Source organism: Micromonospora sp. CNZ285, assembly GCF_004637285.1.
In genome coordinates, this window is record NZ_SPQD01000001.1 from 2,201,680 (window position 1) to 2,432,365 (window position 230,686).

At 73.2% G+C, this 230,686-nt stretch carries 190 protein-coding genes and 1 pseudogene (2 of these 191 running past the window's edge); 86 read left to right on the forward strand and 105 right to left on the reverse strand.

The features are described 5' to 3' along the window. The 7 genes from CLT75_RS10190 to CLT75_RS10215 all read left to right on the forward strand — a co-directional run. Nucleotides 1-192: the end of a hypothetical protein gene (locus CLT75_RS10190; RefSeq protein ID WP_135240581.1), read on the forward strand. 645 nt of this gene lie to the left of the window's left edge; the window shows 192 of its 837 coding nt (coding positions 646-837); its start codon lies off the left edge, out of view; its stop codon occupies nt 190-192. Continuing rightward, the gene (locus CLT75_RS10195) at nt 189-1,223 is read left to right on the forward strand and encodes a heme/hemin ABC transporter substrate-binding protein (RefSeq protein ID WP_486485114.1); all 1,035 of its coding nucleotides are present in this window, start codon (nt 189-191) and stop codon (nt 1,221-1,223) included. Before CLT75_RS10190 ends, CLT75_RS10195 begins: the two co-directional genes overlap by 4 nt. After that, nucleotides 1,220-2,323, forward strand: coding sequence for an iron ABC transporter permease (locus tag CLT75_RS10200; protein WP_135240582.1), 1,104 nt, complete (start codon nt 1,220-1,222; stop codon nt 2,321-2,323). The genes CLT75_RS10195 and CLT75_RS10200 overlap by 4 nt, the downstream gene beginning before the upstream one ends. Next, nucleotides 2,320-3,189 carry a heme ABC transporter ATP-binding protein gene (locus CLT75_RS33125; protein ID WP_486485115.1) on the forward strand — a complete coding sequence of 290 codons (870 nt, stop codon included), beginning with the start codon at nt 2,320-2,322 and terminating at the stop codon, nt 3,187-3,189. The genes CLT75_RS10200 and CLT75_RS33125 overlap by 4 nt, the downstream gene beginning before the upstream one ends. Before the next feature lie 3 nt (nt 3,190-3,192). After that, nucleotides 3,193-3,858, forward strand: a complete 666-nt coding sequence (locus tag CLT75_RS33130; RefSeq protein WP_486485116.1) for a biliverdin-producing heme oxygenase — start codon at nt 3,193-3,195, stop codon at nt 3,856-3,858. Beyond that, the gene (locus CLT75_RS10210) at nt 3,855-4,160 is read left to right on the forward strand and encodes a DUF2470 domain-containing protein (RefSeq protein WP_135240583.1); all 306 of its coding nucleotides are present in this window, start codon (nt 3,855-3,857) and stop codon (nt 4,158-4,160) included. Before CLT75_RS33130 ends, CLT75_RS10210 begins: the two co-directional genes overlap by 4 nt. A gap of 68 nt (nt 4,161-4,228) precedes the next feature. Next, nucleotides 4,229-5,431, forward strand: coding sequence for a sugar efflux transporter (locus tag CLT75_RS10215; RefSeq protein WP_486485117.1), 1,203 nt, complete (start codon nt 4,229-4,231; stop codon nt 5,429-5,431). Nucleotides 5,432-5,443: 12 nt separating this feature from the next. On the opposite strand, the gene CLT75_RS10220 is transcribed toward CLT75_RS10215, so the two are convergent. Beyond that, nucleotides 5,444-6,094 (reverse strand): class I SAM-dependent methyltransferase, encoded by a 651-nt coding sequence (locus tag CLT75_RS10220; protein WP_135240584.1) that lies wholly within the window; start codon nt 6,092-6,094, stop codon nt 5,444-5,446. Nucleotides 6,095-6,292: 198 nt separating this feature from the next. On the opposite strand from CLT75_RS10220, the gene CLT75_RS10225 reads away from it, so the two are divergent. From CLT75_RS10225 to CLT75_RS10250, 6 genes are all read left to right on the forward strand, one after another. Next, the gene (locus CLT75_RS10225) at nt 6,293-6,607 is read left to right on the forward strand and encodes a rhodanese-like domain-containing protein (protein ID WP_135240585.1); all 315 of its coding nucleotides are present in this window, start codon (nt 6,293-6,295) and stop codon (nt 6,605-6,607) included. Between the two features lie 50 nt (nt 6,608-6,657). Next, nucleotides 6,658-7,002, forward strand: a complete 345-nt coding sequence (locus CLT75_RS10230; protein WP_135243962.1) for a rhodanese-like domain-containing protein — start codon at nt 6,658-6,660, stop codon at nt 7,000-7,002. A 36-nt stretch (nt 7,003-7,038) separates the two neighbouring features. Next, entirely contained in the window at nt 7,039-8,418 is a 1,380-nt protein-coding gene (locus CLT75_RS10235; protein ID WP_135240586.1) for an MBL fold metallo-hydrolase, read from the forward strand. Between the two features lie 126 nt (nt 8,419-8,544). Beyond that, a complete protein-coding gene (locus tag CLT75_RS10240; RefSeq protein WP_013286814.1) occupies nt 8,545-8,775 on the forward strand; it encodes a DUF2188 domain-containing protein in 231 nt (76 codons plus the stop codon). A 235-nt stretch (nt 8,776-9,010) separates the two neighbouring features. Beyond that, complete coding sequence (locus CLT75_RS10245; RefSeq protein WP_135240587.1) at nt 9,011-14,476, forward strand: ATP-binding protein; 5,466 nt, start codon at nt 9,011-9,013, stop codon at nt 14,474-14,476. Between the two features lie 139 nt (nt 14,477-14,615). Continuing rightward, nucleotides 14,616-15,008, forward strand: coding sequence for an SCO5389 family protein (locus CLT75_RS10250; protein ID WP_135240588.1), 393 nt, complete (start codon nt 14,616-14,618; stop codon nt 15,006-15,008). 44 nt (nt 15,009-15,052) lie between these two features. Here the strand turns inward: CLT75_RS10250 and CLT75_RS10255 are convergent, their stop codons facing one another. Further along, nucleotides 15,053-15,457, reverse strand: coding sequence for a Fur family transcriptional regulator (locus tag CLT75_RS10255; RefSeq protein ID WP_013286817.1), 405 nt, complete (start codon nt 15,455-15,457; stop codon nt 15,053-15,055). A gap of 230 nt (nt 15,458-15,687) precedes the next feature. On the opposite strand from CLT75_RS10255, the gene CLT75_RS10260 reads away from it, so the two are divergent. From CLT75_RS10260 to CLT75_RS10270, 3 genes are read left to right on the forward strand one after another with little or no spacing between them, the layout of a single operon-like run. Further along, entirely contained in the window at nt 15,688-16,251 is a 564-nt protein-coding gene (locus CLT75_RS10260; protein ID WP_135240589.1) for a copper chaperone PCu(A)C, read from the forward strand. Then, a complete protein-coding gene (locus CLT75_RS10265) occupies nt 16,248-17,465 on the forward strand; it encodes a Dyp-type peroxidase (RefSeq protein ID WP_135240590.1) in 1,218 nt (405 codons plus the stop codon). Before CLT75_RS10260 ends, CLT75_RS10265 begins: the two co-directional genes overlap by 4 nt. 21 nt (nt 17,466-17,486) lie before the next feature. Then, nucleotides 17,487-18,077: a copper resistance protein CopC gene (locus CLT75_RS10270; RefSeq protein ID WP_135240591.1), complete on the forward strand. Its 591-nt coding sequence runs from the start codon at nt 17,487-17,489 to the stop codon at nt 18,075-18,077. A 138-nt stretch (nt 18,078-18,215) separates the two neighbouring features. On the opposite strand, the gene CLT75_RS10275 is transcribed toward CLT75_RS10270, so the two are convergent. The 9 genes from CLT75_RS10275 to araB all read right to left on the reverse strand — a co-directional run bounded on the left by CLT75_RS10275 (nt 18,216) and on the right by araB (nt 30,483). Then, complete coding sequence (locus CLT75_RS10275) at nt 18,216-19,205, reverse strand: LacI family DNA-binding transcriptional regulator (RefSeq protein ID WP_209310301.1); 990 nt, start codon at nt 19,203-19,205, stop codon at nt 18,216-18,218. Between the two features lie 317 nt (nt 19,206-19,522). After that, a complete protein-coding gene (locus CLT75_RS10280) occupies nt 19,523-21,592 on the reverse strand; it encodes an RICIN domain-containing protein (protein ID WP_486485118.1) in 2,070 nt (689 codons plus the stop codon). Between the two features lie 246 nt (nt 21,593-21,838). Continuing rightward, on the reverse strand, nt 21,839-23,341 hold the full coding sequence (gene araA, locus CLT75_RS10285; RefSeq protein ID WP_135240593.1) for an L-arabinose isomerase: 1,503 nt from the start codon (nt 23,339-23,341) through the stop codon (nt 21,839-21,841). A 26-nt stretch (nt 23,342-23,367) separates the two neighbouring features. Then, nucleotides 23,368-24,360, reverse strand: coding sequence for a galactofuranose ABC transporter, permease protein YjfF (gene yjfF / locus CLT75_RS10290; protein WP_013286824.1), 993 nt, complete (start codon nt 24,358-24,360; stop codon nt 23,368-23,370). Beyond that, nucleotides 24,357-25,427, reverse strand: a complete 1,071-nt coding sequence (locus CLT75_RS10295; RefSeq protein WP_135240594.1) for an ABC transporter permease — start codon at nt 25,425-25,427, stop codon at nt 24,357-24,359. Before CLT75_RS10295 ends, yjfF begins: the two co-directional genes overlap by 4 nt. Beyond that, nucleotides 25,424-26,965, reverse strand: a complete 1,542-nt coding sequence (locus tag CLT75_RS10300; protein ID WP_135240595.1) for a sugar ABC transporter ATP-binding protein — start codon at nt 26,963-26,965, stop codon at nt 25,424-25,426. Before CLT75_RS10300 ends, CLT75_RS10295 begins: the two co-directional genes overlap by 4 nt. 72 nt (nt 26,966-27,037) lie before the next feature. After that, complete coding sequence (locus CLT75_RS10305; RefSeq protein ID WP_135240596.1) at nt 27,038-28,033, reverse strand: ABC transporter substrate-binding protein; 996 nt, start codon at nt 28,031-28,033, stop codon at nt 27,038-27,040. Between the two features lie 99 nt (nt 28,034-28,132). Then, nucleotides 28,133-28,804, reverse strand: a complete 672-nt coding sequence (locus tag CLT75_RS10310) for an L-ribulose-5-phosphate 4-epimerase (RefSeq protein WP_135240597.1) — start codon at nt 28,802-28,804, stop codon at nt 28,133-28,135. After that, the gene (gene araB / locus CLT75_RS10315; protein ID WP_135240598.1) at nt 28,801-30,483 is read right to left on the reverse strand and encodes a ribulokinase; all 1,683 of its coding nucleotides are present in this window, start codon (nt 30,481-30,483) and stop codon (nt 28,801-28,803) included. Before araB ends, CLT75_RS10310 begins: the two co-directional genes overlap by 4 nt. Nucleotides 30,484-31,137: 654 nt before the next feature. Here araB and CLT75_RS10320 point away from each other — a divergent pair. Continuing rightward, entirely contained in the window at nt 31,138-32,793 is a 1,656-nt protein-coding gene (locus CLT75_RS10320; RefSeq protein WP_135240599.1) for a ricin-type beta-trefoil lectin domain protein, read from the forward strand. Between the two features lie 59 nt (nt 32,794-32,852). Here CLT75_RS10320 and mmsB read toward each other — a convergent pair whose 3' ends face one another. The 7 genes from mmsB to rph all read right to left on the reverse strand — a co-directional run bounded on the left by mmsB (nt 32,853) and on the right by rph (nt 42,800). Next, nucleotides 32,853-34,103, reverse strand: a complete 1,251-nt coding sequence (mmsB, locus tag CLT75_RS10325; protein WP_135240600.1) for a multiple monosaccharide ABC transporter permease — start codon at nt 34,101-34,103, stop codon at nt 32,853-32,855. Next, complete coding sequence (mmsA, locus tag CLT75_RS10330; protein ID WP_135240601.1) at nt 34,100-35,638, reverse strand: multiple monosaccharide ABC transporter ATP-binding protein; 1,539 nt, start codon at nt 35,636-35,638, stop codon at nt 34,100-34,102. The genes mmsB and mmsA overlap by 4 nt, the downstream gene beginning before the upstream one ends. 84 nt (nt 35,639-35,722) lie before the next feature. Beyond that, complete coding sequence (gene chvE / locus CLT75_RS10335; RefSeq protein ID WP_071094585.1) at nt 35,723-36,862, reverse strand: multiple monosaccharide ABC transporter substrate-binding protein; 1,140 nt, start codon at nt 36,860-36,862, stop codon at nt 35,723-35,725. 201 nt (nt 36,863-37,063) lie between these two features. Then, complete coding sequence (locus tag CLT75_RS10340) at nt 37,064-38,416, reverse strand: glycoside hydrolase family 10 protein (protein WP_135240602.1); 1,353 nt, start codon at nt 38,414-38,416, stop codon at nt 37,064-37,066. A gap of 172 nt (nt 38,417-38,588) precedes the next feature. Beyond that, nucleotides 38,589-39,683, reverse strand: coding sequence for an oxidoreductase (locus tag CLT75_RS10345; protein ID WP_135240603.1), 1,095 nt, complete (start codon nt 39,681-39,683; stop codon nt 38,589-38,591). A 42-nt stretch (nt 39,684-39,725) separates the two neighbouring features. Next, nucleotides 39,726-40,094 carry a MerR family transcriptional regulator gene (locus tag CLT75_RS10350; RefSeq protein ID WP_030499140.1) on the reverse strand — a complete coding sequence of 123 codons (369 nt, stop codon included), beginning with the start codon at nt 40,092-40,094 and terminating at the stop codon, nt 39,726-39,728. Nucleotides 40,095-40,121: 27 nt separating this feature from the next. Beyond that, on the reverse strand, nt 40,122-42,800 hold the full coding sequence (gene rph, locus CLT75_RS10355) for a phosphoenolpyruvate synthase (protein ID WP_486485119.1): 2,679 nt from the start codon (nt 42,798-42,800) through the stop codon (nt 40,122-40,124). 239 nt (nt 42,801-43,039) lie between these two features. On the opposite strand from rph, the gene CLT75_RS10360 reads away from it, so the two are divergent. Together CLT75_RS10360 and CLT75_RS10365 are read left to right on the forward strand one after the other, a co-directional pair. After that, the gene (locus tag CLT75_RS10360) at nt 43,040-47,185 is read left to right on the forward strand and encodes a SpoIIE family protein phosphatase (protein ID WP_135240604.1); all 4,146 of its coding nucleotides are present in this window, start codon (nt 43,040-43,042) and stop codon (nt 47,183-47,185) included. After that, nucleotides 47,182-47,481: an STAS domain-containing protein gene (locus tag CLT75_RS10365; RefSeq protein ID WP_135240605.1), complete on the forward strand. Its 300-nt coding sequence runs from the start codon at nt 47,182-47,184 to the stop codon at nt 47,479-47,481. Before CLT75_RS10360 ends, CLT75_RS10365 begins: the two co-directional genes overlap by 4 nt. Nucleotides 47,482-47,556: 75 nt before the next feature. Here CLT75_RS10365 and CLT75_RS10370 read toward each other — a convergent pair whose 3' ends face one another. After that, a complete protein-coding gene (locus CLT75_RS10370; protein WP_135240606.1) occupies nt 47,557-48,438 on the reverse strand; it encodes a universal stress protein in 882 nt (293 codons plus the stop codon). A 33-nt stretch (nt 48,439-48,471) separates the two neighbouring features. Next, the gene (locus CLT75_RS10375) at nt 48,472-51,132 is read right to left on the reverse strand and encodes a cation-translocating P-type ATPase (protein WP_135240607.1); all 2,661 of its coding nucleotides are present in this window, start codon (nt 51,130-51,132) and stop codon (nt 48,472-48,474) included. A gap of 109 nt (nt 51,133-51,241) precedes the next feature. Between CLT75_RS10375 and CLT75_RS10380 the strand changes: the two genes are divergently transcribed. The 4 genes and pseudogenes from CLT75_RS10380 to CLT75_RS10395 form a co-directional block, all read left to right on the forward strand. Next, a complete protein-coding gene (locus CLT75_RS10380) occupies nt 51,242-52,054 on the forward strand; it encodes a hypothetical protein (RefSeq protein ID WP_357209037.1) in 813 nt (270 codons plus the stop codon). 41 nt (nt 52,055-52,095) lie between these two features. Next, nucleotides 52,096-52,284: a hypothetical protein gene (locus tag CLT75_RS10385; RefSeq protein ID WP_013286843.1), complete on the forward strand. Its 189-nt coding sequence runs from the start codon at nt 52,096-52,098 to the stop codon at nt 52,282-52,284. A 34-nt stretch (nt 52,285-52,318) separates the two neighbouring features. Continuing rightward, on the forward strand, nt 52,319-52,792 hold the full coding sequence (locus CLT75_RS10390; protein ID WP_135240608.1) for a hypothetical protein: 474 nt from the start codon (nt 52,319-52,321) through the stop codon (nt 52,790-52,792). 80 nt (nt 52,793-52,872) lie between these two features. Next, nucleotides 52,873-54,078 (forward strand): annotated as a pseudogene (locus tag CLT75_RS10395) (MFS transporter); the annotation flags it as partial. Nucleotides 54,079-54,116: 38 nt separating this feature from the next. Here CLT75_RS10395 and CLT75_RS10400 read toward each other — a convergent pair. The 4 genes from CLT75_RS10400 to CLT75_RS10415 all read right to left on the reverse strand — a co-directional run bounded on the left by CLT75_RS10400 (nt 54,117) and on the right by CLT75_RS10415 (nt 60,571). Continuing rightward, a complete protein-coding gene (locus CLT75_RS10400) occupies nt 54,117-56,327 on the reverse strand; it encodes a carbohydrate-binding module family 20 domain-containing protein (protein ID WP_135240609.1) in 2,211 nt (736 codons plus the stop codon). A gap of 378 nt (nt 56,328-56,705) precedes the next feature. Further along, the gene (katG, locus tag CLT75_RS10405; protein ID WP_135240610.1) at nt 56,706-58,982 is read right to left on the reverse strand and encodes a catalase/peroxidase HPI; all 2,277 of its coding nucleotides are present in this window, start codon (nt 58,980-58,982) and stop codon (nt 56,706-56,708) included. 23 nt (nt 58,983-59,005) lie between these two features. Continuing rightward, a complete protein-coding gene (locus CLT75_RS10410; RefSeq protein ID WP_135240611.1) occupies nt 59,006-59,434 on the reverse strand; it encodes a Fur family transcriptional regulator in 429 nt (142 codons plus the stop codon). 135 nt (nt 59,435-59,569) lie between these two features. Continuing rightward, a complete protein-coding gene (locus tag CLT75_RS10415) occupies nt 59,570-60,571 on the reverse strand; it encodes a glycoside hydrolase family 11 protein (protein ID WP_135240612.1) in 1,002 nt (333 codons plus the stop codon). 524 nt (nt 60,572-61,095) lie between these two features. Here CLT75_RS10415 and CLT75_RS10420 point away from each other — a divergent pair. Beyond that, nucleotides 61,096-62,679, forward strand: a complete 1,584-nt coding sequence (locus tag CLT75_RS10420) for a ricin-type beta-trefoil lectin domain protein (RefSeq protein WP_135240613.1) — start codon at nt 61,096-61,098, stop codon at nt 62,677-62,679. Between the two features lie 31 nt (nt 62,680-62,710). On the opposite strand, the gene CLT75_RS10425 is transcribed toward CLT75_RS10420, so the two are convergent. The 5 genes from CLT75_RS10425 to CLT75_RS10445 all read right to left on the reverse strand — a co-directional run bounded on the left by CLT75_RS10425 (nt 62,711) and on the right by CLT75_RS10445 (nt 68,041). Further along, nucleotides 62,711-63,190: a hypothetical protein gene (locus tag CLT75_RS10425; RefSeq protein ID WP_135240614.1), complete on the reverse strand. Its 480-nt coding sequence runs from the start codon at nt 63,188-63,190 to the stop codon at nt 62,711-62,713. Between the two features lie 70 nt (nt 63,191-63,260). Then, the gene (locus CLT75_RS10430) at nt 63,261-64,913 is read right to left on the reverse strand and encodes a class I adenylate-forming enzyme family protein (protein ID WP_135240615.1); all 1,653 of its coding nucleotides are present in this window, start codon (nt 64,911-64,913) and stop codon (nt 63,261-63,263) included. 116 nt (nt 64,914-65,029) lie between these two features. After that, nucleotides 65,030-65,794, reverse strand: coding sequence for an ABC transporter permease (locus tag CLT75_RS10435; RefSeq protein WP_013476421.1), 765 nt, complete (start codon nt 65,792-65,794; stop codon nt 65,030-65,032). A gap of 23 nt (nt 65,795-65,817) precedes the next feature. After that, on the reverse strand, nt 65,818-66,795 hold the full coding sequence (locus tag CLT75_RS10440) for an ATP-binding cassette domain-containing protein (RefSeq protein ID WP_135240616.1): 978 nt from the start codon (nt 66,793-66,795) through the stop codon (nt 65,818-65,820). 85 nt (nt 66,796-66,880) lie between these two features. Then, nucleotides 66,881-68,041 carry a glycosyltransferase gene (locus CLT75_RS10445; protein WP_135240617.1) on the reverse strand — a complete coding sequence of 387 codons (1,161 nt, stop codon included), beginning with the start codon at nt 68,039-68,041 and terminating at the stop codon, nt 66,881-66,883. Between the two features lie 71 nt (nt 68,042-68,112). On the opposite strand from CLT75_RS10445, the gene CLT75_RS10450 reads away from it, so the two are divergent. Beyond that, complete coding sequence (locus CLT75_RS10450; RefSeq protein WP_135240618.1) at nt 68,113-69,051, forward strand: 3-oxoacyl-[acyl-carrier-protein] synthase III C-terminal domain-containing protein; 939 nt, start codon at nt 68,113-68,115, stop codon at nt 69,049-69,051. A gap of 20 nt (nt 69,052-69,071) precedes the next feature. Further along, nucleotides 69,072-70,022 carry a 2-hydroxy-acid oxidase gene (locus tag CLT75_RS10455; protein WP_135240619.1) on the forward strand — a complete coding sequence of 317 codons (951 nt, stop codon included), beginning with the start codon at nt 69,072-69,074 and terminating at the stop codon, nt 70,020-70,022. Here the strand turns inward: CLT75_RS10455 and CLT75_RS10460 are convergent. From CLT75_RS10460 to CLT75_RS10485, 6 genes are all read right to left on the reverse strand, one after another. Beyond that, nucleotides 69,927-70,952, reverse strand: coding sequence for an aminotransferase class I/II-fold pyridoxal phosphate-dependent enzyme (locus CLT75_RS10460; RefSeq protein ID WP_486485120.1), 1,026 nt, complete (start codon nt 70,950-70,952; stop codon nt 69,927-69,929). The genes CLT75_RS10455 and CLT75_RS10460 overlap by 96 nt on opposite strands. Continuing rightward, nucleotides 70,952-72,226 (reverse strand): FAD-dependent oxidoreductase, encoded by a 1,275-nt coding sequence (locus tag CLT75_RS10465; protein ID WP_135240621.1) that lies wholly within the window; start codon nt 72,224-72,226, stop codon nt 70,952-70,954. The genes CLT75_RS10460 and CLT75_RS10465 overlap by 1 nt, the downstream gene beginning before the upstream one ends. Further along, the gene (locus CLT75_RS10470; RefSeq protein ID WP_135240622.1) at nt 72,223-73,923 is read right to left on the reverse strand and encodes a prenyltransferase/squalene oxidase repeat-containing protein; all 1,701 of its coding nucleotides are present in this window, start codon (nt 73,921-73,923) and stop codon (nt 72,223-72,225) included. Before CLT75_RS10470 ends, CLT75_RS10465 begins: the two co-directional genes overlap by 4 nt. Then, nucleotides 73,920-74,957, reverse strand: a complete 1,038-nt coding sequence (locus tag CLT75_RS10475; protein WP_135240623.1) for a UbiA family prenyltransferase — start codon at nt 74,955-74,957, stop codon at nt 73,920-73,922. The genes CLT75_RS10470 and CLT75_RS10475 overlap by 4 nt, the downstream gene beginning before the upstream one ends. Further along, complete coding sequence (locus tag CLT75_RS10480; protein WP_135240624.1) at nt 74,954-75,973, reverse strand: polyprenyl synthetase family protein; 1,020 nt, start codon at nt 75,971-75,973, stop codon at nt 74,954-74,956. The genes CLT75_RS10475 and CLT75_RS10480 overlap by 4 nt, the downstream gene beginning before the upstream one ends. A gap of 247 nt (nt 75,974-76,220) precedes the next feature. Beyond that, nucleotides 76,221-77,246, reverse strand: coding sequence for a methyltransferase (locus CLT75_RS10485; protein ID WP_135240625.1), 1,026 nt, complete (start codon nt 77,244-77,246; stop codon nt 76,221-76,223). A 161-nt stretch (nt 77,247-77,407) separates the two neighbouring features. Here CLT75_RS10485 and CLT75_RS10490 point away from each other — a divergent pair, with 161 nt between their 5' ends. After that, nucleotides 77,408-78,271 carry a TauD/TfdA family dioxygenase gene (locus CLT75_RS10490; RefSeq protein ID WP_135240626.1) on the forward strand — a complete coding sequence of 288 codons (864 nt, stop codon included), beginning with the start codon at nt 77,408-77,410 and terminating at the stop codon, nt 78,269-78,271. A 7-nt stretch (nt 78,272-78,278) separates the two neighbouring features. On the opposite strand, the gene CLT75_RS10495 is transcribed toward CLT75_RS10490, so the two are convergent. Continuing rightward, a complete protein-coding gene (locus CLT75_RS10495) occupies nt 78,279-79,490 on the reverse strand; it encodes a cytochrome P450 (RefSeq protein WP_135240627.1) in 1,212 nt (403 codons plus the stop codon). 157 nt (nt 79,491-79,647) lie between these two features. Here CLT75_RS10495 and CLT75_RS10500 point away from each other — a divergent pair, with 157 nt between their 5' ends. Both CLT75_RS10500 and CLT75_RS10505 read left to right on the forward strand, forming a co-directional pair. Then, a complete protein-coding gene (locus CLT75_RS10500) occupies nt 79,648-80,811 on the forward strand; it encodes a nucleotide disphospho-sugar-binding domain-containing protein (RefSeq protein WP_135240628.1) in 1,164 nt (387 codons plus the stop codon). Between the two features lie 10 nt (nt 80,812-80,821). Then, nucleotides 80,822-82,024: a cytochrome P450 gene (locus CLT75_RS10505; protein WP_135240629.1), complete on the forward strand. Its 1,203-nt coding sequence runs from the start codon at nt 80,822-80,824 to the stop codon at nt 82,022-82,024. A 4-nt stretch (nt 82,025-82,028) separates the two neighbouring features. Here CLT75_RS10505 and CLT75_RS10510 read toward each other — a convergent pair whose 3' ends face one another. Further along, on the reverse strand, nt 82,029-83,438 hold the full coding sequence (locus CLT75_RS10510; protein WP_135240630.1) for a condensation domain-containing protein: 1,410 nt from the start codon (nt 83,436-83,438) through the stop codon (nt 82,029-82,031). 65 nt (nt 83,439-83,503) lie between these two features. On the opposite strand from CLT75_RS10510, the gene CLT75_RS10515 reads away from it, so the two are divergent. The 3 genes from CLT75_RS10515 to CLT75_RS10525 all read left to right on the forward strand — a co-directional run bounded on the left by CLT75_RS10515 (nt 83,504) and on the right by CLT75_RS10525 (nt 85,878). Then, nucleotides 83,504-84,184 carry a 4'-phosphopantetheinyl transferase superfamily protein gene (locus tag CLT75_RS10515; protein WP_135240631.1) on the forward strand — a complete coding sequence of 227 codons (681 nt, stop codon included), beginning with the start codon at nt 83,504-83,506 and terminating at the stop codon, nt 84,182-84,184. A 74-nt stretch (nt 84,185-84,258) separates the two neighbouring features. Next, nucleotides 84,259-84,552 (forward strand): phosphopantetheine-binding protein, encoded by a 294-nt coding sequence (locus CLT75_RS10520; RefSeq protein ID WP_232236583.1) that lies wholly within the window; start codon nt 84,259-84,261, stop codon nt 84,550-84,552. 12 nt (nt 84,553-84,564) lie between these two features. After that, complete coding sequence (locus tag CLT75_RS10525) at nt 84,565-85,878, forward strand: glycosyltransferase (RefSeq protein WP_135240632.1); 1,314 nt, start codon at nt 84,565-84,567, stop codon at nt 85,876-85,878. Nucleotides 85,879-85,911: 33 nt separating this feature from the next. On the opposite strand, the gene CLT75_RS10530 is transcribed toward CLT75_RS10525, so the two are convergent. The 4 genes from CLT75_RS10530 to CLT75_RS10545 all read right to left on the reverse strand — a co-directional run bounded on the left by CLT75_RS10530 (nt 85,912) and on the right by CLT75_RS10545 (nt 89,779). Further along, nucleotides 85,912-87,150, reverse strand: coding sequence for a beta-ketoacyl-[acyl-carrier-protein] synthase family protein (locus tag CLT75_RS10530; protein ID WP_135240633.1), 1,239 nt, complete (start codon nt 87,148-87,150; stop codon nt 85,912-85,914). 65 nt (nt 87,151-87,215) lie between these two features. Further along, nucleotides 87,216-87,476, reverse strand: a complete 261-nt coding sequence (locus tag CLT75_RS10535) for an acyl carrier protein (protein ID WP_013286876.1) — start codon at nt 87,474-87,476, stop codon at nt 87,216-87,218. Between the two features lie 96 nt (nt 87,477-87,572). Then, nucleotides 87,573-88,826, reverse strand: coding sequence for a cytochrome P450 (locus CLT75_RS10540; protein ID WP_135240634.1), 1,254 nt, complete (start codon nt 88,824-88,826; stop codon nt 87,573-87,575). Continuing rightward, nucleotides 88,817-89,779: a PaaX family transcriptional regulator C-terminal domain-containing protein gene (locus tag CLT75_RS10545; RefSeq protein WP_135240635.1), complete on the reverse strand. Its 963-nt coding sequence runs from the start codon at nt 89,777-89,779 to the stop codon at nt 88,817-88,819. The genes CLT75_RS10540 and CLT75_RS10545 overlap by 10 nt, the downstream gene beginning before the upstream one ends. A gap of 255 nt (nt 89,780-90,034) precedes the next feature. Here CLT75_RS10545 and CLT75_RS10550 point away from each other — a divergent pair, with 255 nt between their 5' ends. Next, nucleotides 90,035-91,447: an extracellular catalytic domain type 1 short-chain-length polyhydroxyalkanoate depolymerase gene (locus CLT75_RS10550; protein ID WP_135243966.1), complete on the forward strand. Its 1,413-nt coding sequence runs from the start codon at nt 90,035-90,037 to the stop codon at nt 91,445-91,447. 77 nt (nt 91,448-91,524) lie between these two features. On the opposite strand, the gene CLT75_RS10555 is transcribed toward CLT75_RS10550, so the two are convergent. From CLT75_RS10555 to CLT75_RS10600, 10 genes are all read right to left on the reverse strand, one after another. Beyond that, complete coding sequence (locus CLT75_RS10555) at nt 91,525-92,280, reverse strand: GntR family transcriptional regulator (RefSeq protein WP_135240636.1); 756 nt, start codon at nt 92,278-92,280, stop codon at nt 91,525-91,527. An 88-nt stretch (nt 92,281-92,368) separates the two neighbouring features. Then, the gene (locus CLT75_RS10560) at nt 92,369-93,571 is read right to left on the reverse strand and encodes a membrane dipeptidase (RefSeq protein WP_209310303.1); all 1,203 of its coding nucleotides are present in this window, start codon (nt 93,569-93,571) and stop codon (nt 92,369-92,371) included. Nucleotides 93,572-93,600: 29 nt separating this feature from the next. Then, complete coding sequence (locus CLT75_RS10565) at nt 93,601-94,590, reverse strand: dipeptide ABC transporter ATP-binding protein (RefSeq protein WP_135240637.1); 990 nt, start codon at nt 94,588-94,590, stop codon at nt 93,601-93,603. After that, nucleotides 94,574-95,557 carry an ABC transporter ATP-binding protein gene (locus CLT75_RS10570; protein WP_135240638.1) on the reverse strand — a complete coding sequence of 328 codons (984 nt, stop codon included), beginning with the start codon at nt 95,555-95,557 and terminating at the stop codon, nt 94,574-94,576. Before CLT75_RS10570 ends, CLT75_RS10565 begins: the two co-directional genes overlap by 17 nt. Next, on the reverse strand, nt 95,554-96,390 hold the full coding sequence (locus tag CLT75_RS10575) for an alpha/beta fold hydrolase (RefSeq protein WP_135240639.1): 837 nt from the start codon (nt 96,388-96,390) through the stop codon (nt 95,554-95,556). The genes CLT75_RS10570 and CLT75_RS10575 overlap by 4 nt, the downstream gene beginning before the upstream one ends. Then, nucleotides 96,387-97,568 (reverse strand): M24 family metallopeptidase, encoded by a 1,182-nt coding sequence (locus CLT75_RS10580; protein WP_135240640.1) that lies wholly within the window; start codon nt 97,566-97,568, stop codon nt 96,387-96,389. Before CLT75_RS10580 ends, CLT75_RS10575 begins: the two co-directional genes overlap by 4 nt. Before the next feature lie 2 nt (nt 97,569-97,570). Continuing rightward, nucleotides 97,571-98,452: an ABC transporter permease gene (locus CLT75_RS10585; protein WP_486485121.1), complete on the reverse strand. Its 882-nt coding sequence runs from the start codon at nt 98,450-98,452 to the stop codon at nt 97,571-97,573. A gap of 118 nt (nt 98,453-98,570) precedes the next feature. Beyond that, a complete protein-coding gene (locus CLT75_RS10590) occupies nt 98,571-99,524 on the reverse strand; it encodes an ABC transporter permease (protein ID WP_135240641.1) in 954 nt (317 codons plus the stop codon). Nucleotides 99,525-99,558: 34 nt separating this feature from the next. Beyond that, the gene (locus CLT75_RS10595) at nt 99,559-101,184 is read right to left on the reverse strand and encodes an ABC transporter substrate-binding protein (RefSeq protein ID WP_135240642.1); all 1,626 of its coding nucleotides are present in this window, start codon (nt 101,182-101,184) and stop codon (nt 99,559-99,561) included. After that, on the reverse strand, nt 101,181-102,383 hold the full coding sequence (locus CLT75_RS10600; RefSeq protein ID WP_135240643.1) for a membrane dipeptidase: 1,203 nt from the start codon (nt 102,381-102,383) through the stop codon (nt 101,181-101,183). The genes CLT75_RS10595 and CLT75_RS10600 overlap by 4 nt, the downstream gene beginning before the upstream one ends. Nucleotides 102,384-102,738: 355 nt before the next feature. Between CLT75_RS10600 and CLT75_RS10605 the strand changes: the two genes are divergently transcribed. The 24 genes from CLT75_RS10605 to CLT75_RS10720 all read left to right on the forward strand — a co-directional run bounded on the left by CLT75_RS10605 (nt 102,739) and on the right by CLT75_RS10720 (nt 125,130). Next, nucleotides 102,739-103,119 (forward strand): metalloregulator ArsR/SmtB family transcription factor, encoded by a 381-nt coding sequence (locus tag CLT75_RS10605; protein WP_135240644.1) that lies wholly within the window; start codon nt 102,739-102,741, stop codon nt 103,117-103,119. Further along, on the forward strand, nt 103,073-103,540 hold the full coding sequence (locus CLT75_RS10610; RefSeq protein ID WP_135240645.1) for an SRPBCC family protein: 468 nt from the start codon (nt 103,073-103,075) through the stop codon (nt 103,538-103,540). The genes CLT75_RS10605 and CLT75_RS10610 overlap by 47 nt, the downstream gene beginning before the upstream one ends. Beyond that, the gene (locus tag CLT75_RS10615) at nt 103,533-103,958 is read left to right on the forward strand and encodes a DUF6069 family protein (RefSeq protein WP_135240646.1); all 426 of its coding nucleotides are present in this window, start codon (nt 103,533-103,535) and stop codon (nt 103,956-103,958) included. Before CLT75_RS10610 ends, CLT75_RS10615 begins: the two co-directional genes overlap by 8 nt. Nucleotides 103,959-104,118: 160 nt before the next feature. Then, on the forward strand, nt 104,119-105,249 hold the full coding sequence (locus CLT75_RS10620; RefSeq protein WP_135240647.1) for an ABC transporter permease: 1,131 nt from the start codon (nt 104,119-104,121) through the stop codon (nt 105,247-105,249). Continuing rightward, nucleotides 105,246-105,971 (forward strand): ABC transporter ATP-binding protein, encoded by a 726-nt coding sequence (locus CLT75_RS10625; protein WP_135240648.1) that lies wholly within the window; start codon nt 105,246-105,248, stop codon nt 105,969-105,971. Before CLT75_RS10620 ends, CLT75_RS10625 begins: the two co-directional genes overlap by 4 nt. A gap of 62 nt (nt 105,972-106,033) precedes the next feature. Then, a complete protein-coding gene (locus CLT75_RS10630) occupies nt 106,034-106,618 on the forward strand; it encodes a TetR/AcrR family transcriptional regulator (protein ID WP_135240649.1) in 585 nt (194 codons plus the stop codon). A gap of 476 nt (nt 106,619-107,094) precedes the next feature. After that, entirely contained in the window at nt 107,095-109,122 is a 2,028-nt protein-coding gene (locus CLT75_RS10635; RefSeq protein ID WP_135240650.1) for an oxidoreductase, read from the forward strand. Between the two features lie 63 nt (nt 109,123-109,185). Further along, nucleotides 109,186-110,262, forward strand: a complete 1,077-nt coding sequence (locus CLT75_RS10640) for a class I SAM-dependent methyltransferase (protein WP_135240651.1) — start codon at nt 109,186-109,188, stop codon at nt 110,260-110,262. Beyond that, a complete protein-coding gene (locus CLT75_RS10645) occupies nt 110,262-110,573 on the forward strand; it encodes a hypothetical protein (protein ID WP_013286888.1) in 312 nt (103 codons plus the stop codon). The genes CLT75_RS10640 and CLT75_RS10645 overlap by 1 nt, the downstream gene beginning before the upstream one ends. Continuing rightward, on the forward strand, nt 110,573-110,959 hold the full coding sequence (locus CLT75_RS10650) for a hypothetical protein (RefSeq protein ID WP_135240652.1): 387 nt from the start codon (nt 110,573-110,575) through the stop codon (nt 110,957-110,959). The genes CLT75_RS10645 and CLT75_RS10650 overlap by 1 nt, the downstream gene beginning before the upstream one ends. 99 nt (nt 110,960-111,058) lie before the next feature. After that, a complete protein-coding gene (locus tag CLT75_RS10655; RefSeq protein ID WP_135240653.1) occupies nt 111,059-112,171 on the forward strand; it encodes an ABC transporter substrate-binding protein in 1,113 nt (370 codons plus the stop codon). 76 nt (nt 112,172-112,247) lie between these two features. Then, nucleotides 112,248-113,027, forward strand: a complete 780-nt coding sequence (locus CLT75_RS10660) for an ABC transporter ATP-binding protein (RefSeq protein ID WP_120573737.1) — start codon at nt 112,248-112,250, stop codon at nt 113,025-113,027. Nucleotides 113,028-113,039: 12 nt separating this feature from the next. Continuing rightward, nucleotides 113,040-113,900: an ABC transporter permease gene (locus tag CLT75_RS10665; protein ID WP_013286892.1), complete on the forward strand. Its 861-nt coding sequence runs from the start codon at nt 113,040-113,042 to the stop codon at nt 113,898-113,900. A 100-nt stretch (nt 113,901-114,000) separates the two neighbouring features. Further along, nucleotides 114,001-114,747, forward strand: a complete 747-nt coding sequence (locus tag CLT75_RS10670; RefSeq protein WP_135240654.1) for an SDR family oxidoreductase — start codon at nt 114,001-114,003, stop codon at nt 114,745-114,747. A gap of 35 nt (nt 114,748-114,782) precedes the next feature. Further along, nucleotides 114,783-116,147, forward strand: a complete 1,365-nt coding sequence (locus tag CLT75_RS10675) for a M20/M25/M40 family metallo-hydrolase (RefSeq protein ID WP_135240655.1) — start codon at nt 114,783-114,785, stop codon at nt 116,145-116,147. Further along, on the forward strand, nt 116,144-116,971 hold the full coding sequence (locus CLT75_RS10680) for an alpha/beta fold hydrolase (protein WP_013286895.1): 828 nt from the start codon (nt 116,144-116,146) through the stop codon (nt 116,969-116,971). Before CLT75_RS10675 ends, CLT75_RS10680 begins: the two co-directional genes overlap by 4 nt. After that, nucleotides 116,968-117,432 carry an Ohr family peroxiredoxin gene (locus tag CLT75_RS10685; RefSeq protein ID WP_135240656.1) on the forward strand — a complete coding sequence of 155 codons (465 nt, stop codon included), beginning with the start codon at nt 116,968-116,970 and terminating at the stop codon, nt 117,430-117,432. Before CLT75_RS10680 ends, CLT75_RS10685 begins: the two co-directional genes overlap by 4 nt. Beyond that, nucleotides 117,419-118,408, forward strand: a complete 990-nt coding sequence (locus CLT75_RS10690; protein WP_135240657.1) for an EamA family transporter — start codon at nt 117,419-117,421, stop codon at nt 118,406-118,408. Before CLT75_RS10685 ends, CLT75_RS10690 begins: the two co-directional genes overlap by 14 nt. Nucleotides 118,409-118,453: 45 nt before the next feature. Then, nucleotides 118,454-119,311, forward strand: coding sequence for an IclR family transcriptional regulator (locus tag CLT75_RS10695; RefSeq protein ID WP_135240658.1), 858 nt, complete (start codon nt 118,454-118,456; stop codon nt 119,309-119,311). Then, a complete protein-coding gene (locus CLT75_RS10700; RefSeq protein ID WP_135240659.1) occupies nt 119,304-120,503 on the forward strand; it encodes a CaiB/BaiF CoA transferase family protein in 1,200 nt (399 codons plus the stop codon). The genes CLT75_RS10695 and CLT75_RS10700 overlap by 8 nt, the downstream gene beginning before the upstream one ends. Before the next feature lie 31 nt (nt 120,504-120,534). Then, nucleotides 120,535-121,374: a cyclase family protein gene (locus CLT75_RS10705; protein ID WP_135240660.1), complete on the forward strand. Its 840-nt coding sequence runs from the start codon at nt 120,535-120,537 to the stop codon at nt 121,372-121,374. Then, nucleotides 121,367-122,773, forward strand: coding sequence for an MmgE/PrpD family protein (locus CLT75_RS10710; RefSeq protein ID WP_013476392.1), 1,407 nt, complete (start codon nt 121,367-121,369; stop codon nt 122,771-122,773). The genes CLT75_RS10705 and CLT75_RS10710 overlap by 8 nt, the downstream gene beginning before the upstream one ends. A gap of 22 nt (nt 122,774-122,795) precedes the next feature. Further along, entirely contained in the window at nt 122,796-124,259 is a 1,464-nt protein-coding gene (locus CLT75_RS10715; protein ID WP_135240661.1) for a dihydroorotase, read from the forward strand. A 13-nt stretch (nt 124,260-124,272) separates the two neighbouring features. Then, complete coding sequence (locus tag CLT75_RS10720) at nt 124,273-125,130, forward strand: HpcH/HpaI aldolase/citrate lyase family protein (RefSeq protein WP_486485122.1); 858 nt, start codon at nt 124,273-124,275, stop codon at nt 125,128-125,130. A 58-nt stretch (nt 125,131-125,188) separates the two neighbouring features. On the opposite strand, the gene CLT75_RS10725 is transcribed toward CLT75_RS10720, so the two are convergent. From CLT75_RS10725 to CLT75_RS10775, 11 genes are read right to left on the reverse strand one after another with little or no spacing between them, the layout of a single operon-like run. Beyond that, nucleotides 125,189-125,824 (reverse strand): GntR family transcriptional regulator, encoded by a 636-nt coding sequence (locus CLT75_RS10725; RefSeq protein WP_013286904.1) that lies wholly within the window; start codon nt 125,822-125,824, stop codon nt 125,189-125,191. A gap of 29 nt (nt 125,825-125,853) precedes the next feature. After that, nucleotides 125,854-126,603 carry an SDR family oxidoreductase gene (locus CLT75_RS10730; RefSeq protein WP_135240663.1) on the reverse strand — a complete coding sequence of 250 codons (750 nt, stop codon included), beginning with the start codon at nt 126,601-126,603 and terminating at the stop codon, nt 125,854-125,856. Then, nucleotides 126,600-127,757 carry a CoA transferase gene (locus tag CLT75_RS10735; RefSeq protein WP_135240664.1) on the reverse strand — a complete coding sequence of 386 codons (1,158 nt, stop codon included), beginning with the start codon at nt 127,755-127,757 and terminating at the stop codon, nt 126,600-126,602. Before CLT75_RS10735 ends, CLT75_RS10730 begins: the two co-directional genes overlap by 4 nt. Next, the gene (locus CLT75_RS10740) at nt 127,754-128,638 is read right to left on the reverse strand and encodes a hydroxymethylglutaryl-CoA lyase (protein WP_135240665.1); all 885 of its coding nucleotides are present in this window, start codon (nt 128,636-128,638) and stop codon (nt 127,754-127,756) included. Before CLT75_RS10740 ends, CLT75_RS10735 begins: the two co-directional genes overlap by 4 nt. Beyond that, complete coding sequence (locus tag CLT75_RS10745; protein WP_135240666.1) at nt 128,635-129,066, reverse strand: GlcG/HbpS family heme-binding protein; 432 nt, start codon at nt 129,064-129,066, stop codon at nt 128,635-128,637. Before CLT75_RS10745 ends, CLT75_RS10740 begins: the two co-directional genes overlap by 4 nt. A gap of 10 nt (nt 129,067-129,076) precedes the next feature. Continuing rightward, nucleotides 129,077-130,285 (reverse strand): CaiB/BaiF CoA transferase family protein, encoded by a 1,209-nt coding sequence (locus tag CLT75_RS10750; protein WP_135240667.1) that lies wholly within the window; start codon nt 130,283-130,285, stop codon nt 129,077-129,079. After that, nucleotides 130,282-130,581: a NifU family protein gene (locus CLT75_RS10755; RefSeq protein WP_052166116.1), complete on the reverse strand. Its 300-nt coding sequence runs from the start codon at nt 130,579-130,581 to the stop codon at nt 130,282-130,284. Before CLT75_RS10755 ends, CLT75_RS10750 begins: the two co-directional genes overlap by 4 nt. Continuing rightward, nucleotides 130,571-131,611: an amidohydrolase family protein gene (locus tag CLT75_RS10760; RefSeq protein ID WP_135240668.1), complete on the reverse strand. Its 1,041-nt coding sequence runs from the start codon at nt 131,609-131,611 to the stop codon at nt 130,571-130,573. Before CLT75_RS10760 ends, CLT75_RS10755 begins: the two co-directional genes overlap by 11 nt. Next, nucleotides 131,608-132,705, reverse strand: coding sequence for an ABC transporter permease (locus CLT75_RS10765; protein WP_135240669.1), 1,098 nt, complete (start codon nt 132,703-132,705; stop codon nt 131,608-131,610). The genes CLT75_RS10760 and CLT75_RS10765 overlap by 4 nt, the downstream gene beginning before the upstream one ends. Continuing rightward, a complete protein-coding gene (locus CLT75_RS10770; protein ID WP_135240670.1) occupies nt 132,702-133,478 on the reverse strand; it encodes an ATP-binding cassette domain-containing protein in 777 nt (258 codons plus the stop codon). Before CLT75_RS10770 ends, CLT75_RS10765 begins: the two co-directional genes overlap by 4 nt. Then, on the reverse strand, nt 133,475-134,068 hold the full coding sequence (locus tag CLT75_RS10775; RefSeq protein WP_135240671.1) for a substrate-binding domain-containing protein: 594 nt from the start codon (nt 134,066-134,068) through the stop codon (nt 133,475-133,477). The genes CLT75_RS10770 and CLT75_RS10775 overlap by 4 nt, the downstream gene beginning before the upstream one ends. Between CLT75_RS10775 and CLT75_RS10780 the strand changes: the two genes are divergently transcribed. The 8 genes from CLT75_RS10780 (at nt 134,058) to CLT75_RS10815 (ending at nt 143,221) form a co-directional block, all read left to right on the forward strand. Beyond that, nucleotides 134,058-134,828 (forward strand): thiolase family protein, encoded by a 771-nt coding sequence (locus CLT75_RS10780; RefSeq protein WP_486485123.1) that lies wholly within the window; start codon nt 134,058-134,060, stop codon nt 134,826-134,828. The genes CLT75_RS10775 and CLT75_RS10780 overlap by 11 nt on opposite strands. Then, entirely contained in the window at nt 134,825-136,228 is a 1,404-nt protein-coding gene (locus tag CLT75_RS10785; protein ID WP_135240672.1) for a 3-hydroxyacyl-CoA dehydrogenase NAD-binding domain-containing protein, read from the forward strand. Before CLT75_RS10780 ends, CLT75_RS10785 begins: the two co-directional genes overlap by 4 nt. Then, entirely contained in the window at nt 136,225-137,055 is an 831-nt protein-coding gene (locus CLT75_RS10790; protein ID WP_135240673.1) for an SDR family oxidoreductase, read from the forward strand. Before CLT75_RS10785 ends, CLT75_RS10790 begins: the two co-directional genes overlap by 4 nt. Next, nucleotides 137,052-137,846, forward strand: a complete 795-nt coding sequence (locus tag CLT75_RS10795; protein ID WP_135240674.1) for a CoA-transferase — start codon at nt 137,052-137,054, stop codon at nt 137,844-137,846. The genes CLT75_RS10790 and CLT75_RS10795 overlap by 4 nt, the downstream gene beginning before the upstream one ends. Further along, nucleotides 137,843-138,571 carry a co-chaperone HscB gene (locus CLT75_RS10800; protein WP_135240675.1) on the forward strand — a complete coding sequence of 243 codons (729 nt, stop codon included), beginning with the start codon at nt 137,843-137,845 and terminating at the stop codon, nt 138,569-138,571. The genes CLT75_RS10795 and CLT75_RS10800 overlap by 4 nt, the downstream gene beginning before the upstream one ends. Then, entirely contained in the window at nt 138,568-140,682 is a 2,115-nt protein-coding gene (locus CLT75_RS10805) for an acyl-CoA dehydrogenase family protein (protein ID WP_135240676.1), read from the forward strand. Before CLT75_RS10800 ends, CLT75_RS10805 begins: the two co-directional genes overlap by 4 nt. Continuing rightward, nucleotides 140,679-141,428, forward strand: a complete 750-nt coding sequence (locus tag CLT75_RS10810) for an enoyl-CoA hydratase (RefSeq protein ID WP_135240677.1) — start codon at nt 140,679-140,681, stop codon at nt 141,426-141,428. The genes CLT75_RS10805 and CLT75_RS10810 overlap by 4 nt, the downstream gene beginning before the upstream one ends. 227 nt (nt 141,429-141,655) lie before the next feature. Continuing rightward, nucleotides 141,656-143,221 carry an FAD-binding oxidoreductase gene (locus tag CLT75_RS10815; protein ID WP_486485124.1) on the forward strand — a complete coding sequence of 522 codons (1,566 nt, stop codon included), beginning with the start codon at nt 141,656-141,658 and terminating at the stop codon, nt 143,219-143,221. Between the two features lie 63 nt (nt 143,222-143,284). On the opposite strand, the gene CLT75_RS10820 is transcribed toward CLT75_RS10815, so the two are convergent. The 3 genes from CLT75_RS10820 to CLT75_RS10830 all read right to left on the reverse strand — a co-directional run bounded on the left by CLT75_RS10820 (nt 143,285) and on the right by CLT75_RS10830 (nt 146,252). After that, nucleotides 143,285-144,148, reverse strand: coding sequence for an ABC transporter permease (locus CLT75_RS10820; protein WP_135240678.1), 864 nt, complete (start codon nt 144,146-144,148; stop codon nt 143,285-143,287). Then, a complete protein-coding gene (locus CLT75_RS10825; RefSeq protein WP_135240679.1) occupies nt 144,145-145,143 on the reverse strand; it encodes an ATP-binding cassette domain-containing protein in 999 nt (332 codons plus the stop codon). The genes CLT75_RS10820 and CLT75_RS10825 overlap by 4 nt, the downstream gene beginning before the upstream one ends. A gap of 287 nt (nt 145,144-145,430) precedes the next feature. Continuing rightward, nucleotides 145,431-146,252: an NAD(P)H-binding protein gene (locus CLT75_RS10830; RefSeq protein WP_135240680.1), complete on the reverse strand. Its 822-nt coding sequence runs from the start codon at nt 146,250-146,252 to the stop codon at nt 145,431-145,433. A 154-nt stretch (nt 146,253-146,406) separates the two neighbouring features. Between CLT75_RS10830 and CLT75_RS10835 the strand changes: the two genes are divergently transcribed. The 4 genes from CLT75_RS10835 to rdmE are packed head-to-tail and all read left to right on the forward strand — an operon-like array spanning nt 146,407 to nt 150,705. Then, nucleotides 146,407-147,552, forward strand: a complete 1,146-nt coding sequence (locus CLT75_RS10835; RefSeq protein ID WP_135240681.1) for a class I SAM-dependent methyltransferase — start codon at nt 146,407-146,409, stop codon at nt 147,550-147,552. After that, nucleotides 147,549-148,385: an NAD(P)H-binding protein gene (locus CLT75_RS10840; RefSeq protein WP_135240682.1), complete on the forward strand. Its 837-nt coding sequence runs from the start codon at nt 147,549-147,551 to the stop codon at nt 148,383-148,385. Before CLT75_RS10835 ends, CLT75_RS10840 begins: the two co-directional genes overlap by 4 nt. A gap of 8 nt (nt 148,386-148,393) precedes the next feature. Beyond that, nucleotides 148,394-149,143 (forward strand): class I SAM-dependent methyltransferase, encoded by a 750-nt coding sequence (locus CLT75_RS10845; RefSeq protein ID WP_135240683.1) that lies wholly within the window; start codon nt 148,394-148,396, stop codon nt 149,141-149,143. After that, nucleotides 149,140-150,705, forward strand: a complete 1,566-nt coding sequence (gene rdmE, locus CLT75_RS10850; protein ID WP_135240684.1) for an aklavinone 12-hydroxylase RdmE — start codon at nt 149,140-149,142, stop codon at nt 150,703-150,705. The genes CLT75_RS10845 and rdmE overlap by 4 nt, the downstream gene beginning before the upstream one ends. 57 nt (nt 150,706-150,762) lie before the next feature. Here the strand turns inward: rdmE and CLT75_RS10855 are convergent, their stop codons facing one another. From CLT75_RS10855 to CLT75_RS10870, 4 genes are read right to left on the reverse strand one after another with little or no spacing between them, the layout of a single operon-like run. Next, a complete protein-coding gene (locus CLT75_RS10855; protein WP_135240685.1) occupies nt 150,763-152,031 on the reverse strand; it encodes an activator-dependent family glycosyltransferase in 1,269 nt (422 codons plus the stop codon). Between the two features lie 11 nt (nt 152,032-152,042). Further along, entirely contained in the window at nt 152,043-154,193 is a 2,151-nt protein-coding gene (locus CLT75_RS10860; protein WP_135240686.1) for a P450-derived glycosyltransferase activator, read from the reverse strand. Further along, nucleotides 154,193-155,269 (reverse strand): methyltransferase, encoded by a 1,077-nt coding sequence (locus tag CLT75_RS10865; protein ID WP_135240687.1) that lies wholly within the window; start codon nt 155,267-155,269, stop codon nt 154,193-154,195. Before CLT75_RS10865 ends, CLT75_RS10860 begins: the two co-directional genes overlap by 1 nt. 48 nt (nt 155,270-155,317) lie before the next feature. Further along, entirely contained in the window at nt 155,318-155,755 is a 438-nt protein-coding gene (locus CLT75_RS10870) for a SnoaL/DnrD family polyketide biosynthesis methyl ester cyclase (RefSeq protein ID WP_135240688.1), read from the reverse strand. A 194-nt stretch (nt 155,756-155,949) separates the two neighbouring features. Here CLT75_RS10870 and CLT75_RS10875 point away from each other — a divergent pair, with 194 nt between their 5' ends. Beyond that, a complete protein-coding gene (locus CLT75_RS10875; RefSeq protein WP_135240689.1) occupies nt 155,950-156,804 on the forward strand; it encodes a class I SAM-dependent methyltransferase in 855 nt (284 codons plus the stop codon). Here CLT75_RS10875 and CLT75_RS10880 read toward each other — a convergent pair. The 5 genes from CLT75_RS10880 to CLT75_RS10900 are packed head-to-tail and all read right to left on the reverse strand — an operon-like array spanning nt 156,783 to nt 160,802. Then, nucleotides 156,783-157,751, reverse strand: coding sequence for an acyltransferase domain-containing protein (locus CLT75_RS10880; protein WP_135240690.1), 969 nt, complete (start codon nt 157,749-157,751; stop codon nt 156,783-156,785). The genes CLT75_RS10875 and CLT75_RS10880 overlap by 22 nt on opposite strands. After that, the gene (locus CLT75_RS10885) at nt 157,748-158,002 is read right to left on the reverse strand and encodes an acyl carrier protein (protein WP_135240691.1); all 255 of its coding nucleotides are present in this window, start codon (nt 158,000-158,002) and stop codon (nt 157,748-157,750) included. The genes CLT75_RS10880 and CLT75_RS10885 overlap by 4 nt, the downstream gene beginning before the upstream one ends. Nucleotides 158,003-158,026: 24 nt before the next feature. Continuing rightward, nucleotides 158,027-159,235, reverse strand: a complete 1,209-nt coding sequence (locus tag CLT75_RS10890; RefSeq protein ID WP_135240692.1) for a ketosynthase chain-length factor — start codon at nt 159,233-159,235, stop codon at nt 158,027-158,029. Beyond that, nucleotides 159,232-160,500: a beta-ketoacyl-[acyl-carrier-protein] synthase family protein gene (locus CLT75_RS10895; RefSeq protein ID WP_135240693.1), complete on the reverse strand. Its 1,269-nt coding sequence runs from the start codon at nt 160,498-160,500 to the stop codon at nt 159,232-159,234. Before CLT75_RS10895 ends, CLT75_RS10890 begins: the two co-directional genes overlap by 4 nt. Beyond that, the gene (locus CLT75_RS10900; protein ID WP_135240694.1) at nt 160,497-160,802 is read right to left on the reverse strand and encodes an antibiotic biosynthesis monooxygenase family protein; all 306 of its coding nucleotides are present in this window, start codon (nt 160,800-160,802) and stop codon (nt 160,497-160,499) included. Before CLT75_RS10900 ends, CLT75_RS10895 begins: the two co-directional genes overlap by 4 nt. A 169-nt stretch (nt 160,803-160,971) precedes the next feature. Here CLT75_RS10900 and fabG point away from each other — a divergent pair, with 169 nt between their 5' ends. Both fabG and CLT75_RS10910 read left to right on the forward strand, forming a co-directional pair. Next, nucleotides 160,972-161,757, forward strand: coding sequence for a 3-oxoacyl-ACP reductase FabG (fabG, locus tag CLT75_RS10905; protein ID WP_209310305.1), 786 nt, complete (start codon nt 160,972-160,974; stop codon nt 161,755-161,757). A 10-nt stretch (nt 161,758-161,767) separates the two neighbouring features. Beyond that, nucleotides 161,768-162,706 (forward strand): aromatase/cyclase, encoded by a 939-nt coding sequence (locus tag CLT75_RS10910; protein ID WP_135240696.1) that lies wholly within the window; start codon nt 161,768-161,770, stop codon nt 162,704-162,706. A gap of 59 nt (nt 162,707-162,765) precedes the next feature. Here the strand turns inward: CLT75_RS10910 and CLT75_RS10915 are convergent, their stop codons facing one another. Together CLT75_RS10915 and CLT75_RS10920 are read right to left on the reverse strand one after the other, a co-directional pair. Continuing rightward, nucleotides 162,766-163,515, reverse strand: a complete 750-nt coding sequence (locus CLT75_RS10915) for an SDR family NAD(P)-dependent oxidoreductase (RefSeq protein ID WP_209310306.1) — start codon at nt 163,513-163,515, stop codon at nt 162,766-162,768. A gap of 35 nt (nt 163,516-163,550) precedes the next feature. Further along, nucleotides 163,551-163,982, reverse strand: a complete 432-nt coding sequence (locus CLT75_RS10920; RefSeq protein WP_318334522.1) for a nuclear transport factor 2 family protein — start codon at nt 163,980-163,982, stop codon at nt 163,551-163,553. Between the two features lie 113 nt (nt 163,983-164,095). On the opposite strand from CLT75_RS10920, the gene CLT75_RS10925 reads away from it, so the two are divergent. After that, a complete protein-coding gene (locus tag CLT75_RS10925) occupies nt 164,096-164,833 on the forward strand; it encodes a class I SAM-dependent methyltransferase (RefSeq protein WP_135240697.1) in 738 nt (245 codons plus the stop codon). Here CLT75_RS10925 and CLT75_RS10930 read toward each other — a convergent pair. The 8 genes from CLT75_RS10930 to CLT75_RS10965 all read right to left on the reverse strand — a co-directional run bounded on the left by CLT75_RS10930 (nt 164,820) and on the right by CLT75_RS10965 (nt 173,674). Next, on the reverse strand, nt 164,820-166,130 hold the full coding sequence (locus tag CLT75_RS10930) for an activator-dependent family glycosyltransferase (RefSeq protein WP_135240698.1): 1,311 nt from the start codon (nt 166,128-166,130) through the stop codon (nt 164,820-164,822). The two genes, CLT75_RS10925 and CLT75_RS10930, sit on opposite strands and share 14 nt — an antisense overlap. Continuing rightward, the gene (locus CLT75_RS10935; protein ID WP_135240699.1) at nt 166,127-167,428 is read right to left on the reverse strand and encodes an activator-dependent family glycosyltransferase; all 1,302 of its coding nucleotides are present in this window, start codon (nt 167,426-167,428) and stop codon (nt 166,127-166,129) included. The genes CLT75_RS10930 and CLT75_RS10935 overlap by 4 nt, the downstream gene beginning before the upstream one ends. Next, nucleotides 167,428-168,726 carry an activator-dependent family glycosyltransferase gene (locus tag CLT75_RS10940; RefSeq protein WP_135240700.1) on the reverse strand — a complete coding sequence of 433 codons (1,299 nt, stop codon included), beginning with the start codon at nt 168,724-168,726 and terminating at the stop codon, nt 167,428-167,430. Before CLT75_RS10940 ends, CLT75_RS10935 begins: the two co-directional genes overlap by 1 nt. Next, complete coding sequence (locus CLT75_RS10945) at nt 168,723-170,015, reverse strand: activator-dependent family glycosyltransferase (protein ID WP_135240701.1); 1,293 nt, start codon at nt 170,013-170,015, stop codon at nt 168,723-168,725. The genes CLT75_RS10940 and CLT75_RS10945 overlap by 4 nt, the downstream gene beginning before the upstream one ends. Next, nucleotides 170,012-170,929, reverse strand: coding sequence for a cytochrome P450 (locus CLT75_RS10950; RefSeq protein WP_135240702.1), 918 nt, complete (start codon nt 170,927-170,929; stop codon nt 170,012-170,014). The genes CLT75_RS10945 and CLT75_RS10950 overlap by 4 nt, the downstream gene beginning before the upstream one ends. 266 nt (nt 170,930-171,195) lie before the next feature. Continuing rightward, nucleotides 171,196-172,059 (reverse strand): AfsR/SARP family transcriptional regulator, encoded by an 864-nt coding sequence (locus CLT75_RS10955; RefSeq protein ID WP_318334529.1) that lies wholly within the window; start codon nt 172,057-172,059, stop codon nt 171,196-171,198. A gap of 191 nt (nt 172,060-172,250) precedes the next feature. Beyond that, nucleotides 172,251-172,703: an FAS1-like dehydratase domain-containing protein gene (locus CLT75_RS10960; RefSeq protein WP_135240704.1), complete on the reverse strand. Its 453-nt coding sequence runs from the start codon at nt 172,701-172,703 to the stop codon at nt 172,251-172,253. Further along, a complete protein-coding gene (locus CLT75_RS10965) occupies nt 172,700-173,674 on the reverse strand; it encodes a beta-ketoacyl-ACP synthase 3 (protein ID WP_135240705.1) in 975 nt (324 codons plus the stop codon). Before CLT75_RS10965 ends, CLT75_RS10960 begins: the two co-directional genes overlap by 4 nt. Nucleotides 173,675-173,807: 133 nt before the next feature. On the opposite strand from CLT75_RS10965, the gene CLT75_RS10970 reads away from it, so the two are divergent. After that, nucleotides 173,808-174,062, forward strand: a complete 255-nt coding sequence (locus CLT75_RS10970) for a phosphopantetheine-binding protein (RefSeq protein ID WP_135240706.1) — start codon at nt 173,808-173,810, stop codon at nt 174,060-174,062. Between the two features lie 19 nt (nt 174,063-174,081). Beyond that, a complete protein-coding gene (locus CLT75_RS10975; protein WP_135240707.1) occupies nt 174,082-175,191 on the forward strand; it encodes a DegT/DnrJ/EryC1/StrS aminotransferase family protein in 1,110 nt (369 codons plus the stop codon). Nucleotides 175,192-175,243: 52 nt separating this feature from the next. Here CLT75_RS10975 and CLT75_RS10980 read toward each other — a convergent pair whose 3' ends face one another. Genes CLT75_RS10980 through CLT75_RS10995 form a run of 4 tightly spaced genes read right to left on the reverse strand, consistent with a single transcriptional unit; the run spans nt 175,244 to nt 179,423 of the window. Next, the gene (locus CLT75_RS10980) at nt 175,244-176,683 is read right to left on the reverse strand and encodes an NDP-hexose 2,3-dehydratase family protein (protein ID WP_209310308.1); all 1,440 of its coding nucleotides are present in this window, start codon (nt 176,681-176,683) and stop codon (nt 175,244-175,246) included. Further along, complete coding sequence (locus CLT75_RS10985; protein WP_486485125.1) at nt 176,680-177,609, reverse strand: NAD-dependent epimerase/dehydratase; 930 nt, start codon at nt 177,607-177,609, stop codon at nt 176,680-176,682. The genes CLT75_RS10980 and CLT75_RS10985 overlap by 4 nt, the downstream gene beginning before the upstream one ends. Then, nucleotides 177,597-178,202 (reverse strand): dTDP-4-dehydrorhamnose 3,5-epimerase family protein, encoded by a 606-nt coding sequence (locus CLT75_RS10990; RefSeq protein WP_135240708.1) that lies wholly within the window; start codon nt 178,200-178,202, stop codon nt 177,597-177,599. The genes CLT75_RS10985 and CLT75_RS10990 overlap by 13 nt, the downstream gene beginning before the upstream one ends. 15 nt (nt 178,203-178,217) lie before the next feature. Continuing rightward, nucleotides 178,218-179,423 carry an acyl-CoA dehydrogenase family protein gene (locus CLT75_RS10995; RefSeq protein ID WP_135240709.1) on the reverse strand — a complete coding sequence of 402 codons (1,206 nt, stop codon included), beginning with the start codon at nt 179,421-179,423 and terminating at the stop codon, nt 178,218-178,220. Nucleotides 179,424-179,585: 162 nt separating this feature from the next. Between CLT75_RS10995 and CLT75_RS11000 the strand changes: the two genes are divergently transcribed. Further along, entirely contained in the window at nt 179,586-180,365 is a 780-nt protein-coding gene (locus tag CLT75_RS11000; protein ID WP_135240710.1) for a cyclase family protein, read from the forward strand. A 41-nt stretch (nt 180,366-180,406) separates the two neighbouring features. Then, entirely contained in the window at nt 180,407-181,618 is a 1,212-nt protein-coding gene (locus CLT75_RS11005) for a class I SAM-dependent methyltransferase (protein ID WP_135240711.1), read from the forward strand. Between the two features lie 7 nt (nt 181,619-181,625). Here CLT75_RS11005 and CLT75_RS11010 read toward each other — a convergent pair whose 3' ends face one another. After that, nucleotides 181,626-182,516 carry an NAD-dependent epimerase/dehydratase family protein gene (locus tag CLT75_RS11010; protein ID WP_135240712.1) on the reverse strand — a complete coding sequence of 297 codons (891 nt, stop codon included), beginning with the start codon at nt 182,514-182,516 and terminating at the stop codon, nt 181,626-181,628. A gap of 166 nt (nt 182,517-182,682) precedes the next feature. Between CLT75_RS11010 and CLT75_RS11015 the strand changes: the two genes are divergently transcribed. The 4 genes from CLT75_RS11015 (at nt 182,683) to uvrA (ending at nt 187,976) form a co-directional block, all read left to right on the forward strand. Continuing rightward, a complete protein-coding gene (locus CLT75_RS11015; protein WP_209310309.1) occupies nt 182,683-183,312 on the forward strand; it encodes a dTDP-4-dehydrorhamnose 3,5-epimerase family protein in 630 nt (209 codons plus the stop codon). Then, on the forward strand, nt 183,309-184,418 hold the full coding sequence (locus CLT75_RS11020; protein ID WP_135240713.1) for a DegT/DnrJ/EryC1/StrS aminotransferase family protein: 1,110 nt from the start codon (nt 183,309-183,311) through the stop codon (nt 184,416-184,418). Before CLT75_RS11015 ends, CLT75_RS11020 begins: the two co-directional genes overlap by 4 nt. A gap of 1 nt (nt 184,419) precedes the next feature. Then, nucleotides 184,420-185,310 (forward strand): glucose-1-phosphate thymidylyltransferase RfbA, encoded by an 891-nt coding sequence (gene rfbA, locus CLT75_RS11025; protein ID WP_135240714.1) that lies wholly within the window; start codon nt 184,420-184,422, stop codon nt 185,308-185,310. Nucleotides 185,311-185,495: 185 nt separating this feature from the next. Further along, nucleotides 185,496-187,976, forward strand: coding sequence for an excinuclease ABC subunit UvrA (uvrA, locus tag CLT75_RS11030; RefSeq protein ID WP_135243975.1), 2,481 nt, complete (start codon nt 185,496-185,498; stop codon nt 187,974-187,976). 46 nt (nt 187,977-188,022) lie between these two features. On the opposite strand, the gene CLT75_RS11035 is transcribed toward uvrA, so the two are convergent. Continuing rightward, complete coding sequence (locus tag CLT75_RS11035; RefSeq protein WP_135240715.1) at nt 188,023-188,847, reverse strand: NAD(P)H-binding protein; 825 nt, start codon at nt 188,845-188,847, stop codon at nt 188,023-188,025. 170 nt (nt 188,848-189,017) lie between these two features. On the opposite strand from CLT75_RS11035, the gene CLT75_RS11040 reads away from it, so the two are divergent. From CLT75_RS11040 to CLT75_RS11055, 4 genes are read left to right on the forward strand one after another with little or no spacing between them, the layout of a single operon-like run. After that, nucleotides 189,018-189,539, forward strand: a complete 522-nt coding sequence (locus CLT75_RS11040) for a flavin reductase family protein (RefSeq protein WP_486485126.1) — start codon at nt 189,018-189,020, stop codon at nt 189,537-189,539. Continuing rightward, complete coding sequence (rfbB, locus tag CLT75_RS11045; RefSeq protein WP_135240717.1) at nt 189,536-190,597, forward strand: dTDP-glucose 4,6-dehydratase; 1,062 nt, start codon at nt 189,536-189,538, stop codon at nt 190,595-190,597. The genes CLT75_RS11040 and rfbB overlap by 4 nt, the downstream gene beginning before the upstream one ends. Next, nucleotides 190,536-191,726, forward strand: a complete 1,191-nt coding sequence (gene metK / locus CLT75_RS11050) for a methionine adenosyltransferase (RefSeq protein WP_135240718.1) — start codon at nt 190,536-190,538, stop codon at nt 191,724-191,726. Before rfbB ends, metK begins: the two co-directional genes overlap by 62 nt. Further along, complete coding sequence (locus CLT75_RS11055) at nt 191,723-192,730, forward strand: carbohydrate kinase family protein (RefSeq protein ID WP_135240719.1); 1,008 nt, start codon at nt 191,723-191,725, stop codon at nt 192,728-192,730. The genes metK and CLT75_RS11055 overlap by 4 nt, the downstream gene beginning before the upstream one ends. 42 nt (nt 192,731-192,772) lie before the next feature. Here the strand turns inward: CLT75_RS11055 and CLT75_RS11060 are convergent, their stop codons facing one another. The 7 genes from CLT75_RS11060 to CLT75_RS11090 form a co-directional block, all read right to left on the reverse strand. Next, nucleotides 192,773-193,672: an ROK family protein gene (locus tag CLT75_RS11060; protein WP_135240720.1), complete on the reverse strand. Its 900-nt coding sequence runs from the start codon at nt 193,670-193,672 to the stop codon at nt 192,773-192,775. A gap of 95 nt (nt 193,673-193,767) precedes the next feature. Then, nucleotides 193,768-195,222 carry a lyase family protein gene (locus tag CLT75_RS11065; RefSeq protein ID WP_135240721.1) on the reverse strand — a complete coding sequence of 485 codons (1,455 nt, stop codon included), beginning with the start codon at nt 195,220-195,222 and terminating at the stop codon, nt 193,768-193,770. Nucleotides 195,223-195,263: 41 nt separating this feature from the next. After that, entirely contained in the window at nt 195,264-196,085 is an 822-nt protein-coding gene (locus CLT75_RS11070) for a creatininase family protein (RefSeq protein WP_135240722.1), read from the reverse strand. Next, the gene (locus CLT75_RS11075) at nt 196,073-197,821 is read right to left on the reverse strand and encodes an ABC transporter permease (RefSeq protein WP_135240723.1); all 1,749 of its coding nucleotides are present in this window, start codon (nt 197,819-197,821) and stop codon (nt 196,073-196,075) included. Before CLT75_RS11075 ends, CLT75_RS11070 begins: the two co-directional genes overlap by 13 nt. Beyond that, complete coding sequence (locus CLT75_RS11080; RefSeq protein ID WP_135240724.1) at nt 197,818-198,891, reverse strand: ABC transporter ATP-binding protein; 1,074 nt, start codon at nt 198,889-198,891, stop codon at nt 197,818-197,820. Before CLT75_RS11080 ends, CLT75_RS11075 begins: the two co-directional genes overlap by 4 nt. Before the next feature lie 61 nt (nt 198,892-198,952). Then, nucleotides 198,953-200,005, reverse strand: a complete 1,053-nt coding sequence (locus CLT75_RS11085) for an extracellular solute-binding protein (protein ID WP_135240725.1) — start codon at nt 200,003-200,005, stop codon at nt 198,953-198,955. A gap of 200 nt (nt 200,006-200,205) precedes the next feature. After that, nucleotides 200,206-201,354: an ROK family transcriptional regulator gene (locus CLT75_RS11090; protein WP_013286937.1), complete on the reverse strand. Its 1,149-nt coding sequence runs from the start codon at nt 201,352-201,354 to the stop codon at nt 200,206-200,208. A 525-nt stretch (nt 201,355-201,879) separates the two neighbouring features. Here CLT75_RS11090 and CLT75_RS11095 point away from each other — a divergent pair. Continuing rightward, on the forward strand, nt 201,880-204,600 hold the full coding sequence (locus CLT75_RS11095) for a sugar-binding protein (RefSeq protein WP_135240726.1): 2,721 nt from the start codon (nt 201,880-201,882) through the stop codon (nt 204,598-204,600). 94 nt (nt 204,601-204,694) lie between these two features. On the opposite strand, the gene CLT75_RS11100 is transcribed toward CLT75_RS11095, so the two are convergent. The 8 genes from CLT75_RS11100 to CLT75_RS11135 all read right to left on the reverse strand — a co-directional run. Then, on the reverse strand, nt 204,695-205,273 hold the full coding sequence (locus CLT75_RS11100; RefSeq protein WP_135240727.1) for a VanZ family protein: 579 nt from the start codon (nt 205,271-205,273) through the stop codon (nt 204,695-204,697). An 84-nt stretch (nt 205,274-205,357) separates the two neighbouring features. After that, entirely contained in the window at nt 205,358-206,659 is a 1,302-nt protein-coding gene (locus CLT75_RS11105; RefSeq protein ID WP_486485127.1) for an MFS transporter, read from the reverse strand. After that, a complete protein-coding gene (locus tag CLT75_RS11110; protein WP_486485128.1) occupies nt 206,656-207,921 on the reverse strand; it encodes a KamA family radical SAM protein in 1,266 nt (421 codons plus the stop codon). The genes CLT75_RS11105 and CLT75_RS11110 overlap by 4 nt, the downstream gene beginning before the upstream one ends. Before the next feature lie 100 nt (nt 207,922-208,021). Further along, nucleotides 208,022-208,234 (reverse strand): MbtH family protein, encoded by a 213-nt coding sequence (locus CLT75_RS11115; protein WP_135240728.1) that lies wholly within the window; start codon nt 208,232-208,234, stop codon nt 208,022-208,024. A 94-nt stretch (nt 208,235-208,328) separates the two neighbouring features. After that, entirely contained in the window at nt 208,329-209,552 is a 1,224-nt protein-coding gene (locus CLT75_RS11120) for a cytochrome P450 (RefSeq protein WP_135240729.1), read from the reverse strand. Further along, entirely contained in the window at nt 209,549-216,736 is a 7,188-nt protein-coding gene (locus CLT75_RS11125) for a non-ribosomal peptide synthetase (protein ID WP_135240730.1), read from the reverse strand. The genes CLT75_RS11120 and CLT75_RS11125 overlap by 4 nt, the downstream gene beginning before the upstream one ends. Then, nucleotides 216,733-224,619 carry a non-ribosomal peptide synthetase gene (locus CLT75_RS11130; protein ID WP_135240731.1) on the reverse strand — a complete coding sequence of 2,629 codons (7,887 nt, stop codon included), beginning with the start codon at nt 224,617-224,619 and terminating at the stop codon, nt 216,733-216,735. The genes CLT75_RS11125 and CLT75_RS11130 overlap by 4 nt, the downstream gene beginning before the upstream one ends. After that, nucleotides 224,616-230,686 carry the 3' portion of a non-ribosomal peptide synthetase gene (locus tag CLT75_RS11135; protein ID WP_486485129.1) on the reverse strand. It continues 103 nt past the right edge of the window, so only the last 6,071 of its 6,174 coding nucleotides appear in the window; its start codon lies off the right edge, out of view — the gene reads right to left on this strand; the stop codon is at nt 224,616-224,618. Before CLT75_RS11135 ends, CLT75_RS11130 begins: the two co-directional genes overlap by 4 nt.

Genomic DNA, 230,686 nt, shown 5'->3' on the forward strand with positions numbered 1-230,686 from the left:
GGAGCGGCGGGCGCCGCCCCCGGAGCCGGGGCGCCGTCGCAGGCCGCGGCCTCCGACCTCCACGTCACCCGGGTCAGCGACACCTCCGGGGCCGGACGCGGATGGACCGTCGGGGTGGTGGCCGCCGCACTGGCCCTGGTTGTTCTGGTCGGCCTCGGCCGGTGGCGGCGCCGTCGCGGTGCCGGCCGGTGAGCCGCCCGCACCGGCGACCGGGCCGGGGACCACTCGTCGCGCTGCTCGCGCTGACCATGGCGGCGACCGGCTGCGCCGCGCCGGGCCGATCGGGTACGCCGACCGCCGCCGGCTGCGGCCCGGTCACCGCTACGGTGGACGACGCCGACGTCGACCCGGTCCGCCCGGCGCCCACGCCCGCGCTGCCGGCCACCGTCCGCTCCGGCGACGGCACGACGGTGACTGTGGACGACGTCAGCCGCATCCTCCCGGTGAACCTGCACGGCTCGATCGCCGAGATCGTCTTCGGCCTCGGCCTGGGCGGCAACGTCATCGGGCGGGACACCTCGACCACGTTCCCCGCCGCCGCGCACCTGCCGGTGGTCACCCCGGGCGGGCACGACCTCTCCGCCGAGGCGGTGCTCGACCTCGACCCGAGCGTCGTGCTCGTCGACGACGGCGTCGGGCCGCCCGAGGTGCTGCGCCAGCTCCGCGCCGCCGGCATCCCGGTCGTGCGGGTACCTGCCGAGCCGACCCTCGACGGCGTACCGGCGCACATCCGCGCGATCGCGGCCGCGCTCGGCGTACCCGAGGCCGGGGAGCGGCTGGTGACCCGCGTGCGGAGCGAGATCGCCGAGGCCCGGCGTACCGCCCCGGCGGGCCGGGCGCCGAGGATCGCGTTCCTCTACCTGCGCGGCACCGCCGGGGTGTACCTGATCGGCGGCCGGGGCGCCGGGTCCGACGCGATGATCGAGGCGATCGGCGGCGTCGACGCCGGCAGCGCCGCCGGGCTGTCCGCGTTCCGTCCGCTGACCAGCGAGGGCCTCATCAACGCCGCGCCCGACGTGATCCTGGTGATGAGCGCCGGTCTCGCCTCCGTCGGCGGCGTGGACGGCCTGGTCGAGCTGCCCGGCGTGGCGCAGACGCCGGCCGGGGCGAACCGGCGCGTCGTCGACATGGCCGACGGCACGCTGCTCACCTTCGGCGTCCGATCCGGCCGGGTCGTCCAGGCCCTCGCCCGCGCCGTCTACTCGTGCGAGGACCCGTCGTGACCACGCTACGGAAGCGGCCCGCGCCCGCCGCCGCCCCGGCGACGGTCACCGGCGCGCCCCGGTCCCCCGGCCGGCGGGGCACCGTCCTGGTGGCCGGGCTCGGCGTCGCCCTGGTGCTCGTCGCCCTGCTGGCGGCCGGGCGCGGCCAGGTGGCGATCTCCCCCGCCGAGGTGCTCGGCTCCGTGCTGCACCGCCTCGGCCTGGACCTCGGTCCGCTGCCGTCGGCGGCGCAGGGCGAGAACGCGCTCTGGATCGTCCGCTTCCCCCGGGTGCTGCTGGCGGCCGTCGTCGGTGCCGCCCTCGGCTGCGCCGGCGCGGTCATGCAGGGCGTCTTCGGCAACCCGCTCGCCGAGCCCGGCGTCATCGGGGTGTCGGCCGGCGCCGCCGTCGGCGCCGCGCTGGCCATCGTCACCGGCGTCACCGTCCTGGGCGGATGGACCGTGCCGCTCGCCGCCTTCGCCGGCGGCCTCGCCACCACCTACCTGGTGTACGCGCTGGCCCGCTCCGGGGGCCGGACCGAGGTGGTGACGCTGGTCCTGACCGGCGTCGCCGTCAACGCGGTCGCCGGCTCGGTGATCGGGCTGCTCATGTTCGTCACCGACCAGTCCGGCGTGCAGGCCATCGCGTTCTGGAACCTCGGCAGCCTCGCCCAGGCCAGTTGGACGGCAGTCGGTCTCGCCGCGCCGTGCCTGCTCGCCGGGCTCGCCGTCGCCTGCGCCGACGCGCGCCGGCTCGACCTGCTCGCGCTCGGCGAACCCGCCGCCCGGCACCTGGGCGTGAACACCGAACGCCTGCGGCTGCGGCTGATCGTCGTCACCGCGCTGCTCGGCGCCGCCGCTGTCGCGTTCACCGGCATCATCAGCTTCGTCGGACTGGTCGTGCCGCACCTGATCCGGATGGTCGCCGGACCGGGCCACCGGGTGCTGCTGATCGCCAGCGCGCTCGGCGGCGCCGTCGTGGTGATCGGCGCCGACCTCGCGGCGCGTACCCTCGTCGAGCACCAGGAGCTGCCCCTCGGCGTGCTCACCGCGGTCATCGGCGGCCCGGCGTTCTTCTGGCTGCTGCGCCGCACTCGCGACCGGGCCGGAGGCTGGGGATGAGCCTTCCGCGTACGCCACGCCGGTTCGCCGCCGCCCGGCCGCCGCGCCCGGCGCCCGCCGGGCACGTCCGGATCGGGGTGGCCGGGCTGCGCGTCGAACGCGCCGGCCGGACCGTGCTCGACGGGATCGACCTTCAGGTACGCGCCGGCGAGGTGCACGCCCTGGTCGGGCCGAACGGCGCCGGGAAGTCGACGCTGCTCAGCGCGATCAGCGGTGACGTGCCGGCCGCCGCCGGCCGGATCGAGGTCGACGGGCTGCCCCGCGAGTCGTGGAGCCCGGTGGAGCTGGCCTGGCGCCGCGCCGTCCTCGCCCAGCGCAACACGCTCAGCTTCCCGTTCACCGTCGGGGAGGTGGTGCGGATGGGCCGGGCGCCGTGGGCCGGGCGACCCGAGCGGGAACAGGACGACGCCGTCGTCGCCGACGTGCTCGAACGCTGCGACGTCGCCCGCTTCGCGGCCCGGCCGTACCCCGCGCTGTCCGGCGGCGAGCAGGCCCGCGCCGCGCTGGCCCGGGTCCTGGCGCAGCGGGCCACCACGCTGCTGCTCGACGAGCCGACCGCCGCGCTCGACCTGCGGCACCAGGAACTGGTCATGCACATCGCCCGGGAGCGGGCCCGCGCCGGGGACGCCGTGGTCGTGGTGCTGCACGATCTGACGCTGACCGGGGCGTACGCGGACACCGTGACCCTGCTCGGCGACGGACGCGTCCGCGCCGCCGGGACACCGCGCGAGGTGCTCACCGCCCCGCTGCTCAGCGAGGTCTACCGGTACGACATCGACGTCGTCCCCCACCCCCGTGACGAGCTGCCGCTGATCGTGCCCCGACGCGGCCGGCCCGCAGGACCGTCAGCCGACGAGGAGAGATAGCAGATGGATACCCAGACGTTCGCGGCCCGGCTGCGCGCCGAGACACGCGACGCGCACCGGAGCGCCGAGTCCCAGCGGTACGTCTCCGCGCTCACCGCGGGTGAACTCGACGTGGCCGGCTACACCGCGCTCGTCGTCGCGCACCACGGCATCTACGCGGCGCTGGAGGGCGTCGCGGAGACGATGCGCGACGACCCGCTGGCCGGCCCGTTCGTCGACGACGCGCTGACCCGGCTGCCCGCGCTCGCCGCCGACCTGCGGTTCCTGCTCGGCCCGCGCTGGCGCGAGGTGATGGAGCCGGTCCCGGCCGCTGTCGCGTACGCCGCGCGGATCACCTCGGCCTGCGCCGGATCGCCCGAGCGGTTCATCGCGCACCACTACATCCGCTATCTCGGCGACCTGTCCGGCGGGCGGCACATCGGGCGCTGCGTGGCCCGGTACTACGGGGTGACCGGCGAGGCCGGGGCGTCGTTCTACCGCTTCCCGGGGATCAGCGACCCGAAGTCGTACAAGGACGCCTACCGGGCGAGGCTGGACGCGCTCGCGCTGGACGAGGCCGGCCGGGCCGCGCTGCGCGACGAGGTGCTGGTGGCGTACGAGCACAACATCGCGGTCTTCACCGACCTGGGTCGCCTGGTGGCGGCCAGCGGCCGGGAGGGCGCCGCGTGAGCGCCGGGTTCCCGCCGGAGGTGGTCGCCGCCGTCAGCCGGCACATGAACGACGACCACGCCGGGGACGCGCTGCTGATCTGCCGTACGCTCGGCGGCCGGCCGGACGCCACCGCGGCCCGCACCACCGGCCTGGACGCCGACGGCATCGACTTCGCCGTCACCGTCGGCGGCACGGAGGTCCCGGTGCGCGTCCCGTTCGCCCACCGGCTCACCGAGCGGGCGCAGATCCGCCGGGAGGTGGTGCGCATGTACCGGGAGGCCTGCGAGCAGGCCGGCGTACCGCCCCGACCGGCCGGCTGAGCACCGGGACTGTCCGGGCTGCGGAAACCCGGTCGGCCGCCGCGCCGCCGCGGCGTACAGTCCGCCGCATGGCTGTGGACACCAGGCCGGCGGTGCGCGCCGGCCGATTCCGGCTGCTCCCGCTGGGTGTGGTCTTCCTGACCGTCGGTCTGTCCACCGCCGTGGTGCTGCCGTTCCTGTCGCTGTTCCTCGACCGGGAGGTCCACGCCAGTCCGTTACGGGTGACCGTGTTCCTGGTCATCGCCCCGCTGTCCGGGGTGGTCGCCTCCGCGCTGATCGGCCGGCTGTCGGACCGCCTGCCGATCCGGCGCGCGCTGCTTGTCGGCGCCGCGCTGGCCGGCGTGGTGGGCGCGGGCCTGACCGCGTACGTCCGCGACTACTGGATCCTGCTGGGGCTGACCGCAACCGCCACGGCGCTGGCGAACTCGCTGTTCCCGCAGTCGTTCGCGTACACCCGGGCGCTGTTCGACAGGGACGATCCGGCGCGGGCCGCGTTCGGCGTCAGCCTCATGCGTACCGTGTTCTCGCTGGCCTGGGTGGCCGGGCCGGCGCTGGCCGCGGTGCTGCTCGACGCCGGCGGCTTCCGCCTGGTCTACGGCATGGCCGCCGTCATGTACGCGCTGGCCGCGCTGGTGGCCGCGTTCCGGCTGGAGGAGCTGCCGCTGCCGGCGCGGCCGGTCGCGGCCGATCCGGACGGCGCCGCCCCCGGCCCACCCGGCGCGTCCCGGCTGCGGCTGGCGCTGACGGCGCTCACGTTCGTCCTGCTCCAGTGCCCGCTGACGGTCGGCGTGCAGGCGATGCCGCTGTTCATCGACACCGAACTGAACGACGACCCCTCCCGCGCCGGGCTGGTGCTGGGCCTGTGCGCGGCGCTGGAGATCCCGCTGATCCTCGGGCTGGGCGCGCTGACCGCGCGGGTCCGGCTGCGGCTGCTGGTCCTGGTCGGCGGCGCCTGCGGGGTCGCCTACTACGCGACCGCTGCGCTGGCGCCGAGCGTGCCGGTCCTGCTGTTCGCGCAGCCGGTGAACGCGCTGTTCATCGCCGCGGTGTCCGGCGTCGGCATCGCCTACGTGCAGGATCTGCTGCCGGGCGAGCCGGGCCGGGCCACCACGCTGTTCACCAACACGTTCCCGATCGGCGCCATGCTCGCCGGGCCGCTGCTCGGGCTCTCCGCGCAGGTCGGCTACCGGTGGGCGTACGGCATGAGCACCGCGCTGTGCGCGGCCGGGCTGCTGGTGCTGCTGCTGACCCGGCCGCACGCGCGGGCCTGACCGGCGCGGCGGTCAGCGGCGCCGCACCAGCACCACGTGGTCGATCAGCTCGCCGGTCTGGCCGTCCGGCCCGGTGGCGGTACGGCGTGCCGCGCCCAGCCGCTCGGTGTCCCAGCCGTCCGGGTCGAGGTTCATCGCGGCCAGGATCTCCTCCGGTTCGGCGAACCGGTGGTGGCCGGTGTCGGGCCCGGCCCAGGGCGGCGGCGCGCCGTGCTCGACGACGAGCAGCCGGCCGCCGGGCGCGACCGCCTCGGCCGCCGGGGGCAGCACCGTCTCCCGGGGCAGGACCAGCGGCGACTGGAAGAACTGCGCGGACACCAGGTCGTACCGGCCGGGCGGGAAGCCCTGGGTGAGGTCGTGCCGGACGGTGGTGATCCGCTCCGCCACCCCGGCCCGCTCGGCCTCCACGGCGAGGCGGTCCAGCGCGACCGACGAGATGTCCACGGCGGTGACCCGCCAGCCGTGCGACGCCAGCCACACCGCGTCGCCGCCCTCACCGCTGCCCAGGTCGAGCACGGTGCCTGGGGGCAGCGTGCCGGCCACCTCGGCCAGGACCGGGTTGACCCGGCCGCTCCAGATCCGGTCCCGCTGGCCGTACCGCTCGTCCCAGAACCGGGCCGGGTCGGTGTCCGCCACCGGGTGCTCGTGGTGGTGCCCCGTCATGTCTGCCTCCTCGCCGCCGGGCGTCTCCCGTCCGGGCCCCGCCATCGTGCGCCGCCGCCGGCCGGACAGCAAGGAACCTTGCCGTTCCGGCAAACGAGCACACCGGACGAGCCGGGGGGTGGCGGGCGGCCGGGCGCCGCGCTACCGTCGAGAGCAGATACCCCCGGGGGTATATCCGATCCGGAAGGAGAACGGCCCATGCGCGAGGTCGACCTGACCACGTTCGCCACCGCCCACGCCGACGGGGCGACGGTCATCGACGTCCGGGAGACCGCCGAGTACCTCGGCGGACACGTCCCCGGTGCCCGTTGCGTGCCGCTGGGTCACCTGCCCGCCCAGATGACGCAGGTGCCCCGCACCGGCCCCGTCTACGTGATCTGCGAGGCCGGCGGACGCAGCCGGGTCGGTGCCGAGCTGCTCGAACGCGCCGGCATCACCGCCCTCTCGGTGTCCGGCGGCACCTCGGCCTGGGTGCGCTCGGGCCGCCCGGTCACCGCGGGCAGCCGGCCGTGACCGGCCGCCCGGAGACGGCTGCCGCCCCGCGCACCGCCTTCCTCCGCCGCCTGCTCGGCCCCCGCGTCGCCCGGGTCACCCCGGCGGAGGCGGCGGCGCTGTCCGGCGCGGGCGCGCTGCTGCTCGACGTCCGGGAACCCGCCGAGTGGCGGGCCGGACACACCCCCGGCGCCCGGCACATCCCGCTCGGCCAGCTCGCGGACCGGCTGTCCGAGGTACCGGCGGACCGGCCCGTGGTGACCGTCTGCCGGTCCGGCGCGCGGTCACGACGGGCGGCCAAGCTGCTCGCCGCGGCAGGCCACGAGGTGCACGACCTGACCGGCGGCATGCGGGCGTGGACGAACGCCGGGCTGGCGGTACGAGCCAAGGGCGGCAGGCCGGGCCACGTGGCCTGAGCAGACCCCTCATCACCAGGAGAAGGAGCACGGCCGATGTTGTTCACCCAGTACTACCTCGACTGCCTGTCCCAGGCCTCGTACCTGATCGCGGACGACCGCACCGGCCGGGCCGTGCTCGTCGACCCGCGCCGGGACATCGACGAGTACCTCACCGACGCCACGGCGCACGGCCTGACGATCGAGGGTGTCGTCAACACCCACTTCCACGCCGACTTCCTCGCCGGGCACCTCGAGATGGCCGCCGCGACCGGCGCGTGGATCGGCTACGGGAGCCGGGCCGAGACCGAGTACCCGAGCCGCAAGCTCACCGACGGCGAACGGATCAGCCTCGGCGACGTGACCCTGGAGATCATGGAGACCCCGGGCCACACGCCGGAGTCGATCAGCATCCTGGTCTACGAGCGCGCCGACGACCCGGTCCCGTACGGCGTGCTGACCGGCGACGCGCTGTTCATCGGCGACGTGGGCCGTCCCGACCTGCTCGCCTCGTTCGGCGTGACCGCCGAGGAACTCGGCCGCATGCTCTACGACAGCGTGCAGCACAAGCTGATGGGCCTGCCCGACGAGGTGCGCGTCTTCCCCGCCCACGGCGCCGGCTCCGCCTGCGGCAAGAACCTGTCCACCGAACGGCAGTCCACCATCGGCGAGCAGCGCCGCACCAACTACGCCTGCGCGCCGATGAGCGAGGAGCGCTTCCTCGCCCTGGTCACCGGCGGGCAGCCGGCCGCGCCCGGCTACTTCGCCTTCGACGCGGTGCTCAACCGCAAGGCGCGTGAGCTGTTCGACCACGCCCGGCCGGCCCGCCCGCTCACCCCGGCCGAGTTCCTGGCCGCCCGGGCCGACGGCGCCGTCGTGGTCGACGCCCGCGACCCGCAGGAGTACGCGACCGGGCACCTGCGCGGCGCGCTCAACGTCCCGGCCGACGGCCGGTTCGCCGAGACCGCCGGCAGTGTCGTCGCGCCCGACCGGCCGGTGCTGGTGGTGGCCCCGCAGGACCGGGAGGAGGAGATCGTGGTCCGCCTCGCCCGGATCGGCTTCGACCGGGTGATCGGCTACCTGCGCGAGCCCGAGGGCGCCTTCCTGGAGATGGTCGCCGAGATGACCCGGGCCAGCCGGGTCACCGCCACCGAGCTGCGCGCGGCCCTCGACGGTCCGGACGCGCCGGTGGTGCTCGACGTCCGCAACGCCGGTGAGCGGGAGCAGGGCGCGGTGGACGGTTCCCGGCACATCCCGCTGGCCGAGCTGACCCACCGCCTCGGCGAGGTGCCCGCCGACCGGCCGGTCGTCGTCCACTGCGCCGGCGGCTACCGTTCCTCGGTCGCCGCCAGCCTGCTGCGCAACGCCGGGCACGCCGACGTGTCCGACCTGCTCGGCGGCTACGGCGCCTGGCAGGGCCTGCACGCCGCCGCGTGAACCACCGGGCCGGGCGGGGGTCCCCTCCCCCCGCCCGGCCCGGGTTGTCCGGCGCCGTCAGGATTAGCACTCCCCTCGCATGGGCAGACATTTGTCATCGGACACGCGAACGAGGGAGCTGACGGCATGGCGAAGGGCGACATCGACACCTACCAGCAGGACGGGCAGTGGAAGAACCGCCCGGAGGGCAACGAGCGCGCGACCAGCCGCCACGACACCAAGGCGGAGGCGGAGGCGGCCGGCCGGGAGATGGCGGCCGAGCGCGGCGCCGAGCACGTGATCAAGAAGCAGGACGGCACGATCGGCGAGAAGAACACGTACCCCCGCAGCCGCGACCCCCGGGAGATCCCGGGCTGAGCACGCAGCGCAGGCGACATACGGCGCCGGACCCGCTCGGGTCCGGCGCCGTATCGCGTACCGGCGGGTAGTGAGTGGCTGGCTAAAAACTTTTGTTCGGTTCCTACAACGGTCCCCGCTCAGGCTTCGGCCGTTACGACATGGCGCCGCCCGCGCACAGCCGGAAAGGTGAGGCGAGCCGGGGGCATCGCCGCGCCCGGCGCGCCACAGTGGGTCAACCGAAGGGGACGGTCACGTGTTCACCCGTGTCGCCATCGTCAACCGTGGTGAGGCCGCGATGCGGCTCATCCACGCGGTCCGGGAACTGGCCGCGGAGACCGGCAGCCGGATCGAGACCGTCGCGCTGTACACCGACGTCGACCGTACCGCCACCTTCGTCCGCGAGGCGGACGTCGCCTACGACCTGGGTCCCGCGTCCGCCCGCCCGTACCTCGACCTGAAGACCCTGGAACGTGCGCTGGTCGAGACCGGCGCGGACGCCGCGTGGGTGGGCTGGGGTTTCGTGGCCGAGGACCCGGCGTTCGCCGAGCTGTGCGAGAAGATCGGCGTGACGTTCGTCGGGCCGAGCCCGGACGCCATGCGCAAGCTCGGCGACAAGATCGGCGCGAAGCTGATCGCCGAGGAGGTCGGCGTGCCGGTCGCGCCGTGGAGCCGCGGCGCGGTGGAGAGCCTGGACGACGCGCTGCGGGCGGCGGCCTCGATCGGCTACCCGCTGATGCTCAAGGCGACAGCAGGTGGCGGCGGGCGCGGCATCCGGGTGATCCGCAGCGACGCCGAGCTGGCCGACGCCTACGAGCGCACCAGCCAGGAGGCGGCGCGGGCGTTCGGCAGCGGCGTGGTGTTCCTGGAGCGCCTGGTCACCGGCGCCCGGCACGTCGAGGTCCAGGTGATCGCCGACGGTCAGGGCACCGCGTGGGCGCTCGGCGTCCGGGACTGCTCGGTGCAGCGGCGCAACCAGAAGGTGATCGAGGAGTCCGCGTCGCCGGTGCTGAGCCCGGAGCAGACCGCGGAGCTGAAGGCGTCGGCGGAGCGGCTGGCGGTCGCCGTCGGCTACCGAGGCGCGGCCACCGTCGAGTTCCTCTACCACCCGGGTGACCGGCTGTTCGCGTTCCTGGAGGTCAACACGCGCCTGCAGGTCGAGCACCCGATCACCGAGTCGACCACCGGGTTCGACCTGGTCAAGGCGCAGCTGCACGTGGCCGGCGGCGGGCGCCTGACCGGTGAGCCGCCGGTCGAGCGTGGGCACGCGATCGAGGCGCGGCTCAACGCCGAGGACCCGGACCGCGACTTCGCGCCCTCTCCCGGCCGGATCACCCGGCTGGACCTGCCCGCCGGGCCGGGCATCCGGGTCGACACCGGGGTCAGCGAGGGCGACACCATCCCGGCCGACTTCGACTCCATGATCGCGAAGATCATCGCGTACGGCCGGGACCGGGACGAGGCGCTGGGCCGCCTGCGCCGGGCGATGGCGAACACCATTGTGGTCATCGCCGGCGGCGCGACGAACAAGAGTTTCGTGCTCGACCTGCTCGACCAGCCCGAGGTGATCGACGCCAGCGCGGACACCGGCTGGATCGACCGGGTACGCGGCGAGGGCCGCCTGGTCGGGCACCGGCACTCCGCCGTGGCGCTGGCCGCAGCCGCGATCGAGGCGTACGAGGAGGACGAGACCGCCGAACGGCAGCGGCTGCTGTCCACCGCGGCCGGTGGACGCCCGCAGGTGCAGCACCGCAGCGGCCGGCCGCTGGACCTGAAGCTGCGCGGCGTGACCTACCGGATGCGGGTGGCCCGGGTCGGCGCGCACCGGTTCCGGGTCGGCGTCGAGGCCGGCGGCGACGTGCGCACCGCCGACGTCGAGCTGGACCGCTTCGACCGGCACACCGGCCAGATCGCCGTCAACGGCGCCCGGTTCCGCCTGCTCACCGACACCCACGGCCCGGTCCACCTGGTCGAGGTGGACGGTGTGACGCACCGGATCAGCCGCGACGAGGGCGGCGTGCTGCGCTCCCCCATGCCGGCGCTGGTGGTCGCCACGCCGCTTCAGGTCGGCGCGGAGGTCGAGGCCGGCGCGCCGGTGCTGGTGCTGGAGGCGATGAAGATGGAGACGGTGCTGCGGGCGCCGTTCCGGGCCCGCCTCAAGGAGTCGTCGGTGGCGGTCGGCACCCAGGTGGAGGCCGGGGCGCCGCTGCTGCGCCTGGAGCCGATCGCGGAGTCCGACGCCGAGCCGGCCGCCGGCCCGGCCGGACCGGCTGTCGAGCTGGACCTGCCCGCGGCGCCCGCCGACGTACCGGCGCGGTCCCGGGCCGAGCGCGGCCAGGAGGACCTGTGCGCGCTGCTGCTCGGCTACGACGTGGACCCGCACGACGAGCGGCGGGTGCTCGACGACTACCTGGACGCGCGGCGGGCGGCCACCGAGGCGGGACACCGGCCGCTGGCCGAGGAACTGGAACTGGTGAACGTCTTCGCCGACCTGGCGGAGCTGAGCCGTAACCGGCCCGGCGGTGACGACGGGCCGGGCGGGCACGTGCACAGCGCCCGCGAGTACTTCCACACCTACCTGCAGAGCCTCGACGTCGAGCGGGCCGGTTCCCCGGACCCGTTCCGGGCCCGCCTGGCCAAGGCGCTCGGCCACTACGGCGTCACCGAGCTGGACCGCTCCCCGGAGCTGGAGGCCGCGGTCTTCCGGATCTTCCTGGCCCAGCAGCGGGCCGCCGCCGACGCCACGGTGATCGCCGCGCTGCTGCGCTCCTGGCTGCGCGAGCCGCCGCCGGACGAGGCGCTGCGCGAGCCGGCCGGTCTCGCGCTGGAGCGGCTCGTCGCGGCCACCCAGGTCCGCTTCCCGGTGGTCGCCGACCTGGCCCGGGGCGTGGTGTTCGCCTGGTTCGCCCAGCCGCTGCTGCGCCGCAACCGGGCCCGCGTCTACGCCCAGGTCCGCACCCACCTGCGGCACCTCGACGCGCAGCCGGACGCGCCGGACCGCGCCGAGCGGATCGCCGAGATGGTCCGCAGCACCGAGCCGCTGGTCCGGCTGCTCGGCCAGCGCCTGGTCCGCAACGACGTGGACAACGCGGCAATGCTGGAGGTGCTGACCCGCCGCTACTACGGCAACAAGGCGCTCACCGAGGTCAGCACCCGCACCGCCGGTGGCTGCACGTTCGTGGTGGCCGGGCGGGACGGGTCGAGCGTGGTCTCGGCCGCCGTCCGGTTCGACGCGCTCGGCGACGCGCTGCGCGGCCTGGCCGAGGTGGCCCGGGACTGCGAGGCCGTCGACGCGGACGTCTACCTGGCCTGGGAGAACCAGCCGGAGGACCTGGACGCCACCGCCGCCGCCCTGCTGGAGGTGGTGAACGCGCACCCGCTGCCGCAGCAGGTGCGCCGCCTCACCACCACTGTCGCCGGCCGCGCCGGCGCGGTGATGCACCACCACGTCACGTTCCGCCCGGCCGAGGGCGGCGGGATGGCCGAGGAGCGCCTGATCCGGGGCCTGCACCCGTACATCGCGCAGCGGATGCAGCTGGAACGGCTGCGCGAGTTCGACCTGACCCGGCTGCCGTCGCTGGACGAGGAGGTCTACCTGTTCCAGGCGGTCGCCCGGCAGAACCCGTCCGACCAGCGGCTGGTGGCGTTCGCGCAGGTGCGTGACCTGACCGGGCTGCGGGAGCAGGACGGCCGGCTGGTGGCGCTGCCGACCACCGAGGACACGGTGGCGGCCTGCATCGACTCGATCCGCCGGGCGCAGTCGCGGCGGCCGTCGAAGTCGCGGTTCCCGACCAACCGGATCGTCGTCTACGTGTGGCCGCCCAGCGAGCTGACCCGCGAGGAGATGGAGCTGATCGCCGGCCGGGTACGCCCGACCACTGTGGGCGCCGAGCTGGAGGAGATCCTGTTCATCGCCCGGCAGCGCGACCGGCGTACCGGCGAGCTGACCAAGGTGGGCGTGCGGATCACGTTCGACGTCACCGGGCACGCGCAGCTGACGGTGGGTGAGCCGCCGGCCGAGCCGGTCGAGCCGCTCGACGACTACCGGCTGAAGGTGTTGCGCGCGGCCGGGCGCAACACGGTCTACCCGTACGAGCTGACCGGCCTGCTGGGCGACTTCGTCGAGCACGACCTGGACGCGCACCACCGGCTCGTGCCGGTGGACCGGCCGAAGGGCCGCAACACCGCGGCGATCGTGGCCGGTGTGGTCACCACGGCGACGCCGCGGCACCCGCAGGGCGTGACCCGGGTGGTGCTGCTCGGCGACCCGACCAAGTCGCTGGGGGCGCTGTCCGAGCCGGAGTGCCGGCGGGTGATCGCCGCGCTGGACCTGGCGCAGCGGATGGGCGTGCCGCTGGAGTGGTACGCGCTGTCCGCCGGCGCCCGGATCTCGATGACCTCCGGCACCGAGAACATGGACTGGGTGGCCGCGGCGCTCAAGCGCATCGTCGAGTTCACCCAGGACGGCGGTGAGATCAACATCGTGGTGGCGGGCATCAACGTCGGCGCGCAGCCGTACTGGAACGCCGAGGCGACGATGCTCATGCACACCAAGGGCGTGCTGGTCATGACGCCGGACTCGGCGATGGTGCTCACCGGCAAGCAGTCGCTCGACTTCTCCGGTGGCGTGTCCGCCGAGGACAACTTCGGCATCGGCGGCTACGACCGGGTGATGGGCCCGAACGGGCAGGCGCAGTACTGGGCGCCGGACCTGCCGGCCGCGCGGGACGTGCTGATGGCGCACTACGACCACACGTACGTCGCGCCGGGCGAGCACGCCCCGCGCCGGGCCGTCACGATGGACCCGGTGGACCGGGACATCTGCGGCTATCCGCACGCGGCGGCCGGCAGCGACTTCGCCACGGTGGGCGAGATCTTCTCCGCCACCGCGAACCCGGACCGCAAGAAGCCGTTCGACATCCGTACCGTGATGCGGGCCCTCGCGGACCAGGACCACCCGGTGCTGGAGCGGTGGGCCGGCATGGCCGACGCGGAGACCGCTGTGGTGCAGGACGTGCACCTCGGCGGCATCCCGGTGTGCCTGCTCGGCATCGAGTCCCGCTCGGTGCCCCGGCACGGCTTCCCGCCCACCGACGGCCCGGACACCTACACCGCGGGCACGCTGTTCCCGCGCTCGTCGAAGAAGGCCGCGCGGGCGATCAACGCGGCCAGCGGCAACCGGCCGCTGGTCGTGCTCGCCAACCTGTCCGGCTTCGACGGCTCACCCGAGTCGATGCGCAAGCTGCAACTGGAGTACGGCGCGGAGATCGGCCGGGCGATCGTCAACTTCCGCGGCCCGATCGTGTTCTGCGTGATCTCGCGCTACCACGGCGGCGCGTTCGTGGTCTTCTCCAAGGCGCTCAACCCGGACATGACGGTGCTGGCGATCGAGGGGTCGTTCGCCTCGGTGCTCGGTGGCGCGCCGGCCGCCGCCGTGGTGTTCGCCGGTGAGGTCGCCGCCCGCACCGCCGCCGACGCGCGGGTACGCGACCTGGAGGCGAAGGTCGCCGCCGCGGCCGGCACCGAGCGGGCGACGCTCACCGCCGAGCTGGACGAGCTGCGCTCGTCGGTGCGAGCGGAGAAGCTGGGCGAGGTGGCCGCCGAGTTCGACCGGGTGCACAGCATCCAGCGGGCGGTCGAGGTCGGTTCGGTCGACGCGGTGGTCCGCGCCGCCGAGCTGCGGCCCCGCGTCATCGAGGCGATCGAGGCGCGTCTGCGCTGACACGTCGCACCGCCGGACGGCGGGCGGGCCTTCGGGTCCGCCCGCCGTTTCGCGTGCGCCGGTGCTTGACGGGCCCTCCGTCGCATGGTCTGCTCAATCGGTAATGGAAACCGTGTTCGTTAGCGATGACGGAGGACCCATGTCGCTCACCGTTCCGCCCGCCCTGCTGCGCGCCGCCGAGACCGGTCCCGTGGACGAGGAGGCGTTCGTCGCCTGCGTCCGCGACTCCCTGCCGTACGCCTGGGAGACGGTCAGCCGGGTGGCCGCCGACCTGGCCGCGTCCGACGCCGAGTTCGCCGACAACGTGGTGCCCCCGCCGGGCGACGCCGAGCGCGGGCAACTGCTGCGCGCGCTGGCCAGCGACGCCATCCGCGCCGGTCTGGAACGGCACTTCGGGGTGACGCTGGCGTTCCAGAACTGCCACCGGGTGGCAGCCTTCCGCCCCGGCGCGGCCGGCTCCGAGGCGTACCGCCGGTTCACCTCCAGCCGGGGTCAGCTGCTCAACCAGTCCCCCACGCTGCGCAACTGCTGACCGGACGCACGGGCGGGCGGGCCACCGCCCGCCCGTGGCACTGCTCAGGCGGCGCAGCGGTCGCAGGTGCCGAAGATCTCCAGGGTGTGCCCGACGTCGGTGAAGCCGTGCTGCGCGGCGACCTGGTCGGCCCACCGCTCCACGGCCGGGCCGGCCACCTCCACGGCCCGGCCGCAGCGGCGGCAGACCAGGTGGTGGTGATGGCGGCTCTGGCTGCATCGGCGGTAGAGGTGCTCGCCGCCGGGCAGCCGGGCCGAGTCGATCTCGCCGTTGTCGACGAGCATCTGCAGCGTCCGGTAGACAGTGGTGAGGCCGACCTTCGCCTGCCGCTGGACGAGCATCTGGTGCAGCTGCTGCGCGCTGTGGAAGCCGTCCAACTCCCGCAGCAGCGCCAGCACCTCGGCGCGCTGGCGGGTGTTGCGGGTCGCCCCGGTCGTCGCCTGGGTCACCGTCGCCTCCCTCGTCCGGGCGCCCGCCCGGCACCCTCGGCCGGCCGCGGCCGCACCCGGCGCGCCACGTGACACCCGGAACCATTATGCCTTCCGGCCACACCGCCGATCCCCGGTCGGCGACGGTCCGCCGGGCCGGGGTGTGACGTGATCGACCACCCGGGCCGGAACTATCCGGCGCACCGCGCCGACAAACGGTACGAACACCGGATCTTCGAGGGGACGACGTCATGCCCAGCACCACCCGCCGCCGGTTCCTGCGCCCGGCGGCCCTGATCGGCGCCGCCGTGCTCGCCGCGTCGGCCACCGCCTGCGGGTCCTCGGACACGCCGTCCCCCGCCACGTCGTCCTCGGCGTCGGCATCGGCTCCGGCGAGCGCGGCGGCGGGCGTGCTCACCGTCCGTGACCCGTGGGTGAAGGCCGCCGACAAGGGCATGACCGCCGCGTTCGCCACCCTCGTCAACGACGGCGACACCGACGTCACGATCACCGGGGTGACCACCGACGTCTCCCGGGCCGAGATCCACGAGATGGCCATGACCGACGGCAAGATGGCGATGCGGCAGAAGCAGGGCGGCGTCGTGGTCGCCGCCCGCTCCCAGGCCGCCCTGGAGCCCGGCGGCGACCACCTGATGCTGATGGACCTGACCCGCCCGGTGCGCCCCGGCGACCAGCTCGACATCACGCTCACCTTCGCCGACGGCCGGACCCAGACGTTCACCGCCGTGGCGAAGCCGTTCACCGGCGCTCAGGAGAGCTACGCGCCCGGCCACGGCCCGAGCCCGGCGGCATGACCGGCAGGCGGGTGAGCCGGCGCGGCCTGCTCACCGGCGGTGCGATGGCCGCCGGGGGCGCGCTGGCCGGCGCCGGCGCCCTCACCGCCGTCCGTTCCGGCCCTCCCCGGGTACGCCCCGGCGACGCCGTCCCGGTGGCCCAGGTCGGCAGTGCGGTCGAGCCGTTCCACGGCGCCCGGCAGTCCGGGGTCACCACCGACCCGCAGGCGCACGCGGCGTTCGTCGCGTTCACGCTGCGCCCCGGCACCGACCGGGCGGCGCTCGGGCGGATGCTGCGGCTGCTCTCCGACGACGCGGCCCGGCTCACCCAGGGCCGCCCGGCGCTGGCCGACACCGAGCCGGAACTGAGCGTCCTGCCGGCCCGGCTCACCGTCACGTTCGGCTTCGGTCCCGGGCTCTACGCCGCCGCCGGGCTCGACGACCGGCGGCCCGCCTCGGTGACCGAGCTGCCCGCGTTCGGCATCGACCGGCTGCAACCCCGCTGGTCCGGCGGGGACCTGCTGCTGCAGATCTGCGCCGACGACCCGCTCACCGTCGCCCACGCCCAGCGGGTCCTGGTCAAGGACAGCCGCCCGTTCGCCGTCGTCCGGTGGGTGCAGCAGGGCTTCCGCCGGGCCGCCGGCGCCGAGCCGGGGCGTACCCAGCGCAACCTGTTCGGGCAGCTCGACGGCACCGCCAACCCGAAGCCCGGCACACCGGCGGACACCGCGGTGTGGGTGACCGACGGACCGGACTGGCTGCGGGACTCGACCACGCTCGTGGTGCGGCGGATCAGCATGAACCTGGAGACCTGGGACCTGCTGGGCCGCGCCGACCGGGAACTCGCCGTGGGGCGGCGCCTCGACACCGGCGCACCGCTGACCGGCCGGGCCGAACACGACGAGCCGGACTTCGCGGCGCTCGGCCCGGACGGGCTCACCGTGATCCCCGACTTCTCGCACCTGACCCGGGCCCGCGTCACCGACGACCGGCAGAAGATCCTGCGCCGGCCGTACAACTACGACGGCGTGCCGACCCCGGAGGGGACCGCCGACAGCGGGCTCGTCTTCGCCTCGTACCAGGCCGACATCGCCCGGCAGTTCCTGCCCGTCCAGCGCCGGCTCGCCGAGCGCGACCTGCTCAACGAGTGGACCACCCCGATCGGCTGCGCCGTGTTCGCCGTACCGCCCGGCTGCCCCGAGGGCGGCTGGATCGGCTCTCCACTGCTCGGCTGACCACCACAGGAAAGGCGCGTCATGCGTACCCGTTCCGTCACCGCGCTGCTCGCCGCGGTCCTCACCGCGCTGCTGCTGGTCCCGGCCACGCCCGCGGCGGCCCACAACTCGCTCCAGGAGGCCACCCCGGCGCGCGACGCCCGGCTCACCGCCGCGCCGGCGCAGGTCACGCTGCGGTTCCTGCAGGGACTGAACCCCTCCTTCACCACCATCACGGTCAGCGACGCGGCCCAGCGCACGGTGCCCACCGGCGCACCGGCGGTGGACGGTCCCACCGGCACGGTGACGATCGACGAGCCGCTGGGCAACGGCACCTACACGGTCGCGTACCGGGTGGTGTCCCGCGACGGCCACCCGGTCCAGGGGTCGTACCGCTTCACCGTGGCCGACCCGGCCGCGCCCACACCGTCGGCGGCTCCCACGTCGGCGGCGGCTCCCGCATCGGCCGACGTGGACGGGGCGGGCGATCCGGACGCCTCCGGGGCGCGGGCCGGCGGCGACGGCCCGCCGGTCGCGCTGCTGGCGGGTGGGGCGGTCGCCGGTCTGCTCGTGGTCATCGGAATCGTGCTGCTGGTCGCGCGCCGGGCGCGCGCTCGTCACACGGACCACTGACGACCGGACCTCGCACGGCGGGGTCGGGCCACGGGTGGGCGGGCCGGCCACGGGTGGGCGGGCCGCGCCCGTCTCAGCGGGCCGGCAGCGGAGCACCGGGCCCGCAGCGGGCGGCGACGGTGAGCGGCCGCTGCCGCCTCAGCGGGCGGGCGGCGGGCCGACGCTGCGGCGCGGCACCAGCGTCGGCGCGATCGTCTGCCGCAGCGGCCCGACGGTCTGCGACTCGATCTGGGCCAGGAGCAGGTCCAGGCTCGCCGCGGCGACAGCGCCGAAGTCCGGCCGGACGGTGGTCAGCGGCGGGATGAAGTACGCCGCCTCGGGCACGTCGTCGAACCCGACCACGCTGATGTCGTCGGGGACGCGGCGGCCGTGCTCGTGCAGCGCCCGCAGCACGCCCAGCGCCAGGTGGTCGTTGGCGGTGAAGACGGCGGTGACCTCCGGCATCCGGGCCAGCATCTGCCCGCACCGGTAGCCCGCCGCCGCCGACCAGTCGGCATGGACCAGCGGCGGGATCTCGGCGCCGGCCTGCCGCAGCGCCTCGCGCCATCCCTCGATCCGGCCGGCGCTGTCGAACCAGTCCGACGGCCCGGACACGTGCCACACCGTGCGGTGCCCGGCGGCCAGGAGGTGCTCGGTGGCGGCCCGGGCGCCCGCGACCTGGTCGACTGTGACAAGCGGGATCGGCCGCCGCGGGTCGCCGTCGACAGTCACCAGCGGCACGTCCTGGGGCAGCCGTTCCAGCGCCTCCCCGGCGGACTCGACCGGCGCGATCACCACGATGCCGGCGACCCGGTGCGCCAGGTGCCGTTCCACGGCGGCCGAGATGGAGCGGTGGTCGAGGTCGCGGACGCTGCCGACGCTCACCGCGAAGCCGGCCTCGGCGGCGGTCTGCTCCAGCGCCGCGAGCAGCGACGCCGGGCCGTAGAGCGTGGTGTTCTGCGCGACCACGCCGATCACCTGGGACCGGCCGGTCACCAGCGCGCGGGCCGCGCGGTTGGGCCGGTAGCCGAGTTCGGTGATGGCGGCCTGCACCCGCAACCGGGTCTGCTCACGCACGTTGGGATGCCCGTTGAGAACCCGGGAGACCGTCTGGTGCGATACCCCGGCGAGGCGGGCCACGTCCGTCATCGCAGGACCGCGCACGGCCACCTCACTTTCGCCACTGCCCGCGGCCACACCCGGTCGATCTCGACCGGACCGTCCCGGGTGGCGACAGTCTACGCCAGCGGTCCCATCGGTATCGGCACCGTCGATCGCCCGTTCCCGCCGTGGCGCGGCGATATCGGGGAATCGACAGGCGGCTCATTCCCTTCCGTTACGCAGTGGCACGAACAGGCAGCTCGGAGCGGGTGGAATTGCGCCCGGGGTGCGGCATTTCCGGCGATTGCCGGAGCCGCACCCCGGGTTGTCGAAGATGTGTCAACGGCCGCGAATGGTGACCGTTGTCACGGTGTCGTCAGCGAGAACTGCCGCACCGTCACCGCGCCGCCGAGGGATTGGGTGGCGTAGTTGAAGAAGCCGAACCGGTAGCCCATGAAGAACTGCCACGCGTTGTTGAGCGTCAGCGCGTTACCGAACGACACGAAGTTCACCCCGTCGGTGCTGTAGGAGAACCGCGCCTGCCGGCCCGAGCCGGGCCGGATGTCGGCGTTCGCCCGCAGCCAGATCCGCCCGCCGGACACCGCCGCACCGGCGATCTCCGTACCGGTGCTCGTGGTGTTCCAGTTCGAGCCCATGGTCAGGCCGTTCGTCATCACCACGCGGGTCGCGCCGTTGTCCCGCCGTACGCCGATCCAGGCCGAGCTGTCCCGCAGCATCGCCAGGCCGGCCCGGTCACCGTCGCGCATGGCCGAGTAGTCCAGCTCGATCGTGCCGGTCGAGGTCGGACCCTGGATGCGGTGGGTGAGCGTGTTGCGGGCCCGGTACAGGTCGTTCGTGACGGTGGCGGTCTGCAACCGCAGGCCGTTGTTCACCGACCACCTGCTGTTGTCCGGGTTGTGGTTCCACTCGTACTGCGGGCCGAGCGTGGTGCCGGAGAACGTGTCGGTGCCGGTGAGCGGCTTGACCGCGCGGGTCGGCAGCGGGTTGGGGTAGCTCGCGCCCCAGGCGCCGTTGACAGTCTGCACCTGCGGCCAGCCGTCGGAGGTCCAGGTGATCGGCGCCAGCGTCGGCATCCGGCCGCCCGGGTACGCGTCGGTGAACGCCATGTAGTACCAGGCGCCGGTCTGCGTCTGCACCAGCCCGCCCTGGTGCGGCACACCGCCACCGGAGATCGGGCCGGGCAGGTTGAGCAGCACCTGCCGCTGCTCGTACGGGCCGAACGGGCCGTTCGTGGACTTCAGCACGTACTGGCCGTTGGCCGGCCGGGTCAGCCAGATGTAGTACGCGCCGTTGCGCTTGTAGAAGCGCGCGCCCTCCAGCGTGCCGATGCTCGACGGCGTCTGGTAGACCTGCTGGGCCCGGACCTGGCTGCGCCCGTCGGCGGAGAGCTGGGCCACGCTGATCGTGCCGTTGCCGTACGCGACGTACATCGTGTCGTTGTCGTCGATCAACATGCCGGCGTCGTAGTAGCAGTTGGGGATGGTGGTCAGGCGGTTCCACGCGCCGTCCACGGCGGTGGCGGTGTAGATGTGGGTCTGCGCGAAGTCGATGCACCCGGCCCAGTAGAACGTGCGGTTGCTCGGCCGGTAGTTCAGCGTCGACGCCCAGATGCCGTCCACGTACGCCTGCTCGCCGGCGCTCAGGTCGTACTTGGTGCCGAACTCCAGCCGCGGCACCGAGTGCCCGGCGAACTCCCAGTTCACCAGGTCCCAGGAGCGCAGCACCGGCGCGCCCGGCGAGTAGTGCATGGTGGAGGCGGACATGTAGTAGACGTCGCCGACCCGGATGATGTCGACGTCGGCGAAGTCCTGCCAGACGGCCGGGTTGGTGAAGCTGCCGCCCGGGGTGCCGGGGTTGTCGCCGACGCGGACGAGCTGCCACTGCTGGTTCGCGCCGTTCCAGTCGTCGTACTGGACGATGTTGCCGCCGTCGGCGGTGGAGGCGTTCTGCACCTCCATCACCTTGTTCGAGTTCCGGTTGATCAGCCGGACGTACCCGCCGTCGGAGTCGGCCAGCCGGAACTGCTGGTTGGTGCCGCCGTGGTCGGTCCACTGGACCACCGCCGCGCCGTTGGCGGTGGACGCGCCGGTCACGTCCAGCACCTTGCCGGAGTGCCGGGACCGCAGCCGGTAGTAGCCACCGCCGGAGTCCACGAACTGCCACTGCTGCCAGGCACCGTCGTTGCGCGTCCACTGGGTGATCCGCGCCCCGTCGTTCGTGGCCTGGTTGTACAGGTCCAGCGCCTTGCCGCTGTTGCGGTTCACCAGCACGTAGTACGCGCTGGTGTCCACCGTGGCCGCGGAGACGGGCGCGGGCACGGCGCCCACCACCACGCCACCGACAAGCAGCGCCACCACCCCGGCCAGCAGCCGGGCCAGGCGTCCACGTCCACGGGACAGTCGAGCCGTCACCATGATCCTCCTTCGTCGACCGGAACCCGGGCACGGCGGCACGCGCCGACGACGTCGGCGTTATCGCTAACAGCGATGCCCACCCAGGCGGGAGTCGGATCCCTGGCAACTGCGGCGCAGATCGCGCCCGGAACGGCCCGCGAGCGGTGCCGGTGACCCTATCCATCGACTGTGAGCGATAACATGCCGTTCGTCAAGCCGTAACGCGGGGCACCGCCGCGCGGGCCGGCACGGTCGGCCGGCGAGGGCTCAGAAACCCCGGGCGAGCCGGTAGTACGCCTGGTTCCAGCGCAGCTCGTCGGCGAAGCGGTGCGGGCGCGTCTCGGCGTCGATGACCACCAGCTCGGTGCGGGCCATCGCGGCCAGGTCGCGCAGCTCCTCCACGCCGACGGCCTGGGACAGCACGGTGTGGTGCGGCGCGCCCGCGGTGATCCACGCCTCCGCCGAGCCGGCCAGGTCGGGCTGCGGACGCCAGACCGCGCGCGCCACCGGCAGCCGGCGCAGCGGGTGCGGCGGCGGCACCACGTCCACCGCGTTGGCGATCAGCCGGAACCGCTCCCCCATGTCGGCCATGCCCAGCACGACGGCCGGGCCGGGCGCGGCGTCGAAGACCAGGCGTACCGGGTCCTCGCGGCCGCCGATGCTCAGCGGGTGCACCTCCGCGCTCGGCACGTCGGCGGCGATGCTCGGGCACACCTCCAGCATGTGCGCGCCGAGGATCAGCTCCTGGCCGAGCGTCAGGTCGTAGGTGTAGTCCTCCATGAACGAGGTGCCGCCCGGCACGCCCACGGCCATCGCCTTGAGGGTGTGCACCAGCACCGAGGTCTTCCAGTCCCCCTCGCCGCCGAAGCCGTAGCCGTCGGCCATCAGGCGCTGCACCGCGATCCCGGGGAGCTGGCGCAGCCCGCCGAGGTCCTCGAAGTTCGTGGTGAACGCCCGGAAACCGCCGGCGTCGAGGAACGCGCGCAGGCCCAGCTCCTGGCGCGCCGCGTACCGCAGCGAGTCGTGCCGGTCCCCGCCGGGCCGCAGCTCGGCGGCGACGCGGTAGGTGTCGTCGTACTCCTTGACCAGGTCGTCGACCTGCGCGTCGGGCACCTGGTCGACGGCGGCGACCAGGTCGTTGACGCCGTAGGTGTTCACCGAGACGCCGAAGCGCAGCTCCGCCTCGACCTTGTCCCCCTCGGTGACCGCGACGTCGCGCATGTTGTCGCCGAAGCGGGCCAGCCGCAGTGTCCGCACCGCCGACCAGCCGATCGCGGCGCGGGCCCAGGCCGCGACCCGCCCGACCACCCGGGGGTCGGTGACGTGCCCGGCGACGGTCTTGCGGGCCACCCCGAGCCGGGTCTGGATGAACCCGAACTCCCGGTCGCCGTGCGCCGCCTGGTTGAGGTTCATGAAGTCCATGTCGATGTCGTCCCACGGCAGCGCCACATTGGCCTGCGTGTGCAGGTGCAGCAGCGGCGTGCGCAGCGCGTCCAGCCCGGAGATCCACATCTTGGCCGGGGAGAAAGTGTGCATCCAGGCGATCACCCCGACCGCGCCCTGCACTGCCGCGTCCCGGCAGGCGGCGAGGATGTCCGCGCTGGAGGTGAGGACCGGCTTCCAGACCACGCGTACGGGGATGTCCGGCGACTCGTCCAGGCGCGCGGCGATCTGCCGGGACTGCTCGGCGACCTGCCGCAGGGTGTCCTCGCCGTAGAGGCCCTGGCTGCCGGTGAGGAACCAGACCTCGGGCTGGGGGTGAGTTGCCATGTTGTTGCCTTCCGCGCTAGGAACCGTCACTTGAACCGGATGCCGATGAGGCGCTGGAGGAGGATGAACGCGAACAGCAGGCCGCCGATCACGATCTTGGTCCACCAGGAGTTGAGGCTGCCGTCGAACGTGATCAGCGTCTGGATCACGCCCAGCACCAGCACGCCGAGCACGGTGCCGAAGACGTACCCGGATCCGCCGGTGAGCACGGTGCCGCCGATCACCACGGCGGCGATCACGTCCAGCTCCATCCCGACGGCGATCAGCGGCGCGCCGGACAGCGTGTAGAACGACAGCAGGATGCCGCCGATCGCCGAGCAGAGCCCGCTGATCGTGTAGACGGCGATCCGGGTCCGCGCCACCGGCAGGCCCATCAGCAGCGCCGACTGGGCGTTGCCGCCGACCGCGTACACGTTGCGGCCGAACCGGGTGTACGCCAGCACGTACGCCGCGATCAGCACCACCGCGAACGCGATCAGCACGCTGATCGACACGAAGTTGCCGGCCGGGTCGCCGATGCGCTGCTGCGACATCGAGGTCCAGAAACCGTCGGTGATGGAGATCGAGGCGTCGCTGATGAACGTGCACATGCCCCGGGCGAAGAACATCCCGGCGAGTGTCACGATGAACGGCTGGATCTCGAAGAAGTGGATCGCGCAGCCCATCAGGAAGCCGAGCGTCGGGCCGATCAGCAGCGCGATCACCAGCACCAGGGCCGCGGGCAGGCCGTCGCGCAGCAGCGCGGCCGACACCATCGCGGTCATCGCCACCACCGAGCCGACGGACAGGTCGATGCCGCCGGTGAGGATCACGAACGTCATGCCGACCGCGACGACGAGCAGGAAGCCGTTGTCGATGAAGACGTTGAAGACGACCTGGACGTTGGAGAAGGCGCGGTACTGGGACACGCCGATGCCGTACATGACCAGCAGCAGGGCGAGCGTGGCCAGCACCGGGACGTGCCGCCGGGGCAGGCTGGGCCGCCAGGAGCGGCCGGTGGTCAACGACGTGCTGCTCATGCCGGCACCTGCTCCTTCTCCCGCTGCGGTGCCGCCGGGCCGGGTTCGGCCCCGCGCCGTCGCCGGCGCAGCCGGGCCCGGAACGCCGGGGCCTGCACGAGGCAGACGGCGATGACGACGACCGCTTTGAACAGCAGCGACGTCTGCGGCGAGATGTTCATCGCGTACACGGTGGTGGTCAGGGTCTGGATGATCAGCGCGCCGAGGACGGTGCCGCCGAGGGAGAACCGGCCGCCGGCCAGCGACGTGCCGCCGATGACGACCGCCAGGATCGCGTCGAGCTCGATCCACAGGCCGGCGGCGTTGCCGTCGGCGCTGGAGACGTTCGCGGTGACCATGAAGCCGGCGATCGCGGCGCAGGCGGCGCTGATCACGTAGACGAGGAAGACGATGCGCCGCGACCGGATGCCGGCGAGCCGGCTGGCCTCGGCGTTGCCGCCGACCGACTCGACGATCAGGCCGAGCGCGGTGCGGCGGGTGAACGCGGCCACGAGCAGCGCGGCGGCGAGCGCGATCAGGATGGCCAGCGGCAGCGTCAGGAAGTGCCCGAGCCCGATCGCCCGGTACGGACCGGAGTTGATGGTGATGATCTGGCCCTCGGTGACCAGCTGGGCGATGCCCCGTCCGGCCACCATGAGGATCAGCGTGGCGATGATCGGCTGGATGCCGATGACCGCCACGAGTATCCCGTTCCAGGCGCCGAGCACGAGCGCGGTGCCGAAGGCCAGGGCCAGCGCGGTGGCCACCGTGGCCGGGCTGTTCTGGTCGGCCGCCCCGCTGATGTGCAGGCAGGCGATCGCGCCGCTGATCGCGCAGAGCGACCCGACCGACAGGTCGATGCCGCCGGTGGCGATGACGAGCGTCATCCCGAGCGCGACCAGGATCAGTGGCGCGCTCAGCCGGAGGATGTCGATCGGTGTGCCGTACAGGTGGCCGTTCTTGACCTCGACGGCGAGGAAGCCGGGACGGTAGACGGTGTTCGCGGCGATCATGACCACGAGCACGAGCGCCGGCCAGAACAGGCGGTGGCCGGTCAGCGGGCGGAGGCGGTCGGCGACAGCGGTCATCGGGTCACCTCCTCCCGGGGCGTTCCACTGGCGATGGTGCGCATGACGCGGTCGGCGTCGAGCGTGTCGTCGTTGTCGAGCTGGGCGACCATCTCCCGGTCGCGCATCACCGCGACGCGGTGGCTCAGGCGCAGCACCTCCTCCAGCTCGGCGGAGATGAACAGCACCGCCATGCCGCCGTCGGAGAGCTGCACCACCAGCTTCTGGATCTCGGCCTTGGCGCCGACGTCGATGCCGCGGGTCGGCTCGTCCAGGATCAGCAGGCGCGGCTCGGTGATCAGCCAGCGGGCCAGCAGCACCTTCTGCTGGTTGCCGCCGGAGAGGTTGCGCACCGGCAGCTCCGGGTTGGCCGGGCGGATGCTCAGCGCCTCGACGTACCTGCGGACCAGCTCGTCCTGGCGGCGGCGCGGGATCGGGCGCAGCCAGCCGCGCGCCGCCTGCATCGCCAGGATCATGTTCTCCCGGACGGTGAGTTCCGGGACGATGCCCTCGGCCCGGCGGTTCTCCGAGCAGAACCCGACGCCCTGGCCGATGGCCTGGATCGGGTTGCGGACCGGCGCCCGGCCGCCGTCGAGCCGGACCTGGCCGTGGTCGGCCCGGTCCGCGCCGAAGATCAGCCGCGCCACCTCGGTCCGGCCGGAGCCGAGCAGCCCGGCCAGGCCGACCACCTCGCCGGCGTGGATGCGCAGGCTGAACGGGGCGACCGCGCCGCGCCGGCCGAGTTCGGCGGCGTCCACCAGCGGGGCCGCGCCGCCGGCGTCGACCGTGGCGCGCTTCTGCTGCTCGTCGAGCCGCTCCAGCACGTCCAGCTCCTGCCCGATCATCTTCTCGACCAGGCTGAACTGCGGCAGCTCCTCGGTGCGGTACTCCCCCACGAGCCGGCCGTTGCGCAGCACCGTGATCCGGTCGGCGATGCCGTAGACCTGGTCGAGGAAGTGGGTGACGAACAGGATCGCGATCCCCTCGTCGCGCAGTTGCCGCATGATCCGGAACAGCTGCGCGACCTCACCGGCGTCCAGGCTGGACGTCGGCTCGTCCAGGATCAGCACCCGGGCCCGCACGTCGATCGCCCGGGCGATGGCGACCATCTGCTGCACCGCCAGCGAGTACGAGCCGAGCGGCGCGCCGACGTCGAGGTCGAGGTCGAGCCGGGCCAGCAGGTCGCGGGCCCGGCGGCGCATCTCGCCCCAGCGCACCGCGCCGAACCGGCGGGGTTCCCGGCCGATGAAGACGTTCTCCGCCACCGACAGGTTGGTGCAGAGGTTGACCTCCTGGTACACGGTGCTGACACCGGCCGCGGCGGCCTGCATCGGACCGGTGAACGAGACCTGCTCGCCGTCGAGCGTGACGACGCCCGCGTCGGTCCCGTAGACGCCGGTCAACACCTTGATCAAGGTGGACTTGCCGGCGCCGTTCTCGCCCATCAGGGCGTGGACCTCGCCCGGGAACAGCCGGAAGTCGACGTCGTGCAGCGCGCGGACCCCGGGGAAGGTCTTGCTGATGCCGGTCATGGTCAGGACCGGACGGTTACCCGTCATCCCATCGGACCTCTTCTTCGACGGTGGTGGTACGGGGGCCGCCGTCGGTTGCGACGGCGACCCCCGGGTGACTCAGTACTTGCGGTTGGGCAGTGCCTCCTTGGCCTGCTCCTGGGTGAACGTGGTCTCCTCGGTCTCGATCCGGGCGGGCACCTCCTCGCCGGCCTTGACCTTCTTGACCAGGTCCATCAGCTGCGGGCCGAGCAGCGGGCTGCACTCGGCGATGAAGTTGAACTTGCCGTCCGCGAGGGCCTGCATGCCGTCCTTCACCGCGTCGACGGTGATGATGGTGATGTCCTTGCCGGGCTCCTTACCCGCCGCGGTGATCGCCTCGAGCGCGCCCAGGCCCATGTCGTCGTTGTGCGCGAAGAGCACGTCGATCTTCGGGTTGGCCTTGAGGAACTGCTCCATCACCTGCTTGCCGCCGGCGCGGGTGAAGTCACCGGTCTGCGAGGCGACGATCTTCAGGTTGGGGTTGGCGGCGATCGCCTCGGCGAAGCCCTTCTTCCGGTCGTTGGCCGGCGCCGAGCCGGTGGTGCCCTGCAGCTCCACGATGTTGACCGGGCCGGACGCGGACTTCTTCTGCTCCACCAGCCACTCGCCGGCGAGGCGGCCCTCCTTGACGAAGTCCGAGCCGAGGAACGTCTTGTAGAGCGACTTGTCGGCCGAGTCGACGGCGCGGTCGGTCAGGATCACCGGGATCTTGGCGTCCTTGGCCTCCTTGAGCACGGTGTCCCAGCCGGACTCCACCACCGGCGAGAAGGCGATCACGTCGACCTTCTGCTGGATGAAGTTGCGGATCGCCTTGATCTGGTTCTCCTGCTTCTGCTGGGCGTCGTCGAACTTCAGCTCGATGCCCGCCTCGGCCGCCGCCTCCTTGATCGAGGTGGTGTTGGCGGTGCGCCAGCCGCTCTCGGCGCCCACCTGGGAGAAGCCCAGGACGATCTTGTCGTTGCCGTCGCCGGAACCGCCGCCGGTGTCGCTGTTGCCGCACGCGGCCATGCTGGCGGCGAGCAGCACGCCGGCGAACGCCGCGATGACCGTGCGTGCCGTGCTCCTGCTTCTCATCGATTCTCCTCCGGGGGTTGGATGTTCCGGGCGCACGTCCGGCGGGGAGCCGGAGCGGCCCGGGTGTGGTGGTGGGGGGGTGCGCGGCGCGGTCCGGGGTCAGTGCGCCGGCGGGCGTTGGCCGTACACGTTCTGGTAGCGGTCGTAGAGCGAGTCGATGTCGGCCGGCGCGATCGGCACCGGCCGGCCGAGCGCCCGGGCCAGGTGTGCGGTGCGGGCCACGTCCTCGCACATCACTGCGGCCTTGACCGCCGCCCGGGCGTCGCGGCCGATGGTGAAGACGCCGTGGTTGCGCATGAGCACCGCGGGTGAGCGGTGCCCGGACAGCGTGCTGACGATGCCCTTGCCGATGTCGTCGCCGCCGATCAGCGCGAACGGTCCGATCGGGATCTCCCCGCCGAACTCGTCGGCCTGCGCGGTCAGCCAGCACGGGATCGCCTCGCCGCGGGCCGCCCAGGCGGTGGCGTACCCGCTGTGCGTGTGCACGACGCCGCCGACCTCGGGCATCGCGCGGTAGACGTAGGCGTGCGCGGCGGTGTCGCTGGACGGGGCGCCGTCGCCGTCGACCACCGCGCCGTTGAGGTCGCAGACCACCATGGCCGCCGCGGTCAGGTCGTCGTAGTCGACGCCGCTGGGCTTGATGACCATCAGGTCCTGACCGGGTACGCGGGCCGACACGTTGCCGGCGGTCCAGGCCACCAGGTCGTAGCGGGTCAGTTCGCGGTGCAGGCGCGCCACCGTCTCGCGCAGCGCGTCGACCTGGCTGTTCATCCGACCACCTCCAGGGTCGCGGCGGCGCGGTCCGCGGCGGCGTCGACCGCCGCGTTGCGGATCGCCCGCAGGCGGAGCATGACGTCGTTCGCGCCGCGGCCGAAGTGGTCGTGCAACGCGCGGTACTCGGCGTACAGGGCGTCGTAGGCCCGCACGTTCTCCGGTACGGGCCGGTAGACGGCCTCGTCGATGCGCCCCATCGCGGCGGACGCCTCGTGGATCGTCGGGTACGCCCCGGCGGCGACAGCCGCGTGGATGGCCGAGCCGAGCGCCGGGCCCTGGGCGGAGCCGATGATGCTCAGCGGCCGGTCGGTGACGTCGGCGTAGATCTGCATGAGCAGCCGGTTGGAGGTGAGCCCGCCGGCCACCACCAGGTCGTCGACGGGCACACCGGCCTGCGCGAACGCCTCGACGATCATCCGGGTGCCGTACGCGGTGGCCTCCAGCAGCGCCCGGTAGACGTCCGGCGGGCGGGTGGCGAGCGTCAGCCCGACGACCAGCCCGCTGAGGTCGTGGTTGACCAGCAGGGACCGGTTGCCGTTCCACCAGTCCAGCGCCACCAGCCCGTGCGCGCCGACCGGCTGGGCGGCGGCGGCCTCGGTGAGCCGCTCGTGCGAGTCGAACCCGGCCGGGGCGGCGTGGCGGACGAACCAGCCGAAGATGTCCCCCACCCCGCTCTGCCCGGCCTCGAAGCCCCAGGCGCCGGGGCTGATGCCGCCGTCGACCACGCCGCACATGCCCGGCACCTCGGCCGGGTGGGTGCCGTTGAGGACGTGGCAGGTGGAGGTGCCCATGATGGCGACCAGACGGCCGGGTCGCAGCGCCTGGGCCGACGCGGCGGTGACGTGGGCGTCGACGTTGCCGGCCGCGACCGCGATGCCCTCGGGCAGTCCGGTCCAGGCGGCGGCGCGGGCGCTGAGCGTGCCGGCCCGCGCGCCCAGCGGCAGCAGCGGACCGTCCAGCTTGGTCACGAAGTCGGCGAAGCCGGGGGCGAGCGCGGCCAGGTAGTCCGCCGACGGGTAGCGGCCGTCCTGCCGGATGCCCTTGTAGCCGGCCGTGCAGACGTTGCGGCTCTCGGCGCCGCAGAGCTGCCACACGATCCAGTCGGCGGCCTCGATGAAGCGCTCGGCCCGGCGGTAGACCTCCGGGTCCTCCTCCAGGATCTGCAGGCCCTTGGCGAACTGCCACTCCGCGGAGATCTTGCCGCCGTAGCGGCCGAGCCACGGTTCGCCGCGTTCGGCCGCCAGCGCGTTGATCCGGTCGGCGTGCGGCTGCGCGGCGTGGTGCTTCCAGAGCTTCACCCAGGCGTGCGGGCGGTCGCGCAGATGCGGGATCTCGCACAGCGGCGTGCCGTCGGCGAGCGTCGGGAGCACGGTGCAGGCGGTGAAGTCGGTGCCGATGCCCACCACCCGGGACGGGTCCACGCCGGCTTCGGCGAGCGCGGCCGGCACCGCGTGGCGCAGCACGTCGCGGTAGTCGTCCGGGTCCTGGAGGGCCCAGTCCGGGGGCAGCGCCGCGCCGCCGTCGGGAAGCGCGGTCTCGATGACCCCGCGCCGGTACTCGTGCACCGCCGTACCGAGTTCGGCGCCGTCCCGGACGCGGACCACGAGCGCCCGCCCGGACAGCGTGCCGAAATCGACACCGATCACGTACCGGTCGGACGCGTCCACTTCGCTCATTTGCACCTCCGCCGTGTCACGGAGTTAGTGTTAGCGCTCACATATACATCCGTCAAGACACCTCCGGGCAACAGCTACGTAACGAGGGGCCACCCTCGCCGGACCACCGCGGCCGGGCGGCACGGACCGGCGGGGCCGCGCCCGAAGGAGATCCACACGGGCGCGCTCCCGGTCCGGCCGACGAGCCCCGGCGAACGTCTTGTTAGCGACAACAATCGATGCCCTAGTGGATCGTCGAGCGGCCGCGATCGACGCTGCGGGCTCCGGCCCGCAGAGAGGGCCTCCCGAGGTCGCACAGCGCCCCTCAGCGGCACTTTTCCCGGCCCCGACACCCGCGCGAACGGTCGCCGGCACGGGCCGGCCGGGCCGTCTCGCTATTTACAGGGTTTGATGTCAGCGATAACATTCTCGCCATCCCTGCTTCGTGGCGCCGCCGTCCGGGAAACCCCGGCGCCGCAGCCGGGCGGCGACGCGGACGGCGACCCCGTCGACCGCCGGACCCCACCACCCACGAGCGCCCGCCGGTGACCGGCCGGCCCCTCTCCACTGCCGTGCCGCGTACGTCCCCGCGCACCCCGGGCGACGCCGCGCGATCGGCGGGCCGCTCCCAACCGGACGCCGGCACGGCCGGCGCCCGGCGACCGAGGAGGATCAGTGCGCAGATGGACCCGACGGACGCTCGCCGTCCTGGGCGTCGCGGCGGTGGCGCTCGCCGCGACAGTCACCGACCAGGCCGTGGCCCCGCGTCCCGCACGGGCGCTGGACAACGGCGTCGCCCGTACCCCGCCGATGGGGTGGAACACCTGGAACACCTTCGGCTGCAACATCAACGAGACCCTCATCCGCCAGACCGCCGACGCGATCGTCAGCAACGGCCTGCGCGACCTCGGCTACAAGTACGTCGTCGTGGACGACTGCTGGTTCGACCCGAACCGGGACGCGCAGGGCAACCTCCAGGCGCACCCGCAGCGGTTCCCCAGCGGGATGAAGTCGCTCGGTGACTACCTGCACGCCAGGGGCCTGCTGTTCGGCATCTACCAGGTGCCGCTGGACAAGACCTGCGCCCAGGTCGGCGGCGCGTTCCCCGGCGCCACCGGCAGCCTCAACCACGAGTACCAGGACGCGCGGCAGTTCGCCGCCTGGGGCGTGGACTACCTCAAGTACGACTGGTGCTCGTCCACCGGCACCATCAACGACCAGGTGGCGCGGTTCGGCATCATGCGCGACGCGCTGGCCTCCACCGGCCGGCCGATCGTCTACAGCATCAACCCCAACAGCTACCACGCCAAGACCGGGCCGCAGCGCAACTGGAGCGACGTGGCGAACCTCTGGCGGACCACCGAGGACATCACCAACGCGTGGAACACCGGCCAGACAAACGGCTACCCGATGGGCATCCAGAACATCGTCGACGTCACGGTGCCGCTGGCCGGGTACGCCGCGCCCGGCGGGTTCAACGACCCGGACATGCTCGAGGTCGGCCGCGGGGGCATGAACGACACCGAGATGCGCAGCCACTTCGCGCTCTGGGCGGTCCTGGCCGCGCCGCTGATGATGGGCAACGACGTACGGTCGGCGAACGCGGCCACGCTGGCGATCCTGCGCAACGCGAACCTGGTCGCGATCAACCAGGACGCGCTCGGCCGTCAGGCGGCCCAGGTCTCCTTCGACGGCACCCGGCGGGTGCTGGCCAAGCCGCTCGCAAACGGCGACGTGGCGGTCGCCCTGTTCAACCAGGGCGGCTCGACCACCACCGTCTCCACCACGGCGGCGGCGGTGGGCAAGAGCGGCAGCTCGTTCACGCTGCGCGACGCGTGGACCGACGCCACCTCCACCACCACCGGCACGATCTCCGCCAGCGTGCCCGCGCACGGCACCGTGGTCTACCGGGTCAGCGGAGGCGGCACCACCACCCCGCCGCCGGTCCCGACCACGTTCCGGCTGCGCAGCGAGTCGTCCGGCCGGTGCCTCGACGTGGACAACGCCGGCACCGCGAACGGCACCGGGACGCTGATCTGGGACTGCCACAACAACGCCAACCAGCAGTTCACCGCCAACGGCCAGGCGTTGCAGGTGCTGGGCAAGTGCCTGGACGTGCCGACGAACGCGACGGCCGGCACCCGGGTGCAGATCTGGGACTGCAACGGCGGCACCAACCAGCAGTGGACCATCAACGGCAACGGCACGGTGAGCAACGGGCGCTTCCCGTCGCTGTGCCTGGACGTCGACAACGCGGGCACCGCGAACGGCACCCGGGTGATCGTCTGGACCTGCCACGGCAACGCCAACCAACGGTGGAGCCGGGCGTGAGCGGCTACGGCCGGTGAACGGCGGCCGGCCGGACGAAGGGGCGAGCGTCCGGCCGGCCGTCACCGGGCGCCGGCCGCCCGGCGCTTGTTCCAGATGTCGAACGCCACGGCGACGAGCAGCACCAGGCCCTTGACCACCGACTGGACGGACTGGTCGACGCCCATGAGCTGCATCCCGTTGCTCATCACCGCCATGATCAGGCCACCCACCATGGCGCCGACCACGGTGCCGACGCCACCGGTGACGGCCGCGCCGCCGATGAACGCCGCCGCGATCGCGTCCAGCTCGAACATGTTGCCCGCCGCCGGCTGGGCCCCGTTGGAGCGGGACGAGTAGATGACGCCCGCCACGGCGGACAGGAAGCCCATGTTGACGAAGATCCAGAAGTTGACCCGCTTCACCCGTACGCCGGACAGCATGGCCGCGGGCAGGTTGCCGCCGATGGCGTACACCTGGCGGCCGAACACCGTGCGGCGGGTGAGCAGGCCGTAGACGAGCACGAGCACTGCGAGCACGATCAGCACGATCGGCAGGCCCCGGGCGTGGGCGAGCTGCCAGGCGAACCACATGACCACGGCGCCGACCACCACGATCCGGAGCACGAACAGCGGGAACGACTCCACCGGCTGCTCGTGGCGCACCCGGGCGACCCGGGTCCGGAACACGCTCACCGCGTACCCGACCACGGCGAACGCGCCGATGAACAGCGTGAAGGCGTCGTAGCCCTGGCCGCCCAGCAGTCCGTTGAGGAAGCCGGCCGCGACCCGCTGGTACTCCTCCGGGAACGGCGACAGCGAGATGTTGTCCAGCACGCGCAGCGTCAGTCCCCGGAACAGCAGCATGCCGGCCAGGGTGACGATGAACGCCGGGATGCCGGCGTACGCGACCCAGAGCCCGTGCCACGCGCCGACCGCGACGCCCACCGCGAGCGCGGCCAGGACGCCGGCCCACCAGGGCATGCCCTCGCGGATGACCAGCACCGCCGAGACCGCTCCGGTGAGCGCCACCACCGATCCCACGGACAGGTCGATGTGCCCGCCGATGATCACGATGACCATGCCGATCGCGAGCACCAGGATGTAGGAGTACTGCAGGACGATGTTCGTCAGGTTGCCGGGGCTCAGCGAGACGCCGTCGGTGAGGACGGCGAACAGCGCGACGATCACCACCAGGGCGATGTAGATGCCGCTCTGCCGCAGGTTGCCCAGGATCAGCGCGCGCGGGTCGCTGGTGCCGGTGTGCAGGGTCGCCGCCGCGCCGGTGTCCGGCGTGGCGACCTTCGTGGCGGGAGGAGGCTTCGTGCTGGTCATCGGACGAGATCCCTGTCCTTGGTCATGAGTTCCATCAGGTTCTCCTGGGTGGCCTCGGCCACCGGCGTCTCCCCGGTGATCCGGCCGGCCGCCAGGGTGTAGATGCGGTCGCACATGCCGAGCAGCTCGGGCAGTTCGGAGGAGATGAGCACGACGGCCTTGCCGTCGGCCACCAGCCGGTTGACGATCGTGTAGATCTCGAACTTCGCGCCCACGTCGATGCCCCGGGTCGGCTCGTCGAGGATCAGCACGTCCGGGTCGGTGAACAGCCACTTCGCCAGCACGACCTTCTGCTGGTTGCCGCCGGAGAGCTTGCCCACGACCGACATCACCGTCGGCGCCTTGATGTTCATGTCGCGCCGGCCCCGCTCGGCGACCTGGATCTCACGGTTGCCGTCGATCCAGCCGCGCCGGGCCAGCTTGTCGAGCGCGGCGGCCGAGATGTTTCCCCGCACGTCGTCGATGAGGTTGAGGCCGTAGTGCTTGCGGTCCTCGGTGGCGTACGCGATGCCGTTGGCGATGGCCTCGGCCACGGTGCGCGCCCGTACCTCGCGGCCCCTGACGAACAGCCGGCCCCTGATGTCCCGGCCGTACGCCCGGCCGAACACGCTCATCGCCAGCTCGGTGCGCCCGGCGCCCATCAGGCCGGCGATGCCGACGACCTCCCCGGCCCGTACATGCAGCGAGGCCCGGTCGACGACCAGGCGGTCCTGCGTCGGGTGGCGCACCGACCAGTCCTCGATGCGCAGCACCTCGTCGCCGGGCGTCACGCTGCGGGTCGGGTAGAAGGCGGCCAGGTCGCGGCCGACCATGCCGCGGATGATCCGGTCCTGGGTGACGGCGCTGTCGGACATGTCCAGCGTCTCGACGGTACGGCCGTCGCGGATGACAGTGGTCGAGTCGGCGACGGCGGTGATCTCGCCGAGCTTGTGCGAGATCATGATGCAGGTGATGCCCTGGTCGCGCAGCCGGCGCATCAGGTCCAGCAGGTGCGCCGAGTCGACGTCGTTGAGTGCCGCCGTGGGCTCGTCGAGGATCAGCAGCCGCACCTTCTTGGACAGCGCCTTGGCGATCTCCACGAGCTGCTGCTTGCCGACGCCGAGCTGGATGACCGGGGTGACCGGGTTCTCGTGCAGCCCGACCGACCGCAGCAGCGCCGCGGCCTCCGCGTTTGTGCGGTGCCAGTCGATGAGCCCGCCCCGGCCGCGGCGCTCGTTGCCGAGGAAGATGTTCTCGGCGATCGACAGGTACGGCACCAGGGCCAGTTCCTGGTGGATGATGACGATGCCGCGGGCCTCGCTGTCCTGGATGCCCCGGAACCCGACCGGCTCGCCGTCGAAGACGATCTGGCCGTCGTAGCTGCCCGCCGGGTAGACGCCGGACAGCACCTTCATCAGGGTGGACTTGCCGGCGCCGTTCTCACCGCAGATCGCGTGGATCTCGCCGCGCCGTACGGCGAGCGAGACGTCCTGGAGCGCGGTCACGCCCGGGAAGGTCTTCGTGATGCCCCGCATCTCGAGGATGTGATCGCTCATGGGTATCCGTCCTGCTCGTGGTCGAGGTGTCCGGAGCGGACGGGCCCGGTGGCGCGGTGGCCGCCGGGCCCGTCGCCGCGCGGGTCAGCCGGCCCGTCCGGCGGCGACCTCCTGCTCGGTCAGGTAGCCGGAGTCGATCAGGACGGACTTGATGTCCTCCTTGTAGACGGTCTGCACCGGCAGCAGGAACGCGGGCACGACCTTGACGCCGTTGTTGTACGCCTTGGTCTCGTTGGCCTTCGGCTCCTCCTTGCGCAGGAACGCCTCGGCGGCGATGACCGCCTGCTCGGCCAGCAGCCGGGTGTCCTTGAACACGGTCGAACTCTGCACGCCGTCGTTGATGAGCTTGACCGAGGCGACCTCGGCGTCCTGGCCGGTCACCACCGGCATCTTCTTGGCGCCGCCGCGGTAGCCGGCGTTCTGCAGCGCGGTGATGATGCCCCGGGACAGGCCGTCGAACGGCGACAGCACGCCGTCGACCTTGCTGCCGTCGTTGTAGCTGGAGGTGAGCAGGTCCTCCATCCGCTTCTGCGCGGTCTCCTGCTGCCAGCGCAGGATGGCGGCCTGCTCGATCTTGGTCTGCCCGGACTTGACCTTCAGCGTCCCGGCGTCGAAGTACGGCTTGAGCGTGTCCATCGCGCCGTTGAAGAAGAACCCGGCGTTGTTGTCGTCGAGCGAGCCGGCGAACAGCTCCACGTTGAACGGGCCGGTCGCGGTGCCCTTGGCGCCGTCCTTGGTGAGCAGGCCGAGCCCGACCAGGAGCGCGTTGGCCTGCGCCACGCCGACCTTGTAGTTGTCGAAGCTGACGTAGAAGCTGACGTTCGGGCTGTTGCGGATGAGCCGGTCGTAGGAGATGACCGGGATCTTCGCCGCCGCGGCGGCCTGGAGCTGGCCGCTGAGCGCGGTGCCGTCGATCGGGGCGATGACCAGCACGTCCGCGCCCTGGGTGATCATCTGGTCGATCTGCTGCGACTGGGTCGGGATGTCGTCCCCGGCGTACTGGAGGTCGACCTTGTAGCCCTTTGCCTGGAGCTTCTCCTTCACCGAGTTGCCGTCGGCGATCCACCGTTCCGAGGTCTGCGTCGGCATCGAGACGCCGATCGTCAGGTCGCCGGGCTTGGCCGAGCTGGTGTCTCCGCCGCCTCCCGCGCCCTCGCCGCTGCAGGCGGCCAGGCTGATCGCGAGCGCGGCACCGCTGAGTGCGGCCAGAAGTCGTCTGCGCACGAGCGTCCTCCCTGTCGTGGCGGTCCCTGTGACACAGGTAACCCTCACGGGGAGTGTTAACGCTCACAAGTTGCCCCGTCAACCAATCGCGCGAAATGCGCATGTCTCTTTCTCGTAACAGAGACGGCAGTCCAGGTCGGACGGGACGGCGTGGCGGGGCACCGCGGGGGCGACGGCGCGCCGCCCCCGCGGTGGCCCGGCTCAGGTCGCGGAGCAGGTGGGCGTCATGCCCGATCCGCTGCCGTTGCCCTGGAACCCGAACTCGGTGCTCTGACCGGCCCCGAGCTGGCCGTTGTAGTCGACGTTGGTGAACCGCACCGTGCCGCTGTTACCGCTCGCGGTGGCGCTCCAGGTGTTGGTGATGCTCGCGCCGCCCGGCAGCGTCATGGTGACAGTCCATCCCCGGGTGCCCGACGAGCCGGCTGTCACCTTCACGTTGGCGACGAAGCCACCGGTCCAGGAGTTCAGCGTCACCGATGCCGTACACCCGCCCTGGCCCGGCGGCGGCGTGGTCGGGTTGTTCGGCGGCGGGGTCGTGGTCGGCGGCGGGTTGTTCCCGCCCGCGTTGAGCGCGTCGAGCACCGCGTTGTACGCCGCCTTCTTGTTGCCCGAGCAGTCGAACAGCAGCGCGTTGTCCGAGCCGCGCCACGAGTCGCAGTCCCGCACGCCCCACACCGTGATGCCGGTGCAGCGCGACACCGCCAGGCAGGCCCGGGTGACGGCGGCGTAGATGTTCGCCTGGTTGCCGCCGGTCATCACGTCCAGCTCGGTGATCTGCACCTCCACGCCCAGGTCCGCGAAGCGCTGGAGGTTGGCCTGGTAGTCACCGGGAAGCGTGGTGCCCAGGTGCGACTGGAAGCCGACGCAGTCGATCGGCACGCCACGCGACTTGAAGTCGCGCACCATGTTGTAGATACCAGTCGACTTCGCGTTGATGCCATCGGTGTTGTAGTCGTTGTAGCAGAGCTTCGCGCCCGGGTCCGCGGCGCGGGCCGCCCGGAACGCGGCCTCGATCCAGTCGTTGCCGGTGCGCTGCAGGTTCGAGTCGCGACGCCCGCCGCTGCCGCCGTCGGCGAACGCCTCGTTCACCACGTCCCAGGCGTAGATCTGCCCCCGGAAGTGGGTGGCGACCTGGGTGACGTGGTTGATCGCGGCGTTGCGCAGCGCGCTGCCGGACAGGCCCTGCGCCCACGACGGCTGCTGCTGGTGCCAGAGCAGCGCGTGCCCGCGCACCGACATCCCGTTCGCGCGGGCGTGGCTCACCAGCCGGTCGCCGCCGCCGTAGCTGAACCGCCCCTGCTGCGGCTCGGTGGCGTCCCACTTCATCTCGTTCTCGGCCACCACGGAGTTGAACTCGCGGTTCAGCACCGTGGCGTACGTGTTGTCGGACAGCTTGCCGGTGGCGACAGCGGCGCCGAAGTAGCGGCCCTTCTCGGCTGCCGCCGCGCGCAGCGTGGTGCCGGCGCTCGCGGCCGGTGCCAGGGCCACCGCCATCCCGGCGACGAGCGCGCCGGCCAGGATGCCGGTGGTCAGCAGGGCTCTCTTTCGTCTCATGCGGATTCCTCTTCCGGGGGGTTACGCGATGGTGGTGGTGCGAGTCCCCGACCCCGCGTCCGGTGACGGTGTCGAGGTACGACCAGCGCGGCTCGCCCGGTGAGCCTTGCGGCGCTCATGCCCTGCCATCGACTGTGAGCGATAACATCCCCCGGCGTCAACCCCCTGCCGCCTAGGGATAGACGTCCTCGTGCGCCTTGCGGTAGTCGACGATCTCGTCCAGCCGGCCGGCCGCCGCGTGCGTCACCCAGGCCGGGTTGCCCAGCAGCGCGCGGCCCAGCGCGACCAGATCGAACTCCCCGTCCGCCAGCCGCGCGGCCAGGCCCGCCACCGACTCCGGGCCGTCCGGGCGCAGGAAGTCCCGCCGCAGCCCGACCGAGCCGACGGTGATCGACGGCAGGCCGGTCAGACGCTTGGCCCAGCCGGCCAGGTTCAGCGGCGAGCCGGGGAACGCCGGCTGCCAGAAGCGGCGCTGCGAGGCGTGCAGCACGTCCGCGCCGGCCTCGGCGAACGCGCCGAGGATCGGCGCCAGCTCGGCCGGGGTCTCGGCGATCCGCGCGTCGAACGCCCGCTCCTTGAACTGGGAGAACCGCACGATCACCGGGAAACGCGCCGGGACCTGCGCGCGGACCGCGCGCACCACCGCCGCCGGGAACGCCGCCCGCCGCGCCGGTGAGCCGCCGAACGCGTCGGTCCGGCGGTTCGTGTACGGCCACAGGAACTCGTCCAGCAGGTAGCCGTGCGCGGCGTGGATCTCGATCGCGTCGAACCCGGCCCGCATCGCGACCCGTGCCGCGTCCGCGTACGCCGCCAGCAGCACGTCCGCGTCCGCTGCGGTCATCGCGTGCGGCGCCGGGCGGCCCGGCTCGCGTACCCCCGAGGGGGTCCACGCCGGACGGCCGTCCACCGGTTCGCGCAGGCTGCCCAGGTGCCACAGCTGCGCGGCGATCCGGCCGCCGGCGGCGTGCACCGCCTCGACCACCCCCCGCCAGCCGGCCTCGGCCGCGCCGGCGGTCATCCGCGGCACGGTGTCCTCGTAGCCGGCGCTGGGATGGTCGACCAGCACGCCCTCGGTGACGATCAGGCCGATGCCGGCCGCGGCGCGGCGCCGGTAGTAGCCGGCCATCTCCGGCGTCGGCACGCCACCGGGCGCGCGGTTACGGGTCATCGGCGCCATCACGAAGCGGGACGGCAACGGCAGCCCGGCGACGGTGACGGGTGCCAGCAGCGGCGTCAGCGGCGATGCGGTGTCCAGTGTCGCGTTCATGACCCGACGCTAGGAGTTGACACCGGTGTCAAGGGCAAGCGCTCAGGCGGCCGGATCCCGGGTGTCCTCGGTCACCGTCATGTCGGACACCACGTCGTCGAGCACCGCGACGGCGTGCGCGAGCCGCGCCATCTCGGCGGTCATCCGGGCCCGCTCCTCGCGCAGCCGGTCGGTGAGCCACGAGGTGCGGATCTCCGGATCGGTCACGCAGGGCAGCAGCTCGGCCATCCGGCGGCTGCTCAGCCCGGCGTCGAACAGCCGCTGGATGAGCCGGACCCGGTCCACCGCCGACTCGGCGAAGACCCGCTGCCCGCTCGGCGTCCGCAGGGCGGCGAGCAGGCCCTGCTGCTCGTAGTACCGGATGGACCGGGCGCTCACCCCGGTCCGCGCCGACAGCTCCCCGATCCGCATCGCGCCTCCCCGCTCGCCGGACCTCCATCATCGAGCATGCCGCGCCGGTCCGGACAGCAGCTCGACGTACCCGTCGGTGCCGTGCACGCGGATCCGCCCGCCGTCGGGGATCAGCCGGGTCGCGTCCGGCACCGCCACCACCGCGGGCAGGCCGTACTCGCGGGCGATCACCGCGCCGTGCGTCATCAGGCCGCCCACCTCCGTCACCAGGCCGGCGGCACCCACGAACAGCGGCGTCCAGCTCGGGTCGGTGTGCGCGGTGACGAGGATGTCGCCCGGCTCCAGGTCGGCACCGGCCAGGTCCGCCACGACCCGCGCCCGCCCCTCGACCACGCCGGCCGAGACCGCCAGCCCGGCCAGGGCGCCCGGTGGCACGTCGTCGCGCCGGTACGAGCCGTTGAGGGCCTCGCCGTCGGAGGTGAGCACCCGGGGCGGGGTGAGCGCCTGGTGCGACCGGAACTCCTCCCGGCGCCTGCGGATCAGCCCGGCGTCCACCCGCCCGGTCGCCGCGACCTCACGGAACTCGTCGAAGGTGAGGTAATAGGCGTCCTCCGGGTCGGCGAGCACACCGGCGCGCGCCAGCCGGTCGGCCTCCGCCATGAGCGCCTGCTTGTAGACGGCGTAGCGGCTCACGATGTCGTACTTCGGGTACTCCCGGTAGCCGGCGAACGTCCGTACCCGATCGATCACGGCCTGCGTCTCGGCGGCCCTGCGCTCGCCGTCGGGCAGCGCGCGCAGGCGGTCCAGCACCTCCCGGGCCTTCGCCTCGGCCCGCTCCCGGCCCTGGGCGAAGCGGCGCGCGGCGGCGCCCGGGGCGAAGGTGCGGACGTTGTCCAGGATCAGCGGCACGAGCGTGGCCGGGCGCTCGCTCCACCGTGGCCGGGTGATGTCGATCTCGCCGACGCAGCGCATGCCGTACCGGTCCAGGTAGCCCTCGACGGCCGCGCGCACCTGCGCGCCGCCGGGCAGCTTCGGCAGCTCGTCCAGGAACCCGTCGTCGGCGGCGTCCCGCAGGAACGCCACCACCTCGGGGTACGCGCGGACCACGTCGGCCACGTCGAGCAGCGCCAGCCCCATCTCGGCGGTGACGTTGCCGGGCGCGGACAGCGTGAGCGTGTCGGCGGCGTCGCGTTCGCCGAGCCACTCCCCCAGCCTGTCGTTGAGCCACCAGGTGGCCTGCATCCCCGCCATGATCACCTGGGCGCTCACCGGATCGGTGAGCACCCGCTTGTGCTCGGTGAACGCCTCGACCAGGAAGTCGAACAGCGCGGGTCCGGAGCGGCCGCGGACGTCGCGGCGCAGGGCGGCGAGAGACTCCCGGCTGCGTTCGACCAGCGTGGTGACGATCGCCGGGTCGGTCTCGATCGGGGGTGGCGGTCCGCCCGCGGGCGGACCGGCCGGGGCCGGGTCCGGGTCCGGCGCGGCCGGTACGACGTCGCGGGCGAGGACCGTCTCCAGCGCGTCCCGGGTGAGCGGGTCGGCCCGGCCGATCATGCCCAGGAACGCGGCACGGCCCGACACCGTGGACAGGTGCGGCGTGGCGTCGACGAACAGCCGGCCGCCCGCCTCGTGCATCGGCGCCATGGCGGTGAGCCGCCACATCGACAGGCCCAGCGGCCTCATCGCGTCGGTCATCATCTGCTGGTGGCCGACCGACAGGTAGACGTGGAACCGCCCGTCGGCGGCGACCGCCGGCACCGGGAACAGCGTGGTGATCGGCCGGCTCTGGAGGATGTGGACGTCGTCCCCGGTCAGGGCCCACTCGACGTCCTGCGGGCAGCCGAAGTACGCCTCGATCCGCCGGCCCAGCGCGGCGAGGCGTACCGCCTGCGCGTCGGTCGGGGCGGGCTGGGCCTGCCGCGCCGGGTCGACCGGCGTCTCCCGGGTGCCGCCGCCGGGCACCGCGTGCACCGCCCGCGCCTTCGCGCCGATCGTCCGGCCGGCCACCGCGCCGTCGCGCACCGTGAAGACGTCCGGGTTCACCAGGCCGGAGACCAGGGCCTCGCCGAGACCGAAGCCGGCCTCCACCGACACCACCGTCCGGTCGCCGGTGACCGGGTCGGCGGTGAACATGACCCCCGCCGCGTCCGGGACGACCATCCGCTGCACCACCACCGCCATCTCCACGGACCGGTCGTCGATGCCGTGCCGCCGCCGATAGGTCACCGCGCGGTCGGTGAACAGCGAGGCCCAGCAGCGGCTGATGTGCCGCAGCACCTCGGCCGTGCCGACCACGTTCAGGTAGGTGTCCTGCTGGCCCGCGAACGAGGCGTCCGGCAGGTCCTCCGCTGTCGCGCTCGACCGCACGGCGTACGCGGCGTCCGCGCCGAGCCCGGCCAGCGCGGCGGTGACCGCCGCCGCGACCTCGCCCGGCAGCGCGGCCCGCTCGACGGCGCGACGGACCTCGGCGGCGGCAGCGCGGATCGCCGCCGGGTCGTCCGCGTCCGCGCGGGCGAGCCGCTCCAGCGGGCCGGCCAGCGCCGGCGTCCGCGCCACGGCCAGCCGGAAGGCGTCGGTGGTGACGCAGAAACCCGGAGGTACGCGCACCCCGTCGACCCGCGTCAGCGCCCCCAGGTGCGCGCCCTTGCCGCCGACCGCGGCGATCCGCGTCTCGTCCACCTCGTGCAGTTGCCACACGTACCGTCCGGTCATGCCCTGCCCCCGTTTTCGCAGCTCGACCCGCATCGGCCGCTGATTCTGCGGCATCACCGGGGCCTTGCGGCAAGACCCGGGGTGCGATATACGTTGATAGTGGCGAGGAGAGGTGTCTCCTTGCCTTTCGTTTTGCCGCACCACGAACCCCTTCCCTGACCCGCTGCCGTCACGTGAGTCAGATCTCCCCGCCCCGGGTGGAGTGCCGGGGGCGCGGCGGGGCAAGAAGCGACCACGAGGCCGCGACGCGGCCCGGACGAGCGGGACCGGACGGGGTGGGGGAGACTCGGGCGATGAGCGGCGCTGACACCGACCCGCGTACGCGTGCCGACGTCTTCGCCGTGGACGCGGAGATCGGGCCGGACCTGGCGCGGATCGACTGGTCGGCGCACCCCCTGGGCCCGCCGGACACCTGGCCGCAGAGCCTGCGGACCGCGGTGCGGATCCTGCTGTCCTCCCGGTTCCCGATGTGGATGGCTTGGGGGCCGCGGCTCAGCTTCTTCTGCAACGCCGCCTACCGGCGGGACACGCTCGGCCGCAAGTACCCGTGGGCGCTGGGGCTGCCGGCGAACGAGGTGTGGGCGGAGATCTGGAACGACATCGGTCCGCGCGTCGACACCGTGCTGCGCACCGGCGAGGCGACCTGGGACGAAGGGCTGCTGCTGTTCCTGGAGCGCGCCGGCTACCGGGAGGAGACCTACCACACGTTCTCCTACAGCCCGCTGCGCGACGACGACGGCGGCCTGGTCGGGATGCTCTGCGTGGTCAGCGAGGACACCGAGCGGGTCATCGGCGAGCGGCGGATGGCCACGCTGCGCGACCTCGGCTCGGACCCGAGCGTCATCCGCACCGAACAGGAGACGCTCGCGTTCGTCAGCCGCCAGCTGGCCCGCAACCCGCAGGACCTGCCGTTCACGCTCACCTACCTGTACGACGACGACGGCGCCCGGCTGGTGGAGGCGACCGGGCTGGCGGCGGGCCATCCGGCGGCCCCCGCCACGCTGTCGCCCGGCGACCCGGCCGCGCCGTGGCCGGCCGGCGCCCTCACCGAGGGCGAGTCGGTGCGGGTCGCGCTCGACGGCCCGGCCTTCGCGGACCTGCCGGCGGGTGTCTGGCCCGCCGCGCCAGCCGAGGCGCTGCTGGTGCCGCTGCGGCAGCAGGGCGGTGCGCCGTACGGGTTCCTGGTCGCCGGGCTGAACCGCTACCGGGCGCTGGACGACGGGTACCGCGGCTTCGTGGAGCTGACCGCCGGGCATCTCGCCACCGGTATCGCCAGCGCCCGCAGCTACCAGGCGCAGCAGCGGCGGGCCGAGGAGCTCGCCGAGCTGGACCGCGCGAAGACCGCGTTCTTCTCCAACATCAGCCACGAGTTCCGCACGCCGCTCACCTTGATCATGGGCCCGCTGGACGAGCTGCGCGGCCGGTTGCCGGACGCCGACGAGCAGGTCCGGGCCGAGCTGGACGTCATCCGCCGCAACGGCCTGCGCCTGGGCAAGCTGGTGAACAGCCTGCTCGACTTCTCCCGGATCGAGGCCGGGCGGATGCAGGCCCGCTACGAGCCGGTGGACCTGGCCGCGGTGACCGCCGACCTGGCGAGCGTCTTCCGGTCGGCGATCGAACGGGCCGGCCTGTCCTTCGAGGTCGACTGCCCGCCCCTGCCCGAGCCGGTACACCTGGACCTCGGCATGTGGGAGAAGGTGGTGCTGAACCTGCTCAGCAACGCGCTGAAGTTCACCTTCGACGGCACCATCCGGGTGGAGCTGCGCGCCGAGGGCGACACGGCGGTGCTGCGGATCTCCGACACCGGCATCGGCGTACCCGCCGACGAGATGCCGCGCCTGTTCGAGCGGTTCCACCGCATCGAGAACGCCCGCTCCCGCTCCGACGAGGGCAGCGGCATCGGCCTGGCCCTGGTCAAGGAGCTGGTCACGCTGCACGGCGGCGACATCGACGCGCACAGCACCGCGGGCCGGGGCACCACCTTCACGATCCGGCTGCCGTTCGGCACCGGCCACCTTCCGGCCGACGCGCTCGCCCCGGCGGGCACCGGCCGGACGCCGGCGTCCGCCGAGCCGTTCGTGCAGGAGGCGCTGCGCTGGCTGCCGGCCGAACCGGGCGGCGCCGTCGGCGGGGACGACCCGCCCGGCGGACCGCTCCAGCCGCTGCCCGGCGGGGCGCCGGCCCGCGTCCTGGTGGCCGACGACAACGCCGACATGCGGGAGTACCTCACCCGGCTGCTGCGCTCGGCCGGGCACGAGGTGCACGCGGTGGCCGACGGGCAGGCCGCGCTGGACGCCGCCCGCGCGCACACCCCCGACCTGGTGGTCAGCGACGTGATGATGCCCCGGCTCGGCGGCCTGCAACTGGTCGCCGCGCTGCGCGCCGACCAGCGGACGGCCGGCACGCCGGTGCTGCTGCTGTCCGCCCGCGCCGGGCAGGAGGCCTCGATCGAAGGGCTGGAGGCCGGCGCCGACGACTACCTGGTGAAGCCGTTCCCGGCCGCCGAACTGCTGGCCCGCGTCCGGGCGAACGTGGAGCTGGCCCGGCTGCGCAACCACCACGCCCGCTGGCGTACCGCGCTCGTCGACTCGTTGCAGGAGGCGTTCTTCGTCTGCGACGAGGACGGCGCGGTCGTCGAGATCAACGCGGCGTTCACCGGCATCCTCGGCTACGGGACCGAGGACCTGCCCTATCCGGCGGTGCACCCGTGGTGGCCGGACCGGGAGGCCGAGCCCGAGGCGCACCGCCAGGTGGCGGAGGCGTTCTCGACGCTCGTGGGGCAGACCCGTGGCACGTACACCGTGCCGGTGACCCACCGCGACGGGCACCGGATCTGGATCTCGGCCGCGTTCAACCAGGTCGACGACCCGGACACCGGCCGGCGGATGATCGTCGGCACGTTCCGCGACGTCACCGCCGAGCACTACGCGGTGCAGCGGGAGACCGCCCTCGCCGGGCTCAGCATGCGGCTGTCGCAGGCCGACGACCTCACCGACGCGCTGCACGGGGTGCTGGACGAGCTGCGCAGGCTGTGGCGGGCCGCCGGCGTGCTCACCGCAGTCTTCGGCGACCTGCCCGCCCCCGAGGTGACCGCCATCGACCCGGCGGCACGCTGGGACACGCTGCCGCCGGAGCGCCGGCAGGCGCTGCTCGCGCTGCGGGACACCCCGCTGCTGACCCCGGTGGCGACGCGTACGCACGGCGCCGGCATCGCCGTCGAGCACCCGCACGGCACCATGGCGCTCTGGATCGACCTGGGCGAGAAGCGGCCCTTCACCGAGCAGGACCAGACCCTGCTCGCGCTGCTGGCCGGCCACATCGGCCAGGGGCTGCATCGGGTGCACCAGATCGACCAGCAGCGGGAGACCGCGCTGGCCCTGCAACGGGCGATCCTCGGCCCGGCGCAACTGCCCGCCGGCTTCGCGGTCCGGTACTCCCCCGCCGCGATGCCGCTCAAGGTCGGCGGCGACTGGTACGACACTGTGGAACTGCCGGACGGGCGCATCGGCATCGTGGTCGGCGACTGCGTGGGACACGGGCTGCGGGCCGCGACGGTGATGGGTCAGCTGCGCAGCGCCTGCCGCGCGCTGCTGTTGCAGGATCCGAGCCCGGCCCGCACGCTCGTGGCGCTGGACCGGTTCGCCGCGCTGCTGCCGGGGGCGTCCTGCGCCACCGTCTTCTGCGGCGTGCTCGACCCGGCCACCGGCCTGATGCACTACTCCAGCGCCGGTCACCCACCGGCCATCGTGGTCCGCGCCGACGGCACTCCCGAACTGCTGCAACACGGCCGGTCCCGGCCACTGGCCGTACGCCCGGGCCAGGAGCGCCCGGAGGCGGAGGCGACGGTGCCGCCGCGCGCCACCCTGATGCTCTACACCGACGGCCTGGTGGAACGCCGCCGCCAGCCGATCACCGCCGGCATCGCCCGCGCCACCGACGCCGTCCAGCAGGGTCACCACGCGCCGGTCGAGGTGCTGGCGACCGAGATCATGGACCGGCTCACCCCGGACGGCGGCTACCACGACGACGTGGCCCTGCTGCTCTACCGCCACCCCGGGCCGCTGGAACTGGAGTTCCCGGCCGAGTCGACGCGCCTGGCCGAGGTCCGCACCGCGCTGCGGGGATGGCTGGACCGCTGCGGGCTGGCCCCGGCCCACGCCTACAACATCCTGGTGGCGGCCGGGGAGGCGTGCGCCAACGCGATCGAGCACGGGCACCGCGACGACCCGGGCGGCCGGATCCGGCTGCGCGCCGCCGCCACCGCCGGCGCGCTGCGCCTGAGCGTCACCGACAGCGGCCACTGGCGCGACCGGGACCAGCCTCCCGACCCGCACCGCGGCCGGGGACTCGTGCTCATGCGCGCGCTGATGGACAACATCAGCGTCACCCCCGGGGCCACCGGCACCACCGTCGACATGCAGGCGAGGATCACGCCATGAGCACGTCCCTGACTCTGACCACGAGCGACAGCCCGGACGGCGTCCGCGTGCTGGCAGCCGTCGGTGAGATCGACATGAGCAACGCCTCCACCTTCGCCGACGCGCTGGCCGACGCCGTTCGTTCCGACGGCGAGCCCCTGGTCGTGGACCTCACGAAGGTGGAGTACCTGGACAGCGCCGGGCTGGCCGCGCTGTTCCCGCACGCCGACCGGATCGCGCTGATCGCCGGCCCGCTGCTGGAGCCGCTGCTGACCATCTCCGGGCTGGCCGACCTCACCACGGTCCGCAGCGCCTGACGCCGTCGGGGCGTCAGGCGCTGTCGCGGGTCGGGCGCCGTCGGCGCCGTCGCCTGGTCGGGCGCGGTCGAGGGGTCAGGCGCCGTTGCGCACGATCACCAGCGGCGAGTGGGCGTGGTGCAGCACCGCGTGGCTGACCGAGCCGAGCAGCAGCCCGCCCAGCGCGCCCCGGCCGTGCGCGCCGACCACCACGAGCTGGGCGTCCTTCGACTCCTCCACAAGCACCCGGGCCGGGGCGCCGCGCAGCGACCGCTGCCGTACCGGCACGTCGGGGTAACGCTCGGCCCAGCCGGCGATCGACTCGGCGAGGACGCGCCGGGACTCCTCGGCGAGCGCCTCCGGGTCGTACACCAGCGGCAGGATGTCGCCGGGGCCGATCGGTGTGGGGTACAGCCAGGCGTGCACCACGATCAGCGACGCGCCCCGGCGGGCGGCCTCCTCGTACGCGTACCCGACCGCCGCGGTGGACAGCTCGGAGCCGTCCACGCCGACCACGACGGGCCCGTCGGCGCGCGCCTCGCCGCGCGTCACCAGCACCGGGCAGTGCGCGCGGGCCGACACCTGGAGCGTGACCGAGCCGATCAGCAGGCCGGCGAACCCGCCCAGGCCGCGGTGGCCGAGCACGATCAGCGCCGCCTCGCGGGACTCGGCGACCAGCACCGCCGCCGGCGCGCCGTCGACCACCACGCCGGTGACAGGTACGTCCGGCGCGACCTTGCCGGCCTCGGCGACCGCCTCGGCGACGACCCGTTCGGCCTGGTTGCGCAGGCCGGCTCCGGCGGGCGCGCCCGGGGCCGGGGTGAGCGGCGCGCGGGTCAGCGGCCAGATGAAGGCGTGTACCACCTGCAGTGGCCGGTTCCGGTCGGCGGCCTCGCGGGCTGCCACCCGGACCGCGTCCAGCGAGGCGGCGGAGCCGTCCACGCCCACCACGACGGGGGCCTGCGAGTGGATCGTCATGTCGTCCTCCTTCACTCGTCCTCAGCCTGCCGGTCAGGCGGCCGGCCCGGCAGGGCCGGCGGCCCCGGCGTGGGGGCCGTTGGTCCCGCGGAAGCGGCGGGTCAGCCGCAGCACCAGCCCGGGCAGCACGCCGATCGCGGCGCAGGCGAGCAGGTCGAGCGCGCTGAGCGGGGACGTGCCGAGCAGCTCGCGCAGCGGCGGCAGCAGCACGCCCGCCACCTGGAGCACAGCGGAGATCGCTACCGCCACCGGCAGCGCGAGGTTGCGCTCGCGGGAGCCCGGGGTACGGATCGCGCGGACCGCCAGCGCCACGCCGAGCTGGGCCAGGCCGAGGACCACGAACACCACCGACTGCCACGGCCGGTCGGACGCCGCGGCCCACACCCCGGCGCCCAGCGTCGCCGCGGCGATCAGCCCGCCGGTGACCAGCACGTCCCGGCCCAGGCCGGCGCCGAGCACCGACTCCTGCGGCGAGCGGGGCGGCCGGCGCAGCGTGCCCGGCTCGGCCGGCTCCGCGCCGAGCGCCACTCCGGGGACGCCGTGGGTGAGCAGGTTGATCCAGAGGATCTGCGCCGGCAGCAGCGGCACCGGCAGGCCGAACAGCGGGCCGAGCAGCATCACCGCGATCTCGGCCACGCCACCGGCGAGCGCGTAGCGCAGGAACCGGCGGATGTTGTCGTAGATCCGGCGGCCCTCGCCGATGGCGGTCGCCACGGTGGTCAGGTCGTCGTCGACGAGCACCAGGTCGGAGGCCTGCCGGGCCACCTCGGTGCCGCCGCCCATGGCCACGCCGATGTCCGCGCGGCGCAGCGCCGGGGCGTCGTTGACGCCGTCGCCGGTCATCGCCACCACGTGCCCCCGGTTCTGGAGGCCGGCGATGATGTCGAGCTTCTGTTCCGGCTGGGTCCGCGCGTACACCCGGGTCTCGGGGTGGGCGCGGCCCGGGTCGCCGTCGTCGCCGTTGGCGAGCGGGTCGCCGTCGCGCCAGAGCCCGAGCCGTCCGCCGATGGCGGCGGCGGTCGCCGGATGATCGCCGGTGATGAGGACCAGCCGGATGCCGGCCTCCTCGAAGCCCGCGGCGATGCCGGGCGCCGCGGCGCGCAGCGGGTCGCCGACCGCGACCAGGCCCAGCGGGCGCAGGCCGGTCGGCCGGGCCGGGTCGGGCAGGGTGTCGACCACCGCGGAGGCCACCGCCAGGACCCGCAGCCCTTCGGTGGCGAGCCGGTGCGCGGCGTCGGTCAGCTCGGCCAGTTCCGCGGCTTCGGCGTCCACCAGCGGCGCGGCCAGCAGGTTCTCCGGCGCGCCCTTGCAGACCACCAGGTATCGCCCGTCGCAGCGGCGGTGCACGGTGGTCATCCGGCGCAGGTCCTGGTCGAACGGGGCCTCCGCCACGCGGGGCCAGGCGTCGCGGGTGGTGTCCGGGTCCAGGCCGCAGCGGGCGCCGAACGTGACGAGCGCCGCCTCCAGCGGGTCACCGATCGCCGTCCACTCGGGCCGCTCGTCGGTGGGCGGCGTCACCGTGGCGTCGTTGCAGAGCAGCCCGGCGCGGGCGAGGGCGCGCAGCTCGTCCGGGGCGCTCACCGGCTCGCCCCGGTGGTGCACCTCGCCGTCGGGCGCGTAGCCGGTGCCGGTGACGGCGTAGCGGTCGCGGCCGGGGACGACCGCGTACTGCACCGCCATCCGGCCCTCGGTGAGCGTGCCGGTCTTGTCGGAGGCGATCACGGTGACCGAGCCGAGAGTCTCCACCGCGTGCAGCCGGCGGGGGATGGCGCGGCTGCCGGCCATCCGGCGCGCGCCCAGGGCGAGCGCCAGCGTGACGACGGCGGGCAGCGACTCCGGTACGGCCGCCACCACGAGGCTGACGGCGGTGACGGCCATCTGCGTGACCGGCCGCCCGTCGAGCACGCCGATGGCGAAGACCAGCCCGGAGAGCACCACTGCGGTCAGGCCGAGCACCCGGCCGAGCGAGGACAGGCGTCGTTGCAGCGGGGTGGGCGCCGGCCTGGTCGCCGCGACCAGGGCGCTGATCCGGCCCAGCGCGCTCGCCGCGCCGGTGCGCGCCACGGTTCCGGTGGCGCGGCCGGTGGTGACGACGGTGCCGGCGCTGGCCTCCTCCCCCGCGACCCGGGCCACCGGCACCGACTCGCCGGTCAGGGCCGACTCGTCCAGGCTGAGGCGTACCGCGTCGGTGAGGTCGAGGTCGGCGGGCACCACGTCGCCCGCCTCCAGCCGGACCAGGTCGCCGCGCACCAGGTCGGCGGCGGGCAGCACGAGGTCACGGCCGTCGCGGACCACACGCGCGGTCGGTGCGGCGAGCCGGTCCAGCGCGGCGACGGCCCGGTCGGCGCGTACCTCCTGCACCACGCCGATCGCGGTGTTGATCAGGACGACCAGCACGATCACGGCGGTGTCTGGGTAGTCGCGCAGCAGCGTGGTCACCACGGCGGCGGCCAGCAGCAGCGCCACCAGCGGGTCGGTGAGCTGGCGGAACACCCGGCCGGCCAGCCCGCGCTTGCGCGGGGCGGCCACGGTGTTCGGGCCGTCGGCGCGCAGCCGGGCGGCCGCCTCGGCCGAGCCGAGCCCGGTCGCGGGGGCCGGAGAGATCTCGGTGGGCGTCGTCGCTGTCGCCGGCCCGCCGTTGATCACCACATCGTCCTCCATGTCGTCGCCGCCCGCGCCGGGCAATCCCAGCATGCCGCGCGACCCTACGTGGGTCGCAGGGCCGAGGTCCTGTCGGACCCGGGACCAACGGCCCCCGCGCACGGGGCAGCGCGGCGCCCGGCGCGCCGGTAACGTCCGCGCGGTGAACCGGACACGCAGCGCCACCGTCCCGACACCTCCGTCCCGTCACCGGTGGGTCCGGTGGACGCTCGCGGTGCTCCTGCTCGCATCGGCGGGGTGCGGGAGGGGGATCGGGGAGGAGAGCGGCGACGAACTGGCGCGCGACACCGCGGCGGCGGAGGCGAAGCAGCTCAACACGGAGCTGGGTCACCGCAACCGGGCGCGGGACGCCGGGTCGATCGCAGCGGCCGAGATCGTCCAGGAGCCGACGGACGCCGCGTCCGGCGGCGGTGCGACAGTCCGGCGGGAGGCGCTGGCCTGGTCCGGGCGCACCGCCGGGAACGAGCGGGCCACCGTCGACGTGCGGTTCGTGGTGACGGTGCCGGAGCAGCCGCCGGTGTCGATCGGCGGCGCGAGCAACAGCGCCGGTGAGGCCGCGCGCTGCTACCGCTACGAACTCGAGCTCTACCGCTACACGACGTACCACGAGATCGACTGTCCGAGCGGCGCCGCTCCCTCGCCGCCCACCGCCGCGCCGGTGCCGGCGGTGCCCGAGGACGGGCGGCAGCGGCTCACCGCCGTGCTGCGCACCGCCACCCCGGACACGCTGGCGGGCGCCGTGCGGGCGGCCTTCCCGCAGGACTGGATCACCGTCGACACGACGGTGCACGAGGGCGCGCTGGTCGCCGCCGTCGGCGTACCGGCCGAACGGGACTGCCTCCTGCTCGTCCGCACACCGGCCGGGAAGATCGAGTCCCCCGGGTACGACCGGATCTGGCTGGAGCCGGGCGAGACCGGCTGCCGGACCGCGCTCTACGTGGCGCCGCCGCGCTGACGTACCGGTTTGCCGCGCGGCCGCCGGGGCACCTGACGGTCATGACGGATCCGGAGCAGTTCCAGCGGCAGCAGGAGGGCGCGCTCGAGCGCGGGCAGGTGTTCCAGGACGCCGAGGGGCGGCGTACCCGGGACCCGGGTGCCGGGGCGGAGAACGCGGAGAGCGAGGCCGACCGCAACGCCGAGCGCCTGGCGCGCGGCGAGGTGGGCCCTGGCGTCCCGGAGGACTGACGCGCCGAGGCGGGTGTCAATGTAGCGTTGACAGGTGACCCTGGACCACCTGTCCGAGATCGCCGCGGCCCGGGTCCGGCTGGACGACCGCGAGCTGGACCTGATCGACCGGGCCCGGCACGACGGCGCCACCTGGACCGAGATCGCACGGGCGCTGGGCCTGGGCAGCCGGCAGGCCGCCGAGCAACGCCGGCAACGCCTCGTCGCGGCCCGGCGGGCCCGCCTGGCCCGGCTCGATCCGGTCGGCGCCTCCGACCTGCCCGTGCTGCGGGCGGCGGTCACCGACCTGCACCGCTGGATCGAGGCGGACCGCGCGTGGGACGGCCGCTTCCCCCGCGCGGCCTTGACGCGCCGCACCTGCGCGCTCGCGCTGGACGCCGGCGCCGGGCCGCTGCACACGCTGGCCGCGCACCTCGCCGACGACCTGGCCGGAGCCGGGCGGCGGCTGCCCGCTCCGGCCCGCGACGCCGCCCGGCGCATCGCCGCCGCGCTGTCAACATCGCATTGACATACGACCGAGGCATTGCCCCATGACGGCTCAACTCCGGAGGATGTGAGTCCACCAGACTCAACCTCTCGGGGGAATCCATGCGCCGCAACGCCGTCCTGTTCGTGGCCGTCTCGCTGCTGTCCGGCCTCGGCGGCAGCGCCATGGCCCTGGTCTGCGGCATCTGGATCCTGGACCTGACCGGCTCGACCGGGCTCGCCGCGCTGGCCGGTCTCTGCGTGTACGCCCCGGCGCTGGCCGGCCCGTGGCTCGGCGGCCTGCTCGACCGGGTGCCCCGGCGTCCGCTGGTGATCGGCGTCAACCTCGTCCTCGCCGCCGCGCTGCTGAGCCTGCTGGCGGTACGGGGGCCCGGCGAGGCGTGGCTGATCTACGCCGTCTCGCTCGCCTACGGGATCGGCTACGTGCTCGTCGACGCCGGCGAGACAGCGCTGCTGCCCGCCGCGCTCCCCCCGGCCCGGCTGGCCGACGTCAACGGCTGGCGGTCGAGCGCGCAGGAGGGCGTGAAGCTGGTGGCGCCGCTGGCCGGGGCGGGCCTGTACGCGTGGCGGGGCGGGCACGTCGTCGCGGTGCTCGCCGCCGTCGTACCGGTGCTCGTGGCCGTGCTGTACGGCGCGTTGCGCCTGACGCGGACCGTCCCCGCTCCCCGGCCGCCCGCCTGGCGGGGGTGCGGGACGGGCTCGCCGCGCTGCTGGCCCGGCGGGCGGTACGGGTACCCGTGGCGCTCGCGGCGGTGTCCATCGCGATGTCCGGCTTCACCACCGCGGCGCTGTACGACGTGGTGGTGACCGGCCTCGGGCTGCCGTCCACCTTTCTCGGTGTGCTCGCCGGCGCCCAGGGTGGCGGATCGCTGCTCGCCGGGCTGGTGGTCGGCCGACTGGTCCGCCGCCACGGCGAGATCGCGGTCGGTGCCGCCGGCACGGTCCTGTTCGCGGCCGGCTGTCTCGGGCGTTGCCTGCCCTGGTGGCCGGGCACTGTGGCCGCCTCGGTGATGATCGGCGTCGGTCTGCCGTGGACGCTCGTCGCGGCGGTCACCGCCGTGCAGACGTACACGCCGCAGGCGATGCTCGGGCGGGTCGCCGGGACCGCGAACACGGCGATGTTCGGCCCGATCACGCTGGCCATCCCGCTCGGGTCGGCGGCGGTCGCGGCCGGCGGCCGGCCACCGCTGGTGCTCGCCGCGGTGGCGTGCCTGGCCGCGGCACTGGCGGCGGCCCGGGGCGGAGGCCGCGAAGGCGTCATCACCGCGTCGGAGGCCGAGGCCCGGGTCCGGGCCTGACCGGATGCGGCCCGTCCCCAGGGGTGAGGGGGACGGGCCGCACGATCGTCAGCGCCAGGTGTCGCTGACGGCCCGGGTGCCGCCGGCCGGCGTGGTGAGCGTCCGGTTCGCGCCGGACTCCCAGATCACCGTGCCGTCCGGGTTCTTCTTGACGTACTTGTACTCGACAGCGGTGTTCGCGGGCAGGTCGACGGTGGCCCGCCAGACCGGGTAGGCGGCCGGCGAGAGCGCGACGGCGGCTGCCGGGTTCCAGCCGCCGAGCGCCGGGACGTTGCCGACCACGAACACGTTCTGCCCGTAGACGGTGGTCGCGGTGGCGGAGAACGTGGTGGCCACAGTCGTGCTGACGGTGTCGCCGCGGAACGTCTCGGTCACCGCGTACGTGCCGCCGGCCGGGGTGGTGAACGTCCGGTTCGCGCCGGACTCCCAGGTGACCGCGCCGGCGGCGGTCAGCTTGACGAACTTGTACTCCACAGCGGTGGACCGGGGCAGGCTGACGGTGGCGCGGTAGGCGCCGCCGCCCTGCGGGGCGAGCTTGACGCCGCTCGCGGGCGTCCACGAGCCCAGCTCGGGGATGCTGCCGACGACGTAGACGTCCTGCCCGGCGGCCGCGTTCGCGGCGACGGTGAACGTGGTGGCGATCCGGTCACCCGGGCTGACGGTGGGCGAGGCGGTCGGCGAGGCGGTCGGCGAGACCGACGGGGACGCGGTCGGGGAGGCCGACGGGGACGGGCTCGCGCCCGGCCGGGCGTTCACGTGGATCGCGACCGCGTCGTTCGCCGGGAGGGTCACTGTGGCCCGGCCGCCGGACACGGTCACCGTGGAGCCGGTGCAGCCGCTGCCGGTGGCGACGCCGGAGATGACGTCGCAGTACCGGCCGTCGGCGAGCCCGGTGACGAAGGTGGCGGTGGTGGCCGAGCCGGAGTCGTTGATGCCGATCCACGCCCGGTCGCCCCGGTGGAAACCGATGACGTTGCTGTTCACCGTGGTGAAGTCCGAGACGGTCTTCACCGGGCGGGCCGCGTTGGCCCAGCCGACCATGCCCTTGACGCCGGTGGTGCGGTTCAGGCAGTTCCAGGCGGCGCCGCAGACCGTGTCGGTGACCCGGCCGGTGCCGTCGTGCGGCGGGGACTGGTTGCGGTTGGACCAGGTGAAGCTGTCGTAGACCGACGGCTTGCCGTGCGGGTAGGCCAGCGCGAAGTAGTTCGCCAGCACGTAGTCGCTGCCGTTCTTGTACGACAGCACCACGCCGTCGCGCTCCAGGTCGTGGTTGGTGACCATGGAGAACACGTTCGCGCCGGGCGCGTCGAGGTTCCAGTTCGGCACGTTCGCCAGCGCCGAGATCGAACCCTGGAACGCCGAGCGGATGCCCTTGGCGTACGCGAAGTCGAGCACGTCGCCGTTGCCGATGTAGGCGCGGGCCTGCAACGCCGGGTTGCTCGCCCCGTCGAAGATCTCCTGCGCGACGTACGGGCGCCGGCCCTCGACGACGGTGTTGTTCAGCTTACCGAGGACGGCCGCGAAGTCGTCCTTGCGGATGTGCTTGACCGCGTCGACCCGGAAGCCGTCGACGCCGAGCCCGATCAGGTCGTTCAGGTAGCCGGCGATCTTGTTGCGGACCGTTTCCTTCTCGGTGTAGAGGTCGGACAGCGACAGCAGCTCGCAGCTGGTCACCTGGGCCTCGTTGTTCCAGTCGCTGATCGTGCCGCCGGTCGGGCAGTTGTCGCCGGGACGGTGGAAGTCACCGTCGCCGTACGGCACGGCCGGGTAGCTGTAGCCGGAGAACTCGGTGCCGGCGTAGCCGCGCGTACCGGCCGGGTTGTTGGTGCCGGCCATGTGGTTGACCACCGCGTCGACGTAGACGCGCACACCGGCGTCGTGGCACGCGGTGACCATCGCGGCGAACTGCTGGCGGTTGCCGAACCGGCTGTCCAGCTTGTACGACACCGGCTGGTAGACCTCGTACCAGGGGTAGGCGCCGTCGGCGCTGGCGGGCAGCTTCACCGACTCCTGCGGCGGCGCCACCTGCACGGCGCCGTATCCGGCCGGTCCGAGGTGGTCGGTGCAGGCGGCGGCGACCGAGGTCCAGTTCCATTCCCAGAGGTTGGCGGTCACCTCGCTGTCGTTGAGGACGACGGCGGCGCGGGCGGGGGCGGTGGTGGCAGCGGCGACGGCCACCGTGCCGCCGGCCGCGACGAGCGCGGCGGCGAGCAGCAGGCGACCGGCGCGGCCACGGGGGTGTGGCCTGGCGGAGTGCATGGCTGGGGGACCTCTTCCGTGGGTTCGAAAGGGTGAGCGGGGGTGGGGCGGCCGTCCCGGGTAGCGAACACCATGCGCCATCCATGAAAGTCTTTGCAAGAGCTTGCGGCAAAGTTTTCGAAACCAGCAGGCAACACGAGTGGCCTCGGATTCCCGACCACCAGCGGCGATCCATGCCGGACCGAGCGGGCCGGCGCTCGACCGAGATCCCGCCGCTCGGGACGGGACGATCCGCTTCGCGGGACGACCGCAACTTCCGAGCAGATTTTCCAACGTTTGCGGGCTGGGTGCGTGCCGCTGATCCCCGAGACCCCCGGACACGGACGAGCCCCGGCCCGTCGCGGCGCGACGGACCGGGGCTCGCTCAGATGTGGCGGATCAGGCCAGGTCGAAGCGGTCCAGCTCCATGACCTTCGTCCAGGCGGCGACGAAGTCGCGGACGAACTTCTCCCGCGCGTCGTCGCTGGCGTAGACCTCGGCCAGCGCCCGCAGCTGCGAGTTGGAGCCGAAGATGAGGTCGACCGCGGTGGCGGTCCACTTCACCTGGTCGGTCGCCAGGTCCCGGATCTCGTACACGTGCTCCTCGGACTCCGCCGCCTTCCACCGGGTGCCCGGGGAGAGCAGGTTGACGAAGAAGTCGTTGGTGAGCACGCCGGGCCGGTCGGTGAGCACGCCGTGCGCGGCGCCGCCGACGTTGTTGCCGAGCGCGCGCAGGCCGCCGACCAGCACGGTCATCTCCGGCGCGGTCAGGTTCAGCATGTACGCGCGGTCGACGAGCAGCACCTCCGGCTGGGTCTTCTCGCCCGGCCGCAGGTAGTTGCGGAACCCGTCGGCGCGCGGCTCCATCACCCGGAACGACTCGACGTCGGTCTGCTCCTGGGTGGCGTCGGTGCGACCCGGGTGGAACGGCACCGTCACCTCGACGCCGGCGTCGCGCGCCGCCTGCTCGACAGCGGCCGAGCCGGCCAGCACGATCAGGTCAGCGAGCGAGATCTGGGCGCCGCCGGCCGCGTTGAACTCCTGCTGGATGCCCTCCAGGGTGGAAAGCACGGTGGCGAGCTGCTCGGGCTGGTTGACCTCCCAGTTGCGCTGCGGCTCCAGCCGGATCCGCGCGCCGTTGGCGCCACCGCGCTTGTCGGTGGAACGGTAGCTCGCGGCCGAGGCCCAGGCGGTGGAGACCAGCTGGGCGGTGGTGAGGCCGGACTCCAGCACCTTCGCCTTGAGCGCGGCGACGTCGGCGTCGTTCACCAGCTGGTGCGCGGCGGCCGGCACCGGGTCCTGCCAGAGCTGGGCCTCGGGCACCCACGGGCCGAGGAAGCGGCTGACCGGGCCCATGTCACGGTGCAGCAGCTTGTACCAGGCCTTGGCGAACGCCAGCGCGAACTCGTCCGGGTTCTCCAGGAAGCGGCGGGAGATCTTCTCGTACGCCGGGTCCACGCGCAGCGACAGGTCGGTCGTGAGCATGGTCGGCTTGTGCTTCTTCGACGGGTCGTGGGCGTCCGGGATGATCGCCTCGGCGTCCTTGGCGACCCACTGCTTGGCGCCGCCGGGGCTGGTGGTCAGCTCCCACTCGTAGCCGAAGAGGATCTCGAAGAACCGGTTGCTCCACTGGGTCGGCTTGTCGGTCCAGGTGACCTCGAGGCCGCTGGTGATCGTGTCGCCGCCCTTGCCCTCGCCGTACGTGCTCAGCCAGCCCAGGCCCTGCGCCTCCAGCGGCGCGGCCTCCGGCTCGGGGCCGACGTGCCGGTCGGCCGGGCCAGCGCCGTGGGTCTTGCCGAACGTGTGGCCGCCGGCGATCAGCGCGACGGTCTCCTCGTCGTTCATCGCCATCCGGCGGAACGTCTCGCGGATGAAGTGCGCCGCCGCGAGCGGGTCGGCGTTGCCACGCGGGCCCTCCGGGTTGACGTAGATCAGACCCATCTCGGTCGCGCCGACGCCGGCCACCATGTCCTTCTCGGAGGCGTAGCGCTCGTCACCCAGCCAGGTGTCCTCGGGACCCCAGAAGATCTCCTCCGGCTCCCAGACGTCCTCCCGGCCGAAGCCGAAGCCGAAGGTCTTGAAGCCCATCGACTCCAGCGCCACGTTGCCGGCGAGCACCAGCAGGTCGGCCCAGGAGATCTTCTGGCCGTACTTCTGCTTGACCGGCCAGAGCAGCCGGCGGGCCTTGTCCAGGTTGGCGTTGTCCGGCCAGCTGTTCAGCGGGGCGAACCGCTGCCCGCCGTCGCCGGCGCCACCGCGGCCGTCCTCGATGCGGTAGGTGCCCGCGGCGTGCCAGCTCATCCGGATCATCAGGCCGCCGTAGTGGCCGAAGTCGGCCGGCCACCAGTCCTGCGAGGTGGTGAGCACCTCGCTGATGTCCCGCTTGAGCGCCTCGACGTCGAGCTTGGCGAACTCCTTGGCGTAGCTGAACTCCGGGCCCAGCGGGTTGCCCTTGGACGAGTGGGCGTGCAGCACCGACAGGTCGAGCTGGTTGGGCCACCAGTCGCGGTTGCTGCGCGGACGACCGCCGGTCTTCGGGGTCGGCGAGTCGATCGCCGGGTTCTCGCTCTCGCTGCCGTGCGCGGTCACGGAGTCGTGCGCGACCGGGCAGCCGGCCGCCTCCTTGGCGTCCACGCCCTGCGGGCTGACGGGCCGGTTGTCCTGGGTGTCGCTCATCTGCTTCCTTCCGAACTGGCGGATCACTGGGCGGTGCGGTCGGCCGCGCAGCCGGGGCAGGTGCCCCAGTAGACGACCTCCGCCTCGTCCACCACGAAGCCGTGGTCGTCCGAGGCGGTGAGACAGGGGGCGCGGCCGACGGCGCACTCGACGTCGGCGATGGCGCCGCAGGAACGGCACACGACGTGGTGGTGGTTGTCTCCCACCCGCGACTCGTAGCGGGCCGTGGCGCCGGCCGGCTGGATGCGCCGGATCAGCCCGGCGTCGGTGAGTGCCCGGAGCACATCGTAGACCGCCTGGTGGGACACGGTGGGCTGCTCGGCGCGGACCAGGGCGATCACCGTGTCGGTGTCGACGTGCGGGTGGTCGCGCAGCGCGGACAGCACCGCCAGGCGGGGCCGGGTCACCCGCAACGAGACCGCCCGGAGCTGCGTCTCGAAGTCGGCCGTCATGCGACGACCTTAGTCCGGTCTTTTGGAATCAATCAAGTTTTTGCCCAGGTGTGTCGGCCGTCACATCATGGCACTCCGGGCGCACGAAAACGGGGGTGCCGCGCCAGGCGCGGCACCCCCTCCCCGGAAAAGGGCTCAGGCGGCGGAACAGGTCGCCGTCGGGGTGTTGCTGTTGCCGTTCTTGTAGAGCGTGATGCCGAAGTTGTTGCCGTTGCCGTTCGGGCGCGCGGTGAGCGTGCCGCTGGTGCCGCTGATCGACGCGTTCCAGCTGTTCTGCAGGCTCTGCCCGCCCTGGGTCTGGATGCTGACCACCCAGTTGCTGGTGCCGCTGACCGAGAAGGTCACGTTGAACCGGTCGCCCCACTCCTCGGCCCGGCTCACGCTGACCGTGCAGCCACCGTTGTTCGGCGGCGGGGTGGTCGGGTTGCCGCCGCCGGTGCCGCCGATCGTGATGTTGGAGTTGCCGCTGCTCTGGTAGCCCTCGGTGGCCAGGATCTGGTAGTCGTGCGAACCGAGGTTCATGCCGTAGCGCGACCAGGCGTCGAAGTGGTTGCCGGAGGTGATGGTGCCGCCCACGCGCTTCGACTGGCGGACGCTCCAGTACTGGTAGAACGTCCGGGTGCCCTCGATCGAGGGGGCGTTGACCCGCTGCGTGCGGTAGATGTCGTACGTGCCGCCGTCGGAGGACACCGAGCCCATGTAGCCGCTGCCCGGCGGGCGCCAGCTGCCCCAGCTGTCCACGATGTAGTACTCGACGAGCGGGTTGCGCGTCCAGCCGTAGAGCGTCAGGTACGCGTTACCGGACGGGTTGAAGCTGCCGGAGTAGCTGACCGTGCGGCGGCCGCCCGGGTTCCACCCCTTGCCGGCGACGAAGTTGTTGATGTTGCTCCACTGGGTGCTGTACTGACCACCGTTGCCCATGGTCATGGAGACGTTGCCACTGTCCTTCCAGAAGGAATAGAAGTAGCCGTTGTTGGTGCCGGTGGAGTTCGACGTGACGGTGGTGTCGGCGTAGGCCGGACCTGACGCGACGGCCGTCGCCCCGGCGGCGATCAGCGCCACGGCACAGGCGCCGCCGAGGGCCATCCTGAGGCGTCCGCGCCTGCGGATGCCCGTACGGACGGGGGCGTCTTTCATGGACGGGTTTCCTCCCTGTGACGGCTGGCGGGCGGCCAGCTTCCGGTGGCGCGAGCCGCGGGTGCTCGCCCGCCCGCGGACGGCGGGACCGGGGCGACAGCCGCGCCACGGGTGGTGGTCGGACATCGACGTCAATCGAGATACGCCGATGGCCACAGTATTGGAGCCCTGATTCATCCTGTCAACAAGTTCCGGAAATGTTGTGGTAACCCCGGCTCGGGCCCTGAACGGGCGTTACGGCTGCCGGAAAGGGCCTCCGATCAGCGTCGACGGGTCGGCGACAGTCGTTCGACCGCCATCGGAGCGGACCGGATTCCGAAACTTTTCGGTCCCGTTCCGGATCAACACCGCCGGCGCCACTCGGCGCGCACGAGCGGGCCGAGCCGGGCACCACCGTCCACATTTGACGGCTCGCCGGACGCTCGGTTCAATGACGGCCGGACCGGATCGGACCGATTCCGGCCGGGTGAACCGAGGACGTCGCGCACCGGTCCGGCGTCCGTCATCACCGGAGGGACCGCCCTGTGACACCCGATGCCCCCGGCGCGCGCCCGCGGCCGCGCCGGATCCCGCGCGGCGTCGTCGCCGCCGGCGCCGCCGGGCTGGCGGCGCTGAGCCTGGCGGTCGCCGCCCTCAGCGGGAGCGTCGCCACCGCCCGCGACGACGAGCCGGCCGGCCGGACCGTCTCCGCCGAGCACCTGGCCGCCATCCGGACCGCTGCCCGATCCTGCCCCGCGCTGACCCCGGCGCGGCTGGCCGGGCAGCTGATGGCCGAGTCGGGTCTGGACGCGCGGGCCGAGCGGACCGCGTCCGGCGGCCGGGGCCTGGCCGGGCTGGACGACGAGCGGTGGCGGACCTGGGCGCCGTGGCCGGACGCGCCGCGCACCGACGGTGCCGCCAACATCCTCGCGCTGGCCCACCACATGTGCGATCTGGCCGGGCAGGTGCGCGCGGCGGCCGTCCCCGGCGACCCGTGGCGGCTGTCGCTCGCCGCGTTCCACACCGGGTTCGACGAGGTACGCGCCGCCGAGGGGGTGCCCTCGGCGGCGGTCCCGTACGTCGACGAGGCGAGCCGGTACGCCGCCTACTACGGGCGGCAGGACGGCTTCGCCGAGACCGGCCCGGCGAGCGGCGAGGGCGAGCGCCGGCAGCCCAAGGCGGTCCCCGCCGCGTACGTCCGCCTCGTGGTACGCGCCGGCTCGGTGTGCCCGCAGGTGCCGCCGGCCGCTGTCGCCGCGCAGCTGATGGCCTCCTCCGGATTCGACCCGAACCTGCTCGGCGACGGTGGCCGCAAGGGCGTCGCCCAGTTCCGGCCCGAGCTGTGGCGCGCGTACGGCCCGTCCGGCGCCTCGCCGTGGGACCCGCAGGCAGCGGTACCGGCGGCCGGCGCCACGCTCTGCGCGCTGCGGCGGGAACTGGCCGCGCTCGACGGCGACCCGGACCTGCTGGCGCTGGCGGCGTACCGCGACGGGACCGACGCCGTGCGCCACACCGGCGGCGACTTCGACGCCGGGACGCAGGCGTTCCTGCGCACGGTCCGGGAGTTCACCGACTTCTACGCCCTCGACGGCCGGCTGCGCGGCACGCCGGCGACGTCCGGCACGCCGTCGCCCGGCACCCGGACGCCGAAGCCGCCGGCCTCGTCGGCCGCGCGCCCGTCCACGTCGTCGCCGGCGGCGGGCACGTCGAAGGAGCCGGAGAAGCCGGCCGCGCCGGTCCGCCCGGCCGGCGCGAAGCAACTCATCGGCAAGGAGACCGGCCTGTGCGCCAGCGGCGGCAGCGGCGACGGCGTACGCGTCGTGCTGCGGGCCTGCCGGGAGGAGCGCTTCCAGTGGTGGACGTTCGCGTCCGACGGCAGCGTCCGGGTCGAGGGCGGCCTCTGCCTGGACGTGGCCTGGGGCGAGAAGCGCGACGGCGTACCGGTGCAGACGGCGTGGTGCAGCGGCAACCCGGCGCAGAAGTGGGAGTGGATCGAGAGCCAGGGCCGGCGGTCGCTGTTCAACCGGGCCACCGACCGCTGCCTGGACGTCGACGGGCACGCCGCGGGCGCACCGCTGAACGCCTGGACCTGCGTGTTCAACGTGAAGCAGACCTGGTCGCTGCGCTAGCCGCGCGACCGGGCCCGCAGGCCGGGCCGGATCAGGGATTCGAGCCCACGGCCAGCCCGAGCACCCCGCAGCAGGCCACGCCGACGACGGCCAGCAGGACCAGCATGACGCTGTAGTTGGACCACATGCCGAACCGGGTGACGTCGGTGCCGTAGCCGTCGTACACCCGGTTGCGCCACCCACCGAAGCGGAACGCGAGGTGGTGCGCGGCTCCCGGCTGCACCGCGAGCGTCGTGGTGACGATCGGGACACCCATGAAGTCGGTGTACCGGACGTCGTGCGCGCCGGCCGGCACCGCGACGTGCCATGTCCCCTCGCCGGGGATGGCGACCACCTGGCGGTTGATCTTGAAGCGGCTGGTCGCCGGCACGGGGATCAGGTACGGCCCGCGGTTCACCGAGACGACGAGCACGCCGCAGCCGGGCGGCGGGGTGATCGGGTGCGGGTAGGCGATCAGCGGGCTGACGCCGCCGGGCATCGGCGGGTACGGCTGCGAGGGGAGGTAGGACACGGCTGGATTCTGGCACGGCCGTGCCAACCGTCGATCCCCGCCGGTCAGCCGGCCCCGGTCGCCCCGCCGATCAGCCGGCTCCGGTCGCCCCGGCGTCGGCCAGCAGCCGCTGTCGCATGAGGAACTTGCGCACCTTCCCGGTCGGCCCCATGACCACGTCGTCGTCGGGGACCGTCACCACCCGGCGCAGCGTCGCGGCCACCGCCGGCCCCAGCGCGGCCCGGACCCGGTCGGTACGGTCGGCTGCCGGATCGGCGTCGGCGGTGAGCAGGAGCAGCACGTCGGTGACAGTCGTGCCGTCCTCCCCCGCCGCCGCGAGCACGGTGCAGTCGCGGACGTCCGGGCAGTGCCGGAGGATGCGCTCCTCGGACAGCGCGGTGTACAGCCAGGTGCCGCCGCCCAGGTCGACCGCGTCGCTGGCCCGGTCGACGTGGTGGTAGTCGCCGGCCTCGTCGCGGTACATCAGGTCACCGGTCAGGTAGTAGCCGCCCAGCCGGGTGCGGTACGTGGTGACCGAGTCGTTCCAGTAGCCGAGCGCCAGCGTCGGCGACTTGAGGCCGACGTGCCCCACCTGCCCCGGCGGGACCTCCTCGCCGGTGTCCACGTCGAGCAGCGCGATCTCGGCGAACGGGTACGGCCTGCCGACGCAGCGGTCGTAGCGGTCGCTGCCGAGCCGGTGGGTGATCCGGAACGCCCCGTGTCCCATCTCGGTGGAGCCGAGCATGTCGACGAACTTGGAGCCGGGGACGTCGACCATGCCGTCGCGGGTGTACGCGGGGTGGCTGCCGACGGCGACGAGCCGGCGTACGTGCGCCTCGTGCGCGCAGTCACCGGTGTTGAACCAGTTGCGCACCGAGCTGAGGTCGCGGGTGGTGAGGTCGACCCGGGCCAGCTCGGACCAGGTCACCGCGAAGCCGAACACGCCGGTGGGGCGCCACCGTTCGATCGCGTCCAGGATGGTCTCGGCGCTGCGCTCGAACGGGCCGCCCTGCGCGGACAGGCACAGCAGCTGGTAGCCGTTGCAGAGCGCCTGGTTGAGCGTGATGATGCCGGCGGCGTGCGCGGCCGGCAGCGCGGACATCTCCCGCACCTCGCCGTACGGCCGGGACTCGGTGAGCCGGACCGCGCGGATCGCGGCGAACAGGCCGTGGTGCGAGTGGACGATCGCGGCGGGTACCCGGGTGGTGCCCGAGGAGTGGGTGATGACCACCGGTTCCTCGGGATGGTGCCGGTGGTGCGGCGGCGCCTGCGCCGGGTCGCCGGTGCCGGTCTGCGCCGCGTCGCCGAGGATCTCCACGCCGAGGTCGTGCCCGGCCAGGGCGGCGTGGTCGGCGTCGACCACCACCCCGGCCCCGCGCAGCCGCCTGACGAACTCGACCGCCAGCGGGATAGGCATGTTGCCGTTCATCAGCGCCGGGATCGCGCCGAGCCAGGTCAGCGCCAGGAAGTTGAGGAACACGTCGGGCGCGGAGGTCACGTACACCGCGATCGGGTCGGCCCGGCGGACGCCGCGCGCCCGGAACCAGGCGGCCCGGGCCGCGACCCGGTCGGTGAGCGTCGCCAGCGACAGCGGCGTCCAGGCGGGGATGCCGTCGACGTCGGCGTCGAACGTCACCCGGGGCATGTCCATGTCGGCGCCGTGCTCGGCCAGCCGGAGCAGCACGTTGCCCGCGCCCAGCTCCGTGTCGGCCGCCAGCGTCGCCCGGAAGTTGTCGGCACCCAACGAGTGGCCTCCTCAGCTGACACGCGTCACGGCCGCGCCCCGTACCGGCCGCCGAGCGGGGACACGATCAGGCTAGAGCGCCCGCCACGCTGAGACAATGGTCGATGCACGGACGGTCAGGAGACCTCGCGGTTGAACAGGTGCGACGACCAGAACAGACTGGCGGCGGCCAGCCCGGACATGATCAGCGCGCCCTGCCACACCACGGTCTGGGTGATCTGGCCGGCGAACAACGCGCGCATGCCGTCGGTGGCCCAGGCGAACGGGTTCCACACCGCGACCCGCTGGATCCACATCGGCGCCAGCACGAGCGGGATGAGCACGCCGGCGAGCAGCGACACCGGCTGGCCGACGGTGTTCACCAGCACGCCGAGACTGTTCTCGTTGCGCACCAGCAGCGCGATGTCGTACGAGATCGAGGTGCTGAGCAGCACCATCACCGACAGCAGCGCGTACGACACCAGCAGGTTCGCCAGGTGCACCCGCAGGCCGAACGGCAGCGCCACCAGCGTGACCACGACGGCCTGGACCACGTTGAGGCACACGTGCATCAGCGCCCGGCCCAGCAGCAGGCCGGTCCGGCTCACCGGCGTCACCCGGCACCTGTCGATGATGCCCGCGCGCAGCGCGCTGAGCAGCCCGTAACCGGCGAACAGGCCGCCGAACAGGCCCATCGCCACGAACAGGCCGGGCACGTAGATCCGGTACGCGTCGGCATAGGACGCGGCGCCCCGGTCGACCATCACCACCTTGAGGAACGGCGCGAACAGGATCAGGTAGGTGATCGGCTGGGCCAGGCTGAACGCCACCATCACCGGGTTGCGCACCATCAGGCCGGCCTCCTGCTGGAAGATCAGCCAGGTGTCGCGGACGAGCTTCACGCCGTACTCCTCTCGGCGTCCGGTCACTCGGCGAGCGACCGGCCGGTCTTGGCCAGGAACACGTCGTCGAGGCTGGGCCGGCGGGCCTCGATCGCGCCGGGCTCGATGCCCCTGTCGTAGAGCGCCCGCATGATCTGCGGGATGGCGGTGGCGGCGCTGTCCACGTAGAGCCGCAGCGTGCCGTCGACCGGCTCGGCCGCGTGCACGTACGGCGCCTCGGCCAGCAGCTTCGTCGCGGCCGGCAGGTCGCCGCCGGTCTCGTCCGCGACGTCGGCGGTGGCGAAGTCGATGGCGACCACGTCGCCGGAGATCTCGCGTTTGAGCGCCGACGGGGTTCCCTCGGCCACGATCCGGCCGGCGTCGATGATCGAGACCCGGTCGCAGAGGCTGTCGGCCTCGTCCAGGTAGTGCGTGGTGAGGAAGATGGTCATGCCCTCCTCGCGCAGCCGTCGTACCTCCTGCCACATCCGGACCCGGCTGGGCGGGTCGAGTCCGGCGGTGGGCTCGTCCAGGAACATGACCTGCGGCGAGTGGATGACGCCGAGCGCCACGTCGAGGCGGCGGCGCTGCCCGCCCGAGTACGTCTTGATCTTGCGGTCGGCGAAGTCGTCGAGCTGGAACGCGCGGATGGCGCCGACGGCCAGGTCCTGCGCCACCGACTTGGACAGCCCGTGCATGCGGGCCTGGAGCACCAGGTCGCGGCGGGCGGTGGAGTCGTCGTAGGTGCCGCTGGCCTGCGCCACGAAGCCGATCCGCCGCCGGACCTGCGCGGGCGCGCGCAGCAGGTCGACACCGGCGATGGTGGCCGCTCCCCCGCTGGGCCGGATCAGCGTGGCGAGCATCCGCAGCGTGGTGGACTTCCCGGCGCCGTTCGGGCCGAGGAACCCGACGATCTCGCCGCGCCGTACCGCGAAGTCGACGCCGCGGACCGCGTCGACTGTGGTGGCGCCGCGCCCGCGTCCGACCCGGAAGGACTTGCGTAGGCCGGTGGCCTCGATCATCGAGCCTCCTCGTGCGGCACGACGCCGGCGCGGGTGCGTCAGGTCAGGCTAGTTCCGCGCCGACTGTTGGACAACGGTCGATACGTCAGGCGTCGGGAGCCGTCCGTGCCAACGCGGCGAGGTGCGCCGCGGCCGTGCGGGCGCCGCCTGCCGCCGCGAACGACTCAGCGACCCGGCGCGCCCCGGCCCGGTACGCCGGCTCGTCGAGCACCGCGCTCAGCGCGGCGGTCAGCTCCGCCGGGGTCGCCGACTGGAAGGAGACCTCCAGACCGGCGCCCGCCCGGCACACCTGGCTCGCGACCGCCGGGTGGTCGTGCCGGATCGGCGCGACCACCACCGGCACGCCGTGCGCCAGCGCCTCGGAGACGGTGCCCAGCCCGCCGTGGGACACCAACGCGCCGAGCCGGGGCATCAGCTCCAGCACCGGCACCCGCGGCGCGACCAGCACGTGCGGCGGCGGGTCGGGCACCAGGCCGGGCCCGGCCGTGAGGATCACCTGGACCCGGTCGGCGAGCGGCGCGGTCGCCGCCGTCATCCGCCGGAAGAAGTCGGCGGCGAGGTGCTCGGCCATCGTGCCGACGGTGACCAGCACGTGCCGGCGGCCGGGATCCCACGCCTCCCAGGCGAACGAGGGCGCGTTCGGCCGCCGTCCCAGTGCCGGCCCGGTGAGCACGCAGCCCGGCGGCAGCGACGCCGGGCCGGTCAGCGCCGTCGTGGTCAGCCCGATCACGAGGTACGGCGAGAAGCGCAGGTCGATCGTCTCGTCCACCGGCACGTCGGTCATCGCCCACACCCGGTGGATCTGGGCGTCCACCCAGTCGGTGAACTCGGGCATCTCCTCCGTGGGCGGCGTCAGCTCCAGCATGCCGACGCAGAACGTCGCCCACGGCAGCCCGCGGCGGTGCGCGGCGAGCGCGCCGGCCAGCGCGTACTGGTCGGCCACCACCACGTCCGGCTCGTACCGCTCGACCGCCGCGTCGGCGGCGTCGCGGATGAACCGGTTGGCGGGCAGCACGTGGCCCTCCCAGAGGCTGCGTACGGAGTCCGGCCCGGACGCGCCGTCGGGGCGGTAGTAGCGCTTGCCGGTCGGGAACAGCGTGGCGTCCGGGCCGACCAGCGGGCGCAGGTCGCTGCGCGGCCCGACCCAGGCCACCTCGTGCCCGGCCGCCTCCAGTTGCTGGGCGATGGCGACCGGGGCGTGCAGATGGGACTCCACCGGCAGCACGACGAACAGGAAGCGAGCCACGTCGATATGATCGCACGCGCGTTGACATCCACCGGCGTCACTGATCTGATCCGTGTCGTGACGGTACGCGTATGACGGCGATCGACGCCGTCTCGGTGTTCCTGCCGCAGCACCGGGTGCCGGTCGAGAGCCTGGCCGCGCCGCTGGGCCTGACCGACATGCAGGTCCGCCTGTTCGGCCGCTTCCACGGCCTGACCGAGGTCCGCCGCGACCCCGGGCTGTCCCTGACCGACCTGCTGCTGCGCGCGGCGGGCGGCCTCACCGCGCTGCCCGCGCTGCGGCGGCGGGTGCGGTTCGTGGTGTACGGGCGGGCGTTCCCCGTGGTCACCCCCTATCCGGTCAACCCGCTGCACGAGGTGTGCCGCACGCTCGGGCTGAGCCACGCGCTCGCGTTCACGCTCACCCAGCAGTCCTGCGCGAGCGCGCTGGCCGCGATCGACGTGGCCGGGCGGCTGCTCGCGTCCGAACCGGACACGCCGGACGGCCCGCCGCTCGCGCTGGTGCTCACCGGGGAGAAGGCGTTCACCCGCGACGCCCAGTTCATCCCGGAGACGTCGGTGTTCAGCGAGGGCTCGTCGGCCTGCCTGCTCAGCGCCGGCGGCGGCCGGGACCGGCTGCTCGCGTACGCCTGCCACCAGCGGGGCGAGTTCGACGTGGCCGGCGGCGAGTCCCCGGCGCGGTTCCAGCGGGCGTACCGGCCGGCGCTGGCCGAGGTGATCGGCCGCGCGCTGGACCGGGCCGGGACGGCGCTGTCCGAGCTGCGGCTGGTGCTGCCGCACAACGTGAACCTGATGACCTGGAAGCGGCTGTGCCGGCTGATCGGGCTGCCGCTGGACCGGGTGCTGCTGGACAACGTGACCGAGACCGGCCATGTGTTCTGCGCCGACGCGTTCGTCAACTACCGCACCGCCCGGCAGCGCGACCTGCTCCGGCCGGGTGACCGCTATCTGGTCGCGGCGGTCGGTGCCGGGGACGGCGCGACGTTCGCCGCCATGGTGTTCGAGCACTGACCGGCGTACGGGAGGGCGGCATGGACGACGGGCTGCGCCTGCTGCGGGCCGCACGCCGTACGGTCACCGGCCCGGCCGCGCTGCTCGCCGATCCCGTGCTGCGCGAGCGCAGCGCCGGCTACCTGGCGGACCTGACCCGGCCGTACGGGCTGCGCGTGCCCGACGGTCTGTTCGACGCGCCGTCGGCGGCGCTGGGCCAGTCGTACGGGGAGATGGCCGCCGAGCTGATCCCGGCGCTCGTGCCGCCGGACGAGCCGGTGGATCTGCTGGTGCTGGCGTTCGCCGTGCACGACATGCTGCCCGGCCGGGCCACCGCGGCGTACCTCAGTCATGCGTGCCCGGGCACGCCGATGTCGTTCGCGCTCTGCGACCAGGGTTCGGCGGCGGCGTTCACCGGGCTGCGGATCGCCCGCGACTACGGGTGCCGCCGGGCCCTGCTGGTCACCGTGGAGCAGGCGGTCCTGCCGTACGACGCGGCGGTGCCCGTACCGGCCCGCCACCGGGCGGTGGCCATGCTCTACGGCACCGCGGCCGACGACACCGCCCGGACCGGCGGGGCGCGGGTCACCGGGCTGCGCCAGCTCGCCGACGTCGGCCCCGGCGACGTCGCGGCGCTCGCGGCGGGCGAGGTGCGCGAGCTGACGGCCGGGCGTACCGATGTCGCTGTCGTGCTCGGCGCTGATCTCGCGGCCGCGTGGCCCGGCCCCGGCGGCGCGGTGACGGCCGGTCCGCCGAGGCAGCCGTCCACCGGGGTCTGGTGGGCGCTGCTGGACCGTCTCGCCGGGGACGCGGCGCGGCCCCGGCCGGTGGTGGTGGCCGACTACGAGCCCGGCCTGGGCTACCTGAGCGTTGTCGCGCTGGCGCCGGCGGGCCGGTCAGAGCCCGTCGGCGAGCGCGGCGCGGACGAACGCGCAGAGCCGCTCGTTCGCCTCCGGGGCGCCGACGGTGATCCGGACCCCGGCGCCTGGTAGCGCCATCACCAGGATGCCCGCCTCCCGGGCCCGCTCGGCGAACGGCACGGCCCGCTCCCCCAGCGGCAGCCACACGAAGTTGGCCTCGCTGGGTGCGACGGTGAGCCCGAGGCCGCGCAGCGCGCCGATCAGGCGGGTACGCGCCGCCACCAGGTCGGTGCACCGCCGGGTCAGTTCGGCATCCACCTCCGGTGTCAGGCTCGCCACCGCGGCCTTCTGGGCGAGCGCGGAGGGGAAGAACACCGCCCCGGTGAGCGCGGCGGCCCGGGTGAGCCGGGGCGGCACCACGGCGTACCCGACGCGCAGCGCGGCCAGGCCGTACGCCTTGGAGAACGTGCGCAGCACGCAGACGTTGTCGTACGCGCGGTACAGGTCCATCCCGTCCGGTGAGCGCGGGTCGGTGACGAACTCGCGGTACGCCTCGTCCACGATCACCGGCACGTCGGCCGGGATGCGGTCCAGGAACGCCTCGACGTCGTCGCGGCGCAGCGCCGTACCGGTCGGGTTGTTGGGGTTGCACAGCAGCACGCACCGGGTCCGGTCGGTGACCGCGTCGGCCATCGCCGGCAGGTCGTGGTCGTACCCGTCCATCGGGACCGGCACCGCGCGGGCGCCGGCGTTGCCGATGATAAGCGGGTAGCCCTCGAACGACAGGGCCGGGTGGACGACGTCCGGGCGCGGCCCGAGGGACTGCACGAGGTGCTGGCACAGCCCGGCCGAACCGGGGCCGACGAGGATCGCCTCGGGGCCGACCCCGAGCCGCGCCGACAGCGCCGCCACCAGCGCCGACGACGTGCGGTCCGGATAGCGCTGGAGCGTCGCGGCGGCGTCCTCGACCACCCGCCGGATCCCTGGTAGCGGCGGGTAGGGCGTCTCGTTCATGGACAGGTCGGCCGGGGGTTGCGTCCCGACGGCGGTGGCAGGCGTCATCATCGTTCACTCTCCGACGGGACCGGTGGGAGCGGGGTGTGCGCGTGCCGGTCGGCCAGCAGCCCCAGTTGGTAGAGCCGGTCGACGGCGGACAGCGGCCGCACATCGGTGCCGGAGAGGTTGCCGGCGGTGAGCCCGAGCAGCCGGGGGTTGGCGGCGGTGCGGCGCATCATCCGCGCGCCGAGCAGCTTCGGCAGCCCGGACACGGCGGTGATCATGCGGGAGGCGTTGTGGCTGACGGTGGCGACGTGGTCGAGCCGGGGCCGCCGGGCCGCCTCGAAGGCCCGCAGCGCCCGGTCCACGGCGGCCGGTTCCGGCGTGCCGCCCTCGGCGGCCAGGCAGGCGGCGAGCGTCTCGGCGTCACCGAGGGAGCTGTTGACGCCCTGCGCGGCCATCGGGTGCACCGCGTGGGCGGCCTCACCGGCGAGCGCGAGCCCCGGTGCGGCCAGGCGCGCGCTGCGCAGCCGGTAGACGGCGAGCAACTGGCGCCGGTGCAGGCTCGCGCGCACGGCCGGTTCCAACGGGCGGATCGCCGGCACGTCGGCGAGCAGCCGTCCGCACCACGCGTCCAGGTCCACGCGCCCCCGGAACTCGTCCGGTGTGACCTGCACGTAGAGGCGGCACCGCCCGCCCGGCAGCGGGTAGACCAGGCAGAGTCCCCGGGCGGTGCGGTAGGCGGACACCTCGTCGGCCACGTCGGCGCCGTCCACGTCGAAGGCGACCAGGCCGTGCGGGTACTCCCGGCGTTCCACGCCGATCCCGGCCGCGCGGCGCAGCGGCGAGGACATGCCGTCGGCCGCGACCACCAGCGGCGCCGCGATGTCCCGCTCGGCGCCGTCCGCGACGACCCGGACGCCGTCGATCCGCCCGCCGTGATCGCGCCGGACGCCTGTCACCCGCACGCCCCACCGGACCTCCACCGTGGCCGGCAGCCGGCCGGCGAGCACCGCGCGCAGGTCGCCGTAGTCGGCGCAGAGGATCTGCCGGTACGCCCCGGGCAGGCCGGCGTAGTCCAGGCAGAGCAACGGTTCACCGTACGCGTCGCGGATGGCCAGCCGCCCGACCGGGCGCGCGCCGGTGGCCCGCAGGGCGTCCAGCGCGCCCCAGGAGTCGAGGATCCGGACCGTCTCGGGCTGGAGGATCTCGCCCTTGGCGATCGACGCGGGAGCGCGCTGCCGGTCGAGCACGAGCACCCGCAGGCCGAGCGCGCCGATCGCGTGGGCGCAGGCCAGCCCGCCGGCGCCGGCGCCGGCCACCAGCACGTCGGCGGTCATCGCGCCACCACGCCCGGTGCGGCACCGGACCGCGCGGCGGCGGCCCGGCGGTACTCGCCGAGCGTCCGCAGCGCGAGCGCCTGGGTGATCACCGCGTTCGGGTAGCGCATGTGGTGGCGGATGTAGTTGCACACCCGGGCGGCGGGCCAGGCGCCGTCCGGTCCGGCGGCGGCCACCAGCCAGGCGACGCCCCGGTCCACCGCCCCGCCGGCGTCCGGGTCCCCGGTGGCGAGCAGGCCCTGCACCGCCCAGGACGTCTCCTCGACGGTGCCGCCGGTGCCGTCGCCCGGGCCCCACGAGCCGTCGGGCAGCTGGGTGTCGCGCAACCACCGGGCCGCGCGGCGTACCACCTCGTGCCGGGCGTGCCCGACCCGGGACAACGCGGCGACCACCACAGCGGTGCCGGAGGTGTGGTCGCGGTACCAGAGGTTCTCGAACGTGCCGTCGGGCGCGGCCCGGGTCAGCAGCCAGGCCGCCGCGCGGGCGATCGCCGGGTGGTCGTCCGGGTGCCCGGCGTCGTGCAGCGCGAGGATCGCCTGGCTGGTGATGGCCGGGCAGGGGCCGTCGTTGGCGAGCCGGGTGTCGCGGACCCACAGGCTCCACGAGCCGCGGCTGTCCTGGCGGCCGGCGAGCCACGCCAGGCCCTGGCGCAGCACCGGGTCGGTGCCGGCGCCGGGGAGTCCGGCGAGCGCGGAGAGGATCTCGGCGGACTCCAGCGTGACCGGCCAGCCCCGGGCGTTCGAGTAGCTCCACCCGCCCGGCGGCACGCCGAGCACCTCGAACGCCTCCGTCTTGCGGGCGGCGTGGAGGAACTCCCGGGTGGCGTGCAGCCGGGGGTCGTCGGCGTAGCCGGCCGCGATCAGCCCGGTCGCCGCGTACCCGGATCGGGTGAGGTCCAGGTTGGTGACCGCGTCCCAGGACCCGTCGGGGCGGACCGCGCGGCGCAGCCAGCCGACGACGGCGCGGGCGATGTCGGGGGCCTCGCCGCTGCGGGCCAGGCCGAGCAGGACGAGTGCGGCCGGCCACGGGTCCTCGCTGAGCGCGCCGGTGCGGCCCTCGTGGTCGTGGATGGACCGCAGCAGCCGTACCGCCGCCGGACGGGCGCGGCGCAGCGTGGCCCGGCGCAGCCGGCCCGCGGGCAGCATGTCTGCCTGCATCAGGGCCAGCCCGACGAACGGCGCGGTACGGAACGACAGGCGCTGCCGGCGTACCCGGTCGAACAGGACGATCTCCAGCGGCAGCCGGCGCAGCGGGCCGGCCTCGGCGGTCATCCCGGCCATGGTGAGCAGTTGCCGGCACAGCAGCGAGATCGCCGGGTCGGTGATCGTGTCGACGCCGCCGAGCGCGGCCAGCCGGGCGCGGCCAGCCGCAATCGCGTCGGCGCTGTCCGCCGGTGCGCTCAACGCCAGCGCGGCGACCGCCACGGCGGTGGGTACGACGGCGGTGCCGGCGCCCACGACGCCACCCCAGCCGCCGTCGTCGTGCTGCGCGCGGCGCAGCCAGGCGGTCCCGGCGTCGACCAGGTCGGCGCAGCCGGACGGGTCGGCGGCGTGCAGGGCGGCGACAGCGCCCGCGGTGCCGAGCACCGAGGCGGGTGGGTCGTCGCCGAAGGCGCCGTCGGGGCGGCGGCGGCGGAACAGCGCCTCGGCGCCGTCGGTGAGGGCCTTCCCGACGGCCTCGGCGGTCACAGCGGTCATGGCGCGTCCTCCAGCGGCAGTCGACTGCGGGTGGCGAGGGTCAGGCCCGCCACCGGCGGGCCGAGTTCGTGCCGGACGCGCATGCCGCGCTGCGCCAGCCAGGTCAGCAGCACCATCGGCAGCGCGAGCGCGAGCTGCACGGCGACGCCGAGGCCGAGCCCGACCGCCGCCGAGGCCAGCACGACCCGTTCGACGACCAGGACCGAGTGGGCGCTCAGCGCGACCAGGACGGGCATCCCGTCGCGGCGCGCCACCAGCGGGGCCAGCGCGACGACGCCGGTGGCCAGGACGACGAGCACAGTGGCCAGGTACGCCACCCGCGTGCCCGTGCCGGCCAGCAGTCCGGCGGTCACCGCGGCGCCGATCGTGACGGCGTAGAGCGCCACCACGGTCCGTACGGCCACCGGCACGCCGCGCCCCACCGGCAGCGTGCGGTAGCCGCCGGCGCGGTCGCCGTCGATGTCGCGCAGCGCGCCGACCAGGTTGGACATCGCGTCGTGCGACCAGAACGCGACGACGAGCGCGAGCAGCACCGGCACCGCCCAGGCACGGTCCGGCGCGATCCCGGCGGCGAGCGCGCCGTAGCCGAGCGCGACCGCGCCGAGCGCGCCGCGGACCAGGTTGCCGGCGATCCCCCGGGCCTTGAACCACCTGCTGTACGCGACGATGCCGCACCCGGCCAGCAGCGCCGCCAGCGTGGTGCCCCATCCGTCCAGCACGGCGAGGACCCCGAGCGCGGCGAAGCAGGCGCTGCCGCACCACAGGGCCGTGCCCGCGCGCAGCCGGCTGGACGGGATCGGCCGGTGCGGTTTGCTGCCGGCGTCGAGGTCCCGGTCGAAGTAGTCGCCGAGGTAGTGGCCGCCGAGCCAGCCGGCGGTCGGAGCGGCCCAGGCCGACAGCAGCAGCCACGGGTCGTGGCGGCCACCGGCCACCGCGGCGCCGGCCAGGCCGACCAGTCCGACGTACCAGAGGGTGTAGGGCCGCCAGGTCTCCACGTGGGCCCGCAGTGCTCGCACGGCGCCGGCCGTGCTCACGCCATCTCGCTCGTCATCCAGGCCGCGATGCCGGTGAGCACGTCCGCGCTCGCGGACGGGGTGAGCGCGGCCAGCTCGGCGCGGGCCCGCTCGGCGTGCTCCACCATCCGCCGCCGGGCACCGGCGACCGCGCCCACGTCGTCGAGCAGGGCGGTGACCCACTCGACGTCGCCGGGCCCGGCGCCGCGGCGGTGCAGCACCGCCAGCAGCTCCACCCGTTCGGCGTCGCCGATCGCGTCGTAGGCCAGCAGCAGCGGCAGCGTGGGGCGGCCGTTGTTGAGGTCGCTCGTCGCGGGCTTGCCGGTCTGCTCCGGAGTGGACAGGTAGGACAGCAGGTCGTCGCGGATCTGGAACGCGGTGCCGAGGTGCTCGCCGTAGCGGGCCAGTGCGGCGGAGACCAGCGGGTCGGCGCCGCCGAGCAACGCGCCGATGTGGCACACGGCGCGGAACAGCGAGCCGGTCTTGAGCCGGATCATCTCCGGGTACCAGCGGGCGCCCGCGTCCAGGTCGCCGACGAGCCGCGCCTCCAGCGCCTGGCCCCGGCAGAGGTCCTGGCCCGCCTCGGCGAGCGCGGTGACGGCGGCGACGACCGAGGCAGCGGGTACCGCCCGGCCGCTCTCCACGATCGCCTGGAAGGCGTGGAAGATGAGGTGGTCGCCGGCCACGATGGCGCCGGGGATGCCGTAGGCGACAGGGACCGCCGGGCGGCCGCGGCGCAGTGTGTCGGCGTCGATGATGTCGTCGTGCACGAGCGTCGCGACGTGCAGGTATTCGGTGCCGAGCGCGGCGGCGAGGACGTCCCGTGGCGATCCACCCACGGCCTCCGCGGCGTGCAGCGTCATCATCGGGCGGAGCATCTTTCCCGCCGGCAGCAGCGCGTAGCGGACTATCGCGTCGAGCTGGTCGGGCGTCTCCGGCCACCGCCGGCCGAGTTCGGCGCGCAGCAGCCGCCCCGATTCGCTACGGGCCAGGTCGTCGATGAAGGGCGGATATCGCGTGGAGCCAGCAACCGTCATGACGCGTCGACCCTTTCGCCAGGGATCGGCTAGTCGCCACGCGAGACGTTACCGGTAGGCCCTCCCCGGAACAACCACTGATAAATGCGCATCGACATGGGTGGCCGCAAATGTCGTGACAGCATTCTTCAGCACATTGACCGAAGCACCGAGAAATCCGCCGTTTGACCCACGGCCGCCATCTCGATGCATATGCGTCAATGTTCGGGCGCACGGGACGGCACCGGACAGGTGCGACCCGCCCGGATCAGGCGCCGGCGGTGAACTCCATGAGCGTCAGCCCGTCGGTGCCGTGGTAGGTGCGCCGGGGCGCCAGACCCGCGGCGGCGGCCAGCGCGGCGAACTCGGGCACCCCGCGCTCCCGGCCGCCGACGAGCACCAGCATCCGCAGGTCGTACGGCGACAGGTGCGGCACGTGCGGCATCGTCGGCAGCACCTCGATGACGAGCACCCGGCCGGTGGTCCCGGCCGCCTCGGCGCAGCGCCGCAGGATCGCGGTGGCGTGGGCGTCGCTCCAGTCGGTGAGCGCGCGGGAGACCACGTACACGTCGGCGCCGGGCGGCAGCGGGGCGAAGAAGTCCCCCACCACTGTCTCGGCCCGGTCGGCGAGGCCGCACGCGGCGAACGTCGCGGCGGCGGTGGCCACCGGCTCGTCGCGGTCGACGAGCGTGCCGCGCAGGTGCGGATGGGCGCCGAGCACCTCCCGCAGCAGCCCGCCCGCGCCGCCGGCCACGTCGACCACGTGGCCGGCCTCGTGCCAGGGGTAGAGCGCGGCGACCTCCGGCGCGGTGAACCGCTGCTGGCTGAGCATCAGCGCGTCGAAGTAGGCCCGGTGGTCCGGGTGGGCGTCCAGGTCGGCCCAGAAGTCGCGCCCGTGCACCTCCCGGTAGCCGGGCCCGCCGGTGCGGATCGCGTGCGGCAGGCCGGTCCAGGCCAGGTCCATCCGCGCGCCGAGGCCGGCGAGGTCCAGGTAGGCGCCGTGGCCGCCGCCGTCGCGGTCGCAGAGCAGCTCGCCGACGTCGGTCAGGCCGAACACGTCCGGCGACACCTCGACGAACACGCCCCGGTGCACGAGGTAGCGCAGCAGGCGGCCCAGCGCGGCGGCGTCCGCGCCGCAGGCGTCGGCCAGCTCACCCAGGCCGGTGACACCCGCGGCGATCCGGTCCGGCACGCGCAGCGTCACCGCCGTGCGGACCGCGAACGGGGTGGCCAGGTCGGTGAGCCGGTCGAGCCGCTCCCCCGCGTCACCCTCGATCGGGGCATCGATCGACACCGGCGCCTCCTCCCGCGTCGCGGGCCGGCACCGCCGCCCCCGCCGGTGCGCATGCTTCCAGGCGTACGGCGGGTGAGTCAACGACGACGGCTGGTGAGGACATTCATGGACGTGGAACAATTCGCGGACCAGCCGAGGCGCGCAGACCGGAGGGATCATCGATGACCACATCCATCGCGGCCGAGGTCCGGCTCGTCTCCGGCGCGCTGGGCGCCGAGGTCCACGGCGTCGACCTGAACACGCTCACCGACGAGGGCTTCGCGCTGATCCACGACCTGCTGCTCAAGCACCAGGTGGTCTTCCTCGCCGGCCAGACCGGGCTGACGCCGCAGGCGCACGTCGCGTTCGGCCGCCGCTTCGGCGAGGTGGAGCTGCACCCGTACCTGCCCCGGCTGGACGGGCACCCGGAGATCGTCGTGATCGACTCCGCCGACGGCGGCAAGGTCGACGTCTGGCACACCGACATGACGTTCCACCAGAGCCCGCCGATCGCCTCGATCCTGCACCTGATCCAGTTGCCCGAGGTCGGCGGCGACACCATGTGGACCAACCAGTACCGGGTCTACGAGGCGCTCTCCGCGCCGATGCGGGACCTGCTCGACGGGCTGACCGCCATCCACGTCATCCGGATCGGCACCGAGTTCACCAGCCGGGCCGAACACCCGGTGGTCCGGGTGCACCCGGAGACCGGGCGCCGCTCGCTGTACGTCAACCGGCTGTTCACCTCGCACATCCCGCAGCTGACCCGCAACGAGAGCGACGCGCTGCTGGAGCACCTGTTCACCTTCTCCGAGAGTCCCCAGTTCACCTGCCGCTACCGGTGGCGGACCGGGGACGTCGCGGTGTGGGACAACCGGGTCACCCAGCACTACGCCGTTAACGACTACGACGGCCTGCGGCGCGGGCAGCGGATCACCGTGCTCGGCGACCACCCGACCGGCGACGAGCCCCGGTGGGAGCACTACGTCCCGGCACCGGGCGAGCGCTACTGGCCGGGCCGGGTCAACGCGGTGGAGAGCTACTGACCGCCGGTCACCAGGTGACCGGGAAGGAGGCGATGCCGCCGTTCATCCGGTCGTGCCGCCACGGGATCTCCGCCAGCGGCACCGCCGGCGACAGCCCTGGCATCCGGGTCAGCAGCGCCCCGAGCGACAGCTCCACCTGCATCCGGCCCAGCGCCGTGCCGAGGCAGAAGTGCGGCCCGAAGCCGAAGGTCAGGTGCGGTACGCCGGGCCGGCGGTCGATGTCGAAGACGTTCGGCTCGGGGAAGAACCGGGGGTCGCGGTTGCCGGCCCACGGGATCGCCATCACGCAGTCGCCGGCCCGCATCCCGACCCCGCCGAGGACCAGGTCCGCACGGACCACCTGCACCCGGAACATGGCGCTCACCGACGTGTAGCGCAGGATCTCGTCGGTGGCCGCGGCGAGCTTGCCCGGCGCGGCGCGCAGCTTCGCCAGTTGCTCCGGGTGCTGGAACAACGCGCGCAGGCCCGCGCTCGTCGAATTGATCTCCAGGCCGCCGAGCAGCACCCCCATGGCCAGCTCGACCAGTTCGGCGTCGACCAGCTCGTGCGCGCCGCCGCCGCGGACCCAGGCCGAGAGCAGGTCGTCGCCGGGCTCGGCCCGCTTGCGCGCCAGCTGCCCGGCCAGGTAGTCCCGCAACTCGGCCTGCGCGGTCGCGGCGGTGGCCGAGCCGTACGCGGTGACCGAGTTCAGCCCCTCGATCCAGGCGTAGAACCGGGGCCGGTCGGAGGCCGGGACGCCGAGCACGTCGCACACCACGAGCACCGGCAGCGGCGCCACCAGTCCGGCCACCACGTCGGCCGGGCGCGGACCGGCCAGCATGGCGTCGACCAGCTCGTCCACCAGCCGCTGCACCCGGGGCCGGAACGTCCCGATGCGCCGGGCGGTGAACGCGCGGCCGGCCACCCGCCGCACCACGGCGTGCGCCGGGCCGTCCATGTTCAGCTCCCGGGGGCCGCCGCCGTCCGGTGTCGCCGTCGCGCCCAGCGGCAGCCGGGAGAAGCGGGGGTCGGCCAGGACGGTGCAGCAGTCCTCGTAGCCGAGCACCAGCCAGGCGGCCCGCCCGTCGGGCAGCCGCACCCGGCTGACCGGCTCGGCGACGACCATCTCCAGCAGCTCGGCGGGAAGGTCACCGGTGAACGGTTCGAACGGATAGGAACGCAGCCCGGAATTGACTGTCGCCGGGCCACCGGGCGGCTGATCGTGGTCCACCTCGGACATCGGCTAAGAGTCCAGCATCGGTTAGTCCGGCGTCAATATCCGCCGCATGCGTTCACGGCCTTCCGCGTACCGGTGCCGATCCCCTAGCATCGGTTCTCCAGGGCTGCCGTTTCGCCGCGCGGATTGGTGGGATTTGACTGCGCCGCTGCGATTTCTGATGTCGACGTGGGGCTGGCGGTCGCATTTCTACAGCCTGGTCCCGCTCGGCTGGGCGTTTCAGGCCGCCGGTCACGAGGTACGGGTGGCCAGTCACCCGTCGATGGCCGCCACGATCAGCGCGGCCGGGCTCGCCGCCGTACCGCTGGGCGAGGACGTCGACTTCGCCGAGGCGTTCGCCGGCCGGATCGGCGCGGTGGCCCCGCTCGCCGGTTCCGCGCCGGCCGGCGCGGTCGAGCCGGCGATCACCGCCGACGGCGGGGTGGTCCGGTTCGCCGACGCCGTCCTCGACGACCTGGTCTCCTTCGGCCGGTCCTGGCGGCCGGACCTGGTCCTCTGGGAGCCGTTCAACCTGGCCGCGCCGGTGGCCGCCGCCGCGCTGGGCGTGCCGGGCGTGCTGAACCTGTGGGGGCCGGACTCCTCGACCACGCTGCGCCTGGACCCGGACGAGGTGGTCGGGCCGCTGGCCGCCCGGTTCGGGTTGCGCGCCGCCGACGTGCCGCTGGACGGCGTCCTGACGCTCGACCCGGTGCCGCCGCCGATGCAGGTGCCGATGCGACGCCCCGGCCGTCCGGTGCGGTTCGTGCCGTACAACGGTCCGGCCGTGGTGCCGGACTGGCTGCGCCGCCCGGCGGACCGGCCCCGGGTCTGCGTCACGGCGGGCACCATGATGGCCGGTGCCGGGCTGCACGACCGGCTCGACCTGGGCGGGGTGATCCGCGCGGTGGCCGGGCTCGACGTGGAGGTCGTCGTGGTGGTCGAACCGCGCCAGCACGAGGGGCTGGGCCCGCTGCCGGCCCGGGTCCGCCTGGTCGACGGGCCGCTGGCTGTTCGCCTGGTGCTGCCCACCTGCGCCGCGCTCGTGCAGCAGGGCGGGGCCGGCACCACCATGACCGCGCTCGCGTACGGCGTGCCGCAGCTCGTCCTGCCCCAGGTCAGCGACCAGCACTTCAACGCGGAACGGCTGGCCGCCACCGGCGCCGGCACCTGGCTGGCAGGTGAGCAGGCCACCGCCGACGCGGTCCGGGACCTCGTCGGCGAGCTGGTCGGCGACGGGCCCCGGCGGCGGGCCGCGGCGCTGATGCGTGACCGGGTCCGCGCCATGCCCGCCCCCGCCGACCTGGTGCCGACGCTCGCCGCCCTGGCCCGGGGCGGCCCGATCTGAGGAGTCGCAGATGACGCAGGACCCGCCGGCCATCCCGTACCCGCTCGCGCCGGCTCCGACGATCTACCACCCGTCGCCGGACTACACCCGGATGCGGGAGACGTGCCCGGTGGCCCGGGTCGAGCTGCCCGACGGGGCGTGCGCGTACCTGGCCACCCGGCACGCCGACGTGCGCCGGGTCTTCACCGACCAGCGGTTCAGCCGGGCCGCCGCGGCCGGCCCGAACCGCCCGACCCGGGAACTCGGCTCGCTCGCCGAGGACTCGCTGATCGGGATGGACCCGCCGCGGCACACCACCATGCGCCGGGCCGTCTCACACGCGTTCACCGTCCGCCGGGTGGAGGAGCTGCGCCCGCGGGTGGCGGCGCTCGTCGACCGCATGATCGACGACTTGGAGGCGGCCGGCCCGCCGGCCGACCTGATCACGCACGTCTCCGGTCCCCTGCCGATCTCCGTGATCAGCACGCTGTTCGGCATCCCCGAGCGGGACCGGGAGCGGGTACGCCGGTGGTCGGACGCGCTCGTCGGCGACTGGGACGCCGACCCGGACGCGCCGCGGGCGGCGCTGGAGGCGTTCCGCGAGCTGATCGACCTGCGGCGCCGCGAGCCCGGCGACGACCTGATGAGTGCGCTCATCAAGGTCTGGGACGACCACGACGACCTCACCGAACGGGAGCTGGTGTCGGTCACCGCCGGGATCTTCGTGGGCGGGCACGAGACCACCACCAACCAGCTCAACCTGTTCCTGCTGGTGCTGGCCCGCCATCCCGAGCAGCTGGCCGGGCTGCGCGGCGACGATCCGGTGGCGGTGGCCCGGGCGGTCGAGGAGCTGTCCCGCTTCATCCAGCTCGGCGACAACGGGGTGCTGCTGCCCCGGGTCACGACCGAGGAGGTGGAGCTGGGCGGCGTACGCCTGCCGGCCGGCGCCGCGGTGCTGCCGGCGATCGCGTCGGCCAACCGGGACGCCACGGTGTTCCCGGGCGCGGACACGCTCGACCTGACCCGCGTGCACAATCCGCACCTGGCGTTCGGCGCCGGCCCGCACCACTGCCTGGGCGCGGCGCTGGCCCGGATGGAGTTGCAGGAGGCGCTGGGCGCGCTGCTGCGGCGGCTGCCGGGGCTGCGGCTCGCCGTCGACGAGGCGGAGCTGCGATTCCGGCCGGGGCTGGTGGTGCGCAGCCTGGAGTCGCTGCCGGTGACCTGGGACCGGTGACCGGTCAGCCGCCCGCCGATCCGGGGACGACCCGGGTCGGCGCGGCGGGGTCGAGCGCCGCCTCCACCGCCACCTCCTCCACGCCGCGCAGCAGCCGTTCCGCCTGCTCCTCGGTGAAGCAGCCGAAGTCGAAGATGACCTGGAGGTGGACCGTCTCCGGCTGGTCCTCGACGGTGATGAAGACCTGTTCGGGCAGGTGGTCCAGCGGGCCGTCCCAGACCAGGAACGTCTCGTCGGCCCGGCGGCGGATCCGCTCGGCGGTCACCGGGTCGTCGTGCAGCCCGCCGTCGGCCGCCTGCCGGGTGGTCACCCGCCGGTCGTTGATCCGGCAGCTGATCCGGGCCGGGTACCCGCGTTCGGCGTCCAGCCGGTCCGAGACCTCGGCGAGCTGCGCCGGGTCGTAGTAGGCGTACTTCCCGGCGGAGACCGCGGCCCGGCGGGCGCGCGCCACCACCTCGTCCACAGTGGTGTCCGCGGTGTCGACGCGCAGCACGCCGTTCTGGCTGAGCGGGGCGATGGCCTCGGCGAAGCCCGGCCGGAACCGGTTGCCGACGATGAGCTTGGCGGTGAGCGGGCTGACGCCGGTGGCCCGGCCGATCGCAATCGCGATGACCGCGAGCAGCACGCGCGAGGTGTCCGTGCGGGTCCGCGCCGCGATGGCCCGCACCGCCAGATACGCCGCGGGCGAGCTGAACCGGCCGTGCCAGTACCGGTGGCCCCGGCGCCCACCGGCCGCCGGCTCGCCGAACGTCAGCGGCGGGACGTCCCGCAGGTGCTCGGCCCAGTGGCGCACGGCCCGGTCGCTGAGCCGGCGCAGCGGCGGCGTCTCCTCCCGCCGGCCCAGGTCGAGGATCTGCACGGTACGCGGGTCGGCGACCCGGCGGACCGGCCGGCCGGCCAGGCCGAGGTCGGCCAGGATCAGGGACGTGGCGGTGCCGTCCACCACGAGGTGGTCGATCGTCAGCACCCGGTGCACCAGCGCGCCGCGGTGCCGGATCACCGCCATCCGCACCGACCAGTCCCGGTAGAGGTCGTAGTGGCTGAGCAGGCGGGCGTGGCCCAGGTCGTAGGCGAACGCGGCCACGTCGGCCGGGTCCGCGTCGTCGGGCACGTCCACCACGTCCAGGACCGTCTCGCCGCTCGCCGACACGACCTGGCACGGGCCGCCGCCGTCGCCCGCGCCGAGCCGCATCCGCAACGCCGGGTGCCGGGCCATCAGCGCGGCGAACTCGGCCGCCACCTGCTCGATCGTGACACCGGCGGGCATCGGGTGGGCGCCGCTGACGTTGTGCGTCCAGCCGGTCTCCCGCATGTCCTGCATGATGGCCTTCTGCCCCCAGGTCAGGGGCGCGGTGCCGGCGCCCGGCCCGGCGAACGCCACGGGAAGCTGGGCCTGGACCGTCTGCGCGAACACCCGCTCATCAGAGCAACGCGCATCGGTGTGTGTCAACGTGACGGCGCACGGTTACGCTGCCGTCCATGCGGGACGCCGTCCGGGTCTGGATCGTCCCGGTGGCGGTGCCGGCGGACGAGCTGGCCCGGTACCGGGCGGTGCTCGACGCGGACGAGCGGGACCGGGCCGCGCGGCTCGGCACCGGGGCGCTGCGGGACCGGTTCACAGTGGCGCACGGCGTGCTGCGCGTCCTGGCCGGGCGGATCACCGGCGCGGCACCGGCGGCGCTGACCTGGCGCCGGGGCCGGTACGGCAAACCGGCGCTGACCGGCCCGTGGAGCGGCCTGCACACGAGCCTGTCGTACTCCGGCGGTCTCGTGGCGGTCGCGCTCAGCGAGGGCCGCCCGGTCGGGGTGGACATCCAGCACGTCGCGCCGGGCGGTGACCCGGTGTCGGCGTCCGCGCGCTTCTTCGACCCGCGGGAAGCCCGGCACGTCGCCGCCGGACCGGACCCGGCCGGCCGGGCGCTGCGGTTCGCCCGGCTGTGGGCACGCAAGGAGGCGGCGGTCAAGGCGGCCGGGGGCCGGCTGTGGCCCAACCTCGCCGTGCCGGTGCACCGGGTCGACGTGGTCGAGTGCGTCGAGCCGGCCGGCCCGCACCGGCTCGCCGACCTGCCCACACCCGCCGGGTACGCGGTGGCGGTCGCGCTCGCCGGCGACCGGCCGTACGCCGTCGAGTGCCACACCGGCCTCGGTCACGATCGGTGACGATCGCCGTACCCGTTGACACCCGCCGATGTCCCCTGCTCTGATGACTCCATGCCGACGCGCATGATCGACTCGTGGGACGCCCGGTGCTAGAACACGACGCGCCGGCCGACGCGCCGCCCCGTGACCAGGTCGTCGACCGCCTGACCGTCCTGCTGACCCGCATGCTCCGGCCGGACGCGCCGGTCACCGAGCAGACCCAGCTGATGGACGACCTCGGCCTCAGCTCCTCGCTCGGCCTGGAGCTGCTGCTGTCGCTGGAGGACGAGCTGGAGATCCAGATCGACGTCGAGGAACTCGACGAGGATCGGATGGCCACGCTCGGCGACCTGGCCGACTACATCACCGCCAACTCCACCCCGCGCTGAGCAGGCCGAGACGTGGACCGGCCCGGCCTGAGCGTGGTGGTGCCCGCGCACGAGAACGGCTCCGCGCTCGACGCGACGCTGCGGTCGCTGACCCGGCAGACGCTGCCGCCCGGCGACTTCGAGGTGATCGTCGGCGACGACGGCTCGGCCGTGGCGCTGGGCCCGGTGGTGGACGCCTACCGGGACCGGCTGCGGATCGACTACGTCCGCAGCGAGCGGAACCGGGGCCGCAGCGCCAACCGCAACGCGGCGGCGGCCCGGGCCCGCGCGGACACGCTGATGTTCCTGGACGCCGACACGGTCGCGCATCCCGGGCTGCTGGAGCGGCACCGCGACTTCCACGCCGGTCGCGCCGGGCGGCCCGGGGTGCTGCTCGGGCAGCGGTACGACCTGGACTGGGCCGGCGCGGACGCGCTGCGCCGGGGCGATCCGGTCGCCCCGGCGATGCTCGACGCCGAACGTGGCGACCCGCGGCTGGAGGACATCGCCCTTCCGCAGCGGACGGACGACTTCCCGAGCGCGCCCTGGGTGCTGGGCCTGACCCACAACGCGTCGGTGGACCACGAGTCGTTCCGGCGGGTCGGCGGGTTCGACGAGGCGATGGTCAAGTGGGGCTTCGAGGACCTCGACTTCTTCTACCGGGTGTTCCACCTGCACGGCGCGCCGCCGGAGCTGTTCCGGCTGGACGTCGACGCGCTCTCGTACCACCTGCCGCACTTCCGCAAGACGTCGAACGGGCTCGCCTCGATGGACAACATGAAGTACCTGCTGCGCAAGCACCTGCGCTACGACGTCGAGGTGCTGTACGGGCTCAACACGTTCGGCCGGCACCTGGGCCGGATCCGGCTCTACGGCCAGGCCATCGAGGCGTACCGGGCCGGCGGGCTGGGCCGGCCGGACGTGCTGCCCGCGTCGCTGCGCGAAGAGCTGGCGGCGAGCGCGGCGCTGGTCGTCGGCAACGGCGTGTCCGCGCTGGACCTGGGCGCCGGGTCGCACACGTTCGACCACGACGCGCCGGTCGGCGAGACGAACTCCCACCTGCTGGGCACCGTGCTCCAGCAGTTCAAGGCCGGCGCGCTGGACGTGATCGTCAACGTCGACATGTGGCGGTGCCTGCTCCCCGAGGACCTGCCCGCGTTCCTCACCCGGGGGCTGCTCAAGGCCGACCGGATCGAGCTGGTCGCCACCCGGAGGGGCCCGGACCAGCGCGCCCTGCTGCCGGTGCCGCTGGTCGCCGACCTCGACTACGTGGCCGACATGCTGCGCCCGTACTTCACCGTCGCCGTCGCCGCGTCCGGCGCCGCCACGGTGATCACGCTCCGCTGAGATCCCGGCCGGCCGCTCAGACGGGCCGGACGGTCAGGCGGGGTGCGCCAGGACGAGGCTGACGTTGTGGCCGCCGAAGCCGAACGAGTTGGACAGCACCGCGTCCACCGCCGTCGCGCGGGCCCGCCCGCGGATGTGGTCGACCTCGCCGTCGCGCTCCGGGTCGTCCAGGTTGTGCGTGGGCGGCAGCAGGCCGCGGCGCAGCGCCTCGACCGCGACGGCCGCCTCGATCACGCCGGAGACGCCGAGCATGTGCCCGGTCACGCCCTTCGTCGAACTCAGCGGTGGCGGGGCGGCACCGTACACCTCGGCGAGCGCGGCCAGCTCGGCGGCGTCCCCGGCCCGGGTGCTGGTGCCGTGCGCGTTGACGTACCCGATGTCGCCGGGCACCAGCCCGGCGTCGTGGACGGCCATCCGCATGCACCGGGCCGCGCCGGCGCCGTCGGGGCGCGGCGTGGTCGGGTGGTGGGCGTCGTTCGTGGCGCCCCAGCCGAGCACGTCGGCGTGCCGGTGGGCGCCGCGCGCGGCGGCGTGCGCGGCGCGTTCCAGGACGAACACCCCGGCGCCCTCGCCGAGGACGAGCCCGTTGCGGCGCCTGTCGAAGGGACGGCTCGCGGCGGCCGGGTCGGCCCAGCCGCGGGCCAGCGCGCGGGCGTTGCCGAACGCGTCGGCGAACGTCGGGAACAGCGGCGCCTCGGCGCATCCGGCGAGCACCACGTCCGCCTCGCCGGCGCGCAGGATGCGCAGCGCCTCGCCGATCGACTGCGCCCCGGCCGCGCACGCCGTGCCGATCGACGAGGTGTAGCCGTGGATGCCGAACTTGATCGCGATGCGGGCCGCGCCCATGTTCGGCAGCGTCCCGGGCAGCATGTACGGGCTGACGCCGAACCGGCCCCGCCCGGCGCGGGCGAGCACCTGCTCCTCCAGCGTGGACAGACCGCCGACGCCGGAGACGACGACCGCCACCCGGTACGGATCGACGTCCCGGCCGATCCGCAGTCCGGCGCCGGCGAGCGCGTCCTCGGCGGCGCGCAGCACCATCACGATCGACCGGTCCACGACGCGGGACTCCGGGCCGGGCAGCACGCTCGCCGGGTCGATCGCCGGGGCGAACGCGGCGACGTCGACGACGCCGTGCAGCGGATGGCCGGCCGGCGGCCGGGAGAGCCCGGACCGGCCGTCGCAGACCGCGTCGAACACCTCGGCGGCGGTCGCGCCGACCGGGCTGACCAGGCCGATCCCGGTGACGGTGACCGGTTCGCGCACGCTCACCGGACCCGCCGCGCCGGCGTGGGCGCCGGGACGCCGCGCGGCCGGGTGCCGTGCCCCGACATCGGTCAGTGCGCCGAGGCCGGTGCGATGCGCGCCGCCACCGTCCGGCTGAACTCGCCCACGGTCATCATGGCGAGGTCCTCCGCCTCGTCGTCGTCGAAGGCGACTCCGAACCGGTCCTCCACGCGTACGGCCAGCTCGGCCAGGCCGAGGGAGTCCACGTCGAGCCCGGCCGGGCCGAAGACGGTGTCGTCGTCGACGTCGGAGACGTCGTACTTCATCTCGGTGAGTGCGGCGAGGAGGAACGCGCGGATCTCGTCGGTCATGTCCGGTGTTTCCCTTCCACGGTGTCCTGGCGGCGCACTCGACCTGCTCGACGGAACCTGTGAGGCGCGGAGCGGACACTCCGCGTAGCATCGACCTTACTCGATCGGGTTGGTTTGGCAAGGTGCCCGGTCGGTCAGCCGTACCGGTAGCCGGTCGTACCCGCGCAGCATCAGTGCGCGGCGCGGGCCGGGCTCGGCGGCCAGCGCCGGGAAGCGGTCCAGCAGCCGGGGCAGCACCAGCCGCCCCTCGGCGCGGGCCAGCGTCGCCCCGAAGCAGTAGTGCGGCCCGGCGCTGAACGCCAGGTGCCGGTTGTCGGCGCGGGACGGGTCGAACCGATCCGGGTCGGGGAAGCGGCGCGGGTCCCGGTTCGCGGCGCCGGTCAGCACCACCACGGTCCGGCCGGCCGCCACCGGCAGACCGGCGACCTCGGTGTCCGCGGCGGCGTAGCGGACCGCGAAGTGCACCGGTGGCTCGTACCGCAGGATCTCCTCGACGTACGACGCGGCCAGCGACGGATCGGCGCGCAGCGCGTCCCGGGCGTCCGGCCGTCCGGTGAGCAGCACCAGCCCGTTGCCGAGCAGGTTCGCGGTGGTCCGGAACCCGGCGTTGTACATGATGATGAGGTTGGCCAGCAGCTCGTCGGAGGTCAGCCGGCCGGGGTCGTCGTCCAGGCCGCGCAGCAGCGCCGAGACGAAGTCGTCGCGCGGCGCCGCCCGGCGCGCGGCGACCAGGTCGGTGAAGTACACGGTCAGCTCCGCCGCCGCCACGTTGGCGGCCCGGACCTCGCGCATGGACCGGCGGCCGATCTCCAGCACCGCGTCGAACGCGCGGACCCGGGACGGGAACCACTCCCGGTCCGCCTCCGGCACGCCCAGCAGCTCACCGATGACGTCACTGGGCAGCCGCAGCGCGAACCGCGCCATGAAGTCGACCGGCCGGCCGTCCGCGCCCTCGGCGGCGAGCCCGTCGAGCAGGTCGTCGGCGATGCGCCCGATGGCCGGTTCCAGCGCGGCGACCCGGCGCGGGGTGAGCGCCTGGGAGAACAGGTGCCGGACCCGGAGGTGGTCGCCCTCGGCGGCGTTGAGCATCGACGACTGGAGGGTCCGGATCACCTGGTGCTCGCGCCAGCGCACACCGGCCCGGTCCAGGTACTCGGCGCCGAGCACCCGGAAGACCGGGTCGCGCAGCACCCGGTTGACCGCGTCGTACCCGTGCACGACGAGCGCGTGCGGGTCGGCGGGCCGCAGCGCGAGCGCCTCCCCCGCCTCGTGCAGCCGGGCGTAGAACGGGTACGGGTCGCGCCGTACCTCGTCACCGAGTAGCTCGTCGAGGGAGATGGTCACGCGCATGGCCGCTCCTCGCCGACGCCGGCGAGCATGTCGGCGGTGGTGTGCGCCCGGATGCCCGGCGGCACCGGCTCGGCGAACCGCGCGACGACCGCCCGGACGTGGGTCTCGGCGGCGTCGGCCAGGCCGTCGTAGACGGCCGCGAACAGGTCCCGGGCCGGCCGGCGCGGCCATCCGGCGGGGAGCAGTTCCAGCGGCAGCCGCGGGTCGAGCGTGGGGAACCGCCGGTACGTGTCCATCACCTCGGTCCGCGCCCGCACGGCCGCGGCGCCGTCGACGGTGCCGAGCCGCGACACCAGCGGGGTCCACCGGCGCAGGAACGCCTCGTACTGTCCGCTGATCGCGTCGACGTCCCAGGCGTCCACGGGGGCGCGCTGGCCGATCGCGTCCAGCGCGTCCTGCCGTCCCCGGAACACCGTGACCGCGCCGAGGGCGAGCGGGGCGAGCCGGGCCCGCGCGGGCGCGGTCAGCTCGTACGGCGAGATCCACAGTCCGTCGTAGAGCGGCGCGAAGCCGAGCCAGCGCAACTGGCCGCGCAGCGCCCGGCGTTGCGCCCCGTGGTCCTGCGGCAGCGAGAAGGCGACGACGGTCCAGCATCCGTCCCACGTCTGCACGTCGGTCGTGGAGGCGATGATCCAGTTCCCGCCGGCCGACAGGTACTCGGCCGCGGAGCGGCTGAGCCGGTAGAAGCTGTTGCGGCCCTGCCGGCTGCCCTCCAGCACCCCGCGGCGGGCCAGCCGGCTGATCGCGGTACGCGCCCCGGCGCTCGTCACCCCGGCCTCGCCGAGCAGGGCGACGATCGCCGCGGACGGCAGGTCGGCGCGGGTGCGCAGCGTGTAGTCGGCGAGCAGGGTCACCGCGACGCTCTGCGGCGAGGTGCCGGCCTGCCGCCGGGGCAGCCGCGCGGCGGGCCCCTCGTCCGGGTAGATCTCCTCGATGTCGAACGGGTTTGCCACGCGCGCTCCGTGCTGGGCTCAGGGACGGTGCACCGACTGTAGACGAACGCCACCGCAGCTCATCGGAGTACATCGATTGACACTTCAGCGTCCGGCGGGAACACTATGTGCCACACGACGGAGCCGGGCCGGGCGAGACACGTCAATGGGCGAGACGCGGCACCGCGGCGGTCCGGGCCGCCGGCGCGGCGCGCGCCCGCCCGTCACCGCCCGCACAGGGCGATCGAAGGAGATTCCGTGAGAATCAGAGCCAAGATGGTGGTGGCCCTGGCCGCGTCGCTGGTGGCGGCCGGCCTGGTGATCCCCGCCGTCCAACCCGCGTACGCGGCGTCGCTGACCGAGGTGACCAGCTTCGGCGACAACCCCGGCCGGATGCGCATGCACGTCTACGTCCCGGACGCCCGCCCGGCCCGGCCGGCCACCGTGGTGGCCATGCACGGCTGCGGCGGTTCCGGCCCCGGCTTCTACTCCGGCAGCGAGTTCGCCGGGCTGGCCGACCGGTACGGCTTCATTGTCATCTACCCCAGCGCGACCCAGCAGGCCGGCTTCGGCAACTGCTTCGACACCTGGTCCGACGAGGCCAAGCGGCGCGGCGGCGGCAGCGACCCGGTGTCGCTCGTCTCGATGGTCCGCTACGTCCAGCAGCAGTACGGCGCCGACCCGGACCGGGTCTACGCCACCGGCAGCTCGTCCGGCGGCATGATGACCAACCACATGCTGGCGCTCTACCCGGACGTCTTCAAGGCTGGCGCGGCGTTCATGGGCGTGCCGTTCAACTGCTTCGCCGGTGCCGCCGACTATCCCCCCGGCTCCAGCCAGTGCACCGGCGGGAACATGAACCGCACCCCGCAGCAGTGGGGTGACGCGGTCCGCCAGGCGTACCCCGGCTACACCGGGCCCCGCCCCCGGGTGCAGTTGTGGCACGGCACCAACGACACGCTGGTGCCGTACTCGCTGCTCCAGGAGACGATCGAGCAGTGGACGAACGTGTTCGGCCTCAGCCAGAACCCGACGTCCACCGACACGCCGCAGTCCGGCTGGAACCGGCGGCGCTACGCCGACGCCAACGGCACCGTCCAGGTCGAGGCGTACAGCATCCAGGGCGCCGGGCACAGCCTGCCGTCGGCGGGCATGGCCGCGGCCGCGGTGGCGTTCTTCGGCCTGACCGGCACGCCCGGTCCGACCACGCCCCCGCCCGGTCCGACCACGCCCCCGCCCGGTCCGACCACGCCCCCGCCCGGTCCGACCACGCCCCCGCCCGGTCCGACCACGCCCCCGCCGGGCCCGACCACGCCGCCGCCCGGTCCGACCACACCCCCGCCGGGCCCGACCACCCCGCCGCCCGGCACCGGCGCCTGCTCGGTGAGCATCGAGCTGAACGCCTGGAACAACGGGCTGACCGAGAACATCACCGTCACCAACACCGGCACCGCCGCGGTGAACGGCTGGTCGCTGGTGTTCACGCTGCCCGGCGGCCAGACCATCACCTCGGGCTGGAACGCGTCCTACTCCCCCGCCTCGGGCCAGGTGACCGCGCGCAACCTCGCGTACAACGCGGTCATCCCGGCTCGCGGCTCGACCACCATCGGCTTCCAGGCCACGCACACCGGCAACACCGCCCGGCCCGGCTCGTTCAGCCTCAACGGCGCACCCTGCACGCTGGCCTGACCGGCACCCGCACTCCGGCGTTCCTTCCCACGGCGCCGGGGACGGCCCCGCGACCCGAGAGGTCGCGGGGCCGCCATCTACCCGGCCGGTGGTGCCGGTTCCGGCTCCCCGCCGCGGCTGATCCGCAGGGTCAACACGTCGGTGCGAACCGTGATGTGGCCGTGGAACAGCGGCGCGCCGCCCGTCCCGTATCCGACCTGGGTCGCGGTGACCAGCGGGTGTCCGATCGCCACGCCGAGCCGCTCGGTGGCCTCGTCGTCGGCGAGCACCGCGGAGAGTTCGATCTCCGCCCGCCGCACCGGCATACCGGTCGCGCTGGCCAGGAACTCGAACATGTCCAGGTCGATGCTGACCAGCCCGGACGGGTTGAGGTCCCGGCCGTCGAAACGCAGCGGCAGGTGGTCACGGATCCAGGCCGCCGGGACCCCGTCCACGGCGAAGAGCCGGTCGACCCGCCACACCGGCGAGTCCGGCTCCAGCCCGAGGATGCGGGCACAGTCGGCCGGGCACTTCGCCCGGCTGACCGATGCGTCCTGAAGCGTCGGGCGGTGGCCGGAGGCGGTGATCCGGTCCCGCAGCGCGGTGACGTCACCGATGGACACCGGCACCCGTTCGGCGTCGTCGTGCACGAAGGTACCGATCCCCCAGGTCCGGGTCACCACCCCCTCCGCGACGAGCTGCCCCAGCACCTCGCGTACGGTCGCGCGACTGACCTCCAGACGCTCGGCCAGGTCGCGTTCGTTGGGCAGCTTCTCACCCGACCGGAACTCGCTGCCGATCAGTTGCCGTAGCCGGCCGTGCGCCGCCTGTAGCGCGGTCTCCCGCCGAGCCATCCGCCCTCACCTCATCACTGCCCGCCGCCGCGTCGGCGTACGGAGTGTAGTTCGTCCGGGTCCGCTCAGCCGATCACCCGGGACGGCCTCACCAGACCTGCTCCAGCACCCGGATGGTGTTGCCGCCGATCACCTTGACGATCTCGTCGTCGGAGTAGTCGTGCGCCACCAGCCAGCCCACGATGTTCCCGAACGCCTCACCGGGATTCTCCAGCCCGGACACGTACTCCACCCGCGGGTGCTGCGGGCGGTTGCCGGCGTCGTGGGCGTAGTTGCCGGCGTAGGTGTCGTGCACCCCCACGTGGTCGCCGAACATCGTGTCCGGTCCGAACGTGACGTGGTCGATGCCCACCAGGTCCACGCAGTAGGTGAAGTGGTCCATCACCGACTCGATCGAATGGTGCTGGTGCGCCTCGGAGAGCGTGGTGTGCGGGGCGGCCTCGATGCCGATCACGCCACCCCGCTCGGCACAGGCCCGGATCACCTCGTCCGGCTTCATCCGGGAGGTGTTCCAGACCGAGCGGGCGCCCGCGTGGGTGATGAACACCGGCACCCGGCTGGCCTCGATCACATCCAGGCAGGTCTGGTCACCGGAGTGCGAGATGTCGATGGCGATGCCGAGCTTGTTCATCCGGTCCACCGCCCGCCGGCCGAAGTGCGTCAGCCCGCCGTCGTGCTTCTCCGACAGGCCCCCGCCGAGCATGTTCGCCTGGCTGTACGCGATGCCGAGCTGGCGTACGCCGAAGCCGTAGAGGATGTCGATCCGGTCCAGCTCGTTCTCGATCGGACTGCTGCACTCCAGGCCGGCGACCAGGGCGAGCCGGCCGTCCCGCTTCGCGGCGTGGATGTCGTCCAGAGACGTGGCCAGGAAGACGTGGTCCTGCTTGTAGAGGTCGCTCATCCGCATCCCGAGGGCGTAGACGAGGTCGTTCCATTTCCAACCGTTCTCGCTCGTCACACAGGAGGCGCCGGCCATGAAGTTGTCGAAGACGGCGGTGAGGCCGGAACGCGCCAGACCCTCGTACCCGGTGCGCTGACGGGCGGTGCGGTTGTAGGCCCGCAACTCACCGACGTCGGCGGGCAGGACCACCGGATGCTCGTGCAGCGAGATGGCGGCGTGCTCGGTGAGCAGCCGCGCCACCCGCGCCCGCTGGGCGTCGGTCAGGCCGAGGTCGTGCTCCGGCACCCGGCCGACCTCCGCGGCCAACGTGAACACCCGGTAGTCCGAGTGCGGCTCCAGGTACGAGTACGACCTGTGGCCCTTGTACCGGGTGGCGGGTTCTTGCAGCAAGACGCTTCTCCTTTGGCGATCGCGGGCCGTCACGCGGCCAGCGGGAAGTGGCAGGCGACCGGATGCACCCCGGCGGCCAGCGGCGGTTCGGTGACGGCGCAGGTGTCGGTCGCCTGCCAGCAGCGGGTCCGGAAACGGCAGCCCGAGGGTGGGTCGACCGGGCTCGGCGGGTCACCGGCCAGCAGGATCCGCTGCCGCTGCCGCCGGCCGGCCGGGTCCGGCACCGGCACGGCCGACAGCAGCGCCCGGGTGTACGGATGCCGGGGCGACTCGTAGAGGCTGGTCTCGGGGCCGGTCTCCACGAGCTTGCCCAGGTACATCACGGCCACCCGGTCGGAGATGTGGCGCACCACCGACAGGTCATGGGCGATGAAGACGTACGCCACGCCGAGTTCCTCCTGGAGCCGCTCCAGGAGGTTGACCACCTGAGCCTGGACCGACACGTCCAGCGCGGAGACGGGCTCGTCGCAGACGATCACGTCGGGGCTCAGCGCGAGCGCCCGGGCGATGCCGATGCGCTGGCGCTGACCGCCGGAGAACTGGTGCGGGTAGCGGTCCAGGTGCAGGCCGGGGTCGAGACCGACCAGGTCGAGCAGCTCCTTGATCCGCTCGATCCGGCGCCGGCGGTCCAGCACGTCCGGATGGATCTCGAACGGCTGGAGCAGGATCTCCCGGATCGTGCGGCGGGGGTTCAACGAGGTGTACGGGTCCTGGAGCACGATCTGGATCCGCCTGCGCAGGGCCCGCAGCTCCCGGCCCCTGGCCCGGTGCACCACGGACGCGCCGAAGCGCACCGTGCCGGAGGTGGGTTGCTCCAGCCCGACGAGCATGCGGGCCAGCGTGCTCTTGCCGCAGCCGGACTCGCCCACCACGCCGAGTGTCTCGCCCCGGCGAAGGTCGAAGGAGACACCGTCGACGGCTTTGACCACGCCGCCGGAGGCGAACGGGACCCGTCCCTTGAGCGGGAAGTGCTTGACCAGGTTCTCGACCCGCAGCACGACCTCATCGCCGGGTGGCATCGAGCACCTCCTCGTGGTGGTGACAGGCGCTGGCCCGGTCGGCCGGCAGCGTGCGTAGCGGCGGCAGGACGACCCGGCACTCGTCGGTCGCCCGGGGACAACGCAGGTGGAACGGGCAGCCGGCGGGAAGCCGAGCCGGGTTGGGCGGAGCGCCGGGGATCGCGTAGAGCTGCTCGTCGCGCCGGTCCACCCGGGGCATCGAGTTGAGCAGCCCTTCGGTGTAGGGGTGCGCCGGACCGGCGAAGATCTGCTCGACGGTGCCCCGTTCGACGATCCGGCCGGCGTACATCACCGCCACGTCGTCGGCGACCTCGGCGACCACCCCCAGGTCGTGCGTGATCAGCAGCAGGCCCATTCCGCTGTCCCGCTGGATCTCCGCGAGCAACTCCATCACCTGGGCCTGCACCGTCACGTCCAGGGCGGTGGTGGGCTCGTCCGCGATCAGCAGAGCCGGTTCGAGGGCGATGGCCAACGCGATCATGATGCGCTGGCGCATACCCCCGGAGAACTGGTGCGGGTAGTCCCGGATCCGGTCCTTGGCCGCCGGGATCCGCACCCGGTCGACGAGTTCGACGGCGCGGCGCCGGGCGTCGGCCCGGGACATTCCCCGCCGGACCCGCAGCACCTCCACGATCTGGTGTCCGACGGTGAAGACCGGGTTGAGCGCGGCCATCGCGTCCTGGAAGACCATCCCGATCTCTTCGCCACTGACCCGCTCGCGCTGCTTGCGGGGCAGGGTCAGCAGCTCCCGGCCCCGCAGCTGGACCGAGCCGGTGACCGTCGCCGGCGGCACGTCGAGGATGCCCATCACGGCCTGCGCGGTGACGCTCTTGCCGGAGCCGGACTCACCGAGGATGGCGAGGGTCTGGCCCGGCTCGACCCGCAGCGAGACCCCGTTCACCGCGTTCACCGGCCCGGTCGGGCCCGGGAACGCGACCCGCAGGTCGGCGATCTCCAACAGGCTCATCGGAGCACTCCGGCCCGGCCGAGGAAGTCCCGCACCACCTGCTGGAACCGCTCCGGCTCCTCAAGCTGCGGCGAGTGGCCGGAGGACTCGAAGACCACCAGCTCGCCGTGGGGAACCAGGTCCGCGATGACCTGAGAGGCGGCCACCGGCGTACGCCAGTCGTGCCGGCCCACTGTCACCAGGGTCGGGCAGGTGATCGACGGCAGCTTCGGCTTCAGGTCGTAGCGGGGCATGTTCTGCCCGAAGGCGGCGTTGTGGGTGCGGTAGTGGAACCGGGTGGCGGCCAGCCGCGCCTCGTCCTTGGCCGGGTCGTGCTGGTGGTCGTAGAGCGGCAGGATCGCTCGCCAGTACTCGCGCAACTGCTCGTTGCTCTCGAACCGGCCGGTGCCGATCCGGTCGATGACCCACTCGGGGATCACCGAGCGATCGGTGTTGCGGGCCCGCTCCACCGCGAGGTGGTCGTGCGCGGTGTCCGCGGCGGTGTCCCGCAGCACCAGCGCGGAGACCCGGTCCGGGTGGGCGATGGCGTACTCCATGGCGATGAACCCGCCGTACGAGCCGCCCGCCATGACGATCGTCTCGTAGCCGAAGTGCGCGCGGATGGCGTCCACGTCGGCCACCCACTGCTCGTGGGTGAACGGCCCGTCGTCGCTGGACTCGCCGGAGCCGCGGGCGTCGAAGACGATGACCCGCATCCGGTCGGCGAACGGGCCGAACGAGCGCTTCGGCTCCTGGCGGGAGCCGAGGCCCGGCGCACCGTGGTGCACGATCATCGCCGGGCCGTCGACCGGGCCGAACGCCTCGACGACCAGTTCCGCTCCGTTGATTCTCATCGGACCCCCTCGATGATGTTGGATGCCAGGTCACGCGGGTACCGGGTGAGCCGGCGCGGGCCGTCGTCCTGCACCAGGACCGTGTCGGAGATGCGGTAACCAGCGTGGCCGGGCACGTAGACGCCGGGCTCGCTGGACAGCAGCATCCCGGGGGCGAGCACGGTGTCGTCGCCGTCGGAGACCCACGGCGCCTCGTGGTTCTGGAGCCCGATGCCGTGGCCCTGCCGGTGCCGGATGAAGTCGCCCAGCCCTCGGTCCCGCAGTACGTCCAGGCAGATCCGGTTGACCTCGGCGCAGGTACGGCCGGCGATCATCGCCTGGGTGCCCACCTCCTGGGCCTCCCGGTCGGCCTCGTAGTAGCGCACCTGCTCGGCGGTGGGCTCGCCGATGACGAACGTCCGTTCGCTCTCCACGAACCGGCTGGCCACCGCCGCGCCGAGGGAGAGGATCAGGGTGTCGCCCGGCTGGAGCCGCCGACGAGTCGGCAGGCCGTGCGGCAGGGCGGAGTTCGGGCCGGCGTAGACCAGCCCGCCGGCCAGCTTGGTGGTGTAGACGACCAGGTCGTAGTCGGCGTACATCCGGTCGGTGCCGTAGGCGATCACGTGCCGGGCGATCTCGTCCTCGCGCGGCAGCGGCCCGCCGGTGGCAAGCGCCTCCTCGATCATGGCCCGTCCGGCGGCCAGCATCTCGTCGCAGATCCGCGCGGCGGCCTCGTGGAACGGGATCTCCTCGGGGAACTTGCGCAGTCGCAGCGCGGCGACCGCGTCCGTGGTCTCCAGGGTGGCCCCGCCGATGGCCCTGGACAGCGCCCGGAACGCGCCGACCGGAAGGCCCGCGCCCACGCCGACACGGCGGACCGGACCGCCAGGGCGGGACAGCACCGAGGCGAGCGTCTCCTCGGCGGTGACCACGCCGGGGTACTCGAAGTAGGTGACGATCGGGACCGCCACGCCCTGCTGGGCCGCGTACTCCTCGTCGAGGCGCGGGATCACCAGCAGCGGGTCCCCCGCCCGCGGCAGCCAGAGATACACCGGACGTTCGGTGGCGATGTAGAAGAAGCCACTGAGGAAGGCGACCTCCGCCGGGGAGGTGGCCAGGAACCCGTCCAGGCCGCGTTGTTCGAGCGCCTCGGCGAGCCGGCCACGGACGCTCTGGTAGAAGCTCTCGGGCAGTCGCATGGTCAGCCTCCGTTGCGACGGGGGTCGCGGGTGTCGTTGAACCGGGTTCCGGCGAGGGTCGCCGCCAGCACCAGGAACAGGATCGCCAGGGACGGGAAGAGCGTCTGCCACCAGGCGATCGCGATCGTGCCGCTGCGCTGGGCGTTGAGCAGGATCCGTCCCCAGGACCAGGCGTCCGGGTCGCCGAGGCCGAGGAAGCTCAGGCCGGCCTCGGAGATCACCGCCCGGGAGGCGGTGAGCAGCACGCTTACCACCATCAGCGAGACGACAGCGGGCAGGATCTCCCGGGTGACGATCCGCCACCCGCTGGCCCCGAGCACCCGGGCGCCGTCGATGTAGGGCATCGCGCTGACCACCAGGCCCTGTGACCGGATCAGCCGGGCGACCTCGGGCCAGGCGAAGAAGCCGATGATCAGGGTCAGCGTCGTGACGCTGGGGCTCACCACCGCGGCCAGCATGATCATCAGCGGCAGGGTGGGCAGCGCCAGCATCACGTCGGTGATCACCGTGGCGACCGCGTCGAACGGCCGGAAGTACGCCGCGGCCAGCCCGATCGCGGTGCCCAGCACGATGGCGAGCAGCGAGGCTGCCAGGCCGATCACCATACTGGTCCGGGTTCCCCAGACCACCTGGGCGAAGATGTCCTGCCCGAGGTCGTCGGTGCCGAACCAGTGCGCACCGGAGGGTGGTCGCAGCACGTCCGCGCCGGCGCCGGCGGGCTCGTCGGCGATCAGCGGCGCGAAGATCGCCAGCAACGCCATCACGAGCAGCACCAGCACCGACAGCGCCACGACGGGCTGACGCAGGTAGCCGGAGAGGAAGGACCGCTGGGGCACGGCCGGGGCCGGCGGCAGCGCCTGCTCGGTCAGCACGGGGGCACTCACGGCACCCTCCCTTCGGTGGTGGCGGCGAACGGATCCGGGCGACGCGCCCCGGCCGGGGCGCTCGCGTCGAAGGCTGTGCTCACGCGGGCGGTGATCCGCGCCGCGACGCCGCGCGCGTTCACAGCCGGATCCGGGGGTTGAGGACCGCGTAGAGCATGTCGGTCAGGGCGTTGGCGATCACCACGGTGACGGCGAGCATGATGAACGCGCCCTGGATCACCGGGTAGTCCTGCTGCCCGACCGCCTCGTAGATCAGCCGGCCGACCCCGGGGTAGGCGAAGACCGTCTCGGTGAGCACCGCGCCGCCGACCAGGGTGCCCAGTTGCAGGCCCATCAGAGTCAGTGCCGGCAGGATCGCGTTACGCAGGCCGTGCTTCCACACCCGGCGCCGGGCCGAGAGACCACGCGCCTGCGCGGCCCGGATGTAGTCCTCACCGAGGACTTCGATCATGTTGGTACGGAGGGTCAGCGCGTACGGGCCGAGCTGCACCAGGACCAGGGAGAGCACCGGCAGCACCAGGTGGTGGGCCAGGCTCAGGTAGGCCGCCGCGCCCCGGGTGTCCGGGTCGATCGCCCCGCCGATCGGAAACCAGCCGAGCTGGGCGCCGAAGAAGACCAGCAGCAGGATCGCGACGCTCGGCACGAACAGCGCGTTCGCGCTGATCCCGAAGCCCTGCAACGCGCGGTCGAGCCACTTGCCACGGTTGACCGCGGCGGCCACGCCGATCGGGATACCGACGGCGATGGTCAGGACGAACGCGCTGCCGGCCAGCAGCAACGTCCAGGGCAGCCGATCGAGGATGATGTCGGTGACCGGCTGGATCTGGCGGAACGAGATGCCCAGGTTGCCCTGGAGCAACTCGCGCAGGTACGACACGTACTGCTCCCACAGCGGACGGTCCAGGCCGTACGTCTTGAGCAGTGCCGCCTGCATCTCCGGTGTCATGTCGCCCTCGACCATGAGGGTCGTGGGGTCCCCCGGCAGGAGCCGGAGCAGAAAGAACGTCGAAGTGATCGCAATCCACACGGTCAGGACGGCCTTCAGTGCCCGGCTGAGCACGAAACGCGCCACGGGGGACCCCTCCTCTCCCTCTAGGTTGGGTGGGTTACTTGACCGGAGTGACCTGGGCCAGCGAGTACGCGGTGACCATGCCGAGCAGGTCCGACGGCGACGGGACGAAGCCGGTGAACCTGCTGGCGTTGTAGGCGAACTGGAAGTTCTCCACGTACAGCGGGGTCAGGTACGCCTGCTCGTGCACGACCTTGTCAATGTTCTTGATCTTGGACTTGAACGCCTCCGCGTCGGTGGTGCCGGCCGCGTCGTTGATCAGCGCGTCCATCTCCGCCGACTCGAGCAGGTTGTAGTTGATGCCACCCGGGTTGCTGGACAGGTAGGTGCTGCGCAGCTGGTCCATCGGGTTGTCGAAGACACCCCACTGCGAGGCGTCGATGTCGTACTCGCCATTCTTGGTGCGGGTGAGGAAGGTGTTCCGCTCCACGCACTCGTTCTCCAGCTTCACGCCGGCCTTGGCCGCGCTCTCCCGGAACAGCTGCACGACCCGGGTGATGTTGGCGTTGGACTGGTCGCACGCCACGCCGAACGTCAGCTCGTCGAAGAAGCCGTCGTTGTTGGCGTCCTTGTATCCGGCCGCGCTCAGCTTGGCCTTCGCGCCCGCCGGGTCGAACGGGTACGGCTGCAGCTCGGTGTTGTCGTACTCGGAGAAGATCGGCGAGATCGGGCCGGCCATCTGCTGGCCGTCGCCCTGCAGCACGGCCGAGATGACCGCCTTGGTGTCGACCGCCATCGACAGCGCCTGCCGGACGTCCTGGTCGGCGAGGTACTTGTTCTTCATGTTGTAGGTCAGGTGCGCGAAGCCGAGGGCGCCGACCTTCTTCAGCTTGATCTTGTCGTCGTTCTCGAAGGTCTTCGCCGCCGAGACCGGCACCGGGGTGCCCATCATGTCGATGTCACCGTTGCGCAGCGCCAGCATCATGGTGTTCACGTCCGGGTAGACCCGGTACTCGACCTGACTCACCGCGGCCTTGCCACCCGGCGCGAGCGGGTAGTGCTCGTTGCGCTTCATGACGTAGCGCTGGCCCTTGGTGATGCTGTCCAGGACGAACGGCCCGGCGCCGACCCAGTTGGAGTCGTTGGCGAACTTGGACAGGTCGCCGGCCGGCTCGAAGATGTGCTTCGGTACGACCGACATCCAGAAGCCGACGCCCTCGGCGAACGGCGCGTACGGCTGAGAGAGCTTGAACTTCACAGTGGTCGCGTCCGGCGCCTCGACCGACTCGACCCAGGTCAGCTTCGCCGCGACGTTGCCGAGCTTGTACTTCATGATCGACTCGGCGGAGAACTTCACGTCCTCGGCGACCACGGGCTTGCCGTCGGTCCACTTGAAGTCGTCGCGCAGCACGAAGACGGCGGTCTTGCCGTCGTCCTCGTAGCGGTACTCCTTGGCCAGCTCGGGCGACTTCTTCGCGTTCTCGTCGATCCGCAGCAGGTGCGGGTACATCGCGTTGAGGATCCACGAGTCGGTCTTGCTCAGCGACTGGAGCGGGTTGAAGTTGCTGACGTCGGTGGTGGTGCCGATCCGCAGCACCGAGTCCGACGACGAACTGCTGGAGGAGGAGGTCTCCTCGTTCAGACCGCAGCCGGAGACACCGAGCGTGGCCGCCACGCCGAGCGCGACAGCGAGCCGCCACCGACCCTTGACTGTCTTGTTCACCAAACCTCCTGAAGAACCCGGATGATGTTGCCGCCGATGACCTTGGCGATCTCCTCGTCGGAGTAGCCGTGCGTGACCAACCACCCGACGATGTTGCTGAAGCACTCCGCCGGGTTCTCCATGCCACTCACGTACGGAACCCGAGGGTGGTCCACCACGCCGTGGGCCTTTCCGATCGCCAGGTGCTGGGTAAAGCTGTCGTGCAGCCCGACGTGGTCACCGAAGTTGGTGTCGGGGCCGAACGCGACGTGGTCGATGCCGACCAACTCCACGCAGTAGGTGAAGTGGTCCATCACCGACTCGATCGAGTGGTGCGGGTGGTCGCCCGAGAGGGTGGTGTGCGGAGCGGCCTCGATGCCGATCACGCCACCCCGCTCGGCACAGGCCCGGATCACCTCGTCCGGCTTCATCCGGGGGGTGTTCCAGACCGAGCGGGCTCCGGCGTGTGTGATGAACACCGGCACCCGGCTGGCCTCGATCACGTCCAGCGACGTCTGGTCGCCGGAGTGCGAGATGTCGATGGCGATGCCGAGCTTGTTCATCCGGTCCACCGCCCGCCGGCCGAAGTGCGTCAGCCCGCCGTCGCGGTTCTCGGAGAGGCCGGAACCGAGCATGTTCGCCTGGCTGTACGCGATGCCCATCTGGCGTACGCCGAAGCCGTAGAGGATGTCGATCCGGTCCAGCTCGTTCTCGATCATGGTGGCCGCTTCCAGACCGGCCACCAGGGCGATCTGCCCGTTGCGCTTGGCCTCGAAGATCTGTTCGAGCGTGGTCGCCACCACCACGTGGTCCTGCTTGGCGACGTCGGCGAAGCGCAGGCCGATGTCGTAGATGACGTCGTCCCACTTCCAGGCGTGCTCGCTGGTCACGCAGCCGGTGCCGTTCATGAAGTTGTCGAAGACCGCGGTCATGCCGGACCGGGCCAGGCCCTCGAACCCGAATGCGTTACGGCCGGTGCGGTTGTAGTCGCGCAACTGCGTCACGTCGGCCGGCAGGATCTTCGGGTGCTCGTGCAGCGAGATGGCCATGTGCTCGCGCAGCAGCCGGGAGACCCGGATTCGCTGGTCGTCGCTCAGGCCGAGGTCGTGCTCCGGCACCCGGCCGATCTGCGGCGCGAGCTCGAAGACCTTGTAGTCCACATGCGGCACCAGGTAGTCGAAGGACCGGTATCCGGCGTAGCGGGGGGCGGGTTCCTGCACTGGTCTATTCACCTCGTCAGCTAGAGGCATGAGGAGTGAGGTCTGACCTCTTGCCTCGTGGAACGTACCGAGCGCAACCGTGGCGCAGGAATACCTCGTGACCTTTCCGTTATCCGAATCGGGGAACATTCCCGCAGGTCGGGACAGGATTCGAGGCGCAAGCCGAGCAGCGGATCCGGGGCGGGCCGATCGCCCGAGGCGGTCGCGCCGAACAGCCGACCGCCCCCGCCACGCCGCCCTGATCCGCAGATTCTCGCCAGTGGTCAGACCACTGGGAGGCGATGCGCCGACCTGCGGGACAGGCAGGAGCGCACAAACGTTGAACCTAACGGTTCAGTGTCGTACGGTGAACCTCGTGGTTCAGCAAGAGACGCTCGACCGGGTGTTCGCCAGCCTGGCCGATCCGACCCGACGCGACATCCTGATCCGGCTCGGCGCGGGCCCGGCCACCATCAGCGAGCTGACCGAGCCGACCGGGATGAGCCTCACCGGCATGCGCAAGCACGTGCGCGCACTGGAGGACGCGGGCCTCGTGGTGACGCGCAAGGTCGGCCGGTCCCGCCAGTGCCGGCTCAGCGAGGCGCCGCTGGACTCGGCCATGGCCTGGATCGGCTTCTACCAGCGACTCTGGGCGCGTCGCCTCGACGGCCTCGACGCCTATCTCACACTCACCACGGAGGACCGCGACCATGACGCTCCACATGCGAGTGACACGACACCTTCCGGGCACCCCTGACGAGGCGTTCGACGCCTACACTGACGCCGGCAAACAGAAGATCTGGTTCGGCATCCTCGACGAGGAGCCCGGCATCGTGGAGATCGACGTCGACCTGCGGGTCGGCGGGAGGCAGACCGCGGTCTGGGGCCCCTCCCCCGACATGCTGTTCCGCGAGACGCAGACGTTCCTGGAGATCGACCGCCCGCACCGGCTGGTCACCGAGTCGACGGGCACCGGCCCGGACGGCACGACCATGACCACGCGCATCGAGGTCACCTTCGAGGCGAAGGACGGCGGCACGCTGATGACCGTGGTGCAGAGCGGTTTCCCCACCCCGCAGCTGCGCGACTTCTTCGTCGGCGAGGTCTGGACCGGGGCGTTCGCCCGCATCGAGGCGTACCTGACCCGAGAGCACGCAGAGGAGACCTCCCGTGGCTGACCTGCCCCGCACCGCCGTCGTCGCGCTCGCCACCGCCGTCGCGGTGGTCGTCAACCTGATCGTGTACGCGATCGGCCGGGCGGCCGGCGGCAGCTTCCTGTTCACCGCCGACGACCGGCGGGTCGAGGTCGACGCGGTGACCGTCGCGGGCTTCAGCGCGCTGCCGCTGGCGCTCGGCCTCACCGCCGTCGCCCTGCTGGCGCCCCGGTTCGCCTGGGTGGTCCGGGCGGCGCTGGTCGTCGGCCCGGCGCTCGCGGTGCTCACCATCGCCACCATGACGCTGCCCGCCGACCTCGACACCACCAGCACGATCACGCTGGCGGTCTGCCATCTCACGCTCGCCCCGATCATCGTCGTCGCGGTGACCGCCCTCGGCCGCCGCGCACGCCACGCCGCCGCGGGCCCGGTCGCCGCCTGACCCGGACCCCGCCTGACACCCGACGCCGACCGGCCGCCCCGCGCGGCCGGCCGGCGTCGTCACGGAGTGTGGTCGGGTAGACAGCCGCCATCACCATTTTGCCGACACCGCGTTGCTAACATGGCGACATGGTGTCGACAAGTTTGAGAGGTGGCGGCTGATGTTCCTGGCCATTCGCGAGCTGGGGTTCGCGCGGCTGCGGTTCGCCCTGATGGGGGCCGTGATCGCACTGATCTCGGTGCTGATGGTGATGCTGTCCGGCCTGTCCGTCGGGCTGGTCCGTGACGGCGTCTCCGGCCTGCAGAACCTGCCGGTCACCTCGTTCGCCTTCGCCCACGGCGTGCAGCACGACTCGGCGTTCTCGCGCAGCGTGGTGGACGCCTCGGCGGTGGACACCTGGCGCGACCAGCCGGGCGTGGCCGAGGCGACCCCGTTCGGCAACACGCTCGTCAACGGGCGTACCGACGGTGGCACCGAGGTCGACCTGGCGCTGTTCGGCGTCGAGACCGGATCGTTCCTGTCGCCCGCCGTCAGCGAGGGCGACCGGCTCGGCCCGGCGGACGGGATCGTGGTGAGCCCCACCGCGATCGACGCGGGCCTGCGCGTCGGCGACACCGTGACGGTGGACCGGCTGGGCACGCGGCTGCGCGTCGTCGGCGTCACCGAGCAGCAGGACACGTTCGGCCACGTCGACGTGGCGTACGTGCCGCTGGCGACGTGGCAGGCGGTCAAGTCCGGCACCCCGGCCGGTACGCAGACGCCGGCCCAGGCGGCGCAGGAGATCACCGCTGTCGCGGTCCGCGCGGCCGACGGCGCCTCGGTGGACCTGGCCGCCGGCGACAAGGCGGCGGGCACGGAGAGCCTGACGCTCGACGAGTCGTACGGCGCCTCGCCGGGCTACACCGCCGAGACCACCACGCTCCAGCTGATCCAGGGCTTCCTCTACGCGATCTCGGCGCTCGTGGCCGGCGCGTTCTTCGCGGTCTGGGCGATCCAGCGCAGGCAGGAGGTCGCCGTGCTGCGGGCACTGGGCGCCTCGACCGGCTGGGTGCTGCGCGACGCGCTCACCCAGGCACTGATCCTGCTGGCCCTCGCCATCGCGGTCGGCATGGGGATCGGCCTCGGCCTCGGCGCGCTGATCTCCGGCGGCAACGTCCCGTTCGCGCTGCACCCGCAGAGCATCGCCGCCGCTGCGGCCGGCCTGCTCGTGCTCGGCCTGGTCGGCGCGGCAGCCGCCGTCGTCCGCCTCACCTCCATCGACCCGGCGACCGCCCTGGGAGGCAACCGATGAGCAGCCGGCCCACCTCGTCCCCCTCGACGACGGGCACCGCCCCGGCCGACCTCGGCCTGGTCATGCGCGGCGTCCACCTGCGGCACGGCGACGGCGCGGAGACCGTGCACGCGCTCGACGACGTGGACCTGACCGTCGCGCCCGGTGAGCTGGCCGCGATCGTCGGGCCGTCCGGCGCGGGCAAGTCCAGCCTGCTCGCCGTGGCCGGCGGGCTGGCCCGCCCCGACGAGGGCACCGTCACCGTGGCCGGGCACGACATGACCGTGTCCAGCCGCCGGGCGCGCACCGAGCTGCGCCGCCGGCACGTGGGGTTCGTGTTCCAGTCGGGCAACCTGCTGCCCGCGCTGACCGCCGCCGACCAGCTGCGCCTGCCGCTGCGGCTGGGCGGGCGACGGGAGCGGGCCGGTCGTGACCCGCTGGAGATGCTCGCGCACGTCGGCCTGGCCGGTAAGGCCGACCGCCGGCCGCACCAGCTCTCCGGCGGCGAGCGCCAGCGCGTCGGCATCGCCCGGGCGCTGATGACCGAGCCGTCCGTGCTGCTGGTGGACGAGCCGACGGCGGCGCTGGACCGGGCCCGCAGCCACGACATCGTCCAGCTGCTCGCCCAGGAGGCGCGGGAGCGCTCGGTGGCCGTCGTGATGGTCACTCACGATCACGACGTGCTGCAATACTGTGACACCATCTACGAGATGATCGACGGCAAGCTCGCCACGAGCAGCTGACCGCGACGAGCAGGGAGCGACGCGGACCGGACACGGGCGGCGGGAGACACGGGGAGGTCGCTGTGCCGAAGATCCAAGCCTCGACCGTCGCGGAACACCGGGCCGCGCAGCGGGCGGCGTTGCTCGACGCCGCCCGCGCCCTGCTCTCCGAGCACCCGGAGCAGATCCCGAGCCTGGCCGACGTGGCCCGGCACGCCGGGCTGGCCCGCTCCAGCGCGTACTCGTACTTCAAGTCCCGCACCGACATGTTCGACGTGCTGGTCGCCGACACCTTCCCCCGGTGGTCGGCCTTCGTCGAGAAGCGGATGGCCGAGGCCCGCACGCCGGGGGCGCGGATCCTGGCGTACGTCGAGGCCAACCTGCAACTGGTTGCCCGGGGCGACCACGCGCTGGCCCGGGCACTGGCGTCGGCGGGCAACAGCGAGGTGCTGGCGACCTCCAGCCGGCTGCTGCACGACAGCCTCGAGGCGCCGTTGCGCGCCGCTCTCACCGAACACGGGGCGAGCGACCCGGACCGGATGGCGGAGCTCGTCCAGTCGGTCGTCTACGCCCTGAGCCGCATGATCGAGAACGGTCTCGGCCTTCCGGCCGCCACCGGCCTCGCCCGCGAGCTGCTCACGCCGTACCTGCGTCCGGACGCCGGCTGACCACGCCCCTCCGGAACGGCCGGCGACCGCGCCGCCACCACATCCGCTGACGAACGACGGCCCGGGTCGTCGCGACGGCCGCACCCACCGGTGCGCGCCGGGCGACGGCCCGGGCCGTCGCGTGTCCGGAGCCGCGCCGGGAGGCGTGCCGGCGTTCCCGGCGGAGGGCCGCCGACGCGGCCGGGTGCGGCCGTCCGAACGATCGGCGCGGGCCGCCGACCGGCGATCGGCGGCCGGCACTGTCGTCCGATCAGGAGGAACCGAACGATCGACCGTCGCATCGACGGTCATCATCGGTCAGCGTTCCGCCCAGTGGAACAGCAGCTCAGAGGCGGTGCGGCGAACTAAGTTACTGATCAGTAGCCCGTTGACGGCATGTGAACCCGGCCCTACCGTTCCACTCAATCGAACGGCGTACGGTTCATCCGAACGCTCTCGGCCTCGCCGACTGCGGCCCGAAACAGGAAGTCCGAGGCATGCCTGACGACAAGCTTCTCGCTCTTCTCTCCCCCACCCGGCTCGGGCGTCTCACACTGCGGAACCGGGTCTTCGTCCCCGGCCACACCACCAACTTCGGACTGAACAATGTGCCCACCCGCCGCCACGTCGCCTACCACGCGGAGCGGGCGCGCGGCGGCGCCGGCCTGATCATCACCGAGGCGATCCGCGTGCACCCCACGAGCGCGGGCCGCAGCATCAGCCTCGGCAGCTTCGACGACTCGTCGATCCCGGCGTACGCGGCGGTGACCGAGGCCGTGCACGAGCACGGGGCCCGCATGTTCGCCCAGATCATGCACGCGGGTCGGCAGGCCAACGGCGACGCGACGCGTACCGCCGCCTGGTCCTCGTCGCCGGTGCCGTGGGCGGCCGGCTCGCACGTGCCGCACGCGATGGGACGCCGGGACATCGCCGTCGTCGTCGAGGCGTTCGCCGCCGCCGCGCGGCGCATGCGCCAGGCCGGCTTCGACGGCCTGGAGGTGCACGCCGGCCACGGCCACCTGCTCCAGCAGTTCCTCTCGCCGCACACGAACACCCGCGACGACGCGTACGGCGGCAGCCTCGACAACCGGATGCGCCTGACCCGCGAGGTGCTGACCGCGGTGCTCGCCGCCGCACCCGAGCTGCCCGTCGGACTGCGGGTCAGCGCCGACGAGTTCCTGCCCGGCGGCCTCGACCCGGCTGCGGTGCTGGAGATCGTCGGGAAGCTGCGCGCCGAGTTCCCCCTCGCCTACGTGCACGTCAGCCACTCCGCCTACCACGGCAGCTACTCGCTCGCGACGCAGATGGCGGACATGAGCTTCGGCCACGCCCCGTTCCGGCACCACGCGGCGCTGTTCAAGCAGGAGTTCCCGGACCTGCCGGTGCTCGCGGTGTGCCGGCTGGACAGCCTGCCGGAGGCGGCCGAACTCGTCGCCGCCGGCGAGGCCGACCTGGTCGGCCTGGCCCGCCCGCACATCGCCGACCCGCACCTGGTCCGCAAGGCCGAGCAGGGCCGCCAGCACGAGGTACGCGCCTGCCTGGCCTGCAACCAGGGCTGCATCGGCCGGCTGGAGACCAGCCTGCCCATCTCCTGCGTGGTGAACCCGGAGGTCGGCGCCGAACGGGAGTGGGCCGACGCCTGGCCGGAACTGCCCGGGCCGTCCGGCGCGCGGGACGTCCTGGTCGTCGGCGGCGGTCCGGCCGGCCTGGAGGCGGCGCTCTCCGCGCACCGGGCCGGGCACCGGGTGACAGTTGTCGAGGCGCGTGACCGGCTCGGCGGGCAGGTCGAGGTGGCCGCGCGCGTACCCGGCCGGGAGCGGCTCGGTCTGCTCACCCGCGACCTGGCCCGCGACGTGGCGGCCGCCGGCATCCCGGTCCGGCTCGGCCACCGCGCCGGCGTCGAGGACGTGCTGTCCGGCGGCTACCAGGACGTCGTCCTCGCCACCGGCTCCCGGCCCGCCCGCCGCGACCTGCCCGGCGGCCCGCCGGTGATCGACATCTGGCAGGCCGTGGACCACCTGGCCGACCCCGGCTACCGGCCGGACGGCGCCGTCGTCGTGCTCGACGACGAGGGCACCTGGTCGGCGGCGTCGGTGGCGGAGGCGTTCGCCCGGCGAGGCGCCCGCGTCCACCTCGTCTCCCCCACCGCCACGGTGAGCGCCAAGATCACCACGTACTCGCGGCTGGCGCTGCTCAAGCGCTTCGCCGACCTGGGCATCGCGGTCCACCCGATGCGGACCGCCCGCGCGGCGGGCGCCGGCGCGGTGGCGCTCGGCGGCCCGCTCGCCGGCGGCGAGACGATCGTCGAGGGCGTCATCACGGTCGTCGACGGCGGCTCGGCGCAGGCCGCGGACGAGTTGTACCGGCAGCTCGACGCGCTGCCCGACGGCCCCCGCGTCCACGTCGTCGGCGACGCGAACGCCCCCCGCACCGCCTTCGAGGCCGTCTACGAGGGACGCATGGCCGGCGCATTCCTCGGCGCCTTCGACACCGCGTCCGCCGAACGCGTGCGGTACGCCCACTGACCCGTCCACCCCGGTCGCGGTGCACCGCGGGCCGGACCTCCCCCACCTGTAGAGGAGACAAGCATGCTGGACATCGAGGAGCGCCTCACCCTGGATGAGCGTTCCGCCGTGGACTTCGTCCTCGGCCTGCGCAAGCGCTGGGCGGACACCGTCTACCCGGCGCTGCGCGAGGAGTACGGCGCCACCGGAGCGTCGGCCACCACCGTCGCCGACGCCGGTCAGGTGCTGCGCGGTCTCCCGCTCTACCCGTGGTTCAGCCACCTCGAGCGGGTGCAGCAGAAGATGCTCTGGAAGGTCGCCGGCGACGCGGTGCTCAGCCGCCGCGAGGAGCTGACCGGCCAGCTCACCGCGCTGCCCGAGCAGCCGAAGGGCTCGCTGGAGCTGAACCCCGACCTGGAACTGCCCGACTGGTACACCGACTACGACATCCACATCCAGCCCGGCAGCTTCTTCTCCGACGACATGTCGGCCTACGTGTACGAGTTCGGCGCGCGCATCGTCATGCTGCGCGACAACGACGGCTACAAGTTCCACACGCTGTTCGCCCAGACCGCGCTGCCCGAGCTGCCCGCGGCGACCCGGATCGTCGACATCGGGTGCGGTTTCGGCAAGAGCACCCGCCCGCTGCCCGCCAAGTACCCGACCGCGCAGGTGATCGGCGTGGATCTGGCCGCCCCCGGTCTGCGCCTGGCCCACGCCGAGGCCGAGGCGACCGGAGTCGCGATCGACTACCGGCAGGCCGACGGCCGGGCCACCGGCATCGAGTCGGACAGCTGCGACGTGGTCACCGGCACGATGGTGCTGCACGAGATGCCGGCCGCCGCGATCCGGGAGACCATCCTGGAGGCCGCGCGCCTGCTCAAGCCGGGCGGCTCGCTGCGCTTCCTGGAGTTCATGCTCACCGGCGACCCGCTGCGCGACGCCACCGTCTACGAGCACGCCGAGCGCAACAACGAGCCGTTCTTCCACGACCTGTTCGGCTCCGACCTGATCGAGGTCTGCACCGAGGCCGGCCTGACCGACGTGTCGTGGACCCCGTTCGACGAGCGCCGCAACGGCGTCCAGCCGCAGGGCTGGGGCGACCGTCCCGAGTGGCACTTCCCCTGGGCCGTACTGGCCGCGACCAAGCCGGAGGCGTGATGAGCACCGAGTTCGACTACTTCGGGGACCCCAAGGTCGGCAAGCTGCTCGACCTGGTGCTGCAGCTCTCCACCGAGCTGCACGTGACCCGCCAGCGGGTACGCGTCGTCGAGGCGCTGCTGACCCGCTCCGGCGCGCTCACCGCGGGCGCCGTCGACGGGTTCGTCTCCACCGAGGAGGAGCAGAAGGTCCTCGACCGGGAGCGGGACGAACTGCTGGCCCGCCTCATGCGCATCCTGACCGAGCACGGCCCCGCGGAGCACCCGCTGCGGGACCAGTGGGAGGCGGCCCTGAGCGAGAAGACCGGCTGATGAGCACACCGGACGCGCCCGGCCTGATCGACGGCTACCTGCAGCTGTGCGAGGACCGCGAACTCGACGAAGCGGGGCGCTTTCTCGCGGAGCGGGCGCGGTTGGTCTTCCCGGGCGGCCGGGAGTACTCGTCGCTGCGGGAGATGGCGGCCGCGTCGACCGGAACCTACCGGTGGGTGCGCAAGCACCGGGACCGCTACCTGGTGGGTGAGGCCGACGGGCGGGTCACGGTGACCTCGCTCGGGCGGCTGTACGGGGAATGGCTCGACGGCACTCCGTTCGAGGACATCCGCTACGCGGACGTCTTCGTGCTCGACGGCGGACTGATCATCGAGCAGCACGTCTACAACGATCTGGCACTCGTCGCGCGACAGCGCGACGCCTGACGGACAACGGTCGCGCGGCAGCGCGACAGCTGATTCCCCCACCTCCGCCGCCCCGGCGGCGGAGGTGGTCTCCCCCGACTCATGACGAGGTGTGTGCATATGAAACGAAAGTGGGCTCTGCTCCCGGCGGCGCTGGCCACCGCGCTGGTCCTGTCCGCGTGCGGCGGCGGCTCCGACGACGACGGCGCCGGCGGCGAGGGCAAGGAGGCGAAGCTGACCATGGCCATCGCCTCCGCCGTGATCGGCCCGAAGGAGGAGGTGGCCGTCTACGCGGTCGCCAAGGAACTCGGCTACTTCGCCGAGGAGAAGCTGACCGTCGAGACGATCAACGCCGACGGCTCGGTCGCCGCCCTCCAGGCGGTCGCGTCCGGCAGCGGCGACATCACCCCCGCCGACGCCGGCTCGGCGCTCGGCGCGGCGGAGAAGAACGTGCCGATCAAGGCCATCGGCGGCCTGGTGCAGAACTGGCCGTGGGTGATGGCGGTGAAGCCGGACTCCCCGATCACCGGCGGCGCCGACCTGCGCGGCAAGAAGATCGGCGTGATCAGCCTGGCCTCCGGCTCGGCCCCGTACGCCCGCGCCTACGTCAAGGCCGCCGGGCTGGACCCGACAAAGGACGTCGAGCTGCTGCCGGTGGGCGTCGGCGCGCAGGCCGCCGCCGCGCTCAACGACGGCAAGGTCGACATGCTGGCGCTCTACACCCAGGCGTACGCGGTCATCGAGAACGCCGGCACCGAGCTGAAGTACCTGACCAACCCGGACGTGTTCTCCGGCATCCGGTCGCTGACCTTCAGCGTCGGCGCCCGCGACTTCGACGCCAAGAAGGACTCGTACGAGCGGTTCCTGCGCGCGGCGTACAAGGCGATGCTCTTCTCGGCGAAGAACCCCGAGGCCGCCATGAAGATCGGCTACAAGGTCTTCCCGCAGATCCTCGCCGGTAAGTCCGCCGACGAGCGCCTCAAGGCGGACACCGAGAGCCTGACCGCCTGGCTGAAGACGGCCACCCCGGCCAGCGGCGACCCGGAGCAGTTCGGCGACTGGGGCGCGATCAGCGACGAGGAGTGGGCGAAGACCCAGGCGTACACCAAGGAGGCCGGGCAGATCACCGGCGAGGTCGACCTCAAGAAGCTGTGGGACCCGAGCCTGCTCTCCGGCGCCAACAACTTCGACAAGGCCGCGGTGCTGAGCAAGGCCGCGAACTACACCGCCTAGGCAGCGGACAGCGGAAGGGATTTCGATGGCCATCAAGGCGACGGCCCGCCGGGCGCAGACGCAGGCTCCGGCATCGGTGTCGGAAGACTCCTGGATCGAGATCGACGGGCTGGACAAGGAGTACCGGCCCCGGAAGTCGGCACCGACCCAGGCGTTGAGCGACATCAACCTGACGGTACGTCGCGGCGAGTTCATCTCGGTCGTGGGACCGTCCGGGTGCGGCAAGACCACTTTGCTGAAGATCCTCGCCGGGCTCAGCCCGAAGTCCGGCGGCGCGGTACGGATCGCCGGGCGGGACGTGACGAAGCCCCTTCCCGAGGTCGGGATGGTGTTCCAGGCACCGACGCTGCTGCCGTGGCGCACCATCTTCGACAACGTGATGGTGCCGGCGGAGATCCAGCGACTGGATCCCCGCCGGCACCGGGAACGCGCCCAGCAGTTGCTCGAGATGGTCGGTCTCAACGGCTTCGAGCAGAAGTACCCGCACGAGCTCAGCGGCGGCATGCAGCAGCGGGCCGGCATCTGCCGGGCGCTGGTGCACGACCCGGCGGTACTGCTGATGGACGAGCCGTTCGGCGCGCTCGACGCGATGACCCGCGAGTACATGAACGTGGAGCTGCTGCGCATCTGGCAGGAGAGCAACCAGACGATCGTGCTGGTCACGCACTCCATCCCGGAGGCGGTCTTCCTCTCCGACCGGGTGGTCGTGCTCAGCCCCCGGCCGGGCCGGATCGCGGAGGTCATGGACATCGACCTGGAGCGGCCGCGTGACCTCGGCGTCATGTCGTCCGACCGGGCCGGGGTCTACGTGGAGCGGATCCGCCGACACTTCAACGCCGCCGGCGTTATCGACTGACGAGGGACAGCCATGGCAACAAGCAACCTGGTCCGCGAGCCGGCCCAGCCACCGGCGCCGTCCGCCCGGCCCGCCAAGCCCGCCCGGCGCAAGTTCGACCTCCGCGAGAAGCCTCAGCTCTGGCTGGTCCCGACGGTCTTCGTCGTGGTCGTGCTGGCCTGGGAGTACGGCGTCCAGCTCATCGGCGTCGACGAGTACGTCCTGCCGCTGCCGTCGAGCGTGGTCGAGTCGCTGTGGCAGCAGCTCGGCGACGACCAGTTCTGGGGTCACTTCTGGGTGACCACCCAGGAGGCGCTGCTCGGGTTCGTGATCGGTGTCGGGGCCGCGCTGGTCCTCGGCACGTTCATCTCCCAGATCAAGATCGTGGAAGCCACCCTGATGCCGTACATCGTGGCCTTCCAGACCGTGCCGAAGGTCGCCCTGGCCCCGCTGTTCGTGGTCTGGTTCGGTTTCGGCCTGACCAGCAAGGTGGTCATGGCCGCGGTGATCTCGTTCTTCCCGATGCTCGTCAACGTCATCGAGGGCCTGCGGGCGGCCGACGCCGACAAGATCCAGATGCTGACGGTGTTCGGCGCGAGCAAGACCCAGATCTTCCGGATGGTCCGGCTGCCCAGCGCGCTGCCGTTCATCTTCGCCGGCCTGGACATCGGCATCGTCTTCGCCATCCTCGGCGCGGTCGTCGGTGAGTTCATCGGCGCCAAGGAGGGCCTGGGCTACCTGCTGCTGCAGACCAACTACAACTTCGACATCGCCGGCATGTTCGCCGTCCTGGTGGTGCTGTCGGTGATGGGTCTGGTGGCGCACTTCGTGATCCGGCTGCTGCAGAAGCGGCTGGCCTTCTGGGCCGAGGACACGAAGGTGATCGGCGCGTGACGGCAGCTGACGGGACCGTCGTCACGCGTGCGGAGCACCGGCCGGGCGTGGTTCACGCCCGCCCGGCCGGTGGCCGGACCGGAAAGGCAGGACACGAGACATGAACACCGATCCGAACCGGTTCGACGGGCGGGTGGCAGTGGTCACCGGGGCGGCCCGCGGCATCGGCGCCCGTATCGCCGCGACCCTCGCCGAGCGCGGCGCGACGGTGGCGCAGGCCGACCTGCTCGACGACTGGGCGGAGGCCGAGCTGACCGGCGGCGCGCACACCCGGCACCGGGTGGACGTCCGGTCGGCCGACTCCTGCGCCGCCCTGGTGGCCGAGGTCCTGGACGCCCACGGCCGCCTGGACCTGCTCGTCAACAACGCCGGGATCGTCCGGCGCGGGCCCGCCGCCACGATGTCCGAGGAGGACTTCACCACCGTCCTGGACGTCAACCTGACCGGCACGTTCCGGATGTGCCAGGCCGCGTACCCGGCGCTGCGGCACAGCGGCGGCGCGGTGGTGAACATCGGCTCCACGAACGGGCACATCGCGGTGCTGAACACGCTCGGGTACTGCGTCAGCAAGGCCGGCGTGATGCACATGGCGCGCGTGCTGGCCCTGGAGTGGGCCCCGGACCGGATCCGGGTCAACGCCGTCGGACCGACGATCGTGCCCACCGACATGACCGCCGACGTCCGCGGCGACGACGCGTACCTGGCCGACAAGATGGCCTCCATCCCGCTGGGCCGGATGGCGCTGCCGCAGGACGTCGCCAACGCGGTCGCCTACCTGCTCAGTGACGCCGCCGCCATGACCACCGGGCAGACGATCTTCGTCGACGGCGGCGTCACCATCCACTGACTTCCCCCTCTCCGACCCCTTCTGTGAGGACCACCATGCCCAAACCGGATACCGCGGCCGCGCTGGCGGCCGTCGACGCCCACTTCGACGAGTTCGTCGAGGAGCTCCAGCAGCTGTGCCGCATCCGCAGCCGCCGCCAGGAGCCGGAGCAGATGGAGGCCACCGCCGAGTTCATCGCCGGGTCGGTCCGCCGCTGGGGCGGCGAAGCCGAGATCATCCCGTGGGAGCAGTCGTACCCGTACGTGCTGGCCGAGGTGCCGGGCGAGGGAGACAAGGCGCTGCTGCACTTCACCCACTACGACGTGGAGGTCGAGCCGGCCGGCGACGACGCCGACTGGATCAGCCCGCCGTACGCGGCGGAGATCCACGACGGCCGGCTGTACGCCCGGGGCGTGGCCGACGACAAGGGCGTCGTCATGTCCCGCATCCACGCGGCGGCGGCGTGGAAGCTGGCCGGGCTGACCCCGCCGGTGACCAACCGGATCATCTTCGAGGGCAAGAAGTGGCTGCACAGCCCGGGTCTGGGCTCGTTCGTGCAGGCGTACGCCGACCGGCTCGCCAGCGACGCCGCGCTGTGGGAGAACTCCTGGCTCGACGGCGAGGACCGGCTGCTGCTCAAGCTCGCCGAGAAGGGCGTGCTCTACCTGCGCCTCACCGCGCAGACCCTGCCGCGCGACCTGACCAGCCAGAACACCGCGCTGCTGCCGGCTGCCACGGCCCGGCTGGCCGCCGCCCTGGCGCAGTTGCAGCGGCCCGACGGCACCGTGACGATCCCCGGTTTCGCCGACGACGCCCGGCCGCCGACGGACGAGGAGCGGGCGCTGCTGGAGAAGGTGGCGTTCGACGGGGACTTCCTGCGCAAGCGGGCCCAGGTCGACCGCTTCACCGGTGACCTGGACGACCAGGGCGCCGCGGTCGCCATCCGTACCGTGCCGACGCTCACCGTCGCCGGTTTCGCCGGCGGCGACATGCGCGACGACGTGACGCTCGGCATCCCGTCGACCGCCTCGGCGAAGCTGGAGATCCGGCTGGTGCCGGGCCAGGACCCGGACCGTGTGCTCGGCTGCATCCGCGACCACCTGGCGGCGACCGGCTTCGGTGACCTGCGCATCGAGGTGATGGCGACCAGCCGGCCCAACCTCACCGACCACCGCGACCCGTTCGTCGCGCTGGTCGCCGACGCAGCCCGCCGGGTGTACGGGACCGAGCCGGTGATCGAGCCGTACACGCAGTGGATCGGTAACCAGGGCGTGATCGCCGACCGGCCGATCGTCGGTGTCGGCGTGTCCCGCGCCGACTCCGGTGTGGACGGCCCGAACGAGAACATCCGGCTGGACGACTACAAGGCCGGCATCAAGCACGTGATCGAGGTCATGGCGGCGCTGGCGGTGGCCGAGTGACCCGGGCCCGCGGCGTGGCCCGCCGCGCCTACGTCGACGTGCCGTGGGGTCAGGTGCACTACCGGCACGGCGGCGACGCCGACGCCCCGGTGCTGCTGATCCTGCACCAGTCCCCGCTCTCCTCGGCCACCTACGACGCGGTGATCGAGCCGCTGGCCCGCCGCGGCCTGCGGGTGATCGCCCCGGACACGCCGGGGTTCGGCATGTCCGACGCGCCGCCGCGCCCGTGGTCGATCCCGGAGTACGCGGCCGGGGTGTGGCAGTTCGCCGACGCCCTCGGGCTGTCCCGGGTGCACCTGCTCGGGCAGCACACCGGCGCGATCGTCGGCGCGGAGGCGCTGATGTCGGCGCCGGAGCGGGTGCACCGGCTGATCCTGCAGGGCATCCCGCTCTACGACGAGCAGGAGCGGGCGGAGAAGAAGCGGTCGTACGCGCCCGGCTACGTGCCGGCGCGCGACGGCGGGCACCTCAAGGTGATCTGGGACCGGGTGTACGGCCTGTACCCGCGCCTGACCCCGGAGGAGGCGGACCGCCAGGTCACCGAGTACCTGCTGACCGGACCGGACTACGCCACCGCGTACCGGGCGGTGTTCGACCACCACGTCGACACCGCCGCCCTGGACGCGCTGCCCATCGTGCTGCTGCACGGCGCCGACGACCTGCTGGACCGGATGACGCCGCAGGTGCGGGCCGCGCTGCCCGGCGCCGAGCTGGTCACCATCCCCGGCGGCACCGACTTCGTGGCCGACGAGCAGCCGGAGGCGTTCGCCGACGCGGTCGCCGCGCGGGTGCACGCCGACCTCGGGCGGGAGGTGGCGGCATGAGCGCCGGCACCCCGGCCGCCGAGGCGAAGGTCGTACCGGCGAACACCGTCTACACCGCCTCCGTCGAGGTCTCCGGCGGTCGCGGCGGCAGCGCCCGGTCGCTGACCGGTTCGCTGCGGGTCGACCTGACCCGGCCCGCGCAGCGGGGCCCGGACGCGCCCGGCACCGACCCGGAGGAGCTGTTCGCGGCCGGCTACGCGGCCTGCTTCGACAGCGCGCTCGCGGTCGCCGCCCGGCAGGCGGGCGTGCGGCCCGGTCCGACGACCGTCACCGCCTCGGTCTCCCTCGGGCAGACCGAGGACGGCCGGTACGCGATCGCCGTGGTGCTGGACGTGTCCGCGCCGCAGTGCCCGCAGGCCGACCTGGAGCGCGCGGTGGAGCTGGCCGACCGGATGTGTCCCTACTCGAACGCCCTGCGGGGCAACACCGCGGTGGCGATCCGGGTCGATGGCCACCGCTGACCTGACCCGGCCCGCAGCGGTCCGCCACCCGGCGGATCCGCAGCGGCCCGCCGGCCCGATGGCCCTGGCCGTCGGGCTCGGCGCGGTCTACCTGATCTGGGGCTCGACCTACCTGGGCAACCGGGTGGCCCTGGACAGCATCCCGCCGCTGGTCGCCACCTCGGCCCGATTCCTGGCCGCCGCGCTGCTGCTGTTCGCGGTGGCGGCGCTGCGCCGGGGTCCGGCCGGGCTGCTGCTGCCCCGGCGGCAGTGGGGCGGGGTGGGCGCCAGCGGGCTGCTGATGGTCGGTGCGGGCAGCGCGCTGCTCGCCCTGGGCCAGCAGTACGTGCCGACGGGGCTGACGTCGCTGGTGGTGGCCGGCATGCCGCTGTGGGTGCTGGTGTTGCGGCTGGCGGTCGGTCCACGGCCGTCGGCGCTCGCGGCCGTGGGCGTACTGGGCGGGGTGGCCGGGCTGGCGCTGCTGTTCTCGGTGCCGACACGGGGATGGCATCTCGGCGGGATGCTGCTGCTGGTGGTCTCCACGATGGTCTGGGCGCTGGGCTCGACGCTGTCGCAGCGGCTGCACATGCCGGCCGACCACCTGGTCGGCACCGGCTGGCAGATGCTCGTCGGCGGCGTCGCGGTGGCGGTGGCGAGCGTGGTCAGCGGTGAGCTGGGACGGTTCGACCCGGCCGGCGTGACCGGCCGGTCCTGGCTGGCGTGGACCTACCTGATGCTGGTGTGCACAGTGGTCGGCTTCAGCGTCTACACGTGGTTGCTGCGCAACGCGCCGATCCAGCTCGCGTCCACCTACGCGTACGTCAACCCGGTGGTGGCGGTCCTGCTCGGCATGATGGTGCTGGATGAATCGTTGTCCGGACGACAGGTGCTCGCCGGTGCCGTGGTGCTCGCCTCGGTGGCGCTCGTCATCGCGCGGGAGCGACCCCGGCAGGCCGACGGCCTCCCGCCCGGGAAGACCCCCGTCGCGCCCGCCTGACGCCCGGCGACCCCACGCACGTACGTCGACAGTGGAGGAAGAGAGATGATCACGACAGCGGTCGTCGAGAGCACCGCCGGCCGGACCCGCTCCGGTCTGGGACGCGCCCTCGACATCGTCAACATCATCGCCGAACGGGCACCGGAGACCCTCGGCGTGTCGACGATCGCGCGGGAACTGGGTCTGCCGAAGGCGGTCGCGCACCGCATCCTCAAGGAACTGGTGGCCGACAACTTCCTCACCTTCAACGAGGAGACCAAGCGGTACCGGCTCGGCACCGGCGCGCTGGCGGTGGGCCTGGCCGCGCTGCGCGCCCTGGACGTGCCGGACATCGCGCGCCGGTACCTGGTCCGGCTGGTGCGCGACAGCGGCGAGACCGCCACGCTGTCGGTACGGCAGGGCTGGTCGCGCGTCTACATCGACCAGGTGCTCTCGCCGCACGAGGTCCGGATGTCGGTGTCCCTGGGCACCAGCCACGCGCTGCACTCCGGGTCGTCGTCGAAGGCGATCCTGGCGGCGCTGCCGGACGCCGAGGTCGACGACTACCTCGGCCACCACCCGCTGGACGCGGTCACCCCGGCCACCATCACCTCCACCGCCAAGCTGCGGGCCGACCTGGCCCGGATCCGGCGTCAGGGGTACGCGGTGAGCATGGGCGAACGGCAGAACGGCGCGGGGAGCGTGGCCGCGCCGGTGCGGTACGCGACCGGGCAGGTGTTCGGCTCGATCTCGCTGTGCGGGCCGCAGAACCGGTTCACCCCGGAGGTGTGCGCCGCGCACGGGGCGCTGGTCGCCGCGGCGGCGGCGGAGATCTCCGCCGAACTGGGTTTCCGGCCGCCGGCGCAGCGTGTCGCCGGGCGGACGGGTCAGGAACAGAACTGGGGAGGTGGAACAGGTGAGTGACGGACCGCTGACGGGCCTGCGGGTGCTTGACGTCTCGACGATCCTCGCCGGGCCGCTGTGCTGTCAGATCCTCGGCGACTACGGCGCCGACGTGATCAAGATCGAGCACCCGACCATGGGTGACAGCATGCGCGGCCACGGCAAGGCCAAGGACGGCCATCCCCTGTGGTGGAAGGAGATCTCCCGCAACAAGCGGCTGGTCGGGCTGAACCTGTCCGCGCCGGAGGGCGCGGCGCTGCTGCTGCGGCTGGCCGAGCGGGCCGACGTGCTGGTGGAGAACTTCCGGCCGGGCACGCTGGAGCGCTGGGGCGTCGGCCCGGAGGAGCTGCACCGGGTCAACCCCGGTCTGGTGATCGCCCGGATCACCGGCTTCGGGCAGACCGGCCCGTACGCCTCCCGCGCCGGGTTCGGCACGCTGGCCGAGGCGATGAGCGGGTTCGCCCACCTGACCGGTACGGCCGACGGCCCGCCCACGCTGCCCGCGTTCGGGCTGGCCGACAGCATCTGCGGCATCGCCACCTCGTCGGCGGTGATGATGGCGCTGTGGCACCGGGAGCGCTCCGGCGGCCGGGGCCAGGTCGTCGACATGAGCCTGCTGGAGCCGATCATGACCGCTGTCGGTCCCGGCCCCACCGTCTACGACCAGCTCGGCGTGGTGGAGCAGCGGCAGGGCAACCGCTCGACGAACAACGCGCCGCGCAACACGTACCAGACCAAGGACGGGTCGTGGGTGGCGATCTCCACCAGCGCCCAGGCCATCGCCGAGCGGGTGCTGCGGCTGGTGGGCCACCCCGAGGTGATCGACGAGCCGTGGTTCCGTACCGGCGTCGGGCGGGTGGCGCACGCGGACCTGCTCGACGAGTACGTGGGGTCGTGGATCGCCGAGCGGACCCGCGACGAGGTGGCCACGGCGTTCGCCGAGGCCGGTGCCGCTGTCGCCCCGGTCTACAGCGCCAAGGACATCGTCGAGGACCCGCACGTCCAGGCCACCGAGATGATCACCACGGTCGACGATCCCGACCTCGGCCCGATGCGGATGCACAACGTCATGTGGCGGATGTCGGAGACGCCGGGCCGGATCCGGTTCACCGGACGCTCCCCCGGCGCCGACACCGACGCCCTGCTCGTCGAGGAACTCGGCTGCGACCCGGCCGAGATCGCCGACCTGAAAGCCCGTGGCGTCGTCGCCTGACGACGCCGACAGCCGAAACGCGAGGAACCCCGTGGGCACCACAGCCAGAACCGCCGACCGCCTGCTCGACGCCGTGCAGGCCGGTGTCACGATCTACGACCTGGGCCGGCAGCTGACCGTCGGCATGCCGCAGTCACCGAACCACCCGGCGTTCGGGCTCACCCTGCCGCGCCGCCACGGCGACATGGTGCGCGCCGACGGCGGCTCCGCCGCCAACGACCTGCTGGTGATGGGCACGCACGTCGGCACGCACGTCGACGCGCTCGCGCACGTCTCCCAGGACGGCCGGCTGCACGGCGGCGCCGACGCCGCCGATGCGCAGGTCGGCGGCCGGTTCGACGAGCTGGGCGTGCACACCGTCGCGCCGATGGTCCGCCGGGGCGTGCTGCTGGACGTGCCCGCCGCGCTGGGCGTGGAGACCTGCGAGCCCGGCTACGAGATCACCCCCGCCGACCTGGACGCCGCGGTGTCCCGGCAGGGCACGCCGGTGGGCGCCGGTGACGTCGTGCTCATCCGCAGCGGGTGGGGCCGGCTGTTCGACCACGAGGACCGTAACCAGTACATCGGCAAGGACTCCGGCGTGCCGGGGGTCGGCGCGGACGGCGCGACCTGGCTGGCGCGGCGTCGGGTGCACGCCGCCGGCGCGGACACCATCGCCTTCGAGTGCCTGCCGCCGGGCAAGGGCCACAGCTCGCTGCCGGCGCACCGGATCCTGCTGGTGGAGCACGGCATCTACCTGATCGAGACGATGGCACTGGAGGAACTGGCCCGCGACGCGGTGCACGAGTTCACCTTCGTCATGACGCCGCTGCCGCTGTACGGCGCCACCGGCTCCCCGGTGCGCCCGCTGGCGGTGATCAGCCGTGGCTGAACCGACGCTGGGCCGCCACCTGGCCACCTTCGCCGCCGACACCGCCGCCGAGACGCTGCCCGACGAGGTGGTCGCGAGCGTCCGGGCCCGCGTCCTGGACGTGCTCGGCCTCTGCGTGGCGGCCCGGCCGCTGCCGACCAGCCAGGCCGCCCTCGCCTACGTCGAGGAGCAGGGCGGACGCGGCCAGGCCACTGTCGTCGGCCTGGACGAGAAGGCGCCGGCCGCGCTGGCCGCGTTCGCCAACGGCGTGCTGGCGCACTCGCTCGACTACGACGACACGCACCTGCCGTCGGTGCTGCACCCCAGCGCGTCGGTGGTGCCGGCCGCACTGGCCGCCGCCGAGGCGTCCGGGGCGTCCGGGCGGGAGACGGTCGCGGCCATCGCGGTGGGCCTGGAGGTGTGCGTCCGGCTCGGCATGGCCGGTTACGACCCGGCAGCCGGCAACTCCGTCTTCTTCGAGCACGGGCAGCACGCCACCTCGATCTGCGGCACGCTCGGCGGCGCGGTGGCGGCGGCCCGGCTGCTGAAGCTGGACGCCGACGGCGCGCTCGACGCGCTCGGCGTGTCCGCCTCGATGGCCGCCGGTCTGATCGAGTCCAACCGCAACGGCGGCACCGTCAAGCGGATCCACTGCGGCTGGGCGGCGCACGCGGCGGTGAGCGCCGCGCAGCTGGCCCGGCACGGCGTGACCGGCCCGCCGACGGTGCTGGAGGGACGCTTCGGCTTCTTCCAGGCGTTCCTGCGCGGCGAGTTCGACGGCGACGAGATCGTCCGCGGGCTCGGCACCGACTGGGCGGTACCGGGCATCTTCTTCAAGCCGTACCCGGCGAACCACTTCACCCACGCCGCCATCGACGCGGCGATCGCGCTGCGCGAGCGCGGGCTGCCGCTGGACGAGATCGAGTCGATCACGCTCGGTGTGCCGACGCCGACGGTGCGCACCATCGGCCAGCCCATCGAGCGCAAGCGGGCGCCGCAGACCGGCTACGAGGCGCAGTTCAGCGGCCCGTACGCGGTGGTCGCCGGCCTGATCGGCGGCGGCGGTCTCGGCGTGGACCTGGCCGACTTCACCGACGCCCTGGCGCACGACCCGCAGCGGCGGGCGCTGATGGCGCTGGTCGACGTGGTGGGCGACGAGCGGTGCGACGCGATCTTCCCGCACCAGTTCCCGGCCGTGCTGCGGGTGGTCACCCGCGACGGGCGGGAGTGGGTGCAGGAGGTACTCGCCAACCGGGGCGGGCCGCAGCGTCCGCTCAGTGACGCCGAACTGGCGGTCAAGTTCCGCACCAACGCCGCCGCCCTGCCGGAGGCGACCGCCGACCGCATCACCGAGGAGGTCCACCGGCTGGACCGGGCCCCCGACGTCCACGGCCTGATGGGCCTGATCAACCGCCGCTGAACCGAGCACGAGGAGCAACACCATGAGCACCTACGACCTGCTGCTGACGAACGTCCGCGTGGTCCGGCACGACCGGCCCGAACCCGAGCTGATGGACATCGGCGTCACCGACGGACGGATCAGCCGCGTCGCCCCGCAGATCGACCGGGCGGAGGCCGCCCAGGTCGTCGACGGCGGCGGCCGGCTCGCCTTCCCCGGCGTGGTGGACGCGCACCAGCACTGGGGCATCTACAACCCGCTGAGCGAGGACGCCGTCTCGGAGAGCCGCGCCTCGGTGCAGGGCGGCGTCACCACGGCGCTGAACTACATGCGCACCGGTCAGTACTACCTCAACCGGGGCGGCCGGTACGCCGACTTCTTCCCCGAGGTGCTGTCCGCGACAGAGGGCCGCTCCTACATCGACTACGGCTTCCACCTGGCGCCGATGTCGCGGGAGCACATCGGCGAGGTGCCGTCGCTGGTCGAGGAGCACGGCGTCACCTCGTTCAAGATCTTCATGTTCTACGGCAGCCACGGCCTGCACGGCCGGTCCGCCGACCAGAACTCGTTCCTGATGATCCCGGAGGGCGAGCGGTACGACTATGCCCACTTCGAGTTCGTGATGCGGGGCGTCCAGGCGGCCCGGGAGCGCTTCCCCGAGCTGGCCGACGAGATCTCGCTGTCGCTGCACTGCGAGACCGCCGAGATCATGAGCGCGTACACCAAGCAGGTCGAGCAGGACGGCACGCTGCGCGGGCTGGAGGCGTACCACGCCTCGCGGCCGCCGCACTCCGAGGGGCTGGCCGTGTCGATCGCGTCGTACCTGGCGCACGAGACCGGTCTGCCGAAGATCAACCTGCTGCACCTGACCTCGGAGAAGGCTGTCGACGCGGCGCTGCGGATGGCGCGGGCGTTCCCGCACATCGACTTCCGCCGCGAGGTGACCATCGGCCACCTGGTCGCAGACATCGACACCGCGCACGGCCTGGGCGGCAAGGTCAACCCGCCGCTGCGCCCGCGCGCCGATGTCGAGGCGCTCTGGGGGTACGTCCTGGACGGCAAGATCGACTGGGTGGTCAGCGACCACGCCTGCTGCAAGGACGAGGTCAAGTTCGGTGAGCCGCGCGACGACATCTTCGTCGCCAAGTCCGGCTTCGGCGGCGCCGAGTACCTGCTGCCCGGCCTGGTCACCGAGGGCAACCGGCGCGGCCTGTCGTACCAGCGGGTGGCGGAGCTGACCTCGTGGAACCCGGCGCAGCGCTTCGGCCTGCGCAACAAGGGCGCCATCGCGCAGGGCTACGACGCCGACATCTGCCTGGTCGACCCGAACTCGACCTGGACCGTGCGCGCGGAGGACTCCGAGTCGACGCAGGAGTACACGCCGTTCGAGGGCTTCGAGCTGACCGCCCGGGTCACCGACACCTTCGTCCGCGGGCAGCACGTGCTCGTCGACGGCAAGGTGACCGGCGAGCCGGCCGGCCGCTACCTCGCCCGCCCGCAGCGGTAGGGGGGAACGACTGATGGCGGTGGCGCGCAGTTACCTGTACGTGCCGGGCGACCGGGCGGACCTGCTGGACAAGGCGGCCGGGCGGGGCGCGGACGCGCTCGTGCTCGACCTGGAGGACGCGGTCACGCCGGCTCGCAAGGCGCAGGCCCGGGAGACGGTCGCCGGGTACCTGGGCGCCGCCGCGCCGTCCGGCCCGCAGTTGTGGGTGCGGATCAACAGCGACCAGGTCGAGGCGGACGTCGAGGTGCTCTCCCCGGCGGCGGCCGGGGTGTGGGTGCCGAAGGCCGAGCCGGAGCTGCTCGCCGAGGTCGACGCGGCGCTGGCCCGGGTGCAGCGGCGGCTCGGCCCGGACGCCCCGGCGTTCCGGGTGGTGGCGCTGATCGAGACCGCCCGGGGCGTGCTCACCGCGCCGCGGGTGGCCGAAGCGCCACGGGTGCTGCGGCTCGGCCTCGGCGAGGCGGACCTCGCCGGTGAGCTGGGGTTGCAGCCCGGGCCGGACCGCGCCGAGTTCGCCCCGATCCGCTCCCAGGTCGTCGTCGCGTCGGCCGCGGCCGGCATCACCCCGCCGGTGGGACCGGTGGAGACGACGCTGCGCGACCCGGAGCGGCTGGAGCGGACCACCCGGGCGCTGCTGCGGCAGGGCTTCCGGGCGCGCAGCGCCATCCACCCCGGGCAGATCGCGACGATCAACGAGGTGTTCACCCCCACCGAGGCCGAGGTGGCCTCCGCCCGGGCCGTACTGGAGGCGCTGGAGCAGGCCGAACGCGGCGGCTCCGGGGTGGCCACCGACGCCGGCGGGCGGCTGCTGGACCGGGCGGTGGTACGGGCCGCCGCCGAGGTGGTACGCCGCGCCGAGGCGTCCGCCGGCTGAACCGTGACGCCGGGCCGGGGACCGCCGACGGGTGCGATGTGGCCCGGCCCGGCACGGGTCAGGGCGTGCCGAGCGTGGCGCGGGCGGCCAGGATGTGCGCCCGCATCACCGAGCCGGCCCAGGCCCGGTCGCGCGCCTCGAACGCGTCGATCAGCTCCCGGTGGTGCGACATGCTGCGCGCCATCGCCGCCTCGTCGTACCGGCGGAACGTGCGGTTCACCAGGGGCGTCTGCACCACCGCCCCGAGCAGCGCGCTCAACCGGCGGTTCCGCCCGGCGCCCAGGATGATCTCGTGGAACTGCGCGTTGCAGACCGCGATCCGGTCCGCCCGGTCCCGCCGCTGACCGGCCGCGTAGCCCTCCATCTCGGCGCACAGCTCGCGCAGCCGGGCGATCTCCTCCGGCGTGATCCGGGTCGCGGCCAGCTCGGCGCCGTACCCCTCCAGCAGGGCACGCAGCTCGAAGATCTCCTCCAGGTCCTGCTCCCGCCAGGCCGGCACGGTGGCGCCCCGGTTGGCCTCCCAGTCCACCAGGCCCTCGGCGTGCAGCCGGCGCAGCGCCTCTCGTACCGGGGTGCGGCTCACCCCCACCGCGGCGGCGAGATCCTCCTCGGAGAGCTTCTTCCCCGGCTCGTACGCCCCACCGAGGATGCGCGTCTTGATCGACTCGTACGCCGACTGCGTGGCCCGGCCCATGCGTCCCCCTCTGTTCACCGATGGTGAACCTACATCGACGCGGTGGAACCGCCGTTGACGGCGTACTCCGAGCCGGTCACCTGCCGGGCCCGGTCCCCGGCCAGGAACAGCACCACCTCGGCGACGTCCTCCGGCTCGTTCATCCGGCCCAGCGGCAGCCGGCGCAGCTCGTGCACGACGTGGTCGGCGGCGGCGGAGACGTCGATGCCGAGCCGGAGCGCGACCGACTCCAGGTAGGCGTCCATGGTCGCGGTCCGGGTCGGGCCGGGCGCGACGGTGTTCACCCGCACGCCCCGCGGGCCGTACTCCAGAGCCAGGCCCTTGGCGAGGCTGAGCAGCGCGGCCTTGCTGACCGCGTAGTCGAGCATGTGCGGCTTGGGGTGCCGCGCCGCCTCGGAGCCGACGTTCACCACGCTGCCGCCGCCCCGCTCGACCATGAGCGGCACGAGCGCGCGGCACAGGCGCACGCAGGACATCACGTTCACGTCCCAGGTGCGCTGCCAGGCGGCGTCGTCGATGTCGGTGAACGCGTCCCGGTACGGTGCGAGCGCCACGTTGTTGACGAGCACGTCCGCGCCGCCGTACCGGCTGGTCACCTCCCGCACGACGGCGGCGACGCCGGCCGGGGTGCCCAGGTCGGCGGTGACCGCGACGCCCACGCACGCGGACACGTCCAGGTCGGCGGAGACGACCTCGGCGCCCTCGCCGGCCAGCCGGCGGGCGACCGCGAGCCCGATCCCCGATCCGGCGCCGGTGACGACAGCGACAGTGCCCCTCATCCGCTGCTCCCCCCGGTGCCGCCGCGGGCGAGCACCTCGTCGTTGTGCTCGCCGAGCGTCGGCGCGAGCCGGCCGGACGGCAGCGGCGAGCCCGACATGACGATCGGCGAGGCGATGCTGCGCAGCCGCCCGGCCACCGGGTGCTCGACGATCGACACCAGGCCGGTCCCGGCCTCTTCCTCCTCGCGCAGGATCTCCTCGTAGCCGGCCAGCGGCGCGCACGGCACGTCGATCGCGGACAGCTCCGCCAGCCACTCGGCTGTGGTGCGCCCGCGCAGCACCTCGGCGACCACCCGGTAGAGCCCGTCGGCGTTGGCGATCCGCTTGCCGACGGTGTCGTAGTCGGGATGGCGCAGCAGGTCGGCGCGCCCGACCAGGGTGAGGAACCGTTCCCACTGCCGGCCCGTGTAGATCAGGACGCAGAGGTGCCCGTCGGCGGTGGCGTACGGGCGGCGGTTCGGTGCGGCGGTACGCGGGTAGAGCGGCGGCCCGGTGGGTGGCTCGAACGTCCAGCCGTCGAGCTGTTCGAGCAGGCCGAAGGCGACCATCGTGTCGAACATCGGCACCTCGACGCACTGCCCCTCGCCGGTGGCGTCGCGGTGCCGCAGCGCGGCGAGCACGGCGGTGGACGCGGTGAGCCCGGTGATCTTGTCGGCGAGCGGGGTGACGACGTACCCGGGCTGGTCCTGGTTGACGCTCTGGAGCCGGGCGATCCCGGAGGCGCCCTGGATCACGTCGTCGTAGGCGGGCCGGTCGGCGTGCGGGCCGGTGCCCCGGAAACCCGGGATCGTGCAGTAGACGATCGCCGGGTGCAGCGCGCGCACGTCGTCGTAGGTGAGCGCGAGCCGGGCCGCGGCGGCCGGGCGCATGTTGTGCACCAGCACGTCCATCGTCGGCACCAGCCGGTCGAACGCGGCCCGGTCGGCGGGCGCCTTGAGGTCCAGCAGGACGCTCTTCTTGCCCCGGTTCATGTTGAGGAACACCGCCGCCATGCCGGGGGTGCGGGCGGCGCCGAGCTGGCGGGCGATGTCCCCGCCCGGCGGCTCCACCTTGATCACCTCGGCGCCCAGGTCGGCCAGCATCAGCGTGCAGTACGGGCCGGAGAACGTGCTGGTCAGGTCCAGCACCCGCAGTCCGGACAGCGGCCCGGTCACGGGAATCCACCGGCCCGGCTCAGCATGCCCGGCAGCTCCGTGCCGAACACCTCGCCCAGCCACCTGGCGTTGCCGATCGCCGCGTCCAGCGACACCCCGGTACGCGTCCCGGAGCGTTCCAGCGCGTACACCACGTCCTCGGTGGCCACGTTGCCGGTGGCGGCCGGCGCGAACGGGCAGCCGCCGATGCCGCCGACGCTGGCGTCGATCGCCCGCGCACCGGCCCCGACGGCGGCCAGGACATTCGCCAGGCCCAGGTTGCGGGTGTTGTGGAAGTGCCCGCGCAGGCTCGCGGCGGTGCGCTCGCGCACGGCGGTGAACAGCCGCTCCACCTGGGACGGCACGGCCACACCGATGGTGTCGGCGAGCGCCACCTCGTCCGGCGCCACCGGTGCCAGGTCGTCGACGACGCGCAGCACGCGCTCCGGCGGCGTCTCCCCCTCGAACGGGCACCCGAACGCGGCCCCGACGGTGACCGAGGCACGCAGCCCATGCTCGCGGGCCCGGGGCAGCAGCCGCCGCACCTCCGCCACCGCCTCGGCGGTGGTCGTGCCCTGGTTGCGCCGGCAGAACGTGTCGGTGGCGACCACCACGAAGTTGACCTCGGTGACGCCTGCGGCGACGGCCCGGTCCAGACCGCGCCCGTTCATCACCAGGCCGATCGAGGCCAGGCCCGGCTCGTCGCGGACCAGCGCCGTCAACGCGTCGGCGTCGGCGAGCTTCGGCACCTTGGCCGGGTTGACGAAGCTCGTCACCTCGACGCGCCGGCTGCCCGCCGCGACCGCCCGGCGCACCAGTTCGGCCTTCTGCGCGGTGGTCAGCTCCGCCGGGTGGTTCTGCAGGCCGTCGCGGGGACCGACCTCGACGATCTCGACGTTCAAGACAGCGCCTTCAGTCCGGCCTGCGCGACCTCCATGTCCTGCGTGTAGTGGCCGCCGCTGACCCCGATGCCGCCGACCAGCACGTCGTCGACCTTCACCGGATAGCCGCCGCCGAAGGTCACCAGCCGGTCGATCGCGGGCGGGGCGCCCATCGCCAGCGGGCCGTCGTCCTTGATGAAGTCGTACCAGCCGTCGCTGCTCAGCCCGAAACCGACTGCCGTGTACGCCTTGTCCTGCGCCAGCTGGACGCTCACCAGCGGCGCGCCGTCCATCCGCTCGTACGCCTTCAGCACGCCGCTCTCGTCGCACACCGCGACGGTGACCGCGAAGCCCATCTCCTCGGCCCGGGCGACGGCGGCGGCCACCATCGCCCGCGCGGCCGGCGCGGAGATCGAACGCTTCTTCACCACGTGCGGGTTCTTCGCCATGACTGCCTCCTCAGATCGCGCCGGCGGCGCGCAGTTCGGTGATCCGGTCGTCGGCCAGGCACAGCACCTGGCGCAGGACCTCGTCGGTGTGCTCACCCAGCCGGGGGCCCACCGAACGCAGCCGGCCCGGGGTGCGGGACAGCCGGGGCGCGACGTTCTGCATCGGGAACGCGCCCATCTCCGGGTGGTCGAGTTCGACGATCGCCTCGCGCGCGGCGAAGTGCTCGTCGGCCAGCATCTCCCGGGCGGTGTAGACCGACCCGGCCGGTACGCCGCCCAGATGCAGCAGCCGCAGCAGCGCGGCCGGCTCGAACGTGACGGTCCACGCCGCGATCAGGTCGTCCAGTTCGGCCTGGTGCGCGCCGCGGGCGGCGTGGGTGGCGTACCGGGGGTCGTCGGCCAGGTCCGGGCGGCCCATCACCGCCGCCAGGCGGCGGAACACCGTGTCCTGGTTCGCGGCGATCAGCACCGTGGCGCCGTCGCGGGTCGGGTACGCGTTGCTTGGCGCCACGTTGGGCAGGATGGAGCCGGTCCGCTCCCTGACGTAGCCGGTGAGCGCGTACTCCGGCACCAGCGACTCCATCAGCGCCAGCACCGACTCGTAGATGGCGCTGTCCACCACCTGGCCCTGGCCGGTGCTGCCCGCCACCCGCAACGCCATCATGGCGCCGAGCGCGGCGAACGTGCCGGCCAGCGAGTCGCCGAGGCTCACGCCGATGCGGCTCGGCGGCGTGGACGGGTCGCCGGTGACGTGCCGGATCCCGCCCATCGCCTCGCCGATCGAGCCGTAGCCGGCGCGGGACGCGTACGGGCCGTCCTGCCCGAACGCGGTGACCCGCACGACGACCAGCCGCGGGTTGATCCGGTGCAGCTCCTCCGGCGCGAGCCCCCAGCGTTCCAGCGTGCCCGGGCGGAAGTTCTCCACGAACACGTCGGCGCCGGCGAGCAGGTCGCGCATGAGCTGCTGCCCCTCGGGCATCCGCAGGTTGCAGGTGACCGACTTCTTGTTGCGGGCCACCACCGGGAACCACAGCGACTTGCCGTGCGGCTTCTCCCGCCCCCACTGCCGCATCGGGTCGCCGCCGTCCGGCTGTTCGACCTTGATCACCTCGGCGCCGAAGTCGCCGAGCAGTTGCGCGCAGAACGGCCCGGCCAGCAGCACGCCGGCCTCCACCACCCGTACGCCGGTCAGCGGCCCGTCGGGAAAGCTGCCGGTCATCCGGCCGGCTCCGACAGGCCGAACATCTTCTCGATGCGGGCCTCGGCGAACCGGGAGACCGCACCCGCCCGGGTCACCGACCGGACGCCCTCGATCTTCAGCAGCGCCGGGCGGACCAGCGAGCCCATGGTGACCGGCGCGGACGGGCAGGCCGCGCAGCGGCCGTGGAACGTGACCCGGGCGTCGCCGTCGGCGTCCACGTCGACGGTGACGCCGCCGCCGTGCGCCTCGACGAGCTGGCGTACCTTGCCGTCGAGCGCGCGGTCGGCGGCCTTCGCCGTCTTGTCAGCGCCCATCCTTGCGGCCCTTCTTCGCGGACTTCTTGCCGCTCTTGCCGTACAGCTCCTTCTTCTTGGCCTTCACGTCGATGCCGAGCACCCGGGCGAAGTTCAGGCCGAAGATCTTCTCCTTGATCTCGTCGGTCAGCTCCGGGTAGCCGTAACCGTCCTGGAGGTCCTCCGGCATGCGCATCTCGGCGAACAGGTCGATGTACGCCTGCACCTTCGGCCAGACGAACGCCTCGGAGCCCCACAGCAGCCGGTCCGGGCCGACGTGCAGCAGGCACTTGCCGATGGCGTGCAGCGCGGCGCGGGGCGCGACCGGGTACTGGTTGATCCAGGCGGTGAGCGCGAGGTGGATGTTCTCGTAGCGGGCGGCGATGTTGATCGTCTCGTTGATGAACGGCTCACCGAGGTGGTGCACGATGAACGTCATCTCGGGGAAGTCCTGCGCCGCGCGCTCCAGGTCGTACGGCGCCAGGTCGGCGATGTGCTGGGTGTTGAACGCCAGGCCCTTATGGAACTGCACGTTCGTCACACCGTGTTCGAGGGCGGTCTCCCACAGCGGGTACGCGACCTGCCGGTCGTCGATCTTCCAGGACAGGCCGCCGGAGTGCGCCTGGTAGAACTTGAAGCTGGTGGCGCCCCACTCCTCGATCTGCCGGATCATCTCGGTCACCGCGCCGTAGCGGCCGTGGGTGATCGGGTCGACGCCGCCACAGAACAGCACCCGGTCCGGGTACGCCTCCTTGAGCCGGTAGTTGTTCTCCGCCGGCGAGAAACCCAGCTTCCAGCCGCCGTGGCTGGGCACCGTCTGGGCCATCGCCATGTCGGTGTCGGACTCCTCGAACATCAACCGGTACGCGTCCTCGACCGACAGTTCACGGCCGGAGATGTCGTCGTACGGGTAGCCCGGGGCGGAGTACTTGCGGGCGTACTCGACGAGCGCGTTCGTCGACTTCTTCCCGCCGTGGTTGAAGTCGATGTTCTCGTCGGTGAGCTTGTACATGTGGATGGCGTTGTCGAGGACGAAGAAGCCGTTCTTCATGGGGTGGGACGTCCCTTCGGGGTGGTGTCGTGCTCCAGGCGTTCGACGTGCCGGACCGCGAGCTGGCGGCGGCGCCGCACCGACCACGCGGCGACCGAGACGCCGGCGATGACGGCGAGACCGTTGAAGACGCGCTCGATCCAGGTCGCGGCGCCGAGGTGTTGCAGGCCGGCGATGGTGAAGGTGATGAAGTACGCGGCGATCACGGTGCCGAGGACGTTGACCCGGCCGGGTCGCAGCGCGGCGGCGCCGAGGAAGGCGGCGGCGAAGGCCGGCAGCAGGAACTGCTCGCCGACAGTGGGCTGGGCCGAACCGATCCGCGAGGCCAGCAGCACCCCGGCGAGCGAGGCGAGCACCGCCGCGCCGACGAACGCCCGGATGGTGTAGCTGCGCACGTCGATGCCGGCCCGGGCGGCACCGCGCAGGTTGCCGTCCATCGCGTAGAGCCGCTGACCGAAGGGCGTCCACACGACGATGAACTCCAGCGCCAGCACCAGCACCACGAGGTAGATCAGCGGCAGCGGGACGCCGCCCAGGTCGCCGCGGGCGATCTCGGTGAACGCCGGCGGCACGTTCTGGTACAGCACCCGGCCGCCGGTGACCATGTAGAGCAGACCCATCAGCAGGCTGCCCACGGCGAGCGTCGCGATGATCGAACTCATGCCGAACTTCAGCACCAGCAGGCTGTTGAGCAGGCCGACCGCGACGCCGACGGCGAGCACGGCGACCAGGGCCAGCCAGATCGGCACGCCCTGCACCGCGATCAGCCAGATGCTCACGCCCTGCGCCAAGCCCAGCATCGGACCGACCGACGCGTCCAGGTAGTGCGCCAGCAGTGGCAGCGTGGCGGCCATCGCCACGATCACCGTCACGGTCTGGTTGACCAGGATCAGCCGGAAGTTCGTGGTGGTGAAGTAGGTCTCCGGGGTGAGCACGGAGAAGACCGCGATCACCAGGACGAGCATGCCGAGAAGCCCGAACCGGCTCACCCCCTCGACCGCGCGCTCCCCGGCTCCGGCGCGGGACCGGTCGGCGCTCTGCTTGACGACCGTGCGGCCGCCGCCCGGCGGCGTCTTCGTGGTGGCGGCGGTCATCGGACCGCCTCCCCGGCCGTGGCGAGCGTGCCGGCGACGATCAGCTGCACGCACCGTTCGACGTCGAGCCCTTCGGTGGGGCCGTGGTAGACGTTGCGGCCGCCCTTCATCACCAGCAGCCGGTCGGCCATCGACAGGATCTCCGGGATCCGGTGGCTGATCACGATGACCGCGTAGCCGCGGTCGCGCAGCCGGCGGATCAGCGCGTTGACGCCGTCGGACTCGGTGGTGCCGAGCGCAGCGGTCGGCTCGTCCATCACCATCACGCGCGGCTCGTTCTCGGTGACCAGCGCGCGGGCGATGGCGACCATCTGCCGCTGCCCGCCGGAGAGCCCTTCGACCAGCACGTTCATGTCGTGCAGGTCGATGCCGAGTTCCTCCAGCACCGCCCGGGTGCGCTCGCGCATCGCCCGCTTGCGCAGCACGGGCAGGCCGCGTACGCCGCCGGTCCACTCGCGACCGAGGAAGACGTTCTCGACGATGCTCAGGTTGTCGGAGAGGCCGAGGTCCTGGTAGATCATCTCGATCCCGGCGGCGCGGGCCCCGCCGATGGTGTGCGGCGTCAGGTCCCGGCCGGCCACCCGCAGGCGGCCCGTGTCCGGCGCCAGCGCGCCGCTGACCATGCTCATCAGCGTGGACTTGCCGGCACCGTTGTCCCCGACGACGCCCAGGATCTCGCCCGGGCGCACGTCGAAGGAGACGTCGGTGACGGCGCGTACCCGGCCGTAGGACTTGCTGACGCCCACCGCCTCCAGCACCGGGGCGGCACTCATCGGGCCTCGCTCCACATCTTCTCGTAGCGCTCGGCGTAGTTCACGTAGCTGTTCCAGTCGACGGCGCCGTCCTTGGGCGCGTTCGTCTTGTCGAAGACTGTGGCCGGGATGCCCTGCTCGGCGTCGGGCAGCGCGGGCTGCCCGGCGGCCAGCCGGCCCACCTGGTCGATGGCGGCGTAGGCGTTCCAGCCGCGGATGGCGCCGAAGTCGGCGAGCTGGTCACCGGCGGCCACGCTGCCCAGCCGCTCCGGCTCGGCGTTCTTGGACAGCACCTTGATGTCGTTGCGGCCGGCGGCCCGGATGGCGGCGATGACGGACTCCACGCCGTTGCCGTACGGCGTGAGGATGTACTGCAGGTTGTCACCGTGCTTCTGGATCAGCGAGGTGGTGATGTTCTGCATCTCGATCGGGTCGACCGCCTGCGCCAGCGTGCGCTCGCGGACCTCCAGCAGCTCGCAGCCGGTGCAGCCGGCGAGCACGCGCTTGCTGGCGTTGAGCGCCTCGACCAGGTGCGGGTAGCCGACGTCCCAGAGGAAGACGACCTTGGCCTTGCCGTTGGAGTCGGCGACGGCCTTCGCCGTGGCCAGCACCGCCTGGAACGTCCTGCTCCAGGACGGCTGGCGCGACGGCGGCACCGACCCGATCTGCGGCATGAGCATGGGCGAGACCGCGGAGAAGGTCGCCCGCGAGTTCGGCGTGTCCCGCGCCGACCAGGACGCCTGGTCGGCGCGCAGCCACCAGCGGCTGGCCCGGGCCTGGGAGTCCGGCGCGATGGCGCAGGAGGTGCTGCCGCTGGACGAGCTGGACCGCGACGAGACGGTACGCCCCGACACCACACCGGAACGGCTCGCCCGGCTCCGCCCGTCGTTCACCGGCGACGGCACCGTCACGGCCGGCAACGCCAGCCAGATGGCCGACGGCGCCGCGGCGGTCGTGGTGGCGAGCGGCGAGGCGGTACGGCGGCACGGGCTGACCCCGCTGGGCCGGATCGTCGGGTTCGCGGCAGTCGGCGTGGACCCGACGATGATGGGCGTCGGACCGGCCGAGGCGATCCCGCTCGCGCTGCGCCGGGCCGGGCTGACCGTCGGCGACGTCGACCTGTTCGAGATCAACGAGGCGTTCGCGGCGCAGATCGTGCAGAACGTCCGCGCGCTGGGCCTGGACGAGGAGCGGGTGAACGTCAACGGCGGCGGGATCGCCCTCGGCCACCCGACCGGCCAGAGCGGCGCCCGGCTGGTCGTGTCGCTGCTGCACGAACTGGCCCGCCGCGACGGCCGGTACGGCGTGGCGAGCCTGTGCGTGGGCGGCGGGCAGGGCATCGCCGCCGTGATCGAGCGGGTGACCCGGTGATCGCCGTCGTGGTCGGCCTGGGCCCGATGGGCCGGGGCATCGCGCAGGTCCTCGCCGCGGCGGGGCACACCGTACGGGTCGTCGACGCCACCGCCGAGCTGGGCCGCGCCGGCCTGGAGCGGATCCGCGCCGACGGCGCCACCGGCGACCTCGACGCCGCCGCCGACGTCGAGACCGCGCTGGCCGGCGCGGACGTGCTGATCGAGGCGATCGTGGAGGACATGGCCGCCAAGCGCGACCTGCTCGCCCGGGTCGCCGCCGCCGGCGGGCCGGACCTGCTCGTCGCCTCCAACACCTCGTCGCTGAGCGTCAACGAGATGGGCCGCGCGTTCGGCGCCCCGGAACGCCTGCTCGGGCTGCACTTCTTCAACCCGCCCACCCGGATGCGCCTGGTGGAGGTGATCGTCGGCGCGGCCACCGGCGAGGCGACGGTACGGCGGGCGCTGGCGCTCGTGGAGTCGCTCGGCAAGACCGCCGTGGTGTGCCGGGACTCGCCGAACTTCATCGTCAACCGGGTGTGCCGGCCGCTGTACTACGAGGCGCAACTCCTCCTCGCGCAGGGCGTCGAGGCGGCGGTGGTGGACGCGGTCGCCCGGGGCGCGCTCGGGCACCCGATGGGTCCGCTGCAACTGCTCGACTTCACCGGGCTGCACACGCACCTGGCCTCCTCGGAGACCGCGCTGCGCGAGTTCGGCGACCCCCGCTACCGGCCCATCCCCCAGGTGCGTGGCCTGGTCCGGGCCGGCCTGACCGGCAAGGCCGCCGGTCGCGGCTTCTACGACTACGCCGCCGAGCCGCCGCGCGAGGCCAACGCCCGGGTGGTCCGGCAGCCCGGAGTGCCGAACGGTCCGGCGGCCCGCGTGGTGAGCCTCGGCGCGCCGACCCCAGCGCGGGTGGCGGAGCTGGCCCGGCTGGCGGCGCGGCAGAACGTGGTGCTGGACAGCTCCGACGCCGGCTGGGCCGAGGTGCTGCCCGCCGACGTCGGCTGGATCCGGCTGCACCGGCGCGCCGACGACGCCGTGTTCGCCGAGGTGGTCGAGGACCCGGTCGCGGGCATCGCCGTCCCCGGCTTCGTCGACCGGCTGCTGGACCACCTCGGCGCGCCGTCGGTGCGGGTGCCGGCGCTGCCCGGCCTGGTCGGCGACCGGCTCGCCCACTGCCTGGTGAACGAGGCGGCCACAGTGGTCGAGGAGGGCACTGCCACCGCCGACGACGTGGACGTGGCGCTGCGCCTGGCCATGAACCATCCGCGCGGCCCGTTCGAGACACTGCGGTCCGCCGGGGCGGCGACCGTGTACGAGGCGCTGCGGTCGATGGCCGACGCGTTCGGCGACCCCCGCTACCGCCCGGCGCAACTGCTGCGGCGGCAGGCGATCGGCGAGGCGAGGGCCGCCCGGTGACGCGGGCGGACGACACCGGCGTGGGCGTGCTGCGCACGGGTGTGCTCGCCGGGCGGCACGCCGTGGTCACCGGCGCCGGCAGCGGCATCGGCCGGGCGGTCGCCGTGCGCCTGGTCGAGCTGGGCGCCCACGTCACCGGGCTGGGCCGGCACGCCGGCACGCTCGCCGCCACCGGCGAGGCGGCCAGCGGCGAGGCGGCCACCGGGGACGGGCGCTACACGTACGCGGTCTGCGACGTCCGCGACCACGACCGCGCCGCCGCGACCATCGCCGAGGTGGGTGACGCGCACGGCATCGACCTGCTGGTGAACAACGCCGGCGGGCAGTTCTTCGCCCCCGCCACGCGGATCTCGGCGCGGGGCTGGGCGGCAGTCGTCGACCTGAACCTGACCAGCGTCTTCCACCTCACCACCGCCGCGTACCCGTACCTGCGGCGGGCCCGCGGGGCGGTGGTGAGCATGTCGCTGTCCGGTGTGGAACGCGGCGGGCAGGGCATGGCGCACGCCGTCGCCGCCCGGGCCGGCGTGCTCGGGCTGACCCGCACGCTGGCGCTGGAGTGGGCCGCCGACGGCATCCGGCTCAACTGCCTCGGACCGGGCACGGTGCTCACCGCCGCGCTCGACGCCGAGGCGGACCGGCACGTACGGGACAACCTGGTGGACCGGGCCACGCCGCTGCGCCGCCCGACCCGGGTCGAGGAGGTCGCCGAGCTGGTGGCGTTCCTGGCCGGCCCGGCCGCCGCCATGATGACCGGCCAGCTCATCCAGCTCGACGGCGGCGCGCACCTGGGCCCGGGGCTGCACATGCTGGCCGAGGCGTACCGGTGAGCCACGCCCTCGCCGACGTCGTGGCCGAGCACGTCCGCCCGGGCCGGCGGGTCTACCTGGGCAACTTCGGCGCGCAGCTGTTCGCCGTGGGCCACGAGATGATCCGGCAGCGGATCCGGGACGTGGACGTGGTGATCGCCTCCGGCGGGCTGCTGATGGACCAGTTGCTCGGCGCCGGGGTGCTGCGGTCGGCGACATACGGCCACTGCTGGAGCCCGGTCGGCCCGGCGCCCGCGTGGAACTTCCGGCGCGCCGCGCAGGACGGCGACACGAGTGTCACGCTGCACGAGCTGAGCCTCGGGCTGCTCACCGCCGCGCTGACGGCCGGGGCCTGGCGGGTGCCGTTCATGCCGGTGCCGGACCTGCCCGGCACCGGCTACGTGGACGAGGACTGGAGCCGGGGCCGGCTGTCGCGGGTGGACTCGGCGTTCGGCGCGGCCCGGGTGGTCCGCGCGGAGCGGCCCGACGTGGCGTTCGTCCACGTCGACCTGGCCGACACCGACGGCAACGGGGTGATCCGCGGCCCGCTGGGCGAGGTGCTCGTCGCCGCCCAGGCGGCCCGCCGCACCGTGCTCGTCGCCGAGCAGGTCACCGACGCCGAGACGGTACGCGCCACCGGGATCAGCATTCCCGGGCTGCTCGTCGACGCGGTGGTCGAGTCCCCCGGCGCGGTACGCCCCGACGGCGCGGTCGGCCGGTACCCGCGCGACGTGCAGGCGTACGAGCGGTATGCCCGCTGCTCGGCCACGGCTGACGGTTTCCGGCGGTGGCTGGCCGAGGAGGTGCTGTGACCACCGCGGACTTCCTGGTCCGGGCGGCGCGGGAGTTCCGCCGCGGCGGGTGGGTGTTCACCGGCTTCCACTGGCCGGTGCTCGCCGGCCAGTGCGCGTACGCACTGCCCGGCGAACCGTTCAGCCAGGTCTTCGAGGCCGGTGCCAGCGCGCACCGGCCCGGTGCCGACGTGCCGACCAGCACCACCGACTACCCGGCGTACGCCGACGGGTTCGGCTGGCTGGGCGGCACCGCCGACGTGCTGCTGACGATGGGCCACCGGTTCGACCGGGTGGTGCTCGACGCCGGCAACGTCGACCTGCGCGGCCGGATCAACTCGTCGTACCTGGGCCCCCGGGAGCGGCCCACGGTGCGGCTACCCGGTGGCGGGGGCGCCGCCGACATCGCGGCTGCGGCGCGGGAACTGGTGCTGCTGCACGGCGCGAGGGATCCGCGCCGGATCGTGCGGGCGGTCGAGCACGTGACCGCCGCGCCCGCGCCGGACGCGCTGGTGCGGCTGCACACCCGGTGGGGCGTGGTGCGGCTCGGCGCCGAACCCCGGCTGGAGGAGGTCACCGCGGACGGCGAGGTGCTGCGCGCCCACCTGGCCGCGCTCGGCGTACCGGTCGAGGACGCGGTGCCCCGGCCGCCGGTCAGCACCGCCGAACGCGCCGCGGCCGTGAACGTGCTGCGGCGGGCCGCCGTACGCGGCTACTCAGTGGCGAAGGGAACGGACAGAGGATGACTGACGACGATCTCGGTGAGCTGCGCCGGCAGGTGCGGGACCTGGTCGGCGAGTGGCGCGACGGCGACCGGTTCCGGCCGGTGTGCGACGCGTGGCTGCGCTCGTACGACACGGAGTTCAGCCGCGCGCTGGCGGACCGGGGCTGGATCGGGCTGACCTGGCCGCGCGAGTACGGCGGGCAGGCCCGCTCGAACCGGGCGCGGCTGGTGGTCACCGAGGAGCTGCTGCGCGCCGGGGCACCGGTGGCCGCGCACTGGATCGCGGACCGGCAGATCGGCCCGGCCGTCCTGCGGTACGGCTCCCCCGCGCTGCGCGAGCGGTACCTGCCGGCGATCGCCGCCGGGGAGGTGACGTTCTGCCTCGGCATGAGCGAGACCGAGTCCGGCAGCGACCTCGCCTCGGTGCGTACCACGGCCCGCCCGGACGGCGACGGCTGGCGGCTCACCGGCGGCAAGATCTGGACCAGCCACGCCCACCGGTCCACGCACGCGTACGTGCTGTGCCGCACCGGCACCGGCGGCGACCGGCACGAGGGCCTGACCGAGCTGATCGTGGACATGTCCGCGCCCGGCGTGACCGTCCGGCCGATCGTCGACCTGCGCGGCGAGCACCACTTCAACGAGGTCCTCTTCGACGACGTGCACGTGCCCGGCGACCACGTGCTGGGCACCGCCGGCAACGGCTGGACGCAGGTCACCGAGCAGTTGTCCTTCGAGCGCGGCGGCATGGAACGGGTGCTGAGCACGTACCCGCTGCTGGCCGCCACCGTCGACGCGTGCGCCGCGCGGCGGGACGCGGACGCCGCGCTGGGCGAGGCGCTGGCCCGGCTGGCCGGGCTGCGCGGCCTGGCCTGGCGGATCGCCGGTGAGCTGGACGCCGGCCAGGCCCCGGTGCACGACGCGGCGGTGCTGAAGGACCTGGGCACCGAGTTCGAGGCCGACGTCAACGAGATCGCCCGTACCGTGCTCGACGCCGGGCCCGACCCCGACGGCGACGGACCGGCCGGGCTGCTCGCCCAGGGGCTGCTGGCCGCGCCGGGCTTCTCGATCCGCGGCGGCACCACCGAGGTGCTGCGCACCATCATCGCCAAGGGCGCCGCCCGCGCGCCCCGGCGCGGCGGCGACAAGCTGCGGGAGCTGGCCGACGACGTGCTCGGCGGTCACGGCGGCGACCCGGACGGCCTGCCCGCGCTCTGGTCCACCGTGCACGGGCTGGGCTGGACCGGCGTGTCGGTGCCGGAGGGCGCGGGCGGCTCGGGCGGCACGCTCGCCGACCTGGCCGCGCTCGTGCGCGGGCTGGGCCGCCACGGCGTCTCCCTGCCGCTGGCCGAGACCGTGCTGGCCGCCCGGCAGCTCGCCGCCGCCGGTCGCGACCTGCCCGGCGGCGTCGCCACCGTGGTCGCCGGCGACGGGCTCGCGGTGGCCGGCGGGCGGCTGCGCGGCACCGCCGCCCGCGTGCCGTGGGCCGCCGCCGCGCGGACCCTGCTGGTGTACGCGGGCGACGACGCGTTCGTGGTGCCCGCCGACCACCCCGGCGTCCGGGTCATGCCCGGCCGCAACCTGGCCGCCGAGCCGCGCGACGACGTGACGCTCGACGTGCCGGTCACCGGCGACATGCGGCTGACCGGGGCCGCGCCCGCCGCGACGGTACGCGCCGAGGCGGCCGTGCTGACCGCCGCCGCGCTCACCGGCGCGCTGGAGACCGCTGTGGAGCACACCCGGCAGCACGTGACGACGCGGGAGCAGTTCGGCCGGCCGCTGCTGGCGTTCCAGGCGGTCGGGCAGACACTGGCCCGGATGACCGCGCACACGCTGCTGGCCGGCACCGCGCTCGACGCCGCGCTGGCCGGGCCGGACCCGCTGCGGGTCGCCGCCGCCCGGGTGCTCACCGGCCGGGCCGCGACGCTGGTGGCGCGCGGCGCGCACCAGCTGCACGGGGCGATGGGCGTGACCCGCGAGCACCCGCTGCACCTGTCCACCCGCAGGCTCTGGTCCTGGCGGGACGAGAACGGCACCCAGCAGTTCTGGGCCGCCACGCTCGGCGCGGCGCTGGTGCCGCGCGGCAGCGCCGGCGTCTGGTCCTGGCTGACCGAGCAGGAGGATGAGTCATGAGCAAAGTGGAACTGCACAACGCGGACGGGCGCTGGACGCTCACGCTGAACGACCCGGACCGGCGCAACGCCATCGACGCGGAGATGCGCGACGCGCTCGGCGACGCGATCGCCGAGGTGGCCGCCGACCGGCACGCCCGCACGCTCGTGGTCACCGGCGCGGGTACGGCGTTCTGCGCCGGCGCCGACCTGCCCGCCATGTTCGGCGAACCAGGCCGCGGCGTCGCGGAGATCCGCGCCGACCTGCACCGCGTCTACGACAGCTTCCTGCGGGTACGGGCGCTGCCGATTCCGACGATCGCCGCGGTGCAAGGGCCGGCGGTGGGCGCCGGGCTGAACCTGGCGCTGGCGTGCGACACGCGGATCGTCGGGCCGAAGGCGAAGCTGATCGCCTCGTTCACGAAGCTCGGCCTGCACCCCGGCGGGGGCTGTACCTGGTTCCTCACCCGGGCGCTCGGCCCGGAACGGGCCCTGCAACTGCTGCTCGACGGCGGGAGTGTGGACGGCCCCGAGGCGGTACGCGTCAGGCTCGCCGCGACGTTCGCGGACGACCCGTTGGCCGCCGCGCACGAGCGGGCCGAACGGTGGGCGGCGCTGGACCCGGCGCTGGCCCGGGACATCAAGACGTCGGTGCGCACCGCGGAGACGGCCGGTTTCGCCGCCGCCCTGGAGTTCGAGTCGTGGGCGCAGGCGTCCTCGGCGACCGGGCCGGCGATCCAGGAGGCGGTGGCCGTGTTCCGCAAGTGACCCGGTCGGGGTATGCGCGGGCCCCGCCGCGGCTGTAGCCGTTCTCGAGCCGGCCCACCTAGCGTCGGCTCGACCAGCCGCGCCGGTCGCGGCGGGCACAGGGACAGGGGGGCCGGCTGTGCGGATCCGACAAGCGGCGGAGGCGGCTGCCGGGCCACAGGCCCCGGTCGCGGCCGTCGACCGGCCCGGCCCGGGCGGCGGACGGCACGTACACGTCGAGGTCGTCGGTGCGTGAGCGGATGACCCGGCGAGGGCTGTTCGGCCTGACCGCGGCGGCCGGCGGCGCCGGCCTCGCCCGGTGGGACGCCCCGGCGGACGCCGTCCCGTTCGGCCCGGTCACGGTGCCGCCCGGTGACCCCCGGTACGAGGAGCTGACCACCCGGGCCTACAACGGCCGGTACACGGGCCGGCCGGCTCGGGTGCGACTGGTCGGCACACCCGAGCAGGTGGCCGACGCGGTCGGTGAGGCTGTTCGCGACGGGCTGCGGATCGGCGTCCGCAGCGGCGGGCACGGCTTCGCCGACGTGCCGGACCATCCGGACGTGCGGGTGCTGATCGACGTGTCGCAGATGAACGCGATCGGCTACGACCCCGGCCGGAAGGCGTTCGTGGTGGAGTCCGGCGCGACGCTCGGGCAGGTGTACCGGACGCTGTTCCTGGGCTGGGGCGTGACCCTGCCCGGTGGCACGTGCCCCGACGTGGGGATCGGCGGGCACGTCGCCGGTGGCGGCTACGGCGCGCTCTCCCACCGGTACGGCGCGATCGTCGACCACCTGGAGGCGGTCGAGGTGGTGGTGGTCGGTGCGTCCGGCCGCCCCCGCACCGTGATCGCCTCACGTGATCCCGGCGACCCGAACCACGACCTCTGGTGGGCGCACACCGGTGGTGGCGGCGGCACCTTCGGCGTGGTCACCCGCTACTGGTTCCGCTCGCCGGGGACGCGGGGCGCGCCGGCCACGCTGCTGCCGAAGCCGCCGGCCTCGCTGCGCCAGGCGATGGTGGCGTGGCGGTGGGACGACGTCGACGAGGTGGGATTCGCCCGGCTGCTGACCAACTACACCGACTGGCACGCGGCACGGCCCGACGCCGACCTGCACGCCGGTCTCAGCCTCCTGCACCGCGCGACCGGCGAGATCCGGCTGGATGTGCAGACCTCCGGTGACGACCCGCGCGCCGTGGCGTTCGTGGACGACTACGTGGCGGCAATCGGCGCCGGGGTCGGCGCGGAACCGGCGGTGCAGGCCTTCACCTGGCCGTGGCTGCGCGCCACCACGTCGTCCTATCCGGGCCTGAGCCGCTACCGGATGAAGTCGAAGTCGGCGATGCTGCGGCGGCCGTGGACCGCGGGTCAGATCGCCACGATTCACCGCTTCCTCCAGCGCGGCGGCCCGGAGTTCTACGGCGCCGGGGCGTACCTGAGCAAGTTCGGCGGGCGGATCGGGCGGGTGCCGGCCGACGCGACCGCGATGCCGCACCGGGACGCGCGGCTGAGCTCGTTCTTCGAGACGGCGTGGCTCGACGAGGCCGAGGACGCGACGCAGCTGGCCTGGGTACGCGATCTCTACCGCGAGGTGCACGCCGACAGCGGCGGGGCGCCCGTGCCCGGCGCGGCGTACAGCGGGGCGTTCGCGAACTACCTCGACACCGATCTGGCCGACGAGGCGCTCAACCCGTCCGGTACGCCGTGGCACGAGTTCTACTACCGGGACAACTACCCCCGCCTGCAGCGGGTGAAGGCGCGCTGGGATCCGCGGGACGTGTTCCGGCACCGGATGTCGGTCCGGCCGTCCTGACCGGCCGGGCGCCGCTCTCGCCGGGTTGGGGGCCGACGGCGAGAGCGGCTGCTCCCGAGGGCCTCAGCGGCCCTTACGCCGGTGGTACGCGGCCATCGTCAGCGGACCGAAGACCAGGACCAGGCCCACCGATATGCCCACCACCCAGGCGATCTGCTCGACCGTGGCGTCGCCGTGCATGAGCCCGCGGGCGGCGGTGGCCGCGAAGCTCATCGGGTTGGCGTCGGCGATGATCTGCATCCACTGCGGCATGGTCTCGGTCGGCACGAAGATGTTGCTGGTGAAGACCAGCGGGAAGACCACGATCATGCTGGTCGAGGCGACCGTCTCGGGCGCCTTGGCCACCACGCCGAGGGTGGTGAAGATCCAGCTCACCCCGAACGCGAACAGGATCAGCACGAGCACCGCGAAGATCGTCCCGGTGAGGCTGCCCCGGAATCCGAGCAGCACGCCGAGCGTGATGGTAAGCGTGAGCGCGACCACGTAGCGGAACATGTCGGCGAGCAGGCTGCCGACGATGGTGGCCGGCTGCCAGAACGGCAGCGTGCGGAACCGGTCGAAGATGCCCTTGGTGATGTCCGTGTTCAGGGCCGTTCCGGTGTAGACGGACATCATGACCACGGTCTGCACCAGGATGCCGGGCAGGAACAGCTGGAGGTAGTCGCTCGTCGACCCGCCGATCGCCCCGCCGAAGAGGTGGGTGAAGACCAGCAGGAAGATGAACGGGAACAGGATCATGTCGACGAGCTGGGCCGGGTGGTGCCGGAAGGTGGCCAGCGCCCGCCAGAGGTGGGTCAGCGACGCGGCCAGCGGCCCCGGTCGCGGTGGCCGCGGGTACGCGGTCAACGACCGCCGCAGCACGTCCTCCAGAACCGCGGACGGCTGCTCGGCGGGAACGCCGGCGGGGGTCTCGGTGGTGACGCTCATGCGACGTTCTCCTTCTGCGGCGTCTCGGCGGCGGGCGTGTGGTCCGCGTCGACCTTGTGCCCGGTCAACGCCAGGAACACCTCGTCCAGGCTGGGCTGGCCGAGCGAGAACTCGCTGACCCGCAGGCCCGAACGGTTGAGGCGGATCAGGGCCTCGGCGGCGGCGTCCGGGTCGTCGACCCGGGCGGTGAACGCCGCCGGGTCGGCCGCGTACTCCACTGTGGTGCCGAGCACCGCGCCCAGCATCTCTCCGGCGCGCGGCCGGTCCTCCGGGCTGACCAGGCGAACGTGCACCGCCCCACTGCCGACCGACGCCTTCAGCTCGCCCGGCGTGCCCTCCGCGATGATCTTCCCGCGGTCGATCACGGCGATGCGCTGGGCCAGCTCGTCGGCCTCCTCCAGGTACTGCGTGGTGAGCAGCACCGTGGTGCCGACCGACACCAGCGCGCGTACCGCGTCCCAGACCTGGAGGCGGCCCTGCGGGTCCAGCCCGGCGGTCGGCTCGTCGAGGAACAGCAGCTTGGGCGCCACCACGATGCTCGCGGCGATGTCCAGCCGCCGCCGCATGCCACCGGAGTAGCCCTTCACCAGGCGGTCCGCCGCATAGGCGATGCCGAACGCCTCCAGCAGTTCGCCGGCCCGGCGACGGGACTCGGACCAGGAGTGCCCGAGCAACCGGGCCACCAGGATCAGGTTCTCCTCTCCGGTGAGGCCCTCGTCGACCGAGGCGAACTGACCGGTGAGGCTCACCAGGCGGCGCACCGCCTCACCCTCGGTCGCCACGTCGTGTCCGAACACCCGGGCCGTGCCGCCGTCCGGCTTGAGCAGCGTGGCGAGCGTGCGGATCGTGGTCGTCTTGCCCGCGCCGTTGGGCCCGAGGAAGCCATAGATCATGCCTTTCGGCACGTTCAGATGGACCCCGTCCAATGCGCGAACCGTCCCGAAGACCTTGACCAGGCCCTCGATCTCGATCGCAGAATCCGACTGTGCTTTCAATTCCCTCTCCCCTGGGCACGATGATGGTTGCCACGAATCCGGGCAGGATTGACCGCCAAGGCCAATGGCCGATTCGGTCGAGCTCACCGTACACCAGGGACAGAGGAGAACGCACATGGAAAATATTGCTTTTCCAGGCTTGACAAGTCGCCGAATATGCTGTCAAGCCCTTGATGAAACCGCAGGTCAAGGGCGAGGCTACATTCGCCTTGTCATCGTCGTCGACAGCTCGATCCGGCCGGGCATCAATTGCGTCCCCATTGACGCAACGCCATGTCGCCTATGAATCAGCGGAAGTCGTCCACATGATCACGAGCCCACTGCGCAAACGTGCGACCTGGCCTTCCGACGACCTCGGCGTAGTCACCGCTGACCGCCGGCGGCTCTTTCTCCCATTCCACGAAATACCCCAGGATGTGATCGGCGATGATCTCCGGCCACCCCTCGCGCAGCATGTTCTCCCGCGCCTGCTCCGGGCTCAGCTCCTCGATGCGGATCGGCCGCCCCAGCGCCGCGCCGATCGCCTCGATCTGCGCGCGCTGCGTGACCTGCTCCGGTGCCGTCAGCTCATAGGTCTTACCGACGTGCCGGTCCTCGACCAGCGCCCGGACCACCACGTCGGCGATGTCCGCCTCGTGGATCGGCACCGCCGGCACGTCCAGGTACGCGCTGCGCACCACACTCTCCGCCCGGATCGACGGCCCCCACACGTCGATCTTGGTGGTGGCGAACTCGCCCGGCCGGACGAAGGTGAACTCCAGTCCGGAGTCACGCACCGCGCCCTCGACGGTGTGGTAGGGCCGCCCGGACGAGGAGAGCACCACGATCCGCCGCACACCGGCCTCACGCGCGATCGCCACCACCTCCTCCGGCCGGTCGAGCACCCCGTCGCCGTTGATCGAGATGAGGTACATCCGCTCGACGCCGGCGAACAGCGCCGGCAGCGTCTCCGGCCGGCCCAGGTCGCCGGCGACCACCTCGGCGCCGTCCGGCAGCCCGGCGGTCCGCGGGTTACGGCTGGAGGCCCGTACCTTGTGCCCCTCCGCCAGCAGTCCGGCCACCGCCCGGCGTCCCACACTGCCGGTCGCGCCAGTCACCAGAATCGTCATCGCGTCCTCCTCGGTCGGTGCTCCAGGGCCACGGCGATCCTGCGGCGCACCGGTCGAGTCCGGCTCGAAGCGCGCGCGACGATCCACCGGTCCTCCACGGCTTCTCGAGCCGCGACGCACACGATCGGGACCAGTCGACGAAAGAGGGACGCCCGTGGAACGCCTGTTGGCGCTCGCGGCCGGCAGCGAGCAGGAGAGCCGGGCCGTGCTGACCGAGGACGACGCCGCTCTGCTGCTCACCGAGATCGCCGGCCGGGCCATGCTGTTCGACGGACCGCCCGAGCCGGTGACGGTCCAGATCGACCTCGGCACAGGCGGCAAGCAGCTCGGCTACCTGGTCACCGTCGGGCCCGGCGGGAGCACTGTGGAGCCGGGCTGGTCGGCGGACGCGCCCGCGCGGATCCGGCAGGATCTCGCCGAACTCCTGCACGCCGTGTACGGGCGCCCCGGCGGTGGTCACGCCACCCGGGAGATCGAGCTGATGCCCGCCCCGCCGCCGGAGGAGGTCGACCCGGCGGCGGTGTTCCGGCGCCGCCGCTGCGCCGCCCTGGCGGTGCACCAGCTGGTCAAGGCATCCTCGGCGGAGCCCGCCGACCTGGACACCCTGGCCCTGCGGTTCGGCTCGGACAAGTGGGGCGACCACTGGTACACGCCGCACTACCAGCGCCACTTCGCGCCGTACCGGGAGGACCGGATCCGGCTGCTCGAGATCGGCGTGGGCGGGTACGACGCCCCGGACCAGGGCGGCGAGTCGCTGCGGATGTGGAAGCACTACTTCCGCCGCGGACTCGTGCACGGCCTGGACATCTTCGACAAGTCCCGGATCGACGAGCCACGACTGCGGACCCACGTCGGTTCGCAGGCCGATCCCGTCTTCCTGGCCGGGCTCGCCGCGCGGATCGGGCCGCTGGACGTGGTGATCGACGACGGCAGCCACCTCAGCGCCGACGTGATCAGCTCGTTCCGCACCCTGTTCCCTCTGGTCCGCCCCGGGGGCCTGTACGTCATCGAGGATCTGCAGACGTCGTACTGGACCGGCTGGAACGGCGGTCACCCGGAGTCCGGGCACCCGGACACCTCGCTCGGTTTCCTGCGGACCCTGGTCGACGCCCTGCACCACCAGGAACGCCTCGACGTCCCGGCGGCCGAGCTGGATCGCTGGATCGGTGCGCTGCACGTCTACCACAACATCGCGTTCATCGAGAAGCGCCTCAACGGAGAGCAGGGGTCGCCGGCCTGGATCCCACGCGACCTCGACCCGTCGGTGTGGATGTACCCCCAGCCGGAGGAGGAGAAGTGACGATCCTGGTGACCGGAGCGACCGGAAGCGTCGGCCGACACGTCGTCGGCGAGCTGCTGGACCGGGGCGAACGGGTGCGGGCGCTGACCCGCACCCCGGAGACCGCCGGCCTGCCCGAGAAGGCGGAGGTGGTACGCGGCGACCTGCTGCGCCCCGAGACGCTGGAGCCGGCGCTCGCCGGGGTGACCCGGCTGTATCTGTTCCCGGTGCCGGACACCGCCGAGCAGTGCGTGGACCTGGCCGTGCGGGCCGGGGTCGAGCGCGTCGTGGTGCTCTCCTCCGACGCGGTGAACACCCGCTACGAGGTGGCCGGGGACAGCATCGACGACCACGAGAAGGTGGAGAGCGCGGTGGAGCGCTCCGGCCTGGCCTGGACCTTCCTGCGACCCGTCGCGTTCGCCGGCAACACGCTGTTCTGGTCGCACTCGATCCGCGCCGAGAGCGTGGTGCGGGCCGCGTACCCGCAGGCGGCGCAGGCGCTGGTGCACGAGGCCGACATCGCCGAGGTGGCGACGGCGGCGCTGCTCAGCGACGCCCACGACGGCAAGGGCTACACGCTCACCGGCCCCGAGGCGGTGACCCAGGTGGCGCAGGTCCGGGCGATCGCGGACGCGATCGGCCGGGAGGTCCGCTTCGAGGAGATGACCCCGGAGGCGAAACGGGCCGAGATGCTCCAGTACCTCCCCGCCGACTCGGTCGACATGATCCTCGGCTACTTCGCCATTGCCGAGCGGCATCCCGACCCGGTCACCGACGCGATCGAACGGGTCACCGGCCATCCGGCCCGCAGCTTCGCCGACTGGGCCGTCGACCACGCGGACGCGTTCCGCTAGGAGGACAGATGTACGGAGCCGACCTCGCCGAGGTCTTCGAACTCATCCACCAGGGCCGGGGGAAGGACTACCTGGCCGAGGCCGCGGACGTCGCCGAGCGGATCCGTGCGCGCACGCCGGGCGCGGACTCGCTGCTGGACGTCGCCTGCGGTACCGGATCCCACCTGCGGGCGTTCGCAACGCTCTTCGGTCACGTGGAGGGCCTGGAGATCTCCGAGCCGTTCGCGCGGCGGGCCGAGAAGGCGGTCCCGGGGGCGACCATCCACGTCGGTGACATGCGGGACTTCGACCTGGGCCGCCGGTTCGACGCCATCACCATCATGTTCGGCTCGATCGGCTATCTGCGATCGGCCGAGGAGCTGACCGCCACGCTGCGGGTGTTCCGGCGGCACCTGGTGCCGGGCGGCACGCTGGCCGTCGACCCCTGGTGGTTCCCCGAGACCTACCTGGACGGATACGTGTCCGGCTCGCTGATCGAGGTCGACGGCCGGACCATCGCCCGGGTGTCGCACTCGTGCCTGGAGGGCGACGCCTCGCGGATGGACGTGCACTACGTCGTCGCCGGCCCGGAGGGCGCCCGGCACTTCGTGGAGAACCACCTGATCCGGCTGTTCAGCCGGGAGCGGTACCTCGCCGCGTTCGCCGAGGCCGGCTACCCGGACACCACGTACATCGAAGGGCTCAACTCCGGCCGAGGTCTGTTCGTCGCCACCCGCGACCGCGACCCCGGCGGAGCGGACGAGGGAGGACCATCGTGACGGACGAGACGACCGACGTACTCGTCGTGGGCGCCGGCCTGGCCGGCCTCTCGGCGACGACGTTCCTGGCCCGGCGCGGTGTCCGGGTGCGTCTGGTGGAGCGGCACCCGGGCACGTCCCTGCACCCGAAGGCGGCGGGCCAGAACCCGCGCACCATGGAGCTGCTCCGGATGGGGGGTGTGGCCGACGAGGTCGCCCGGGCCGGCGACATCCGGGGCGCCACCGGCGACTTCACCATCCGCATCGTCGAGACCGTGGGCGGCCCGGTGTTGCACTCGTTCGCCGAGAGCGTCGCCGACATGGTCGCCGCGACCGCACCGTGCACCGCCGAGGGCTGGGGCTTCGCCTCGCAGGACGCGGTCGAGCCGATCCTGCTGGAGGCGGCCCGCAAGTTCGGCGCCGTCGTGGAGTACGGCACCGAGATGGTCGACTTCCACCAGGACGGGCAGGGGGTGGAGGCGGTGCTGCGCCGGGCCGACGGCGGCACCGACCGGGTCCGCGCCCGCTACCTGGTCGCCGCGGACGGGCCGGAGAGCGCGGTACGGGAGCGGCTGGGCGTCCCGCGCACCGGTTACGGCACGCTGTCCCACTTCGTCGGGATGATCTTCGAGGCGGACCTGTCCGACGTGCTGCCGCCCGGCTCGACCGGCTGGTACTACATCCAGAACCCCGCGTTCACCGGCAACTTCGGGCCGACCGACAAGCCGAACCGGCACACGTTCTTCGTCGAGTACGCGCCCGACCGCGGCGAGTCGCCCGACGACTTCACGCCGCAGCGCTGCGTCGAGCTGATCCGGACGGCCGTGGACCGGCCAGGGCTGGAGCCGGCACTGCTCGACGTCCAGCGCTGGGGCATGGCCGCCCTGGTGGCCGAGCGGTGGCGCGAGGGCCGGGTGTTCCTGGCCGGCGACGCCGCGAAGGTGACTCCGCCGACCGGCGGCCTCGGCGGCAACACCGCCGTCGGCGACGGGTACGACATCGCGTGGAAGCTCGCGGCGGTGCTCGACGGCACGGCCGGCGACGGGCTGCTCGACTCGTACGAGGCGGAGCGCCGGGCCGTGGCGCACCTGGTCGTCGACGAGTCGTACGCCGTCTACGTCCAGCGCATGGCGCCCCACCTGGCCGGCACCGCCCCGGCCGGGGTCGGCTACAACGAGGTGATCCTCGGATTCCGCTGCCTGTCCGGCGCGGTGCTCCCCGAGCCGGACGACGACGGCGCGCGGGTCGAGGATCCACTGCGGCCGAGCGGGCGGGCCGGCTTCCGGGCGCCCCACGTGTGGATCACCCGGTCCGGCGCGCGGGCCTCGAGCCTCGAACTGTTCGGTGACGGGTGGGTGCTGATCGCCGGGGACGAGGCGTGGCGGGGCACCGGCGAGCCGGTGACCGTGCACGTGGTCGGCGCTGATCTGCTCGACCCCGAGGGCGAGCTGCGCGACAGTTACGGCATCGGTGCCGCCGGCGCGGCGCTGGTCCGCCCGGACGGCATCCTGGCCTGGCGCACCTCGGCGCCGTACGACCCGGCCACGCTCGGCGGCGTGCTGGACCGGCTGCTGTCCCGCTGACCCCCGCGACACGTGAGCCCCGACCCGGCCGGGTCGGGGCTCACACGTGCCGGGCGCCTATCGCGTCCGGTGCCGGGCGGTGAGGCGCTCCAACTCCGGCACGACCTCGACCGGGCTCGGCGTCTCCGCCATGGTCCGGCTCAGCGCGCCCGCGCTCTCGGCGAAGGAGGGCTCGTCCAGGATCCGCACGAGATCCGCGCGCAGCCGGGCCGGGCTCAACTCGAACGACGGCAGGAACCGGCCGGCGCCGAACGCCTCCAGCCGCTGGGCCCGGTAGATCGCGTCCCACATCCAGCCCATGGCGACCTGCGGCACCCCGTACGCCGCGGCGGTCGCCCAGGTGCCGGCGCCGCCGTGGTGCACGATCGCCGCACAGCTGGGCATCAACGCGTGCAGCGGCACCCGGTCGACCACCCGGGTGTTCGCCGGCACCGCCGGCACGTCCGCGAGTTCCTCCTCGCTGAGCAGCGCCACCGCCTCGATGTCCAGGTCCTCGATGGCCGCGAACAGGTCGGCCACCCGGACGGCGTTCGGGAACGACGTCTGCCGGATCGTCTCGCCGAGGGTGAAGCAGACTCGCGGCCGCTCCGGATCGGCGCGCAGCCAGTCCGGCACCACGGCCGGCGTGGGACCGTTGTACGCGACGTAGCGCATCGGCACGGTGGGCAGGCCCAGCTCCAGGCGTACGCCCGGCGGCATCTGGTCGATCGTCCAGTGCCCGGTGACGATCTCCTCGTCGAACCGGCAGCCGTGCCGGTCGAGCACCAGCGACAGCCACTCGGCCAGCGAGTCGTCCCGCTGCTCTTCCGGCAGCTCGGCCAGGCGGCCGAGCATCGCCGCGCGGACGCCGTAGAACGTGTCCGGGAAGGACAGGATGCGGGCGCTGGCCGCGCCGCTGGCCCGGGCGGCGACCGCGCCGGCGAAGGTGAACAGCTCCCAGATCACCAGGTCCGGCTGCCAGTGCCGGGCGTACGCGACCAGCTCGTCGACCATCGAGTCGTTGTTGATCTGGGCGTAGTACGTGGCGGTCAGCAGCGAGTTCGAGGCGATCATGAACTCGGCGTCGAGGTGTTCCGGCCGGTGCTCCAGGAAGTCCGGAGCCGAGTGGTGGGCGTACATCCCGGCGCCGACGTGCCGGGCCACCTGCTCCATCTTGTGGTCGTCACCGACCGGCACGGCGGTCAGCCCGGCCCGCACGATGCTCTCGGTGAGCGCCGGCTGGCTGGCCACCCGCACCTCGTGCCCGGCCGCGCGCAGCGCCCAGGCCAGTGGCACGGCGCCGTTGAAGTGCGCGTCCATCGCGAAGGACGTCAGGAGAATCCGCATCGCCGCCGCCCTCAGGACCCGGTCACCGGGAACCGGAGCACACCGCGGACCACGGGCGAGCGCAGCCGGCGCACCACCCGTTCCCGGTACGTGATCCCGATTCCGGATTCGGCGAGCGACCGCACCGCGGCCTCCGCCTGCACCCGGGCCAGCGGCAGCACCAGACCGGCGTAGCCCCCCTCGGCCGGATCGAGGACCGGGCCGGGCTCGCGGGACAGGTCGAACCGGTCCGGCTCGGTGAAGACGGCCGGATCCCGGTTGGCCGCGCCGATGGCCACCACCACCTGGCCGTCCGCCGGTACCTCGGTCCCGGCGTACTCGACCTCCTCCTCCGCGATGCGGTTCTCCAGCCGTATCGGCGGCGAGTAGCGCATCGTCTCGGCGACCGCCGCGGCGGCCAGCTCCGGCTCGGAGCAGACCCGCTGCCACTGCTCGGGGTGGTCGAGCAACGCTTCCACCGTGTTCGCGGCGAGGGTGGTCGCCACCTCGACGCCGGCCACCGCCAGGAGCACCGCCACGGCGAACACGTCGGCGTCCGGCGCGTCCGGCCGTAGCGGGCCGAACGTGTCCGGCCCGGCGAGCAGGTCACGCAGCTCGCGGACCGCGGCGAGCACGGCGCGGGCGTCCGGGTACCGCGGCGGGCAGAGACCGGCGTCGAGCGCGACACCGGCGTCGCGCACGAGCGCCGCGAACCGCTCCCGCTGCTGCGGCGGCACGGCCAGCAGGTCCGCCACCAGGTCCGTGGCCGCCGGCCGGACGACGTCGTCGACCAGGTCGAACTCGGCCGGCAGGCCGGCCCGGCGGCCGGCGACCAGATCCGCCGCCGCCTTGCGGTGCTCCTCCACGCCCGGCGCACCGAGCACCGGCGCGAACAGCCGTCCCCAGCGGTCGTAGTCGGCGCGGCCGGCGTTGAGGAACGCGTCGTCCAGCGGCAGGACGTGGCACAGCTTCGGGTTGTCCCAGACGTCCTGGAACAGGTGTTCCTGCGCGGCCGGGCCGCCGCGGTGCCGCGGCTGCAACCGCGCGTCGGCGAGGATCCGCCGGGCCGTCTCGTGCTGCCCCGTGACCAGCGCGCCGGCCTCGCTGCGGTGCAGGGCGCCCTGCTCCCGCAACCGGGCGTCGACGGACGCCGGATCCTGCGCCTCGGCGCGCAGCAGCAGGGCGTACGGGTCGCCCCGGGTGCCGTAGATGAACTGGAAGCCCCGGATGGTGAGCAGGTGCCGGCCCAGGTCGCCGGCGCTGACCTGCGCGGTGGGCGCCTCCGGCCGGGCCACCTCGGGCCGCAGGTGCGCCAGGACGGCGTCGGCCAGCGGCCGGTGCACGGCGCTCGGCAGCGCGTGCCCCATGCCCTTGATCTCCACGAGCCGGGCGCGCGGGATCAGGTCGGCCAGGTGCCGCCCGTGCGGCGGTGGCGCGGCCGGGTCGTTCGGCGCCTGGATCACCAGGGTCGGCACGTCGAGACCGCGCAGCTCGGCGCCACGGCTGCGGGGCGGCAGGCCGACCAGGTAGTGGGCGATCGGCTCCTCCCACGTCCCGGCGTGCTCCATGGCACGCTTCTCCCAGGTGCGGTACTCGGCCTCGTCGAACGGCACGCCGTCGCCGTTGAGCAGCCGCCACTTGCCGACCTGTTTGGCCAGCATGCTCTCCCGATCGGTGGCGGGCTGCTGGACGTGGGCGAGCATGTCGAGGAAGCGCTGGGTGGGCACGGGCAGGCCGTCGACTGTCGACTCGCCCCGGAACGCGGCCTCGATCCCGGCGTCGAAGTCGACGTCGAGGGCGCCGCCCAGCATCAGCGTGAGGCTGCGCACCCGGCCCGGGTGGTTCAGCGCCATCACCTGGGCCAGCGAAGCGCCCATGGACAGGCCGAGGACGTGCGCCGCCTCGACGTCCCATGCGTCGAGCACGGCGACCGCGTCCGCGGCCAGGTCGTCATAGGTGTACGGGTGCTCGCCGTAGTCGCGCCGCGTCGACCGCCCGGTGTCGCGGTGGTCGTACCGGATGACGTGCAGGCCGCCGGCCGCCAGCGTCTCGACGAACTCGTCCGGCCAGCCGTACGCGGACAGGTTGCCGCCCATGATCAGCAGAAGGGCCGGGTCGGCGGGGTCACCGAAGTCCTGGCTCCAGATCCGCACGTCTCCGGCGGTTGCCACTCGTTCTGTCATCAGGTTGCTCCATCGGGGGCGAGAGTGAGCAGGGACAGGTCGAACGGGACGGACGGGGACGCCACCTTGCGCGCCGACTCGACCACCAGCCCGGCCGAGGCGGCGAAGGTGGACCACTCGTCCCGGGTACGCAGACGGCCGCCGAGAAACACCAGCATCCGCAGGTCGAGCAGGGTGAACTGCTCGTTGGAGGCGTCCTCGGGCAGGTCGTCCCGCTCCAGCACGAGGATCCGGCCGCCCGGCTCCAGCGCCTCGGTGCACCGCAGCAGGATCCGGCGGGCGTCCTCGTCGGACCAGTTGAGCAGCACGAAGGACAGCGCGATCACGTCCGCGCCGGTGGGCAGCGGCTGGAAGAAGTCACCGGCCACGGCGTCCAGCCGGCCGGCGAGACCGGCCGCCTCGAAGTTCGCCCGGGCCCGGGCCGCCGGCAGCGGCAGCTCGACGAGGGTGCCGGTGACGTGCGGCGCGGTCCGGGCGATCGCGGCGAGGAAGCCGCCGACGCCGCCGCCCACGTCCATCACGTGCTTCACGCCGCTCCAGTCGTACGCGGCGGCCGGCTCGTCGTAGACGACGTCCTGGTCACAGGCCATCAGCTCGTCGAACGACTCGGCCAGCTCCGGCTGGGCGGTCAGGTCGTCGTAGAACGACCTGCCGTACACCGTCTCGTAGCTGGGCCGGCCGGTGCGGACCGCGTCGAGCAGGCGGAAGAACGCCAGGTCGGCCCGGGAGACGGCGTTGGTGAGGTCGAACCAGGCCCGTTGCTGGGCCGGGTGGTCCTCGGCCAGCAGGCGGCCGACGGCGGTCGGCTCGATCGTGCCGTCCGGCGTCTCGGTGAACACGCCCACCGCCACGAGGTGCCGGATGATCCGCAGCAACGCGTTGGGATCGGCGCCGGCCGCCCGGGCGAGCGCCGCCGGGGTGCGCGCCCCGGCGGCGATGTGGTCGACGAGCCGAAGCGTGGCGGCCACCCGGACCGCCATCGGGGTGTGCAGGCCGCCCAGCCGCAGCAACGTGTCCAGCTCGTTCATGGACGGCCGGGCGGTGGCCGCGGGCACGGCCGTGTCAACGTCGGGCATGAGCCCAGCTCCTCCGGATCTCGGTGGGGGAAGGACGCGGGCCGCCGCTCACGGGCGCCATCCGTCGCCGGCCGGCCACGGCTCGGCGAGCTGCCGGTAGGTGCCGATGTAGTCCGGCCAGTCCCGGTGGTCCCGGATCTTGCCGTCGACGATCCGGATCAGGTGGATCTGCTCGCCGGAGAACCTGCGGCCGGTCGCCGGCATGCTGACCAGGTCGCCGATCTGCCGCCCGTACAGCACCAGGCGGGCGCGGACCCAGTTGCGGTTCTCCTCGTAGCCGATCTCCTCCAGGTACGCCTCCTCGGAGAAGGTCATCTTCAGCCACTTGACGGCCAGCACGAACGCCTCGGGGCCGAGCAGGTCGTTGAAGTGCTCCATGGCGCCCGGGTTGAGGTACTCGGGGTGGATGAATTCCGCGGCGTCGTCGGTCTTGCCGGTGTTGTACGCGTTCACCATTCGCTTGACGACTTCGATCTGTGCGCTCACAGTTACTCCCAACGGGCTGCCGATGAATTGAGTAATCAAATTATTGAGCGTCCGGAGCGCAGCGGCAAGGCGCTTCCGGGCGGCTCGGGCAATTCCATAGCCAAATTGCAGCGCCGCTCGAACGGCCCTTTAGTGAGCCTCCAGACCGGCGCGGTTGGCTGCGCGGGGACAGTGCCGCACAACCAGGAGGATCAGTGGACGACACCGCGTACAAGACGACAGTCGCCGCCGCGTTCGACCGGGCGGCGGCGAGCTACGACCGGCTCGGCGTCGAGTTCTTCACACCGATGGGCGCGCGGCTCGTCGAACGCGCCGATCCCCGGCCTGGCCAGCGCGTTCTCGACGTCGGATGCGGCCGTGGCGCGAGCCTGTTCCCGGCCGCCGAGCGGGTCGGCGCCCAGGGCCGGGTGGTCGGCATCGACATCGCGCCGGCGATGGTCGGGCACACCCGCGCCGAGGCCGCGCGGGTCGGGCTGCGGCACGTCGAGGTACGCGAGATGGACGGCGAGCACCCGGATTTCCCGGATGCCTCCTTCGACCTGGTCCTGGGCAGCTACAGCGTCATTTTCATCCCGGACGCGCCGCGGGCCATGGCGCGCTATTCCCGACTGTTGCCCAGCGGCGGGAAAATGGCATTCACAAGCCCGGTCTTCACTACCGACACATTTCCTTTCCTGCCGCCGATGTTCACTCCGCTCATCGACCGGGAATTGTTGCGCCGGCTGCCGGAGCAGTGGCAGCCGGACGCGCTGCGCCGCCGGTTCAACAGCTGGCTGCAGGACCCGGAGGACCTCCGCTCGACGATGCGCGCCGCCGGTTTCCGCACCACCGAGGTGGTCGACGAGCCGGTACGCCTCGTCGCGGAGAGCGGCGCCGCGTGGGTCGACTGGTCGCACACCCAGGGCATGCGGCTGCTCTGGCAGCATCTTCCGCCGGCCGAGGCCGCCGCCCTGCGCGACCGGCTGATCCCCGCGCTGGACGCGCTGCGCGACGGCGACGGCCCGGTCCGGATGGACGTCCCGGTCCGCTACGTGATCGCGGAACGCTGACCCAGCGCCGTCCGGGCCGCCGCCACGGCACGCCGGTCCGCCTCCGCGCCCGCGGGGCGGGCCGGCAGCAGCGACACCACCCGGGCGCGACCGGCCCGGACCGCCGGATGGCGACGGGCGATCTGCGCGAGCGTCTGCCCCGGGCCGGTCTCCACCACCACCCGCGCGCCGTCGCCCAGCAGCCGGTCCAGCGCCGGCCAGAACCGGACCGGCTCCACCGGGTGGCCCGCCCAGTAGGCGGGATCGGTGGCCGCCGCACCGAGCGGCTCGCCCGTGTATCCGGAGTAGAGCGGCACGCGGGGTGGCGCCACCGGCAGCCCGGCGACCACCTCCTCGGCGCCGGCGTTCGCGGCGGCCAGCGCCGGCGAGTGGAACGGCGTCCGCGACGGCACCGGGTGACACCTCAGACCGGCGGCGCGCAGTGCCGCCGCCACCTCGCCGAGAGCCGGCTGCGGGCCGGCCAGCACCACCTGGCGCGGCGCGTTGTACGCGCCGACCACCACGTCACCGATGAGGAACGGGTGTACCCGCTCGGGCGCGGCGGCCACCGCCAGCATGCCCCCGGCCGGGGCGTCCCGTGCCCGCCGTACCCGGTCCCGCACCAGCCGCACCGCATCCGGTAGCTGAAAGACGCCGGCGAGCACGGCTCCCACCAGTTCGCCCAGGCTGTGCCCGAGCAACGCGCCGGGCCGCACGCCCCAGCTCAGCACCAGCCGAGCCAGGGCGTAGTCGACCGCGAACAGCAGCGGCTGGGCCCGGGCGACGTCGTCGATCGGCGTACGCGGCACGGCGGTGAGCCAGTCGTGGCGCAGGCACGGCTCGGCGAAGAGTTCGAGCACCTCGTCCATCGCCGCGGCGAAGACCGGCTCGGCCGGGTAGAGACCGGCGGCCATCCGTTCGTGCTGTGCTCCCTGGCCTGGGAGCAGGAAGGCGGTCCCGGGACTCATCCGGACGCCAGGCGCGCGTTGACGAAGCGCACCATCTCGTCCGGGGTCCGCAGCTCGGCCACCCCCTCCTCCGGCAGCGTCACCCCGTAGTCGTGCGACAGGCGGCTGGTCACCTCGAGTACGGCGAGCGAGTCGTATCCCAGGTCCGCGAAGTCCGCGCCACCGACATCGTCGGCGAAGGTGACCGACTCGTCCTCACCGGCGCACTCCCGCATCACCCGCATCAGCTCCGGCACCGTCAGCTCAGCCATGTCCCTGCCTCTCTCTCCTGGTCACTAGCGCCGGACCACCAGGGCGCTGTTGAAGCCGCCGGCGCCGCGCGCCAGCACGAGGGCCGCCCGGCCCCGCACCGGCCGGGGCGCGCCGGTCACCAGGTCCAGCGCGTAGTGGTCCGGAACGTCGATCGCCGGCGCGGTCGGGGGCACCTGCCCCTCCCGCAGCGCGATGAGGGCCGTGACCACGTCCAGCGGCGCGGCTCCGGCGGCGAGCCGGCCGGTGCGGGCCTTGGGCGCGGTGACCGGCACCCCACGCGGGCCGAAGACCTCCTCGATCGCCCGGGCCTCAGCGGCGTCCTCGTCCGGCGTACCGGCGCCGTCGGCCATCACCATCGCCACCTCGTCCGGCCGGACCCCCGCGTCGGCCAGTGCCGTGTCCATCGCGCGGCGCAGGTTGGACGGGCGGCCGGTGCCGGGGGCGGGGTCGAACGAGGCGCCGTAGCCGGCGATCTCGCCGTACCGGGGCGCGCCGCGACCGGCCGCGTCCGTCGCGGACTCCAGCACCAGCAGCGCGCCGCCCTCGCCGGGTACATAGCCGCCGGCCGCCCGGTCGAACGGCAGGTAGGCCCGGTCCGGCCGGTTCCCGGTGGCGAGGCGGCCGGACGCCAGGTGTGCGGCCAGCCCGTACGGGCACAGTGACGAGTCCACCGCGCCGGTCAGCACCGCGCGGCTGCCCTTGCGGATCTTGCGACGGGCGTGCGCGATCGCGTCGAGCCCGCCCGCGTCGTCGGTGACGAACACACCGACCGGTCCGCGCATGTCGTGCCGGATCGCCAGCTGGCCGGTGTTGACCGCGTAGAACCAGGCGAACGACATGTAGGTGCTGACGAACCGGCGTCCCCGTCCCCACAGCTTCTCCAGCTCCCGCTGGCCGAACTCGAAGCCGCCGGCCGAGCCGGCCGTCACCACGCCGAGGTCGAGCGGGGACAGCGCCGTGGTGTCCAGGCCGGCGTCGTCGAGCGCCCACCGGGCCGCGGCGAGACTGTACCGGGTCATCACGTCGGTCTGCGGCAGCAGCCGTCCGGGCACGTGCGCGGCGGGGTCGAACCCGGGCACCTCCCCGGCCAGCCGGCCGGGATAGCCGTCCGCCTCGAACCGGGTGATCTCGTCGATGCCGTTGTCCCCGGCCAGCGCCGACCGCCAGTGCGCGTCCCGTCCGAGCCCGTGCGGCGACAGCACGCCGACGCCGGTCACCACCACGGCCGTCATGCGGCCCCGCCCGGAACCCGGCGCAGCACCATCGCGCTCTGGAACCCGCCGAACCCGCTGCCCACCGTCAGCACCGTGCGGACCGGCTGCTGCCGGGCCACCAGCGGGACGTAGTCCAGGTCCAGCTCCGGGTCGGGGTCGTGCAGGTTCGCCGTCGGGGGCACGAACCCGTGCTCGATCGCCAGCGCGCTCGCCACCACCTCGATCGACCCGATCGCGCCGAGCGAGTGCCCGATCATCGACTTGATCGAGCTGATCGGCGTGGCGTACGCGTGCGGGCCCAGGCTGTGCTTGAACGCCGCGGTCTCGTGGATGTCGTTCTGCCGGGTCGCCGTGCCGTGCGCGCTGACGTAGTCCACCTCCCGGGGTGCGGTGCGCCCCTCGTCGAGGGCGGCGGTGACGGCCGCCGCGAGTTCCCGGCCGTCCGGCCGCAGCCCCGTCATGTGGTAGGCGTTGCTGCGCGAGGCGAAACCCGTGATCTCGGCGTAGATGTGCGCACGCCGGCGCATCGCCGACTCCATCTCCTCGACCACCAGCGTCGCCGCGCCCTCCCCCAGCACGAAACCGTTGCGGGTGCGGTCGAACGGACGCGAGGCGTGCTCCGGGTCGTCGTTGCGCGGGGAGGTGGCCCGGATCGCGTCGAAACAGGCGACGGTGATGGGAGTGATGGGCGCCTCGGTGCCGCCGGTGACCATCGCGTCGACGGTGCCCTCCCGGATCAGCTCGCAGGCGTACCCGATGGCGTCCAGGCCCGAGGTGCACCCGGCCGAGACCGTCGTGGCCGGGCCCTCCGCCCCGGCGACCCGGCACGTCTCGGCGGCCAGCGAGCTGGGCACGAAGTAGTCGTAGAGGTACGGGCTGGCACGGCGGTGGTCCACCAGCCACCTGCGCCCGGCGTCGCTCATCGCCACGTACTGCTGTTCCAGCTTCTCGGTACAGCCGACCGCGCTGCCCATGCTGACCCCGACGCGGTGGGCGTTGCTCTCGGTGATCTCCAGTCCGCTGTCGGCCAGCGCCTCACGGGTGGCCACCACGGCGAACTGCGCCGCCCGGTCCAGCCGGTGTGCGTCCGCCTGGCTCAGGCCCTCCTGGCGCGGGTCGAAGTCGCACTCGGCGGCGATCCGGGACCGGTAGCCGGCGGCGTCGAACAGCGAGATGGCGCGGGTCGCGGTGCGCCCGGCGAGCAGTTGCTCGCGGAACGCCTTGACGCCGGTCGACCCGGGTGCCACCACGCCCATGCCGGTGATCACGACACGCCGGGTCACGGCGTCACCGTGCGGCTCTGGCGGCACGTGTACAGGTTCGGCTCGCCGGTGCTCAGCGCGCGCAGGGCGGCCTGGTGCGGCGTGAACTCCGGCCGGGACACGGCCCGCCGGAACGACACCGCGTCCCGCCAGTGCGCGACGTTGACGTAGCTGCCGGGATCCTCGGTGTGGCGCAGCAGCGTGTGGCCGAGAAAACCGGGCTGCTCGCCGAAGTACGCGCTGGTCTCGGCGAAGGTCTTCTCGAACTCCTCCGGTGTGCCGTGCACGGTGAACCTGTTGACGAAAACCACCGGACCGTCCATGTCAATCTCCTCGCGCAAACGCTTGACCATCACGGTCGAATCTGCTCTGAGGCTGTCGGACCGATCTCGCAACCCACTCAACAAACGGCTGACCCGCCGGCTGTCGAGCACGTCTCGAGCCGCCACTGACACCGTCGGAGTCCCCACAGCGAGGAGAGGGGTTCGCGAAGTGACGGGAAACGACGATCGGATCGCCCTGGTCACGGGCGCCACCAGCGGCATCGGGCTGGCGATCACGGAACTGCTCGCGCGGCAGGGCATGCGCGTGTTCGTCTGTGCCCGGGACGCCGCACGGGTGTCGCTGACGGTCAAGCGGCTGCGGGAGGAGTCCCTGGAGGTCGACGGACAGGCCGCGGACGTGACCGAGCCGGACCAGGTCCGGGCGTTCGTGGCCGCCGCGGTCGACCGGTTCGGGCCGGTGGACGTGCTGGTCAACAACGCCGGACGCAGCGGTGGCGGGGTCACCGCGCGCATCACCGACGAACTCTGGTCGGACGTGCTGGCGACGAACCTCACGAGCGTCTTCCGGATGACCCGGGAGGTGCTGACCGAGGGCGGCATGCTGGCGCGCGGCAGCGGCCGGGTGATCAACGTGGCGTCGACGGCCGGCAAGCAGGGCGTGGTGTACGGCGCACCGTACAGCGCGTCCAAGCACGGCGTGGTCGGCTTCACCAAGGCGCTCGGGCTGGAGCTGGCAAAGACCGGGATCACCGTGAACGCGGTCTGCCCCGGGTACGTGGAGACCCCGATGGCCGAACGGATCCGCCAGGGATACGCCGACTTCTGGGAGACCACGACGGACGCGGTCCGGGAGCGCTTCGAGGCGAAGATCCCGCTCGGCCGGTACAGCACCCCGGCCGAGGTGGCCGGTCTGGTGGGTTACCTCGTGTCGCCGGCGGCGGCGCCGGTGACCGCGCAGGCGATAAACGTCTGCGGCGGCCTGGGCAACTTCTGAAGGGGGACCGATGGCACATCACATGGAGCACCGGATCACCGTGGCCGCGCCGCCGCACGCCGTCTTCGACCTGGTCGCCGACGTCCGCCGCTGGCCGCACGTCTTCCCGCCCACTGTGCACGCCGAGCAGGTCGAACGCCTGGCCGACGGGGAGCGGATCCGCATCTGGGCCACCGCGAACGGGCAGCCCAAGACGTGGCTCTCCCGCCGGCGGGTCGACCGGGAGGGCCTGCGGATCGCGTTCCGGCAGGAGGTGTCGCAGGCGCCGGTGGCCGCGATGGGCGGCGAGTGGATCTTCACCCCGGCCGGCGGCGGCTCCACCGAGGTGCGTCTGCTGCACGACTTCGACGCCCTCGGTGACGATCCGGACGCCGTGGACTGGATCCGCCGCGCGGTGGACGGCAACAGCGACGCCGAACTGGCGGCGCTGCGAGCGGCCGCGGAGCGCGACGACGCCGAGGATCTGTACTCGTTCGACGACACGGTGACCGTGCGGGGCGACCTGGCCGACGTCTACGGGTTCCTCAACGAGGCGGACCGGTGGCCGCAGCGCCTGCCGCACGTCGCGAGGGTCGACCTCCGGGAGGAGACGCCCGGCCTGCAACTGCTCGACATGGACACCCGTACCGCGGACGGGAACACGCACCGGACCACATCGGTCCGGGTCTGCGTCCCCGACGAGCTCATCGTCTACAAGCAGTTGCGCACCCCGCCGCTGCTGTCGCTGCACACCGGCCGGTGGTCGCTGCGCGAGGCGGGCGGGGCGCTCATGGTGACCTCCACCCACACCGTGGTGATCCGTCCCGAGGCGGTGCCGGAGCTGCTCGGCGCGGACGCCACGATGGCGCAGGCCCGGCAGCGGGTACGGCAGGCGCTCGGCGGCAACAGCCGTGCGACGCTGCAGCGCGCGAAGGAGTACGCCGAGGCACGGTTCGCCCGGGCGCGCTGACCGGGCGGGCGGCCCCGGGCCGGGGCCGCCCGCCCGGATGCGCGACGCGGCGTCGCGGGTCAGGTGACCGAGAGGGCGCCGTCCACGGTGAGCACCGTGCCGTTGAGGTACGCGGCGTCCGGCTGGGCGAGCCGGTGGATCCAGTCCGCGACCTCCTCCGGCCGGCCCACCCGGCCCACCGGCACCCGGACCGCGATGTGCTGGAGGAAGCCCTCGTACTCGGCCGCGGACATGCCGGCGCGCACACCGACGCCGGTGTTCACCACGCCCGGAGCGATGCCGACCACCCGGATGGCCCGCGACGCCAGCTCCACCGCCCAGGAGCGGGTGAGCGAGTCCAGCGCCGCCTTGGTCGCGGCGTACACCGCGTTCTGCGGTGCCGCGCGCAGCCCGAGGGCCATCGCCGAACCGACGTTCACGATCGTCCCACCGGACTCGGTCAGCGCGGTGAGGGCGCACTGGGTCAGCAGGACGGGCGCCAGCACGTTCGTCTCGAACTGGACCCGGACGGCCTCCGGATCGAGGTCGGACAGAGCGCCGAAGACGCCCACCGCCGCGTTGTTGATCAGGACGTCCACCGCCCCGAACTCGAGCAGGGCCCGGTCCACCACGATCTTCCCGGCGTCTGGACCGGTGATGTCGGCCACGAGAGTGGTGATGTTCGGATACCCCGTGGCCGTCTCCGCCAGCGGCTCCGGCGACCGGCCCACCACGAGGACCCGGGCGCCCCGGTCGGCGAAGGTCCGCGCGGCCGCCCGGCCTATCCCGCTGCCACCTCCGGTGATAATCACCGCTTGTGATGTCGTCATGGCCTGAACGTAAGGTCGCCGACTCAAGGCAGGCTCTACGGACGGTCGTCCCGGGTGACCCGCCGTTCCCGGACCTTCAACACGCCGTTCTCCCTGACCAGCACGTCCTCGCAGACGCACATCAGGTGCAGGCGCGGCTGCTCGTCCCGCCGCGTCGCGATGATCTGCGTGTAGCTGCGGACCGTGAGGGCACCGTCGCTCCGGACGGTCACCGCCGGCATCAGCACACAGTGCCGGTGCACCTCGCCCTTGCCGGCGAGTTCCGCCGCGGAGCGCCGGACCCCGGCGGTCAGTGCCGCCCGGCCACGGACCGGCTCGGGCAGCGACGGGGGCAGGAACGTCCCGTCCTCGGTGAACGTCTCCGCCCACCCGGCCGCGTCACCCGCGTCCAGCAGCTGCATGTGGTGGGCGTAGAAGCTCTGCACCTCGGCGTAGAGGGTGGCGTCGATGCCGGCTGCGGTCGTCACGTCGTTCTCCTTCGTCCGGTCGGGCCTCCAGCCTCACCCGGGTGCTTCGACGGATCGTCCAGGCCCGCTCGAGCACGGGTGGCCAGGATCGGGTCGGGGAAGGGAGGCCCAGCATGTACGGAGCCGAGCTGGCCGACGTGTACGAGGCCGTCTATCGCAGCCGCGGCAAGGACTGGAACGCGGAGGCACTGTTCATCGCCGAGCTGATCCGGGACCGGTTCCCGGCGGCGGACTCGCTGCTCGACGTCGCCTGCGGCACCGGGGCCCATCTCGCCGGTTTCGCGAAGCTGTTCGGCCGGACCGAGGGCCTGGAGTACGCCGAGGCGATGCGTGCGGTCGCCGAGCGCCGGCTGCCCGGGGTGCCACTGCACGCCGGCGACATGCGCGACTTCCGGCTGCCCGCCCGGTTCGACGCGGTGACCTGCATGTTCACCGCGATCTCGTACGCCGGCACGCTGGCGGGGATGCGCGCGACGGTCCGCTGCATGGCCGCGCACCTGGTGCCCGGCGGGGTGCTGGTGATCGAACCCTGGTGGTTCCCCGAGAAGTTCATCGACGGCTACGTCTCCGGCGAGGTGGTGCGCGACGGTGACCGGACGATCGCGCGGGTCTCCCGGTCCACGAACGAGTCCGGCGTGACCCGGCTGGAGGTCCGCTACATCGTCGCCTCGGCGGCCGGCATCACCCAGTTCACCGAGGTCGACCGGCTCGCGTTGTTCACGCTCGACGAGTACCTGGGCGCCATCGAGGACGCCGGCTGCGCCGCCGAGTTCCGGCCGCCGGACCCGTCCGGCCGGGACGCCATCGTCCCGACCGGACGGGGGCTGTTCGTCGGCGTCAAGAGGGCCTGACGGCCGGACGGTGGCGCCGGTGCTCGGCGGTGAGCCGTTCGAGCAGCGGCACCACCTCGACCGGGCTGGGCGTGGCGACCGCCTCACGGCGCAGCCGGGCGGCGTTCTCGGCGTACGACGGCTGCTCCAGCAGCGCGACCACGCTCTCCCGGACCGCGCTCGCGGTGACCTCGGTGAGGCAGATGCCGGCCCCCTGCTCGGCGAGCCGGCGCGCCTTGTCCGCCGAGTCCCAGATCTTGGAGGGGACGACCAGCTGGGGCACCCCGCGTGCCAGCGCGGTCGACATGGTCCCCGAGCCCCCGTGACTGATCAGCGCGGAGCAGGTCGGCAACAGCGCGTTGAGCGGTACGAAGTCGACCGCCCGCACGTTCGCCGGCAGCGTGGGCATCGACGCCAGCTGCCGGGTGTCGAGCGTCGCGACTACCTCCACGTCCAGATCGGCGAGCGCCTCCAGCAGGTCGCGGATGGACACCTCGTCCCCACCCTGCACCTCGCGGTGCGACAGCCCCAGCGACAGACACACCCGGCGACGCTTGGGCCGTTCCCGCAGCCACTCCGGGACACGCGACGGCCCGTTGTAGGGGACGTAGCGCATCGGCACGTACGGCAGCCGGGACGGGAACCGCATCCAGGCCGGGGTCGGGTCGACGGTCCACTGACCCAGCACCATCTCCTCGGCGAAGCCGCCGGTGATCCCGTACCGGTCGAGCAGGCGGTCCAGCCACTCCCCCAGCGGGTCGTCGCGCCGCTCCCGCGGCAGCCGGCCGAGGTGCTCGGTGAACAGCTCCCGCATCCGCGCGACGTGATCCAGGCCGAACAGCAGCCGGCAGTGCGCCGCCCCGACGGCACGGGCGGCCACCGGCCCGGCGAACGTCATGGTGTCCCAGACCACGAGGTCGGGCCGCCAGTCCCGGGCGAACCGCACCAGGTCGTCGACCATCGGGTCGGGGCACTGGTTCTGGAACACCACGGCGGTCATCGCCGTGAACGTGCCGAGCAGGTAGTCCGGGGTGAGCAGCTCGGCGCGGGTCTCGGTGAGGTCCAGGCCGCCGCCGTCGTCCTCGGCCTCCGGCGGCTCCTCCGCGGCGAGGCCCTCCTCGGTCTGCCGCATCCCCTCCTCGAGGTTGAGCGCCGGCCCCACCGGCACCGCGGTGAGGCCGGTGTGGGTGATGTCGTCGGCGAGGTCGGGCTGGCTGGCGATCCGGACCTCGTGGCCGGCGGTGTGCAGCGCCCAGGCCAGCGGCACCTGGGAGTACATGTGCACCTTGGCGGCGAACGTGGTGAACAGGACTCTCATCGGGACGACCTCCGGTACTCGCCGGCGAGTTCCTCCAGCACGGGCACGATGTGGTTGGGGCTGGGCGTACCGGCGATCTCCCGGCGCAGCCGGTCCGCCTCGGCCGCGAAGGACGGCTCGCCGAGCAGGCGGCTCAGGGCGGCCGGCAGTTCACCGCCGGAGAGCCGGTCGATGTCCCGGACGTACAGGCCCGCGCCGCGGGCCTCCAGGCGGCGCGCCGTGTTGATCGAGTCCCAGACCATGTGCGGGACGATGAGCTGCGGCACGCCGTGACGCATCGCCGTGGTCAGCGTGCCGGAGCCGCCGTGGTGCACGACCGCGTCGCAGGTCGGCAGCAACACGTCCAGCGGCACGAAGTCGACGATCCGCACGTTGTCCGGCACCGCGGACAGCGCACGGGTCTGCGCGGCGTTCAGCGTGGCGACCACCTCGACGTCGAGATCGGCGAACGCGGCCAGCAGATCGCCGATGGCGGCCCGGTCGCCGCCGCGCTCGTCGCGGTGCGACAGTCCCAGCGTGACGCAGACCCGCTTCGGCCGGCTCCGCTCGTGCAGCCAGCCCGGCGCCACCGCGCGGCCGTTGTACGGCACGTACCGCACCGGAACGGTGTGCAGGCCGAGCGGAAATCGCAGCGACGGCGGGAACTGGTCGATGGTGAAGTCCCCGACGACCATGTCCTCGGCGAAACCGTCGCAGCCGTAACGCTCCAGGCTGAAGCCCAGCCACTCGGCCATCGGATCGTCGCGCAGCGCCGGCGGCCGCCGGGCCAGGTGACCGGTGAACGCGGCCCGCATGTTGCCGACGATGTCCAGGCCGTACAGCAGCCGGGCGTGCGCGGCGCCGCTCGCCCGGGCCGCCACCGCGCCGGCGAAGGTCATGGTGTCCCAAACCACCAGGTCCGGCTGCCAGTCCCGGGCCAGCGCGACCAGGTCGTCCATCATCGACTCCGGGCACTCGTTCTGGAACACCATCGAGGTCATCGCGGTGAAGACCTTGAGCGTGTGGTCCCAGGTCAGCTCGGCCGGGTCCTCCTCGCTCATGTCGAGACCCACCTCGGCCTCGTCCTGCGTGCGGTTGGCGTCGTCGCCGACGTTGTCGTTGACCACCTCGATCTGTTCCTCGAGGTTGAGCGGGGCACCCACCGGCACGGCGGTCAGCCCGGTGGTGGTGATCAGGTCGCAGAGGTCCGGCTGGCTGGCCAGGTAGACCTCGTGGCCGGCGTTGTGCAGCGCCCACGCCAGCGGTACCTGGGCGAACATGTGGGTCTTGGCGGCGAACGTGGTGAACAGGACACGCATCATCGGCTCCCGCGGTGTTCCTCGGTCAGGTTCTCCAGGGCCCCGACGAGGGCGTTCGGGGTGGGCATGCCGCGCATCTCGGTACGCAGCCGGGCCGCGCCGGCGGCGAACGACGGCTCGCTCAGCAGGCGCTCGACGTGGTCACGCAGGTCCCCTGCCGTGACCCGGCCCGGGTCACGGAGGTAGAGGCCGGCGCCGGCCGCCTCGACGGCGCGTGCCTTGGCCATGCTGTCCCACATCAGGTTCGGCACGATGAGCTGCGGCACGCCGTGCGCCAGCGCGGTCGCGTAGGTGCCGGATCCGCTGTGGTGCACCACCGCCGCGCAACTGGGCAGCAGGGCGTTCAGCGGCACGAAGTCGACCACCCGGACGTTCGGGGGCAGCGGCGTCTCGGGATCGAGCTGGTGCTCGTCGAGCGTCGCCACCACCTCGACGTCCAGTCCGGCAAGCGCGGTCAGCAGCTCCACCGGCGACGTCTGATCGCCGAGGGCGGTCTCCCGGAACGAGGCGCCGAGCGTCAGGCAGACCCGGGGACGTTTCGGCGGTTCCCGCAGCCATTCCGGGATCACGGCCGGACCGTTGTAGGGCACGTAACGCATCGGCACGTAGTGGGCGTCGACGTCCAGGCGCAGCGAGGCCGGCAGCGGATCGACGGTCCAGTGGCCGAGCACCATGTCCTCGGTGAAGTCGCCGGCGCCGTACCGGCTGAGGGTCCAGCCCAGCCACTCGCCCAGCGGATCGTCGCGCAGCTCGGGCGGCTGCTGCTCGCCGAGCCGGTTGAAGGTGGCCCGCATCCGGCCGACCAGATCGGGGCCGAACAGGATCCGGGCGTGCGCGGCGCCGCAGGCCCGGGCCACGACCGGGCCGGCGAACGTGAGCGGATCCCAGAGCACCAGATCCGGCCGCCAGTGCCGGCCGAACGAGACCAGGTCGTCGAGCATCGCCCGCTGCGCGTGCTCCTGGAACGTCACGGCGGTCATCGCGCTGAAGACGTGCAGCACGTACTCCCGCGTGAGCCGCTCCGGCCGGTCCTCCGACATGTCCAGCCCGACGTCGGCGGGCGTCATCCGGCCGGACATCACGTCGCCGAGGATGCCGTCGAGCTCGCGCATCCCGCCCTCCAGGTCGAACACCTCGCCCACAGGCGCCGCGGTGAGTCCCGCCCCGACGATGTCGGCGGTGAGGTCCGGCTGGCTGGCGACGCATACCTCGTGGCCGGCGGTGTGCAGCGCCCAGGCCAGCGGCACCTGCGTGTAGAGGTGCGCCTTGGCGGCGAACGTGGTGAACAGGACTCTCATCGGTACCGCCCCCGGTTCTCCTCGGTGAGCCGTTCCAGCACGGGAACGAGGTCGTTCGGCGCGGGCTGGGCGAGCATCTCGTCGCGCAGCCGCCCGGCGGCCGTCCGGAACGACGGCTCGGTCAGCAGCCGCACCACGCGCTCGCGCAGCGCCGCCCCGGTCAGTTCGGCCATCGGCATGGTCAGCCCGGTGCCGAGCCGTTCCAGCCCGGCGCCCATCACCTCGGTGTCCATGCCGAAGCCGAGGATGACCTGCGGGATGCCGTGCAGCTCGGCGTTGGCCTTGGTGCCGATCCCGCCGTGGTGGACCACCACGGCGCAGGTCGGGAGCAGGTCGTTGAGCGGCACGAAGTCGATCAGGCGGGCGTTGGCGGGCACGTCGGTGACGGTGGCGCGCTGCGCGTCGGTGACCGTGGCCACCACCTCGACGTCCAGGTCGGCGAGCGCGGCCAGCAGATCGGTGAGCACCTCGCCGCGGAGGAAGTCGGCGACCCACTCGGAGACGCCGAAGGTGAGGCAGACCCGGGGCCGGGCGGGCGGCTCACGCAGCCAGCCGGGCACGACCGCCGGCCCGTTGTGCGCCACGTACCGGACGCCGACGGTCCGGTGTCCCGGGTGCAGCCGGACGCTCGGCGCGGTGGAGTCGATCGTCCACTGGCCGGTCAGCAGATCCTCGGTGAAGTGGCCGTCGGCGCCGAGCCGATCCAGGCTCCACGCCAGCCACTCCGCGGCCGGGTCCTCCCGGTGTGCCGGGTGCTGCTCGTCGCGCAGCCGACGGAACTCGCGGCGTACCCGCATGGTCACGTCGGGCCCGGCGACGAAGCGGGCGTGCGCGGCGCCGACCGCCCGGGCCACGACGCCTCCGCCGATCGTGTACGTCTCCCAGACGACCAGGTCCGGACGCCAGTGCCGGGCGAAGGCGGTGAGCTGGTCCAGCATCCCGTCGTTGTTCATCACCGCGTCGTGCGACGGCACCATGACGTGCTGGAGGGCGAGCAGGTTCGGCCACGTCCACCGGGCCGGGTCGGCGCCGGCGAAGTCGAAGTCGCGGACGAAGACGAAGCCCTCCTCGTGGAACTCGCGGAGCAGGGCGAGGTCGCGCGGGTCGGTGACGCTCCACTCCGGCGCCTCGATCGGTACGGCGGTCAGGCCGGTACGGGTGATGTCGTCGGTCAGAGCGGGCTCGCTGGCGATCCGGACCTCGTGCCCGGCGGCGCGGAACGCCCAGGCCAGCGGCACCAACGGGTAGAAGTGCGTACGGTGTGCCAGCGTGGTGAACAGGACCCTCACGAGACCTCCTCCCGGCTGACCAGGCGGGCCGGCAGGCTCAGTAGACGCCGGGTCACCGGCGCCCGGTAGGCGCGCACCGCGTTCCCGGTCCGCTCCGCCCGGGCGAACCGGCCGGTCAGGGCGGTGAGCGCGGCCACGGAGACGGCGCGGGCCATCGGCAGCAGACGCGCGAACGGGGCTCCCGGCACGGGGGCGACAGCCCCGGAGTGCGGCCGGAACTCCTCCGGCCGCTCGTACCGGTCCGGATCCCGGCCGGCGCCGGCCAGCAGCAGGACGATCTGCTCCCCGGCCCGGACGGTCTGTCCGGCGAGTTCCAGGTCCGCGCCGGCGACCAGCGGATACGCGTCCACGGGCGGATCGAGACGCAGCGTCTCGGCGACGACGTGGGCGGCGTGCCCGGGGCATTCGCCGAACCGGTCCCACTCGGCGGGGTGGTCCAGCACCCGGTTCAGGGCGTTGCCGAGTAGCGTCGACGAGAGGGTCGCCCCGAGGGTGGCGACGAGCAGCCGGCCCGGATCGTCCAGCCGCCGGTCCAGCTCGGCGACGGAGTCCAGCATCGCGGTGGTGGCGGCGAGCGTCTGCGCGCAGAGCACCGCGTCGGCGAGCGGGCCGGTGGCGTCGGCCGGGAGACGCAGTTCCGCCTCGGGCACCGCGAGCACGTCCGAGAGCAGCGCGGCCGGCAGCCGTGCCGCGAGCGCGGGCACCAGGTCCACCTCGGTGGGCAGCTCGGCCACGACAGCCGCCGCGACGGAGCCGGCGAGCTCCGCCGAGTCGACACCGGAGGGTGGCTCCGCGTGCAGCAGGGCCGCGGGCAGCGGCAGGGGGCGCTGCGGCGCGTACGGTCGTCCGGCGTGGGGCGGCTCGAGCAGCGGATGAGCAAGCGCCGCGACGACGACGTCGTGCCGCGCGGACACCCAGCCACCGCCGCGAGCCGCCACGACGGCCCCCGAGCGCCGTATCCGGTCGACCGCCCCGGTCACGTCACCGAATCCCCGTAATGCCTCGGCGCACGGCGCGCCGGAGGTCGCGTACAACCATTGGACTCCGTGCACGATCTGCAGTCGGCGCCCGATCTCGGCCCTTTTCCGGACCGTTTCCACCGCTTCTCGGAAATGAGTCACGAAAAAACGCTAGCAATCTCCGGAATAATTCCCTTAGAGGATCACTGAAGGGCCGGAGATCAATATGACCGGGCGTTACCCAGGCCCGACGTCCGAATGATGTCACCGAGCGGACGACCTGCGGAAAGATGGTCGTCACCCATGTCATCGGCATTGAGCACCGCCTGGTGCAGGCGCTGGATCTGCGGCCCCGGCTCCAGGCCCAATTCGTTCACCAGGTCGCTGCGCAGCCGGTGGAAGACCTCCAGCGCCTGAGCCCGTCGTCCACTGAGGTAGAGCGCCCGCATGTACTGGGCGTGCATGCCCTCGTGCAGGGGGTTCTCCACCGTGAGCGCGGCCAGTTCGGTGAGCACCTCGCGGTACATGCCCAGCCGCAGCTCGGCGTCCACGAGGTACTCCAGCACCACCAGCCGGGACTCCTCGAACTGCCGCCGCTTGGACTCCAGCACCGGCCCGGCCGGCACGTCCACCAGGGCCGGGCCACGCCAGAGCCGCAACGCGTCGGTCATCCGCCGGACGCCGGACCTGTCGTCTCCCGCGCTCAGCGCCTCCCGCCCCTCCTTGACCAGGTCGTGATACCGATGGACGTCGAGCTGGCCGGCGTCGGCCTGCAGGAGGTAGCCGCCCGCCTTGGTGACCAGGACGCTGCGGGAGACCTGCCCGGAGGGCATGCCGGTGGCCGCGGCGAAGAGCTTGCGCAGGTTCAGGATGTAGGTCTGCAGGGTGGTGAGTCCGCTCACCGGCGGCTGATGGTCCCACAACTCGCGGATCAGCGAGGAGACCGGCACCACCTGCCCGGAGTAGACCAGCAACATGGCGAGGACCCGCCGCAATTTCGGTGCAGTCGGCGCGTGATTCAACCCGCCATTAACACAGAATGACAGTGAACCGAGAACACCGAATTCGACGACATGCTTGACCACTTGCTGAACCCCCCACAGTCCAGTTGGGAAACATACATCGGTCCCGATCGACCCTACCAGTTGGACACAGACCGCGACAGGGTATTCACCGCTGCGCAACCAGTCCTGTCAATTGGACCCCCAAGACGCTGCGGAAACGCCCCGGACCCTGAGATATCGCTGTGTATTCACGACCTGCCGAACTCCGCGTGTTAATGTCGCAGTACATAGGTAGCCGTAGATGTGGTAATGACCTCGGAGGCGCTGTCGACGACCACCGCGCGGGTGGTGGCGACCCGGCTACCCCGCACGCGCCGCACGCCGGTCAGCCGTACCGCGACGCGCAGCAGGTCACCGGCCACTATCGGCCGGTGGTGACGGAAGTCCTGACCCGCGTGCACCACGTGGTCCGGATCCACGGCGGGCGCCAGCCCGCCCAGCACCAACAGGTCCGCCGGCAGCGTGAGCACGGCGGCGAAGCTCGGCGGTGCCACGAGATCGGGGAACCCCCGCCGGCGTGCCGCCATGAGATCATGGCAGACCGGATCCCGTTCCCCGAGGGCCGCGGCGAACACTCGCACCTGTTCCCGGCCCACCAGGTACGGCCCGTCGACCGGGAACCGCCGATGTGTCCCGGTGCCGCCGTCGGTATCCGGACCGCTCATGGCAGCATGACCACCTGGGCGGCGTAGGTCAGACCGGCACCGAAGCCGACGAGCAACGCCGGTTCGCCGGAACGGGCCGCGCCGGCATCCCGCAGGCCGTGCAGGGCGAGCGGGATGGACGCCGCCGAGGTGTTGCCTGCGGTGACCAGGTCGCGCGCCACCGCCACGGAGTCCGGCAGCTCGAGCCGCTGCACCATCAGGTCGATGATCCGTGTGTTCGCCTGGTGCGGGACGAAGGCGGCCAGGTCCTCCGGTACGACGCCGGCCAGCTCCAGTGCCCGCTGCGCCGCCGGTGCGACCTCGTCGACCGCCCAGCGGAAGATCCGCCGACCGTCCATCCGCATGACGGGCGGGAGACTACTCGGATCGGCCCGGAAGTCCGCCCACGAACCGGTCATCCGCAGCGCCGCGGCCATGTCACCGTGCGCGCCACGCACCACCGGGCCCAGGCCGGGACGGTCGGACGGCCCGACCACCACGGCCCCCGCGCCGTCGGCGAAGAGGAACGCGATCGACCGGTCCGCCGGATCCACGATGTCGGTCATCCGCTCCACCGCGACCACCAGGACGTGCTCCGCACTCCCCGCACGGACCATGTCCCCGGCCACCGCGAGCGCGTGGCAGAACCCCGCGCACGCCCCCGACAGGTCGAACGCACCCGCCGCCACGGCGCCCACCCGGTGCGCGACCGTCGCCGCCAGCGGCGGGGTCTGCACGAGGTTGGACATGCTGGCCAGCACCACCGCACCGATGCGCTCCGGCGCGACGCCCGCCTCGGTCAGCGCGGCGCCGGCGGCCGCCTCCGCCATCGCCGGGAGTGTCTCGTCCGGCGCCGCGAAGCGCCGGCTCCGGATACCGGATCGGCTCTCGATCCACTCCTCGGTGGAGTCGATGCGCGTGCAGATCTCCGCGTTCGACACCACCCGGCGCGGCCGGTATGCGCCGACCGCCGAAAGCCTGGCGTGTCGCATGCTCGGCGTCCGCAGTGATGAGATCACTTGGACACAGTCACATAACGACCTCAAGGAGTAGTCGAGGAACCGTCCGAGTGTCGCCAGACCCGGCTTCGACCGTCGCTCGAGCCCATCCCACCAGCCTCGGAGCATGCGCCAATTCACCATCGAGGACCTACGGGCGATCATCGAGGAGTGCCTCGGGGGCGAGGACACCGCCGCCGTCACCGAGGCGACGCTGCACGACCGTTTCGACGATCTCGGTTTCGACTCGCTGGCCCTCTACGAGATCGTCACGCGCATCCAGGACGGCCTGCACGTCACCATCCCGGACGAGGCGGTCGACCGGCTGCGGACCCCGGCGGAGGTCCTGGAGTACGTGAACGGCCGGCTGGCCGGCGTCTGAGAAGGGACACCACCACGACATGACCACCTACGTCTGGGACTACCTCGCGGAGTACGAGAAGGAGCGCGACGATCTCCTGGCCGCCGTCGACTCGGTGTTCCGGTCCGGCCAGCTGGTGCTCGGGCAGAGCGTGCGCGGGTTCGAGGAGGAGTTCGCCGCGTACCACGGTGTCGCGCACTGCACGGGCGTCGACAACGGCACCAACGCGGTCAAGCTCGGCCTTCAGGCGCTCGGCGTCGGGCCCGGCGACGAGGTCATCACGGTGTCCAACACCGCGGCGCCGACAGTCGTGGCGATCGACGGCGCCGGCGCGACCCCGGTGTTCGTCGACATCGATCCCGTCACCTACCTGATGGACACCGAACAGGTGGCCGCGGCCGTCACCGAGCGGACCCGCTGTCTGCTTCCGGTCCACCTCTACGGCCAGTGCGTGGACATGGCGCCCCTGCGGCGGCTCGCGAGCCGGCACGGCCTGGCCGTACTGGAGGACTGCGCGCAGGCACACGGCGCCCGCTACCACGGCCGGCTGGCCGGCACCCTGGGCGACGCCGCCGCCTTCTCCTTCTACCCCACCAAGGTGCTCGGCGCGTACGGCGACGGGGGCGCGGTGATCACCGACGACGACTCGGCACAGCGCGCACTGCGGCGGTTGCGCTACTACGGCATGGAGGAGCGGTACTACGTCGTCCAGACGCCGGGGCACAACTCGCGGCTCGACGAGGTGCAGGCCGAGATCCTGCGGCGCAAGCTGCGGCGCCTGGACGACTACGTCGCCGGCCGGCGGGCCGTGGCGGACCGGTACGCCGAGGGCCTGGCCGACAGCGGCCTGGTGCTGCCGACCACCGCCCCCGGCAACGACCACGCCTACTACGTGTACGTGGTCCGGCATCCGGCGCGGGACACGATCCTGGCGGAGCTGCGCAAGCACGACGTCCACCTCAACATCAGCTACCCGTGGCCGGTGCACACCATGACCGGCTTCGCGCATCTCGGCTGGCCCCAGGGCAGCCTGCCCCACACCGAGGCGGCGGCCCGGGAGATCTTCTCGCTGCCGATGTACCCATCGCTCCCGACCGACGTGCAGGACCGCGTCATGGAGCTGATCCGCAAGACGATCGCGCAGCTCTGACCCCCGTACCCCTGCGACCTCCGGCGCCCCACGGCGCCGGAGGTCGCAGCCGTCAGGCCGAGGTCAGGCTGTGCAGGCAGGCCACCAGGCTGCGCGCCTGGACGTTGAGGTAATGGCTGTGCCGCAGCAGGTCGACCAGCTGGTGCAGGGTCATCCAGCGGAAGTCCGGCAGGTCGCCCGCGGCGTCCACGTCGGTCTCGACCACCAGATACCGGTTGCGGGCGTGGTGGAACCGGCCGCCCTCCTCGGACAGCTCGGTGTCGAACCGGATCCGATCGGGCCGCGCGGCCAGCACGTCGTCGAGGAACCGGGGACGCTGGTCCGACGGCAGCGGGTCGAAGTTCTGCGGGATGCACTGCACCGTCGGCGCGAGCTCGACGGCGTCCACGAAGCCGGGTTCGGCGCGGGCGTTGACGAGGACGTGCAGCACCCCGTCGAACACCCGGGCCAGGAATGCCACCACACCCACACCGTGCGGCTCGATGGCGGGCTGGCGCCAGTGGGCGACCTCCCGGCCGGCGGCCACCACGTCCAGCCCGATCACGTCGAAGTAGAGCCCGTTGACGTGCGAGATCCGCCCGTCCACGCGCTGCCAGGACCGCACCTGCCGCAACGGGATCCGCCGGGTCCAGACGTCCCGGCCGGTACGGCTCTCGGTGATCCAGCTGAGGATCTCGCCCGTGGTGTGCAGGCTCCCCTTCTCGGGACGGCACGAGCGCAGCAGCGCCGACCGGAAGTCGTCGCGCGGGCCGGTCTGCCTGTCCGCCAGCCCGGGGGCGGCGAACGGCAGGCAGGAGAGCACCGTGCGGGCGTCCATGGTCACCATGTTGTCCACACGGAAGGACCGGTGGATCTCTCCCAGCGTCATCCAGCGGAACCCGTCCAGCACCGGCACGTCGCCGGTCACCTCGACGACCATGTTGCGGTTGCGCTTGTGCTGGAACCACGATCCCTGCTCGGACTGCCGTACGTCGGCGATCACCCGGTGCCCGCCGCTGCGCTGGAAGTACTCCAGATACGGCACCGCCTTGCCGCCGTGCACCCGGGTGTAGTTGCTGCGGGTCGCCTGGACCGTCGGCGCGAGCTGGAGCCCGTTGCAGTTGCCGGGCTCCGCCTTCGCCTGGATCAGGAAGCGCAGCACCCCGTCGATCTCCTTGGCGAGGATGCCGAGGATGCCCACCTCCGGCTGATTGATGATCGGCTGGCTCCACCGGGTCACCGGCCCGTCCGGCATGTGCACGTCCAGGCCCTCGACCGTGAAGAACTTGCCGCTGTCGTGCCGCAGGTCGCCGGTCGCCGGGTCGGTGTGCCAGCCGGTCATCTCCTCCAGCGGGATGCGCCGTGCCCTGGTGAAGGACCGCTCGCCCAGCTCGGCCAGCCACTGCCGGAGCCGGGCGGCCTCCCCCGGATCCCCGGCGGGCGTCAGCGACGAGTCGGCGATCCGGGCCGGCATCAGTTCGTCGCGGTACGGCAGCAGGCGGTGCTCGGTCACGTGGACTCCGATCCCCACATAGCGCTCAACGATGCGGCCAGGCCGATGCGCGGCCGCCACTTGATCAGCTGTTCGGCCCGCCGGATGCCGGCCAGTGTCCAGTCGCCGCCCTTGCTGTCGACCGGCTGCGCGACCAGGCGGACCCGGGCCGGCGGGATGCCGGCCGCGGCGACCGCCATCCGTACCAGCTCGCGCATGGGCACCGCCTCGCCCCGTCCGATGTTGACCACCTGGCCGGTCACTGCCGCGTCGGTGGTGGCCGCCCGCCGGATCGCGTCCGCGGCGTCGCGCACGTCCAGATAGTCCCGGTGGGCGGAGGCGACGGTCAGTTCCAGCACGTCGTCACCGGCGACAGCGGCCCGGAGCCGGCGCAGCAGGAAGCCCGGGAAGCTCGGCTCGGCCGGGTACGGACCGCACAGGTTCACCGCCCGCAGCACCACGCCGTCGATCTCGCCGCGCGCGGTCGCGTCGAGCACCGATCGCGAGCCGGCGAGCTTCGTGCGCGCGTACTCGGTCACCGGGGCCGGCGGGACCGACTCGTCGATCACCGCGCCGTCGGGCACCGGGCCGTACTCGTGGATCGTGCCGAGGTGCACCAGCCGCGGCCCGCGGGCCGCGGCCGCGACGGCGCGCACCAGCCGGCCGGTCAGGCCGATGTGGTCGTGCCGCATCGCCTCCGGCGTACTCCCCCAGCCCCCGGTCACGTTGACGACGACGTCGCACCGTTCCTCGTCGAGTACGCGGGCCAGCCGTTCCGGGGGCACGGACGCCAGGTCCAGGGACCGGAACCGGTACGCCGCCAGGTGCGACGCCGGCCGGCGGGAGACCGCGACGACCGGGTGGCCCGCATGGGCGAACGCCGCGCACACCTGCCGGCCCACGCAGCCGCTCGCGCCCATGACCGCGACCCGGCTCACGCTTCCCACACCGCCTTCTCCGCCCGCCGGCAGGTCTCGTAGTCCGGCAGCAGGCCGGCGCGACGCGCCTGCTCCAACGTCATGGCGGCGCGGTCGCGCTCGGACTGCACCGGCTCGATGTCGGTGGGCACGGGCAGGCCGAGCGCCGGATCGAGCGCCGCGATCGACTGCTCGTACTCCGGCACGTACGGGTTGGTGAGCAGGTAGGACATGACGGTCTCGTCCTCGAGGGCGACGAACGCGTGCCCCACCCCGACCGGCAGGTAGAGCGCGCGGAAGTCCTCCTGGTCCAGCAGGACCGCGTCCCACTCGCCGTACGTGGGCGAGCCCACCCGGATGTCGACCACGATGTCCATGGAGCGGCCGCGCGGGCAGTAGACGTACTTGGCCGTGCCGGGCGGTGTGGTGGTGAAGTGCACCCCGCGCACGACGCCACGCCGCGACCGGCTGTGGTTGGTCTGCGCCACCGGCAGTGCCGGATGCCCGGTCACGGAGCGGAAACCCTGCTGCTGGAAGGGCGACACGAACAAACCGCGATCGTCCGGGAACACGTCCGGGACGAACTCGTAGGCGCCGGATACCGACAACTCGCGTACCTGCATGTCGAAGTCTCCTCGTCAGTCCTCGAGCGCGGTGCGGCTCAGGAAGTCGACGCCGTCGGCGTACGTGAAGGGGTGCATGAAGGAGCCGGCGCGCGCGTCCCGGGCCAGCCGGGCCAGCGGGTGACCGGCCACGAACGACGCTCCTCCGACAAGCGTCATGCAGTCGCCGACGATCTCCGGGGCGAGCCGGTTGACCATGAGCTTCGCGCGCTGGAACGAGGTCATGAGCCGCCGGCCCCGCACGGCCGGCTCCCCGGCGGGCGGCGCGTCGGCCTCCGCCAGGGCCAGGGCCGTGGTCGCCCGCGCCGCCTGCAGCTTCGCGTCGACCTCGACGATCAGGGTGCGGGCGCCGGCCTGCCCGGAACCCCGCTGCCGGACGGTCGCCACGGCCAGGTCCCGGGCCGCGCCGGCGATACCGAGGTAGATGCCGAGCATGGTGATCGAGCTGACCGTCTGACCGGCCAAGGCGGCGTCGTCGCGGTCGCCGACCGGGCCGCGGAAGAAGACGTCGCGCTCCGGCACCACGCAGTCCTCCATCAGGATGTCCACGCTGCCCGAGGCGCGCATGCCGAGCCCGTCCCAGTCGTCGCACACGGACAGCCCCGGGGTGTTCCGGTCGAGGACCACCGCGACCTGCTCCGGCTGCGCCCCCGGCACCTTGGTGCGGGCCGAGATGACGAAGGTGGTCGCGATCGGCGCCATGGTCGCCAGCATCTTGCGGCCGTTGAGCACCCACTCGCCCGGCTCGCCCGGGGTCAGCCGGCTGACCACCCGGTGCGCCACCGCGTCCTTGACCGTGGTGCAGACCACCGCCTCACCGGAGCCCATCGCCCGCAGCATCCGCTCGGCCAGAGCGGCGGCCGCCGGGGCGCCGTGCCGCCATTCGTAGGTCAGGGTCAGGGCCCGGCTGAGCTGCATGTGCAGCGCCAGCGCGGCGGAGCCGTCGGCCGCGCCGACCCGCCGCAGCGTCAGTGCCACGTCGTGCAGGCTGGTGACGCCGAGCCCGCCCAGCTCACGCGGCACTGTCGCGCCGAGCACTCCGTCCTTGCGCAGGTTCTCGAACGCCTCCGCCGGGAACGTGCCGGCCCGGTCGTGCGCGGCCGCGCCGGCGCTGATCTGCGGCAGATGCGCGGAGATCAGTCGGAGCAGCTCGGCGCCCGGGGCGGTCACCGGCTGGTCGAGGTCCCCGGCCCAGGGCCGGCTTGCGGTCTCCATCACCATCGCGCACTCCGTCGTCGCAGGTTCGCCGATCTCCCTGCGATGGTCGGCGCTCGGAATCCAGCCCCACTCGAAATCCGCTACCGGGCGGCGACGAGTGAAGCTCCAATGCTTTTCGAGCCGGCACGCCGACCATCGTGGCGGTACGGGCAAACGGAGGTGATCGTGCGGCTCATCGATCTGTCGTCACCGGTGGACGCGTCGGGGTTCGAACCGGATCCGGTCCGGCACGAGGTGCTCGACCCGCGCGCCGGCGCACTGCACATGAGCGCGGAGATGCGGACCCACCTGGGCATCGACTTCGACCCGGACGAACTGCCCGACGGCGAGTTCCTGTCGCTGGACACGCTGACGCTGACCACACACACCGGCACGCACGTGGACGCGCCGTCGCACTACGGCTCGCGGGCCGGCTACGGCGACGGCACCCCCCGGCACATCGACCAGATGCCGCTGGACTGGTTCGTCCGGCCCGGTGTCGTGCTCGACCTGACGGGGCACGGCACCGGCACGGCGGGCGTCGACGACCTCCGGCGCGAGTTCGAGCGGATCGGACACACGCCGCAGCCGTACGACATCGTGCTGCTGCACACCGGCGCCGACCGCCGGGCCGGCACCCGTGAGTACTTCACCGAGTTCACCGGGCTGGACGGCCCGGCGGTGCATCTGCTGCTGGACCTCGGCGTCCGGGTGATCGGCACGGACGCGTTCAGCCTGGACGCGCCGTTCGGCGACATCATCACCCGGTACCGCCGCACCGGCGACCGGTCCGTCCTCTGGCCGGCCCACTTCGCCGGCCGGGACCGCGAGTACTGCCAGATCGAGCGGCTGGCGAATCTGGACGCGCTGCCGGGGCCGACCGGCTTCCAGGTGGTGTGCCTCCCCGTCAAGATCGCCCGCGCCGGCGCGGGGTGGGCCCGTGCGGTAGCCGTCGTCGGCGACTGACCGCGAGCAAGGAATCGACCCCCGAGCGAGGAGAGAGCAACATGTGTCGCATCTGCGGGAGCACCGTCGGCGAGTTCTTCGACTTCGGGCGGCAGCCACTGTCCGACACCTTCCCGGAACCCGACCGGGTGGACGACGAGTTCTTCTTCCGGCTCGCGGTGGGCATCTGCGAGAGCTGCGCCATGGTCCAGCTGCTGGAGGAGGTGCCCCGGGACCGGATGTTCCACGACGGCTACCCGTACCACTCCTCCGGCTCGGCCCGGATGCGCGAGCACTTCGCCGGCACCGCCCGGCGCTTCCTGCGCGAGGAGCTCACCGCCGACGACCCGTTCATCGTGGAGATCGGCAGCAACGACGGCGTCATGCTGCGCACGATCCGCGACGCGGGGGTACGGCACCTGGGCGTGGAACCCTCGGGCGGCGTGGCGGACCTGTCCCGGGCCGAGGGGATCCGGGTGGTCACCACGTTCTTCGAGGAGGAGTCGGCGCGCCGGATCCGCGCCGAGGACGGCCCGGCCGACGTGATCTTTGCGGCGAACACCATCTGCCACATCCCGTACCTCGACTCGATCTTCCGCGGGGTGGACGCGCTGCTGGCGCCCGGCGGCGTCTTCGTGTTCGAGGACCCCTACCTGGGTGACATCCTCGAACTGAACACGTTCGACCAGATCTACGACGAGCACTTCTACCTGTTCTCGGTGAACTCGGTGCGGGCGGCCGCCCGCCGGTTCGGCTTCGATCTGGTGGACGTGCAGCGGCTCTCCGTGCACGGCGGCGAGGTCCGCTACACCATCGCCCGGCCCGGCACCCGCCCGGTGACCGCCGCGGTGGAGGCCATGATCGCCGAGGAACGCGAACGTGGAATGCTGGATCACACCACCTTCGAGCAGTTCGGCGCCAACGTGAAGCGGATCTGCGGCGACCTGGTCGAGCTCCTGCGGCGCCTGCGCGCGGAGGGCAAGCGGGTGGTCGGCTACGGCGCCACCGCGAAGAGCGCCACCGTGACCAACTACTGCGGTATCGGACCGGACCTGGTCGAGGTGGTCTACGACACCACTGCGGCCAAGCACGGACGGGTCATGCCGGGGTCGCACATCCCGGTACGTCCGGCGAGCGGCCTCACCGAGACCCGGCCGGACTACGCGATCCTCTTCGCGTGGAACCACGAGGAGGAGATCAAGCAGAAGGAGAAGGCGTTCCACGACGCCGGCGGACGGTGGATCACCTACGTGCCGGACGTCCGGATCTCCTGAGCCGGGTTCAGACCTGCGCCCACATGGCGCGAAGTGACTCGCGCGCGGTGTAGCGGGGCCGCCATCCGGTCAGCCGCTGCGCCGCGCGTGTGTCCACCCGGATCCATCCGCCGCCGTGGCTCGGCACGTCCTGCTCGACGATCCGGACACGGGACGCGGGGACGCCCGCCTCCGCGATCAGGCCGTCGACCAGTTCGCGCAGCGGGTGGGCGTGCCCGCTGCCGACGTTGAGCACCTGTCCCTCGACCGGCGCGGACGCCGCGGCCAGCACCGCGCCGGCCACGTCTCTGACGTCGACGAAGTCACGGCGCGCGTCGGCCACTGTCAGCTCCACCACACTCCGGTCCCGCGACGCGGCGCGCAGCCGCCGCAGGACCGCGGCGAAGAACGTCTCCTCCGGCGGGTACGGACCGAACATGTTGGCGCAGCGCAGCACGACGCCGCCGGCCGCCAGCACCGCCATCGAGCAGGCCACCTTCACCATCGCGTACGGGGTGCCCGGGTCGACCGGCTGCCGCTCGTCGAGATCCACGCCGGCCGGGGCCGGTCCGTACTCGTGCACCGTGCCGAGGTGTACCAGCCGGGGCGGATCGTCCATCAGGGAGCGGGCCTCGGCCAGGCGCTGCGCCACGCCCAGGTGCGATCGCAGCATCTCCGCGCGTGTCGGCCCCCACCGGCCGGCCGCGTTGACCACCACCCGTACGTCGTGGGACCGCAGGAACCGGGCCAGCTCGACGGCGTCGTCCGCGGCGACGTCGCGGGCGACGAACGGGTACGGCCCCACCCGGGCCGTGTGGCCGCGCGCCACCGCGAGAACCTCCTGGCCCGCCTCGGCGAACCGCGCGCAGATCTGCCGTCCCACCGACCCGGTCGCACCGATCACCGCGATACGCGACATGCCGACTCCTTCGCCGATTCCCCGGCGGCACCCCGCCGCGGGACCGACCGTAACGAGCCGGACGAACGCCGACAACCGCTGCCTAACGCTTCTCGACCGGGCTTGGATCAGGGCCCTAATCGCGCTCTATAGCGTTCGCCGCGTATCGACTACTGGAGGATTGCAGATGCGGATCGAGCCATTGGGCCTGGCGGGTGCGTACCTCGTTCGGCCCCGGATTTTTCCGGACCGCCGCGGCCTCTTTCTCGAAATCTTCAACCAGCCCGACTTCGCCGACGCCGTCGGCCATCCGTTCGAGATGGCCCAGGTCAATTGTTCGTCGTCGCGGCGCGGCACGGTCCGGGGGCTGCACGGCGTGGCCATCCCGCCCGGCCAGGCCCGGTACGCCACATGCGTGCGCGGCGCGATCGTCGACATCGTGGTGGACACCCGGATCGGCTCACCCACGTTCGGCGAGCACGTGCCGGTACGCCTGGACGACGAGGAGCGGCAGGCGCTGTACCTGGCGGAGGGTCTGGTGCACGGCTTCGCCCCGCTCACCGACGAGGCGACGGTGGTCTATCTGTGCTCCAGCACCTACGACCCGGCGGCGTCCTTCCAGATCAACCCGTTCGATCCGGCCCTGGACCTGCCCTGGCCGCGGCACGGCGAGCCGGTCCTGTCCGAGCAGGACCGGCTGGCGCCGAGCCTGGCCCAGGCGGCCGAGCAGGGGCTTCTCCCCACCTGGGCGGACTGCCAGGCGCTCGGCGCGCAGCGCCTGAGCCGGGCCGGCCGGGCGACGGAGGTGCTGCGATGATCCCGCTGTTCCGGGTGCCCATGTCGGTCCAGGCGCCGGGTGCGGTCGCCGAGGTGGTGGCCAGCGGGCAGGTCGGCCAGGGTGCCCGGGTGGCCCGGTTCGAGGCCGAGCTGGCGGCCCGCATCGGCAACCCCCGGGTGGCGACCGTGAGCAGCGCGACCGCCGGGCTGCACCTGGCGCTGCGGCTGGCCACCGACGGCGAGCCGGGCGGTGAGGTCCTCTCCACCCCGATGACCATGGAGGCCACCAACTGGACGATCCTGGCCAACGGGTTGGACATCCGCTGGGTGGACGTGGACCCGGCCACGCTCAACGTGGACCTGGACGACCTGGCCGGCAAGATCACCCGAAACACCCGAGCGATCATGGTGGTGCACTTCGCCGGCTACCCGGTGGACCTGGACCGGTTGCGCGCCGTCCTGGACCGGGCCGAGGCCGAGCACGGCGTACGCCCGGTGGTGATCGAGGACTGCGCACACGCCTGGGGCGCGACCTACCGGGGTGTGCCGCTGGGCAACCACGGCAACGTGTCGGTCTTCAGTTTCCAGGCGGTCAAGCACCTCACCTGCGGTGACGGCGGCCTGATCACGCTCGCCGACGACGAGTCGCACCGCCGGGCCACGCTGCTGCGCTGGTTCGGCATCGACCGCTCGGTGGACCGGCTGCGGACGCCGCCGGACGTGACCGAGTGGGGCTACAAGTTCCACATGACCGACATCAACGCCGCCATCGGCCTGGCCAACCTCGCCTACTCCGACGAGGTGGTGGCGCGGCACCGGGCCAACGCGGCGTACTACGACAGCCGGCTGGCCGGGGTCGCGGGCGTCGAGCTGACCGAACGGCGCGACGACCGGGAGAGCTCGTTCTGGATCTATCCGCTGAAGGTGGCGGACCGGGCCGGTTTCGTCAGGCGGATGACCGAGGCCGGGATCACCGTGAGTCAGGTGCACGCGCGCAACGACGCGCACACGTGCGTCCGCAAGTACGCCGCGCCGCTGCCGGGCGTCGACGACGTCGACCGGCGGCTGGTCTGCGTCCCGGTCGGCTGGTGGGTCGGCGACGAGGACCGGGAGAAGATCGCCGACACGATCCGGGCGGGGTGGTGACGTGAAGGGCATCATCCTGGCCGGCGGCGCCGGCAGCCGGCTGCATCCGGCCACCCTCGCGGTGTCCAAGCAGCTCCTGCCGGTCGGCGACAAGCCGATGATCTACTACCCGCTGTCGGTGCTCATGCTCGCCGGCATCCGGGACATCCTGATCATCTCCACGCCGGTGGACCTGCCGGCGTTCCGCCGTCTGCTCGGCGACGGCGGCCATCTGGGCCTGCGGATCGACTACGCGGCCCAGCCCCAGCCGAACGGGCTCGCCGAGGCCTTCGTGATCGGCGCCGACCACGTCGGCGACGACGACGCCGCCCTGGTGCTGGGGGACAACATCTTCCACGGTCCGAACTTCACCGAACTGCTGCACCGGCACACCGCGGACCTGCGCGGCTGCGTGCTGTTCGGCTACCGGGTCCACGACCCGCAGCGGTACGGCGTCGGCGAGGTCGACGCGGCCGGACGCCTGGTCTCGATCGAGGAGAAGCCGGCGAGGCCCCGGTCCAACCGCGCGATCACCGGCCTCTACTTCTACGACAACGCGGTCGTCGACATCGCGAAGAACCTCCGCCCGTCCGCCCGTGGCGAGCTGGAGATCACCGACGTGAACCGGGAGTACATCCGGCGCGGCGCGGCGCGGCTCGTCGATCTGGGCCGCGGGTTCGCCTGGCTCGACACCGGCACGCCGGAGGCGTTGCTCTCGGCCGGGCAGTACGTGCACACGCTCGAGGAGCGGCAGGGCATCCGGATCGCCTGCGTGGAGGAGGTGGCCCTGCGCATGGGCTACATCGACGCCGCGGCCTGCCGCGAGCTGGGTGCCCGGCTGGCCAGCTCCGGCTACGGCCGATACGTCATGTCCATCGCGGACGAGGCACCGGCCACGCGCGTCCACATTTGACAAAATGCCATTCTTGCTGTCAAGGATTTCGCGACAGGAATCGCGCTCGAATTGCATTTCACGGTTGCCGGGCCCGAAGAATCCGGGTTAGAGTCGGGCACCTCCACCGACGCCAAGCCGATAGGGGATCTTCCGCCGTGGTTTCGCACCCGGGCATCACTGTGCCCGAAAACAGGAGCACGACGCTGCCGAGCCGGCTCATCGTCCGCGGGGCACGGGTACACAATCTGCGCGACGTGAACGTGGATCTACCGCACCGGCAACTGGTCGTCTTCACCGGGGTATCGGGCTCCGGTAAATCGTCACTCGCGTTCGACACCATTTATGCGGAGGCGCAGCGCCGCCAGATGCAATCGATGTCGACATATGCCAGGCAGTTCCTCGACACGATGGACAAGCCCGACGTCGACCGTATCGAAGGGCTGTGCAACGCGGTCGCGGTGGACCAGCGCACATCGGCGTCCCGCAGCCCTCGTTCCACCGTGGGCACGGTCACCGAGGTCTACGACCTGGTCCGGGTGGTCTACGCGCAGGCGGGCCGGCCGCACTGCACGGTCTGCGACGCGCCGCTGCGGTCGACCGGCGAGGGCTGGGCGTGCCCGGACCGGCACGACACCGAGATCCCCGAGATGGCCAGCCGGGCGTTCTCGTTCAACCTCCCCTTCGGGCAGTGCCCCGACTGCGGCGGTCTGGGCAGCCGGCTGGAGGTGCAGGACGACTTGGTCGTGCCGGACGAGGGCCGCTCGCTTGCCAACGGCGCCCTGGCGCCCTGGCGGGCACCGGCCAACCGGACCGCCGAGGCCAAACTCACCAAGCCGGTCCGGGCCGACGCCGAACGGCGGCTGCTGGCCGAGTATCTCGACCGGCGCGGCCACAGCATGGACGTGCCCTGGCGCACCCTGCCGGCGGAGCTGCGCGAGACGCTGCTCAGGGCCGAGCGCATCGAGGTGGGCGGCAACGCGCTGGTCGGCGTCGTGCCCTGGATCCATCAGCGTTACGAGCGCACCCGGATCGAGGGCGGCAGCCTCGTCCTGCAGGCGTTCATGCGCGACGTGACCTGCGGCGGCTGCGGCGGCGGCCGGCTGGTCCCCCGCCAGCTCGCGGTCCGGCTGAACGGCGTGACCATCGCCGAGCTGACCGCCATGCCGATCACCGCGCTGCGGACCTTCTTCGACGGCCTCACCGTCGACGAACGGGACCGGCGGGTGATCGCGCAGGCCGTCGACGAGATCAAGGACCGGCTGCGCTCCCTCACCGAGGTGGGGCTGGGTTACCTGACGTTGAACCGGCCGGCCCGTACGCTCTCCGGCGGCGAGGCGCAGCGCATCCGGCTCGCCAGCCAGTTCGGCAGCCGGCTGTTCGGACTGCTGTACGTCCTCGACGAGCCGACCGCCGGGCTGCACCCGAAGGACACCGCCGAGCTCATCACCACCCTGCGCGAGCTGCGCGACCAGGGCAACACGCTGATCGTGGTGGAGCACGACCACGACACGATCGCCGCCGCCGACCACGTGATCGAGATGGGTCCGGGCGCGGGCGAGACCGGCGGCGGGCTGATCTTCGCCGGATCGGTGGACGAGATGTTCGCCGATCCGTCCTCGCTGACCGGCGGGTACGTCAGCGGGCGGCGCGGCATCCCGGTGCCCGGCCGCCGGCGTACCGCCCGGCCGGGCCATGAGGTCGTCGTCCGTAACGCCCGGGGCAACAACCTGACCGGTATCGACGTGACCTTCCCGCTCGGCTGCTTCGTGGCGGTCTGCGGGGTGTCCGGCTCGGGCAAGTCCACACTGGTCGACCAGACGTTGTACCGGGCCGCCGAGCGCGCGCTGGGCGGTTCGGCGCCGGAGCCGCTCCCCCACGACGGCGTGGACGGGTTGTCCCGCGTCGACCGGGTCATCCGGGTCGACCAGTCACCGATCGGACGGTCCGGCCGGTCCACCCCGGCCACGTACACCGGCATCTTCGACGCCATCCGCAAGGCGTTCGCGGCGACCGAGGAGGCGCGGCGACGCGACTTCAAGCCCGGCCGGTTCTCGTTCAACTCGGCCGGCGGACGCTGCGAGGCCTGCGGTGGCGACGGCACCGTCCAGATCGAGATGACGTTCCTGCCGGACGTGTTCCTGCCGTGCGCGGTGTGTGACGGCAGGCGGTACAACGAGGAGACCCTCCAGGTGCACTACCGCGGACGCACCATCGCCGAGGTGCTGGAGATGCCGATCGACGAGGCGGCGGAGTTCTTCGTCGGCGAGCCGGCGATCACCGGACCATTGCGGGTGCTGCGCGACATCGGCCTCGGCTACGTCCGGATCGGGCAGCCGGCGAACACGCTCTCCGGCGGCGAGGCGCAACGCATCAAGCTCGCCGCTGAACTGCACCGGCGGCCCGGCCGGCACACGCTGTACCTGCTCGACGAGCCGACCGTCGGGCTGCACACCAGCGACATCGAGCGGCTCATGGGCGTGCTGCACGACCTGGTGGCGAAGGGTCACACGGTGGTGACAGTGACCCACAACCTGGACGTGGCGAAGGTCGCCGACTGGGTCGTCGACCTCGGGCCGGAGGGCGGCGACGCGGGCGGGCGGTTCCTCGCCGCCGGCACCCCCGAGCAGATCGCCGCCACGGACTCGCACACCGGCTACTACCTGCGCCGCGTCCTGGCGGGCTGAGCCGTCGCTCGGGGCCGCCGGCACGGCGGCCCCGGGCGACGCGCGATCAGCGGAAGTCGTCGGCGTGGTCCCGCGCCCACTCGGCGAACGTGCGGGCCGGGCGCCCGGTCACCGTCGAGACGTCGGTGCGGGCCTCCGGCGGGGTGACGGTCCACTGCCGCTGGTACGCCTGGATGTACTCGACCAGGTCGTCCGGCCAGCCGATGCCGAGCAGGTCCTCCTTCTCCTGCTCCGGCGTGATGACCTCGATCGTCACCGGCTTGCCGACGGCCTCGGCGATCGCCTCCACCTGTTCCCGATGCGTGGTCGTCTGCTCGGCCGTCGGCCGGTAGACCTTGCCGGAGTGGCCGTCCTCACGCAACGCGGTGGCCGCCACCGCGCCGATGTCGGTCTCGTGGATCGGCACGCCCTTCGCCTCCGGGAAGGCCAACCGCACCGTGCCCGACCGGATCGCCGCCGACCAGGTGTCGCGCTTGTTCAACGCGAACTCACCCGGGCGCACGTGTGTCCACTCCAGACCGGAGTCCTCGACGGCCTTCTCGACCACCCGGTGGTAGCCGTCGTCGGGGTTGTCGGTGACCGCCTCGGTGGAGAGCACCACGATCCGCCGGACACCCTTCCGGCGCGCCAGGTCGACGACCGCCGCCGCCGTCTCGGGCTCCGGGAACAGGTGCATCGCGGTGATGCCGTCGAGAGCCTTCTCCAGCGTCTCCGGCCGCAGGAGGTCACCCTGGACCACCTCCACCTCGGGTGGCAGATCGGCGGCGGCGGGGTTGCGGCTCAACGCGCGGACCGGCACGCCGGCCGCGCACAGATGCCGGACCACCTCCCGCCCGACGTTTCCCGTGGCACCGGTGACCAGAAACTTCATGAGCCCTCCGCAGATTCGGGTCTTTCTCGTCGATCCCTGGCAGGAACCACGATTCAACCGGACGCGACGGACGGAGGGAAGGCCCGCCGCGAAGGCTCCAGGCGGAGCCGAGCCAGCCTCTAGGCCAGCCGGTGAGGCTGAGACGCAGGTCGATCGAGATGGGAGGACAGATGGCTGCCACCGTCGCGCCGGACCATCTCGCCTATCGCGGGATGCTCGGCAGTTTCCCCACCGGAGTGGTGGTGGTGACCGGTCACGGGCGGGTGGCGCCGCCGGCAGGGCTCTCGATCAGCTCGTTCACGTCGGTCTCACTGGATCCCCCGCTCGTCTCCTTCTGCGTGGCGCACACCAGCACCACCTGGCCCCGGCTGCGGACCGCGTCGTGCTGGTGCGTCAACGTGCTCGGGGCGGGGCAGCACGAGCTGTGCCGCCGGTTCGCGACGGCCGGGGTGGAGCGGTTCACGGACTGTTCCTGGCACCCGTCGCCGGGCGGGGCGCCCGTCCTGGCCGGCGCGGTCGCCTGGCTGGAGTGCACGCCCTACGCCGAGCACCGGGCCGGCGACCACGTCATCGTGGTGGCTCGGGTGCGCGAGTTCGGCCACCGCCCGGACGGCAGCCCGCTCGTGCTGCTGCGTGGTGAGCCGGGGCGGTTCCGGGCCACGGACTCCGGGCCGAACGGGGGGACGCGATGACGACCCGGCTGCTGGTCACCGGCGGCGCCGGTTTCATCGGCTCGCACTACGTGCGGACGCTGCTCGGCCCGGACGGACCGGGCGACGTCACGGTCACCGTGCTGGACCGGCTGACGTACGCGGGCAACCTGGCCAACCTGTCGTCGGTCCGCGACCGGCCGGAGTTCCGCTTCGTCCACGGCGACGTCTGCGACCCGGAGCTGGTGTCGACGCTGGTCCGCGAGCACGACGAGATCGTCCACCTCGCCGCCGAGTCGCACGTGGACCGCTCCATCGAGGGCGGCGCCGAATTCGTCCGCACCAACGTGCTCGGCACCCAGAACCTCGTCGAGGCGGCCTGCGACGCCGGCCTGCGCACCTTCGTCCAGGTGTCCACCGACGAGGTGTACGGCACCGTCGACGAGGGCTCGTGGACCGAGGAGAGCCCGCTGGCGCCACGGTCGCCGTACTCGGCGTCGAAGGCCGCCGCCGACCTGATCGCGCTGGCCTACCACCGGACCCACGGCCTGGACGTCCGGGTGACCCGGTGCACGAACAACTACGGCCCGTACCACTATCCGGAGAAGCTGATCCCGCTGTTCGTGACGAACCTGCTGGACGGCCGGCCGGTACCCCTCTACGGCGACGGCATGCACGTGCGCGAATGGGTGCACGTCGACGACCACGTCCGGGGTGTCGAACTGGTCCGGCGGCACGGCCGCGCAGGCGAGGTCTACCACATCGGCGGCACGGCGGAGCTGCCGAACCGCGAGCTGACCCGGATGCTGCTGGAGGCGTGCGGCGTGAGCGGGGACCACCACGTGGTCGCCGTCCCGGACCGCAAGGGCCACGATCGCCGGTACTCCCTGGACTGGTCGAAGATCCGCGACGAGCTCGGCTACACGCCGCGGGTGCCACTGCGCCGCGGCCTGGCGGAGACCGTGCGCTGGTATCGGGACCACCGCGAATGGTGGGAACCGCTGAAGCAGAGCACCGCAGTCCCTGAGGGAGGACCGTATGGCAAGCCGCCTGTTCACCTCCGAGTCGGTCACGGAGGGCCATCCGGACAAGATCGCTGACCAGATCAGCGACGGTGTCCTCGACGCACTGCTGCGCCAGGACCCGCACAGCCGCGTCGCGGTGGAGACGCTCGTCACGACCGGCCAGGTGTGCGTCGCGGGCGAGGTCACCACGAAGGCGTACGCGGACATTCCGGCGATCGTGCGGGAGACCATCCTGCGGATCGGCTACGACTCGTCGCAGAAGGGCTTCGACGGCGCGTCCTGCGGCGTCAGCGTGTCCATCGGTGCCCAGTCGCCGGACATCGCCCGGGGCGTGGACCAGGCGCTGGAACTGCGCGACGGCGACTCGGCGCACCTGCTGGACGCGCAGGGCGCCGGCGACCAGGGCATGATGTTCGGCTTCGCCTGCTCCGAGACGCCCGAGCTGATGCCGCTGCCGATCGCGCTGGCCCACCGGCTGGCCCGGCGGCTCTCGACCGCCCGCCGCGACTGCGTCATCCCCTACCTGCGTCCCGACGGCAAGACCCAGGTCACCATCGAGTACGACGGGCTGCGCCCGGTCCGCCTGGACACGGTGGTCGTGTCGTCGCAACACGCCTCCGACATCTCGCTCGACGCCCTGCTCACTCCCGACGTCCGGGAGCACGTCGTCGCTCCGGAGCTGGAGGGCCTCGGCCTGGAGACCGAGGGTTACCGGCTGCTGGTCAACCCGACCGGGCGGTTCGAGATCGGCGGCCCGATGGGTGACGCCGGCCTGACCGGCCGGAAGATCATCGTCGACACGTACGGCGGGTACGCCCGGCACGGCGGCGGCGCGTTCTCCGGCAAGGACCCGTCGAAGGTCGACCGGTCGGCCGCGTACGCGATGCGCTGGGTCGCCAAGAACGTGGTCGCCGCCGGCCTGGCCGAGCGGTGCGAGGTCCAGGTGGCGTACGCCATCGGCAAGGCACAGCCGGTCTCCCTGTCGGTGGAGACGTTCGGCACCGAGAACGTGGACACGCGGCGGATCGAGCGGGCCGTACGGGAGGTGTTCGACCTGCGTCCCGCGGCGATCATCCGGGATCTGGACCTGCTGCGCCCGATCTACCAGCAGACCGCCGCGTACGGCCACTTCGGCCGGGAGCTGCCGGAACTGACCTGGGAGAGCACCGACCGCGCCCAGGACCTGAAGAACGCGGCCGCATGAGCGCCCACGTCGTGGTCACGGGCTCGATCGCCACCGACCATCTGATGCGGTTCGCGGGCCGGTTCGCCGACCAGCTCGTCACGGACCGGCTGCACACCGTCTCCCTGTCGTTCCTGGTGGACCGGCTCACCGTCCGGCGCGGCGGGGTGGCGGCGAACATCGCGTACGGCATGGCCCGGCTCGGCCTGCGCCCGACGCTTGTCGGCGCGGTGGGGCCGGACTTCGCCGAGTACCGGGCCTGGCTGGAGGGCCACGGCGTCGACTGCGACGCCGTGCGGGAGAGCCGGACCGCGTACACCGCCCGGTTCATCTGCACCACCGACGACGACATGTGCCAGATCGCGTCGTTCTATCCGGGTGCGATGGCCGAGGCCGCCGACATCGACCTCGCCGCCGTGGTGCGGCCGGGCGAGACCGGACTGGTGGCGATCGGCCCCGACGACCCGACGGCCATGGTCCGGCACGCCGAGGCCTGCCGCCGGCTCGGTGTGCCGTTCGCCGCCGATCCGTCCCAGCAGCTCGCCGTGATGTCCGGCGAGCAGATCGCCGCGTTCGTCACCGGCGCCCGCTACCTGCTCACCAACGAGTACGAGCACGGACTGATGCTGGACAAGCTCGGCGTCTCGGACGGTGAGCTGAGCACGATGGTGGACATGGTGCTCACCACGCACGGCCCGGAGGGCGTGCGGATACGTGCCGACGGCCGGTCGGAGACGGTGGCCGCGGTGCCTGTCGCACGGGTCGTCGACCCGACCGGCGCCGGTGACGCCTTCCGTGCCGGCTTCCTCGCCGGTGTGACCCGCGGACTGCCGCCCCGCGTCGCGGCCGCGGTGGGATGCCAGGTCGCCGCATACGCCATCACGGCCACCGGTACGCAGGAGTACGACCTCACCGCCGACCGTCTCGTCACCGATCTACGGGACCGGTACGACCCCGAGGTCGCCCGGGCCACCCGCGACGCGCTCACCGGCTCCGACCCGCGACGGCGGATCGGAGCCCGGTGACGCGCGGAGGTCGCCGCCGGCGGCGGCGCGCCGCCGTCGTGGTCAGACCGCGGCGGGCTGGGCCTCGGTGGCCAGGGCGAGCGCGCCGAGCAGCGCGGCGTCCTGCGCGAAGTCCGACAGCACGACCTCCGGCGGGTACGGCAGCGTGTGGGTGAGCCGTTCGGTCAGCAGCTCCCGGACCAGATCGTTGCCGGCGACGCTGCCGACCAGCACGATCCGCTGCGGGTCGAGCAGCAGGCAGCAGGTGACCAGTTGGCGGGCCAGCTCGTCGACGCGCAGGCGGAGCTGCTCGCGTACCGGGCCGGGCTGTTCCGCCGCCGCGCACAGGCCGGCCGCCCGGCCGTCCACGCCGAGGCGCTGCGCCAGCTCGTCCAGGGCCCGGCCGGAGAACGTCGCCTCCAGCATCGGTTCCAGCCGGGGCGGCCAGCTGAGGTCGGTGAGTCCGTAGGCGATCTCGCCGGCCGCGCCGTGGCGGCCCGGCAGCACCTCGCCGTTCACCGTCACCGCCGCGGCCACCCCGGTGCCGAGCCCCACGACGAGTCCCGGATCGGCGTCGCGCAGCGCACCGAGCCGCAGCTCGGCGTAGGCCGCCGCCTTCAGGTCGTTCGTCACCCGCACGTGCGCCAGGTTCAGGTGGGCGCGGACCGCCTCGCCCAGCCGCAACTGTTCCCAGCCGGGCACGTTCGGCGCCAGTTCGATGCCCTCGTCGTGGACGACGCCGGGCGAGGCGATGCCGGCCGCGACGATCGTGCCGCCGGTCTGCTCGGCGAGTTCGCACGCCCGGTCCAGCGCCCGGGAGAGGGCCTGCTGTGCGCCCTTCTCGGCGATCGTGGGCAGGCGCTCGGAGACGAGCAGCCGGCCGTCGGTGTCGCCCACGCCGATGGCCATCTTGGTGCCGCCGAAGTCGATGCCGAGCAGGCGCGGATTTGCCGGTCGTTCCATGGTGATGTCAGATCGCCCTTCGGGCCGTCGGTCCAGATCACGTGGTCGCCGCGACACGACGTCCGCGACCACGGCCAGCTGCGTCTGCCGCCCCGTCACGGGCCTACCCTCGCCGCGACCGCCTCGGCGAGAGCCGCGTCGGCACGGGTCAGCCGCTCGCGCAACGCCTGCGCCCGCTCCTGCACCGCGTCGAGCATTGTAGACAGTCGTCCGACCTGGTCCCGGACGGCCGCCTCGCCGGGGCCGTCGGCCTGGGCGCGGCGCAGCACGAGTTCGGGGCGGACCGCGGCGGCCAGCAGGTCCCGTACCGCGGCGTCGTCGAGCGCCAGACCGAGGTCGGCCGCGGTGGACCGGACCAGCTCCTCGGTCCAGGTCGCCGGCGCGCCGCCGCGCACCAGCCGGCCGAGCAGCGAGTGGGCGCCCCGGAACGGCACGCCGCGGCGGGCCAGCGCGTCGGCCGCCGCGGTGGTGGTGGCGCCGGAGGCGACGATCTCCTCGCCGGACGGCGGGCGCTGCGGATCCAGCTTCTCGATCAGGCCGCCGAGCAGCGAGAAGAACCGGTACGCCCGGTCGTCGCCCTCCCAGAGCCGGGACTGCACGTCGGTGGTGGCGTTGTTCGAGTCCTCCCACCAGGCGGCGCCCACGTTGTTGAGTACGCTCGCCGCGTCGGCGGCGGCCGCGCCGGCCATCGAGACGAGGTGTTCCAGCACCACCGGGTTGCGCTTCTGCGGCATGATGCTGCTGCCCTGGGTGAACTCGCCGGGCGTGACCACCCAGCCCCAGCTCAGCCAGTCCATCAGGGTACGGGCGAGCCGGGCGCCGGTGGCGAGCGCCTGCGCGTTGAGCGTGGCGACCCGGACCAGGTGGTCGGCGCCGGCCACCGCCTCGTACGAGTTGACGATGAGCTGGTCGAAGCCGAGCAGGTCGGCCAGCCGGCGGGGCGAGATGTCCAGGTCGGTGCCGGCGAAGGCGCAGGAGCCCAGCGGCGAGCGGTTCATCTCGTCCAGCAGGCCGGCGTACGCGGCGGCCTCGCCGGCGAGCGCCTCGGCGTAGCCGGCGAAGACGTGCCCGATGCTCGTCGGCTGGGCCGGGCGGCGGTGCGTGTAGCCGGTGATCACCACGTCGGCGTGCCGGTCCGCGCGGTCCAGCACGGTACGGCCGGTCGCCAGCAGCGCGTCGAGCACCTGGAGCAGTTGGTCGCGCAGCACCATCCGGAAGACGCCGGCGTCGAGGTCGTTGCGGCTGCGCGCGAGCTGCACGCTCAGCTGCGACACCTCGATGCCGGCCGCCGCGGCGAGGCGCTTCTCCAGCGTGTAGTACACGTCCTCGACGCTGCCGTCGTACTCCAGTTCCTCGGGCCGGTCCGCGGCGAGGGCGACCAGGCCGCGCAGCATCGTCGCGGCGGCCTCGTCGGAAATCAGCCCCTGCTCGGCGAGCATGACGACGTGGGCCTTGCTGGCCGTGACCATCGCCGGGTAGAGGTTGGCGACGTGGTGGTCGAACACGACGCGCAGGTGGTGCTGTTGGTAGACGGTCAGTGACGGGCTCATGGAGGCCTCCCGAGGTGGTGCGTGGTCCTGGGGCGTGACTGTCATCCGGTCGGCTGGTCGGGCCGGTCGGCGCCGGGCGGCCCCGGCAGCGGCGCGGCGAGCCACGCCCCGACCAGCTCGCGCAGGCGGGTGCCGGCGGTGGCGCGGATCCGGCCGCCGGCCTCCTCACCTGCCAGCGAGACGTGGCCCGACCAGCCCTGCCAGGGGTCGGGGCGCGACTCCACCAGCACGTACGGGTACGGGGTGGGAAGTTTCGGCTTGGGCGGCAGGTCCGGTGCCGCGTCCAGGCGTACCGCGGCCGGGTCGAAGCCGAGCACCGCGGAACTCTCGTACGCGCCGCCGTGTCCCCGGGCCGGCAGCTCACCGAACATCTCGGTGGTCTCGTCCGGGCCGACGAGCTGGAACCAGTTCACCAGCATCATGCTGGCCCGGTGCCGGCCGGACACCCACTCCATCGCCGCGCGGACGGTGGACATGTTGGCGTCGTGCCCGTTGACCACGAGCACCCGGGTGAAGCCCGCCTCGACGATGCCGGCGAGCACGTCGGCGAGGTAGCCGACAGCGATCTCCGGCCGCAGCGCCACGGTGCCCGGCCACTGCCGGGTCTGGCCCGGGCAGGCGGCGTACGGCGTGGCCGGGAACAGCACCGCCCGGGCGGACCCGGTGGCCAGTTCCCCGGCGAAGCCCTCGGCCAGGATCAGGTCGGTTCCGATCGGCAGGTGCGGACCGTGCCACTCGACCGCGCCGACCGGCAGCACCGCCAGGTCGGCCGCCTCGGTCACGGCGGTGAACGCGTGCCCGGGTACCCGGGTGACCGGGAGCAGCCCTCCCCCGGTCCGCCACCGCTCGATCAGTTCGTCCACTGCTCGGCCCTCCGGGTCGCGGTGCGGCTGCTCTCCAGCCGGCCGGAGAACCACATCACCACGAAGATGAGCAGCACCTGGAGCATGCCGTACGCGGCCGCGGTGCCCAGCTCGAAGCTGTACATGCGGTTGTTGATGGCGACCGAGATCGGCACCGTCGACGAGGTGTAGATGAGCACCGAGGCGACGAACTCGCCGACGCCGTGCACGAACGCCAGCAGCGCGCCGGCGAGCACGCCGGGCAGCATCAGCCGCACGGTGATGGTGTAGAAGGCGCGCAGCCAGGAGGCGCCCAGGTTGCGGGCGGCGTCCTCCAGCGACGGGTCGATCAGCGCCAGCGTCGCGGAGCTGGACCGGAACACGATCGGCAGGAACCGTACGAAGTAGGCGAGCGGCAGGATCCAGAACGTGCCGACCAGCACCTGCCCGAAGCTGAACGCGTTGCCGGTGCTGAACGCCGAGATCAGGTTGATCGCCACGACCGTGCCGGGCAGCGCCCAGGCGATCATCACGGCCACGTCGAGCAGGCCGCGTCCGACGAACGTGAGCCGCCGCACCGCGTACGCGATGAGCACGCCGATCACCACGCAGCCCACGACCGCGAGCAGGCTCATCTGCACCGAGTTGAGGATCGGCTGGAACGCCTTGGGGTCGGTGAAGATGGTGACGAAGTTCTCGAACGTGTACGTCGGTGGCAGCACCTCGGTGGTCCAGGACCGGTCCTCGGAGAACGCGACGAGCGCGATCGCGCCGACCGGGGCGAGCAGGACCAGGGTGGCCAGCACCGAGGCGAGCGGCGCGAGCCAGCGGCCGATCGGGTTGGTGATCTCCCGCCGGACCGCCGAGACGCCCTTGGACTGCGACTGGTAGTTGCGCCGCCCCTCGTACCAGCGCATGCCGAGCAGGAAGATGATCGAGACGATGCCGAGCACGGAGGCGTACGCCGAGGCCATCGGCAGATCGCCGTTGGTGCGGTTGATGTAGATCTGCATCGTCATGGTCTGGCTGACGTTGAACAGCAGTGGCGCGGTGTAGGACGCCAGCGACGTCATGAAGACCAGCAGCGACGCCGAGATGAGCGCCGGGGTGAGCATCGGCAGCAGGACGGTGCGCCACACGCGTACCCGGCCCGCGCCGAGGTTGTACGCCGCCTCCTCGACCGAGGGGTCCATCCCGGCCAGCGCCGCGGAGGCGGCCAGGTAGAAGAACGGGTACATGGTGAACGTGTGCACCACCAGCACGCCGGCGATGCCGTCGAAGGCCAGGATCGGCTTGTCGGTGCCGAACAGCGCCTGGAGGCCACGCGGCACGATGCCGATGTTGCTGTAGAGCAGCTGGAAGGACACGGCGCCGATCAGCGGCGGCAGGGCCGCCGGCACCAGGATGAACGCCTCGATGAGCCGCCGGCCGCGGAAGTGGAACCGCTTCAGCAGGAACGCCATCGCCACGCCGACGACGCCGCAGAGCAGCACGCTCGCGGCCGAGATGAACAGCGAGGTGAACAGCGACTCGCGGGCCACCCCGGAGGAGGAGAGGAACTGGAGGTAGTTGTCGGTGCCGTTGGCGCTGACGCTCTCCCGGAAGGTGGCGAACATCGGCTGGACGACGAAGCCCCACAGCACCAGGACCAGCGGCAGCACCAGCAGGTAGGGGAACCATCGGGAGTTCGCCCCGCCGGCCAGGCGCCGGCCGAGGGCCGCCGCCCAGCCGGGGGCGGTCGGGGTCGCAGCGGTCACGGCTTGACCACCCAGAGTCGCTCCGGTGTGAGCCGCAGGCCCACGACGTCGCCGAGCTGGATGCCGGCGGGCGCGTCGACCAGGGCGGCCATCACCTCGTCGCCGTCGACGTCGACGGTGACGTGGGTGGCCATGCCGGTGAACTCGACGTGGCTGACCCGGCCGCGCATGGCCGCGGTGTCGTCGTCGCCGCCGAGCGCGATGTGCTCGGGGCGGGCGGAGACCAGTGCGGTGTCACCCTCGGTGAGCCCGTGTCCGGCGGGTGCGCCGATCTCGATGGTGGCGCCGCCGGGCAGGCGTACGTGGACGCGCTGCTCCGCCGCGCCGGTCACCGGCAGGCTCAGCACGTTGCTGCGTCCGATGAACCGGGCCACGAACGCGTTCGCGGGCTGGTAGTAGACCTCGTGCGGGGTACCGACCTGCTGGACCCGTCCGGACTCCATCACGGCGATCCGGTCCGACATCGCCATCGCCTCGGCCTGGTCGTGCGTGACGTAGATCGAGGTGGTGCCGCTCTCCCGCTGGATGCGCCGGATCTCGGCGCGGGTCTCCTCGCGCAGCTTCGCGTCGAGGTTCGACAGCGGCTCGTCGAGCAGCATGGTGCGGGGACGGATCACCAGGGCCCGCGCCAGCGCGACGCGCTGCTGCTGGCCGCCGGAGAGCGCGTCGATGCGCCGGTCGCCGTACCCGGCGAGGTGCACCTGTTCGAGCGCCTCGGTGACCCGGCGGGCCTGCTCGGCGCGCGAGACCCGGCGGACCTTGAGCCCGTACGCGACGTTCTGCGCCACCGTCATGTGCGGGAACAGGGCGTAGTTCTGGAACACCATGCCGGTGTCCCGCTTGTTCGGCGTCCAGTGGGTGACGTCGTCGTCGCCGAAGTGGATGTGACCGGAGGTCGGGAAGTAGAAGCCGGCCACCATGCGCAGCGTCGTCGTCTTGCCACAACCGCTCGGCCCGAGCAGCGTGAAGAACTCGCCGGCCCCGATGGTGACGGTGACGTCATCGACCGCCGCGGAGTCGCTCGACTTGGCGAAGCGCTTACTGACCGCCGTCAGTCGGACATCGATCATTTCGTGGGTCCTTCCAGGACGAAGCCGGGCCGTGCCGGAGCACGGCCCGGTTCCGAGCGTCTTAGCCCTTGCCCTTGATCTGGGCGTTCCAGTGGGTGATCCAGGCGGTCTCGTTCTTGCCGATCACGTTCCAGTCGACGTCCATCGGCTTGAGGTCGAGCTTGGTCAGCCACTCGGGCTTCTCGGCGATGTCGACAGCGGGGATCTGGAAGTAGTCCTTGGCCAGGCTGGCCCGCAGCGAGTCGTCGAACAGGAACTCGAGGAACTTCTTCGCGCCCTCGCTGTTGCCGCCCTTGACCGCGGCCACGCCGTCGACGAGCACCGGCGCGCCGGAGGCCGGCATCACGTAGCCGAAAGGCATCTTCTCGTTGGCCTGCAGCAGGATGTCCTGGAGGTTCCAGGCGCTGACCACGCCCTGCTCACGCGACATCTTCAGGTAGAGGTCGCTGGGGTTGGCGGCGTACTCGACGGTGTTGGCGTCGAGCTTGCGCAGCCAGTCGTAGCCGGGCTGCGGGTTGGACCCGTCGGCCGTGAAGCGCTGGATCATCGAGGCGTAGATCGAGCGCATGGTGCCGGAGGCGGCCACGTCCCGGATGATGATCTTGTCTTTCCACTTCGGGTCGACCAGGTCGTCCCAGTCCTTCGGCGCGGTCTCCGGGGTCAGCGCCTTGTTGTTGTACATGATGACCTCGGGCAGCAGGATCTCGCCGAACCAGCGGCCCTCGGCGTCCTTGTACCGCGCGTCGATCTTCGAGGCGAACGACGGCTGCCAGGACTCCAGCAGGCCCTCGGACGCGCCGGCGGCGAGACCCTGCTGGGTGCCGCCCCACCAGACCGACGCCTGCGGGTTGGCCTTCTCGGCGCGGACCCGCTCGAGCACCTCCTGGGCGCCCATGTTGAGCACCTCGACCTTGCCCTTGTACTCGGGGTTCTTGGTCGTGAACTGCTCGACGACGTAGTCGGTGACCGACTTGTCGCGGGCGCTGTAGATGACGACCTTCTCGGCCGACGCGGAGCCGGAGGAGCCGGTGTCCTTGTCGTCGTCGCTGCTGCCGCACGCGCTCACGGCCAGCAGCGCGCTGAACGCGACGGCCAGGGCCAAACGACGTTTCATTGGTACCTCCATTGTGCGGGGGAACTATCGGAAGCGGGGAAGGAAGATCAGCGCGTCGCGCCGTACCGGGGCGCGACGCATCGCGCCGCGACCTGTCGTCAGTGGGTACGGACGCGGGTCGCCGCGACGGCGTTCGGTGAGGTGGGTGGTGGGTCGGGGCGGTGGGTGCGGGGTCGGGGGTTGTCGGGGGCCGGGTTCGGTCAGGGAAGCGAGGGGCGGGGCACCGCTGCCGAGAGCGCGTAGCTGATCGCTCCGTGCAGCACTGCCTGGTCGCCGAGGGTGGCCCGGCGCACCTCGGTGGGAGCCGGGGTCCGGGCGGAGACGAGGGTCTGGAGCTGGTCGAGGGCCGCGTCGTCGAGTTCCGCCGCGGCGCCGCTGAGCAGCACCAGCCCCGGATCGACGACGCAGGCGCAGGAGAGGATGAGCCCGGCCCAGGCGCCGAGGACCTCGTCGAGGTACTCGCGGGCGGGCGCCGAGGTCGCGGCGAGCCCGCTCAGCTCCCGTACCGGTGACTCCGGCCGGCGGCCCGGGTTGAGCGCGACGACCCGCTCCGCGATGGCGTTGACCGACCACCGGGCCTCGAACTCGCCGACGCCGCTGTAGCGGCGCTCGGTCGCGCCGCCCAGCGGCAGGAAGCCGACCTCGCCGGCGGCTCCGCTGGCGCCGCGGCGGACCTTGCCGTCGAGCACGAGGCCGGCGCCGATGCCGTCGGCGACGTGAATCAGCAGCAGGTTCGCCACGTCCGCACCGGCGCCGGCCACGCACTCGCCGGCGGCCATGAGGTTCACGTCGTTGTCGACGACCACGGGTACGCCGAGCCGCCGTTGCACCGATTCGCCGATCGGCCACGCCTCGACCAGCCCGACCGACGGCGCGAGGCGTACCGCGCCGTTGCTGGACACGCCGGGCACCGCGATGGCGACGCCGCGGAGCGAGGGCAGGTTGTCGCCGACCAGGTCGAGGACGAACTCGCAGACGGTCTCCACCACGTTCGCGCCGAGCCGCGCGACGCGGTGCGCGATGACCGCGCCCTCGCTGTCGGCGATCTCGCAGCTGATCCGTGGTGGCTCCAGCGACACCGCCGCGACGAGCTCGGCGCGGGGGTTGAACTCGAGCATCTCCCGGGGCCGGCCGGTGGTGGGCGCGCCGGGCCCGCGTTCGATGAGGTAGCCCTCGGCGACGAGTTCCCGCACGAGCGCGGTCACCGTGGCCGCCGAGAGGCCGGTCATCTCGGCCAGGTCGACTCGGGACAGCCGCCGGGCCTGCCGGGCGGCCAAGATCACCGAGAGACGCTTGATCTCACGGGACCGCTCACGGCTGACCGGGCTGGTCGGGGCTTTGTCAGACACACTTTCTTCCTAGTGAGAAAAAATTCTGCCGTCAAGTAACGAGATGATCTCGGTCCGCCGACCAGGGAAAGTTCGGCGGCCGACAAGCGGGGCGGGCCGGGGCCAGCCCGACATGGCAGGCAAAAACGAGCCCTGTGGTCCACATTGGGGCCCCAAACCCGGACATAGCCTGTCCACAGGTCACCGCCGGCCTCCCAGTGATCGCCCTGAGCAGGGGCGATTGTTTATTCGGATAAGGAAGAAAGTCGTCCAGGGCTATTGACGACGCCTCCGCAAGATCCCTAGGTTACGGCCCGAAGGCCTTCCGGTGGACCGACGTCGCCACCGTGCGTACCGCTCACGCCGTGACGGTGCGCGAGCACCACCATCCCGTTGTCGAGCACCACGACCCCCCGAGGACCTCACGGTCCTCTGTGGACAGCTGTCTGCAACACGGCCCGGCACGAGCCACCGTGTCAGCCGGCCCGTGCCGGGCCGACCGTCCCCAGCCGCAGCACTCTCGCTTCGAGACGAAGAGGTATGCCCATGAGATGGCGCACCAGCGCGGCGATCGCCATGTGCGGTCTGCTGTCGTTGGGCCTGGCCACTCCGGCCCAGGCCAACCCCCAGCAAGCATCACCGAAGCCCCAGGCCAAGAAGTCCGACAAGCCGGTCGACCTGGACATCATGTTCATCGGCGCCCACCCGGACGACGAGGCCGGCCAGCTCGGCATGCTCGGATACTGGAACGAGTATCACGGCATGAAGGCCGGCGTCATCACCACCACCCGCGGCGAGGGCGGCGGCAACGCCACCGGTCTCGAGGAGGGCCCGGAGCTCGGCATCCTGCGGGAGGCCGAGGAGCGCAAGGCCGTCGGCTGGGCCGGCGTCGAGCACATCTACAACCTGGACGCGCTGGACTTCTGGTACACCGCCAGCGCTCCCCTGACCGAGGAGGTCTGGGGCCACCAGGAGACGCTGTCCCGGATCGTGCGGGTCCTGCGGACCACCAAGCCCGAGGTCATCCTCACGATGAACCCCTCGGCGACGCAGGGCAACCACGGCAACCACCAGAAGGCGGCCATGCTGGCCGTGGAGGCCTTCTACGCGGCTGCCGACCCGAAGGCGTTCCCGGAGCAGATCAAGAAGGAGGGCCTCCAGCCCTGGCGGGTCTCCCGGATCTTCCAGACCGGCGGCAGCGGCACCACCGGCACCAACGGCCCCGCCTGCGAGACCACGTTCACGCCGAACGAGGCCAGCGAGGTCGTCTTCGGCACCTGGCAGGGCTACGAGTCGGCGCGCCACGACGGCAACCGGTGGAACACGGTCCAGACCTGGGCCCGCCGGGAGTACGTGTCGCAGGGCTGGGGCAACAGCTCCTTCCCGACGACCAACCCCGACGCCATCGGCTGCAACCGGCTGACGCTGATCGACACCCGCACCCCGTACCCGGCCCCGAACGTGGGCGCCGGCACCGGTGCGCTCCAGGGCGCCACCCTGCGCGCCACGGGCGGCCTGCCGCTGGGCACCGAGGTCCACGTGCGTCCGCGCACCTGGGAGGCCGTCGCGGGCCAGCCCATCAAGGTCGACACCGTCCTGTACGCCGAGAAGGCCGTCCCGGGCGCCAAGGTCACCCTGAGCGTGCCGGCCGGCTGGACCGTCAGCGGCAACGGCGACGTGGGCACGCTGACCCCGCGCAAGGAGGTCGTGAAGACCTTCACGGTCACCCCGCCCGCGCAGGTCGAGGTGGGTACCCGCTTCAAGATCGACGCCACGCTGACCAGCAAGAAGGACGGCAGCGGCACCAGCAGCGCCCGGGTTCAGGGCACCGCGCCGGTGCGCGGCACCCTGGAGCCGCTGGAGGAGATCGCCGACTTCCGCGCGTGGACCGTGCGGAACAAGACCCAGCAGCTCGACGCGCTCATCGAGTCCCTGCTGAACATCCCCAGCGGCGGCACCCGCAGCGTCAAGGTCAACCTGACCAACCACGGCACCCGGGTCGAGTCCGGCACGGTCAAGCTGAACGTCCCCGCCGGCTTCTCGGTGGCCGAACAGCAGGTGCCGTACAGCGGCCTGCGGCCGGGCGCCAGCACCTCGGTGACGTTCACCGTGACCAACACCGACACGTCGCTGCCGACGGCCAACCGGGCCCCGGACAACGGCGCCTACCGGGTGCAGATCGAGACCAGCTACACCGGTGGCAGCGCGAGCGAGCCGGGTGCGTTCAACCTGGTGCCGACCACCACGATCCCGAAGGCCGCCACCGCGCCGACTGTGGACGGTCACGGTCACGACCACGAGTACGCCGGCGAGGTCATCGACATCTCCACCCGCTGGGAGGGCACCGCCGCCCCGGCGTCGGACATCTCCGGCACCGCCCAGCTCACCCACACCGACGACGCCCTGTACGCCATCTTCACCATCACCGACGACGTGCTCGGCACCGTCCTGCCGCCGGAGGACTGCAAGCGTCCGCGGCGTAACGACAACATCGAGTTCGGCATCGACCCGCGCGGCAACTCGGCGAACACCTCCACCGTGTTCAACATGGCGCTCTTCCCGGCCACGAACGACCCGGCCAACGGGAACCCGCCGTGCTTCGCCCGGGAGCGGGACAACCACCAGGGCGGCCCGGAGACCGCGCCGGGTGTGGAGATCGCCTCCGTGGTGACCAGCAACCCGTACACGGGTTACCGGATCGAGGTCAAGATTCCGTTCAGCGTGCTGCCGGACACCATCGACCCGAGCCGGATGGGCCTGAACATCCTGGTCAACGACTCGGACACGCAGGACCTCAGCTCGCAGACCCGGGTCGGCTGGTCGACCTGGAGCGGCGTGCGGGCCGACCCGTGGCGCTGGGGCAACGCGCTCCTGCCGGACCTGCCGGCGAAGCCGTCGGCGCCGAAGGCTCCGATCATGCCCGACACCGCGGCGCTGAGCGTGGACTCGCCGCAGACCCTGCTCCAGTCCGTCTCGGACGGGGTCGCACCGGGTGGTTACGCCAAGCTGGCGGACAACACCGTGAAGATCAAGAAGGTCACCCGCAGCGCGAGCAAGGTGTCCGTGCAGCTGCAGGTGAAGAAGGCCGGCACCGCCCGGGCCTTCCTCTGGGACGGCACCCGGGTCGTGGCGGACGCCAAGGCCGAGCTGCGCAAGGACGGCACGCTCGTCCTGCCGCTGAGCGGGTCGCTTCCGGCCGGCACCTCGCTGCTCGTCTCGTACGAGCACGGCGGCGCCACCACCGCTCTGTCGAAGAAGATCTGCTGAGCGGACACTGATCGCGTCGATCTGACGCACGCGATGGGCCGGGCCGGCAGGCCCGGCCCATCGTGCCGTCCGCGTGACCCGCGCCGCACCCCGCTCAGCGGACCGGCGCCGGACCGGTGGCGGCCGGTGACACCTCGGCCGGCTCGCGCCACCAGCGGCGCGACGCCAGCGCGGCCAGCCCGGCGCCGGCGGTGTTGAGCAGGACGTCGTCGACGGAGGACACCCGGTCCAGCCGCAGGACGTACTGCGCCACCTCGACCACGGCCGAGCAGCCGGCCGCGAGCACCAGGATCCGCGGCACCGACGCCAGCGCCGCGAACCGCAGCGGGGCGAGGAACCCGAGCGCCGCGAACACCAGCAGGTTGCCGACGATCTGGACCGTCACCGTCAGCGGCCCGCCCGCGAGGATGGTGAGCAGGTCCCGTAGCGGCACCAGGCTCACCCGGCCGGGGACCACACCGGCGCCCTCCCCCGGCAACATGATCATCCAGACCCACGGCACGGTCCCGTAGACGATGCCCACCTCGGCCAGCGACCGCCGCCACGCCGGACCGCCGCCGCCACGCCGGCGGGCCAGCACCCACACCATCAGCGCGGCCGCCGGCAACGCGGCCACCGTGAGCAGCACGACCCCGTTGATCGTGCCGAACCAGCCGTGCCACCCCTCGATCACGCCGCTCCCACCTCCGTCCGGCCGACGGCCGGCCCGAGGCCATCCTGCCTCCCGGCGGGCCGCCGGCCGCGGGCGCCCGTGCGGTTACCGCGACTCCTGCGTGTTCATCGACCGGATCCCGCTGCTCAGCGTCGCGGTCACCGCCGAGACCGCGACGAGCCCGGCGAAGACCAGCATGGTCACGGCCACCGGGAACCGGGCCAGCAGCAGCCCGGCCAGTCCCGGGGCGAGGGCGGCGGCCGAGGTGGCGGCCAGGAAGATGACGCTGACCACCCGGCCCTGCAACCGGTCCGGCGTGATCGCCGCCTGGTAGCCGAAGAGCACCGCGTTGGCGGTCGGCGCGAGGAACACCGCCGCCGCCAGCGGCACCGCGGCGAGCACGCTCGACGGCACCAGGGCGCTCGCCGCCATCAGGACGGTGGTGGCCCAGCACAGCACGATCACCAGGGTCGGCAGCCGCAGCCAGCGCTGGACCGCCGGCGCGGCCAGCGCGCCGAGGAACCCGCCCAGGCCGAAGATCGTGCTGGCCAGGCCGACCACCACGGAGGCGGTGCCGGCCCGCTCCAGGGCCACGATGATCGTGAAGATCATGCCGGTGAAGGCCATGTTCAGCGGCGCCGCGATCACCAGCAGCGCCCGCAGGAACGGGTTGGCCAGCACGAACCGGATGCCCTCGGCCATCGCGGCGCCGCCGGACTGCGGCGCCTGCTCGGTGCGGGGCTGCTCCATCGGCCGGCGGATGAGCAGCACCGCCAGCAGCGAGAGCAGATAGGACACGGCGTTGCCGACGAACGGCAGGGACCGGCCGAGCCCGTAGAGCAGGCCACCGAGCGGCGGCCCGGCGAGCTGGGTTCCGTAGGAGCGGGCCTCGTTGCGCGCGACAGCGGTGGTGAGCTGCTCGGCGGGCACGAGGTTGCGGACCGCCGCGTGTTCCGCGGTGCCGAAGACCGCGTTGGCGGCGGCGCCGACCACGGTGACCACGATGATCATCGGCAGGCCGGCCACCCCGGCGAGCACCGCGCCGGCCAGCCCCAGGTACGCCACCAGCCGGACCACGTCGCAGACCACGAGCAGCGTACGGCGGGAGAACCTGTCGGCCACGACGCCGGCGGGCAGCCGGCAGGCCAGCGTGGTGAGCAGCCCCAGGCTGCCGACCAGACCGGCCTGCGCGGCCGAGCCGGTGAGGAAGAGCACCAGCAGCGGCATCGCCAGGTTCGACATCGCCGCGCCCAGGTCGGACAGGCACTGGCTGATCCAGAGCAGGTTGAAGTCGCGGTTGCGCCAGAGGCTGACCGGGCGGTCCGGCCCGGTCACCGGCGGATCGGTGACGGTCGGCATCTGTTCCTCGTCGGTCGCGGTCAGGGTCGGTTCGGCGGCGGCGGTCATGCCGGCCACCAGGAGCCGGGGACGGGACGCAGGTCGTCGAACCACTCGGCCGCCGGGTCGTGCCGGGCGAAGAACTGCCGGCCGACGTGGGCCGCGTCGCGGGCCTGGAGCATACGCAGGCTGAACATCTCGGTCCCGCCGACGCGCACGACGCCGTCCACGAGCACCTTGCCCGGGGCGGCCGACATGACCGGCCCCCGGGCCGTCCGCGCCAGGCCGGACACCGACCGGACGGCGTCGGTGTAGATCTGCCAGGCCCGGGTGAGCGGCAGGCTGAAGTAGCTGCGGGCGCCGGTGTCGCGTTCCACGAACATGTAGTACGGGATCACGCCCAGTTCCACCAGGCGCTGCCACATCGTGGCCCAGTCCCCCGCCCGGTCGTTGACGTGCGCGATCAGCGGCGCCTGTGCCCGGATCACCGCGCCGGTGGCCCGGATCCGGGCGATCGCCCGGCGGACCTCGTCGGTGGCCAGTTCCCGGGGGTGAGAGAAGTGGGCCATCACCGCGACGTGCCGGCCGGCGGCGGTGATCCGCTCGAAGAGGCGCAGCAGGTCGTCGGCGTCCGGGTCGGTGGTGAACCGGGCCGGCCAGTACGACAGCGCCTTGGTGCCGAACCGCAGCGTGCGGATGTGGTCGAGGGCCGGGTCCAGCAGGGGCGACACCCAGCGCTCCAGCACCGCCGCGCTCATGATCATCGGATCGCCGCCGGTGAACAGGACGTCGGTGACGCCCCGGCTGTCCTCCAGGTACGCGACCACGTCGCCGACGTCCGAGGCGGCCTGCCGGATCTCGGCGTTGCCGACGAACTGCGCCCAGCGGAAGCAGTAGCCGCAGTAGGAGTGACAGGTCTGCCCCTGGGACGGGAAGACCAGCACCGTCTCGGCGTACTTGTGCTGCACGCCGAGCAGCCGGCGTCCCCGGTGCGCCGGCACGTTCGCCTCGAGCTGGGCGCCCGGGTTCGGGTTGAGCCGGGCGTGGGCGTCGCGGGCCGCCTTGCGGATCACACCCGGCTCGGCGGCGGACAGGTGCAGCGCCGACAGGTGGTCGAAGATCTCCGGCGGCAGCATGTCCCGGTGCGGGAACGTGAGCCGGAAGATGGGGTCGTCCGGGACGGCGGACCAGTCGATGAGCTCGTCCACGACGTACTGATTGACCTTGAACGGCAGCACCGAGGAGACGACCCGCAGGTCGTGCAGGTATTCCTCGGGCATGCCACGCGCGCCGGCGAGCCGCGCCAGACGTTCGTGGGAGTAGACCTTCATCACCGTCGCCTCGTTGTCAGCGGGATGGGACAGGGGTGGCCGCCGGCCGGCGGCCGGGCCGGGGCGGATCCGTGCGGACCCGCCCCGGCCGGTGGGCGGTTCAGCCCTGCGCGGCGGCCATCCGCTCGCGCAGGCTCTTGGGACGCATGTCGGTCCACACCTCGTCGATGTGGGCGAGGCAGTCCGCGCGGTTGCCCTCGAAGCCGGTGGCGGTCCAGCCCGCCGGCAGCTCGCGGTCGGCGAACCAGATCGAGTACTGCTCCTCGTGGTTCATCACGACGCGGTAGGTGCGGTCATCGTCGTCGACGGCCATCGCCGTTCTCCTTCTCGTTCGGTTCCTCGGTTGGGACGGATCCCGGCCGGGCGGCCGGGGGGTGTGCGGCGCGGGCCCGAGTGGCCCGCGGGTGTCAGAGCCGGACCGGCAGCGCGGCGAGGCTGCGGTTGAGCAGCGACGGCTGCCACCGCACCTCGGTGCCGGCGAGCGCCAGGCCGGGCGCCGCGGCCAGCAGGTCGGTCAGCGCGGCGCCGGCAACCAGCCGGGCCAGCGGGGCACCCAGGCAGAAGTGCCCGCCCTGCCCGAACCCCAGGTGCGGGTTCGGATGCCGGCGCAGGTCCAGCTCGTCCGGGCGGTCGAAGCGGGCCGGATCCCGGTTCGCCCCGGCGGTGACCACGTAGAGCCGCTGGCCGGCGCGCAGCCGCTGCCCGGCCAGCTCGACGTCGTCCTTGACGTGCCGGATGGACATCTTGGACGGCCCGTCGAAGCGCAGCAGTTCCTCCACCGCCACCGCGGCCAGCTCCGGTTCGGCCCGCAGCAGGGCGAGCTGGCCGGGGTGGCGCAGCAGGTTCCAGGTGCCGACCGCGATCAGGTTGCTGGTGGTCTCGCCGCCGGCGAACGCCACGTGGGTGAGCATGGCGACGAACTCGTCCTCGCTCACCGACTCGCCCACCAGGCCGTTGGCGAGCGCCGCGCTGATCAGGTCCTCGCGGGGCGCGGCCCGCCGGGCCCGCACCAGCACCCGCAGGTAGTCGAACAGGTCCAGCAGCGCCTGCTGCGAGCGCTCGTGCTCCTCCGGCGACTGCACCGAGCCCAGGGCCAGGTCGCCCACCTCGATCGCCCAGCGCTGGAACATCGCGGTGTCCTCGGCCGGTACGCCCATCCAGGCCGCGGCGACGGTCGCCGGGAGCGGGCGGGCGAAGTCGGCCACCAGGTCGATGGCGCCCTCGCCGCCGCCGGCCCGGGCGGCCAGCCGGCTCACCGCCTCCTGCACCATCGGGCGGTTGCGCCGCACCTGCCGGGCCCCGAACGCGCCGCGGAAGACGCTGCGCAGCCGGCGGTGCTCGGGCGGGTCCACGAAGACCATCCAGCCCGCCATGATGGAGAACGCCCGGGCCGCCTCGGGGCTGAGCAGTTCCAGCGGCGTCTGGGCCAGCATCGGGCTGATCCGGTCCGCGGAGATCTCCGGCATCGTGTAGCAGGCCGCGGCGGGCTCGTACCCGGTGACCAGCCAGGCTCGGTGCACCGGGCTCCAGTGCACCGGCTCGGCGGCCCGCAGCGCGGCCAGGTACGGGTACGGGTCGGCGACGAGGTCGTCGTCCAGCAGGTAACGGTCGGTCAGGATCGCGGTGCTCATGCCGTACGCTCCAGCAGCTCGGCGGCGAGGGCGGCGACGGCCGCCACGCCCGGTTCGGTGACCATGCTCCGGTGGGTGCCGGGCAGGTGGTGGACGGTGAGCGCGTCCGGGAACATCTCCCGGCAGCGCCGCTCGTAGGCGGACCCGTTCTCCCCGGCGACCACCGAGGGGCGGCCCGGTCCGGCGGTGGCCGCCTCGGCGGTGACCAGCAGGTGCGCCGGCCCGCGGTAGGGCTGCGGGCGGTAGCCGGCGGCGGCGCGCAGCAGCGCCGTCCACATCGCCACCGGCCAGTCGGCGCCCAGCGCCGCCTCGGACTCGTCGACGCCGGCCGCCAGCAGCGTGGCCACCAGCTCACGCTCCTGGCTGAGCCGGGCCGGGGTGCCCGGTGTCAGCTCCCGGATCGCCGCGCGCATCGCGACCGCCCGGTCGAGCAGGTCCAGCGCCTCGGTGACGGCGAACATGCCGGTCTCGTCCGGCACCGCCGGTTCGAGCAGCAGCAGGACGTCCACCCGCTCGCCGGCGGCGGTCAGCCGGATCGCCATCTCCTGGGCGATGTTGGCGCCCATCGACCAGCCGAGCAGCGCGTACGGGCCGTGCGGCTGGTGCGCGCGCAGCTCCCGCAGGTAGTCGTCGGCCAGGCCGGTCATCGTGTCGGCGTCGACGCCGCCGTCGATGCCCCGGGCCTGGAGGCCGCGCACCGGCCGGCCGGCGGGCAGCGCCTGCGCCAGCGGCAGGTACCAGGCGACGCTGCCGCCGCTGGGGTGCACGCACCACAGGGGACGCAGGCCGGGGTCGCCGTCGCGCAGGGTCACCACCACGCCGCCCTCGTACCGTACCGCCGCTCCTTCCGGGCCGCGGTCGCGGGCGGCGATCGCGGTGGCCAGGGTCGCGACGGTCGGGTGCTCGACCAGGTCCGCCACCCCGACCGGCAGGCCCAGGTCGCAGGCGCGGGCGGCGAGCCGCACGATGGCCAGCGAATGCCCGCCGAGGTCGAAGAAGTCGTCGTGCACGCCGACCCGGTCCAGCCGCAGCGTCTCCGCCCACAGCTTCGCCAGCGTCGCCTCGACCTCGGTGCGCGGCTCCACGTACGGGCGTTCCGGCGCCGCCGTCGGCTCCGGCAGCGCGGCCCGGTCGAGCTTGCCGTTGCCGGTCACCGGCAGCGCGTCCAGCGCGACGAACGCGGACGGCACCAGGTAGGCCGGCAGCCGCTCGCGCAGCCAGCGGCGCAGCACGTCGGCGTCGGGCAGGTCCAGCCCGGCGACAGGCACCAGGTACGCGACGAGCCGGGCGTCGCCGGGCTGGTCGGCACGGGCGGCCACCGCCGCCATCGCCACGTCGGGACGCGCCGACAGCGCCGCCTCGATCTCGCCGAGCTCGATGCGCCGGCCGCGGATCTTGACCTGTCCGTCGACCCGGCCGCCGAAGTCCAGCGTGCCGTCGGCCCGCAGACGTCCCCGGTCGCCGGTGCGGTAGAGCCGCCGCCCGCCACCGGCCGGGTCCGGCACGAACCGGTCGGCGGTCAGCCCCGGCTGCCCGACGTAGCCGCGCGCCAGCGCGTCGCCACCCAGGTAGATCTCGCCGGCCACGCCGACCGGCGCCGGGCGCAGCGCGTCGTCGAGCACCAGCACGGTGGTCCGGGCCAGCGGCCGGCCGATCGGCACGCTGACCGCGTCCGCCGGCAGGTCACGGACCTGGTGCGCGGTGACGATGAAGATCGTCTCGACCGGTCCGTACCCGTTCACCAGGCGCAGGTGCGGCCAGCGCGCGGCCAGGTCCCGGCAGTGCGGCGCGGACGCCGCCTCCCCGCCGAAGACGATCTGCCGCAGCTCGCCCAGCTCCGCCGGCACCTGCTCGACCGCCAGGTTGAACAGGGTGGTGGTGAGGAACGCGGTGGTCACGCCGTGCCGGCGGATCGCGGCCACGATGCCGGCCGGGGTGAGCGGTTGCGCCGGATAGAGCGCGCAGGTGCCGCCGTGCAGCAGCGGGCCGAAGATCTCGAACAGCGCCGCGTCCCAGTTGACGCTGCTCAGGTGCAGCACCGTCTCGTCCGGGCCGAGGTGGACGAAGTCCTGCCCCAGCAACGAGTCCACGATCGCCCGGTGGGCCACCGCGATGCCCTTGGGCCGCCCGGTGGAACCGGAGGTGTAGAGCACGCACGCCACGTTGTCGGCGTCCGGCCCCGGCACCGGCGGCCCGGCCGGCTCCCCGGCGAACGTCTCCTCGGCCAGCGTGACCACCGTGGCGGCCCCGGCCGGCACCTGGTGCCGCCAGGCCGGCTGCGCCAGCACCAGGTCCGCCCCGGCGTCCGCCGCGAGCAGCTCCAGGCGGGCGCGCGGGTCGCGCGGGTCCAGCGGCAGGTACGCCGCACCGGACTTGAGGATGCCGAGCATGCCGACGATCAGGTCCACCGACCGTTCCGCGCAGAGCCCGACGACCCGCTCCGGACCGGCGCCGTGGCGCCGCAGGTGGTGCGCGACGCGGTTGGCCCGCGCGTCCAGCTCGGCGTAGCTCAGCGTCGTCCCGTCGAGGGCCAGCGCGACCCGCTCCGGCCCGGCGGCGACCCGGGCGGCCAGCACGTCGACCACGCTGCGCGGGTCCGCCGCGGCGGCCGTGGCCGGGGTCCGGGTCGCGCCGTCGGCGGCCGGCACGCCCGGCGCCGCCTGCGGGTCGGCGACCATCGCGGCCAGCAGCGCGCAGTACGCGTCGGCGAGCCGCTCCACCTCCCCCGGCGACATCCGCCCGGCGTCGGCCTCGACGGACACGCCCTGCGGGCCGGTGGTGACCATCAGCCCGAAGTTGGTCCGGGCGATCTCCTCGATCTCCTGCTTGTGCTCGTTGCCCAGCGCGTGGAAGTGCACGTAGTTGAAGGCGGTGTCGACGAGCACCTCACCGGCCCACCGGCCGCGCTGCACCTCGGCGAGCGGGAACCGGCGGTGCGGCAGCAGGTCCCGCTCGGCGGCGAACACGTCCCGGAGCAGCCCGAGCCAGGTCGTCGCGGACGACCGGACGCCGAAGGGCACCACGTTGAGGAACAGGCCGCGCATGCCCTCCGCGCCGGCCCGCTCGGGCCGCCCGTTCGTGGCGAAGCCGGTCGAGTACGCCTCGCCGTCGGCGAGCTGGCCCATCAGGTGGTAGTAGGCGGTGAACAGGACCGTCTTGCGGGGCACCCCGGCGCGGGCGGCCAGCGCGTCGATGCCGTCGCGCAGGTGCGCGTAGTCGCGTACCACCTCGCACGTCGACTTGTCGGCGGGCGCCGCGCCGACCGAGCGGGGCACCCGTACCGGCGGGAACCGCTCCACCATGTCGTCCCAGAACGCCCGGGCCGCCGGGTCGTCCACCGCGGCGCGTTCCAGCGCCACGTACTCGGCGAAGCGCGGCACCGGACCGGCGGCCGGCTCCGGGCCCGCGCCGGTGACCACGCGGCGGTGCCGGTCGACCAGCTCGGCGATGAGCGAGGTCAGGCTCCAGCCGTCCAGGACGGCGTGGCAGTCGGTGATGGTGAGCCGGTACTCGGCGTCGTTCAGCACGTGCACGTGCAGCCGGATCAGCGGCGGCTCGGCCAGTTCGAACCAGCGCACCGATTCGGCGTGCAGGTACTCCCGGACCCGCCGGGCCTGCTCCGCCCCGGTCAGGCCGCGCAGGTCGTCCACCCCGACCGGCAGCGCGGCCCGCTCGTGCACCAGTTGCAGCGGCTCCTCGTAGGAGCTCCAGTCGAAGCCGGTGCGCAGGATCTCGTACCGGTCGACCACCGCGTCGGCAGCGGCCTGCATGGCGGTGGCGTCGAACCCGGCCGGCTCCTGCACCCGGAAGCTGGTCACGTTGTGGTACGCGCCCTTGCCGGCGTCGGCGAGCAGTTCGTAGAGCATGCCCTGCTGCATCCGGGTCAGCGGGTACGCGTCCGTCAGGCCGGCGGGCAGCCGGTCCCGGTCGGCCGGCGCGACCATCGCGAACGGCTCCACCGGCCCGGCCGCGGCGGAGTCGCCGTCGGCGGCGGCGGCGTCGACGGCCCGGGCCAGCTCGCCGAGCGCCTGGTGGGCGAAGACGTCGCGCAGCGCCACGGTGAGACCGCGCCGCTCGGCGAGCCCCACCACGCGCAGCGCGAGGATCGAGTCCCCGCCGAGGTCGAAGAACCGGTCGGTGACGCCGATCCGGTCCACCCCGAGGGCGGCGCACCACACCTCGGCCAGCGCCCGCTCGGTGGGGGTGGCCGGCGGGACGTGCTCGCGGGTGGTGTCCAGCGCCGGCCCGCCGGCGTCGGGCAGCGCCCGCCGGTCCACCTTGCCGTTCGCGGTCAGCGGCAGCGCCGGCAGCACGGTGAACGTGGCGGGCACCATCGCCTCGGGCAGCCGGTCGCGCAGCCAGCGCCGCAGTTCCTCACCGGTCAGCCCGGCGCCGACGACCAGGTACGCGTGCAGCCGGTGCTCGCCGCTGCGGGCGCCCCGGGCCACCACGGCGGCCTGCGCGACGGCGGGATGGCGCAGCAGCGCGGCCTCCACCTCGCCCAGCTCGATCCGGTGCCCCCGGATCTTCACCTGGTCGTCGGCGCGTCCCCGGTACTCCAGCTCGCCGCCGGGCAGGTGGCGGGCCCGGTCGCCGGTGCGGTAGAGCCGCGCCCCCGGAACGGTGGAGAACGGGTCCGGCACGAACCGCTCCGCGGTCAGCCCCGGCCGGCCCAGGTAGCCGCGGGCCAGTCCGGCGCCACCGACGTACATCTCGCCGGTGGCCCCGATCGGGACCGGCCGCAGGTGCCGGTCCAGCACGTGCACGGTCAGGTCGCCGAGGGCCCGCCCGATCGGGGAGACGGCGTCGCCGGTCAGGTCCGCGGCGGTGACCAGGCGGTGGGTGACGTGCACGGTGGTCTCGGTGATGCCGTACATGTTCACCAGCCGCACGCCGGCGCCCGGGCCGTCCAGCCAGCCGTCCAGCTCGGGCAGGTCGAGCTTCTCGCCGCCCAGCACCACGTGCCGCACGCCGAGGTCGGCCAACGGCCGGTCGCCGAGCGCCGCGCGCAGGTTGCGGAACGCTCCCGGGGTCTGGCTGAGCATGGTCACGCGCTCCCGCGCCAGCAGGCCGGCGAACCGCTCCGGGTCGCGGGCGGTGTCCCGGTCGACGAGCACGACGGTGCCGCCCCGGGTCAGCGCGCCCCACAGCTCCCAGACCGAGAAGTCGAAGGCGTACGAGTGGAACAGGCTCCACACCCCGCCCGGCGGCAGGTCGAGCGCGTCCACGCAGGAGTCCAGGAGGCGGACCACCTGCCGGTGCGCGACACCCACGCCCTTGGGCCGGCCGGTGGAGCCGGAGGTGTAGATGACGTACGCGAGGTGATCGGCGTCGGTGACCGGCTCCGGATCCGTCGTCGGCTCACCGTCGAGCGTGTCCAGGCGCAGCACCCCGGCCGGCGCCACCGGCACCCGGTCGGCGAGTTCCGGTGAGACGACGGCCAGCCGTACGCCCGCGTCGGCGACCACGTACGCGAGCCGGTCCCGCGGGTGCTCCGGGTCCAGCGGCACGTACGTCCCGCCGGCCTTGAGGATGCCGAGGATGCCGACGGCCAGGTCGGCGTCGCGGCGCACGCAGAGCGCCACTGTCGTCTCCGGCCCGACGCCGGCCGCGCGGAGCCGGTGCGCGAGCTGGTTCGCCCGCGCGTTCAGGCCGGCGTAGTCGACCCGCTGCTCCCCCGCCACCACCGCGACCCGGTGCGGGTCGGCGGCGACGTGGCGGGCGAACCGTTCGTGCAGCAGGTCCGGCGAGGGGTACTCGCGGACCGGGGCGGTCCAGCCGGCGATCAGGTGCCGTTCGTCGGCGGGCAGCAGGTCCAGCTCGGCCAGCGGGGTGTCCGGGTGGGCGACCGCCTGTTCCAGCAGCCGCAGGTACTGCCCCGCCCAGCGCCGCGTGGTCTCCGGGCGCCACAGGTCGGCCCGGTGGAAGAAGGCGGCGGCCAGCCCGTCGGGGCGGCGCGCGGTCTGCAGGATGAGGTCGAACTTGACCGCGTCGAGGTCCAGGTCGAACCGCGCGCCGGTGACCGCGCCGAGGCGTACCGGGCGGTCGTCGGCGTCGTCGTCGAGGCTGAACATGGCCTGGAACAGGGGTGTGCGGTCGAGGCTGCGGTCCGCGCCGACCCGGTCGACGACCCGCTCGAACGGCGTCTCCTGGTGGTCGTACGCGCCGAGGGCGTCGGCGCGGACCCGGTCGAGCAGGTCACCGAAGGACGGGTTCCCGGCCAGGTCGGCCCGCAGCACGAGCGTGTTCACGAAGAAACCGACGACCTGTTCGACCTCCGGCCGGGTCCGGCCGGCGACCGGGGTGCCGACACCGAAGTCGACCTGCCCGCACAGCCGGGACAGCAGGACCTCGAACGCCGCCAGCAGGACCATGTACAGGGTGGCGCCGCGCTCCTTGGCGAGCTGCTCCAGCGCGGTCACCAGCTCCGATCCGACGGTGAAGTCGCAGGTGGCCCCGGCGGTGGAGCGTCCGGCCGGGCGGTCGCCGTCGGTGGGCAGCGCCAGCGGCGGCAGCCCGGCCAGCCGGTCGGCCCAGTACGCGAGGTCCCGCTCCACGCGCTGCTCGGTGGCGGTGCGGCGCTGCCAGGCCGCGTAGTCGGCGTACCGCACCGGCGGCTCGGGCGACGGGTCACCGGTGTAGAACGCCTCCAGGTCGCGGACCAGCACGCCCATCGACCAGCCGTCGGCGACGATGTGGTGCAGGGTCAGCAGCACCACGTGGTCGGTGGGCGTGAGCCGCCACCCGGTGACCCGGAACAGCGGCCCGGTCTCCAGGTCGAACGGCTCCCCCGCCGCCGCCCGGGCCGCCGCCGCGACCTCGGCGGCGTCGGTGGCGACCCGCCAGTCGACGCCCGCCCAGCCGTCCACGATGTCCTGCCGGACCACCCCGTCGACGACGGTGAACCGGGTGCGCAGCGACTCGTGCCGCCGGACCAGGGCCGCGAACGCCGCGTCGAGCCGCTCCCGGTCCAGCGGCCCGGTGAGCCGCCACGCGACCGGGATGGTGTACGCCGCGCCGGCGCCGTCGAGCCGGTCGAGGAAGACCAGGCGTTCCTGTCCGAAGGAGACCGGCAGGTCACGGGTGCCGCTGCCCCGGGTGATCCCGGCCGGGGCGGTCGCGGGGGCCGCTCCGGCGAGCCGCCGGCGGAGCAGCTCGTGCTGGGCGGGGGTGAGGGCGGTCATCGGGTCTCCTCCAGTTTCCGGGCGAGCCGGGCGATGGTGCGGGCTTCGAAGAAGGCGCGCAGGGTCAGCGGGGCGGCCAGCCGGTCGCGCAGCCGGGAGATGACGCGCAGCGCGGTGAGTGAGTGGCCGCCGAGGGCGAAGAAGTCGTCCTCGACGCCGACGTCGGGCCGGTCCAGCAGCTCGGCCCAGATCTCGGCGATGACCCGCTCGGTGTCGGTGCGCGGAGCCACCCGGTCCACGGCGGGCCGCTCGGCCCGGATCTCCGGCAGCGCCGCCCGGTCGACCTTGCCGTTTCCGAGCAGCGGCAGGGCGTCGAGGACCAGCAGCTCGGCCGGGATCATCGCGTACGGCAGGCGGTCCTCCAGGTGGCGGCGCAGGTCCGCCTCGGTGACGCCGCCGCCCGGGATCCGCTGGGCGTAGCCGGCGAGCCGCCAGCCGTCCGGTCCGTCCGGGCGGGCCACCACGGCCGCCGCGCCGACCCCGGGGTGAGCGGCCAGGGCGGCCTCCACCTCGGCCGGTTCGACCCGGACGCCGCGTACCTTGACCTGCCGGTCCAGCCGGCCCCGGAACTCCAGCGTCCCGTCCGCCAGCAGGCGGGCCGCGTCGCCGGTGCGGTACATCCGCGCGCCGGGCGGTCCGGCCGGGTCCGGCAGGTACGCCGCCGCGGTCAGGCCGGGCCGGTTGCGGTAGCCGCGGCTGACCCCGGTGCCGCCGATGTGCACCTCGCCGAAGACGCCCACCGGCACCGGGCGCATCGCCTCGTCGAGCACCCGCACGTACGTGCCGGGCATCGGCACGCCGATGGTGACCGACTCGCAGGGCGTCCCCGGGTCGAGGTCGGCGACAGTGGTGGTGACGGTGGCCTCGGTGGGGCCGTACTGGTTGACGACCCGGCGCAGCGCGGGCAGCGCGGTGTGCACCTTGGCGAGCAGCTCCGGGGTGCACGGCTCGCCGCTGAGCACCAGCAGCCGCAGCGCGGGCAGCGTCGCCGCGGCGACGTCTCCGGCGTCGAGGAGCTGGTGCAGCAGCGACGGGACCATGCTCAGCAGCGCGGTCGGCGCGGGCCGGCCGGGCAGGTCGGTGGCGATCGTGGACAGGTCGGACCGTTCGGCGATCAGGACCGTCGCGCCGACGGTGAGCGGGCCGACGCAGTCGCGCAGGAACGCGTCGAAGGCGGGCGAGGCCCGTTGCAGGACGACGTCGCCGGCGCCCAGCCGGTAGTGGGCCAGGATGGTGTCGAGGTACGCGGTGACCGCGCCGTGCTCGGCCAGCACACCCTTGGGTCGTCCGGTGGATCCGGAGGTGTAGACCAGGTAGGCGAGCCGGGCGGGGTCGACGGCGACGGCCGGCGGGTCGGCCGGCAGGACGTCGGCCCGGCTCCGGGCCAGCGTCTCCGGGTCGAGCACCAGCCGTACCCCGGCGTCGTCGGCGAGCTGCGCCAGGCGGCGCGGCGGCAGGTCCGGGTCGAGTCCGACGAACGCCGCCCCGGCCTTCCAGACGCCGAGCACGGCGACCACCGTGTCGACGCCGCGGGGCAGCCGCAGGCCGACCCGGTCCTCCGGGCCGACGCCCCGCGTGCGCAGGTGGTGGGCCAGCTGGTCGGCGCGCCGGTCCAGCTCCGCGTAGGTCAGCTCGCCGCCGGGGCCGACCAGCGCGGTGGCGTCCGGGGTGGCGCGTACCTGGTCTGCGATGCGGTCGGGCAGCGACCGGAACGGCGTGGCCGGCCGGGTCACCGCGGCCGGCGCGACCGGGTCGGCCAGCGGCAGGTCGCCGATCCCGGCCGCCGGGTCGGCGGCCACGGCCCGCAGCACCCGCTGGTACGCCCCGGCCATCCGCCGGATCGTGTCCGCGTCGAAGATGTCTGTGGTGTAGTCGAGCGAGCCGGTCAGCCCGTCCGGGCCGTGCACCAGCTCCAGGGTCAGGTCGAGCTTCGCCGCGCCCCGGTCGACCGGGTGGGCGGCACCGGCGGCGGACCCGAGCCGCAGCGTGTCCAGCGTCCAGTCGTTGTAGCTGAACAGCGCCTGGAACAGCGGCGAACGGCTCAGGTCCCGGTCCGGGCTCAGCTCCTCGACCAGCCGCCCGAACGGCAGTTCCTGGTGCTCGTACGCGGCCAGCGCGTCGTCGCGGACCCGGCCGAGCAGTTCGGTGAAGGTGGGACGGCCGGTCAGGTCCGCCCGCAGCACGAGCGTGTTGAGGAAGAACCCGACCACGTCGCGGACCTCGGGCCGGTCCCGCCCGGCCACCGGCGTGCCGACAGCGAAGTCGCTCTGGCCGCTCCACCGGCCCAGCAGCACCTGGTAGGCGGCGAGCAGCGTCATGAACAGCGTCGCGCCGTGCGCGGCGCCGAGCCGTTCCAGCGCGGCCACGGTGTCCGGCTCGACGCGGAAGCCGACGCTCGCGCCGGCGCCGTCGCGCACCGCCGGCCGGGGCCGGTCGGTGGGCAGCTCCAGCGTCGGCAGGCCGGCCAGCCGCTGCCGCCAGTGGGCCAGTTCCCCGCGCAGCCGGTCACCGGCGAGCCGCTGCCGCTGCCAGGCGGCGAAGTCGGCGTAGCGGACCGGCGGCCGGGGCGCCTTCGTCCCGTCGTACCCGGCCTCCAGCTCCCGGACCAGCACCGCCGCCGACCAGCCGTCGGAGACGGCGTGGTGCATGGCGAGCAGCAGCAGGTGGACGTCACCGGCGCGCCACAGCACGGCCCGGAACAGCGGCCCGGTGGTCAGCGCGAACGGCCGCCGGGCCTCCCGGGCCAGCGCGTCCGCCGCCTCGGCCTCGGTGGCGGCGACGCGCCGGTCCAGGCCGTCCCAGCCGGGCACCACGTCCTGGCGGACCACGCCGTCGGCGAGCGTGAACCGGGTACGCAGCGACTCGTGCCGGTCGACGAGCGCGTCGAGCGCGGCGGCCAGCCGGTCGGCGTCCAGCGGTCCGGTCAGCCGCCAGGCCAGCGGGATCGTGTACGCCGGGCCGGCGCCCTCCAGCCGGTCGAGGAAGACCAGCCGTTCCTGTCCGAAGGAGACGGGCAGCCCGGTGGTCGCGGTGCCCCTGCCGATCGGGGTGACGAGCGGCTCGGCGTCGTCGAGCAGGCGGGCCAGCCCGGCGATGCTGCGGGCGGTGAACAGGTCCCGGAAGGTGAGTTCCCGGCCGGTGCGGGCGGCGACCGCGCCGACCACCTTGATGGCCAGCAGCGAGTGCCCGCCGAGGGCGAAGAAGTCGTCGTCCATGCCCGGGTCGGCGACGCCGAGCACCTCGGTGAAGATCTCCGCGAGGTGCCGCTCCAGTTCCGTGACCGGTTCGCGGCGGCCCGCCCCGGCGGCGTACGACGGTTCGGGCAGGGCGGCCCGGTCGACCTTGCCGTTGCGGGTCAGCGGCAGCTCGTCGAGGACCACCACGGCGGCCGGCACCAGGTACGCCGGCAGCGTCCGTCCGAGGTGGGCCCGCAGGTCGCCCAGTTCGGCCGGGTCGGCGGCGACGTACGCGACCAGGCTGAGCACGCCGGCCCGGTCGGGGCGGGCGAGCACCACCGCGTCGCGGACCGCCGGGTGGCGGCGGACCGCCGTCTCGATCTCGCCGGGCTCGACCCGGAACCCGCGGACCTTCACCTGGCCGTCGGCCCGGCCGACGAACTCCAGCACCCCGTCGGCGGTCCAGCGCACCAGGTCACCGGTGCGGTAGACCCGGCCACCGAGCGCTCCGAAGGGGTCCGGCAGGAACCGCTCGGCGGTGCGGGCGGGCGCGCCGACGTAACCGCGGGCCAGCCCGGCGCCGCCGAGCAGCAGCTCACCGACCACCCCGACCGGGACGGGCCGCAGCGCCGGGTCCACCACGTACGCGGTGGTGTGGTGCATCGGCCGGCCGATCGGGACGCTGCCCGCGCCGGCCGGCGCGGTGACCTGGTGCCAGGTGCCGAAGGTGGTGGACTCGGCCGGGCCGTACATGTGCAGCAGCCGGCCGGGGCCGCCGTGGGCGAGCAGGCCGTCCACCGCGGCCGGGTCGGCGGCCTCCCCGCCGAACAGCACGTGCCGCAGGCCGCCCAGGACGTCCGGGCGTTCCCGGGCGACCTGGTGGAACAGCGCGGTGGTGAGGAACAGCGTGGTGACCCGGTGCCGCGCCAGGTGCGCGGCCAGGGCGGCGGTGGACAGCGCCACGTCGGGCGGGGTGACCACGAGTGTCGCCCCGGCGACCAGGGTGGCCCACACCTCGAAGGTGGCCGCGTCGAAGACCGGGTTGGCAGCGAAGGCGACCCGGTCGTCCGGCCCGAGGGTCAGGTACCCGCCGTCGTGGACGGTGCGGACCAGACCGCGGTGGGTGATCCCGATGCCCTTGGGGCGGCCGGTGGAGCCGGAGGTGTAGACGACGTAACCGAGCTGCTCCGGGTCGACCGGGATCGCCGGGTCGGTCGCCGGCCGCCGGTCCACCTCGGCGGCGTCGCGGACCAGGTCCACGACGCGGCAGTCCAGGCCCGCGCCGTCGTGGTGCCCGTCGGCGGTGACCAGCACCGTGGCGCCGGTGTCGGCGATCATGTGCCGGCTGCGCCCGGCCGGCTGGTCGGCGTCCAGCGGCAGGTAGGCGCCGCCGGCCCGGAGCACGGCGAGCTGCGCGCGGACCAGACCGGCGCCGCGGGGAAGGCTGACCGCCACCACGGTCTCCGGGCCCACGCCGAGGGCGAGCAGGTGGTGAGCCAGCCGGTTCGCCTGCCGGTCCAGTTCGGCGTACGTCCACACGACCGGGCCGTCGACCACCGCGGGACGGTCGCCGCCGGTGGCGACCCGGTCGGCGACGAGGTGGTGCAGCGGCCGGGCGGGCAGCTCCGGTGTCGCGGCGGTGCCCGCCGCGCGCAGCGCGTCCCACTCGGCGGGGTCGACGGCCGGCCAGTCACCGAGCCGGGTGCCGGGGTCGTCGGCCAGCGCGTCGAGCAGCCGGGCGTACGCGTCGGCGAGACGCTCCACGGTGGCCGGGGTGAACAGGTCGGTGGCGTACTCGAACAGGCCGGTCAGGGTGCCGTCGGGCGCCTGGTCGACGAAGAGGGTGAGGTCGAACTTGGCGGTGCGCCAGCCCAGCGGCAGCTCGGTCACGGTCCGTCCGGGCAGCCGCAGCGCGGTCACCGAGGTGTCCCGCAGCGCGAACATGGTCTGGTAGACCGGGGTGCGGCTGAGGTCCCGCTCGGGCCGCAGCTGCGCGACCACCTGCTCGAACGGCACGTCCTGGTGGTCGTAGGCGCCCAGGGTGGCCGCGCGGACCCGCCCGACCAGCTCGGCCAGCGTGGGGTCGCCGGTCAGGTCGGCGCGGACCGCGAGCGTGTTGACGAAGAAGCCGACGACGTTCTCCAGCTCGCCGCGCGTCCGGCCGGCGACCGGGGTGCCGACGGCGAAGTCGTGCTGGCCGCTCCACCGTCCGAGCAGCGCCTGGAACGCGGCCAGCAGGACCGTGTGTACTGTGGTCCGCTGCTCCCGGGCCAGCGCGGCGAGCCGGGGCAGCGCGTCGCCCGGCAACGCGAAGCGGTGGGTGGCGCCGTCCGCGCCGAGCACCGCCGGGCGGGGCCGGTCGGTGGGCAGCTCCAGCGCGGGTACGCCGTCGAGCGTGTCGCGCCACCAGTCCAGTTCGGCGGCGACGCGGTCCGGGCGGAGGTCGGCGCGCTGCCAGCGGGCGAAGTCGGCGTAGCGCACCGGCGGCGCGGGCGGCGTCGCGCCGGCGTACAACTCGGCCAGCTCGCGCGCGACGACGCCGAGCGACCAGCCGTCGGCGACCAGGTGATGCAGCACGAGCAGCAGCACGTCGTGCCCGGGCAGGCGGACCAGCGTGGCGCGCCACAGGGGCCCGGCCGCCAGGTCGAACGGCTCGCGGATCAGCGCGGCGGCCGCCTCGTCGGTCCAGGCGGCGGCGCCGAGCCGGGTCAGTGCCACGGTGGGCTCCGGGTCCACCACAGGGGTGTCGCCGGCGAAGCGGGTACGCAGCGCGTCGTGCCGGGCGGCGAGCCGGTGCAGGGCCCGGCGCAGCGTGTCCTCGTCGAGGTGCCCGTCGACCCGCCAGGCGACCGGGATGACGTAGCTGGGGCTGTCCGGGTGGATGCGGTGCAGGAACAGCAGCCGCTCCTGGCCGAACGACGCCACGGCCGGGGCGTCGTCGGCGCCGGCGACCAGTGCCGGTGCCGGGTCGGTGGCGGGCGCGTCCGCGACGGTCTCGGCCAGGCCGGACACGGTCAGTCCTTCGAACAGGTCGCGCAGCGACACCTCCACGCCCAGTTCCTCGCGCAGGCGGGCGATCAGCCGTACGGCCAGCAGGGAGTGCCCGCCGAGGGCGAAGAACGTGTCGTCGACGCCGACCCGGGCGACGCCGAACACGTCGGTCCAGACCTTGGCGAGGCGTTCCTGGACCGGGTTCTCCGGGGCCCGGTACGCCACGGCCATCTCGGGGCGGTCCGGGGCGGGCAGCGCCTTGCGGTCCAGCTTGCCGCTCGGGGTCAGCGGCAGCTCGGCCAGCGGCACGAACGTCGACGGCACCATGTAGCCGGGCAGCCGTCCGGCCAGCCGGTCCCGCAGCTCGCCGACGTCGAGACGGTCCCCGACGACGTAGGCGACGAGGCGCTTCTCGGCGGCCTCACCGGTGGCCACCACCACCGAGGCGCGTACGCCGGGCTGGTCGTCGAGCACCGCCTGGATCTCGCCCAGCTCGATCCGGTTGCCGGCGAGCTTGACCTGCTCGTCGACCCGGCCGAGGTAGTCGACCACGCCGGGGCGGTGCCAGCCGGCCAGGTCGCCGCTGCGGTACATCCGCCCGCCCGGCTCGCCGTACGGGTCGGGCAGGAAACGCTCGGCGGTCAGGCCCGGCCGGCCGACGTAGCCGCGGGCGAGCTGCACACCGGCCAGGTACAGCTCTCCCGGGTCCTCGCCGGTCACGGGACGCAGCTCGGGGTCGAGGATGTGCAGCTGGGTGTTGTCGACGGCCGCGCCGATCGGCACGCTCGCCCCGGTCCACTCCGGCCGGCAGGCCCAGGCGCTGACCTCGATGGACGCCTCGGTCGGGCCGTACAGGTTGTGCAGTTCGACGTCGGGCAGGACGCGCAGCACCCGGTTCTGCAGGTCGGTGGGGAGCGCCTCGCCGCTGGCGAGGATGCGGCGCAGGCTGTGGCACCCGGCGACGCCGGGTTCGCCGACGAACAGCGCCAGCATGGTCGGGATGAAGTGCACGCTGGTGATCTCCCGGCTGCGGATGATCTCCACCAGGTACCGGGTGTCCCGGTGCCCGCCGGGCCGGGCGAGGATCAGCCGCGCGCCGACGGTCAGGGGCCAGAACAGCTCGTGCACGGACACGTCGAAGGCGTACGGGGTCTTCTGCAGCACCCGCTCGTCGGAGGTCATGCCGTATTCGTGCTGGCCCCAGCGCAGCCGGTTGACCACGCCCCGGTGCTCGACGACGACGCCCTTGGGCCGCCCGGTCGAGCCGGAGGTGTACATGACGTAGCAGGCGTTGCGCTCGTCGACGGCGACGTCGCACGGCTCGGCGGACTCGTCCGTGGTGTCGGCGACAGTCAGTTCCGGCAGGCCGGGCAGGCCCAGGTCGATGTCCATGCCGGGGCCGCGGACCACTGCCACCGCACCGGCCTGACCGGCCATGTAGGTCAGCCGGTCGGTGGGCAGCTCCAGGTCCAGCGGCAGGTACGCCGCGCCGCTCTTGAGGACGCCGAGCAGGACGACCAGCAGGTCCAGGGACCGCTGGGCGCCGACGGCGACGACCGTCTCGGGCCCGGCGCCGCGGCGGCGCAGGGCGTGGGCGAGCCGGTTCGCCCGCCGGTCCAGCTCGCGGTAGGTCAGCTCCGCGCCCTCGAACTCCAGGGCGACCGCGTCCGGGGTCCGCCGGACCTGCGCCTCGACCAAGCCGTGGATGGTGCTCATGCCTGCTGCTCCTTCAGTGCCTGCTCGACGTCCTCGTCGCTCATCGCGGCGATCTCGGCCATCAGCCGGTCCTCGACTGCCACCGCGAGTCGCGCCACGGTGGGCTGTTCGAAGAGGGTGCGGACGGCCACCTCGCAGCCGAAGACCGCGCGCAGCCGGATGGCGACCCGGGTGGCGAGCAGGGAGTGGCCGCCCAGGTGGAAGAAGTTGTCGTGGATGCCGATCCGGTCGACGCGCAGCACCTGCCGCCAGACGTCCGCGATCGCCTCCTCGGTGGGCGTACGCGGCGGTTCGGTGTCGGCGCCGGGCGCGGCCCGGTAGCCGGCCGGGTCGGGCAGCCGGTCCCGGTCGACCTTGCCGCCGACGGTGCGCGGCAGCTCGTCGAGGACGATCACCACCGCCGGCACCATGAACTCGGGCAGCCGCTCGCTCAGCCGGTCGCGCAGGTCGTCGACTGAGACCGCGTCGCCGGCCAGGTAGGCGACGAGGCGGTCCTGCCAGGCGATGACGACCGCGTCGCGTACGCCCGGGTGTTCCCGCAGGCGGGCCTCGACCTCGCCCACCTCGACCCGGAAGCCGCGGACCTTCACCTGGCCGTCGGCCCGGCCGCGGAACTCCAACTGCCCGTCCGCACGCCACCGCACCAGGTCCCCGGTCCGGTACAGCCGGCCACCCGGCTCATCACCGAACGGGTCCGGCACGAACCGCTCCGCCGTGGCGCCCGGCCGGCCCAGATAACCCCGGGCCAACTGCGTGCCGCCGACGAACAACTCGCCCACCGCACCCACCGGCACCTCGGCCAGCGAACCGTCCAGCACGTACAACGCGCGGTCCCCCACCGCCCGGCCGATCGGCACCGCACCGTCCACAGCGGACGGCACGTCGTAGACGGTGGCGCTGATCGTGGTCTCGGTCGGGCCGTACGTGTTGACCACCGCGACGTCCGGGTGGTGCCGCCGCCACCAGGCCAGGTCGGCCGGGCGTACCTCGTCCCCGCCGAGTACCAGCAGCCGCAGCGCGGCCGGGCTCCAGGTGGGCGCGGAGGTGCCGTCGGCGGTGACCTCGGCGATCAGCTCGGTGAGGTAGCCGGGGACGACCTCCATCACCGTCACCCGGTGCCGTTCCACGTCGGCGACGAGCTGGGCCGGGGCGACCAGGCCGTGCTCGGGCAGCACCAGCGCGGCCCCGCAGCTCAGCGCGGGGAAGATCTGCTCGACGGAGGCGTCGAAGGCCAGGGCGGCGAACTGGAGCACCCGGTCGGCCGGGCCGAGCCCGAACCGGCGTCGCATCCGGGACACGTGCGCGGCCATCGCCGCCCGCGACACCCCGACACCCTTGGGCCGGCCGGTCGAGCCCGACGTGTAGATCACATACGCCAACTGGCCGCCGTCCACCGGCACACCCGGGTCGTCGTCACGGCCACCGTCCGGCAACTCGCCGTCCAGCACCACGCTCACGCCGAGGTCGGAGGTCAGCAGCTCCCGCCGCTGCGCCGGCCAGGACGGGTCGATCGGCACATACGCCCCACCCGCCTTCAGCACACCCAACACCGCCGCGAGCATGTCCACCCCACGCGGCAACCGGACACCCACCAGCGACTCCGGACCCACACCACGGCCCCGCAACCACCACGCCACCCGATTAGCCCGCGCGTTCAACTCCCCGTACGACACCACCCCACCAGCAGCAACCACCGCCACCGCACCCACACCACGCCGCACCCGCTCCTCAAACCCCACCACCGGATCCACCACCCGGCCCACCACCTCCGGCGCACCGAAACGCCGCAACACACCCCGCTCCCCCGACGGCAACCCCAACCCACCAACCCGCACACCCGGATCAGCCACCACCGCCACCAACAACTCCCGACACCGACCCACCAACCGACCGATCGACACCGCATCGAACAGATCCGTCCGGTACTGCACGAACCCGCCGGCCGCGCCGGGGTCGGTGGTGAAGGTGACCATCAGGTCGAACTTGGTAACGTCGAACGGGATCTCGGCGGGACGCAGCCGCGCGGCGCCGAGCCGGGGCGCCGCGATCGAGCGCACCTCCAGGTCGAACATGGCCTGGAACAGCGGGGACCGGCCGGCCTCCCGGTCGGGGCGCAGCTCCTCCACCACCCGCTCGAAGGGGAGCTCCTGGTACTGGTAGGCGTCCAGCGCCCGGTCGCGGACCCGGCCGAGCAGCTCGGTGAACGTCGGGTCGCCGCTCAGGTCGGCGCGCATCACCAGGGTGTTGACGAAGAAGCCGATGACGTTCTCCACCTCGGGCCGGGTACGCCCGGCCACCGGCACCCCGACGCCGAAGTCGTCCTGCCCGGTCCAGCGGGCCAGCACCGCCTGGAAGGCGGCCAGCAGCGTCATGTAGAGCGTGGCGCCGTGCGCCCGGCCGATCCGTTCCAGCGCGGCCACCAGTTCGGGGTCCAGGGTGAACTCGTGGGTCGCGCCGGCCCAGGACGGGCGGGCCGGCCGGGGCCGGTCGGTGGGCAGTTCCAGCGCGGGCAGGCCGGCCAGCCGCTCGCGCCAGTGGGCCAGTTCGGTGTCGAGGCGCTCGCCGGTGAGTTCCCGGCGCTGCCAGCCGGCGTAGTCGGCGTACTGCACCGGCAGTTCCGGCAGCGACTCCCCGGCGTAGGCGGCGCCCAGTTCGCGTACCAGCACGCCCATCGACCAGCCGTCGGAGACGATGTGGTGCATGGCCAGCACGAGCAGGTGGTCCTCCGGCCCGAGCTGCCAGACCAGGGCCCGGAACAGCGGGCCGGACGCCAGGTCGAACGGGCGGTGCAGCTCCCGCTCGGCCTGCGCCACCGCCTCGGTGTACGGGTCGGCGGCGGATCGGGTGTCGTACCAGTCGGCGGTCACGTCGCCGACGGCGGCGACCCGCTGCACCGGCTGCGTGCCGACCACCGGGAAGGTGGTCCGCAGCGACTCGTGCCGGTCGACGAGCTGCCGCAGCGCCCGGTCGAGGCGGTCCCGGTGCAGCGGTCCGTCCACCCGCCAGGCCAGCGCCGCCATGTAGTCGGGCGCGTCGGGCTCCAGCCGGTGCAGGAACCACATCCGCTCCTGCGCGAACGAGAGCGGGAAGTCGCCGCTGCGCCGTAGCCGGGTGATCGCGGGCGCGGCCCCGGCGGAGGACGCGGGCAGTGCGGCGGCGAACTCGGCGATGGTCGGGTGGGCGAAGAAGGTCCGCACGTCGACGGGACGGTCGAGCGCCTTCACCAGGCGGGCGACCGCGAGGGTGGCGAGCAGGGAGTGGCCGCCCAGGTCGAAGAAGTCGTCGTGGATGCCGATCCGGTCGACGCGCAGCACCTGCCGCCAGACGTCCGCGATCGCCTCCTCGGTCGGGTTACGCGGGCCCTCGAAGCCCACGCTCACCTCCGGACGGTGGCCCTCCGGGTCCGGGAGCCGGTCCCGGTCGACCTTGCCGCCGACGGTGCGCGGCAGCTCGTCGAGGACGATCACCACCGCCGGCACCATGAACTCGGGCAGCCGCTCGCCCAGCCACCGCCGTACCTCGTCGGCGGTCACGCCGTCCGCGCCCAGGTAGGCGACGAGGCGGTCCTGCCAGGCGATCACCACCGCGTCGCGTACGCCCGGGTGTTCCCGCAGGCGGGCCTCGACCTCGCCCACCTCGACCCGGAACCCGCGGACCTTCACCTGACCGTCGGCCCGGCCCCGGAACTCGAGTTGCCCGTCCGCACGCCACCGCACCAGGTCCCCGGTCCGGTACAGCCGGCCACCCGGCTCATCACCGAACGGGTCCGGCACGAACCGCTCCGCCGTCGCGCCCGGCCGGCCCAGATAACCCCGGGCCAACTGCGTGCCGCCGACGAACAACTCGCCCACCGCACCCACCGGCACCTCGGCCAGCGAACCGTCCAGCACGTACAACGCGCGGTCCCCCACCGCCCGGCCGATCGACGGCGTGCCGGTGAGGCCCGGCGGAAGGTCGGCGACCGTCGTGGTGACCGTGGTCTCGGTCGGGCCGTACGCGTTGAGCACTGTCACGTCGGGGCACCGGGACGCGAAACGGTCCACGTCGTCGGGGCGGACACGGTCGCCGCCGAGCACCATCAGCCGCAGGTCGCGCGGTACCTCGCCGTCCCGTTCGGTCAGCTCGGCGACCAGTTCGCCGAAGTACGCCGGCGGCAGGTTGGCCAGCGTCACGCCGTGCCGGGCCAGCAGCGGCAGCAGGGTGGCCGGGGCGACCAGGCCGTGCTCGGGCAGCACCAGCGCGGCCCCGCAGCTCAGCGCGGGGAAGATCTGGTCGATCGAGGCGTCGAAGGCCAGGGCGGCGAACTGGAGCACCCGGTCGGCCGGCCCGAGCCCGAACCGGCGTCGCATCCGGGACACGTGCGCGGCCATCGCCGCCCGCGACACCCCGACACCCTTGGGCCGGCCGGTCGAGCCCGACGTGTAGATGACATACGCCAACTGCCCGTCCGCGACCGGCACACCGGGGTCGTCGTCACGGCCGCCATCCGGCAGCTCGCCGTCGAGCAGGATGTCGAGCCCGGCGTCCGCGCGGACGACGTCGACCCGGGCGGCCGGCCAGGAGGGGTCGATCGGCACATACGCCCCACCCGCCTTCAGCACACCCAACACCGCCGCGAGCATGTCCACCCCACGCGGCAACCGGACACCCACCAGCGACTCCGGACCCACACCACGGCCCCGCAACCACCACGCCACCCGATTAGCCCGCGCGTTCAACTCCCCGTACGACACCACCCCACCAGCAGCAACCACCGCCACCGCACCCACACCACGCCGCACCCGCTCCTCAAACCCCACCACCGGATCCACCACCCGGCCCACCACCTCCGGCGCACCGAAACGCCGCAACACACCCCGCTCCCCCGACGGCAACCCCAACCCACCAACCCGCACACCCGGATCAGCCACCACCGCCACCAACAACTCCCGACACCGACCCACCAACCGACCGATCGACACCGCATCGAACAGATCCGTCCGGTAGACCAGCGTCATGGCGAGTTCGTCGCCGCGCGGCTGGGCGAACAACGACACCGCGAACAGCGCCTTGGGGCGGTCGGTCTCGAAGTCGGTGAAGCGCAGCGGTCCGGCCGAGGGGCCGTCGCCCGGCACGTTCTGCATCGCGAACCAGGCGTCGATCAGCGAGTCGGTGTCCGGCCGCTCGGGCCGCAACTCGCGGACCACCCGCTCGTACGGGACCTCCTGGTGGTCGAGCGCGTCGAGGGCGTCGTCGCGGACCCGGCCGAGCAGCTCGGCGAACGTCGGGTCGCCACTCAGGTCGGCGCGCATGACCACCGTGTTGACGAACAGTCCGATGAGGTTCTCCACCTCGGGCCGGTCACGGCCGGCCACCGGGGACCCGATGCCGAAGTCGTCCTGCCCGCTCCACCGGCCCAGCAGCACCTGGAACGCGGCCAGCAGCGTCATGTAGAGCGTGGCGCCGTGTTCCCGGCCGACCCGGTGCAGGCCGGCCACCAGGTCGGGGCCGAGGACGAACTCGGTGGTCGCCGCCGCGTGCGAGGGTCGCTCCGGCGCGGGCCGGTCGGTGGGCAGGGTCAGCGCGGGCAGGCCGGCGAGCCGGTCACGCCAGTAGTCCAGGTCGGCGCGGAGCCGGTCGCCGTCGAGCTCACGGCGCTGCCGCTCGGCGTAGTCGACGTACCGGACGGGCAGCTCGGGCAGGGGTTCCCCGGCGTACGCGGCGGCCAGCTCGCGAGCCAGCAGGCCGACCGACCAGCCGTCGGAGGCGATGTGGTGCGTCGCCGCCAGGACCACGTGCTCGGTGTCGGTGAGCGTCCAGACGACGACCCGCAGCAGCGGTCCGGTGGCCAGGTCGAACGGCCGCTCCGCCTCCGCCTCGGCCGCCCGGGCGACCTCGGCGGCCGAGGTGGCGGCGCGCCAGTCGACGGGGGTGTCGGCCGACGGCGGCAGGACGACGCGGGGCATGCCGTCGCGTTCCACGAAACGGGCGCGCAGCGCGTCGTGCCGGTCGACCACCGTGTCCACCGCCTTCTGGAACCGTTCCCGGTCGAGCCGGCCGTGCACCCGCCACATCGGAGTCGTGACGT

Coding starts and splice junctions, on each gene's coding strand:
- CLT75_RS33125 (WP_486485115.1), top strand. CDS start 2,320: ATGAGCCTTCCGCGTACGCCACGCCGGTTCGCCGCCGCCCGGCCGCCG.
- CLT75_RS33130 (WP_486485116.1), top strand. CDS start 3,193: ATGGATACCCAGACGTTCGCGGCCCGGCTGCGCGCCGAGACACGCGAC.
- CLT75_RS10215 (WP_486485117.1), top strand. CDS start 4,229: ATGGCTGTGGACACCAGGCCGGCGGTGCGCGCCGGCCGATTCCGGCTG.
- CLT75_RS10220 (WP_135240584.1), bottom strand. CDS start 6,094: ATGACGGGGCACCACCACGAGCACCCGGTGGCGGACACCGACCCGGCC.
- CLT75_RS10225 (WP_135240585.1), top strand. CDS start 6,293: ATGCGCGAGGTCGACCTGACCACGTTCGCCACCGCCCACGCCGACGGG.
- CLT75_RS10235 (WP_135240586.1), top strand. CDS start 7,039: ATGTTGTTCACCCAGTACTACCTCGACTGCCTGTCCCAGGCCTCGTAC.
- CLT75_RS10240 (WP_013286814.1), top strand. CDS start 8,545: ATGGCGAAGGGCGACATCGACACCTACCAGCAGGACGGGCAGTGGAAG.
- CLT75_RS10250 (WP_135240588.1), top strand. CDS start 14,616: ATGTCGCTCACCGTTCCGCCCGCCCTGCTGCGCGCCGCCGAGACCGGT.
- CLT75_RS10260 (WP_135240589.1), top strand. CDS start 15,688: ATGCCCAGCACCACCCGCCGCCGGTTCCTGCGCCCGGCGGCCCTGATC.
- CLT75_RS10265 (WP_135240590.1), top strand. CDS start 16,248: ATGACCGGCAGGCGGGTGAGCCGGCGCGGCCTGCTCACCGGCGGTGCG.
- CLT75_RS10270 (WP_135240591.1), top strand. CDS start 17,487: ATGCGTACCCGTTCCGTCACCGCGCTGCTCGCCGCGGTCCTCACCGCG.
- CLT75_RS10275 (WP_209310301.1), bottom strand. CDS start 19,205: ATGACGGACGTGGCCCGCCTCGCCGGGGTATCGCACCAGACGGTCTCC.
- CLT75_RS10280 (WP_486485118.1), bottom strand. CDS start 21,592: ATGGTGACGGCTCGACTGTCCCGTGGACGTGGACGCCTGGCCCGGCTG.
- araA (WP_135240593.1), bottom strand. CDS start 23,341: ATGGCAACTCACCCCCAGCCCGAGGTCTGGTTCCTCACCGGCAGCCAG.
- yjfF (WP_013286824.1), bottom strand. CDS start 24,360: ATGAGCAGCACGTCGTTGACCACCGGCCGCTCCTGGCGGCCCAGCCTG.
- CLT75_RS10295 (WP_135240594.1), bottom strand. CDS start 25,427: ATGACCGCTGTCGCCGACCGCCTCCGCCCGCTGACCGGCCACCGCCTG.
- CLT75_RS10300 (WP_135240595.1), bottom strand. CDS start 26,965: ATGACGGGTAACCGTCCGGTCCTGACCATGACCGGCATCAGCAAGACC.
- CLT75_RS10305 (WP_135240596.1), bottom strand. CDS start 28,033: ATGAGAAGCAGGAGCACGGCACGCACGGTCATCGCGGCGTTCGCCGGC.
- CLT75_RS10310 (WP_135240597.1), bottom strand. CDS start 28,804: ATGAACAGCCAGGTCGACGCGCTGCGCGAGACGGTGGCGCGCCTGCAC.
- araB (WP_135240598.1), bottom strand. CDS start 30,483: ATGAGCGAAGTGGACGCGTCCGACCGGTACGTGATCGGTGTCGATTTC.
- mmsB (WP_135240600.1), bottom strand. CDS start 34,103: ATGACCAGCACGAAGCCTCCTCCCGCCACGAAGGTCGCCACGCCGGAC.
- mmsA (WP_135240601.1), bottom strand. CDS start 35,638: ATGAGCGATCACATCCTCGAGATGCGGGGCATCACGAAGACCTTCCCG.
- CLT75_RS10340 (WP_135240602.1), bottom strand. CDS start 38,416: ATGAGACGAAAGAGAGCCCTGCTGACCACCGGCATCCTGGCCGGCGCG.
- CLT75_RS10345 (WP_135240603.1), bottom strand. CDS start 39,683: ATGAACGCGACACTGGACACCGCATCGCCGCTGACGCCGCTGCTGGCA.
- CLT75_RS10350 (WP_030499140.1), bottom strand. CDS start 40,094: ATGCGGATCGGGGAGCTGTCGGCGCGGACCGGGGTGAGCGCCCGGTCC.
- rph (WP_486485119.1), bottom strand. CDS start 42,800: ATGCCGCAGAATCAGCGGCCGATGCGGGTCGAGCTGCGAAAACGGGGG.
- CLT75_RS10360 (WP_135240604.1), top strand. CDS start 43,040: ATGAGCGGCGCTGACACCGACCCGCGTACGCGTGCCGACGTCTTCGCC.
- CLT75_RS10365 (WP_135240605.1), top strand. CDS start 47,182: ATGAGCACGTCCCTGACTCTGACCACGAGCGACAGCCCGGACGGCGTC.
- CLT75_RS10370 (WP_135240606.1), bottom strand. CDS start 48,438: ATGACGATCCACTCGCAGGCCCCCGTCGTGGTGGGCGTGGACGGCTCC.
- CLT75_RS10375 (WP_135240607.1), bottom strand. CDS start 51,132: ATGCTGGGATTGCCCGGCGCGGGCGGCGACGACATGGAGGACGATGTG.
- CLT75_RS10385 (WP_013286843.1), top strand. CDS start 52,096: ATGACGGATCCGGAGCAGTTCCAGCGGCAGCAGGAGGGCGCGCTCGAG.
- CLT75_RS10400 (WP_135240609.1), bottom strand. CDS start 56,327: ATGCACTCCGCCAGGCCACACCCCCGTGGCCGCGCCGGTCGCCTGCTG.
- katG (WP_135240610.1), bottom strand. CDS start 58,982: ATGAGCGACACCCAGGACAACCGGCCCGTCAGCCCGCAGGGCGTGGAC.
- CLT75_RS10410 (WP_135240611.1), bottom strand. CDS start 59,434: ATGACGGCCGACTTCGAGACGCAGCTCCGGGCGGTCTCGTTGCGGGTG.
- CLT75_RS10415 (WP_135240612.1), bottom strand. CDS start 60,571: ATGAAAGACGCCCCCGTCCGTACGGGCATCCGCAGGCGCGGACGCCTC.
- CLT75_RS10440 (WP_135240616.1), bottom strand. CDS start 66,795: ATGATCGAGGCCACCGGCCTACGCAAGTCCTTCCGGGTCGGACGCGGG.
- CLT75_RS10450 (WP_135240618.1), top strand. CDS start 68,113: ATGACGGCGATCGACGCCGTCTCGGTGTTCCTGCCGCAGCACCGGGTG.
- CLT75_RS10455 (WP_135240619.1), top strand. CDS start 69,072: ATGGACGACGGGCTGCGCCTGCTGCGGGCCGCACGCCGTACGGTCACC.
- CLT75_RS10460 (WP_486485120.1), bottom strand. CDS start 70,952: ATGACGCCTGCCACCGCCGTCGGGACGCAACCCCCGGCCGACCTGTCC.
- CLT75_RS10465 (WP_135240621.1), bottom strand. CDS start 72,226: ATGACCGCCGACGTGCTGGTGGCCGGCGCCGGCGCCGGCGGGCTGGCC.
- CLT75_RS10470 (WP_135240622.1), bottom strand. CDS start 73,923: ATGACCGCTGTGACCGCCGAGGCCGTCGGGAAGGCCCTCACCGACGGC.
- CLT75_RS10480 (WP_135240624.1), bottom strand. CDS start 75,973: ATGACGGTTGCTGGCTCCACGCGATATCCGCCCTTCATCGACGACCTG.
- CLT75_RS10490 (WP_135240626.1), top strand. CDS start 77,408: ATGACCACATCCATCGCGGCCGAGGTCCGGCTCGTCTCCGGCGCGCTG.
- CLT75_RS10495 (WP_135240627.1), bottom strand. CDS start 79,490: ATGTCCGAGGTGGACCACGATCAGCCGCCCGGTGGCCCGGCGACAGTC.
- CLT75_RS10500 (WP_135240628.1), top strand. CDS start 79,648: ATGTCGACGTGGGGCTGGCGGTCGCATTTCTACAGCCTGGTCCCGCTC.
- CLT75_RS10505 (WP_135240629.1), top strand. CDS start 80,822: ATGACGCAGGACCCGCCGGCCATCCCGTACCCGCTCGCGCCGGCTCCG.
- CLT75_RS10515 (WP_135240631.1), top strand. CDS start 83,504: ATGCGGGACGCCGTCCGGGTCTGGATCGTCCCGGTGGCGGTGCCGGCG.
- CLT75_RS10535 (WP_013286876.1), bottom strand. CDS start 87,476: ATGACCGACGAGATCCGCGCGTTCCTCCTCGCCGCACTCACCGAGATG.
- CLT75_RS10540 (WP_135240634.1), bottom strand. CDS start 88,826: ATGCGCGTGACCATCTCCCTCGACGAGCTACTCGGTGACGAGGTACGG.
- CLT75_RS10550 (WP_135243966.1), top strand. CDS start 90,035: ATGGTGGTGGCCCTGGCCGCGTCGCTGGTGGCGGCCGGCCTGGTGATC.
- CLT75_RS10555 (WP_135240636.1), bottom strand. CDS start 92,280: ATGGCTCGGCGGGAGACCGCGCTACAGGCGGCGCACGGCCGGCTACGG.
- CLT75_RS10565 (WP_135240637.1), bottom strand. CDS start 94,590: ATGCCACCCGGCGATGAGGTCGTGCTGCGGGTCGAGAACCTGGTCAAG.
- CLT75_RS10570 (WP_135240638.1), bottom strand. CDS start 95,557: ATGAGCCTGTTGGAGATCGCCGACCTGCGGGTCGCGTTCCCGGGCCCG.
- CLT75_RS10575 (WP_135240639.1), bottom strand. CDS start 96,390: ATGAGAATCAACGGAGCGGAACTGGTCGTCGAGGCGTTCGGCCCGGTC.
- CLT75_RS10580 (WP_135240640.1), bottom strand. CDS start 97,568: ATGCGACTGCCCGAGAGCTTCTACCAGAGCGTCCGTGGCCGGCTCGCC.
- CLT75_RS10610 (WP_135240645.1), top strand. CDS start 103,073: ATGACGCTCCACATGCGAGTGACACGACACCTTCCGGGCACCCCTGAC.
- CLT75_RS10620 (WP_135240647.1), top strand. CDS start 104,119: ATGTTCCTGGCCATTCGCGAGCTGGGGTTCGCGCGGCTGCGGTTCGCC.
- CLT75_RS10625 (WP_135240648.1), top strand. CDS start 105,246: ATGAGCAGCCGGCCCACCTCGTCCCCCTCGACGACGGGCACCGCCCCG.
- CLT75_RS10635 (WP_135240650.1), top strand. CDS start 107,095: ATGCCTGACGACAAGCTTCTCGCTCTTCTCTCCCCCACCCGGCTCGGG.
- CLT75_RS10640 (WP_135240651.1), top strand. CDS start 109,186: ATGCTGGACATCGAGGAGCGCCTCACCCTGGATGAGCGTTCCGCCGTG.
- CLT75_RS10645 (WP_013286888.1), top strand. CDS start 110,262: ATGAGCACCGAGTTCGACTACTTCGGGGACCCCAAGGTCGGCAAGCTG.
- CLT75_RS10650 (WP_135240652.1), top strand. CDS start 110,573: ATGAGCACACCGGACGCGCCCGGCCTGATCGACGGCTACCTGCAGCTG.
- CLT75_RS10655 (WP_135240653.1), top strand. CDS start 111,059: ATGAAACGAAAGTGGGCTCTGCTCCCGGCGGCGCTGGCCACCGCGCTG.
- CLT75_RS10665 (WP_013286892.1), top strand. CDS start 113,040: ATGGCAACAAGCAACCTGGTCCGCGAGCCGGCCCAGCCACCGGCGCCG.
- CLT75_RS10670 (WP_135240654.1), top strand. CDS start 114,001: ATGAACACCGATCCGAACCGGTTCGACGGGCGGGTGGCAGTGGTCACC.
- CLT75_RS10675 (WP_135240655.1), top strand. CDS start 114,783: ATGCCCAAACCGGATACCGCGGCCGCGCTGGCGGCCGTCGACGCCCAC.
- CLT75_RS10685 (WP_135240656.1), top strand. CDS start 116,968: ATGAGCGCCGGCACCCCGGCCGCCGAGGCGAAGGTCGTACCGGCGAAC.
- CLT75_RS10690 (WP_135240657.1), top strand. CDS start 117,419: ATGGCCACCGCTGACCTGACCCGGCCCGCAGCGGTCCGCCACCCGGCG.
- CLT75_RS10695 (WP_135240658.1), top strand. CDS start 118,454: ATGATCACGACAGCGGTCGTCGAGAGCACCGCCGGCCGGACCCGCTCC.
- CLT75_RS10715 (WP_135240661.1), top strand. CDS start 122,796: ATGAGCACCTACGACCTGCTGCTGACGAACGTCCGCGTGGTCCGGCAC.
- CLT75_RS10720 (WP_486485122.1), top strand. CDS start 124,273: ATGGCGGTGGCGCGCAGTTACCTGTACGTGCCGGGCGACCGGGCGGAC.
- CLT75_RS10725 (WP_013286904.1), bottom strand. CDS start 125,824: ATGGGCCGGGCCACGCAGTCGGCGTACGAGTCGATCAAGACGCGCATC.
- CLT75_RS10730 (WP_135240663.1), bottom strand. CDS start 126,603: ATGAGGGGCACTGTCGCTGTCGTCACCGGCGCCGGATCGGGGATCGGG.
- CLT75_RS10745 (WP_135240666.1), bottom strand. CDS start 129,066: ATGGCGAAGAACCCGCACGTGGTGAAGAAGCGTTCGATCTCCGCGCCG.
- CLT75_RS10750 (WP_135240667.1), bottom strand. CDS start 130,285: ATGACCGGCAGCTTTCCCGACGGGCCGCTGACCGGCGTACGGGTGGTG.
- CLT75_RS10755 (WP_052166116.1), bottom strand. CDS start 130,581: ATGGGCGCTGACAAGACGGCGAAGGCCGCCGACCGCGCGCTCGACGGC.
- CLT75_RS10760 (WP_135240668.1), bottom strand. CDS start 131,611: ATGAAGAACGGCTTCTTCGTCCTCGACAACGCCATCCACATGTACAAG.
- CLT75_RS10765 (WP_135240669.1), bottom strand. CDS start 132,705: ATGACCGCCGCCACCACGAAGACGCCGCCGGGCGGCGGCCGCACGGTC.
- CLT75_RS10770 (WP_135240670.1), bottom strand. CDS start 133,478: ATGAGTGCCGCCCCGGTGCTGGAGGCGGTGGGCGTCAGCAAGTCCTAC.
- CLT75_RS10805 (WP_135240676.1), top strand. CDS start 138,568: ATGACTGACGACGATCTCGGTGAGCTGCGCCGGCAGGTGCGGGACCTG.
- CLT75_RS10810 (WP_135240677.1), top strand. CDS start 140,679: ATGAGCAAAGTGGAACTGCACAACGCGGACGGGCGCTGGACGCTCACG.
- CLT75_RS10820 (WP_135240678.1), bottom strand. CDS start 144,148: ATGAGCGTCACCACCGAGACCCCCGCCGGCGTTCCCGCCGAGCAGCCG.
- CLT75_RS10830 (WP_135240680.1), bottom strand. CDS start 146,252: ATGACGATTCTGGTGACTGGCGCGACCGGCAGTGTGGGACGCCGGGCG.
- CLT75_RS10845 (WP_135240683.1), top strand. CDS start 148,394: ATGTACGGAGCCGACCTCGCCGAGGTCTTCGAACTCATCCACCAGGGC.
- CLT75_RS10855 (WP_135240685.1), bottom strand. CDS start 152,031: ATGCGGATTCTCCTGACGTCCTTCGCGATGGACGCGCACTTCAACGGC.
- CLT75_RS10860 (WP_135240686.1), bottom strand. CDS start 154,193: ATGACAGAACGAGTGGCAACCGCCGGAGACGTGCGGATCTGGAGCCAG.
- CLT75_RS10865 (WP_135240687.1), bottom strand. CDS start 155,269: ATGCCCGACGTTGACACGGCCGTGCCCGCGGCCACCGCCCGGCCGTCC.
- CLT75_RS10880 (WP_135240690.1), bottom strand. CDS start 157,751: ATGAGTCCCGGGACCGCCTTCCTGCTCCCAGGCCAGGGAGCACAGCAC.
- CLT75_RS10885 (WP_135240691.1), bottom strand. CDS start 158,002: ATGGCTGAGCTGACGGTGCCGGAGCTGATGCGGGTGATGCGGGAGTGC.
- CLT75_RS10890 (WP_135240692.1), bottom strand. CDS start 159,235: ATGACGGCCGTGGTGGTGACCGGCGTCGGCGTGCTGTCGCCGCACGGG.
- CLT75_RS10900 (WP_135240694.1), bottom strand. CDS start 160,802: ATGGACGGTCCGGTGGTTTTCGTCAACAGGTTCACCGTGCACGGCACA.
- CLT75_RS10910 (WP_135240696.1), top strand. CDS start 161,768: ATGGCACATCACATGGAGCACCGGATCACCGTGGCCGCGCCGCCGCAC.
- CLT75_RS10915 (WP_209310306.1), bottom strand. CDS start 163,515: ATGACGACATCACAAGCGGTGATTATCACCGGAGGTGGCAGCGGGATA.
- CLT75_RS10925 (WP_135240697.1), top strand. CDS start 164,096: ATGTACGGAGCCGAGCTGGCCGACGTGTACGAGGCCGTCTATCGCAGC.
- CLT75_RS10930 (WP_135240698.1), bottom strand. CDS start 166,130: ATGAGAGTCCTGTTCACCACGTTCGCCGCCAAGGTGCACATGTACTCC.
- CLT75_RS10935 (WP_135240699.1), bottom strand. CDS start 167,428: ATGCGTGTCCTGTTCACCACGTTCGCCGCCAAGACCCACATGTTCGCC.
- CLT75_RS10940 (WP_135240700.1), bottom strand. CDS start 168,726: ATGAGAGTCCTGTTCACCACGTTCGCCGCCAAGGCGCACCTCTACACG.
- CLT75_RS10960 (WP_135240704.1), bottom strand. CDS start 172,703: ATGAGCGGTCCGGATACCGACGGCGGCACCGGGACACATCGGCGGTTC.
- CLT75_RS10965 (WP_135240705.1), bottom strand. CDS start 173,674: ATGCGACACGCCAGGCTTTCGGCGGTCGGCGCATACCGGCCGCGCCGG.
- CLT75_RS10970 (WP_135240706.1), top strand. CDS start 173,808: ATGCGCCAATTCACCATCGAGGACCTACGGGCGATCATCGAGGAGTGC.
- CLT75_RS10975 (WP_135240707.1), top strand. CDS start 174,082: ATGACCACCTACGTCTGGGACTACCTCGCGGAGTACGAGAAGGAGCGC.
- CLT75_RS10990 (WP_135240708.1), bottom strand. CDS start 178,202: ATGCAGGTACGCGAGTTGTCGGTATCCGGCGCCTACGAGTTCGTCCCG.
- CLT75_RS10995 (WP_135240709.1), bottom strand. CDS start 179,423: ATGGTGATGGAGACCGCAAGCCGGCCCTGGGCCGGGGACCTCGACCAG.
- CLT75_RS11005 (WP_135240711.1), top strand. CDS start 180,407: ATGTGTCGCATCTGCGGGAGCACCGTCGGCGAGTTCTTCGACTTCGGG.
- CLT75_RS11010 (WP_135240712.1), bottom strand. CDS start 182,516: ATGTCGCGTATCGCGGTGATCGGTGCGACCGGGTCGGTGGGACGGCAG.
- CLT75_RS11015 (WP_209310309.1), top strand. CDS start 182,683: ATGCGGATCGAGCCATTGGGCCTGGCGGGTGCGTACCTCGTTCGGCCC.
- CLT75_RS11020 (WP_135240713.1), top strand. CDS start 183,309: ATGATCCCGCTGTTCCGGGTGCCCATGTCGGTCCAGGCGCCGGGTGCG.
- CLT75_RS11035 (WP_135240715.1), bottom strand. CDS start 188,847: ATGAAGTTTCTGGTCACCGGTGCCACGGGAAACGTCGGGCGGGAGGTG.
- CLT75_RS11040 (WP_486485126.1), top strand. CDS start 189,018: ATGGCTGCCACCGTCGCGCCGGACCATCTCGCCTATCGCGGGATGCTC.
- rfbB (WP_135240717.1), top strand. CDS start 189,536: ATGACGACCCGGCTGCTGGTCACCGGCGGCGCCGGTTTCATCGGCTCG.
- metK (WP_135240718.1), top strand. CDS start 190,536: ATGGCAAGCCGCCTGTTCACCTCCGAGTCGGTCACGGAGGGCCATCCG.
- CLT75_RS11055 (WP_135240719.1), top strand. CDS start 191,723: ATGAGCGCCCACGTCGTGGTCACGGGCTCGATCGCCACCGACCATCTG.
- CLT75_RS11060 (WP_135240720.1), bottom strand. CDS start 193,672: ATGGAACGACCGGCAAATCCGCGCCTGCTCGGCATCGACTTCGGCGGC.
- CLT75_RS11065 (WP_135240721.1), bottom strand. CDS start 195,222: ATGAGCCCGTCACTGACCGTCTACCAACAGCACCACCTGCGCGTCGTG.
- CLT75_RS11080 (WP_135240724.1), bottom strand. CDS start 198,891: ATGATCGATGTCCGACTGACGGCGGTCAGTAAGCGCTTCGCCAAGTCG.
- CLT75_RS11085 (WP_135240725.1), bottom strand. CDS start 200,005: ATGAAACGTCGTTTGGCCCTGGCCGTCGCGTTCAGCGCGCTGCTGGCC.
- CLT75_RS11095 (WP_135240726.1), top strand. CDS start 201,880: ATGAGATGGCGCACCAGCGCGGCGATCGCCATGTGCGGTCTGCTGTCG.
- CLT75_RS11105 (WP_486485127.1), bottom strand. CDS start 206,659: ATGACCGCCGCCGCCGAACCGACCCTGACCGCGACCGACGAGGAACAG.
- CLT75_RS11110 (WP_486485128.1), bottom strand. CDS start 207,921: ATGAAGGTCTACTCCCACGAACGTCTGGCGCGGCTCGCCGGCGCGCGT.
- CLT75_RS11115 (WP_135240728.1), bottom strand. CDS start 208,234: ATGGCCGTCGACGACGATGACCGCACCTACCGCGTCGTGATGAACCAC.
- CLT75_RS11120 (WP_135240729.1), bottom strand. CDS start 209,552: ATGAGCACCGCGATCCTGACCGACCGTTACCTGCTGGACGACGACCTC.
- CLT75_RS11125 (WP_135240730.1), bottom strand. CDS start 216,736: ATGACCGCCCTCACCCCCGCCCAGCACGAGCTGCTCCGCCGGCGGCTC.
- CLT75_RS11130 (WP_135240731.1), bottom strand. CDS start 224,619: ATGAGCACCATCCACGGCTTGGTCGAGGCGCAGGTCCGGCGGACCCCG.